Consider the following 224983-nt stretch of genomic DNA (forward strand, 5'->3'; position numbering starts at 1 on the left):
ATGAAGGATATTGCGGCAGTGATTGGAAGTTTGAGCGGTCTCGACACGCAGCAGAATGCGCGCCTGGAGACTGCCTGGGCGACCATTCGCGCCGGCCTGCGCCGCGACATCGGCGCGCGCATGTTCGACCAGTGGCTGAAGGCCGCGCAACTGGGCGACTATTGCCCCGAATCGCAGACGCTCGACCTGCTGTTCGCTTCCGACTTCACGGCCAATTTCGTGTCGGGCCAGTTCGGCGACCGCCTGCGGATGGCGTGGCGCTGCGCGGGAGCGGGCGTGCGGGAGCTGCGCCTGCTGCGCGCCCCCAATGCGGTCGGACCCCGCGTTCTGGAATTGCACCAGGCGGAGGAGACCGTTGCCGACGACGGCGCCGCCGACCTGCCACCCGCTTCCAATTTCCAGCCGCGCCACGGCTTCGACGGGTTCGTGACGGGCGAGACCAATCATCTAGCCTATTCGGCGGCGCAGGCCATGGCCGGGGAAGCCCAGCCGCGCTTCAGCCCCCTCTTCATCCATGGCGGCACCGGCCAGGGCAAGACGCACCTTCTCCACGCCATTGCCCGGCTCTTTTCCAGCCATTCGCCCTCGGCCCCGGTCCTCTATATGTCGGCCGAGCGGTTCATGATGGAATTCGTGAACGCGATGCGGGCGAACGAAACGATGATGTTCAAGGCGCGGCTGCGGGCGGCGCGGCTGCTGCTGATCGACGACATCCAGTTCATCGCCGGCAAGGGATCGACGCAGGAGGAGTTCCTGCACACGATCAACGACCTGATCGATTCGGGCGCCCGAATCGTCGTGACCGCCGACCGCGCGCCGCAGATGCTGGACGCGATTGATGCGCGCATTCTCTCTCGCCTGGCTGGCGGACTGGTGGCCGACATCCGTCCTGCCGGACTGGACCTGCGCCTCGCGATCCTGGAGGCGAAGCGCGCCATCGCGGGCGATCCGCCGGTGCCCGACGCCGTGGTGGATTTCCTCGCCCGCTCGATCCGTTCCAATGTGCGCGAACTGGAGGGCGCGTTCAACAAGCTGATCGCCTACGGCCAGCTTACCGGCCGCTCCATCGACCTGGAATTCGCGCAGGCGATGCTGGCGGACGCGGTGCGCGCCAATGCCCGTCGCATCACCGTGGACGAGATACAGAAGGCCTGTGCCGCGCATTACAAGATCGACGCGGCGGAAATGCGTTCTAAGCGCCGGGCGCGGGCGGTGGCCCGTCCGCGCCAGGTGGCGATGTATCTGGCCAAGAAGATGACGCCGCGTTCCCTGCCCGAAATCGGCCGCATCTTCGGCGGACGCGACCATAGCACCGTGATTCACGCCGTGCGCACGATCGAGGAACTGCGTCAGAGCAATCCGGACATGGACGCCGACATTCGCGCCCTGCAGCGCCAGTTGGAAGGCTGACAGCCGGGTGGCTTTGGATTAGGCTTTGCCCATGATCCGACAGCTTGCCCTTTTCCTTGCCGCTTTCATCGCCTTCACCCCCGCTTTTGCCCAGACGGCCCCGGTTCCGCCGCCCGCCGATGTGAAGGTCGCGCTGGAAACCGGCAGCGGGCGGATAGTGGTGGCCGTGCATCTCGCCCAGGCGCCCGTCACCGCCGCCAATTTCCTGCGCTATGTCGATCAGAAGCGGCTGGACGGCACATCATTCTATCGCGGCGTCGGCACGGGCGATTATGGTTTCGTGCAGGGCGGCGCGCAGAACGACCCAAAGCGCGTCCTGCCGCCGATCAAGCATGAACCGACCAGCCAGACCGGCCTCACCCACGATGACGGCGCGCTTTCCATGGCCCGCTATGCGCCCGGCAGCGCCACCGGCGATTTCTTCATCGTGCTGGGCAAGATGCCGGGCATGGACGCGCATCCCGAAGCGCCGGGCGACAATCAGGGCTTCGCCGTCTTCGCCCATGTGGTGGAGGGGCTGGACGCGGTGAAGGCGATCCTCGCCGCGCCCAAATCGCCCACGGCGGGCGAGGGCGTGATGAAGGGGCAGATGCTGGAACAGCCGGTGAAGATACTGACGGCGCGGTGCATCCCCTGATCGCCCTATAGATGGAAGGCGACAGTTCGCTTTCTCTCTCCGTTCGCCCTGAGCTTGTCGAAGGGCTTTACTTCTTCTTCGGATACGTGATTTAAAGAAAGTGAAGGGCTTCGACAGGCTCAGCCCGAACGGTTTTCTGAGGTCCGCTCATGGCCAAAAAACCCCACAGCTCCATAAAAAACCCGGCGATCCTCGACCGCCGGGTAATTGGGCATGGCCATAAGCCGCCCGCCTGAAAAACCGCTCAACCCTTCTTTTCGGGCGGCAGGGTGATCTTCACATTTTCCCCATTCTGGCCGGGGAAGCCGGTGAACATCGCGTCGATCAGGTTCGGCACCAGATAGGTCAGCTTGTTGGACAGCGACTGGGCCTGCGCCTTGCCCTCGAACAGGCGGCGATTGTCGGCGGCGCGGTCGATCTTCATGCTGAGGTCGCCGGTGTAGACGGTATAGCTGGTCACGTCATTATAGCCGCCCGGACCGAACAGCCACGGATCATAGAAGCCATAGCCCCAGGGGCGGCCCCAGCGGCCGCGCCAGCCCCATCCGCCATAGAAGAACGGGTCCGGTGCGCCGAAGCCGGTCGAGCGCACCTTTTCCCGCCCATTGTCGACGCCATAGGCCACGCGCACGATCAGGTCCGCCCGCGCCGGATCGCCGGCCGCGACATAGCCGGTCTGGGTCAGCCGCTGGCCGACAAGGTCGGCATAATGCGAAAATTCAAGGCCGCCTGCCAGGCGCGGATCGTCCGCGACGATGGTGAAGCTCTGGCCGGCGGGGGCCGGAAGCTGCTGAAAGCGGGCGACGTCCGCCTTGAACGACGTCGCGCAGCCTGAAAGCGCCGCAAGCGCCAGGGCGGGCGCCGCAAGCAAGCCGATCTTTTTGAAACGGGTCATTTTTCTTGCGTCCTGTACCAGGCACCAAGCCTGCCAAACATCTTGCGTCCTGCCTTAGCAAAACGCAACTGAACATCGTTTGAACGCGCGTAACGGGCGAACGGGCGCAAACCATGTCCTGCCACCCCTAGGACGGCGCGGACCGGATTATCCCGTCACCGGCTGGAAGGGCCGCGACTTTCGCGGTCCCACGGCATCAGCGCATCAGGCCCATCGCGTCATAGGCTGCGCGGAGCGTGGGCTCGGCAGCGGCAGACGCCTTGGCCGCTCCCTTTTCCAATATGGCGTCCAGCGCCGCGTCGTCGGTGCGCAATTCCATGAACCGAGACCGGATCGGGCGCAGCGTTTCCACCAGCAGTTCGCCCAGCGCGGGCTTGAACGCGCCGAAGCCCTTGCCGGCGAATTCGGCGCAGACCGCGTCCACGCTCATACCCGACAGCGTCGCATAGATGCCGAGCAGATTGTTCGCTTCCGGACGCCCGGCCAGCCCCTCGGCATTGTCGGGCAGCGGTTCGGGATCGGTCTTCGCCTTCTTCACCTTCTGCATGATCGCATCGTCATCGTCGGTCAGGTTGATGCGGCTCATGTCGGAGGGGTCGGACTTGGACATCTTCGCCGTGCCGTCGCGCAGCGACATGATGCGCGCCGATTCCTTCGGGATGATCGGGTCGGGCAGGGTGAACAGCTCCACGCCGAAATCGGTGTTGAACTTGGTCGCGATGTCGCGGGCCAGTTCCAGATGCTGCTTCTGATCCTCGCCCACCGGCACATGGGTGGCGTTATAGACCAGGATGTCCGCCGCCTGGAGCACGGGATAGACGAACAGGCCGATGGACGCGCCCTCGCGATCCTTGCCGACCTTGTCCTTGAACTGGGTCATGCGATTGAGCCAGCCGATCCGCGCCGTGCCGTTCAGCAGCCAGCACAATTCCGCATGGGCGGGCACCCGCGCCTGGTTGAACAGGACGGAACGGTCCGGATCGATCCCGGCGGCCACCAGCGCGGCGGCCATGTCGCGGACATTGCGGATGCGCTGCTCGCGCCCCTCATGCACGGTGATCGAATGCATGTCGGCCAGGAAGAAGAAGCACTGGCTCTGGCTGTCCATCTCATCCTGCATCCGCACCCAGTTGCGGATCGCGCCCAGATAATTGCCCAGGTGCAGATTGCCGGTCGGCTGGATGCCGGAAAGGACGCGCATTCTTCTATCCGTTCTCTGTCTTGGTTGCACTTTTGCGCCGCATCAGCGCCTTGAGGTCGGACAGCCGATAGGCGCCCGTGACGAAACAGGCCACCCCGTACAGCGCGATCCCCGCGCCGACAAGCAGGGCGAGCGCGACATAGCGCTGGACCATCGCCCCGCCGAGCCACGGATCGAGCACTCCCTCGCCCGCATAAAGCACGCCGCCCATCGCGACCGCAGCCACGGCGAGGCGGGGCAGGCGCCGCCGCAACTGCCCGTCGGCGGCGAAATGGCCGCGCTTCACCAGCGTCGAATAGAGCATCGCCACATTGACGGTGGAGGACAGCGCCGTCGCCAGCGGCGGCCCGACATGGCCCATCAGCGGGATCAGGACGATGTTCCCGAGGATGTTGATGAGGATCGACAGCATCGCATAGCGGACCGGCGTCCTGGTGTCGCCGCGCGCATAATAGCCGGGCGTCAGCACCTTCACGAGCACATAGGATGGCAGGCCGATGGAAAAGGCCGACAGCGCCCATCCGCAACGCTCCGCATCCTCGACGGTGAAGCGCCCATATTGAAAAAGGCCCCGCACGATCGGCTCCGCCACGGTGATGAAGGCGACGGTCGCGGGCAGCGTCAGGAACAGCGCCAGTTCGATGCCGCGATTCTGCGTGTCCATCGCTTGCCTGTCCTGCCCCGTGGAAAGCAGGCGCGAAATGGTCGGCAGCAATATGGTGCCAAGCCCGATGCCGATCAGCCCCAGCGGCAACTGGTTCAGCCGGTCGGCATAATAGATATAGGTGATCGACCCGGAAGCCAGCAGCCAGCCCGACAGCGCGGTGGAGATAAGCAGGTTGATCTGCGAAGCCCCGGCCCCCGCCGCCGCCGGGACGATCAGCCGCAGCAATTCCTTCACATCGGCGTCGAAGCGCGGGCGCTTCAGCTTCATCGACACGCCCGCCCGGCGGCACGCCCAGATCAGCCAGAGCAGTTGCAGCGAGCCGCCGACGGTGACGGAAATCGCCTGCACCCGCGCCGTTTCATATTCGTCGGCGCCATGGAACAGCCACAGCCCCGCGATCATCGCCACGTTGAGCAGGATCGGCGCGGCCGCATTCACCCAGAATTTGTCGAGCGAATTCAATATCCCGCCCAGCAGCGACGCCAGGCTGATCAGTGCCAGATAGGGCAGGGTGATGCGCGAAAGCATGACCGCGAAGGCGAACTGCTCCGGCGTAGGATTCTGGCGGGAGAAGCCGCCGGAGAGTGCCCAGGTGATCGGCCACGCCGCCGCGATCAGGAGCGCGGTGAAGACGACCAGCACCGGCAATAGCACGGCAAGGGCGCGCTCGGCGAAATGATAGCCTTCCGCGACCCCGCCCGGTCCCGCCGCCTTGCGGTTGAACATCGGGATGAAGGCGGCGGAAAAGGCGCCCTCGGCAAAGAGGGCGCGGAACATGTTGGGCAGGCGGAAGGCGACCCCGTTGAAGGCGTCCGACGCGAAGCCCGCCCCGACATAGCGCGCCGCCAGCGAATCGCGCACCAGCGCGAGTATCCGGCTGGCGAGCGTCAGCCCGCCGACGGAACCGAGGGCTTTAGCGAGTTTCATGCCATGGCGTCCCGTTCGTCCTGAGTAGCCGCTGAGCGAAGACGAAGCGGCGTATCGAAGGATGGTTGCGAAGCTGCTTCGATACGGCCCTTCGACAAGCTCAGTCCCTACTCAGCACGAACGGACAGGGGAATATTACGGCTTTGCTCAGGCGTGCCCCACCGGTTCGCCCGCGGTCTGCGCCATCGCCTCGGCCTGCTGGATGTAAAGCCCGCCGAAATCGATGGGGTCGAGCAGCAGCGGCGGGAAGCCGCCGTCGCGGATCGCATCGGCCAGCACGCGGCGGGCGAAGGGGAAGATAAGGCGCGGCGCTTCGGCCAGCATGAAGGGCTGCATCTGGTCCTCCGGCACGTTGCGCATGCCGAAGATCGCGGCGTAGACCAGCTCCACGGCGAAGGCGGTGCCCTGCGGCGCGGTGGCCTTGACCTCGATCTTCAGGGACACTTCGACGACTTCCTCGCCCACCTTGTCGGCGCCGATGTTGAACTGCACGTCGATCTGCGGCTGGTCCTGCCACTGGTATACGGCGGGCGCGTTCGGATTTTCGAAGGACATGTCCTTCACATATTGGCTGATCAGCGCGATCTGCGGGCCGTTGTCGGCGCCATTGCCGGTGGTCTGAACGGTATCGGCTTCCTCGGCCATCTCATTTCCCTGGTTCTTAAGGTTTGCTGGGGGCGGAATGTCCGCGCATGTCGATCCGCGCGCTTAGCAGGGGCGGCGGGAGGGGGCAATGCGGCACTTGAACAGCGGCCATTTGAATATGCGCGGAAACATGCCTATGTTGGTCGCGTTACAGTTTCAGATTCAGTCCAAAGGGTGCCTGACCCCGTGTATGTGATCGTCATCCTCGCCATGATTGCCGGTTTTCTGGCGCTGCGGCTCTATTCCGTGCTCGGCAAGCGGACCGGGCATGAGCAGGAGCCTGCGCTTCGCCCGGCGGAGGAGCGCGCCAAGGTGACGATCGTGCAGCCGCGCCCGGTTCCGGAAATGGCGGGCGATTCGGTCCGGCTGTCCGAAGGGCTGATCGCGCCCGGCGGCGAAGCGGGCGTGCGCGCGCTGATTGCGGCCGACCGCAGCTTCGACGTGCCCCAGTTCGTGGAAGGCGCCAAGGCCGCCTACAAGATGGTGCTGGAGGCGTTCTGGCGCGGCGACCGGCAGGAACTGGAATGGCTGTGTGACGCCGATGTTCTCGCCTCCTTCGAGGAAGCGATCGCGGCGCGGGAGGCGGAGGGCCATGTCCTCGACAACCGCCTTGTCCGCATCGAAAAGGTGCAGATCGTCGACGCGGGCGTCACCGGACGCATGGCGGAGATTTCGCTGCGCTTCGAAGCGGACATCGCCGCCGTCACCCGCGACCGCGACGGCAATGTGGTTGCCGGCTCGCTGACCGACGCCGTCGGCACCAACGACATCTGGACGTTCACGCGCGACCTGCGCAGCACCGATCCCAACTGGAAGCTCAGCGAGACCGACGAGGCGGCATGACCCTGCGTCAGTCGTGGGGGGCGCTGGCCGCGGCGCTGCTGCTGTCGGCTTGCGCGGGCGGCGTGATCCCGCCCGGCGCGGGCGGGCCTGCGCCGGCCCGGCCGCCTCGCGGCGGTGGAGAGACCGCAACCCGTCCCGTTCCCGCCACCCCTCGTCCGCCCGTGCCGGTCACGCCCCCCGCGGCCGCGCCGACGGACACGGCCAATGCTGTTAGCGCCGGCGTCACGCCCGGCCCGGCCATTGCCGATCTCATTCCGTCCGGCGATCGTTCGCGCAAGGCGTTGCAGGCCTTTCGCCTGTCCTGCCCTTCGCTGATGCGGCGGAACGACCAGAGCGGACTGACGCGCGGTTCGGACTGGAACAGCGCCTGCGCCGCCGCGTCGAGCTGGCCGGAGGCTTCGGCCGGCGAATTTTTCGCCCGCTATTTCGAAGCGGTGCAGGTGGGCGATGGAAAGGCCTTCGTCACCGGCTATTATGAGCCGGAGATCGCTGGGTCACGCATGCGGCAGCCTGGCTATGACGTGCCGATCTACCGCCGCCCGCCCAATCTGATCGACGTCAATCTGGGCCAGTTCAGCGACAGCCTGAAGGGCAAGACCATTCGCGGCAAGGTCGACGGCACCAATCTGGTGCCCTTCGACGAAAGGTCGCAGATCGTTTCGGGGTCGCTCGCCGGCAGGGGGCTGGAACTGGCATGGGCCGCCGATCCGGTGGAATTCTTCTTCCTTCAGGTGCAGGGCAGCGGACGGCTGCTGCTGCCCGATGGAGGGGTCATGCGGATCGGCTATGACGGCCAGAATGGGCGCGACTATACCGGCATCGGCAAGCTGATGAAGGATCGCGGCCTGATCCAGGCCGGGTCGATGCAGGACATCATGCAATATCTGCGCGCCCATCCGGCCGAGGGCGCGGCGATCATGAACGAGAACAAGAGCTTCGTCTTCTTCCGCGAACTGACCGGCGCCGGCCCCCTTGGGGCGATGGGAGTTGCGGTGACGCCCGAAGCCACGGTGGCCGCCGATCCCCGCTATGTGCCGCTGGGCGCGCCGGTGCTGCTTTCGCTCGACCGGGCGGAGCCCAACGGCATATGGATCGCGCAGGATACCGGCGGTGCGATCAAGGGCGCCAATCGCTTCGACAGCTTCTGGGGCGCGGGCAGCAATGCGCGCAGCGTCGCGGGCGGCATGTCGGCGCGGGGCAGCGCGCTCGTCCTGCTGCCGATCGGATCGGCGGCGCGCCTCGGCCAGCAGCCCTGACGTCATGCGGCGATGCCCCGGCGCAGTCTCACCTCCGATGAACAGGCGCTCTGGACGGCGCTGACCCGCTCGATCAGGCCGCTGAGGCAGGGCGCGCGCGTCTCCGCCATCCCCACGGTTCCGGTTCCCGCCAAGGAGAAGACAGGGTTAACGGTTCCCTCCGCCCGGACGGTCGCGACGGCCCAGCCGCGCACGCCCGCGGCCACTCTGGATTCAGGCTGGGAGCGCAGAATCCGTAGCGGAAATCTGACACCCGACATGACGATAGACCTGCACGGCCACAGCCTGTCGGCAGCCCATGCCCGGCTTAACCAGGCGCTGGCCTCGGCCTGGGCAAGGGACGTCCGCATCATGCTGATCGTCACGGGGAAACCGCCGAAAAGCCCGTCGGCAGGCGGCGGTCCGCGCCGCGGCGCCATTCGCGGCGAGATCGGCCACTGGCTGGAAACCAGCAGCTATGCCGATCGCATCGCAAGCGTGCGGATCGCGCATCAGCGCCATGGCGGCGACGGGGCGCTTTACGTCATCCTGCGGCGCAAAAAATAAGCCTTTCGGACGAATCCACTGACCTTTTCTTAACCACTGTCCTTCATATCCCGATGATCCAGTCCAAACCTCGGGCTGGCTGGGCAGGGAGGCACATGCAGGGCGTGACATTGACGAGCCGCGCCACCGCCTTCGCCTGCGCCGCGGGGGCGCTGGTGTTCATCCTGTCGCTGGTCCTGGGCCAGGGGCAGGCGACGGACATGGACGGCGTCGGCCGATCCCTCATCATCGCGATCCTGTGCGGCACGCTGAGTTGGGCGTCCGCCCGCCGGACCGTGGCCACGACCGCAAGCGCCATCGATGGCGCTACCGAACGCCTGCTGGCGGCGGCGCATGGCGACCTGCAATCTGCCGTGCCCCGCGACATCGGCCAGGAACTGCCCGATCTGTCGGTGGCGATGGAAAGCCTGTTCAGCCAGGTGCGCACCAATCTGGACCATGTGCAGGCGCTGGCCCTGTTCGATCCGGTGACGGGCCTCGCCAACCGCATCAGCTTTTGCCGGCAGGTCGAAAGGCTGCTGGCGGAACGCAGCGAGGAGGGGCTTGCCGCCCTGTTCTTCATCGACCTCGACGGGTTCAAGGGCGTCAACGACACGCTGGGCCATGCGGCGGGCGACCAGTTGCTGGCGCGCGTCGCCGGCCGGCTGCGGGAAGTCGCCATGGCGCAGGCCAGCGCGGGCGCGGGCGATTGCCTGATCGGTCGCCTGGCGGGCGATGAATTCACCCTGTTCGTCCCCAGCTTGCCGGACATGGACAGCGCCGGGCGGATCGCCCGCGCCATCCAGTTCGCGCTGCGCGAGCGCTTCGACCTGGGCAGCCAGCATGTCGACCTGGGCGCGTCGATCGGCGTCGCCTGCTATCCTGAACATGGCGACACGCTGTCCGCGCTGCTGCGGTCGGCGGACATCGCCATGTATCATGCCAAGCATCAGGGCCGTAACCGGGCCGAGATGTTCACCACCGAACTGGCGCTGGAAGCCGCCGACCGCGCCGAGCTGGAGCGCGACCTGCTGCTGGGCCTGCAACGGGAGGAGTTCCTGCTGGAATTCCAGCCGCAGATCGAGATCGGCAGCGGCCGGGTCATCGGCGCCGAGGCGCTGATCCGCTGGGCGCATCCGGAACGCGAGCTGGTGATGCCCGGCTCCTTCGTGTCCATCGCGGAGGAAAGCGGCGCCATCGTGGCGCTGGGCGACTGGGTCATGGGCCGGGTGTGCGAGACGGCGGCGCGCTGGTCGCAGGCCGGGGTCAGGCAGCGGATCGCGATCAACATATCCTCCCGCGAACTGGGGCAGGCCGATTTCTTCATGCGCCTGCGTCATGCGATAGACGCGCATCGGGCGCCGGCGATCATGCTGGAACTGGAGATCACCGAATCGCTGGCAATGGAGATGAAGGCGGGGACTCTGGACCAGATCCGCGCCCTGCGGCGGGACGGCGTGCGCATCGCCATCGACGATTTCGGAACCGGCTATTCCAACCTCTCGCGACTGCGCGAATTGCCGGTCGACCGGGTGAAGATCGACCGTTCGCTGGTCCGCGACATCGCCGTTTCGGCCGAAGCCCGCACGATTTGCAGCGCCGTCGTCGGGCTGATCCAAGGATTGGGCATGGAAGTGGTGGTCGAGGGGGTGGAGACCGAGGCGCAGATGGAAATGCTGCGCGTGATCGGCTGCACGCTGTTCCAGGGCTATCATCTGGCGCGGCCGATGGGCGAGGAGGATTATCTCGCCCGCTTCGCCGCGCCCGCGCCGCTGGCCAGGCAACGCTCCGTCTGAGGCGGCGGCCTATTCGCTTCCCGCTCACCCTGAAATGAATGCCGATGGGTCCTGGGCAGCGTGGACACATTCGAAAATGTCGTGAAATGGCCATCCTAAGACATTCCCCTCCCGTAAACGGGAGGGGTTAGGGGTGGGCGCGACCCCGGACTTGATCCGGGGAGCTTCTGACTTGGCCGTTGCAAAACAACGCGGATGTCGCGCCAGCCCACCCCCTAACCCCCTCCCGCCTGCGGGAGGGGGAACGTCCGCTCCCACCCAAAATCACTCGGTCCGGCAAGTCTTGAATTGTCCACGCTGCCTAGCTCGCTAGGGCCTTCGCCGTAACCAGCCGGTAGATTTCAGCGAGGTCGCGCAGGTCGGCCAGCGCCACCGCCTCGTCCAGCTTGTGCATGGTCGCGTTGTTGAGGCCGAATTCCACCACCGGGCACAGGCGCGAGAGGAAGCGCGCGTCGGACGTTCCGCCGGTGGTCGACAGTTCCGCCTCCACCCCCGTCACATCGCGGATCGCGCCCGCGACCATGTCCGACAGCATGCCTGGCTCCGTCAGGAAGGGTTCGCCGCTGATCTTCGCTTCCACCCTGCCGCCTTCGGCTGCGGCGATGGCGGTGATGCGGTCGACCAGCTCCGTGCCGCCATGTTCATTGTTGAAGCGGATCGAAATGCGCGCCTGCGCGGCGGCAGGGATCACGTTGGTCGTCGGATTGCCGACGTCCAGGTTGGTGATCTCGATATTGCTCGCCTGGAACCAGTCATTGCCCTCGTCCAGCACCAGCGCGTCGATGGCGGAAAGGATGCGGATCAGGCGCGGGATCGGATTGTTGGCCAGATGCGGATAGGCGACATGGCCCTGCACGCCGTCGACATGGATCCACATGTTGACCGATCCGCGCCGGCCGATCTTGATGACGTCGCCCAGCCGCCGCGAGGAGGTCGGCTCGCCCACCAGGCAGAGGTCGGGACGCAGCCCATGGGCGGCCATCCGCTCCATCAGGGCCAGCGTGCCATGGACGGCCGCGCCTTCCTCATCGCCGGTGATGATCAGGCTGATCGTGCCGGGCAGGTCTTCGGGCAGGTCGTGCAGGGCCGCGACATAGGCGGCGATGGCGCCCTTCATGTCGACGGCTCCGCGCCCGTAGAGCAGCTCGCCGCGAATCTCCGGCCGGAAGGGATCGCTCGCCCAGCCATTGCCCGGCGGGACCACGTCCAGATGCCCGGCAAAGGCGAAATGCCTGCCCGGCCCGGTCGTCCGCCATGCCAGCAGATTTTCCACCGGGCCGTCCGGCGCCTCCCCGGCCAGGAAGCGGTCGACGGTGAAGCCCAGCGGTTTCAGCATCGCCTCCAGCACGGCGAAAACCTCCCCCGTGGCGGGCGTGACGGAGGGACAGGCGATCAGCTTCTCGGCTATGTCGATCGGGTTGGCATCGGTGCTGGTCTTGCTCATGCGGTTGCGTTAGAGCATTTTGAAGCCGGCTGAAACAGGCGCGGCGCGCAAAATGCGGTGGAGAACAGGGCGCATTTTGGAAGCCGGCGGAAGCGCCGGCGGCGCTGCCGGCAGGAGGACATGTCATGCCCAAGGTCGACCTTGCGGCCATCGAACAGACCAATCGGACAGGCTATCCGCCCGAACATGCGGGCGCGGTGGCGGGGCGATGGGTGCGCAGGCTGGGGCCGGCGACCGGCCTTTCGGATTTCGGCGTCAGCCATGTGGTTCTGAAGCCCGGCGCGGCATCCTCCCAACGGCACTGGCATGAAGATGAGGACGAGTTCGTCGTCATGCTGAGCGGCGAGGCGGTGCTGGTCGAGGAAGGAGGGCGCACGCCGCTGCATGCCGGGGACATGGCATCCTTTCCGAAGGGCGATCCCAACGGCCATCATCTGGTGAACGAAAGCGGCGAGGATTGCGTTTTCCTGGCGGTGGGGCGCGTTCCGCTGGGGGATGCGCATTATCCCGACATCGACATGCAATGGGTCGGGGGCAGCTATCGCCGCAGGAATGGAAGCGGCTTTTGAGGCTGGACCGCCGGGCATTGATGGCCACTCTGGGCGCCGCGATGACGGCTCCCAAGGCCCTGGCCGCGCCCCCCGCCGGGGTGGTGAAGCCGCCCCGGCTGCGCCCCGGAGACAAGGTGGGCCTGATCGAGCCGGCGGGCTTCACCGACGATGCCTTCGACCTCGATCTGGTCAAGGAAACGATCGTCGCCATGGGGCTGGTGCCCAAGCCCGCCCGGCATCTGGTCGAACGCCACGGCTATCTGGCCGGGACCGATGCCGACAGGGCGGCCGACGTCAACGCGATGTTCGCCGATCCGGAGGTGCGGGCGGTGTTCGCCACCCGGGGCGGATGGGGCTGCGCGCGCATCCTGCCCTATCTCGACTTCGCGAAGATCAGGGCCAATCCCAAGCTGCTGGTCGGATTTTCCGACATCACCGCGCTGCATCTGGCCTTCGCGGCGCGGGCGGGTTTCGTCACCATCCACGGCCCCAATGCGGCGAGCAGTTGGCCGCGCTTTTCCTGGGACGCCTTCCGCGCCGTCGCCTTCGAAGGGGCGACGCCGCTGATGGCCAATCCGGAGGGGCATGAGGACCGGCTGGTGCAGCGCAGCGGGCGCATCCTGACCTTCCGGGGCGGGAAGGCGAGCGGGCGGCTGCTGGGCGGGAACCTGACCGTGCTCTCGACGCTGATGGGAACGCCCTGGCTGCCGGATTTCGACGGCGCGATCCTGTTCATCGAGGATGTGAGCGAGCAGCCCTATCGAATCGACCGGATGCTGACCCAATTGGCGCTCGCCGGCGTGCTGGGCAGGGTGGCGGGCGTGGCGTTCGGGCAATGCACCGATTGCGGCCCCAGCGGCGCCTCCTATGGCGGGTTCACCCTGGCGGAGGTGTTGCAGCAGCATCTCGCGCCCCTGGGCGTGCCGGCTTTCCAGGGCGCGCTGTTCGGCCATGTCGCCAGCCAGTTCAGCCTGCCGGTCGGCTGCCGGGCGGAGATCGACGCCGACGCGGGAACGATCCGGCTGCTGGAGGCGGCGGTTCGCTGAAAGGAGCGACGACATCGAGCCGAGGGTTCAGTCCTTGTCGTCGGTGGGCCGCACATAGGCGCCGCGCCCGTCGGGCGGGACAAGCGACCCGTCCTGGATCGTCAGGACGAGCGTGCGAAAGCCGGGTTCGGGCACGTCCCTGGTCTTTTCGGAGGTAAGGATGACGGCGCCGTCCCTCTCGGCCCACCGCCCCTCCGCGAACAGGTCGAGCGCGCCATAGACCAGATACCATTGGAAGCGGCCGTCCGGATGCAGCATCAGTTCGGACCCCGTCTCCATCACGCCGCGCAGATAATAATGCCCCGCCCGCTCGGCGGCTTGCGCCCAGGCCGGCCCGGCCAGGAACGCGGCAAGGGGGAGAAGGGCGGTGAGGACGCGCATCGGGCGATGCTATCGCAGGATGGCCCGGCGGAACAGGCCTGCCATGCGCGGGGCCATGGCCGACGCGGCGGGACGCCTGCCCAAGGCATCGTGCTCCTGCGAAGGCAGGAGCCCAGTCCCGCCCTCCCGCTTGAACTGGGCTTTCATGGCCCCCAATGCCCGCAAGGCCTCAGCGCGCCGCGCTCGACGCGTTCCCGGCCCTTTCCCCGACCGCGATCCTTCGCTAAAGCCGCCCGATGATCCTCGTCATCGACAATTATGACAGCTTCACCTGGAACCTCGTCCATTATCTCATGGAACTGGGCGCGCAGGTGGACGTCGTCCGCAACGACGCCATCTCCGCCGGGCAGGCGCTCTCCACCGGCGCGCAGGCTTTCCTGCTGTCTCCCGGCCCGTGCACCCCCAATGAGGCGGGGGTCAGCCTGGACCTCGTCGCCGCCTGCGCCGATGCGGGCGCGCCGCTGCTGGGCGTATGCCTGGGCCATCAGTCGATCGGCCAGCATTTCGGCGGCAGGGTGGTGCGCGGCGGCCTGATGCACGGCAAGACCTCCCCCGTCACCCATGACGGCAGCGGCCTGTTCCAGGGGCTGCCTTCGCCCTTCACCGCCACCCGCTATCATTCGCTGATCGTGGAGGAGATTCCCGAAACGCTGATCGTCAACGCCACCAGCGAGGACGGCTCCGTCATGGGTTTCCGGCATCGCGACCTGCCGATCCATTCGGTTCAGTTCCACCCGGAAAGCATCGCCACCGAACATGGCCATGACATGCTGGCGAACTTCATGCGGATCGCGGGCATTCCGGTTCGGGAACGCGTGACGGGCTGAACCGCTTTCCTTTTCGGCCTCGCCAGCGGTCCTCATACCTCCAAGGCCGCAGCGACTTTCGCGCATCCCATCTCGACTCCGGCGCCGTCCCATGATTAAGGCAGCGACGATGACCCGCCTGCCCGATCCAACCCTGCCCCTCGACGCGCAACAGGCCGCAACGGCCTTCGACCTGCTGTTCGATGCCGACCTGCCGGAAGAGGAGATCGCCGGCTTCCTCGTCGCCATGGCCCGACGGGGCGAGACGGCGACGGAGATCGCCGCCGCCGCCCGCGCCATGCGCCATCGCATGATCCCGGTCACGGCTCCGGCGGGCACGATCGATGTCTGCGGCACGGGCGGGGACGGGCACCATACGCTCAATGTCTCGACCGCCGTGTCGCTGGTGGTCGCGGCCGCGGGCGTTCCGGTGGCCAAGCACGGCAATCGCGCCGCCTCCTCCAAGGCCGGCGCCGCCGACACGCTGGAAGCGCTCGGCCTGGACCTGGACCGCGCCGCCGCGACAGCCGAAGCGACGCTGGCCGATCTCGGCATCTGCTTCCTGTTCGCGCAGAACCATCATCCCGCGCTCAGGCGGCTCGGCCCCATTCGCCGGGCGATAGGGGAACGCACCATCTTCAACCTGATGGGGCCGCTCGCCAATCCGGCCGGGGTGCGCCGCCAACTGGTCGGCATCGCCCGCCCGGACTATGTCCCCATCTATGCGGAGGCGCTGGCGGAACTGGGCGTCGACCATGCGATGATCGTTTCGGGCGACGAAGGGCTGGACGAACTGTCGCTGGCCGGCGGCAACGCGCTGGCGGAGGTGAAAGGCGGCGGCCTGGTCGCGATGCGTCGCCTGACTGCCGCTGAACTCGGCCTTTCCACCCATCCGGTCGAGGCCATCAGGGGCGGCGACCCCGCCCATAACGCCGCCGCCCTGCGCGCCCTGTTGCAGGGCGAAACCGGGCCCTATCGTGACGCGGTGCTGCTGAACGCCGCCGCCGCCCTCGTCGTCGCGGACGCCGTGTCCGATTTCCGGGAGGGCGTGGAGGAAGCCGCCGAAACCATCGACCGGGGCCTTGCCAACGCGTTGCTCAATTGCTGGATAGCTTTCAAATGACCAACAAGCTGATCGAAATCTGCGACGTGAAGCGGGATGAGGTCGCCCGGCGCAAGGCCGCCACGCCCATATCCTCGCTCCACGCCCGCGCCGCCGCACAGACGCCGCCGCGGGGCTTCCGCAAGGCGCTGGACGATGCCGCCCGCTCCGGCTTCGGCCTGATCGCGGAGGTCAAGAAGGCCAGCCCGTCCAAGGGCCTGATCCGCCCCGATTTCGATCCGCCCGCCCATGCCCGCGCCTATGCGGCGGGGGGCGCGGCCTGCCTGTCGGTGCTGACCGACGAACCCTATTTCCAGGGGCATGACGATTATCTGGTCGCCGCCCGGTCCGCCTGCGCCCTGCCGGTGCTGCGCAAGGATTTCATGGTCGATCCCTGGCAGGTGCTGGAAAGCCGCTCGCTCGGCGCCGACGCGATCCTGATCATCGTCGCCGCGCTGGACGACAACCAGATGGCGGAGATAGAGGACGCCGCCCTTGGCCTGGGCATGGATGCGCTGGTCGAAGTGCATGACGCGCAGGAACTGGAGCGGGCGATGAAGCTGCGTTCCCGCCTGATCGGCGTCAACAATCGCGACCTGCGCGATTTCACCGTCGATTTCGCCCGCACCTATGAACTGGTGGGGCAGGCGCCGGAGGGCTGCACCTTCGTCGCGGAAAGCGGCATCGGCGGCCATGACGACCTGATCGCTATGTCTGACCATGGCGTGCGCTGCTTCCTGGTCGGGGAAACGCTGATGAGGCAGGCGGACGTCGAAGCCGCCACGCGCAAGCTGCTCACGGGCCGATGAGCAAGCTCACCCATCTGGACGAGGAGGGATCGGCCCATATGGTCGACGTCTCCGCCAAGGCGACGACGACGCGCAAGGCCGTTGCGGGCGGGCGCATCAGCATGACCCCCGAAGCCGCGGCGGCGATCGCGCAGGGATTGGTGAAGAAGGGCGACGTGCTGGCCGTAGCCCGCGTGGCCGGCATCATGGCGGCGAAGCGGACTGCCGACCTCATCCCGCTCTGCCACCCGATCCCGCTCAGCTCCATCAGCATCGACCTCGATCTGGACGGCAGCGGCGTGTCCGTGACGGCGACCGCGAAGACGGCCGGCCAAACCGGCGTGGAGATGGAGGCGCTGACCGCCGCGTCGGTCGCGTTGCTGACGGTCTATGACATGGCCAAGGCGCTGGACAAGGGCATGGTGATCGGCGAGGTGCGCCTGCTGGCCAAGAGCGGCGGCAAGTCCGGCGACTGGACGGCCGGAGACGGACCGGCATCATGAGCCTGCTTCCGGTCGCGGAGGCGCAAAGCCGCCTGATGGCGCTGGCGACGCCACTGCCGACGGAGCATTTGGCCGTTCCCGCCTGCGCCGGACGCTGGCTGACGGAGGATGTCGTCGCGCTGCGCGACCAGCCCTGGGCCGACCTTTCCGCCATGGACGGCTATGCCGTTCGCGCCGCCGAATGGCCGGGGCCGTGGCAGGTCGCTGCCGAAAGCACGGCCGGCGGGCCGCCGCCGCCGCTGCTCGAACCCGGCCAGGCCTGCCGCATCTTCACCGGCGCGCCCTTGCCGCAGGGCGCGGACAGCATCCTGATCCAGGAAAACGCCGCGCGCCAAGGCGATGTGCTGCGCGGATTGGACGAGGCGCTGGCGACCGGCCGCCATGTCCGCCCGGCCGGTTCCGATTTCCGCAAGGGCGGCCTTTTGCTGAAGGCCGGCGGCGCGCTTGGCCCCGCGCAGATCGCGCTGGCCGTGCTTGGCGGCCATGCTGCGTTGCCCGTCTCGCGCCGGGCGCGGGTCGCGCTGCTCTCCACCGGCAACGAACTCGTGCCGCCCGGCATGCCGACGCAGCCGGGCCAGCTTCCCTCATCCAACGCGCCCATGCTGGCGGCAATGCTTTCCGGCCTCTCTTGCGACGTCGTCGACTTGGGCATCGTGCGCGACGATCTGCCGGGCACGGTCCGGGCCTTCGTCCGCGCCAGCGAAGCCGACATCATTCTTTCGACCGGCGGCGCGTCGGTGGGCGATCACGACTTCGTCCGTCCGGCCTTCGTCCAGGCGGGCGGCTCGCTCGATTTCTGGAAGATCCGCATGCGGCCTGGCAAGCCGCTGATGGCGGGGATATTGGGTTCCGCCGTCTTCCTGGGCCTGCCGGGCAATCCGGTGTCCGCCTTCGTGACGGCGACCCTGTTCCTGCTTCCGCTTGTCCGCCATATGATGGGCGCGGCGTCGCCCCTGCCGCCCACCGCGCCCGCAACGCTCGCCGCCCCGCTGCCCGCCACAGGGGAACGGGACGATTATCTCCGCGCCTTCCGCACCGAAGCCGGCATCGTTTCCGTGACGTCGCAGGACAGCGCCGCCACCGCCGCACTGGCGATGGCGGACTGCCTTATCCTGCGCCCCGCCGGTTCGGCCCCGGCAGCCGCCGGCGATCCCGTCACGGTCCTCCCCCTCGCATAAGGAAAGGGGCCGCCCAGGCGACCCCCTTCCCGTGCAGTCCTGATGGATGGCGGCGACAATCGGCCGCGCCGGAACGCCGCCTTACCCGTTCAGCGCTGCTGCTTGCCGGGCGACTTGTCCTGACGGCGCTCGTCGCCCATCTGGCCTTGCCGGTTTTCCTGCTGCTGCTGGCGTCCACCCTGGCGGGAGCGGTCGCCGCCCTGCTGGTCGCGACGTTGATCGCCGCCCTGATTGTTCTGGTTGGCCATGTTTCTCTCCTATTCACCTTCATCGGGGAAGGCAGGCTTTAAACGGCCCGTGGCCTCCCGCGTTCCCGTAAACGCGGCCAACGGTTAGGCGCTTGACTTGCCCCGTTCCGTTTCCTATGCGTTCTCCATCCGTTCCAAGGAGGGCAAGGCGAGATGTTGACACCCAAGCAACAGGAATTGCTGAGCTTCATTCAGACCCGGCTGGAGGAGGGGGGCGTGTCTCCCTCTTTCGAGGAGATGAAGGAAGCGCTGGACCTGCGGTCCAAATCCGGCATCCACCGCCTGATCAACGCGCTGGAGGAGCGAGGCTTCATCCGCCGCCTGCCCAATCGCGCCCGCGCCCTGGAGGTGCTCAAGCTGCCCGACGCCATGCATCGTGCGCCCAAGCTGGCCGTGCCGGCCAAGGCGCCGCTGACGAGCGGTCCGGCGTTGAGCCAGCCGCCGGTCGCCGCCAACGACATATTGGAGATTCCGCTGCATGGCCGCATCGCGGCCGGCGTGCCGATCGAGGCGCTGGAGGGGCAGAACATGCTTTCAGTCCCCGCCGCGCTGCTGGGCACCGGAGATCATTATGCGTTGGAGGTGGCCGGGGATTCGATGGTCGAGGCAGGCATACTCGACGGCGATTTCGCGCTGATCCAACGCACCGACGTTGCGCGGGAGGGGCAGATCGTCGTCGCGCTGATCGACGAAAATGAAGCGACGCTCAAATATTTCCGGCGGGAAGGGCCGAAGGTTCGGCTCGATCCCGCAAACAGCGCCTATGAGCCGCAAATCTACGATCCGCGGCAGGTCCGCATCCAGGGCAAGCTGGCCGGGTTGCTGCGCCGCTATAACTGACCGCCCCTGTGTCCGCGCGGCCAAGCGGAGGGTCGCGCGATCCACGGGTGCTCGTCATTCGATGCCTTTGCGCCGCGGATGGCGCCATGGTCCAGATCGATGGCCAGGCCGCCCGTCCGGGCGAGGAACCGTCGATCCGCCTTCAGCCAGCGGGGGCGACAGGCGCCCGGCAGGCGACGGTCGCTGACGACGATGTCCGCATGGGCGCAGTCCCGCGCTAGTATCGCATTGTCGATCTTCACGCTGCTCCGCGTCAGCAGCAGGTTCCAGTACCGGCCTCCACCCCTCAGGCGGACGGCGCAGAGATCGGGAGAACAGCGCGCCTGGGGCAGCGTCGTCAATGCCTGCAAGGTGCCGTCATGACCCGCGCTTTCCGCCATGACGTCGCGGGCATATCCGCCGGCGCGGGCGCGCAGCATCGCCATGCCGCCATCGGCGGTGCGCAGCGCGACATGGCGGCCATCGCCGCTGATCAATATGGCGGGCATCGGGCTGGCCAGGATCATCGTCATGCACGCGGACACCGGCATCAGGCCCGCCCAGCGCCACCCGCTTCGCCATAGCAGGCACCACAGCATGCCCAGCAGGATCAGGCCGAACACCGCGCCCGACTGGGCAGGGGCCAGCACCACCGCCCAGGGGCTGGACGCCACGCCATGAGCGACCAGCAACAGCAGGTCGAGTGCCCGCGCCGTGAGCCACCAGAAGGGCGCGCCCCATCCGCCCAGGTCGAACAGCAAGGCCATCGCCTCCAGCGGCATGACGACCAGGGTGGTGAGCGGTATCGCCACCAGATTGGCGACCGATCCCAGCATTCCCGCCTTGTGGAAATGGAACAGCGCAATCGGCGCCAGCACCAGTTCCACGGCCAGCCCCGTCGCCAGCATGCCCGCCAGATTGCGCCCGATCCGGCGCCACATCCCCTCGTCACGCGCAGCGACGAAGGTACGGAAGGCCGGATGCTCGCCCAGCGACACCAGGGCGATCACCGCCGCGAAGCTCATCTGGAAACTCGGCCCTACCAAGGCTTCGGGCCAGAGAACCAGCACCACCAGCGCCCCTGCCGCCACCAGCCTGAGGGTGATCGCGTCGCGCCCCATCGCCATCCCGCCCAGCACCAGCAAGGCAGCGATGCAGGAGCGCACGGTCGGCACTTCGGCCCCGGTCGTAGTGTAATAGGAGTAGCAACCCGTTAAGCCCTTTGGGCGTAGGCAGAAAAAATGACCCAACCCGCCACAATTTACGCCCGCTTCTCAAACGCTGAACAAGGCAAAGGCAGCAGCATGGATCGCCAGCTTCGCTTGTGCGAGGAAATGGCCCAGCAGCATGGATGGGAAATAAGTCCCAGCCGCATTTTGAGAGATGAAGGACGTTCTGCTTTCTCAGGTGCCAACCGCAAACAAGGTGGCGCGTTTTACGAGTTTGAGACGCAGGCGGAAGCTGGCTACTTCCAGAATGGCCATGTGCTTATTGTGGAGCATTTGGACCGCATCAGCCGTCAGGGGTATGACGAGGTTCTACCGCTGCTGACGATGCTCACGCGCAATGGCGTCACCGTAGCAACCGTGGATGGCAATCGCGTTTATCCAGCCTTTGAGCGAGTCCCTATGGGGCCAGTTATGGAGGTCATCCTAAAGACTGAGCTTGCCCGCGAAGAGAGTAAAAAGAAGGCTGATCGACTCGCAGAGGCATGGAAGCGGAAGATTGAAAAGGCACAAGCGTCCAACGGGAGCCACATCGCAATAACCTCAACCTGCCCTGCTTGGATCAATGTCGATCCCACCACCAAGCTGATGACACTCAACGAGGACCGCGTTCGTGTCCTGCGTGAGATATTCCAGCTTACCATTGATGGCTACGGCACCCCTGCAATTGCCCAGCGGTTGAATGCCCGCAATGAGCCTGTCTGGAAGCACAGGGAGGTAAAGAGCAACAATGGCTGGACAGTTGGCTACCTGACCAAGATCGTCCTCAATCGCGCTGTAATGGGCGAATATCAGCCTACCAAGAAGCCCAGGGGCGTTGCGATGGGAACGCCTGTTGGTAGCCCCATCCTAAATTACTATCCGCAGGCCATTGACCCTATCACGTTTGGCAAGGCTGCTGCTGCTCGTTTGAGCCGTGCTGGCACCAGCGGATCGTGGCAACTTACCTATAGCAATATCCTGTCTGGCTTGGCCAAATGCTCACATTGTGGCGGGCGTATGTCTCAACGGGCAACCGTGCGCCGTGGCCAAATGCGCCGCGATAGCAAAGGATCAGGACGGAAATATGCTGCCCGCGACGACATAACCTACCTGTATTGCTTCAACGCATGGAACAAGGTCAGTGTGGAGGAAACGGGCCAGCCTAAATGCACCAACACCGCCAAAATCCGCTATGAGCCGCTTGAGCGCACGATAGTCGATTTGATTACAGGCTATGCTGCTTCCAATCCTACTGCCACAGACGACAAGCGCCTGCGCGAACTCCAAGTGGAAATGGCTGAGTTGCGTAGGCAGCAGGAGGGCAAACAGGCCCAGGCTGATAATCTCGCTCGTTCATTCGCGGAAAGCGGATCAGCTATGATGGAGCGTTTGGCGCTTGAGGCTGATGCAGAGGCGCGAGAATTGCTCAAGCAGATGAACGCGAAGGCAAAGCAGTTGGATTCTGCCTATGCTGATGTTGAAGCTGATCCCTCCCAAGCGTGGTTTCAGCGCATCAACGAGATTAAGGAACAACTCTACAGCGACGATGAGCAAGTCCGCAAAGACGCTCGCGTTCGTATGAAGCAGTTTCTCCCCAAGGTGCTGTCACATGTGTCCTGTGACCGTGAGAAGGAGACGCATATCATTCTGGGAGATAACAGGGTGGGCATGTTCATAGACTCCCAAGGCGAAGTGCTGGCCACAGGCATCCTACAGGAAGAGATCGTTGGGCCTGACGGGGAGCGCAATTGGCATCCTGACGCGGAAGCAGCGGAATAGGAAAAGGTGGTAACAGCGCCCTGCTACCACCCCATGTGTAGAACGCTTTTACCCCCTTATAGAAAATGCTGCCGAACGCCCGCTTGACGGGTCAGATATTTATCCACCAACACGACAGCCATAAAAAAAGCCCGCCATTAAGACGGGCTTCTTTCAGTATGAACACGCTGTTATTTCGAAGCGGCTTTGGACTTGGCCATTGCCTTACCGCGCTTTTTGGCATTCTCAGCCAGCGGAGCAAGCTGCTCATTAAACTCGCCTGCAAGCACACTGGCTTTGATGGCGTTATACACTTCCTCGAATTTATTAGCAGGAACAGCAAATTCCTTGTTGGCACCATCAAGCAGTAGCGCGGTGTTTGCATAGCGAACGCTGAACACAACAGAGTCTCCAGCCTGCTTGATTGTAGGACGCTTAATGTCCTTGTTGCCTCCTTTGAACGCAGCCAGCGCATCGTCCATCGACTTAGCAGCGCGTTCTGCGGGAGATACTGCGGCACCAGCAGAGGTCTTAGCGACGGGCTTGATGAGGTTCTTCCAGTTCACATTAGCCATTTATAGTTCCTTTCAATTTGCCTTCGTTGGCTCCTATCAAATACGGCTGACAGAAGGTATGTCAACAACTGAAAGAACCTACTGAGCGAACCACACATTTATCAGGGGTAAATATCTGACACCACAACCAAGGAGTCAGATATGAAACAAGCAACCATCAACACATTAAAATCCGTAGGCGGGAAAGCTCTATCCGTCCTTCGTTGGGCGCTCATGAGACGCAAACTCTTAGCCGCACTGGTTTCAATCCTCTTTGCAGGATCAGCCGTAGCAACAGGCAACGTATCTGCCGTCATCGACATCGTAGCTCAGTTGGTTTTGGAGAACAGCTAAATATGTGATGACAAAAATATCATCACGTAAAACGAAAGAACCCCTATCCCTTAGACCTGACCAGCTTGAAGCCCTCAAAGGGTTGATGGACACGACGCTGACTTGGTTGCTCATTTACGGCAACAGACGCGGCGGCAAGAGCATAGCAATCCTCTATTACATTTTCATGCGTTGCCTCCTTTATGCAGGTTCAACGCATCTAATCGTCCGTAGAACGAGAACAGCCTGTGAATCCTCGCTTTGGAGGCAGACGCTCAATTGGATGCTGGATCATATGGCAGACCCAAGCGGCGCGCCATTAAGGGAAAAGGTCAAGCTCAACTCCAGCGACCTAATCGCCTACTTCGACAACGGCTCCTACATCATGTTCGACGGTTTGGATGAAAATCGTTTGGATAAGGTGCTTGGAACTGAATACCAAACAATATGGATGAACGAAGTAAGTGAGTTTGACTGGTCAGACGTTCAACAGTTGGCTGGCTGCCTCAATGGATCACCTACACACAACGATAATGGCCTGCCTATCGTCCGTAAAATGGTGTTTGACTGCAATCCGCGCTTCGAGAGCGATTGGGATTGTAAGGTATTCCGTGACGGTCAAAACCCAGTCAACAATCAGCCCCTCAACGATGTGCAAAAATACGGCAAGGTCAAGGTCCAGAACGTCGATGAGGAATACCTTGCCATATACGCAAACGCTGATCCACGGACACGCGCTCGCTATCTGGACGGCGATTGGTCAGCCCAAAACGACAATGCGATCTTTGACTTAGATAATTTCGAGCGCAATCGCAGATTCGGCATTTTCGCCAAAGACCTCGAACGGATCGTAATAGGCGTTGACCCTGCCTCTAAATCCAAAAAGGAAAGCGACCTTACAGGCATCATTGTAGCCGGCATGTTGAAGGACGAAGCCTACATATTGGCCGACCTTACAGGCAAATACACACCTGAGCAGGTTGCCCAGAAGGTGACTGAGGCATTTGATACCTACCAAGCTGACAGCATCATCGTTGAAACTAACAACGGCGGTGATTGGATCGAAAATGGCTTGAGGCAATACGCTCCCAATCTGCCCGTCAAACAGGTCACGGCATCACGAGGCAAGCTGACACGCGCAGAACCAATCGCGCTGATCTACGCCCAAGATAAAGTCCATCACGTAGGCCACAATCTCAGCGAACTTGAAACCCAAATGTATGAGTTCGGGATGGAACGCGGAGCAGCTAAATCACCTGACCGCATGGACGCCCTTGTGTGGGCACTATGGTATCTCTTCGATGTTGACGGCAAAGGCGAAAAGCCAAGCACAATAGCAATGCGTCGCATCGCCAACTTCTTCTAAAGCGCGGGAAATAAATACCTGAAACAATTATCAGGTATTCGCGCATGAGCAGAGACATTCAATCAGTCAATCCTATATTAGCACAATGGCATACTAGGTGGAAAAAGAACAGGGACTTCCTCGCTGGTAAGGATACTGTCTCACTTGCTGGCAAGACTTATCTACCTGAGCCTGTCGTTGGAATGTCCAATGATGAATACGAGAGATTTAAGCTACAAGTAGATTTCTACCCGGCTTGTATCTCCGTCATGGAAGGCTGGATGGGCCTTATCTTCCGCAAAGAGCCGCAATTCCAATCGCCAGAGAACCTACAGCAAATCCAATACGTGATAACCAAAGACGCTGACAGCTTGGAAGAGTTCTCTCGTCTTTTGGTCCGCGAGACATTCACGACAAACCTCACTGGTTTGCTTGTCGATCATCCAGAAGCGCACTCAGGCTTAACGGCTGCGAATGCCATTGAAAAAGGACAACGCCCATTCCTCTCTCTTTGGAGAGCAGAGAGCATAATGGATTATGAATTTAGCATCGTGAACAACCAACGAGTTATTTCATATGTTCGCTTGTTTGAGAGCGAAAGCAAAATCCTTGAACTTGAATTGAATGGCGGAATTTATCAGATTACCACTCACTACCTTGTCGATGGTCAAGTTGCTGATTCCAAAACAACGATACCAACCCGCCTTGGTAAGCCACTCAGTTTCATCCCATTCAGGCTCGTCAACACGAAGAGCAGCAAGTTACCTACAAGCGCACATTTTGAACATATGGTGGACTTGAACCACGAGATTTATATGAAGTCAGGTCTTCTCACACAGATTGACCGCTTCTTAGCAAACCCACTCATCTCAGCCTATGGATTTGAAACCGAGAAAGACAAAGACGGCAATCCAATAGCCCGCATTTGGAATTTCGGCCCAGGTGTTGTGTGGGAATCCGCAGGCATAAACTCCAAGATCGAAGTGAAGGAATTTACAGGCGAAGGCTCTGCCCGCCTCCAAAACCGAATTGACGAGAAAAAGAGCCAACTTGCCCGCACTGGTGCCCGCATCTTGCAGGACGACAAAGCAGCACCAGAAGCCGCTGAGACAATCGCAATCCGCCAAACCTCAGACAACAGCATATTGGCTGGCCTTGCCCGCGCCATTTCCCGCCCACTCCAAGACGCATTGCGTTGGATGGCTTGGTGGATGGGCGAAAACGATGACAGCAAAACTCAGTTCATGCTCAACACGAATTATCTCGACCGCAAGCTGGACAAGAGCGACATCGACGCGCTGCTCGCCCTCTTCAACGCCGACATGATTACCAAGGAGAGCATTTTCCACGAATTGCGCGATGCTGGTGTCATCAGCGAGACAGTCCGCTGGGATGATTATCAGGCTAAAATCGAGCAGCAGATAATTGATCGGCCTGCCGCTGCGCCCACTACTAATGATGGAGGCGCCAGTGCTTGATGAGCGCCAACGAGCAAATCCGTGACGCGGCAATCCGCCACGCGCTTTACCTACAGAGATATTCCACCGGCTTAGCCCAGCAGATAATCGACCTGCTCAATTCCGTTGACGAGGATCTCGTTGGCAAAATCGCTCAGCGCCTCGCTGCGATAGATGAACGCGGCCTCATCCTCTCCAAGCGCACTCAGGAACGCCTTGAAACGCTCTTAGAAGAGGTCCGCGCAATCAACAGCGCCATATACGGCAAAATAGGCAATGCCCTCTCAGACGAGCTTTCTGGCCTCGCTGGCATCGAAGCTCAGTTTCAGTCCAGCTCGATCGCCAAAGCCCTCCCCGCTTCCTTCGCCACCGCTACACCAACCCCAAATCGCCTGAGAGCGATTGTTGAATCCAGCCTGCTCACCCTCGGCGGCAATTCTGGCCTGTTGAGTAGCTGGGTAAAAGGTATGGAGGACGGCAGAGCTTCCCGTGTTGAAGCAGCTATCCGCAAAGGGCTGGTCCAAGGCCAAGGCACAGATGAGATTGCCCGCGCGATACGAGGCACGAAGGCACAAAACTACCAAGACGGCATCCTGCAAATCAGCCGTAGGTCAGCGCAATCCATCGTCCGCACCTCAGTCACCCATATCAGCAACGTCGCTGCTCAGCAGACATGGGCAGAGAACGAACGCCTCCTGAAAGGCTGGCAGTTCCTTGCGACGCTCGACAACCGCACCACGATCACTTGTGCTGGCCTGTCTGGCAATGTGTATACCATTGGCGAAGGCCCAATCCCGCCGCTTCACGTAGCTTGCCGTTCTACGACCATTCCAGTCACCAAAAGCTGGAATGAATTAGGCATAGCGGCAAAGGACATATCCCCGTCAGAGCGCGCCTCAATGGATGGCCAAGTTGCTGCTGATGTTACGTTCGACAAATGGCTCAAAAACAAAGGCGATAAGGTCCAACTTGAAATCCTTGGACCCGCAAGAGCCAAGCTGTTCCGTGAAGGCACTTTGAACTTAGCTGACTTCATCAGGAATGATGGAACTGTCCTCTCATTAGCTCAACTCAAAGAGCGCCATAATCTCCAATGATAAATAGAAGGCAAAGCGATGGTGCTTTGCAGATGGACCTTGGCGTCCATTCCGATATTCGATGGAGAAACGGAGACAATGGAATTAGAAGAAGCATTAGCAAAAATCAAAGAGCTTGAAGAAAGCAATACCAAACTCGAAGCCGATAAGAAAGCTGCATTAGGCGAGAAGTTCAAAGCCTCACAAGCAGCCAAGGAAGCTCAAGACGCAATCGAAGAAGCAGAGCGTGAAGCAGCTACCAAAGCGGGCGACATCGAGAAAATCAAATCGCAATTAGAAACAAAGCACAAGAAGGAATTAGATTCCCTCCGTGCAGAACTAGACACTGCAAATAGCAGCCTGAAAACCATTCGCGTTGATAACGCAATCGCTCAGGCAATCGCCAAGAGCAACGTCATCACAGACCACGTTGATGCGGTTGAGTCCCTAATTCACCGCAGAGTGCAATATGAAAATGGCGAAGCGACCATTGACGGCAAGAGCATAGAGGACTGGTCGAAGGACTACTTCTCTAAGTCAGGGGCTATCTACGTTCGCGCACCTGAAAACAGTGGTGGCAACATAATGGGCAATGACGGGACTAACTCAACTTCATTGGGAGATTGGACAAGAGACAACTTCGCATCCCGTGAAGCTGAATGGCTCTCAATCGATAAGAAAGACCCACAGTTGGCAAAAGCAATTGCTCAGAAAGTCGGTCGCAATGACCTGATCTAATGGCAAAGCCAAAACCAAAGTAATTCAGAAAACTAAATACGGATGCCGAAACACAACTTCGGCGTCCGACAAGTCGCCGCGCTTAGTCGGAATAAAATCGACTAACGTGGAGACAAATTATTATGTCAACAACCAGACTAACAGATATTGTTCAGGTCGAATCCTTTGCAAAGATCGTAGAAGGAAAGATCACCGAGAATTCAAAACTACGCCAATCAGGGATCGTTGTTCCTGACCAGCGCATTATCAAGAAAGCACAAACAGCAGGCTTCAACGGCGTCCTTCCTTTCTGGAAGCCGACCAATGGTGGTGAAGCAGCTACAATGAGCGACAACCCAGAAGAAGCAGGCACCCCATCCAAGGTCCAACAGGGCAGCATGACCGCCCGTATGCTTCAAAGAGCATTGGCGTTCGAAGCTATGGACATCGCGGACTACGCCAGCGATTCAGACGCCATTGCATATGCTGCAAGCGAATTCGCTCGCCTCTGGGTAGCCGACGAAGAATCAGCAATCCTTGCTATCCTCGCTGGCCTTTTGGCTGACAACGCCGCAAACGATGGCGGCGACATGATCCACAATGCATCTGTTGCTACTGGTTCACAGGTATTGTTGGGCGGCACTGTCCTTGGCAACGCTCGTAAGCAAATGGGTGATGCTGGCGGTGAACTCAAGTATCTCTTTGCTCACTCAGACGTTGTGAACAATCTCCGTATTGCAGAACCAAACGCATTCGTCCCAGCTTCACAAACCAACATCGGTTTGGAAACCTATCAGGGCTATGTCGTTGTTGAAACTGACAACGTAGGTGTTAATGACACTGATCCTGATTATCCAGTTTACACAACCTACTTCACTGGCAGCGGCTTGTTTGGATATGGTGCTGGTAGCTTCGGATCAGAAGCACTTGCTCAAGTTCGTGACGAATTTGCTGGTAACTTCTCAGGTAAAGAAACCATCATCTCACGTCGCCGCTACATTGTTCACCCATTCGGTTTCAGCAACATCGAAGCCCCAACCAATGGTGTTTCACAAGCTAACAGCGAACTTGATAACGCTGCTACATGGAACCGTGTAATTTCCCGCAAGGCAATCCCATTAGTCGCTGTCAAGACAAACGGCTAATAATTGTCACACAATGAATTAGGCCCGGCGGAAACGTCGGGCTTTTTCATATCCAAATCACCTCGCAGGATAAATAGATAAAAGATAAGTTGAGGCTCTTGTGAATGTCCATAACCATAAATCAAGCAAATGATTTCCATACAGCAAGGGGCAACACTGCTTGGACAGGCGATGATTCCATCAAGCAGGCCGCAATCAACAAAGCCGATGACTATATTCTCGCCTATTACGCACCATTCAAGTCAGATGTTCAGACAACAGATGCTCGCTACATCGCTGCCTATGCGCTCCTGGCTTTGGAGTTTTTGGCCGATGCTCCCACCCTTAAATCCTCACAGACGATCAAGTCCAAAGAGGTCAAAAGCGGCGGGCAATCCATCAAAACCGAGTATCAGGACGCGGACATTGACCCAAGCGATGACCCATATCCCCTCATAACAGCAATGCTTGCCCCGCTCAGGGCGAACAGCGGCGGCAACACGATCACATTCTCCACAGGGGTTATCATATGACCCTCGTGGATGAGTTCATTGCTGCGCGAGAGGAGGTATTCGCCACGTTCGGTGTTTCAGCCGTCCTTATCCGCGTGACGAAAGGCACCGTCGATCCTCGCACTGGCCGCCCATCAGGAGGCAGCAGCACACCACTCAACGTGGAAGTGGTCGAGGACGAACGAAAGCAGATTGTCGAGAACGGCGCTGAGCAAATCATCAACATCGTCAAGTGCCGCGATGAGCTTCAACAAGGCGACAAGATCGCGATTGGAAGCCGCTCACTACTGGTGAAGCAGGCAAGCCCTGTCGTGTTCAAAGGCACAATCATCCAGTGGGAAGCGGATGTGGAGGGATAACAAATGAATTTCGATTTCAGCGACATCATAAACCATATCGATGAGGACATTAAAATCACTGAGCAGCAGTCAGTGGATATGGTCGCAAAGACGACATTGGATGCCACAGCAGCACTCAAACTAAAAACAGCAGTTGATACGGGCGAAGCTCGCGGAGGCTGGGAGCCGACTGTTCCAACCAAATTCGGTGAATCTGGCTTTGTTGAGAACAATGTCAGTCACATTGTCGATTTGAACAACGGACACTCAAAACAATCGCCAGAGAATTTCGTAGAAACCACTGTCCAGCAATTCAACGAAGGAGCCGCCTAACGAATGATATTTGATGATGTTTTGGCAATGAGAGGACGACTATTAGACACACTCGCAGTTACCTACCCAGACATGCTGATTATCTTTGACAACCAAGAGGCTGTCACTCCGCCCGTTGATGCAGTGTGGTGCCGCTTCTCCGTGAAGCCCAACACTCAGCAAATCGCATCAATCGGTCAAACCAAGAGATACAACCAAACAGGTATCGCCACCCTGCAAATCATCGTCCCTGAGCAGATGGGCGATGCAATTGGCTATGACGTATTGGACGCTTGGAACGCATCAATCCGCGACTGGCGCTCGGACGATAGTTCCCTCTACGTTTATCAAACATCAACTCAGCCATTCACTCCGACAATCGATGATCCCGCATACAAGATCAATCACTTGTCTTTCTATCGCTCTGTTAGATCGTAAATAAGCCAGAATCCAAGCACTCCTTATCAATAAATATCACGAGGCCAAGAGGCCGTTTGATATTCGATTTAAGGAGGCTAACAAATGGCCATTATTAACCCACTTGACGTTACGCTATCATTGATTCCAGAAGTTACCTTTGGCGTAACTCCTACCACTGGCGCAACTCGTTACGATATTCCTAAGAAGGCAAGCCAAGCACTTCCTGTCCACAAGACTAATGATGTTGCCTCAGACACTATACGTCCAAATCGCACCAGCAACGGCTCGCGTCGCGGCCCTGCGGAAGGCACTGGATCACTCGACCTTCGCTTCCAAAAAGCAAGCGTCATTGATGCACTGATCGCAAACGCTATTAGCGGAGCATGGACGGATGTTGGCGGTGTCCAGACAATCAAAGCTGGTAAGACAGATTCCAGCTTCTCGTTGATCGCCAAGCTCAATTCCACGATGTATCAGATCAACGCTGGCTGCATTGTGTCCAGCTTCAAGGTCGATGCGAGAGCCGCTGGAACTGTAGATTCCACCTTTGATTTCCTCTTCACTGGCCGCACTCCAAGCGCGACTGACAACGCATTGACGGTCACAGCCGTAGACTCTGTAACCGAGTTTATGGGTTCAGATGTGACCAACATCACAGTTGCTGGCCAGACTCTTGTGTTCAGCGAAATCTCTTTTGAATTCACTCAGGACCGCAAGACTGTTCCGCAACTCGGCACAAACACACCTTACGCAATCTCAACCACTGGTAGCCACCAAGTTAAGATCACTGTCAAGGCATTGCGCGAGAGCTTCACAATCGACACTGCGATTGATGGAACCGCTCAGCCAGTCGTGTTTGAAATTGGCGGCACAGGTGATGGCTATCGCTTCACATTGCCAGCAGCATATGGTTCAGTCCCTTACGATGAAACAGGCGATTCAATGATGGTCGTTATGGAATTTATGGCCGGTTGGGACGACACAGAAGCAACTGACCTGAAAATCGAACAACTATAATCTGTATCGGCTTTTTTCCTCTTTTTCCGATACAAGGCGGGGTGTTGAAATACACATCCCGCCATCTCCTTTATAAATAAGCTAAAGAGCTAAAAAGGAGAGCTTATAATGACTTCATTCAATTTGCCTAACAGATATGACGAAAAGCTGGCGGTTAAAGGCGTCGATTTCCCAATCTACGACGACGAAACATATCTTGGCACATATACGCTGGGTCTTTTCAACACCACATCACCTCACGTTCGCGTTGCGATGGAACGCTACAATCGCGCCCATAAGAACGAGCGTTCGAAACCACGTGAAAATACGATCCGCGCATTCGTGGAGATTGCCCTTCTTGGATGGAAGGAAGTGCCTTTTGGACCAAAGGGTGGTGACTTACCATTCAGCAAAGACACGGCTGTTAAGTTGCTTTTGACCGATCATCAAACCACCAACTTCTTAGTTGATGCTTTATTTGATTTCTCTGGCGACGTTCGTAACTTCCGCAACGATCCAGAAGCGACACAGGAAGAAGAAGCAAAAAACTAATCGAGTTCATGGAATGGCGCGATAAAGGCGGCGCTGATTTAGTAGAGATGTATGAAGCGAATCCAGATAACGAGTTAGTTGCTCGTAAGATGGAAGAGGCACCTAAGCTAACTAATCTGCTCTATTGGGACGCATTCCATGAACTAAGCTCAGAACGACAAATCGGCATGAGCCTTGGCCCAATTCCATTTTCATCCATTGTGAATTGGGCCAACTACATGGGTTTCACACCAAGCGAAACTCGCGCGTTGGTCTATGTCATCAGGCAAATGGATGGATACTTTCTGAGCAGCATAGAAGAGAGACGTAAACGCGAAGCATCACGCTCAGCTACCTAAAAATAAATAGAGGGGCAGCAGGCGAGATAAAACAATATGGTTGATACAGCAAGAAGTATTAAAGTCACGATTGACCCAAAAGGCGCAGAGGATGGCGTTAGGCGCCTACGAACCTCCCTCACGAACCTCAGTCAAATTGGCAAACTCACGGCAGCTAACAACAACGATATGTCTGCGTCAATCGGACGCATTGGAACTGTAAGCGCCTCTTCATCAACCAACATAAAGAAATTAGGCCAAGAGGTAGGGCTAACAAACAACCGCTTCTCCAGCCTGTCCAATGGCATCAAAGGCGCAGTTACCGAACTAACATCATTCCGTGGAATTATGGCCACGCTTGGCATTGGATATGTTGCCAAGCAGCTAATGGATTTGTCTGACGGCTATAGCAGCATTCAGGCCAAACTCACTTTAGCTACTGCCCGCACTGGTTCGTTCGGACAGGCAAACAAAGACGTAATCTCAATTGCCAACAAGACCCGTTCTGATCTTGGAGCGGTCACTGATCTTTATGGCACATTGGCCCGTAACGCCGACCAGCTTCACCTATCCCAACTCCAAGTCGCCAGAGCGACCACGACGGTTGGCATGGCGCTCAAGATCGGTGGGCAAGGCGCGGCACAGAACGAAGCTGCCATCCTCCAATTATCTCAGGCTCTTGGTGCTGGCAAATTGGCTGGCGATGAGTTTGCGAGCTTGGCTGAGAACGCGCCTCGTCTCATGCAGTTATTCGCGGACTCCATTCACGTGCCCCGCGGTGCCCTCAAGCAGATGGCCGCAGACGGCAAGCTGACTGCTGATGTGATTACCAAGGCACTCACTGACCCTAAGATGGTCGCCAACATCGAAAAGGAATTTGGGAAGATCCCTGTCACGTTCGCTGACATCGGCGTGGCGGCATCCAATACGGCTGTCTTGATTACAGGGGCATTCGCAAAAGGCTTTGGGATCAATGACACGCTGGCTGTCATCCTCGCCAAGGTCCAGCAATGGGCAACAGACCTGGCTCCGCGTTTTGAGCAGATCGGCAAGATAGCAAGAGGTGCATTCGATACACTCTCCCCGATCTTCACGAACTTGATGGCCGTAGGTGGCAAAGCGCTCGATTTCCTATCCAACAACATCGACACGCTATCCAAGCTGGCGACGGTAGCAGCTACCTCTTTCATCGCGTTCAAAGCCGCCGCTGGCCTGAGCTGGATGACAAACTCCCTTAGCCAGTTGGTCGCATTCCAGAAGGCGCTTGGAGCAACCGGCACATTCTCAGCCCTCTTTGGCGAAGGGATGAAGATCGCTCAATCTGGCGTTCGTGCTTTGACGGCCGCGCTTGCCGCTAATCCAATCGGTGCAATTGCCGTCGCCCTCACAACCACTATCGCCCTGCTCTACCAGTTCCGCGATTCCATCCAGCTTGGCGGTGGGTCCATTGCTTCATTAGGCGATCTTGGCCGTGCAACGTGGGAATCCATCAGCGGCGGATTGCGATCATTTGTTGATTGGGCATCAGAGGCGTGGGCTAAAGTCAGCGGTTGGTTCTCTGAGATGTTCAGCGGGATCAGCGATTGGGCATCAACCACTTTTGGCGACTTAGATTTCTCCCTTCTCGGCTTTATGCGTGGAGCGGCACGAACGGTAGATTTCGTGATCGGCGCTTTCTACGGCTCCTACAAAGCTATCGTTGCATATTACTCAGGCTTGCCAACTGCCATATCCACTATCTTCGTAAACGCCTTCAATCGTGCAACTGAGATTGTTGAAGGGTTCATCAATACCGCCATATCAGGTATCAACAAGGTCATCGGTTTCGCCAACGACTTAGGCGCTAACTTCTCCTTATTAGGTAATGTCGACCTTGGCAGGATGAAGGGCGGCGGCGCAGTTACCCTTGGCAAAGAGGTAGGCGACGCATTCAAATCAGGTTTCTCTCACTCCGTTGAGGGCGCGCTCAATGGCTTGGTCAAGCGAGCGGACCAGATTGCTAAGGATCGCAAGGCAAAAGAAAAGCAGGGCGGCGCTGTTGATCCTAACAAACCTACTAATCCTTCCACTGCTACAACGAGCACTGACAAGAAGGATAAAAAGGACAAGAAAGCCAACCAACAGGAAGACTTCTGGAAGGGATTGGAACGCGAGCTTGAGCTTTCCAAGCTAACTACTCTTGAGGTTGAAAAGCGTGGCAAGGAATTGGATTACGAGAAGATCGTAGGCCGTGAGATTAACACGGCTGAAAAGGAACGTCTATCCAATCTGCTTGAGCAGACAAAGACCTACAAATTCCTTCAAGCTGCTAACGACAATCACCGAAAGGCAATGATCGACTTAGACAAGGAAGAAGCCCTTTTCAAAGCCAAGATGAATGGTGCAACGGAAGAGCAGTTAGCAATCCAGAAAGCTGTATCGGAAACTGTTGCCAATGCACAGAAGGATGGCGTCAAGCTAAGTAAGGATCAGTTAGATGTATTGACCGCTCAGATTACGGCGGAAGAGAAAAAGCGCCAAGCAATCGATAAAACGAACAAGGCCCTCGAACGCGGCGTTGATCTTGTCAACGAAGGATTGAAAACCGAAGTCGATAAGCGAACACAGGAATATGATAGAACTGCGATTCGTTCCTCAGTTGGTTCATACTCAGAAAAATTAGGCCGTGTCATCACACAAGCTGACGTGGACAAGGCCATTGAGGCTTACAATCGCGGCATCGTTGATACCGCCAATACCTTCCGCGATGAATTAGGTCAGCGCATTGATGAACTTGGCAACCAGATAGGCGGTAAATGGGGTTCGGCAATCTCCAAGATCGGCCAGATGCTCCAAAACATGGTGCAGGCTTCGCAAGGCAATTACGGTGGATTTGGTGCATTAGGTTCCATCGCGAATGTCCTCTCCTTCTCGACCGACGGCGGTAAGACATTCAACGGTTTGTTCGGTCAGAAATTCGCCACCACATTGAGCGGCGGCATCAAAGAGGGAATGACCGGCGTAACCGACAACCTCTTTACCTTGAACAAATCAACTACCTCTGGATTCGGTAGCTTGAAGACCGCTTTTGGTAAGGGCGGCGATCTCGTCAAAGGACTTGGCAACGTGATGGGCACGGCGATGGCTGGCGCTCAGGTTGGCAGCACTGTTGCTGGCCTTGGCAAAGCCCTTGGCCTCAAGATGAGCAGCACAGGCGCTCAGGTTGGCGGTGCAATCGGCAGCTTCATTCCAATCCCAGGTGGATCAATCATTGGGAGTATCATAGGCGGTGTTTTTGGTGGCCTCTTCAAGAAAGCTAAGTGGGGCACCTCCACCATCACGACTGGTAGCGACGGCTCACTACAAGTGGGCGGCACACGCGGTAACAAAGAAGCCTACAAGGCCAATTCAAGCTCTGCGGCGGGTTCCGTCATCAGCAGCTTGAACGACCTTGCTGCCACCCTTGGCGGCGACATCACAGGCACGCCGACTATCTCAATCGGCCAATACAAGGGCAAATGGCGTGTCTCTGACACTGGCCGCACAGGCAAGCTCAAAGGCAAATACAGCGACGTAACGGACTTTGGTAAGGACGGTGCAGAGGAAGCAATCTCGTTCGCCATCACAGCGGCAATCAAGCAAGGCGTGATGACGGGCATCAGCAGCTTCTCGCAACGTGTCCTCCAAAATATGGACCTGTCAGAAGCTACCCAACTTGCTCAGTCCTACGAAAGCATCTTGTCCAGCTTGAAGGCATACAAGAATCCTGTCGCTGGCGCAGTCGATGAAGTGGTCAAATCCATCGACACATTAGCCAAGCAGATGAAGAAGGCTGGCGCCACCAGTGACGAGTTGGCGAAGGTAGAGGAATACCGAAACATAAAGCTACAGGAGACTTTGAAGTCTCAGCTATCAGGTTTCAATGACCTTATGAAGCAACTTAATGGTGATGGTGCTGGCGTTAGTAAGCTCACACTGCTCAATGAGGATTTGAATAAACTCAACAGCTATCGAAGTATCTTGGCAAGTGGTGGCACTGTCAACCAGAGTGACTTCACGGCGCTTGGGCAGGAAATCATGGGCTATGCAAGCGACCTCTACGGCTCACAGACCGATAGATTCCAAAACATAAGAAATGATTTGGTTACGCTCACTCAGCAAGCACTCAGCAATGCGACTAACGAATTTAACAACGCTGCGGCTACTGATGATACCTACACAGCCATCACAGACCAAACCAGTCAGGTCACCGCCTCGATAGCAGTCACCAATGACACCTTGGCTCAGATTCTATCAGCCATCAAATCAGGTGCGACTTTGAAAGCCGCAACAGTCCAAGCAGTGAATGGCCGATTAGTGAATTTCAAGTGAGATAAATAAGGTATGCCAATAAGTGATAATGAAAGAGCCATTTTTGTAAAGCAAGACTATCGCTACGCCACGGCCATTGATTCCGCCGTCAAGGCCAAGAACCAAATGGCTCGCGAGATTGCGATTGATACCAATCTGTCTGAGGCAGATGCGACTACACGGGCAAATAACGAATTAGCATTTAATGAAAACCCTCGATATTTCGAATTAGAAATAGAGGGCATCATAACCCTCAATGATTTCATTGAAGGTCCATTGTCGTATCTGCTCGATTTTCCCGAATATAAAACCGAAAATAGACAAGCTACGGTCGTTTCATTCTCGGCTGATTACAACACAAACACCACTGTCATAGGAGTCAGAGGATGAGATGAGCACATTATTTTTACCGCCTATTCCCTTCTCAGTCTTAGCTCAATCAGGCGGCGTTACTCCCACCTCTAATCTGTTGAACGACGAAAAGGGATTGGTTTGGAGAACCGCGAACCTCACTGGCAATTATATCGCTGTCCAACTTGACGGCAGTGTCATCGATACCGTCGCTATCGTCGGTTCAAATCTCGTCGCAGGCAACACGGTCAGAATCCGCCTTGGCAGCACACAAGCAGCCGTAGAGGGATCATCAGCGGCCATCGATGTAACGATTGGGCTGGCTGCGGGCACGGCAGACACGAACGAAGCCCTCCTATTCTACAAGCTCGCCACGCCAGCAGCGCACAGCTTCCTGAGGGTGGATTTTACGGCAGCGAGCAACCCAGACACGTTCCTTGAATTCTCCCGCCTTGTGGTCGGAAAATCCGTCATCTGCGATGGCGTCTCAGCAGGCGTTGAGTTTGGCTACGACAATCAGACTGTCAGCAGCTTAGATCGTGAAGTCACCAAGCCAATGTGGAAATTCACCGTTAGCGGTTTCACGGAAGCAACCTACTGGTCATTATGGCATCCATTGATGAAGGTGCTTGGCGACAAACGCGGCTTCCTTTTCATCCCTGACCTACAAAGCGATTACGTCCAGCAGCAGGCGTTGTTCTGCTACATCAACAGCACCTCAAAAGGCAGCGCGACCAACTCAGATTACTACATGCTCGACATTCAGGTCCAATCCCTGCTCTGACCATCACCTCCAATAAATAGAGAAAAAGGTAAGGGAGATGCGATTGTTCAATGAAGAATCTTTATGCAGAGATAAGTCCGATCAAGCCAGATGGATCAATTGAAACAATCCGACTGTGTTCAAAAAAAGCAGGATCAAGCACAACCATCAATGGCGGCTATCAATGGCTACCATTTCTAACTGAATTTCCACAAACAAGCACTCAATTCGTCAACAACGGTCAGCTTGACACCGTTCAAAACAGCTATGGGCAAATCAGCTTCAATATGTCGGATTTGTTCGATAACGAAGTATGGTCCACATATGATTTCTCAGGCGTAAATGCCAGCCTTTGGTGGGGTGAAGCAGGAGACGATTTCACCAGTTACCAGCAGATTTTTGAAGGGGCTGTATCTGCACTTTCCCGCGAGAGGCACAAGGCCACATTGACGCTTTTGGGCACGGAAGCCGTTTTAGACGTCAACCTGCTGAGCGACGAATATCTGGGCACTGGCGGTAGCGAAGGAGATGCAGCACTAAAGGGCACTCTCAAGCCGTGGTGCAGCGGCAATTGCCTCAACATCGATCCCGTTTTGATCGACTCCGTTTATTGGGTTTATCAGGTCCACGGCTACGGTGCCGTTCAGAGCATCGCTGAGGTCTACGAATATGCTCAATCCCTTGGCCCCCCAGCAATTACAGTCAGCACATATGCGGCGCTGATCGCCCTTGCCTTAGAGCCAGGTCAATGGGCTGCGGCTCCTGCGGTTGGCATGTTTCGCCTTGGTGGACAGCCAAGCCAGAAAATATCCTGTGACGTTGAAGGGGCAAAGGACGGCAGCTCTTACCCCTCGTCGGTTTCAGGCATCATCCAGCACATTATCAAGACCGCCAATCCATCGGCGTCGTTTGGCGATTTGTCCGCCTTCAACGCGGTTGATTGGTGCTTCTATTCCACAAGCCAAGCCAGTGCCGGCGAAATTGCCCGACAAGCAGCCTTAGAAGCAGGAGGATACCTGTTCCCCAACGGACTTGGGATCTGGCAGCTTGGGGATTTCTTCGCCCCTAAAACGCCCACGAGATTGAGCAGCGAACGCGATGCCCTCCCCCTTGTAGTCCTTCACAGCATAACGGAATCCGCGACTGGCGGCTCAGTTTACAAGGTCAAAGTCGGCCATACCCGTTGCTGGTCCACGCATAGCGATAGCGAGATAAGTCCAGCAGTTGCGGAGTTGGCGTCTCAGCAATCCGCCTTTGAATCCCAACTGACGGTAGCTCAGGAAGAGCTTGACCAAGCCATCGATGACCTAAGCATTGCCTCTGATCGATTGGACGCAATGAGCGCAGATGGCATCTTGGATCGATCCGAAAAGAAATACTGGATTGATGAATATGCCCGCCTGTTTGCCGAGAAAACTCCACTCGAAAACGAAGCAGACTTATACAGCATCACGGCGGAGAAGACCGATTACGTAAATGCATTCGCGGCCCTTGATACCTATCTGGCTGGATTAACCCCTGCGTGGAATGACACGACACAAGACACAGCCATCACTCGTAGTGGTTTCCGTGGTGCATGGATAACTGTCTACAATACCATCGTCTCGCTGCGTAAGGCGATCAGCGCCAATGCCGCGACCACGGCCACTTGGTCAGGCGTGTCAGGTGCAGGCAAACCACAGGACAACGCGACTGTAGGTGCTCCCGTGGGCACGTATGTTGGTGCCCGTCCTGTCGAGGACGTTCTCAATGATCTCGAATTCAATGCGGATACCGTGCTGGCTCAGACCTTCCGCGTTGATGACATCGAAACGGTCTTTGATGAGCGCACGTTCGTTGAAGGCCAGCCTGTAGGAACGGTCCTCATTGAAGAACGAGAACAACGCGAAACAGACATTTCCGCCATCAACACGACCCTGAATCTCATCGGCGCAAAAAGCCCTGACGGCACAGCATTTATCTTGGATGCTTCAACCGTCCAAACAGGCCCAGGACTAACTCTGTCAGCGACCTTGAGCGAACTAAGCGCAAAGACAGATGACCACGAAGCGGCCATAATCACGCTGAACGAAGTCCTGATCGACAGTGACGGCGTTACTGCGCGATCCATCAATCAAATCAACGTCGATGGGCATATTACCGGCGTTGTGAACACCAATGACGGGTCAGTGGGTGACTATACGATTGTTGCTGACGTTTTCAGGATCATCGATCCTAATGGCGGCTCCCCATTTTCTCCGTTCATCTACAGCGACGGCGTTATCAAAATGACAAACGTGGAAGTGGATACTCTTAAGGTCGGCACACTTGGCACAGTTGGCGGTCCTTCAACCGTTACGGCCAGCACTCCAGTAAGTGGGACTGGAACAAGCACTTATCACACCATACTAACTCAGTCAGTTACGTTGGTTCGATCTGGACATATCTATGCCAGCACCAGCATTGCACAGGGGTTTCCTGATGGTGATAAGACTTGGAATACAAGGCTCAGGATAAATGGAACAAACGTCTTTGCTGCTGGTGGTCAAAAGACAGCGGACAGTGTTTCGATGAGTGGTTCACTTGAACTACCGGCAGGAACATACACCGTTGCTGTCCAATTTGCTGCTGAAAACTCTGTGTCAGCCAATGGCCGCACCCTCTTTGTGATGCCGATCTACGGGTAACGATGGTCCGCAGTTATTGGCATTAGGTGACAAAAGGCATACGCGAAAACACCATATAGTATAATGGAGTTATTTCGTATGCCTTTCTTGATTAGGCATGTGCAGTGCGAAGCGGAACGAGTTTACGAGTGAAGAAGGAAACTGGCCCCGGATTTTATATCAAATAAATAAGGTATGACCAGAACACTTGAACAAATCGACACTGATTTAGCAGACCTCGAAGCTACATACGCTGCTGACACAACGCCATCCCGCGCTGAGTTGGCTAACAAAACCTCAGAAGTGCTCGACAATTGGCAAGCCCGCGAAGAGCAGTTCCGCGCTTGGATGACTGGCACGATCACAGGCGGCCCTAACAATGACGGCTATTACCCGCTCTCAGACTCGACGGGCTACACCCAGCTTGCGGCATGTCCAGCAAAGCTAAGGGACATCACAGAAGCCCCAATCCAGCACATCACCCCATCCTCTTCCAGCCAGTTTGTTGACGTTGTGGCTGGTCCTGCCGCGCGGATCACGCTCAACGCAGCCAATTTGACCCTGACAGTTGGCTCAACAATCGTGGACACGGCCCACGAATTACGTCTGCGCCTCTACCTCGTCCAAGATGCAACAGGCGGACGCGGCGTTACCTGGCCTTCAAACATCATGTGGAGCCAGCAGCGCCCACCAATCCTCTCTGTCACACCGACCTATACGGACATAATTGACCTAACCAGCATTGACGGCGGGATCACATGGTATGGGATTTTCGCAGGAGTCGCCTTCACCTCATGAACGGGCAATTCTCCAACGACATAGTAAGTATGATTATCAGCCTTCATGAGTTTGTGGAGCGATACACAGGCAACGCCGCCGTTGGCGAGGACACAAACTATCTCGTCAACAACGCTGGCGTCGTGAACAACTCACTCCACTATGAAAGCGGACGCGGTAGCTACCTCCCAACGAATGCAGCAACCAGTGAATCTCAGGTGCTTTTGGCTTTGGGATATATCAGAGCCTATGAAGCCACTGGCATCCCCGTTTTCAAAGAGAGAGCAATCAAATACACTGATGCCTATATCGGCCACTATTTCCCAGCTTACAAGCTGCCGCAATCAGTTGGTGAGTGGAGACACCATTGGGTCATCAACGGTAAGTATCCCTTCAAAGTCTTATCACCTGTCAACTCAAGAGATTATCAGCAATCAGGTTCCTTCGACCTCGTTGTTAATTTCACTGACGGCATTGGTTTTATCCCGCACAACGCACCAGCTTATGGCGAGGACACTGCCCGCGTCTATTTCGCATACGGCCCTGTCTCAACGGCAAAACTCGTCTGGAACAACGTCTTTGCAGAGGTTCAGGCTGGCACTGGTGAAAAATATGCCGTCGATTGGTTCATTGATGATCGCAAAATGAAGATGGATGCAAACGGCGTTGAACTCGGCACAGAACCAAGTGAGACGGTCGGAAAAATCCAGTTATCATCATCATACACTGGATCGTTGAAAGTCGCTCACGCAACAAGACGTGGATCAACAATCCCCCGCAACATGGGATTTGATGCTTGGCCAATGTGGCGCAAGCTCAACATAGGCGAATCCGCAAGCGCAATGGACGTTGAGCTTTGGCACATTGAATTGTTCAAGGCGATGTATGACAATACAGGCGACCCTACATATCTCAGGGCATTCAATTCCGCCTCTTACTCAATCATATCAGCGACAGCCCTTGAACCAGAGGATTATTATTTCAAAAGAAATCTAATTTCATCAAAGCTGTTCAATCATGGAATTGCTTACTTTTCCATGAGCAACACATCAATGTCTTACCTCTATTACATCGATCAAGCTGGCTTGAATACGATAACGAAAGATAGAGAAACAGGCAGCACGATGGCAGAACTGGAAATCGGTCAAACTGGCGTGTTCAACAGGGTCTCGCCTGAGACTGCATTGAACTGCGAAATGATAGTCAACAGCCCTACGGGCTTCTGTGAAATATCCATCACTACGAGTGACGAGTTAGGTTCAGGCACAGAGACGTTCAGAAAGACCTTGCTCACGAATGATCCTGTGGACGTAATTTACAAACGTGAGTTCAAACTGAAATCCTTTTATCGCACTCAGCGTTCTGACGGATCGAAGTTCCTAACAGTCAACCAAGCCGCACTGATTCCTGAGTCGGCGACTACGACGAGCAAGATCGATTATGTGTTCGACATCGTAGACGGTTACACCACGTTCAATTTGCCTCTTGATACCTCCTATTGCGTCGTAGGTTTCTGGACCGTTACACCCGGCGCAATCGGCATGGATACCCTTTCCTACAGGCTCAACTCTGGACGAGCTGCCGTGACGATCGAGGACGACGATGGATGGATTTGGGGCAAGGAACTGGACATAGGAACTGCCGAGTGGAGGCAATATACCTTCAATGGCGCCGATTTCACGCTCTGGCCCTATCAGAACGAGACAGGCACACCTCCAAGCTCGTTCCCCTCCAGTTTGAGCTTCAACAGTTTCAGCGTTGTGCCGATCCCAAGCACGGGCGGCGCAAACATCGATCTCTACTGCTATGGCGAATTGCCTACGGCTTTTGACCTCTCAGCGGCGATGCTCACAGAGGTAAAGATCAAGGTCAAAAGCGCCGATGAGATGTTTGTCAAAGTCGGTGATGTTCAGGCCGTCAACTGCCTGCCTATCAGCTACAAATACAGTCCGGGCGTTGTGCCTTTCACCACAGACAGAAGCGCCAAGGACGGCACGAAATACTGGAGAGGCACGCCATATGTCGCATACCAAACGCCCTCAGTTTGGGCGCTGATCGGTCGCATCGGCTACGCGACACAGGTGCTGGAGTTCTACAAAGACAGCCAGGACGATTATCATGACAGGACTGGCCTCCGTGGTCCCTTCACACAAGTCTATATCTGGCCGAAATGGGATAATGTCGCATACGGACAGGCAGAGGGCTTCTCAGCCAACGGGCCGGACCCAAACACATTCTGGGGCGGCTTTCAGGCCCGCTCATTCAACGGCGCTGCCAGCTTGCTATTCCAGATGGCGAAAGACGGCCATGCGATCCCAACGGAATTGTATGAGGTGGTTGATGACTATGCGGCATTCCTAGTCGATTTCCTGACCGAAAACGACAACAGGCCGCCGACCCTTTTCCCACAAGACGGCTCAGCCCTCCCAAGCACCTCTTATGACGAACCACATATTGCAGCACTGCACATAAACGCATTGACTGCCTTGCTACGAGCAGGACATTCCGCTGCTGACATAGTGGAAGCCAGAAACAGAAGCATTGATTACCTCAACAGCTTCTTCGTCAAAAGCGGCGATATGGCAGGCAGTTTCTCCCCATTTCCAGAAGGCCGTTTGTTCTACGGGTTTTGGGTTGGCGAGATAATGCGGGCAATGTCTGAATCTGTCCTGCTTGAAGACCAGCTTTTGAGAGAAGCCCAATCAGCAGAGCAAGTGGACATCGAAATCGAGTTTGGGGAAGAAACGTCCATTGCCCTGGAGACGGGTGAAGTGCTGGCATACAATCGAATTGTAATTATGCCCGTAACGGAAATGGAATTTGCAGGCGGGGCAACCATCACAACAGAAGCAGGCGACACCTTCGCGTTAGAATAAATAACAATAAAAACGGGAGGCGCGATGGCAACCAAAAAGATAAGTGAACTTGATACTGTTCCAAGTGTAGACGGCACTGAGACGTTCCCCGTCCTGAAATCCGGCTACAATTACAAAATGACTGTCAGCCAGATTGTTGCATGGATCAGCAACGCAACATCATCAGTCGCAGGCTTCATGTCTGCCTCAGACAAATCCAAGCTGGATTCCGTTCAAACTGGGGCGACGGCGAACGCTACAAATGCAGAACTGAGAAATCGCGCTACCCACACAGGCACTCAGCCAGCAGCAACCATCACTGGCCTCGCTGATGTTGCAACGACTGGCGATTATGACGACCTGAGTAATCAGCCCAGCTTTGCGACAGTCGCGACAACGGGCGCGTATAGCGATCTAACGGGCAGGCCAACGCTGGCGACCGTGGCAACCAGCGGCAGCTATAATGATCTGTCCAATAGGCCGATTGACGCCAACTATGAGCGTTTACCCACGGTGGCATTTCAAAGCGCAACCGGCACAACCGCAGGCACCGCAGCACTGGTCACAAAAGCTGTGTTTCATATCGGCAGTTCCGATGCATCAAACAAAGGCATCATTCTTCCGACCAGCATGGCCATTGGAACTGTGTTCAACATCTTTAACGGAACGGGAAACGCTATCAACGTCTACCCGCCAACAGGTGGCCAAATTAACTACGCGGGCACAGATGTGCCATTTGCACTCTCCGCTTATGCTCCATTGCGATTGGTTCTCATCGACCCATCAGGCGGCGTCTACCAACAACTATAATGCAACCCATTCTGATAATCAGCCAATTCAGCGACGAAGCCTCCAACTTCTGGCAAGCACCTATCTACACGGATGACGAACGAATCCGCGATGCCCATGAACTACTGAACGATCTGACTTGGTATGAAGGATCGAGCTTTTCCTTCTCGACACTGGAATACACTCGCGCACCAAATCCGACGATAGAAACAACCACACTGACAATCGAATGGCCGCTGAAACAGAAAGCCGCAATCAACGCCTGCCTAAACGACATGGAACACTCCTATTATATCGTTCCAACTAAAACAGAAACAGACAGAGCAGTGTGGATATTCCCACTGGTAAGGCCAACCAATCAACTTACGGCAATAAGGGCAGCACAGATGATAGCTGCATATACGAACGAACCCAACATCACCCCAGACAGCTATAAGCCCACTCACAGATTTGAATTTAAACCCAACTGCAAGATCGAATTCATAGACCATGACCGACTTATTGACGCAGAACGAATGACCAGAGAAGGCAAAGGCATCCCCTGCGGAATTAAGCATCTATTAGGCAATAGCGGCCACAAAGACCGATCGACACTAAGCAAATGAACAGCTAAAAGCCAACTTACATCTGAATAAAAGGAGATTGTAATTGAAGAAGTTGATTATAGCCGCCGCATTAATGACCATTCCATTTAACGGCGCATTGGCAGAAACCCAATATGGTGCTTGGTTTAAGCCAGAAAAGGAAGATAACAGGAACGAATACTCTTCCTATAATACGACGATCAGCAACAGCAAGGATGAGACAATCGGCTTGATGAGAGTGGTTTGCGGGATAAATCCGGCCACGAAGAAGAAACAGGTATCAGCCTATATGATGCGGTCGGATGACGTTAATCGTTCTGCATATCTCACATACACAATCAGGACGAACAATCACACCGATTGGCTCAGCGGCGTCAACTTCGATGCTGGTAGATACTGGATCACCTATGACCTGAAACGCAATACCGACATCAATGGTGATGGCTACGCCACCAGAAGCGATAAGCTGCTGTCTGCCCTATATGCGGACGGTGATAAGCTGACTATCGAAGAGGAAAATACCGGCGCTGCATATGTGGACAAGGATGGTGCAAAAGCATCAATCGAAGCAGCTTACAAGGATTGTGGAGAGGACATAAAGACCCTATCCGCCTTCTGATCCAAAAACACTCCACTGGATAAATATCAAGACTAACCCAGTAGGAGAACTAAGTTGAATGGCCAGAGTGAAGAACAATAAGGCAGCAATCACCGCTGCTGGCGCAAAGGCGTTAAGGCAGGAGTTGGTCAGGACAGCCAATCCCGTAGGTAGACCGAGCGTGAGATCGCCAGAGGTTGAATCGGAGATATTCAGACGCCTGACTGATGGTGAGGACATGGTGACGATATGTCAGGATGCCCACATGCCGGGCCGTTCAACCGTCTGCGCTTGGATGGAGAATGATCCCGCCTTTCGTGCCAAGATCAAAGACGCATTCAAGCTGCAAGTTATCTTCATGATCGGTATGGGCTGGGATATTCTACGGGGTGGCGAGTATTCCACAGGCAATGTAGAACGAGACAAAGCACAGGTTGGCTATCTCAGATTCCTATTGGGTAAGTTCGACAGAGATTGGTTTGGTGAGCAGATCAAAGTGGAACAGGAAATTAAGTCCGTCATCATTAATCAGCCAGAGGAAATCAACCAGATCATCATTGATTCTAACGGTAAAATGCGTTTCTGAGCAATCTGAGCGATTTCAGGCAACCAACGCCCATGTAGTATAGCTGAGTGCGAAAATCGCTGAAATCAGGGCTTTCAAACCCGCAGAAAAGGGCGGGTTTTGAAGCACTGAAATCACAATTTCCCTGAAATCGAGCTTTTTTTTCAGCCTATTTTCCCATTTTATTGAGTTGGGGCCATGCACTGTAAACGGCCATGTAGACGAGCGTTGCTGCCATCATCTGCCTGCGCTCTGGATGGTCTGCGAGGTATTTCCTCACAACATCTTTGATCTGCCCGCGAGTGACCCCGTTGGCGGTATTAATGGAGAGGTTGCCGTCGAGTGCACCAATGACATAGGCCATGCAAGCGCCACCCTCAGTAACGCTGGTGCTGGAACACCACTCGTAAAGCTGGTTGCCCGTCAGCCATTGTGCTTGGGCTTGGTTTGATACTGCTGCCAGCGACATCGCTGAAGCCAATGCAAGTAGACGCTTCATCATTCCCCCCTTGATTCCAGCAACCTATAAACCGACTGCCTATGGCATCCAAGCGTCTTGGCGATAGCAGACGGCCCCATGCCCTCAGATGCAAGCTGTCGCACCCTGTCAGCGTCAATGACAGCTTTCCTGCCCTTGTAGATGCCAGACGCTTTGGCCTTCTGGATTCCCTCTCTCTGGCGCTCTCGTCGTAGGTCGTTCTCGAACTCAGCCACTGCACCCAATATGGCGAGTGTCAGTTTGCCTGTGCTGCTGCCCGTATCGATCGATTGGTGGACGCATTGGAAGCCAACGCCCTTATCAGCCAACGCCTGTAGAAGCTGGAACAGGTCAGCCAATGAGCGGGCGAAACGATCCAATCTGGAAACGATCACCATGTCGCCTTCACGGACGAATGCCATCAAGTCCATTAGGCCAGGTCTGTTCGTGTTGGTGCCTGATGCCTTGTCCTCAAAGATGCGTTCGCATTGCTGAGCAGCCAGCTCGTCAGTCTGGACTGTTAGGCTCTGCTCTGTGGTGGAAACTCTCGCATATCCAACGAGCATGACGGCTCCTGTCATTTATGGGTCTGGAGCCATCGGCCTGTTGTCACTTTGAGTGGAAGTCGATTGGAAATGTGACAGGGATTGGCCTGTGTCTGACTGTTGGAATTAGGTAGTCCCAAATGCGGCAAGATGCGTGTGGCTGGTTGTCCCCGTTCCAGCTACCCTTTTTATGACGGCCATTCAGGCGAATGGAACCTGCCGCCAAACTGCTTACCCAGCGTCCACCAGAAGGGGGTTCCAAAGGACACTCACACGCGGAGCCAGTATGGCAGGGAATGGGATGGGATTGGAGGGGTATATATACCCTTTTCTGGTCGGGGTGTGGATGGTCAGTGACCGAAATTCTACCAGACCAAAAAACCGCCCTTCGATGATCTTTTCATCAATGGTCAAAAACTGCTCTTCGTGTCTGCGTAAATACCGACATGAAAGACTTTTACAAACTCACCCTCTCCATTCCAATCAAACCAGATGATCCCCGCTTTTGGATTTTACTCGATCTTGTCGGTGATTTTCTCGGAGAGGATTTCCTGATCTCCAACGAAGATGACGGAGAATATCTGATTGAGGTCGATCAGGAAGAACCGCCCTTCATTTGCGAGTTGGAACGAGAGATATTAAACGATCATTACGGCAAATCAGTTGAGTAGAACGAACGCTGTATAGTCAGCATCGTCCATGAAGCTGATCTTATGATAACCAAATGCGGGAGTCATACGCATCTTACACGGTCCTTGATACACCAGCATATCCTTCATATCGAATAAACGTATATAGCCAGATGGTCGCCAACCAGACCGATGTGCAACGCGAAGATAGTCGTTGATCGGTATCATAGCCACATTCTTACCGCCGTTGCATCTGACTCACTGGTAGTGAAGATCGTGAAGCCATCATTGCCAAATTCGACATGAGATGGCTTCACTCCCAGCTTTTCCTGTATCAGCTTTGATAGCCATTCGTCGGGATTGGCTACCATCGCAATTCCGAGATTCGATGAGCGATATTCTTTCATCAAATCCATCCACTTATCCATTGAGATTTTCACGAAATCAGGATCAGTCATTTCAGTTTCCCATTCTGTCCTTTTCTAATAAGTCCTTCAAAGTCTCTCATATGCTCTCTTCCGCCAGAACGACCACTAAGCGCCATTCCTAAAACAACTCGTATCTCGCCAGCTTCAAATCCATTTCTGAATGCCTTTACCACCAGCTTTGCCAACGAGCCGTTGACTGTGCCTTTTGGAAGAGCCTGTATCTCAGCGGCGATTGATTGCAGGGTGATGTTTGGGTTGATTGCTTTCGAGAATTCTTCTGGAACTCGTATTGCTTCTTCCTCGCGGAACATCTTGATGCTGGCACCTTCAAGCCATTTCCCTACGTCGATTTCGTCGCCCGGATTCTCGATGAAAAATGCTTCATCAGCTTTCCCATGTTGAAGACCGGGGAGGTAGAACATGCTGCTGGGTGTCAGCTTGCCTACGTCGAAGCCGTGCTTGAGCTTCCCTTTGTCGCTGTAACCGTGGCTGCGGATTTCGTTCATCAACAGGCATTTGATGATGAAGTCCGTATCTCGGATCATGGGCGCATTTGTCGGGATGAACACGCGGTAGCGATTGCCGCCTGAGTAGGTGCTAAAGATCGCCATCCTGAGCGTCGGGAAGATGTTGCGGAAGTCACTGGGAGTGAGATCGCCGCCGTCATTGTCCAGCCAAACGCCGTGGATGCTCTCGATGTTTTCAAGGCCGCGTCGTGTTTCCACGCCAGCGCGCTCCACGAAATGGGCTGGGCAAATGAGGACGTTTTCCTCCTTGCTCTGGATAACAGTCTCACTCATCTCCTTGAGGTCCGCGATCAGGCTATCTGCGTCCGTGAACGTGAACTCCTTGGGATGCTTGTCCCATTTACCAGCAAACAGGCTCATGCGGTTTGGGATGGATGGATCGTAGGTGAGCCTGTTCTGCTTGCGGATAAGGGTCTTTTTGGCGGTCTGTGCGGCGGACTTTTGCGCTGGGCTGCTCCAGAAGCGTTCGCGCTTTTTCGTGTCCTTAGAACCCTTGGGGCGGCCGTTGATGCTCTTGCCCAGGTCCATGTCAGCAAACGTCCCCGCTTGGACCTTACAGCCAGGTATGACGCGAGCCAGATAATCAGCAGCGCGCTTGTCAGGGACGATGAAATGCTTTGCCCTCTCTACGGCGCTGGGATCTCGCAAGCTGGTCCTCATCACCGCCTGATAGACAATCTGGTGATAGCGAGCGTCAGCCAGTTCGTCAGAGGTAACGTCGAGCATTTCAAACAGCTTGAAATGGGTTGGGCTGGGGTTGAGGGCTGACAGGAAAATCGCGTTGTCGATATGCTGAAATGTGTTGATGCCGTGGGACACGTTCGACACGCGACTGCCGTTCACGAAACACTCGTCTGTTTCGCTTTCACGATCCTTGTTCGTGATGATGATGTGGTCTGCGCCAGCGATATGATAGTCCGCTTCCGCCTTGCACATATCAAAGACTGAATAGTCGCTATCCTGAAACTGCTGCCGTGCTTTCGTCTTGCTCCAATTCTCTTCCAGCAAATATGTAATGGTGAGGTTCGGTTGCGGTGCGTGATTCTGGTAGCGAAGATGGTTTTGGATGCGGTCATATACTGACCATTCAACGCCCATTTGCTGGCCCCATATCTGAAACAGGATGCTCTCTTCAAACATCGCGCCCATGATTATAACCTCTTTGAAGCCTTCAAGGTATGAGGGCTTCCAGATTGCGTTCGCTGGTAATCGTTCCTTCTTGTCCCTGTTTTCAGCTATCGCGGTCCAAGTGCTGCTATTCACATAAAGGTCGCGGTGATCGTCGTAATAGGCATCAAGGAAGTCAGCGAATACGGCATTGACCTGATCGCCATTCTTATTTTCCCAAATGGCCCTTATGTGATCTTCGCTTTCAGGCTTGATAACTGGCCTGCTGTAATATGCAGACTGAGTGCTGAGCGTGAAATGATCCGTAATGAGGCTGTGATTGTCAGGCAGCTTTAGGCTCATGTCCTCAAATGGGTCAGGAATCTCGTCAACGATCAGTATCCAGTTATCCTTGCGGTGGAAATACGGGATCGAAAACAGGGCTGCATGGGTAATGAACAGGATTTCTCCGTTATCATAATCATAGTTCTTGAGATAATTGACAATCTCACCAGAAACAGAAGATTTGGTTTTGTTGTCGCTGTGTATCTTCTTGAGACGGTATTTTGCGTTCGGATAGCGAGTTTGAAACTGCTCAGCCAATGTGTGGGTTTCGTCAATCAACTGCCTGCTTGGTTGAGCGATAACTATACGAAAACCCTCGTTGGCGAGGAATGATGCGTGATCTACTGCTTTGTATGTTTTCCCTGCCCCTGCCAGGGCGGAAACATAGTTGAAATTCGTTTGTGTCATTTGATCTCCTTTGATGAAAAACCCGCTGAGCGGATTCTGGAACACTCAGCGGGTCAGGTTTTTCATCAAAAAGGAATGAAGCGACTTCTGAAATCCACTGTTTGAAGTAACAGCATCTTCCAGAATCTGTTGCTTCATGTTTATTTATAGAAAATAGCAAACCATGTGCTGATATGTCGATATTTCTTTGTGGTTTTTTTCGCCACGAACTGCATGAATTGGAAAAAGGCATACGAAATAACTCCATTATACTATATGGTGTTTTCGCGTATGCCTTTTTTGATTAGGCATGTGCAGTGCGAAGCGGAACGAGTTTACGAGTGAAGAAGGAAACTGGCCCCGGATTTTTGCCTACTTCAACCGCTCATTAGTAGTGACGGCATCAAACGTGGACGCATTCAAACTCGCCCTGCATCTTGCCCCTGTTCGTTGCCCACCAACAATAAAAAAGACTTTCCAATTCCCGCTGCATTCGTTCGTCATCTACAATCGTGCCAAAGACGATCTTGAACGCAGTCAACTGACGAGTTTCACTGTTCCAATTGGCGAGGTTTGAAAAATGCTGATCCAGACCTCGCATAAATCTATCTTGTAGAGTTGGAATGACCTTCTTTGATTTCGGCCACAGGATGTATTCAGTTGCGCGCCTGCGGTTATCCACTTCAAGCATCATTGCGAAACCCCGCACATCACCACGGCGCTTGCCAGTCAGATTGGATTTGAAAATGATAATGTTATGTCGTTCATACATAGAACTGCCTTTCATCGTTTAACTGGAATAGGGAATAAAAAGCCCCCACCAGTTTCCTGATGAGGGCTAATGACCTTCGCCGTTGAGCATGTCGCTCTCCGTGGGTAATATGTAGCCAGACTAACGCGCTGGCATGTGGCGTTTAGTTAGTTAGAGAATATACGCGCCTCCATAGTTTCTGTGATTTTACGAGCTTCATGCAATTCGAGATGATCCCATTCGCCTGCGTAGAGCCAATAAAGCATCTCGATCAACGCCTTGCCATCGACTTTGATTGAAGGATTGTTGTCGATACGATCCTTACAATCGCTGATGAGATTATAGAGGTCATCACCCATCAGTTAGCCTCCATGTCAGCGAAGCCTTCAATCGCCTTCGTGCCAGCCAGCTTCTTTTCCTCAGCCTCAAGCAATGCCATTACCTTTTCCGCAATGGCTCCGCCGTCTGCACCATCTGCCTTGAGTTCAGCCAGCTTGCGGGCAAGCGGGCCGTGGGTCAGATGCAGTTCGCGGGATTTTGATGCTTCATCTACCTGTTTGCTACGTTCAGCAGCTTGCTCGTTTTCCTTGTCGAGCAGCGGCTTACCCAGCTTCACAGCCAGATTGACGTATGCGCTTTCCTCCATCGGCTTGTCAGCATCATCAACCAAGATGATGACCAGTTCGTCACCTTCCTGCTTCAAAACAGCGCGGGCATAGGTGAGCTTGGACGGGAACGTATTGGGCTTTTCGACGGCAAAGACATTCCAGTTTTTACGAGCCTCAGCGCGAGCCACGTAGGCGTTACGCTTGTCGATAACCTCCTTGCTTTCAGGCTTGGCAGTCTTGCCCGCATTCGCAGCAGCTCGCCCAGCGCGCTCGATACCCAGCAGCTTCGCACCATATGGGCTGAGGTTGAAGGTTTCGATGTAGCTGGCAACTTCATCAGGCGTAATGCCGTTGTCGTGCATGTAGCGAAACACGACAGCATATTTTTCCGCTGAGCGATTAGGCGACCATTCCTGATAAGCCGACTTTGCTTCGGCGGCAGGATTTTTGATCGTGGCGAACTGGCTCAGATTGCCCTTGATGCCGATAGTCTCAGCATATGCCTTCTTTTCCGTGTCCGTCATCTTCGTGGTGTCGATCCACTTGCCGTAGAGCAGCTTCACAACCTGAACCCACGGGCTGATTTCCTCCTGCAATTCGCGCTGGACTGCGTCAGGGTTCTCAGCGTTCCATTCGCGGTTGATGCGGTTGTTACGAACAACATCAATGGCCTTCTTTGCGCCTGCGATGCTGTGGTGGTGCAGAAGGCTGGTAATCGCTGCCAGATACTTGTCGTTCACAAGCTCAAGGCCGATCTTGTAGGCATCCGCAAGCTGGCTGTAGAGGATTGAACGACCCGCTACCTCATGCCTGTTTAGCCTCTCTTATTCACGACGCTCGGTTTCGGGTCCGCTCTGGGCATTTGCTGCGGCTGGCTGTATTGCGCGGACGACCGGCATCGCTGGCGTTTGTTTCACCGCATTCGGATTGATGGGCTTTTCGGGTTGAAGGGCTGGGCTCGGAGTTCTGCGGCGCTGCCGCATGGGCTACGTCGGCGCAGGCTTCAGCCGGAGAACGAGGGCGCGGAACAGGTCGGCATCCGGACAGGCGGAAGCGAAGGCAATGCGGATGCGGCTAGCACTTTCTACGACGCGCGCAGCGACCTTGAGCAGCCGCAGGCGCAAGGTGGTAAACTCCGCGCTTGCCAGAGCAGCGGTCCTGGGCATCGCCTGCTGGATGCGCCATAGCAGCCAGTATGCGGCAGTGTGCAGTATCAGGCGCATCTGATTGGCATTGGCCGAGCGGCACGAGGTTCGGTCGCTGGCGAGCTGGGACTTGTGGCGCTTGATCAGGTTCTCGGCCTGACCACGCGCGCAGTAGAGCGTGTCGTAGATGTGCTCGGCCGATCCTGTTGCCAACGAGGTGACGACATAGCGGATGTCCATGCCCAGCGTGCTGGCCTCGATCCGTGCAACGACGCGACGCTGGCACTTCCAGGTCTTTGCCCCATAGCGGGTCTCGGCATAGTTGCGCAGGACGGGACACTGACGCTGGGCGCGCTTGACCGCGCAGGCATCGGCGACCGCAACAATGGCGGGATCGGCGCGCAGCGCTGAATTGGTGGGCAGGCCGAACACGTAATCGACGCGGGCCGCATCGCAGTAGGCCATGACCTCGGGTCGACCATAGTGCCCGTCGCCGCGGATAGTGATGTGGGTATCGGGCCAATTACGGCGCAGGTGACGCACCAGGCGTCGGATGTGCCCCGCCGCCTCCTTTCCAGAAGGCGTCTTGCCTGTGCGCAGCAGCATGGCCACCGGCCTGCCGGTCGCGGTGTCGTAGATATGGATCGGTAGGAAGCAGCGCTCCCCATGATGCCCGTTCCAGAACGAGAGCTGTTGATAGCCATGCACGACGTCGCACGTGTCGTCGATATCCAGCGTGACCGCTGTCGGAGGGGCGGGATAGCTGGCGCAGTAGATGTCGATCATCGCGGCCATCATGCTGGCCAGTTCGCGCGTAGTCGGTGCATTTTCCCACCGGCTCATCGTCGGTTGGCTGGCCAGCCCCGCGCCCGATTCCGGCAGCTTGCCGAGCGCCAGGCGGAAGCCTGGATCGTCGCGCAGAGCATCGAGATCATCGGCATCCTCATAGCCGCACGCAATCGCGAACACACGGGCACGCAGAATGTCATCCAGGCGATGGATCACCCGCGCTGGATCGCGCGGATCGGCAATACAAGCCGCCAGGCGCTGGCAAATCCCCATCGCGCGCTCGGCCTGTGCAAGCAGTAGAACACCGCCATCCGAGGTAAGCCGGCCACCGTCGAACGCAGCTGTGATTTTCTTGCGGCCGACTGCTGGGAATCCAAATGAGCTTGCGATATCATCGTTCATGGCGGGTGTGGCCCGTGGCATTTTCTGCCCTGCGGCAGGTTCGGCTTAGACACCCAGTTCCTAATTCAGATCAGAGGCTTACGCCACTCCCGCCAACCCTTCAGGACACTTTTGGTGAATAAGGCGGGTTAGTATGCCTTGATCGTTTTCGATCTTAGCGCGGAAAGCCTGAACGAGGTCAAACCAGTTGTTACTCTCATCACTAAGCGCAATGTTTTTGTGTTTGCGCTGGTTCATAAGAGAAACAGTCTCATCAAGCATTGCGTTGATGTTAGGCTTCTTAGGTTTGGACTTAGTAGGAAGTGTAGTAGTATTCATTTCAGTCTCCTTGTTGATGATAGTTTCGTTTTCATACTTGAGCATATTAATTCACCTCATTGTTTGGCGGCCATGAAGAAACCCGCACTGTGCGCGGCGGCCAAACGCACAGTGGGGCGGTTTCAAAAGCGCGGTTTTGCGCTGTTGAATTGGTTTGGGGATCACAATGTCAAAGAGCAGACGAGGCGCTGAGTGGCAGTGCTGCGTCGTTGAAGCCTTGATATATAAGGGTTGGCCAGATAGGGAGTTGGCTTGGTGGTTATGGACGTATCAAGCCAACCTATGACGAGCGAGAATCAGCCCCTCAACCTCCAGCGCATTGGCGACAAATGGGCGCGCAAGGAGGAAATCCAGTGGTTCCAGATGTGGCTACAGTTTCTCAGGCTCAGCCCAAGCTACGAGCTGGCACGCAAATGCCGTGCTGGTGAATTGACCGGCGCTGAGAAGTTACCAACGGATTTTGATGCCGTGCTGGCGGTCTACGACGATCTAGGAGACGTTATTGTCCCTCGTTTTGTGGAATGGTGGCGCGACATAGGGATCTGGCATTTTGGGCAACAGGGCGAAAAGCCCAGCCCAGCTTTGTTGGGCACGATCCGTCACGACAGGGGCGACGAGCCAATTCCTCGCCTCAGAGCGTCCGTGGACACCTACATAAAGGACACATGGCTGAAACAGGGCGAACCAGCAGCCATCATCGCTGCGATCCCTGTTGGGCTGTCAAAGGCTCAGATTGCGAAATGGATTGAGGCGATGCTGACGGAGCATGGCGACGTGATACAGCCTGAGACGCCCTCAGAACCTACCTACAAGCTGTTTGGGAAGAAACTGCACCGTCGAAGCGTATTCCAATATATGCGCGTTCTGCTGACCAAAGCAGCCAACCCAGACATGCCGTTGTGGCAGATAGGCGTGAAGGCGAAGCTCAGCCCGCATTACAACCGCCTGCTCTCCAAGTCAGAGGATGGCAGAGGAACGATCGTTGAGCGGAAGAATCTCAAGGAATTGACGAGCCGTGCGCTTAAACGTGGCCATATGATCGCGGAGAACGCCTCTAGGGGCATGTTCCCCAGCTATGTGCGATGCCCAACCGCAATGCCTATTGATTGGGCCGAGACGCACCAGCGGAGCATGAAGGCGCGAACCCTTGAGCGGACTAATCGAGCAGTTTGAATAAATGGTCTGTCGCCATCACTAGGAGTGGCGCTTTGCCGCCCCAGAAGCATGCTGGCAGCCCTCACTTTCCAGCCCGAATTTCCCTGATTGTTAGAGCATCGTTATAATTTTTCGGGCATCGCTTCTTCGTGCTTTCAACAATTAACAGGGAACATGATGAAAAAAGCCATCGTTGGGGCGCTACTCATTTCCGCCCCCATAGCAGCACACGCTCAATCGTCCTGCGCTTCTTACACTGGCACGACGGTCGCGCCGCTAAGCTTCGATCAGGCCATCGCCAGCATCAAACCAGTTGCTCCCAAGGGCGAGTTTGAAACCACAGATGCATATCAGGCGCGTTTGGCTGCTGGTGCCGCCAGTGGGCCACTCATCATTTCCAAAAAGATCGAGGGGGCTGAATACCTTTCCTACAATGCGGACAAGGCTGCGTTCGAGGTTAAATCCTACCTGTTCGACAATAGCAATTTCAGCGCGTGGGACACCTTCTATTGGGCAAAGTCCGATGTGAAAGCCAGCACGATAGGCAATTTGGACGTTGCTATATCAAGCAGCGAGGTCGCAACAGGCACTTACTCCGCGCAAAACGGGTTTGGGGCGAGGACCACCGTTACGAAGCTCACGCGGACAGAGAAGGCTATCTTTGACCGTGAGACGGCGAGCTATGGCGAGCAGTTGTTTATCGCCAACAAGGATGCGATTGTTGGCGAAGTGCCAATGAGCGTTGCTGAAGCTCAGTCGTTCAAGCCTCAAGCCAAGATCGCTTTCGTCGTTGTTCCCAAGCTGCCGTATGTCGTCAGAGCCAACTTCCCCCAAGGCGAAACCACGATCAGCAATCCCACCGACGTAAGGGTCAATTCCACGGTCCTCGTGGCTGACATTCAATGCGGTCTGCTGATGAACGGGACCAATCGAGTTATCGCCTCTTTCCAAACTCGCTGAGCCATGACAAAGCCCGCCCAACAATGCGCTGAGCGGGCACCACTTTGAGTGGCGGGGTTAGGCGTTGAGCAAGCGCGCTACTGTATCTGGATCGCGGTCAATCAGTGTCAGCAGCGTTTCCCCGACGCTATCAATGGCCTTCCCACTCTCCCAATTCTGCAACGTGCGAACTGACAGATGATAGCGGGCCGCAAACGCAGGCTGGGAAAGCTGCGTCTTTGCACGGATGGCTTTCACCTTGGCAGCACGACGAGCCTTAATGTCCGCAGCCGCCTCGCGCATTCCTTCCATCAATCCGTCAAAATCCTCCTTATCCATTTTTAATCTCCTTCGTGATGCTGGCCAACATGTTGATTTGCTCATTGGACAAGTTCGCTTGCTTGGTTTTGGAAATGACTGCGAGCAGATAAAGCGGCTCATCAACCCGCCAGTAGAAAGTGAACACGCGGACACCTCCGCTTTTACCAGTGCCACGACGCGCAAAGCGCACCTTGCGAACCCCTCCACTGCCCTGAACCAAATCCCCTGTGTCTGGATGCTGGCTGAGATACAGCTTGATTGCAGCCCTCTCAGCAGCGGTTAAACCAATGCGCTCAGCCTGCTTTATGTAGGCTTGCGTCTCTGCGATTGTGTGTCCATTTTCCATGCAAACTGCATACGCTCAGAGCGTATGGCTGTCGGCCAAAAAAGGCAAGAAAAAACCCGCCGCAAAGCGACGGGCCTTTCCCCACTTCTAGTGACGGAATTAGGCTTTTATGCTGCCGTGGAAGCGCGCCTCTTCCGCATATTTGCTCAAAGGCTTGTCAGCCTGAAAATGCAAATCCTGTTCGATGCGGACAAATCCGCCCATTAGGCGAACCTCCGCAATCTCGTTCAGATCAAAATAGCCAAGCTCTGGGTAGCCAAAATCCACCAGTCCAAAGGCCAACCCATCCTCATTGCATTCCGTGATGAGCCATGTGCCTGCGCCAGCGGGATTGAACAGCTTTGCGACCGGCACAAAGTCCCGTTCCTCGCTTGTCCCCTTCAATGGCTGCTGCTCATTCCAGTTCTCAACCAGTTTGAGAACGTCCGCAACGCGAAGCATATTCTTCCAATCCATCTTACGCCTCCTTCGCGTTGAGGCTGGCAACGGCGGCATCGCAATCGCTCTTGCGGGCTGACTTGGCTGTGATGACTTTGAGGTTCTTCCTCTTGATCCCGTTGCTCACATAATCATCACGCTCAGCGTTGACCGTTTCCTTGTCTTTGTCGCCAAATTGGATGGTCCATCCAAAGCGTTCGTTCTTCTCAGCTAATATGTAGTAGGACATTCTGTTGGCTCCTTTGTATGTGGCCAACAGACTGATTTAACGTGATGATTCATTCGGTCGATATAAACCAGAAACACTGCGGGGAATAAATATCGAAAAGCCAGCGGGAGCCTTTCGATACACAATGACCAATTCCAACGATCCCATATTAGAGATAGCCAAAACGGTTTCTGCCATTGATGAGCGAACGAAGCACATGCAAAGCAGCATTGATAAGATAGAGAACGATTATAAGTCCCGTATTGATGACGTTGAAGAACGCATAACAGACATAGAGACATGGAAAAGCAAGGCAGTTAGCATCGCAGTCGCCGCTGCTTTTTTGGTATCAGTTATATGGTCCGTTGGTGGCGATTATGTCAAAAGCCAGATGTTTCCATCACATGCAGAAGCACATACGATAGAAACAAAATAGAAGCCTTTTCTGGATCGACTGAAAGAGCGAAGGCAATAGTCGAATTGCTACCACAACGAAGGTAGCAAACGATGTTCCAGCTTATCGAAGACGTAACTGAATATCTCGATCTTGATCCGCGTTTCTGGAACAAGGACGATGGTGAATTTGAATATGAAGGCGAGACAGTCTTTTATCGCCGCCTGCCAGATAGCGTCCTGCTTTTCGTCAATGGCGTCACCTACGAAGCACCGCGCACAGCTTTTTAAGAGAGGTCCGTTGTAACGGCTGCGTCCGACCAGAGACGCGATCTAATTGCCTCTTCAATCGCGAGCATTTTCGCACCGCCCTCTTTGAACAGCAAATCCCGCTTTTCAAAGCGGCCTTCCCGTGGGTTCGGGTGTCGTTTTTCCCATTCCTGCTCGTCAATTACACCCCACAGAATATCCTCCATTTCCTTGATCTTCGACCTGATTTCTTGGCCAAGGAAAATGCCTTTGACATGTAGATAACTGGTAAGGGCACGAGCATCCTCAGCAGCCGCAAAATGACGATTCCAGAACGAAATCTCGAAGAATGCATTGTTCTTGTCAGGGTTCGTTTTCAGCCCGTCCTTTTGGTATTCAGGAATATCTTGCTGCGACAAGAAATAATCTAATTGACCTTCGCTCATTTGATCCAGAAGCACCATCTGCTGTCCAGGGGATGATAGCGCTCTAGTTGAATTATATGATGTATTCAGTTTCGACCATATTTCTGGAAGCACTTCGAATTCATTTCCGTGCAGTTTCACGGTCCTGTCGAACTTCGTGTTTATCTGGAGTTTAAGACGTTCCAACTCCTGCTGATGAGCGTGCTTGAAGGCTTCCAAGCTCGCACTGAACTTGTTGGTGATCCATTTGTCACCAAGGTAGCGAAACGCCGCCCATGCTGCGCCAACCGCCACGACGAGCGTAATTCCAAACTGGCCCGCATAGGCCCAGACTGCATCGATCAACTGCAAAAGTGCCCCCTCACCACCGATTATTGAACTGTCATCCGTTCAGACGGTAACGGCTTCGCCATAGCGCAAGCGCCAGTAAAATCAGTTGCCAGCCATTCGTCATACTGAGACGGTTCAAGGATGACGGGCATCGCCTTGGGATGCAGAGGCGCGACAAGCTCATTCGGTTCGCATGTCAGGAAGGCATAGACAGGGCCGTGTTCGCTCTGTCGCCATATGCCAGCAAAAGCAGCGATAGGCTGATCCACGACATTGAACCACCACTCCTCACGCCCTTGCCCTAATTTCGGCTCTGCAAAGGTCGAGAACGGCACAAGGCACCGCTGAGCAGGGTTAGCCAGCATGGACTTCCAGAAGTTGCTGGTGAGGTTCCTGACGTTGGTGACGCGCTTCTCCAGCATCTTTCCGCTGGCGCCCTTGATTTGGCAGGGAACGCCCCACGCCATCACATCACTGCGAACAACCCCACCATCACGACGCACGACCATGCCAGCCCGCTTGGGATAAACATCGCTGGCAAATTCCGCGTTCGGCTGGCGAATGTCGTAACCAGCATATTCCCGCCAAAGGGGTATCTGGTCTGGATTGTTGCGGTAGTGGTTGCACATGAAGCTACACTCCCATCTTTAGGTCCAGCTTGATACCTTCCACAGGCATACCCGTGAGGGCAGCGATGCGCTCTTGGGCGAAGGCCAGCACATCAGCGACCGTCTTGAGGGCAACAGCAGTTTCCTTCTCTTCCTCAATCTCTTCCTCGACGACTACGGCTGCTTCCGCCTTCACCGTGTCCGCTTCGCCCTCAAGCTCATCCAGCGTGTAGGTCGCAATGGGTGGATAATCGACGGCAAGACTATGGCCAATCTGGCTGATTACGTTGTCGTCGCCCTTGTCCAGCATCACCCACATGCCCCAATCGTCCTTGACGTTATGGCCATTGGCAATGCGGGCAGCGCGAGATTCATCAAACCGCTTCCGCACTTCATCAGCAGGGAAGAGGTAGACGTTAATCGCCTGCGGGTTCTCAACGTCATCCACAGCAGCAACGGAAACCAGATCGCTATCGTCCAGCGTCTTCCAAGCCGTTGCCTTCTTCAAGCTAGGGAAAGCAAACCAACGATCGCGGGTAGTGCGGATGCTCAGCACCTTCTTATCGTTGCCCTTCACGGCGTCATAAACGGCAGAGAGGCCGCGACCTGGCTGTCGCTTCAAGCTGTAACCCTGCGCCTCAATGGCCGTGATTGCAGCGCCTACCATAATCCGTCTTGCTACGGTTTCGCCCATTTCCTTCAAACGATCCATAGGAATAACGCTCCTTTCTAATCTGTTTCCAATTCGTCTGATAACAACATGCCAAATCCGCTACGAATTGACAAACGAAATCGGATACGAATTGGAACGAATTAGAAAACGGTCTAAATTCAGTGATATACAATTTAGCCGCACAATCCAACTTGCCACACTGTTCCACATTTGTTCTCATAAGGCATACAGCGAATCGGAAGGAACAATGCGATGGACAGGCTTGAGGAAGCATTCAGTGCGCTTGTCGCCCACATCGACAAGCATGGGCACAAAGGACCGCTTAACGGCTATGATGTGATCGCCGTCGAATTGGGCATGAACATGGAAGACCAGTCAGACGGGAGCGACATCGACCAGACTTTTGAAATGGTCGATGACAGCGGCACAATCGCCTTCTCCTATTTCCTCGAACCCTCATTCTCCGACGATCAACCCGTTAAGGAAAGCTATCGGCTGACCCTGACGCGCACTGGTGCAGCCAGCATCGAACGGGAATGGGAATATCTCGACCGCAAATTGAATAAGAACGAGCCGCTACCCAAAGCAGCCTGACACTCGCTCCCCCAAGCACTACTAAAGACGCCGAGATTATTCCCGGCGTCTCTTTTGTCTGCGATCCTTCATGTCGATCCCACCTGATGACCTGACGCGTAAAGCCCTGCTCGCTTTGGAAGAGCTATGCGGCGGTAAAAGTGGCGTATTTGAACGAACTATGGCCCTACGATTCGTTCTGGCTTTCCTCTATTCGGTAAGCAAATCAAAACGCCGTGAGCCATTCGATGAACTCTGGCATGGAAGCGGCTTCCGCCATCCTCATAGCAAAGAGCTAGACGCCATCTGCCGAGACGCACACACCAACAGCAAGATTGAGGGCATTTATCGCGCTGTGGGCGTTCATCGCAACGCTGACTTCATATTCTACAAAAACAGGCAAAAAGCCTTACAGGAGGAAAGGCGCAGGCGGATTGAGAGTGGCTATGGGAAGCGATAACGGCTTACGTTCCCTTGGTGATTACGCAAGGCGCAGTGTAAACCTGTTCACCATCTGTCGGTGCGGCCATTCGGCGGTCCTCGACTCGGCCAAATTGAACCGCTGGTATCTCTTCCACTGCTGGAACACCGACATGGAAACCATCGGAGCGCATCTGCGATGCTCACGCTGTGATGGTCATCCTGATCGCTTTGCCCCGACGCCCAGACAACCCAACAACCCTCACTGGATGAGCGACGAGCATCAGTGGGAACGGTTAGCGAAGCGGCTGGCTGACAGGGACGTTACCAAGCCGATGAGCTGAATTTCACTATCGAACCGTAACGATTATGCGGGTAAGTTCCCCATCAAATGCATGGGGGTAACTATGAAAAGCGCGTCGCCAAATGATGTTGAGGTAATCGTCAAAAGCTACGCGACATTTATGGAAAACTCACCGCGAGGCATTATTCACGATATTAGTCTGCTGCCACACCCAAAGAACGAAATCCTAAATGCGCTGCTCGTGAGCATCGGTGCAAGCCAAGACCCTGAATATGTTAATGCTCTATCTAACGCAGCGTTGTTCCTAAGCCATTTTCAGGATGGCGTAGGCGAAAGCATAATACCTATGGCAATAGATGCGGGAAATATAACGAAATTACCCCATGAAGATCGTGAGAGAGTAATAGACGATCTTAAGCGTTTTCAGCATTTCGGAGAAATTATGAATGCCGAAAGCGACGAAACAATGATAGAGATCAACAATATGAAAGAAATCAACGCTCTCCTATATAGCTCCCGATCAGACAAGCCTCCTATGAAGAAAAAGGGCTGGCGTCGCTTTTTCGGGTTGTGACGCAATGCGACGGAGAATGACAAAAGGCTTTCTTTACCGCGCTAAACACAGGTGAGAAACATGCGCCGCATACTGTTCGGTTTAGAGGTCGCCATTGTTGGTGCGGTGATGCTGATTGGTATCGCGCAAGGAGTCATCAATTTCGGGACTAGAATCTGGAATTGGCTCTAACTCCAGAATCACTCAATTCTTGAAATCGACGGATTTTTACGGGTTTTACGACGTTGACTCCTATAACGCACTGGTGAACGAACTACAGTTTTTACAACTGTAACTAATTTCTGATACACCCCATCATTAGGTTGTTAAAACTACGACAAACTATCAAGCCAGCCATTTTTTTGTATTCAACTCAAAACGGAATAGCTTCATCATCAAGCTCTTCAACGACCTCTTTGATGATCTTACCATCCTTCTCGAATCGCTTCCCTGTCGCCTTCTCAAGGAAATTCAGCAGCCTCCTCGCCTGATTGTCGAGGTAGATCGACCCACTAAGCTGAGGGTTCACTTTGTAGGCCTTGATTATGCGCTCAAGCTGCCCGTCATTCAGCTTTTCAACGCCATCTTTCATGCGGATGAATCGAGCTTTCGCATCCACCCAACTAGGTGCTTCAACGAAACTAGTGATCAGAATTTCCTGCAATCGTTCCTGACGATGCAGCACTTTGCCAATAAGGGGAAATAGACCCTTTGCTGCTGCAAATGGATCGTCCACCTTTCCTTTGAATGCTTGGACATGGTTGATGAATCCCGGCGGGTCTTTCGCACCCAGCTTAAGTGATATAATCGGGATGCCTTTGCCCAACGCGAAACCGACCTCCTGATGACACCACATGCTGTCTTCGAAGTCCTCAGTAAGGAAGATCACCATCACCTCCATCGTTTGGAGGCCCTTCATAATCTCGTGTCGCCATTCACTTAGAGGCTTGATCGTGTCATGCGCAACGAAGCACGACACACCATATTCTTCCAAAGCTTCGCTTAGATCACGGGCAGCCTTTTTGTGTTTGTCCCTGTGACTGATGAAGATGCGGGCAGTGCCTGGCTTCCAGAAATCAAGCGTATCGGGGTTGACTGGAGGGTTTTGCGAGAACGGGCGAGACTGCTTACATTCGGCATCATTCTCGTCGAACAACTCGAAGCTGACAGACGTGAACCACTCGTCGTCGATTGCCTTGCACATCTTGTTCAGGCGTTCGCGAATGTCGTTGGACACCTCCTCCTGATCTTCGATATCGATTTTCGCAAGCTGATCGAGAGGAAGGAAGAGGACAACGGCATGCCCCCACTGGCCGCCGTTCCAGTTGTCGTAACTATCCGCCTCACGCACGAAATAATGGCACGTTGCTATGATCTCACTGAGATCCGCTTGCCCCTTCTTCTCAAAAGCGACTTGAAGACGGACAAGGTATTGCGGCAGCTTTTCCGTAAGGACATATGGCATGAGGCATTCTAACCACAGCGCTATCCCTCGCCAAGATGCCACCGTTCATTCTTGAGATTTTGTGCGTCGAAAAGCACGCTCGAACTCATAGCTTTCCGCGGTTTATTCGGCGTTGACTCCCGTAAAGCACTTGTCGGCAGAGTATGGTTAACACCCTTCCTGACGCGCAAGGTAGTGGTCCAGTAAGGAACGACGTATATACACTGACCAAACAAGTGGGTTTTAACGTGGAAGACGATATTAAGCAGGCTTGTAAGGATGAACAGGCGCGCGTCTTGGAACGTGCCATAGCCCTTCCGCTGCCAGACGCCGTTTTCACCATCTTTCATTACAATGAGCGCGAAAGGCGCTCACATTTCGATCCCATCCCGTTCACCGTTCTCTATGTGGACCACGATCCTGAAGCGGTCGCGGATTGGCAGCGCCGTGTCAGCAAGCTGTGGAGTGGCGCATATGATGTTGGTGATGCTTGGCATCGCCATGATGGGACATACGAAAAAATCCGCGCAGATTATGAAACCGCAAATCCAGGCTTCAACGCCCACACCTACGAGCGGGCAGAATACTACGGCCTGTTTCTTTCCCGCTAACGGGAAAAACAGCCCCGCCTATGGTCGATGACGCTTTCTGTTGACGCATAAGCGGATTATGCCCGCGAGAATGCCTATCCCAACCACGGTCACAAGAATGCGCGTCGTATTGGTTTCGTAATTGCATTCTTCGCTGTTGCAGTGGGCGATTCGGAAACTCATGAAGTTATAAGCAAGCGCCCCTAACACGATGGCTGCAAGGCTACCCCACAGGGTGCCCGCACTCAGAAACCAACGGTCGCTCTTCTTAGTCATTCATTAGACATGTAGCAGCGTCACCTGCCCTTACCATGGGCATTTTCGCCTGCTCGCTTCCCACGACGAAACGAAAGCGAAATATACGGTTTTCTGCGGCTGTTAGCGCGTTGACTCCTATAACGCACTGGTCAGCAACGTATAGCCGATGCCCGCCAGTGCTCCTCCGCCCGCGGCGACCAGCATCAGCGGCCGGTCGAGCGCCGCCCGTCGGCTGAGCGCCATCATCCGCATCAGCAGGAAGATCACCGCAGCGATCAGGGCCGTCACATGCAGGCCGCTGATCGACAGCAGGTGCGCAAGGCCGCTGCGCCGCATCGCCTCCGCATCCGCTTGCGCGATCGCGCCCTGATCGCCCGTGGCCAGGGCAGCGGCGATGCCGGCGCCCTTGCCCGGAACGCGCTCCAGAACATGCTCGAACAGGCGCGTCCTCAATCGGGGGGCGGCCGTGGCGGGCCGCAGGACCGCGACCGGCGGCAGCGCGCGCCCGGTCGCGCCGATGCCCTCGAAATAGGCGCGGCGCGCAAAATCGTAGCCGCCCGGCAGGCTGGGCGGTGCGGGCGGCATCAACCTTGTGCGGAAAGCGATAATGGCGCCCTCTCCAACCCCCGCCGGCATCGACGCATCGTCAAGATTGACCCGCACCAGCGAGGGCAGGGCGGGCATGCCGATCGGCCGGACCAGCACGCGACTCATGCGCTGCGCGGGCAGCCTTTCGACCGACCGGACCTCTCCCTTCAGCGCGACGAAGGTGGGGCGGGCAAGGGGCGGCGATCCCAGCATCATCGATTTCCCCCAGACAAGCAGGCATCCCGCGCAGGCCAGAAGTCCCCCGGCGATGATCGCCCGGCGCATCCGCCCGCCTGGCGGCAAGAGCAGCGCGCCGCAGGCCGCCGCCAGCATCGCGCAACAAAAGGCCAGCCATTCCAGGCGATTAGGAAGAACGAACCAGGCCGCTATGCCGATCGCCAGCGCGACCGGAACCCATAAGGGCAGGCGTTCGCGCTCCTCCTCCAGCCAAAGCTCCAGCCCGCGCCCAATCCGCGCCGCTTTCCCCCGGACAGAAGTGACAACGGAGGTTTGTCGTGGCTCGAAAGCCATGCTAGGGGGCGTCGCGATCATGGATGTGTCGGGTGGCTAATCGGGCGAATGTCAGGGAATGAAGCGGTGAGTGCTACAGGTTCGAACAAGCAGGTAGTAACCCGTTTTGCGCCGTCGCCCACTGGTTTTCTGCACATCGGCGGAGCGCGCACCGCGCTTTTCAACTGGCTGTTCGCGCGCCATCATGGCGGCAAGTTCCTGCTGCGGATCGAGGATACGGACCGGGCCCGCTCCACGGAAGAGGCGGTCGCCGCCATATTCGACGGGCTGGAATGGCTGGGCCTGGGCGGCGACGAGCCTGCGGTCTTCCAGTTCGAGCGGACGCCGCGCCATGCCGAGGTGGCGAACCAGTTGCTCGCGGGCGGCCATGCCTATCGCTGCTATGCGACGCCGGAGGAACTGGCGGAACTGCGCGAACAGCAGCGCGCCGCCAAGCAGCCTATGCGCTATGACGGGCGCTGGCGCGACCGCGATCCGTCGGAGGCTCCCGAAGGCGCGCCCTTCGTCATCCGCCTGAAGGCGCCGCGCGAGGGCGAGACGGTGATCGAGGACGCCGTGCAGGGGCGCGTCGTCGTGCAGAATGCGGAACTGGACGACATGATCCTGCTGCGTTCCGACGGCACGCCCACCTATATGCTGGCCGTGGTGGTCGACGATCATGACATGGGCGTCACGCATGTCATTCGCGGAGACGACCATCTCAACAACGCCTTCCGCCAGCTAGGCATCATAAGGGCGATGGGTTGGGAAGAACCCGTCTACGCCCATATCCCGCTGATCCACGGGTCCGACGGGGCCAAGCTGTCGAAGCGGCACGGCGCGCTGGGCGTCGACGCCTATCGCGACGAAATGGGGATGCTGCCCGAAGCGGTGCTCAACTATCTGCTGCGGCTGGGCTGGGGCCATGGCGATGAGGAGATCATCTCCCGCGACCGGGCCGTGGAACTGTTCGACATTGCAGGCGTCGGCCGTTCGCCCTCGCGCTTCGACATCAAGAAGCTGGAGAATCTGAACGGCCATTATCTGCGCGAAGCCGACGATGCGCGGCTGGCGGCATTGGTCGCGCCAAGGGTTGCGGCGCGGCTGAACATCGCCTTGCCCGAGGGCGGGCAGGAACTGCTGGCCGCCGCCATGCCGTCGCTCAAGCCCCGCGCCAGGACGCTTAACGAAATTGCCGAGGGCGCGGAATTCCTGTTCAAAAATTGCCCGCTCGATTTTGACGAGAAGGCCCTGGCTCTGCTAGACGACTCCGCGCGCGCGCTGCTGGGGAAGACGGCCGACGCTCTTGCACCCGTCCAGTCCTGGACGGTCGAAGCGATCGAGGAAGCGATACGCCGCGTGGCGGAGGATGCCGGCCTCGGGCTTGGAAAGGTCGCGCAGCCTTTGCGCGCGGCGTTGACCGGTCGCACGGTTTCGCCGGGAATTTTCGACGTCCTTTTCCTTCTGGGGAAGGCGGAGAGCTTGGAACGATTGTCCGCTGTGAGGCACGCATCGGGCAATTGAAGTATCAGGAGAACACCATGTCGGATAACAATGCCATTTTGAGCGTCGGGGGCGACGCGAAAGACTATGCCATTCTGAACGGCACGGTCGGCCCGCAGGTCATCGACGTCCGCAAGCTCTACGCCAACACCGGCATGTTCACCTACGATCCCGGCTTCACCTCTACCGCGAGCTGCGATTCGGGCCTGACCTATATCGACGGCGACAAGGGCATATTGCTGCACCGGGGCTATCCCATCGACCAGCTTGCCGAACAGTCCAGCTTCATGGAGGTCAGCTACCTGCTCCTCAACGGCGAACTGCCGTCGAAGAAGGAACTGGAGGATTTCACCCGCACCATCACGCGCCACACCATGGTGCATGAACAACTCACCACCTTCTATCGTGGTTTCCGCCGCGACGCGCACCCGATGGCGATCATGTGCGGCGTGGTCGGTGCGCTGTCGGCCTTCTACCATGATTCGACCGACATCAACGATCCGGAACAGCGCAAGATCGCCAGCCACCGCCTGATCGCGAAGATGCCGACGATCGCGGCGATGGCTTACAAATATTCGGTCGGCCAGCCCTTCGTCTATCCGCGCAACGACCTTAGCTACACCGCCAACTTCCTGAACATGACCTTCTCCGTCCCGGCGGAGGAATATGTCATCGATCCGGTCGTGGTCGACGCGATGGACAAGATCTTCACGCTGCATGCCGATCATGAGCAGAACGCGTCGACCTCCACCGTGCGTCTGGCCGGTTCTTCGGGCGCCAACCCCTTCGCCTGCATCGCGGCGGGCATCGCCTGCCTCTGGGGCCCGGCGCATGGCGGCGCGAACGAAGCGGCGCTCAACATGCTGCGCGAAATCGGCACCGTCGACCGCATTCCGGAATATATCGCCCGCGCCAAGAACAAGGACGATCCGTTCCGCCTGATGGGCTTTGGTCACCGCGTCTACAAGAATTACGACCCGCGCGCGACCGTCATGCAGAAGACCGCGAAGGACGTGCTGGAGAAGCTGGGCGTCAACGACCCGATCTTCGACGTGGCGAAGGAACTGGAGCAAATCGCGCTCAACGATCCTTATTTCATCGAGAAGAAGCTCTATCCGAACGTCGACTTCTATTCGGGCGTGATCCTGTCGGCCATCGGCTTCCCGACCGAGATGTTCACCGTGCTCTTCGCGCTCGCCCGCACCGTCGGCTGGGTTGCGCAGTGGAACGAGATGATCTCCGACCCGGCGCAGAAGATCGGCCGCCCGCGCCAGCTCTACACCGGCCCGGCGCAGCGCGACTATGTGCCGGTCGAAAAGCGCTGAGCGGCGCTCAATGAGATAGGGAGGCGGCGCCCGTTTGAGGCGCCGTTTTTCGTTCTGGCGGGGATGGGCGTGGCTGAAGTTGGCCATCTCCCGGCATTCAGAATTCCCAGACGCTGCTCGTCCCGCCGCCTTCGCGGGACCATCGGCTGTTTACTCCATGCTTCTTACTCCACCCTTCCCCAAAGCCGCCGCACTGGTTAGAGCCGCCTCATGATCGGCCGTCTTACCTTGAGCGATTTCCGCAACCATGCGGATGCGCTGATCATGCCCGATCACAGCTTCATCGTGCTGACTGGCGATAATGGCGCGGGCAAGACCAACATATTGGAAGCCGTGTCGATGCTGGCGCCGGGACGCGGCCTGCGCGGAGCGGCCCTGCGCGACATGGCGCGCCAGGACGGCGCGGGCGGCTTCGGCATAGCGGCGGAGGTGGATGGAGTGATGCTGGGGACCGGCGTCCTCGCCTCCGCCCCTGATCGGCGGCAGGTGCGTATCGGCGGCGTCGCCTCCTCCGCAAACGCGCTGGCGGATCATCTGTCCATTGTCTGGCTCACCCCCGCCATGGACCGGCTGTTCATGGACAGCCCCGGCGGGCGACGGCGTTTCCTGGACCGGCTGACGCTGGCGCTTCACCCCGCCCATGCCGCGCACAGCGCCCGCTACGAGGCGGCGATGCGGGCGCGCAACCGGCTGCTGAACGATCTGTCCGCCGCCGATCCTTCCTGGCTGAGCGCGCTGGAAACGCAGATGGACGAGCATGGCGCGGCCCTTGCCGCCGCCCGCGCCGATCTGGTCGGCCGCTTGCAGGCCGCGCTGGAGGACCAGCCCGACCATCCCTTTGCCCGTCCGCTGCTGGCGATCGAGGGGGAAGGGGAGGGCGACGAGCCCCTGGGGCTTCGCCTGGCCCGCGAACGACGCCGCGATGCCGCTGCCGGTCGCACCTTGTCCGGCCCGCACCGGCAAGACCTCGCCGTCGTTCACGCCGCCAAGGCGCAGGCTGCCGCGCTCTGTTCGACCGGCGAGCAGAAGGCGCTGCTGCTCTCCATCCTGCTCGCCCATGCGGCTCTGGTGGCGGCTCATCGCGGCCAGCCGCCGGTGCTGCTGCTCGACGAAGTGGCGGCGCATCTCGACCCGTCGCGGCGGGCCGCGCTGTTCGACCGGCTGCGGGAAACCGGCAGCCAGGTCTGGATGACGGGGACGGAATCCGCACTTTTCAACGGCTTGCCTGTGGCCAGCCGGTTTTGCGTAACGGCGGGGCACGTCTTTCGTTCCGCAGATTGACGCGCCGCAACAACGACTCGTCGCTGGCTGCTTTTCAATGCGTCCGGCGTCTGCCCTAAAGCATGGCACGGGGTTAAGTCGTTCAAATAGTCGGGGGTCGCATTCCTATGATCGGTGGTTTTCGCGCTATTGTCGCAGCGGCAACGCTTGCACTCGGCGCCCTGATCACGACCCCGGCCGCCGCCGGCGTCCTGCAATGCGCGCCCTTCGCCCGGCAGGTTTCCGGCATCGAGCTTTACGGCAACGCCAATAGCTGGTGGAGCCAGGCCGAGGGCCGCTATGAGCGCGGCCATGAACCCCGCGTCGGCGCCGTCCTTGCCTTCTCTGCCAGCCGTTCCATGCCGGTCGGCCATGTCGCCATGGTCAGCAAGGTGGTCAGCGAGCGCGAGGTGCTGCTGACCCATGCCAACTGGTCCTATCGCGGCGGCATAGAGCGCAACGTCCGCGCCATCGACGTGTCCCCGAACAATGACTGGACCGACGTGCGCGTCTGGTATGGCCCGATCGGCGACCTGGGCCTTCGCCCGAACCCGACCAAGGGCTTCATCTACGCGCACAAGGCGAGCGAGGCTCCGGTGCAGATCGCCATGGCGGATCGCGCAACCGCGGGCGCCGAGGCCGCCCGTGGTGCTTTCTGACATTTTAACCATTTCCTAAGGGCTGCCGCCTAGTTTCCTTGGCGGTGGGGCGATTCTAAAACTTTTGGGGTCGCATGAAAGTGGGAATGATGCGCTGGGCAGCCTTGCTGCTGGCGGGCTTGGCGACGACGCCCGTGCTGGGCGCGACCGTGCTGCAATGCGTGCCCTATGCGCGCACCGTCTCCGGCGTCCGAATTTATGGCGACGCGCTGACCTGGTGGGACCAGGCGGAAAATCATTATAAGCGCGGCCATGCGCCCCGCAGGGGCGCGGTGCTGGCCTTCCGTCCCATCGGCCCGATGGTGCTGGGCCATGTCGCGGTGGTCAGCAGGGTGCTGGACGATCGGCGCGTGCTGATCCGGCATGCCAACTGGTCGGCGCCCGGCGCGATCGAGGAGGATGTGCTGGCAGTCGACGTGTCCGAGGAAGGCGACTGGAGCGCGGTGCGCGTCTGGCACAGCCCGACCAACCAGATGGGCGCGCGCAGCAACCCGACCTTCGGCTTCATCTATCCCGACAAGCCGCAATTGCGCGAGTTCCGGCCAGACCCGGCGCTGGGCGTCAGCACGCGCTTCGCCAGCATGACCGTCGTCAAGGATGATCCGGAGGAGGAGGCCGCCTCGCCGCGCCGGGCCGCCGCCTTGCCGCCGCGCCGGGCCGCCGCCTTGCCGCCGCGCCTGGCGCTCGACCTGCGCGCCATCGGTTATGCCGATGCGACGCCTTCGGCCCGTTCGCTGCGCGACATCATCGCGGACGTGAAGCGGGACTCTGTCCTTCGTTGAAGCATCCTGGTGTTCCTGCGAAGGCAGTAACCCGGTTCCTTTTCAGGCAGCGCAGGCGAAAATCATTCCGCCTTGTCCGCCGCTTCCTCCGCGCCCTCGGCAGGATTCTCGAACCAGGCCTCGACCGGCCCGGACAGCTTGATCGTCAGCGGCTGGCCGTGACGGTCGCGGGTCTTGCCCGCCGCCACGCGAATCCAGCCTTCGGAGATGCAATATTCCTCGACATCGTTGCGGACGCGGTCCTTGAAGCGGATGCCGATGCCCCGCTGGAGCACGTCCATGTCGAAAAAGGGACTCTTCGGGTTGGTGGAAAGGCGGTCGGGGGGCGTATCGCTCATGATGGTCCAAATCCTGTCAATCTGGGCGCGGCCTAGCCTCCAGGCCCACCTGCCGTCAACCGTTACGGTCCATCGTCGACATCGCAGAAGATGCGCCGGATAACCCCCTGCGCCAGCCAGGACTGGAAACGGGCATGCGCATCGGCCAGATCCAGGAAGGGGTAGGCGACCGGCCGTTCCCCCACCGCCCGGCTGGCGACGACCAGCCGCATCATGGCATCGGGGGCCGTGGTCAATATGCGCCCGCGCCGGTCGGTTGCGGCGCTGTTGACGCCGACGACATGGCCGTCCTCGGCAAAGACCGGCCCGCCGCTGATGCCCGACAAAGTGCCGTCGCCCATCGGAATGCGCGCATGTTCGGCCCAGGCGAGCACGGGCTGCGTATCCTGCCCAGCGCCACGTCGGGCGCGGGCGGCGCCGATCAGTTCCGATATGACCAGCGTCGGTTGTCCGCCCGGAAAGCCCATATGATAGCCGACCGATCCGGGCGGCGGCATGCGGTCCGACAGCGGCAGCGCGTGGTCGCTCGCCACGCCGCCGCGCACCAGCGCCGCATCGGCCTCCCGGCTTTCGACCAGGCGCGACACGGGACGGGCGAAGCCGCCCTGCTCTATGCCGACCCGCGCGCAGCCATGGGTGACATGCTCGGCGGTCAGCCAGGCGCCGTCCCGGTCGATGGCGAAGGTCGTGCCCATGCTGTCGGCAGGCGCCTCCGTCCGTTCCTCGATGACGAAGCTCTCATCGCTCCATTGCGGCATCGGCCGGCGCGGCGAGCGCGGGTCGAACGCCTCGACATGCAGCGGCGTGGGCTTGGTGACCTCGCTGATCCACAGCAGGGCGAGGATGATGCCGAGCAGGCCGGGCAGACAGCCGAAGCGTCGGCCCGCCATGGCTCAACCCGCGACCGCGCCGGCGGTGAGGCAGGCTATGGCGACCTTCATCATGGCGAGGAAGATGGCGGCGGACCGTTCGTCCGCCTCGATCCGGGTCGGAAGCGCGCCGAGCAGGAAATCGACCGCGCGAAAGGCGATGAGTTGCAGGATCAGCGTCACGCTGCCCCAGATCATGATGTCCCAGACATTGACCGATCCCGCCAGGCAGAAACCCAACGGCACGGCCAGCCCGATCGCAGCCCCGCCCAGCGAGATCGCCGCGGCCCCATTGCCCGCCCGGATCAGCGCGAATTCGTCATGCGGGGTGATCCACATGTAAAGCGCCAGCGCCGCCAGCCAGGCCAGCGTCGCAGAGGCGAGGTGCAGCAGGAAGATGGGCAGGCCGGACAGCAGGCTCTGGATGACGGGCATGGGATCGGTCATCCCGTCAAAATGCCGCAAGCGCTTGCCGGGCGCAATCGCGATAGACGACGGAATGGGCAGGCCTTCCTCCCCATCGGCGGATGGGGAGGGATTTCATGGCAAAAGGTCAGGTCAATTGCACACCCGCACCTTCACGCGCCGGTCGCGATAATGATTGTAGCGCCATTCGGTCCAGCAACGCTGGCGATAATGCCCGCGCCAGGACCGCCGGTCGCCGCGCCAATAGCGGCGGTCGTCATGCCGCCAGTCGCGCCGCCCGTCCCAGCGCCTGTCGTCCCAACGCCTGTCGTCCCAACGATCGCCGCGATACCCGTCGCGATAGCCATAGCCGCCATAATATTGCGCCTGTGCAGGGGCCGCGCTCGCCCCCATGGCGGTGATCGCCAGGCCCAGGGCGGCAGCGCCCTTCCACAAGATGTTCATGTCCGTTTCTCCTCAACATGCACGCCCGTCGCCGGGGTCATGAAGGAAAGATGCTCCGGCCTTACTGAACCGTCCGGGAACGGCGTCGTCAGCCAATGTTCATGGATGGATCAGCGGCCCCGAAGGGCGCTTTCCGCCTCCAGCATATAGTCGCGGGTGATCGGCAGGCTGCGGCGGTCGCGAACATATTGGACCTGGTAATTCACCATGCCGCCATGTTCGAACACGGTGGCCGCGCCCGCCAGATAGAAGGTCCACAAGCGGAAGAATCGTTCGTCGTACAGGGCGATGATGTCCGCCTTGTGCGCCAGCGTCCGCTTGTACCATTGGCGGATGGTGAGGCCGTAATGGATGCGCAGCACTTCTACATCCGTGACCATCAGGCGCGTGCCCTCGCTGCCCTGGATCATTTCCGACAAGGCGGGGATATAGCCGCCGGGGAAGATATATTTCCGGGTGAAGGCGTCCGTGATGCCCGGCCCGTCGACCCGGCCGATGGTGTGGACCAGCATCACCCCGTCCGGCGTCAGCAATTCGCGGCACTTGTTGTAGAAGGTGCGGTAATCCCCGGTCCCGACATGTTCGAACATGCCGACCGAAACGATGCGGTCGAAGGGGCCGTCGATGTCGCGATAGTCGATCAGTTCGAAGCGCACGTGGTCGGCCACGCCCGCATCCTGCGCCCGCTGCCGCGCGACCTTGAGCTGCTCCTCCGACAGGGTGATGCCGGTCACGTCCACGCCGCAGGTGCGGTGCAGGTACAGCGCCATGCCGCCCCAGCCGCAGCCTATGTCCAGCACCTTCATGCCCGGTTTCAGGTGCAGCTTGGCGGCGATATGCGCCTTCTTGTCCTCCTGCGCCTGTTCCAGGCTGATCCCCGCCTCATTGTCCGCATCGGGGAAATAGGCGCAGCTATATTGCCGGTCCCGGTCGAGGAAGAGCGCGTATAGCGCGCCCGACAGGTCGTAATGATGCGCCACATTGGCCTTTGCCCGCGCCCGGTGATTAGCGGCCCACAGCCTGCGCCGGACGGCCTTGAACCCGCGCTTTACGGCGCCAAGGTCGCTGATCGACTTGCCCGTCTCCCACGCATTGTTCATGCGGATGAGGGAGATCAGCTCCATGATCCCGCCGCCCTCTATGGCGACGCGCCCGTCGATGAACGCCTCCGCCATGCCCAGGCGCGGATCCTTGACGATGTCGAACGGCACGCGCGCGTCGTGGAATTTCAGCGCCAGCGACGGAAAGCCCGGCTCAGGGGTTCCAACCGTGATCTTCCTGCCGTCATGATAATAGATGCTGAGCTGGCCCCGCGTGACCAGCCGCTTGATGACGCGATCAAACAATTTCATGGGGCTACCCTGTCAGGTCATCCGGTCGGCGTCAAATGCCCGCATACCAGTCATAACCGGCCCGGTCCTCCCAATAGCCGCCCTTGCCGCCGCCTATGCCCTCCAGGCTTGCGACCGCCTCGATCTTCATCAGATATTTCGCCTGCTTGTAGCCCAGTTGCCGTTCCACCCGCAGCCGGAGCGGCGCGCCGTTCGCCACGCGCAGGGGTTTGTCGTTCAGCGCGAAGGCCAGGATGGTCTGCGGGTGGAACGCGTCCACCAGGTCGATGCTTTCATAATAGCCGCGCCCGCCGCCCATATCGTCGGCGCAGTGGAAGACGATGTACCGCGCCCCGTCCCGCAGCCGCGCCGCGTCGAGGATAGGCTTCAGCGGCACGCCGCGCCATTTGCCGATGGCGCTCCACCCCTCGACGCAGTCGTGGCGCGTGATCTGCTCGCGATGGGGAAGGGCGTGGAGCTGCGCCAGGGAGAGGGAAAGCGGCCGTCCCACCAGCCCCGACACGTGCAGCCGCCAGTCGGCAAAGCCGTTGCGCCACAGCGCCTTATATTCGGGCGTGTTCGGATTGGCCGTGCCGTTGGGGCGGAAGAAGGGGGAGATCTGGTCGGGCCGAAATTCCCGCGCCAGCGCGTCGTGGGCCATCAGGCCGCGCTGCGCCCATTTATGGAAATTCTCGGCGGAAAACAGCGCGTCCCGCACCGCCTCGTTCTTCGCCAGCCGGTCGCATCCCGCCAGCGTCGCGGCGGCCCCCAGCACCAGGGTGCGGCGGCTGAGGATCAGGCTCAACGCCGCGCCTCCGGCACGCGATAGCGCCCGCTGATCATCGAGCGGATTTCGTTCAAGGGTCCGGCGAGCAGCACCATCAGCATATGCACCAGGAAAAAGGCCGCCAGCGCGAAGGCCGCGATGAAATGGATCGAGCGCGCCGACTGGCGGCCGCCGAACAGGTCGACCAGCCAGGGCCAGGCCGCGTTCATGCCCGGCGACATGGCAAGGCCCGTCAGGATCATGAGCGGCAGCGCGACGAAGATCACGGCGATATAGCTGGCCTTTTGCAGCACATTATAGCGCAGCGCCGCTTCCCCCGCGGGAAAGCGCAGCCGGGCATGATCGCGGATGTCCTGCCACACATGGCGCGGCGCAAGTTCCCCGCGCCGGAAGGCAAGGTCGCGCCCCAGATGCCCGCCGAACAGGCTCCAGAGCATGTAGAAAAGCAGCGCGAAGGCGAAGATCGGCGCGGCGCTCAGGTGCCAGTGCCGCGACATCGCCAGGTCATAATGCGCGGGCAGGGTGATCCAGCTTCCGAACCGTTCCAGCACCAGCCAGGCATGGTCGTAATTCGCCCCATATTGCCCCCAATAGAGCCGGGGATGCGCGTTGAAGATGCCCAGCCCGCTGGTGAACAGCACATAGAGCAGCAGCGCGTTCAGCCAATGCCACAGCCGCACCGGCAGCCGGTGGCGCAGCACCGTTTTCCGCTGGGGCAGGGCGCGTTCCATGGGCCATGGATACCCTTTTGGGCCGACAGCGTCAAAAGGATGGAGATGCTGCGCGCATGAAGCTTTTTTCATGATTCCGTTCATATGGGAGCCAGCTTGCAGGTCCATAAGCGCGTCGAAGCGCCCATGGTAACGGAAAGGGGAGGCACGCCATTTTCATGCAAAGTCAGACTGTTGCGAAAAAGCATCATGCGTTCGTAAAGTTCATATCCAACTTGCAACAATAACAATCAGGTTACATATGCGCGTCGTCAGCGACACCAATCGCTGCATGCAGGACGGGAGGATAGACCGAATAGAATCGGCATTCCAAATGGCGATGAAATAAATAACGCAACGCTATCCCGTAAAAAGAGAACAAACGCCTGTCCTGTTCCTGGACTGTGCGTTTCTGATGACATGAGGACTTTATGAAGACTGTGATTTTCGCAGCCCTTGCTGCTGCCGCCGTTTCCGCTCCCGCTTTCGCCCAGGACGCCGCCCCCTTCACCGGCCCGCGCGCCGGCGTGACGCTGGGTTATGACAAGTTCGACGGTAACGACGGCTTCGCTTACGGCGCCAGCACCGGTTATGACATTGCGATCACGCCCAACGTAACCTTTGGTCCGGAAGTGGCATTCAGCGACTCCACCACCAGCCTGGGCGCCGGCGTGGAAGTTAGCCGCGATCTCTCCGCTTCGGTGCGTCTTGGCTATATCCTCAATCCGAAGGTGCTGGCCTTCGGCAAGGTGGGCTATGCCAATACTCGCGTTGAAGCGTCGAACAGCAACTCGGGTGGATCGTTCGAAGGCGTGCGCTATGGTGGCGGCCTGGAATTTGCTGTGACTGGCAACACTTACATCTCGGCTGAATATCAGCGCAGCGAGTATGAAGACGGCATTGGCGGCCGCGACGCTGGCGTCGTCGGCATCGGTTTCCGTTTCTAATCCCCTCTCGGATGGAACAGGGAAAGGGCGGCCCGGCTGGGGCCGCCCTTTTTCCATGCCCTGCTTCCGTCGTCTCGATGATCGGTAGCGCTTCCTGTTCCTGCGAAGGCAGGAACCCAGTCCCGCCGCTCATGTTGAATTCTTCGCTACCTAATCCCAGGGTAGCGCCCTCAAATCCGGCTCCACCCAAGCGCGCCGCGCCTCCACCGACATCAACCGCTCCCGCGACCAATAGGCGAACAGCCAATCCTTGTCGGCCATCGGAGATTCCATCAGCGCCGCAAAGGCCTCCGCCGGCGAAGCCCCGCCCGGCAACCCCGCCAAAACCGCCCGCGCCGCCTTCAGCGAAGCCAGGGTGATCGTCTCATGATAACCGGACGTGTCGCTGTTCACCCCGCCGACGCTCTCATTATAGGCGGCGATCATCCCCGCCATGTCGCGCTCCGGCACGATCTCCGGCCGCCGCAGCATCAGCCACAGCGCCGTGGAGAAATGCGCCCGGTGCGTCCATTCCTCCTTGGACAGCGTCCCCGCGCAAAAGCCCGTCGCAATCCGCTCAATCTCATCGTCCGTCATTCCGCTCGCCCCCAAAAAAGAAAAACCCCGCCGTTCCAGGCGGGGCTTCCGTCTCGCGCCGCGAAGGCGCGCCCATTGACCCCGCTCTATCCCAGCGCCGCTTGCTTCTCCGCCGCCAGCCGGTCCAGTTCCGCCCGGCTCTTCTTCTCGCTGGCCGACTTCAACTGCCCGCAGGCCGCCATGATGTCCCGCCCGCGGGGCGTGCGCACCGGCGCGCTGATCCCGCCCTCGAACACTATGTCGGAAAAGCGCCTGATCCGCTCCGGCGTCGAACATTCATAGTCCGTGCCCGGCCAGGGATTGAACGGGATCAGATTGACCTTGGCGGGCAGCTTATACTGGCGCAGCAGCCGCACCAGTTCCCGCGCATCCGCGTCGCTGTCATTCTTGTCCTTGATCATCACATATTCGAAGGTGATGCGCCGCGCATTGTTCGCGCCCGGATAGTCGGCGCAGGCCTGCAACAGATCCTCGATGCCGTATTTCTTGTTCAGCGGCACCAGTTCGTCGCGCACATCCTTGGTCACGGCATGCAGCGAAACCGCGAGATTGACGCCGATCTCTTCCCCCGCCCGCGCCATCATCGGCACCACGCCGGAGGTTGACAGGGTAATCCGCCGCTTCGACAGGGCCAGCCCGTCGCCGTCCATCACCACCTTCAGCGCGTCGCGCACATGATCGAAATTATAGAGCGGCTCGCCCATCCCCATCATCACGATATTGGTCAGCATTCGCCCGTCGGTGCTGTACTGGGACGCGTCGTCCGCCTCATCGTCATTAGCCGACGCCATGCTGCCCTTGGGCCACTCGCCCAGCGCATCCCGCGCCAGCATGACCTGCCCGACGATCTCGCCCGGCGTCAGGTTGCGCACCAGCCGCATCGTCCCGGTATGGCAGAAACGGCAGTTGAGCGTGCACCCGACCTGGCTGGAGACGCACAGAGTCCCCCGGTCCGCGTCCGGGATGAACACCATCTCATAATCTTGCCCGTCGTCGGACCGCAGCAGCCATTTGCGCGTGCCGTCGCTCGACACCTGCGCCTCGACCACTTCGGGCCGCCCCACGACGAAGCGTTCCGCCATCCAGCCGCGCATCGGCTTGGCAAGATCGGTCATGGCGTCGAAATCCGTCTCGCCGCGATGGTAGAGCCAGTGGAACAACTGTTTCGAGCGCAGCTTCGCCTGCTTGACGTCAAGCCCGGCCTCTTCCAGCGCGCCCCTGATCTGCGGCCGCGACAGCCCCATCAGGTCGACGCGCCCATCCTCGCGAGGCGTCACGGCGCGGGGCACCGGCACAGGATCGATAGCGCCGGGAATCGGCATCAGGGGATTGGCGACTGACTGCATGGCCGCGCCCATAGCGGATTTCGGGGGATTTTGGAAGGGCGGCGCTAAACCTCCCCCGTTCGCCCTGAGCTTGTCGAAGGGCTTTACTTCCTCTTCACCTTCAACGCTCGAAAGAAAGTGAAGCCCTTCGACAAGCTCAGGGCGAACGGGGAGGGGAGATAGCCTTACCGAATCCTCGCACATCCCAAGGCCGCCGCATCGATCGCCGTGGCCGCCCCGCGCAACATATAGGTATCCGCAAAACCCCGCCCCCGCGCATCCCGCGTCTGCACGCTCATGCTGGTGGCGGACCGCATCGCCGCGACGATCGCCGCGTCCGCCCGCGCATCCGGCGCCCAGGCGTCGACCTGTCCCGCCACCAGCGTGAACCGCCGGTCCCCGACATTCAGGATCACCGCCGCGTCCCCCATCCGCATCCGGCTCAGGCGGAAATGCACTTGCCCGCGCACCCTTTGGCGCGGCCAGCTCCCAACCGCCGCAAAGCCCTCCGACTTCGCGGCTACGGGCATGGCGATGGCATAGCAGCGCGGGCCGCCGCCGGATGGGGCAGGGGCCGGATCGCGAAACGCCCCCCACGCCTCGAACACGCCCAGCGAGTCCCGCGCCTGCGCGGCGCCGCCGACGGTCAGCAGGGAAAGAGCGAGGGGCCACAAAGCTTTCACTCCCCCGGCAAAGCGCAAGCCGTTCCTTTTTGCAACCCTCGCCGCAACAAAGCGCCACCCAGCGCTTGCAGGGGCCGCAACAGCGGCTATGAAGGATCATCCATCATTGTCGCCCGGATTCGACTGTCTCCGGGCTTTCGCAAGAAAAGAAACGGACAGAACAGGGACATGAAGGCCACCATCGAACGCGCAACGCTGCTCAAGAGCCTCAGCCACGTCCAGTCGGTGGTCGAGCGGCGCAACACGATTCCGATCCTGTCCAACGTGCTGATCGAAGCGTCCGCGGACGGCGCGATCAAGCTGATGGCGACCGACCTCGACCTCCAGATCGTCGAAAGCGTCTCCGCCCAGGTGGAACAGCCCGGCGCGACCACGATCAGCGCCCACACCCTGTTCGACATCGCCCGCAAGCTGCCCGAAGGGTCGCAGGTCTCGCTCCACGCGGCGGAGGGCAAGATGCTGATCCAGGCGGGCCGCGCCCGCTTCAACCTGTCGACCCTGCCGCGCGACGATTTCCCGGTGATCGCGGAAGGCGATCTGCCGACCAGCTTCGAACTGCCCGCCGAAACGCTCAAGCAGATCATCGACAAGACGCGCTTCGCCATCTCGACCGAAGAGACGCGCTATTATCTAAACGGCATTTATTTCCATGTGTCGGATGACGGCCAGCCCGTTTTGAAGGCCGCCGCGACCGACGGCCACCGCCTCGCCCGCGTCACCGTGCCCCGTCCCGACGGCGCGGACGGCATGCCCGGCATCATCGTGCCCCGCAAGTGCATCGGCGAACTGCGCAAGCTGCTGGATGAGGTCGATGGATCGGTGCAGATCAGCCTGTCCGCCAGCAAGATCCGCTTCGGCCTGGGCAGCGCGATCCTGACCAGCAAGCTGATCGACGGCACCTTCCCCGATTACAGCCGCGTCATCCCGACCGCCAACGACAAGCTGCTCAAGATCGACCCGCGCAGCTTCGAGGAAGGCGTGGACCGCGTCGCCACCATCGCCACGGAAAAGACCCGCGCCGTCAAGATGACGCTGGACCGCGACAAGATCACCCTGTCCGTCACCAGCCCGGAAAACGGCACGGCGGCGGAGGAAGTCCCCGGCGCCTTCCAGGGCGAGGGTTTCGACATCGGCTTCAACGCGCGCTATCTGCTGGACATTCTTGGCCAGATCGACAGCGACCTGGTGGAACTCCACCTGGCCGACGCCGCCGCGCCGACCCTGATCCGCGAAGACGACCGCAGCCCGGCCCTCTATGTGCTGATGCCGATGCGCGTTTGAGGCGTTAAGCCGCTTCAAGACATATCCTCCTTCCGTAGGCGGGAAGGGGAATGTCTTGGGAACCATTCACCGCAGGAACTCCCCGATCAGGTAAGTTTCTTTCAATCTCTTGTCGTTACGCGGGATATATGACTTCCTTGCGGGCGAACCTGGCAGAACTGCAAACGCGGCGGACCGATCTCGTCGCCGCGCTCGGCCTTGCCGAAAGCGGCGCCTCCGTCGACGCATCCTGGATTTCCGGCACTTTCGTCCATATCGCCCGGCTTTGGCCGCTGATCCTGCTGGGGAAGCTCTGCATCACCGCGTTGCTGCACGTGCCTCTCTACGGCGACGGCAATGCCGGTCATGCCGTCGCTCTGGCGGCCATGTTGCTGGTCGACGGCGTCGCCATCGTCCTGCCGCGCGGGGCCAGGTTCCAGCTTTTGCGGCCGCACCACCAGAAATGGCTGATGCTGCCCATGGTGCTGCTCTCGGGCCTCAGCTTCAGCCTGATGCTGGGACCGGCGCTGATCGCCGGCGAACCGTCGCGCAACCTGGTGGCGGAAATGGCGGTCGCGCTGATGGCGGTTTCGATCTTCGGCGACCGGCGCCTGCTGGGCGTCAGCTATTTCTGCGGCTTGCTGATCGCATCCATCCTGCACCGAAGCGATTTCGCCCAGATCGGCCTGTTGATCAGTTGCATCGCCGCGATGCTGGTCGCCGCGCTGCGCCAGGCGCAAGCCGACATGAACCGCGCCATCGCCTTCCACCAGCGGGACTTGAGGGCGCAGCGTTCCGACCGGCTGCTCCGCGAATATGAGCAGTCGGGCCGCGGCTGGTTCTGGGAAACCGACCGCCATGGCTGCATCGCCTATATTTCCGACACATTGGCCCGCACGCTCGGCCTGGGTAACGAGGCGCTGATCGGCCGCCCGATCACGGAGATCATCCGCCCCGGCGACCGGCAGGATGGCGATGGCGAGCGCACATTGGGCTTCCACCTGTCGGCGCGCACGGGCTTTGCCGAAATCCCGGTCCGCGCCGCCATGGCGAAGGACGAACGCTGGTGGTCCATCTCCGGCCAGCCGGTGTTCAACGAATTCGGCCAGTTCCACGGCTTCCGGGGAAGCGGCACGGACCTCACCGAAATGCGCCGCAGCCAGGCGGAGGTGACGCGGCTTGCCCAATATGATTCGCTGACCGGGCTTGCCAACCGGGTGCAGATGATGCGCTCGCTGGAGCAGGCGGTCGCGGGCAAGAAGGGGCAGCCGCGCGACTGCACGCTGATGATGCTGGACCTCGACAGGTTCAAGATCGTCAACGACACGCTGGGCCACCCGGCGGGCGACGCGCTGCTGCGCCAGGTCAGCGAACGCATCCAGCGCGTGGTCGGCAACAAGGGACTGGTCGGCCGCCAGGGCGGCGACGAGTTCAAGATCCTGCTGCCCGGCCGGCCCGACAAGATCATGCTGGATCACCTGGCGCGGGCGATCATCACCGACGTGTCCCAGCCCTATATGGTGGAAGGCACGGCGGTCGTCATCGGCGTGTCGATCGGCATCTCCTTCTGCCCGCAGGACGGCGTCACGGCGGATGAACTCATCCGCAACGCCGACCTCGCGCTCTATGCCGCCAAGGGAGACGGGCGCGGCGTCTATCGCTTCTATTCGCCCGAAATGCACGCCGATGCCGAGGATCGCCGCCAGTTGGAGGAGGATCTGCGCAGGGCGCTGGTCGAAAACGCCCTGCACCTCGTCTATCAGCCGGTGGTATCTTCTCGTACCGAACAGATCGCCGGCTATGAGGCGCTGCTGCGTTGGCAGCATCCCGTGCGCGGCGCGATCTCCCCCACGCTTTTCATTCCCATCGCGGAGGAAAGCGGCCTGATCGGGCCGATCGGCGAATGGGTGCTGCGCACCGCCTGCCGCGATGCGGCGCAATGGGCGGATGGCGTGCGGGTGGCGGTGAACGTCTCGCCGATCCAGTTCGCCAATCAGGGCCTGCCCTCGATCGTCATGAATGCGCTCGCCGCCTCCGGCCTGACGGCCGAGCGGCTGGAGCTGGAGATCACCGAGAGCGTGTTCCTGAACGACGATGACGGCACGGATCTGATGTTCTCGCGCCTGAAGGGCATCGGCGTGCGCTTGGCGCTGGACGATTTCGGCACCGGCTATTCCTCGCTCGGCTATCTCAAGAAAGCGCCTTTCGACAAGATCAAGATCGACCAGAGCTTCGTGCGCGGCGCCGCGATCAAGGGCAGCCCCAACAGCGCGATCATCAAGGCGATCGTCAGCCTGGCCGAAGCGCTGGGCATGGACACCACGGCCGAGGGGGCGGAGACGCAGGACGAACTTGCGCTGATCCGCAACCTTGGGTGCAGCCATATCCAGGGCTATGTCTATGGCCGCCCGCTGCCGGCGGCGGACGTGCTGATCCAGCAGCATGGCCATGGCGGCGTCGTCACGCCGCAGGGCTTCCAGTCGAGCCGGACGGAACGCAAGACCATGCTGCGCACCGTCGCGGTCCACCATGACGGCCATGTCTACACCGGGCGCATCCGCAACATCTCCGCCACCGGCGCGCAATTGGAAGGCTTGTGGAACGTGCCGGAGGGCACGCTGTTCACGATCGAACTGGGCGACAACCAGACCGTCAACGCCATGGCGCGCTGGTCCAGGGGAGATCGGCTGGGCGTGGAATTCGTCCAGGCGATCGACCCTTCCACCCTGCGCGCAATGCCTCGGTCGATGGCTTCCTGAGGACGCGCGGCGGCCGGGCCGGTCCGTGCGAAAAGGCGTGGCGGGAGTTGGCCAATTGCGGACATTAGATCGTGATCTTGTTTGAATGAATCGAATTGGGATTCAAGGGCGCGAGATTTTCTGATTCAACCTGCTGGCTGGTTTTGAGGACAGCAAGGATGAGCCGAGCCTATTCGATTGATCTGAGAGAGCGCGTTGTGGCGGCGATGGCGTCTGGCCTGTCGGCGCGCGGTGCAGCGGCGCAGTTTGGGGTGAGCGTAGCCAGTGCGGTGCGCTGGTCGCAGCGTCATCGGCGGACTGGCGGGGTGGCTCCGGGCAAGCTGGGCGGACATCGCAAACCGGTGTTGCTGCCCGAGCGGGACTGGCTGCTGGCGCGCGTTGCGGCCGAGCCGGACTTGACCTTGCGCGGCTTGCTTGCCGAGTTGGTCGAGCGCGGGGTGAAGGCGAGCTACGGCGCCTTGTGGCTGTTCCTCGAACGCGAGGGATTGTCGTTCAAAAAAAAGCCTGTTCGCCAGCGAGCAGGACCGACCGCAGATCGCGCGGCGGCGAATGCAGTGGAAGAAGTATCAGGGTCGGCTTGATCCTCGTCGCCTTGTCTTCATCGATGAGACCTGGGCCAAAACCAACATGACCCGCACCCATGGCCGGTCGCGCCGTGGGGAACGGCTCTACGCCAAAGCGCCGTTCGGAAAGTGGCGCACGCTCACCTTCCTGGCCGCGCTTCGTCATGACCGGATCGACGCGCCTTGCGTGCTCGATGGCCCGATCAACGGCCAGCTCTTTACCGCCTATGTCGAGCAGTTCCTCGTTCCGACCCTCTCGGCAGGGGACATCGTCATCATGGACAATCTGGGCAGCCACAAAGGCCAGGCCGTCCGGCAAGCCATCAGAGCCGTCGGCGCCAAGCTGCTGTTCCTGCCGCCTTACAGCCCGGACCTCAATCCTATCGAACAGGTCTTCGCCAAACTCAAAACCCTGCTCCGAAAAGCTGAAATGCGCTCGGTCGAGGCAACATGGAGGCGTATCGGTTCTCTACTGGATGCCTTCCCGCCAACAGAATGCGCCAACTACCTCAGAAACTCCGGATACGCTTCAATCTAAGATGATCACGCTCTAGTTTTCCGTCACCCCGGGCTTGACCCGGGGTCCCGCTTTCCTTCTGAGTGCCGCGCCTCGTCCAAGGCAGCGGGACCCCGGATCAAGTCCGGGGTGACGAATAGGGAAAGGGGTGACGAATAGGGAAAGGTCCGCTCTCCACTCCCTTCCAGTCACTCGAGCATCGCGGCGAGGGCGGGCGTCATATATTCCTGTCCTCCGCCTCCAACTCGCCGGATCAGGCATGCGGCGATGCCGTGCCGCGTGGCGAGGGCCATGCCCCGTTCATGCCCCATTATCGTGATCGCCGTCGCCCAGGCGTCGGCCAGCATCGCGCTTTCGTGGAGCACGGTTACGGAAGCGACGTCATTGGCGATCGGCGCGCCGGTGGCTGGGTCCATGCTGTGGGAGAGGCGAATGCCTGCCTCCTCGCGAAAGCGGCGATAGTCGCCGGAGGTGGCGACCGACATGCCGCAAAGCGCTATCCGCAGCGTCGGCAGCCGGAGGCCGGGCGGCGCCTCCACATCCACCCACCAGGGTTGAAGGTCTGGCCTTATGCCTTGCCCCCGCAATTCGCCGCCGATCTCCACCAGGAAGTGCGCGGCGCCATGTTCGCATAGCGCATCGGCGACGGCATCGACGGCAAAGCCCTTGGCGATCCCAGAAAAGTCCAGCGTCACATCGGCCATCCGGCGGGCCCGGTCGCCCTCTATCTCCATGGCTCTCCAAGGGGAGGGGTGATGGGACTCTTCGGAAAGGCCCTTCAGCCCGCCCGGACCGAAGCCCCATTTCGCCACCAGCCGGCCCACCGCCGGATCGAAGGCGCCGTCCGACAGCCGGGCCATGTCCAGCCCGGCGCGCAGCACGGCCAGCATGTCGGCGGGCAGCGGCATCCATTGGCCGACCGGCGCGGCATTGAAGCGGCTGATGGCGGAATCCGCCTCCCAATTGCTCATCTGCGCGATGATGCGGCCCAGCACCGCTTCTATCGCCGCCGCGCTGCCGGGAGGCGCGTCGACGATGCGGGCCGACCAGCTCGTGCCCATGGTCGGCCCGCCAAGGTCGCTGATCCCGCCCGTCCGGACGCCCGGTCCGAACATGTCGGGCGAAAGGGTGGGCGGGATGGCGATGCGGATCGGGCGAGCGTTCAGCCCTGCACCTCCACCGTCATGGCATAGGTGGCGCGGTCCTGGGGCGGGCCCATGGGCGGGCGCGGCGCGCCTTCGCCCTGCGGCTGGCCCTGGGGCCTGCCCGCGCCCGGCGCACCGCCGGGGCCGCCCGTGCCGGGGCCTTCGCCGCCGGGGCCGCGCCGTCCGCCGGAGCTGATGCTGACCCAATACATGCCCGCTTCCGGCCAGGTGAAGCTGACCTTCCCCTCCGCGTCGGTCTTCGCGTCCATCTGCTTGAGGTCCGACCGATAGCGGATGCCGCCGGGAATGGCGACCACGTCCAGCCCAGCGGCCGGCTTGCCGTTCAGCAGGAACTGGAAGGTGGCGGCTTCGCCCACGGCAAGGTCGTTGGGGTGGGTGACGGGCACCATTTCTAGCCCCTTGCCCGTGGTCGTGAAGACCTTGCGGTCCGGCTCGCCCGCCGTCACGAAGGTTTCGATCCGGGTGCGCGCCGTCGCCGTCTGCACGTCCGTCGCACCCTGCGGCACGGCGGTCGCCAGCGTCGCGGCGGTGGTGCCGCGCGGCAGCATCTTGCGCTCGCCGTTCAGCATGTAACTGCCCATCAGCATCTCGTTGACGATGGCGATCTTGTAGGTGCCCTTCGTTTTGATGCCGAGGTCGAAGGTCTGGCGCAGCTTGCCGATGGCGCGGTTTTCCACTTGCGCCGCGCTGCCGTCCGGCGCGGTCGCGATGGGCTGCCAGTCCTGGCCCGGATGGTCGAAATAATAGAGGTCGCTGGAAATGGCGGCGTCCACCGTCACCCATTCATTGCCGGAGCCGGCGAACATGGTTTCGGACGGCAGCATCCAGGGCCGCGCCGCGTCCGCCATCTGCGGCAGGGCCATGGCGGCGCTGGCGGCAAGCAGCAACAACGTCTTGCGGAATTTCATCATGGCTTCCCTCCTCAGCGCGACAGCACGGCGCTGACCGCGCCCAGTTCGAACTGGCCGCTGGCGCTGCCCCTGGCGCCCGCTGCCGTCACGTTGAGCGGCACCCGCACCGCCTCCCGCCCGCCGGATTCGCGCGCGGCCTCCACCACCAGCGTATATTTGCCGGGGGCTAGCGCCGGCATGCCGCCCTTTCCGGCGGTGAAGCTCAGCTTATGGGTGCCGGGCGCGCGGGTGGCGCCGGAGATGCCGTCGGCGGGCAGGGTCAGCGAACGGCCCGAGGCGCGCCACCACATGCGGATGTCGCGCAGCCATTTGACGCCGCCATTGTTGCGCTTGTCGACATCGTAGAGGACCGACAGGGTACGGGCGGGCGCGCCCTCCTTCTCCAGCCAGATCGCGACATAGGGGCGGTGATATTCCGCCACCGACAGGCGCGGCAGGGTGAGCGTGACGTCCAGCGTCTGCGCGGCGGCGGGCATGGCGAGGGCGCCGGCGCCCATGGCCGCGCCGGTCAGGACGATCTTGTGGCTGATTTGCATGAGGTGAAGCATTCCCCCGTTAATGGATGAAGATGATGGCGAGGACCGCCGGAATGGCGAGGCCGGCGGCGACCAGCGGCCAGGTGGTCGGCCGCTTCCTGGCGTGGAGCCAGAGCAGCAGCAGGCCGGTCAGGGCGAAGAGGAAGCAGGCGATGGCGAAGATGTCGATAAACCACTTCCAGACATTGCCCGCATTGCGGCCCTTGTGCAGGTCGTTGAGATAGCTGATCCAGCCGCGGCTCGTCGCCTCGCTGGAGACTTCGCCGCTATGCCGGTCGATCGATACCCAGCCGTCGCCGCCGGGGCGCGGCAGCGCCAGATAGACTTCGTCCGCCGACCATTCCGCCTCGCCAGCGCCGCTCTGGCCGATTTCCTTCTCCACCCATTGGGCGACCGGGGCGGGCAGGGGCTTCCTGGCGTCGGGCGCGTCGTCGGGCGCGACCTGCTTCAGCAGGGCGGGCGGCAGGGTGGCGGACCTGGTCACGGTCTGCGGCGACCCCTCGACATCGGCGGCGTGGTTCAGCGTGATGCCGGTGAAGGCGAACAGCAGCAGGCCGATCAGGCTGATCGCGGAACTCACCCAATGCCAGCTATGAAGTTGTTTCAGCCAGAAGGCCTTGGCGCTCTTCTTCTTGTTCGGCTGGGTGCGGACGGGGGCGTGCATCGGAAGCGGGACGAGTCCTGTGGGAGATGAGGCGGGTTGAATAACGCGAACGACTCGCAATTGCAAACATGGGGCGTGGCAAATTTGTATCAAAATGTACCGCGCAACGCCGGATCGTTTCCGCAGAGCGCCGGTCGGCAGGGGAGGGCGCCGTCATGCTATTGACGGGTGGCCCCATCGCAATTAGCCGCCTTCATGAAACGGGCGTGACATGAAAAACGTCATTCGCTCCAACGGGCTTTCCTGCAAGGAACGACGATATGCTGACGCCGGCCATAGCCGCTGGAATGCTGATGATGGGCGCGCAGGCGGGAACGGATGGGGCGGCAGCGGCCGTCCCTCCCCCCATGGCCGCGCCCGACGCTCCGGCGGCCGCGCAGGCCCCGCCGGAAGGCGCGCCGCAAGTGCTGGTCGTGCCGCCGCCGCCGGTGATGCCGAACCTGCCGGGCGCCGATGCGCCTGCGGCTGCCGCGCCCCAGCCGGGGGAGATCGTCGTCACCGGCCACACCCGCCCGCCGCCGGGCGATCCGCTGGAACGGCTGAACGAAAAGAGCTTCGAGGCCGTGCAGTCGGTCGACAAGGCGGTGGTGGAGCCGGTCGCAAAGGCCTATAACAAGGGCCTGCCCAAGCCCGCGCGCAAGGGATTGCGCAACTTCTTCTCCAACCTGCAGGAGCCGGTGGTCTTCCTTGCCTATATGCTCCAGTTCAAGCCGGGCAAGGCGATGGAGACGGCGGGGCGCTTCACCATCAACACGACGTTGGGCGTGGCGGGCCTGTTCGACGTGGCGAAGCGCAAGCCCTTCTTCCTGCCCTATCGGCCCAATGGCCTCGCCAATGTGCTGGGCTATTACGGGGTGGGGCCGGGGCCTTACATGTACCTGCCCATCGTCGGGCCGACGACGCTGCGCGACATCATCGGGGACACGGTGGACAAGCTGATCGTGCCCTTCGCCGTGGGCAAGCCGTTCAACGAGCCCAAATATGTGATCCCCGCGACGATCCTGAACCAGTTGGGCCAGCGCGCCGCCTTCGACGAGACGATCCAGCAGATCCGCAGCGAGGAAAATCCCTACGCCTATTATCGCGAACTCTACCTGAAGCAGCGCAAGGCGGAGATCGAGGCGCTGCACGGCCGCGCCGTGGAGGAGCCGGTGACGCCGGTCTACGGGCCTGGGCTGGGGAAGGCGCCGCCGCCGGAGCCGACCCCAACCCCCTGAAAATTGTCCTGTTTGGGTTGAAGCACGACGTGCTCCTGCGCAGGCAGGAGCCCAGGTCGACCGTCGGAACTGGGTTCCTGCCTGTGCAGGAACACGCTTCCTTCCAAACCGGACAACCCCTGTCATTCCCGCCTCTGCGGGAATGACGGGATTGTGCGTGTTGGAGAATGAAGCGGGGATTACCGCCCCAACAACCCCCGCGCCTGCCCGGCGATCTCCGCCAGCATCGCGACATTGGGCGTCGCCGCCGCCTTGGCGCGCTGGACCAAGGCGCGGAACTGCTGGATGCGGGCGCCCTTTTCCTTCAGCCATGCCTCGACATGATGGGCGATGTCCTTGCCGGCCCCCTGCGCCAGGAAGTCGAGCCTCACCTGCTGCATGTCGCGCGCCACGCCGGAGATCAGCAGCCGCTCCCACGGGTCGGACGGCGCCATGCGCGCGGCGGTGGATTGGACCCAGTCGATGCCGACCGCTTCGCCCAGATGGGTGAAGGCGCGGGTGAGGGCGACTTCATCCACCGACAGGCGCCCGGCCAGCGCGGCGATGCCGACTGCGCCGTCCAGCTTGAACAGCCCGGCGGCGCGGCGGGTCAGCGCTTCCGGCGCGCCCAGGGCCAGCAGCCGGTCGGTCACCGCCGTGACGCGGCGCAGCGCCTCGCTGGTGAGCAGGTCGTCCACCTGCTTCGCCAGCTTGTCCACGCCCTTGGCCAGTGCGCCATGGCCCGCCTGCGGCAACGTGCCGGGCGGCAGGCTGCGGAGGATGTCCGCGATCTGCGCCCGCATGCCGCTGGCGATGTCTCCGAACAGGGCAAGCCGGGCGGCTTCGGACATTTCCGCCGCGTCTATATCCTCCCATAGCCCGCGGATGTCGTACAGCCGCTCCGCGATCAGGAAAGCGCTGGCAAGGTCGGCCAGCGAACAGCCCTCCTCCTCCGCCAGTTCGAACGGATGGATCAGGCCCAGCCGGTTGACGATGCGGTTCGCGACCTTGGTGGCGATGATCTCCTTCTTCAGCGCGTGGGCGGCGATGGCGTCGGCTTCCTTCTTCCGCATCGCGGGCGGGAAGGCCTGGGCCAGTTCGGCGTCCATGCCGGCGTCGGCGGCAAGGTCTCCATGCTCGATGGCGTCCTGCAAGGCGAGCTTGGCGGTGGAAAGCAGCACCGCCAGTTCGGGCCGGGTGAGGCCAAGCCCATCCTGGCCGCGCCGCAGCAACTGGTCGTTGGCCGCAAGGCCCTCGACCTGCCGATCCAGCCGGCCCGACTCCTCGAAGGTCTCGATCAGCCGCACATAGCTTGCCAGTTCCGCCGCGCCGCCAGCCTCCGCGATGGAAAGGCCGAGCGCCTGGAGCCGGTTGTCCTCCAGCACGATGTCGGCCACCGCGTCGGTCATCCCGACCAGCAGCTTGTTGCGGTCTTCGAAGGACAGGCGGCCCTCCGCCATTTCCTTGTTCAGCGCGATCTTGATGTTCACTTCATTGTCCGAACAGTCGACGCCCGCCGAATTGTCGATGAAGTCGGTGTTGATCCGCCCGCCGCGCAGGGAGAAGGCGATGCGCGCCGCCTGGGTGACGCCCAGATTGGCCCCTTCGCCCACCACCTTCACGCGAAGCTGCTCGGCATTGACGCGCAGCCGGTCGTTGGCGGGGTCGCCCACATCGCCATGGCTCTGCGCGGCGGCCTTCACATAGGTGCCGATGCCGCCGAACCAGAGCAGGTCGTTCGGGCTTTTCAGGATCGCGGAGATGAGCGCGGTCGGCTCCATTTCCGTGTCGGCGACACCCAATATCGCCTGCACCTCCGGCGTCAGGGGAATGCTCTTGAGGCTGCGCGGGAAGACGCCGCCGCCCTGGGAGATCAGCGCCTTGTCATAATCGTCCCAGCTTGATCGCGGCAACTGGAACAGCCGGTTGCGTTCCTCCCAGCTTCTCGCCGGATCGGGATCGGGGTCGAGGAAGATGTGGCGGTGGTCGAAGGCGGCGACTAGCCTGATCGCTTTGCTCAGCAGCATGCCGTTGCCGAACACGTCGCCCGACATGTCGCCGCAGCCCACGACGCGCACCGGATCGTTCTGCACGTCGACGCCCATTTCCGCGAAGTGGCGCTTCACGCTGATCCACGCGCCCCTGGCGGTGATGCCCATCGCCTTGTGATCGTAACCGTTGGAACCGCCGCTGGCGAAGGCGTCGCCCAGCCAGAAGTCCCGTTCCAGCGCGATGGCGTTGGCCACGTCGGAAAAGGTCGCCGTGCCCTTGTCGGCGGCGACGACGAAATAGGGGTCGTCCCCGTCATGGATGACGACCTGCTCCGGGTGCCGCACCTTGCCCTTGACGATATTGTCGGTGACCGACAGCAGGGCGCGGATGAAGATGCGGTAGCTTTCCGTGCCCTCCGCGAACCAGGCGTCGCGGTCGACCTGCGGATTGGGAAGCTGCTTGGGATAGAAGCCGCCCTTGGCGCCGGTCGGCACGATGACGGCATTCTTCACCCGCTGCGCCTTCATCAGGCCCAATATTTCGGTGCGGAAATCGTCCCGCCGGTCGGACCAGCGCAGTCCGCCGCGCGCGACCGGACCGGCGCGCAGGTGGATGCCCTCGACCCGCGGCGAATAGACCCAGATCTCCCGCCAGGGCAATGGCGCGGGCAAGCCGGGAATCCGCGCGCTGTCCAGCTTGAAGGCCAGCGCCTCCTGCGCGGCCTCGCTATAGAAATTGGTGCGCAGCGTCGCGGAGATCACGGCCCGCAGCAGGCGCAGCACGCGATCCTCGTCTATGGCGGTGACCTTCTCCAGCCCCGCCTCGATCTCCCGTTGGGCGGCAGCGGCGCGGGCTGGGCCGTTCCTGGCCTCCGGATCGTGTAGCGCTTCGAACAGCTCGATGAGCTGGCGGGCAATGCCCTGTTCGCGCCGCAGCGTTTCGGCGAAGGTCGCCATGCCATAGGCCATGCCGGTCTGCCGCAAATAGCGGAACAGGGCGCGCAGCAGCACGACCGATCGCTGGTCCAGCCCGGCCGTGACGATCAGTTCGTTGAAGCGGTCGTTTTCCGCCACGCCTTCGGTGACTTGCGCGATCGCCTCCGTGACGATGTTGGCGCGGGCGATCACCGTTTCCGCGTCGCCCCCCGCCGGCAGTTCCAGGACGAAGCGCTGGACATGGCCAAGCGCGCCGCCCTGTCCCTTGGCTTCCACCGCCGTCAGCATCTCGTCGATCACGCGGAAGCCGAAATTCTCGAAGGCGGGGACCACTTCGGACAAGGCGATGGCGTCATGGCTGTAGAGTTTCAGCCGCAGCCGTTCGGGCGCATCCTCAGCATTGCGGTAGATGCGGATCGACTTGTCGCCGGGGGCCGACAGGCTGTGCAGCAGGCGGATGTCGATGGCCGCCTCCGCCGGGCCGGCGCCGTTGCGATAGCCCATGGGGAAGCCGGGGGCGTAGCGCTGCGCCAGCGTCGCGGCGCGGCCCGCCTCCTCGTTTTCGGCCAGCGCCTCCTCCACGGCGGGCAGCCAGCCGCGCACCATCTGCTTCAACTGCCGGTCGAGCGGTTGCTCGTCGGGCACGATGCCGCCGTCGCGCAGGTCGAGCGTGATGCGCAGCAGGGCGAGGCCGCTTTCCTCCAGCGCGATCGACCAGCTCAGCACCGGGCCGTTGCAGGCCTGGCTCAGCATGTCCTGCACCGCGACGCGGCGCGCCGTGGTCAGTTCCTCGCGCGGCAGCCAGGCGAAGGCGTAGAGATGGCGGGCCAGCGCGCTTGTCCCCAGCACCAGCTTCGGGCGCGGTCGGTCCGTCAGCGACATGAAGGTCAGCACCAGCCGCTCCAGCGTCTCCCGGTCGAAGCCGATGAGGATGTCGTGGGGCAGGGCGGTCAGCGCATGGGTCAGCATCTTGCCCGCATGGCCGTGCGGATCGAAATCGAACTTGTCCATCAGCGCCGACAGGGCGGAACGCAGCAGCGGCACCTTGTCCGGCGTCGTCGCCAGCCCCGCGCTGGTCCACATGCCGGCGTGGATGGAAAGCGCCGTCACCTGCTTGCCGTCCCGCACCGGCACGATGATCAGGTCCAGCAGGACCGGGCGATGGACCCGCGAAAGCCGGTTGGACTTGATGATGAGCGGCGTGCGCTTGCCTTCCTCGAACCAGTTGAAGGCCGCATCCATGGTGGCGGGGGCCAGCAGGGGCCGGTCGTGCAGGCCGCAGACGCCGATGCGCGTGGTCGCCTTTCCATCGCGACGGCGCACTTCATGGCCGATCTGGGTGAAGTGGCGGGCCAGGAACCAGCGGAGCAGCGCCGCCCCTTCCTCGTCCGGCACGGCATCGGCGTCGGCGGCCATCGCCTCCCGCATCCTGGGCCAGTCGGCCACGGCGGCGCGGACGTCGGCCAGCGTTTCCTCCAGCGCCTTTTCCAGCGCCCGGCGGGCCTTTGCATCGGCGCGGTCAGCCTCGATATAAATCATCGATTCCCGGCGCGCGCCGGCGGTTTCATTGTCCAGGATCGCTTTCAAATGACCGTTGCCGTCGCGGTCGACCGACAGGACGGGATGCAGCAGGCGATGGATGATGATGTCGGCGGCGGCCAGCGCATTGGCGATGGAATCGACCAGAAAGGGCATGTCGTCATTGACGATGGCGATCCGCATGTAGCGCCCCGTCGCCCCTTCGCCCAGCGTTTCCATGGCGATGGCGACATGGCCGGGGCGGCGGGTCGCGGCGGTCCCGGCGATGAAGGCGGCGGCCGTCAGCATCGCCTTCTGGTCGAAGCCTTCGCTTTCGCCGGGAAGCGCCCCTCGCGCCAGCGCGGCTTCCAGCGCCTTGCTTATATTATGGTCAACTTGCCTCGATTCAGCCAATGCCGTCATGCGCCTGCCTCTTGCCGCGGGTTCTTTCCCGCTTCCGTGAACGGAGAAGGCGCTGCAGAACCGCCACGCGACTTCTCAAATCGATGCGGTCCACTATGCGCCACTGCGGCGTGAGGCTCAACCCAGAATGAGAAACAAAGTTACGTCATATTGAAATAATATGATGCAGCGCAACATGGGACGCATGCCCGAAGAGAAGAGATGGAGATCGGAGCATGATGCCGTCCTGTCAATCCGGCACGGCTGTTTCTGCCGACGGAAGGGGCTTGGGGAGGGATCAAGGAGGGTTCCGATCGCTTGGAAATCGCTCTAGCCCGCAGCGGCGATGATCGCCCGCTGGCCGATCTCCGACCCTTCCGGCAAGGCGCCGACGATGGCGAGCGATCCGTCCTTTTCCCGCCGGGCGATGACCACGGCCAGACCGTCGCCGTCGGTGGCGACCGCGAAGGGATCGAGCGCGGCGGCAGCCTTCATCGCCGCGCGCGCGGTCTGCTGGCGATCGGGCTTGGCCGGGCTGTCGGTGCGGCGCTGGGCCCGTTCGTCGCGGACTAGCGCTTTCAGTCCGCCGTCATAATTGGCGAGATAGTCGCCGAAGCTGCCCAGGGCGATGCCGTTGGCGCGGGCATGGTCCAGCGCTGTGGCATATTCGGTGATGCGCGTCTTGTCGTAGCTGGAACCGAAGACCAGCTTCACCACGGCGGTCATCGGGGCGCGGGCCTGGACCTTGAGGCCGCTATTCTCCAGCAGTTCGGCATATTCATCCGGACGGGCAATCGTGACCAGCGCGAAATCGTAGCTGAGGCCGATGGCGCGATAGAGCGCCGCATGGCTGCGCGCTTCGCTGGTGCGGGCCTGCTCCGCGCTGTCGCGGGCGAGGGCGAGCCAGTCGGCCAGCGGCGCGTCCTCGTCCGGGCTTTCCATGCCGCCAAGGTCGAGCGTGTCGAAATCCTCCACGGCCGGACCGTCGGCCCAGATCGGCGCGACCGGCGGCGCGGCGGGACTGGATAGCAGGGCGGCTTCCACCTCCCGGTCGATCTCCGCCGTGACGGCCTGGCTGGCCGCTTCCTTCCAGTTGATGACGCCGAAGACGAAGTCGATCGTCTCGTCATCCGAGGAGAAGGGCATCAATATGCCGCGATACAGGATTTCCGCCCCGCGCTGGTTGACGAATCCGGCTTCGAACCCGATGGGCGCGGCATTGGCGATGATCTGGAGATAATGGTCGGTCAGCCGCGACAGCAGCGACCGGGCGGGCACGTCGTTGATGTACTGGATCTGTCCTTCGATCTCGCATTCCTCGCGCAGCGCGGTGCCGAGATAGACGATGGCGGGATTTTCCAGCCCCGTGCTGAAGTCGAGCAGGACGCTGAACGGCCCGAAATCCTCCAGATCCTGGGGCACCAGATCCTCGATGGACGGCAGGCTGCGGTCGCCCAGCAGAGACGCCCAATAATTATAGGCGCGCACCTGCATCCGGCGCTCGTCGGCGCCGACAAGCGGCGGCGTTTCGATAGCCGCGTCGTCGGCCGGACCGAAATCGTCCTCGTCATCGGCGATTTCATGCCCCCGCAGAGTGTCCATCCCATCGGTCCTTGGTTCGGGTAAGATCTTCCTTAAGACTCGACAGTGCCATTGGATGGTAAACATGCCGTAAAGGCGGGATGAAATGATGATCCGAAGCGGTTTGGAGGCGGCGAGGGACGGCAAATCGCATTTGCCCGCTTGTCCTTCCCGCCAAGCGCTGTTATCTGCCCGCCCCAACGCCGCTTTAGCTCAGTTGGTAGAGCATCGCATTCGTAATGCGAGGGTCACGTGTTCGAGTCACGTAAGCGGCACCAGAACCTTAGCCTTATCGGCCGGATTTTCCCTCCTGAAAGCGCTTTGAGATGGGTCGGTCGTGGGTTCCCAGTGGGAAGCGCTTTCGGCTTGCGATTCAAGCGGATCGAAGAAAAACTTCGCAACGGACATAGTTAGGGCATTGCTCGATCGGCTTCACCGGGGGCGCCGTCCAAGCGATGGGGGCGAAAGTTAGGGTTCATTGGATCACAGCGGCTCGCCCAAATTTTCCAAGCGTCCGCAATGCGTATGGCTGCAATTCCAGCAAAGAGCGTGCCCACGCCACCCGCAATGACGGCTATCGCTACAGCGCCTTCCAGCACGTCTCCGTCCTCCAGAAGAAAGTGTCGGGCCAAACAATTTGTTTTGCTTTGCCCTGGATGCTCATTGCGCGGAGTTTTCCACAACCGTTTGCGACCTAAATCCGGCTTTGTTCAGCACTGCTTCGATGAGATGCCATTCAATGCCGGGTGCATTGATGCTTAAACCCTCATCGGGGTGCTCATTTGGAGTTGTCACAGCGACAATCCCGGCTTTGGCCAGCGTCTTGCGAAGGCGTTCAGCCTCCCGATCCCGCATATATTCGGATGGCGTCTTTAATCCCCAGACCTTGCGGATAATCCCCGAAACGGGAAGAAAGATGCCAGGACCAAAATCTTCGGGTGAGGGACCGCCTATGGTTTCAAAAAATTTCCCGCCTTCAAACCCGAACTCAATCCTCCAACTCTCATCAGGACCGAAACCGAGTAGCCAACTGTAGGCATCGCTGTAGCCGGGGGCGAGCAGATCAAACACCAATTCACCGTAAATTTTCGCTACCGTTTCCCGATTAGGCCCAATTTTTTCTGCAACTGCCACTATGGCTTGTATAGGATCATAGTCGTCGCGAATTCCGAGTATATCATCGATGATCTGATCCTCGGTTTCGGCGGGTCTCTTTGCAAGCAGCCAGTCAGAGTACGCTTCACCGTGCAAATTAGTCGGCCGTTCCTCCGATCGATGGTGTTTCGGGATCATCACTGCCGCTCCGGTCCGAAACAGGTTCAGCTTCGTCGCCAAGTGTGCCGCAGTTTGATAGTTGCTCGGATGAATTTCTCGCGCGCTACCTAATTGCGCTGCTTCCTGAAGAAGGCTCGCGAATGAACGCATTATAGAGATATTCAATCCGAAGCGACGCAGTTGACCTAAGATTGCAGCTATGTTGACTTGGACGAAGTCGAACCTCCGATGGCTGCCGCGCCCGCTGCCGCCCTCGGTTGGGACAAGCAGCCCTTCGCGGCTCCAATAGTTGAGCGTCGTATCATCCAACCCAGCAAGATTTCCCACTTGCTGGCGAGTATAGAGAGCGCGAGTTGGGTCCATGGCTCGCCTATAAACGCATATGATGCGTCTGTAAACGCAAATCTTGCGTTAAGTTCGAGATTCATTGGATTGAAGCTGCAAAATGTGGGCGAAGTGGCATATTCGATTATCGATGAATGGAATGATGTATCGTCCGGCGGGGCCTGATCAGAAATTCGCATGTTGCTGCGGCGCCGTCAGGTTGTCTTCGTGCCCTAATTTTGCGTTGGCGGTCATTGAGGTATGCTGAAGCACTACCATCCTCAATGAAGTCAAAGGCTTTTATCTGAGCATCCAAAAATGTCTCATAGTCTTTTTTGCCATTAACATTGTTTAGGGAAATACGGAATTTTCCTTCTTCAGTTTGCTTAATCATCAAGAATATATCTTTATGATTAATTGAATTGGCTCCATCTTTGAAGCGAATCCATCTTGAGGAATTTACAAAACTCTTCCTTCGATTAAGCCTATTTATATAATAACGATGCAGATCGCTTGCTTCTGTTTTCTTGGTCAAATGATCGCAACAATCGATGCCTACTTCCATCGAGCCCCAATTAGGATGCGTGATGAGGTGGGTATACCGAAGTTTAGTATCACAATTATCGCATTGGCCGCAAAGGTCGCCAAGGTCATCCTTGCCAATGAACGTCCATCCATCGGTAGGCATTATTATCCCATGCTCTTTAGCGTGGCAGCCTTTGCATAAGACTGTGCATTCCTCGTAGCTATATTCCCAAGGTTTTCTGCCATCGATGTAATGGATATGATGGACCTGTAAAATTACGCCATCTTTTCTGGAGGATAAACAGTGGGAGCATTGCTCTCTATGCAGCTTTATCACCTCCGCAGCGAACGCGCGCCATTCTCTTTTACTGTATAGTTTCATAATGCCTCCAATAGGTTGGCGACATGCGCCCCTATTCATAGAAGTATCGGTGATGTTGTTGTTTCAAATAACATAATGATGGAAGGGTGGTTCGAAGGTCAAGGAGGTTGCTGGTCAAAAATTTGAAATAAAGCCGTTGACTCCGCAAACCCGCAGAAATCCGTCGATTTTAATATTATCACTTATTTTCAATTGCTTAGTGAAAAGCTATGTTGACGGGCCATTAAGGCTGCAAGGTATTTCTCTTTGCGTTGAGTTCTTGCTCGCCAGAAATTAGGGCACGCAAAATTCGCCATCTTATATGAACAGGCGGGATCAAACGCCTATTGCGAAGCTGCTCTAATCCCGTCAGAAAAGCTCTGCCTTCGTGAAAGCCGGAGGGTGGGGCGTAGGAACCCCAAACCTGTAGGAACTCGGTCGCCAGATTTTGGAGGCCGGGTGGCATGCGCGCATGTCCAGTCGGTTCGCCGATAAAGGCGCATGCGCCTGTGGTTTCCTCAGGATACTAACATCCGGCTTCGGCCGTCGCTCCGAGAGGTACATAGGACGACGCAAGGTTGAAGCCGAAGGTCGCTCTCCAAGGCGTGAGGGGGCGAGCGGTGAATCATCAACAGCCATAGCGATGCTGCCTGTTCAGCCGTGCCCGTCCGGGTTCGGTTCAATTCCTCATGCTCAAAGGAAACGCACATGGTCGATACTGAGGCCTTGTCGTCAGCCTGTTCGAGAACTGCGCTCAATATACCGGCGGTTTCGCAACCTACTGGACATAAAGATTGGTGTGCGCGGTCGGCAAAGGGGGTCGTGTTCGATAACTGCGGTTATGTTTCCTGCTCGCTTGCTGGTTGACGGAGTGGCACGGAATGCGCATATTTATGCGTATGAAAGGAGGCTGCAATGGGCAGGTATGAGCATGAATTTGCTGGGCAGGCCCGTAAGCCGACCAATGTGTCTCTCGATATAGCGCTGGTGGCGGAGGCGAAGAGGCTGGGTCTCAACATTTCGCGTGCATGCGAGGTAGGATTGATCGAGCAGATAGCCAAGGAGCGGGGGCGGCTATGGAGGGTGGAAAATGCTTCTGCGCTGGCAAGCTCAAATGATTACGTTGAGCAGAATGGCTTGCCTTTAACGAGGCACCGCCAATTCTGATGGCGAAATTCGATGTGTACCGCCAGAAGAGTGGCGGTCCCTTTGTGCTCGATTGTCAGGCGGACCTGCTCAGCGATCTGAACACGCGTCTTGTCGTCCCGCTGCTGCCGATTGACCGAGCCCCCAAACCTGCAGCGCGGTTGAATCCGATATTCGAGGTGGAAGGCGCGCGGTTTGTGATGGTTACGCAGTTTGCTGCGAGTGTCCCTATCCGCGAAATAGGAGAAATAGTGCAATCGCTCGGTTCTGAGGCGGACGCGATTGGTGCCGCACTGGACATGCTCATCATCGGTTTTTGAAACTGAGAGCCGGAGCGCGTATCTGATCTTGTTTTGGCATAGAGGCCGATTGGCATTGACTTGTTGGAAAATGTTGCTGGTATGTTCCCGCCGCGATGGCAAATCGGGGTGGCATGATGGAGATATCATCGGAAACGTATCGGCATGCATATGCCATTTGGTTGCGAACCGGAAGTTGGCCAGTTGCGCAACACCACGGTGACATTGAAGTCAAATTCAACCCCTATCACGATCCTAGAAACGGGCAATTCACTTTCGCGCCGGGCGGGTCGCGCTCGCTGAGTCGAGTAATAGTTTCACTTGGTCGGCGAGATGCTACTCGCACGGAGAGTGTGGCGACGGTCGCCGGTAGTCAGGTTGGCGGCGGCTTGAATGTCCTGCCCGCCGAAGGCCGATCCGCGCCGCCCCAAGATATTGTGTATCGGTCAAGCGAAAGTAATGCCGCTATTGTACTTGCATCGTTGCCTCGCGTGCCGAGAGTCCCGCGCGGAAGCAATATTCGGGCATTCCAGGATCCTATGACGCTGCAGCAGGCTGTGCCCGGTTTGCAAGGCCAGCCCGGGAGGCGAAGCGATGAGCGATCCTTTCATTAGCTCTTACCATAATCCTGATCCTTATATTCCTGCATCCCTCAGCGAAATCTATGATCTGCTGGGGTCCATGTTTTTGGGAGCGCCTACCTTCATCGACCAATCGGGGGTATTTCCGGAGCGGAATATCGACAGTGAGTTTCATGCATTGACCGAAGGTGCGCAAAAGGTGCGCAAGAAACTGGGGGAGGAGGATTATGCGCAATTGATCAACCTTGCTGGACAAGCGAAAGCCCTGTTCGCCGACGATCCTAACGATGATAATGGCAAAACCGATCAAGGCCGGAGCCTATTATATGAAATTGAGAAATTGATCCAAGCTGCACGGTCGCATCGCGTTGCAGTCCAGCTGAAGGATGATGAGGGCGAGGTTACTGGCGACTGACGTAATGACCCTATCCCAGTTCTGCCACCGGCCAGAATGAGAGATCCGGCTTTTCATCGGCCGGGGTTAACCCCGGCCGATGAAGCAAATTCGGCAGGCGTCATGAACCCCAGGGATGTGTGAGGTAGACGCGGGTGCAGCCTTGATGACGGCCGCGCGCGAGACACGCTGGCGCCAGAACCAATCGTGCGAGGCAATAATAGCGTGCGGCACGGTGGCATGCGTGCTTGCCGGGGCCGTTCGCAAGTTTGCGATTCGGCGCAGCGGCCAAAGACAGATCATCGATCTGGCCGTTGCTGGAGACTTCCTCGGATTTGGCCGGCCGATCCAGCTTTCTTCCTCGAAGCCGCGTCGAACGACACGCGAATCGCTTGCTTCACACGCGATCAGATCGAGCGGCTGGCAGTTCGCTTCGCTTCCATAGCGAAGCTGCGCGCGGCTATGATGCGCACGGGCGGTCGGGTTTCACATGATGGCTTCCAAGGTTGGTGTCGCAACCCCTCGGAATCATATCGAAGCTCGGCCGTCCATCGTTACGGCTGCGTTCTGACATAGTCTCTCAGAGAGAACGTGACACGGCTCTCGAAACCCATAGGGTACGCCGAAACTGGTGGAAGGTGTCCAACATGAAGATGATCGGCCTGATCGGGGGCATGAGCTGGGAGAGCTCCGCCGAATATTACCGCATCCTCAATGAGGGGGTGCGCGAAAGGCTGGGTCCGACCGCATCGGCCCGGTGCCTCCTATGGTCGTTCAACTTCGCGGAAATCGAGGAATTGCAGCATAAGGGAGACTGGCGGGGTCTGACGGCGCGCATGGTTGATGCGGCACGACGCCTCGAAGCGGGTGGTGCGGACCTATTGCTGATCTGCACCAACACCATGCACCGCATGGCTACCGATGTTCAGGCGGCGGTCGACGTGCCGCTGCTCCACATCGCGGATCCCACCGCGGAGCGCATCAAGGCGGCCGGCTTCAGCAAGGTTGGGCTGCTCGGCACCGCATTCACGATGGAACATGCCTTCTACAAGGGGCGGCTCGCCGATCAGCACGGCCTTAGCGTCATAATTCCAAACGACGAGGACCGCGCCACCGTCCACCGCATCATCTATGAGGAGTTGGTCGCAGGGAAGGTCTTGCCGACATCGCGTGATGCTTACCGCGCGATCATAGCCCGCCTGGTCGAAGATGGCGCACAAGCGGTAATCCTGGGATGTACCGAGATAATGCTGTTGGTCCGGCCTGAAGACAGTCAGGTGCCAATTTTCGACACGACCGCGATTCATGCGGCAGCGGCGATCGAGATAGCCCTGACTGGCTAACCGGGTGCCACCACCCGAAGCTGGCGGGATGATGTATCGTGACCTGACGCCATGCTCCCGGAAGCAGACCTATACTCGCCCCTTCTTAGCATTTTTTTCACCATGATAGTTTAGGAGCGATAATCTGGGAGAAGCTGGCGCGTGCTCAAGGCGTTACAGATTGGCTACAAACCTCGGGAGACACGTCATCCGGTGTTGATTCCGGCGCGGATGCGTGTGGGCCAGTCCTGGACCGAGGTGGTCATTCATAATCTGTCCTCCGGTGGCGCACTCGTGGCATCTGACGAAGCCCCTGAGCGCGGCACCTATATAGAGATCCGGCGCGGGCGACAGACGATTATAGGGCGGGTCGTCTGGCGGAAAGATCGCTTTTTCGGGATTCAGGCGCAGGGCAGGCTCGACATCGCTGCCATAATCAATGAACCCCGCCTGGCTTCCCGTCCCCGATCTGCGAATGATCCCGAATCATCCTATGAACGCCGAGCTCAGCCAAGAGCGGACGAAGATGCTCGCATTGCGCGCCAATTGGAGAATAGCCGACGTTGGTCAGCGGCATTCCAATTTGGTGTGTTCGTAGTCCTTGCTCTCATTGCTGCAGGCTTTGCCGCCAACGAACTTTACCACATCCTCTCGCGACCGTTTTCCGAACTGGAAAGTCACCTTTAGGTTTCGTGGACAAAGGGTATCCATAGTTTGACTGAGGCGAGTGCGACGAAGCCGAGATAGGATTCTCCGGTTTTGTCGTAGCGGGTCGCGATGCGCCGCCAGTTCTTGCAGCGGCTTGGTCAAGCCATTGGGAGGGAGCAATTCTTGATCCTGTCAGAGTCCATCCCGCGGTTCGCAATCATTGGCAAGGAACGTCCGATAATTGTCCTCAAGTCCGGCAGAACTGTGCTGACCGAACGATCCATTGAATTATTCGTCAGCTTGCATGGGTCGTCGTCGACCCTTCGATCATGTTCCACCATGTGGCTGGCGAGCCAGCCGTTTTAACGCCTCATCTTTGGTCGGAAGCATCCAAGGTCACCCGCGTGGCGGCGGCTGCGGCGGCAGCCCGGTTTTCCACGCCCATCTTCACGAAAATCTGTTCCAGATGCTTGTTCACGGTACGCGCGCTGATGTTGAGTATCTCGCTTGCATCCCGGTTGGACTTGCCGCGCGATATCCACAACAGGACTTCCGCCTCGCGCCGGGTCAGGCCGAAGGCCTCCTGAAGATCGACTATCTCGCCATCCTCGATCGTGCGGGAGAGATGGAACATGGCTTCGCCCGACCCATTTTCGCCCCTTGCGGTAACGGTCAGCCTGCCGCCATCGATCGGAATGACGACTGAACGCTGGCCGGGGGCGCTCCGGGCGGCAAGGGTCCGCATCGCGCTTTCGACCTGGGCGGTGACGGCTGGTCCCAATTCTTCGAGAAATTGCCGGGTCTGGTCCGTCGCCCATTTGATCCCGCCCGCTTCGTCGGCCACCATGATGCGCCCGCCCGCATGGTCCAGCGCGGCCAACGCCCGGCGCGCGAGCCGGGCATTGCCCAGATGGACGGCGATGCGCGCGACCAGAACCTCCAGCACCAACGGCTTGGTCACATAATCGACCCCGCCCGCCTCCAGCCCGCGCAGGACATCGGCGGTTTCGGTAAGGCCGGTCATGAAGATCACCGGCAGGTGCGCCGTCGCGGGTTCAGCCTTCAGCCGGCGGCAACCGTCGAAGCCGCCCATGCCCGGCATCACGGCGTCCATCAGGACCAGGTCGGCCCCCTCCGCCAGGGCCAGCGCCTCCTCTCCCGACGCGGCCAGGATGGCGTCCCAACCCTCGCCCTCCACCATGCGGCGGAGCATGTCGCGGCTGTCGGGATCGTCATCGACGATCAGGATTTTCGCGGTCATGACGGCTCCGTCCCGTCGACCGTCGCGGCCGGACCGAGCAGCGTCAGCACCCGATCGCGCATCTCTTCCACATCATAGGGCTTGAGCAGATAGTCGTCATGCGGATCGTCGATCTGGCGCGGGCGCTGAAAGTCGTGGACGTTGGCCGACACCATCAGGATGCCCACATCCTCGTCCTGCTCCTGCCCGCGGATCGCGCGCGCCACGTCCCAGCCGCTCATCCGCGGCATGGCGATGTCCAGCAGGATCAGGTCCGGCCGATGTTCCCGATAGAGGCGAAGGCACTCCGCGCCGTCCTGCGCGAAAACCAGGCGGCAACCCAAGGGCGACAATATCCCGCGCGCCAGATCGAGATGCGCCGGATCGTCGTCCGCCACCAGGATCGTGCGGGGAATGCCTGCGTTCCCTTGCGCGACCGCCGCGCTTTCAGCCTTGCGATCGGCGCCCGGCGCTTCGGAAAAGAACATCTTGACGCGGAAGACGCTGCCCGCGCCGGGCCGGCTTTCCACCGTCACCTGTCCGCCCATGATGTCCGCCAGCAGCCGCGTTATCGTCAGGCCCAGGCCGACGCCGGGCTGGCCAGGCACCGCGTTGATCCGCTCGAACGGTTCGAAGATGCGCTTCAGGTCGTCGGCGGCGATGCCCACGCCGCTATCCTTGATCTCGAACTCCGCCACCGGATTGCGCCAGTGCACGGCGAGGGAGGCGGACCCCTGCGGCGTATATTTGATCGCGTTGGAGATGAGGTTGATCAATATCTGCCGCAGCCGCTTTTCGTCGGAATAGACCCATTGCGGCAGATGGGGGGCGCGGCTGTGGGAGAACTGAATGCCCCGTGCCGCCGCCTGAAGCCGGAACATGTCGCCCAGTTGGTGGAGCAGGTCGTGCAGGTTGACCGGGGCGCGTTGGATGCGGACCGACCCGTTTTCGATCCGCGATACGTCGACCAGCCCGTCGATCAGGTCGGTCAGATGGGTGGCGCTGCGGCGGATCACGCGGACCGCGTCGGCCAGATGCGCCGGATCCTTGTCCAGCAATTGGGCATAGCCGGAAATGGTGTTGAGCGGCGTGCGGATTTCGTGGCTGATGCCGACGATGAAGCGGCTCTTGGCCAGGTTGGCGGCGTCGGCGGCTTCCTTCGCGCGTTGCAGTTCGGCGTCGGTGCGGGCGTGCGCCTCTATCTCGTCCACCAGCATGCTGGTCTGCCGGTCGGACTCCTCCTCCGCCGCGCGCTGGCTTTCGCGGCTGAGCACCAGATACCAGGTCGGAAAGATGCCGACGATCAGCATGCCGCCCAGCGTCGTCCACAGGATGCGGGCCACCGTCCGGCCATCGCTGCCCTGCCCGACGGATTGGTAATAGGTGACGGCCAGCACGACCGAAATGATTGTCGCCGTCAGGCCATAGGCGCCCAGGAAGCGGACGATGCGCAGGTAGACGATGTCGTTCAGCGTCCACGGCACGATCCGCCCCATCGCCTGCGCCAATTGGGCGGTCCAGCTTTGCGGCGGCTTGCAGGCGTCATGGCATCGCGCCTCCAGCGTGCAGCAGAGCGAGCAGATATTGCCCTGATAGACCGGGCAATGCGCCATGTCCGAAGGTTCGAAGCTGTTTTCGCAAAGGATGCAGCGATGCTCCTGCGGCGCAAGGATGTCGACCGGGCGGGCGAGATAATAGCGCCCGCCCGTCGCCCAGGCGAGCAGCGGCGCGGCGATGAAGGTTGTGGCAAGGCCGATGATGGGCGACACGGCGCGGGCGTCCTCGCCCAGCATGCCGCTGAAGCTGGCGGTGGAGATGAGGAGGGAGAGGACCATCGCGCCCACGCCCACTGGGTTGATGTCGTGCAGATAGGCGCGGCGAAACTCAATGCCCTTGGGCGATAGGCCGAGCGGCTTGTTGACCATCAGGTCGGCGATGACCGCGCCGAACCATGCGACCGCGAAATTGCTGTAGAGCGCCAGCACGCGCTCCACCACATTCTGGATGCCGCCCTGCATCAGCATCAGCGCGATCAGCACGTTGAACACCAGCCACACCGCGCGGCCAGGATGGCGGTGGGTCAGCCGGGAAAAGAAATTGGAGGAGGCGATCGAGCCTGCATAGGCGTTGGTCACGTTGATCTTGATCTGGCAGATGGCGACGAACAGCCCCGTCAGCATCAGCGCGGCCATGGGCGAATGGAGCAGCGCCCCGAAATTCATGTAATAGAGCATGGTCGGGTTGGTGGCGTCGCCCACGCCCATGCCCGCGCCCAGCGCCATGACCGCCAGGAAGGATCCGAACAGGATCTTGATCGCGCCCGGCACGATCCATCCCGGCCCCGTCAGCAACAGCGCCGTCCACCAGCGCCTTTTGCCTGCCTGTTCCCGGTCCGGCAGGAAACGCAGATAATCGACCTGCTCGCCGATCTGGGGCAGCAGAGAGAGGAATACCGCAAGGGCAAGGCCGAAGCGGAGCGACGGCGGCGCGGGGGACGTCCCGGCATAGCCGGTCCATAGCGCCAGCCCATCCTGCCCCTTGCCGATGAAATAGAGCAGCGGCGCGCATTGCAGGATCAGCCAGATCGGTTGGGTCCAGTTCTGCCAGGCGCTGATCCGCGCGAAGCCATAGGCCGATATGGGGATGACGATGAGCGCGCTGATCAGATGGGCGATGGGCAGGGGGATGCCGAAGCACAGTTTGAGCGCCGCCGACAATATCACCGCCTCCAGCGCGAAGAGGATGAAGGTGAAGGAAGCGTAGACCGCCGAGGTGATGGTCGAGCCGAGATAGCCGAAACCCGACCCCCGCGTCAGCAGGTCCATGTCGACATTGTAGCGCGCGCCATAATAGCAGACGGGCAGGCCCGATATCAGGAAGATGATGCCCGCCGTCAGCAGCGCCAGGACCGTGCTGTCGAAGCCGTAGGCGACTGTGACGGTCGCCCCGATCGCTTCGCAGGCGAGGAAGGCGACCGAACCGAGCGCCGTGTTGGCGACCCAGGCGGGCGACCAGCGCCGCGCCTTCCGGGCGGTATAGCGCAGCGCATAATCTTCCAGCGTCTGGTTGTTGACCCACTGGTTATAGATGCGGCGGGTTCCGACCACGCGCTGCCGCTTGGCGACGATGCGGCCCGGAAGGTTGGAAGCGCCGCCCCCCGCCATGGTTCAGCCCGTCGCCAGCAGCAGCACGCCGCCCGCCGCGCCCAGCATGCCCGCGAAACGGCTGACCGGACGGCCGGCGAAGCGGGCGACGGCAAGGCCCGCGCCGTGCAGCAGCGCCGTCGTCAGCGCGAACCCGGCCGCGAACCGCCAGGCGACGGCGCCATGCGGCAGTTCCGCGCCATGGGCATGGCCATGGGCGAGGGCGAACAGTCCCACCAGTGCGAGCGCGACGGTGAGCGGCGCCCGCACGGCGAAGCAGATGGCCAGCCCCAGCACCACCAGCGACGTGGCGATCATGCCCTCCACCAGCGGTAGCGCGCCGCCCGCCGCGGCCCAGCCGAAACCCGCCAGCATGCAGGCGATGAAGGCCAGGGGCGGCGCTCCTATATGGCGGGGCAGGGCGATGCCCGCCCACAGGCCCACCATCAGCATCGCGGCCATATGGTCGAAGCCGGTCAGCGGATGCTGCAAACCGGCAAGGAAGGCCGATCCCTGCTCGCCATGCCCCGGATGCGCCCATGCGGCGGTGGGAAGGACGGCAACGGCCGCCGCAACGATCGCGCGTCCCTTCATGCTTCCGATCATCATGCTCCCTTCCGTTCCAGGCCACCGGCCTTGATAATGAAATTCGCCACGTCCGCCACGCTTTGTCCTGCCCGCACATTGGCGAAGACGAAGGGGCGATCCCCCCGCATCTTCCTCGCGTCGCGGTCCATCACCTCCAGGCTGGCGCCGACAAGGGGCGCGAGGTCAATCTTGTTGATGACCAGCATGTCCGACCGGGTGATGCCGGGGCCGCCCTTGCGCGGGATCTTGTCGCCCGCCGACACGTCTATGACATAGATGGTGATGTCGGCCAGTTCCGGGCTGAACGTCGCCGCCAGATTGTCGCCGCCGCTTTCGATCAGGATCAGGTCCAGCGCGGGAAAGCGCCGTTCGAGCTGGCCGACGGCGGCAAGATTGATCGATGCGTCCTCCCGGATGGCGGTGTGGGGGCAGCCGCCGGTTTCCACGCCCAGGATGCGTTCGGGCGCCAGAGACCCGGCGCGGGTCAGGAATTCGGCATCTTCCTTGGTGTAGATGTCGTTGGTGATCGCCGCGATGTCATAAGTGTCGCGGAAATATTTGCACAGCGCGTCCATCAGCGCCGTCTTGCCGGAGCCGACCGGGCCGCCGATGCCGACGCGCAGAGGGCCTGAATGGCCGAAATGATCTGAATCGAATATGTCGCTCATGTCCTGAACAGCCTGGTATATTGGGTTTCATGCGCCATGGAGCCGAGGTCCGCCATCAAGCATGCCGATCCCATGGCCAGGAAGGGGTCGCCGTCGGGCAGGTCGGCAGCCTGCGCGGCGGCGGCGATGATCGCGGGCCGCAGCGCCAGCATGACGCGCTGCCCGTCGGTCTGCCCCAGGGGCACGAGCCGTTGGGCGGCGGACACCAGATTGGCCGCCAGCCCGTGCAGATAGGCGGTCGCGGCGGGCCGCAGCGCGATGCCATGGCAGGCGAACAGCGCCGCCGCCGCGACCGGGTAGACGAGATCGTCGGGATCGATCCCCTCGATCAGCCTGTCGAAGGCGGAGGCCCCCGTCGCGTCGAGGGCGATCCGGCGGAACGCCGCGCCCTGCGCCGTCGCCTCCAACCTCCGCTCATGGCTCGTCTGGCTGGCCGCGCCAAGGTCGGCGATCTCCAGCAACCCGTCCCGATCGCCCGCCCGCGCCGCGCGCCAGGCATGGACGAACAGCACCATGTCGTTATGCGCCGACCCGCGGGCGATCAGATCGCCGATCCAGTTCGCGGTGCTGGCGCGATCCGTCACGAAGCCCGCGTCCACCGCCCATTCCAGCCCGCCCGAATGCGCGAAGGCGCCGATCGGCCAGGCCGGCGACATCCAGCTCATCAGGTCGAACAGCGCGCCTTCATCCATGCGCATGCTCGTGGCGATGATGATCCCCGCCGTCATGATGATGGCGCCCATGGCCGACACCCTCATAGGCGCCGCCTTCAGGATCGAAGGGCGCCAGCACATGTTCGCAGCGTCCGCCCAGCCCCTCGATCATCTCCGCGATCACATGGTCGTGCCGGATACGCATCCTGTCGCCCAGCAACTGCGTCGGCAGGTGCCGGTTGCCCAGGTGCCAGGCCAGCCGCAGCAGCAGCGGCATGTCGGGCGCCGTGATCTCGATCAGCGGTTCGGGCGCGGCCTCCACCCGAACAAGCTCTCCGCTGTCCAGCGCCAGCCCGTCGCCGTCGCGCAAATGCACGGCGCGCGGCATGTCGAGCAGGATGCCGCGCCCGCCCTGCGTCGTATAGACCATGCGCCGCCGGTTGCGCAGATCATGGTCCAGCCGGACGCTGTCGGCCCAGGGACCGTCGACGCCGTCCCTTGCCTGCGGGATGATGGAGAGGATGCGGTTCACCGGGGCGTTCATGGAACGGGCCTTCAATAGAGGTGGTAACGTTGCGCCAGCGGCAGCTCGGCCGCCGGTTCGCAGGTCAGCAATTCGCCGTCGGCATGCACTTCATAGGTTTCCGGATCGATGCGCAGGTCGGGAAGCGCGTCGTTCAGCTTCATGTCCTTCTTGCCGATGCCCCGCGTGCCGACCACCGGCAGCACCGCGCGCGCCAGGCCCAGCCGTTCCGCCACTTCCCCGTCGATCGCGGCCTGGCTGACGAAGCTGATGCAGCTCGCCGCCATCGCCTTGCCATAGGCGCCGAACATCGGGCGGGCATGGACGGGCTGGGGGGTGGGGATGGAGGCGTTGGGATCGCCCATCATGGCGTGGACGATCATCCCGCCCTTCAGCACCAGATCGGGCTTCGCGCCGAAGAATGCGGGGGACCAGAGCACGAGGTCGGCCAGCTTGCCCACCTCCACCGATCCGATCTCGCGGCTCATGCCCTGCGCGATGGCGGGGTTGATCGTATATTTGGCCACATAGCGCCGCACGCGCAGATTGTCGCTGTCCGCCCTGTCGCCGGGCAAGGCGCCGCGCTGCGCCTTCATCTTGTGCGCCGTCTGCCAGGTGCGGGTGATGACTTCGCCGACCCGGCCCATGGCCTGGCTGTCCGACGAGAGGATCGACAGCGCCCCCATGTCGTGCAGAATATCCTCCGCCGCGATGGTTTCCTTGCGGATGCGGCTTTCGGCGAAGGCCAGATCCTCCGGGATCGACGGGTCGAGATGATGGCACACCATCAGCATGTCCAGATGCTCGTCGATGGTGTTGACCGTGAAGGGCATGGTGGGGTTGGTGGAGCTGGGGATCACGTTGGCGAAACCCGCCAGCTTCAATATGTCGGGCGCATGGCCGCCGCCCGCGCCCTCGGTATGGAAGGCGTGGATGGTCCGCCCCTTGAAGGCGGCTATGGTGTCCTCGACAAAGCCGCTTTCGTTGAGCGTGTCGGTGTGGATCATCACCTGCACGTCCATCCGGTCCGCCACCGACAGGCAGCAGTCGATGGCGGCGGGCGCGGTGCCCCAATCCTCATGCAGCTTGAGCGCGGCGGCCCCGGCCTCCACCATTTCGACGATGGCTTCGGGGCGGCTCGCATTCCCCTTGCCCGCAAAGGCCAGGTTGATCGGCAGCCCTTCCGCCGCCAGCAGCATCCGCTGGATATGCCACGGCCCCGGCGTGCAGGTGGTCGCGTTGGTGCCGGTCGCGGGGCCCGTGCCGCCGCCGACGAAGGTGGTGACGCCGCTGCTCAGCGCCTCCTCCACCTGCTGCGGGCAGATATAGTGGATATGCGCGTCGATGCCGCCCGACGTCAGTATCTTGCCCTCGCCCGCGATGATCTCCGTTCCCGGCCCGATGACGATGTCCACGCCGGGCTGGATGTCGGGATTGCCCGCCTTGCCGATGGCCGCGATGCGCCCGTTCTTCAGCGCCACGTCGGCCTTGTAGATGCCGGTCCAGTCGATGATGACGGCGTTGGTGACGACCGTATCCGCCGCGCCCGCCGCATTGGTGATCTGGCTCTGGCCCATGCCGTCGCGGATCACCTTGCCGCCGCCGAACTTCACCTCCTCGCCCAGGATCGTGCAGTCGCGCTCTATCTCTATGATCAGGTTGGTGTCGGCAAGGCGCAGGCGGTCGCCCGTCGTCGGGCCGAACATGTCCGCATAGGCGGCGCGGGGCATGGCATAGGGCATCAGTCCAGCGCCCCCATGACCTTGCCCTGAAAGCCGATCACCGTCCGGCCGCCGCGCAGGGGGATGAGGTCGACCTCCCGCGTCTGCCCCGGCTCGAACCGCACCGCCGTCCCGGCGGGAATGTCCAGCCGTTGGCCCAGCGCGGCCTGCCGGTCGAAGATCAGCCCGTCATTGGCCTCCGCGAAGTGATAGTGGCTGCCGACCTGGACCGGCCGGTCGCCGCTGTTCGCGACGGCAAGGCGCGTGACGGGCATGCCCGCATTCAGGATGTGATCGCCGGGGCCGGGCAGAAGCTCGCCGGGAATGACGTCATCGTATGGGGTCATGCACCGTCACCAGCTTCGTGCCGTCCGGAAAGGTCGCCTCGACCTGCACATCGGGGATCATCTCTGCGATGCCGGGCATCACCTGCGCGCGGCTGAGCACATGGGCGCCCGCCTCCATGAGGTCGGCGACGCTGCGCCCGTCGCGCGCGCCCTCCAGCACATGGTCGGAGATCAGCGCGACGGCTTCGGGATAGTTGAGCCTGACGCCCCGTTCCAGCCGCCGCCGGGCGACCATCGCCGCCATGGCCAGCATCAGCTTGTCCTTCTCCCGCGGGGTCAGCAGCATCTCAGCACCTCCACACGCGGGGCAGGGGGCGGCCCTCGCGCAGGGCCATCAGCGCCGCCATGATGTCGGCGCGCAACGCCGCGCCGTCCGGCGCGAGCAGCCGGATGGCGAGCAGGCCGTTCCACGCGCTGGCGGCGGCGCGTCCGGCCGGTTCGGCCAGGGCCTGCCGCACCGGCTCCAGCAGCGCGGCGGCGCGGGCAGAGGCGTGGACGATGACGGCCATCGCGCCTGCTCCCCCGCCGATGGCGGAGCGGCGCATCATCGCGTCGACATCCCCTTCCAGCGCCAGCGCGTCGGCATAGATCAGCCGGCCGTTCCGGTAGATGCGCATCCGGTCGCCGATCGCGCCTTGCGCCATGCGCTCGCCCATCGCCGCGCGGCCCAGGACCACGGCCTCCAGCCCCAGGAAGGTCACGTCGGCATCGAGCAGGATGCGCGTCTCCCGGGCCAGGCGGGCGCGGTCGAACAGGATCGTTTCCTGCGGCAGCCATTCCGCGTCGGCGCCCTGTTCGACCCGCAATTGCGTATCGATCCGGCAGCCATGGGACAGGGCGCGATAGACTTTCTCCGCGGCCTGGCCCGTCACGGTGGCGCTGGTCTCCGCCGCCCAGCGGACGGACTGGCGCACGCTGTCGCCCTCCGCCAGGCCGCCCGCCGTGTTGATCAGCACGGCGCATGGCCGTCCCCCTTCGTCGCGGCGCGGCATGCGGGCGCGCAGGCAGCCTGCCTGATAACTGTCCTTCATCACGGTCCGCCCGTTTCGTTGCCCGAAAGCGAGCCGCAACTCGCCATGGCTGCGCAGGCTGTTCGGCACCGCACAAGGACCGGAAGCGATCCGGGCGGCCTGCCTGCCGATGTCGGGGTCGAACGTGGGACCGAACAAGATTTGTCTCCTCCTCGATCATTATCTCCAGAAAAAATCCGCGTTCAATGCGCCTTGTCGCCGAAAGGGTGGACGTTTGACGTATTGACCGCCAACGCCTCAAGGGCGGCGCGCGGCGCCCCTCCGGCCTGCATCCGGATCTACGTCAAATGCCGCATGCCGTGTTGCTGCTGCATTGCACAATATGTCCCCGCAAATCAGTAAAGGGGACAATCACGATGAAGCGATACTGGAAAATGGCCATGCTTCTGGCAGCCGGAGCAGCGGCGCTGACGGCCGGTTCGATGCAGGCCCAGGCGCAGGATGCGGGCAGCGAGCCGGTCATCCTGACGGGCGGCGTCACCTTCCTGACCGACTATCGCCTGCGCGGAGCGTCGCTGTCCGACAACAAGCCGGTGATCCAGGGCGTGGTGTCGGCCAAGATCCCGGTCGCGGGGGCATTCAGCATCTATGGCGGCATCTGGGGTTCCAGCCTGGACAAGGATGCCGGAGGCGGCGCGATGGAAACCGATTTCTTCGGCGGCGTGCAGGCCGATGTCGGCGACGTCAACATTCGCGCCCGCTATTTGCGGCTCGTCTTCCACGACATCGACGATCTGGATTTCGACCAGTATGAATTCGGCATCAACGCGCCGGTCGGCCCGGTGACGGGGGGCGCGGGCGTGATCCACGACGAATATAATGGCGGCGGCCATTCCACCTATGTCTACGGCAGCGCGCGCTATGCCGTGCCGAAGACCGGCCTCGCCTTGCGCGGCCTGCTCGGTTACGAGGACGGGACCAACTGGGACGACAAGGTCAACTGGCAGCTTGGCGCCTTCTATACCTATAAGGCCGTGACCTTCGGCATCGATTATGTCGACACCAACCGTTATTCCGCCAATTCGCGCGGCGGCAACCGGGCGAAGGGCGCGGCGCTCTTTTCCATCGGCGCGGTCTTCTGACCTGCGCACCCACGCACACTACGTCAAATGACCCATGGCTGCGCGCATCGCGCCGCAGCATCCTTGCCCGGTGGAGCGGCGACGCGGTCGGCCGGGCAACAGTCACAGGAGCATATTCATGAAAAAAGGGCTTGGCAGGAAATCCTTTCTGGCGCTGACGCTGGCCTGCACCATGCTGGCGACCGCGTGCGGCAAGTCGGAAAGCGGCAACGCCACGGCGGCGGCCGGCGGCGACGCGATCAAGGTCGGCATCCTGCATTCGCTGTCCGGCACCATGGCGATCAGCGAGGATACGGTGAAGAATTCCACCCAACTCGCCATCGATGAGATCAATGCGGCGGGCGGCGTGCTGGGCAAGCAGATCGCGGCGGTGACGGAAGATGGCGCGTCCGACCCAGCCATCTTCGCCCAGAAGGCGAACAAGCTGGTCTCCGACGACGGCGTCGCAACGGTGTTCGGCGGATGGACCTCCGCCAGCCGCAAGGCGATGCTGCCGGTGTTCGAAAAGACCGGGAACCTGCTCTGGTATCCGGTGCAGTTCGAAGGGAATGAATGTTCGCCCAACATCATGTATTCGGGCGCGCAGCCCAACCAGCAGACCCTGCCCGCCTATGACTGGGCGAAGGAGAAGGGCTACAAAAACTTCTTCCTGGTGGGGTCGGACTATGTTTATCCGCGCACCGCGAACCTGATCGTCAAGAAGCATCTGGAAAAGGATGGCCTGAAGCTGGCGGGCGAGGAATATCAGCCGCTGGGCGGCACCGAATTTTCCGGCGTCATCGGCAAGATCAAGGCGGCCAGGCCCGACATCATCTTCAATACGCTGAACGGCGATTCCAACGTCGCCTTCTTCAAGCAGATGGCGGCGGCGGGCCTGACGCCCAAGGTGATCCCGGTCATGTCCTTCTCCATCGGCGAACAGGAAGCGCAGGCCATGGGCCCGGCGCTGGTCGAGGGCAGCTATGCCGCCTGGAACTATTTTCAGACGCTGGATGGCGACGCCAACGCCAAGTTCATCAAGGCGTACAAGGCGAAGTTCGGCGAAGACAAGGTGCTGACCGACCCGATGGTCCACGGCTATGTCGACGTCTATGTGTGGAAGGCGGCCGTCGAAAAGGCGGGCAGCACAGATCCGGCGAAGGTGCGGGCGGCGGCGGTGATGCTGGACGCTGTCGACACGCCGCTGGGCAAGGTGAACTTCGTCAAGAACAACAGCCTGGTCCAGACCGCCTATATCGGCGAAGCGGACCCCAAGGGCCAGTTCAAGATCCTCTGGACGTCGAAGGGTGCGATCCAGCCCGAACCCTATGATCCGCTGGCCTTCCCCGGAAAGACCTGCAGCATCGGCTGACGACGCGACCCGTCGGCCCGGTGCGCAACCCGCCTTCGCGTCCGGTTCAGGCTCCCTCTCAAGAGCCGGCGCGAAGGCGGAAAGCGCCAAGGACCAAGCAACAGGGAGGCGCCCATGGACGCCGCATTTCTCTTCGGCCAGCTTTTCAACGGCTTCAGCGTGGCGTCGCTCTACATCCTCGCCGCGCTGGGCCTGGCGCTCAGCTTCGGGCTGATGCGCGTCATCAACATGGCGCATGGCGAAATATTGATGGTGGGCAGCTATCTTGCCTATCTCACCATCCTGTTCGTGCCGGGGCCGATGGGCATCATCGTCGCCATGCTCGTCGCCTTCCTGGGCGCGGGGATGCTCGGCGGCCTGCTGGAAGTGACGCTGGTGAGCAAGCTCACGTCCAGGCCGCTCGACACGCTGCTGGCGACATGGGGCGTCAGCCTGATCCTTCAGCAGGCGGCGCGCGACCTGTTCGGCGCCACCGGCGTATCCGTGACCGCGCCCGCATGGCTTGACGGCGGCTTCGCGCTCGGACCGCTGCAACTGCCGACGATCCGGCTGTTCATCCTGCTGCTGGCGGCGTTGATACTGGGCGGCCTGGCCGCGTTGCTGCGTTATACGCGCATCGGCCTGCTGGTGCGCGCCGTCAATCAGGACCGGGCGACCGCAGCGGCAATGGGCGTCAACGTGCGCCAGGTGGACGCCTTCATCTTCGCGCTGGGCGCGGGCGTCGCGGGCGTCGGCGGCGTGGTGCTGGCGCTGCTCGGCCCGGTCACGCCGACCGTCGGCCAGGGCTATATCGTGACCGCCTTCCTGGTCGTGATCCTGGGCGGCCTTGGCAGCGTCGTCGGGACGACGCTGGCGGCGCTGATGATCGGCCTGTTCATGGCGCTGTCGCAAATCTTCGTGGACGTGAGCTTCGCGCAGGTGCTGACGCTGATCTTCGTCATCCTCTTCCTCCAGTTCCGGCCGCAGGGCGTGATCGCCGTCCGCTCCCGCGCGCTGGACGCAGAATAGGAGACCGGCGCATGACCGGGACGCTCCCCATCAAACAGGCCGCTACCGGCGTGGCGCTGATCCTCGCCATCGCCGCGCCGTGGCTGCTTTCGGCCTATGACCTCAACCTGCTGGCCCGTTTCCTGGCGCTGTCGCTGACCGCCATGGGGCTTGTCCTCATCTGGGGCGAAGGCGGGATTTTGAGCCTGGGGCAAGGCGTGTTCTTCGGCCTGGGCGGCTATGCCCTCGCCATGCATCTGAAGCTCGCCGGACTGGCGGAGGGGGAATTGCCCGACTTCATGATCTGGTCGGGGACGGAGGCGCTGCCCTGGTGGTGGTCCCTGGTCAAAAGCCCCTTCGCCGCCGTCGCGGCCGTGCTGGTCGTGCCGACCGCGCTCGGCGCGCTGATGGCCTGGGCCATATTCCGGCGGCGGATTGGCGGCGTCTATTTCGCGCTGATCACCCAGGCGCTGGCCCTGGCCTTCGCGACCCTGCTCGTCAGCCAGCAAGGGCTGACCGGCGGGTTCAACGGCCTGACCGACTATCAGACGCTGTTCGGCTTCAACCTCAACCTGCCTTCCACCACGCTGGCGCTCTATTTCATCACGCTCGCGCTGGTCGTGGCAGGCCTGTTGGGCCTGCGCTGGCTGCTGGCGAGCCGCTACGGCAAGCTGCTGCGCGCCAGCCGCGACGGCGCGAACCGCATGCGTTTCCTGGGCTATGACCCCACGCCCTACAAGGTGATCGCCTTTGCCGTCGCCGCGCTGCTGACCGGCATGTCGGGCGCGCTCTTCACCCTGCACGCCGGCGTGGTGTCGCCCGCGCTGGTGGGCGTGGTGCCCTCCATCGAGATGGTGATCTGGGCCGCCATCGGCGGGCGCAACAGCCTGATCGGAGCGATCGCGGGCGCGCTGCTGGTCAATTTCGCCAAGGACAAGATTTCGACCGCCATGCCCGAAGTGTGGCTCTATGGCCTTGGCGCGCTGTTCATCGCGGCCGTCACCATCCTGCCGCAGGGCCTGGCAGGCCTGTTCGGTCCCGACCATCCCTTCCGTCCCGGCAAGGCAGGCGACCTGTTCGCCCGCTGGCGCCGCGAAAGGGCCAAGACCGCGTCGCAACCCATCGCAGGCGAGGCCGCGCCATGACCGTCCCCATGCTCCAGCTTGAAAATGTCGTCGTCGATTTCGACGGGTTCAAGGCGATAGACGATCTGTCGCTGACCATCGAAAGCGGGTCGATGACCGTGGTGATAGGCCCCAATGGCGCGGGCAAGTCGACCATGTGCGATTCCATCATCGGCAGGGTCCGGCCGGCTTCCGGCAGAGTCCTGTTCCACGGCGCGGAGATACAGGCGGAAAGCGAACATGCCATTGTCGGGCGCGGCATCTGCCGCAAGTTCCAGACCCCTGGCGTGCTCGTCGCCCTGTCGGTGATCGACAACCTTGCCATCGCCGCGACGCGCGACCGGAACTGGTGGGCATGTTTTTCCCGCAAGGGCGAGGCGGAAGCGCGCGCGCGCGCCGAGGAGATATTGGAGCAGATCGGCCTCACCGATCGCCGCGACACGTTGGCGGGCAATCTGTCGCATGGCGAAAAGCAATGGCTGGAGATCGGCATGGTGGTTGCGACCGACGCCGAACTGCTGCTGCTCGACGAGCCTACGGCCGGCATGGGCGCTTCGGAAAGCAGCCAGACCGCGACCCTCGTCCGTTCCCTGCTGGGCAAGCATGCGGTGCTGGTGATCGACCATGACATCGATTTCGTGTCGCAACTGGGCGGTCATGTCGTCGTGCTGCATCAGGGACGGCTGCTGCGCGAAGGCACGCTGGAGCAAATCCGCGCCGACGAGGAAGTCGCCGCCATCTACCTCGGGAGGGCGAAATGACCGACCTCATGAACCTGCGCAGCGTGTCCGCCGCCTATGGCAAGGGGCAGGTGCTGTGGGACGTGGCCTTCGACCTGAAGGCGGGGGACGCGATCACGGTGCTGGGCCGCAACGGCGTGGGCAAGACGACGCTGATCCGCACCATCATGGGCCAGTTGGCGGCGTCGGGAGGCCATATCTACTGGCATGGCGACGAAATCACGGAGATGCGCCCGCATCAGCGATCGCGCATCGGCATCGGCTTCGTGCCGCAGGGGCGCCATATCTTCCCGCATCTGACCGTGCGCGAAAATCTGGAAGTCGGCCTATCCGCGCTCGCCCGCAAGGGGTTCGAGGGGCCGAGGGCAGTGCCCGAAATGGTGTTCGACCTGTTCCCCAAGCTGACGCAGATCGCAGGCCGCAAGGCCGGGGTTCTGTCGGGCGGCGAACAGCAGCAGCTCGCCATCGGTCGCGCCCTGGCGGGACAGCCGCAACTGCTGCTGCTCGACGAACCGACGGAGGGCATCCAGCCCAATATCGTGCAGCAGATCGAGGACGCCCTGCGCCGCGTGCGGACCGAGCTCAACGTCGCGATCCTGATCGTCGAACAGAATCTGGATTTCGCCTGGAGCTTTGCCGACCGCTATCTGGTGATGCAGCGCGGCCGGATCGTGAAGGAGGGCAGGACCGCGCAGGACAGCGCCGATACGGTGGCCCATCTGGTCCATGTCTGACATTTTCGGTCGGCCGCGCGGGTCGGCTTTCTAGACCCCTGTCCCTCAGTTCATGACGCGGCGTTCGGCTTCGGCAAGGGCAAGCCTTCTTCCCGTGACCAGCGTCTGGCCGATGAAAAGGACGATCAGGATCGAACCGACCGTCCCCACGAAAATATCAAAGCCGGACCAGCGCCCGAAAAGTCCCGGCGCCGTTCCCAGCACCATCATCATGACCGTCATGCCGATCAGCATGAACCTGAGTTCGGTCGGCCCGGCGGAAAGGTAGGACAGCTTCAATTCGCCCAATACCCGCGCCGAGAGAAAGGCGTGGATCGACAGCAGCAGATAGCCCGCGAGCGCGACCATGGCGACATCCATCGTCACGAACGGGCTGAGGCCGATCCCGGCCAGGATGAGCAGCGTCGCCAGCCCGTCGCAGCTATGATCGATGAAATAGCCGTAGGACGGGCGCTCTATGCGCCGGTATCGCGCCAGGCTGCCGTCCATGGAATCGCCGAACCACTGCACCGCATAGCCCGCAATGGCGAGCAGCAGCCAGGACGAGGCGATATTGCTGGCGGCATATCCGGCAAAGACCATGACCGCGCCTGCCATGCCGGTCGCGGTCAGGCGATCCGGCGTTACCCAGGACGGCATTCGTCGGCACAGCCAGTCGAGCAGCCGCCGTTCATTGGCGGCAAGCCAGTTCTGCTGGATTCGGGAAAGCGATGGAGGGGATTGGGGTTGGATCGTCATAGGCCTTCGATCATGGTCTGGAACAGCCGGCGCGTCCGGGGAGCGGCAGGCGCGATATATGCCGGCATCAACCGCCGCATCCGAAGATGCGCCGGCCAAGGAAAATCGGCGCAACGACAGATGCCGTCAGTGTAGCCCTAAAGGAAAGCCGGTCTTGCTGCATGATATGCTTCCCTATGCGCGGGAGCACTCAAGTCTCTCTGTCGGGTCGTGCGGAAAGAAGACCCGATGGGCCTTCCTAACAGCCTTCATGCGGGCCGAACAGAATTTTCCCGACCCTGGGCGCTTTTCCGACAGACGGACGGGATGTTCCGTGCTATTGACCCATTATTGCGCGAAATTTGCCGCAAGCATTCGCCGTGACAGAGAGACCGTCGTGCTCCCGCTTGCCAGCCGAGGAGCCTATGATGGAAGACCTGAATTATCTGTTGAAGCGCGAGCAGGAGGAATTGCTGCGCGCCCGGATCGCCCATGGCCCGGCGGCGCGCCGGGCTCATCAACGGCTGGCGGAAGGATATGCGGGTCGCATCCGCCGCCATCCTCATCCCTATCGATCCCGGCGCCCGGATGGCTCTGCGTCGTTCAACCCGTTCCCGTTCGACGTGGAAGGGGGCGCGGCATGAGCAGGGTCGTCAACGTCAGGGTCGCCATGGATGTCATCAAGGCGACGTGCGCCAAGCATGCATTCCGGGTGTCCGCGGTGGAAACGCTGGTTTCCGGCGGCACCAGGGTGGTGATGCTCGATCCCCGGGACGCCGACGCCTTCCGCATATTGATGAAGGACAAGCTGATCGAGGGTGCCGTGACGCGATCCGCATCCCACATGGCCCGGCAATGGACGCCCTCGCACCATCGGAGATGACCATGGACCGCTTCGATTATCTCGCGCGCCGCAAGCAGGCGGAGCTGAACCAGGCCGCTCTTGCCGTCTGCCCGGTCGAGAAGAACCGGCATGAGGAGCAGGCGCGCGCCTATGCCAAGATCATTTCCGTCCTGCGCCGGGAAGAAGAAGCCTCACTGCATGTCCGATAGCCGGGCGCGACCGCCCGGCTTCGCCGCGAACCAGATATTATGCCAACGCTCCGTGCTGCCGACATAGGCCGGCAGGATGATTTCGTCGACTTCGAAACCCGTTTCCTCGAGCCTGCCCGCAAAGCCGTCGTCGGCGTAGGAAGACCAGACGGAAAGGAGGCCCCCCGGCCGCAGCGCGGCATAGGCCGCGGCAAGGCCGCGATGGGAATATAGCCGGTCGTTCCCGGACGTGATGAAGCCGTCCGGGCCGTTATCGACATCCAGCAGTATGGCGTCGAACCCATCCGACGTCTCGGCAATGATGTCGTAGACGTCGCGCAGGCGGAGGCTGACGCGAGGGTCGGCAAGATTTTCCTTGAACAGATGCGCCAAGGGCCCCTTGGCCCAGACGACGATCTGGGGAACCAGCTCCGCGACGGTCACGAAGGCCTGCGCGCTCCAGGCGGCAAGGACAGCGTCCAGGGTGAAGCCCATGCCGAGCCCGCCGACCAGGACATGGCCGTCCTTTCCGGCCAGGCGTTCGCTTGTCAGGGTGGCAAGCGCCATTTCCGACAGATGGTCCTGGCTTCCCATCAACTCGTCGCGGCCGAACTGTATGGAAAATTCCTTGCCGCATTTGAGCAGGTGCAACTGGCCGCCGCCCGGAATGTCCGCGACATCCACCGTTTCTATGGGCGGATGGCTTCTTGCCCTTCCGGTCCTGGCCTGCCGCTTGCCGGCGACGCCGACCTGCATGTCAGAAGGCCGCCTTGATGAAGCGCCGTTACGATTCATGCTGTTCCTGTCGCTTTTTCAAGATCAGTCGCGACGTAAACCAGCATGGCGTCCATTGCGCGGTGACGATGTTCAATGCCCGGCCCGCACCTTCTTTGCAAGGCCGCGCGGCAGATCCTTTTCCGTGGCGGACGCGCTGCCGATGTCCTCTGTCACGAGGGGAAGGGGCGGCGGGGCACCCGATCATCTCCCGCGGCGGACGACGTGCCCATGTTCGTGCCCCGCCGCGCCGTTCAGGAGTTTGCGGCCTGATCGCGGGGGTGAAGCACGAAGCGATAGTCGAGCGTGTGGAAAGGCACCTCGACAGTCTCGCCGGTCGGCGCGACGCCCGGTTCGTGCCTGACGAACTGGCCCACGCAGGAACCGCGCACGCCGAAGACCGAGTCGGAATCGAGATATTCGTCGCCGTCGACGAAGACATGGGTGATCAGGGGATCGAAGCCGGGCTTGGCGATCCTGTAATGCATGTGGGCCGGGCGCATCGGGTGGAGCCTGGTGGCGTCCAGCATCTCGCCGACCGTGCCGTCCGATGGGATGGGATAGCTTTTCGGCAGGATCGATCGGAAGCTGAAGCGTCCTGCCGCGTCGGTGTGGAAAACGCCGCGAAGCGCCGCTTCATCCAGCGACCAGTCCGGCGACTGAACGTCGTAAAACCCCTCGGCGTCGGCCTGCCAGACATCCACGACGGCGTCGGCCACCGGCCCATCGGGCGACACCACCTCCGCCCGCACGAAAAGTGGTTCGCCCTCGACGCCCCTGGCGAGATTGCTGCCGTGCGTGGCGAGCACGGGCGCGCCCTCGACATGGAAGGGGCCGAAGACTGTCTGTTCGGTCGCCTCCGCAGGACGGCTGTGATTCTGGGCGACGACCAGCATGGAAAGGCCCAGCGTGTCGGACAGCAGGACGAATTCCTGGCGGACGTCGGAACACATATGTCCCGTGCGGGTCAGGAACTTGATCCCTTCCATCCACTCCGCTTCGGTCAGCTTGGTTTCCCGCGCGAAATCGTGCAGATGCCTGATGGCGGAGGCCAATATCTCATGCAATCGCGGATCGGGCGTGTTTTCGATCCGGCGCAGCACTTCCGCGGTGATGGTAAATTCGTTCAAGTCGCGCATGACTGGCTCCAGGCGCCTCCGGATCGGGCGTCCATTTGCTGCCCTTATCGGCCCGTCAGGGGGCGCGCTCCTGTGAGAAAATGCGATTTTCATGCAGAAACTGGCTGAGCGCCCGGCCGCGCAACGCGTCGGTTCGACAGGTCAGGACTGCACCGATCGGCGATAATGCCCCGGCGTCGCGCCCACATGCCGCCTGAAGGTGTGGGTCAGATGCTCCTGATGGGAAAATCCGCAACTATAGGCGATTTGCGCCAGCGACAGATCGCTGTGCGCCAGCAGCCTCCTTGCCCGGTCGACGCGCCGCCGAAGGACGAATTGATGGGGGGAAAGGCCGGTGGCCAGCTTGAACTGGCGGACGAAATGGGAAACGCTGAGGCCGCCGACCAGGCTCAATTCCTGAAGCTGGATCGGCCTGTCCAGATGGGCTTCCACGAAATCCTCCACGCGTTTCAGCCGTCCTCGCGCCAATCCGCGATTGTTCGCGGCGGCAGGGGAGGGGGGCGCCGAATAATCGTGCCGGATCAGCCGGGCCGCGATCGCCAGCGCCATCTGGTCCGCATAGAGGGCGGTGGAAGCGCCGCCCGACGCGGCGACGCTTCTGACCTCCAGGGCCAGTTGTTCCAGCAGTTCGTCGCGCTGGCCGATCCGGGGGCGGAGGCGGATGCCGTCGGGAAAGTCATAGCCCAGGGACGCCGCCACCTCGTTGACGACGCTGCTGCGGATATAAAGATGTAGGGTTTCGACCGAATCCGCCAATTGGATGGAAAATGGCGAGTTGGCCGGCCACAGGCAGAGGCCCCCCGGCGGCACGACGGTCGTGATCCTTTCGTCTTCGGTGGCGCCGGTGATCTGGGCGGGGCCGCCCAGATGGAACACCAGCAGATGATCCGGCACGGCCCTGGCGGACGCTTCGAAGGGTTCCTCCTGCTGTTCCGACAGGAACAGGGAGGTCCAGCCCAGCGCGGCGCTGGAAGTCTGGACGGGGTTGCTGGAACCCAGGAACAGCCCGTGCGTGTCGCCGATGTCAAAATGTGCGGCCGCCGCCATCACTCCTCCACTAAATGCGCTAAGCCACGGCCAATCCGTGCGGCCCGTTCAGCCATCATGGGTGCATCGCGCCGGTCATAGGCCCGCCGGCCGCAAAAATACAGGGCCTGCCGGTCGGCGCCAGCCGCCCACCGTGCCGACCGCCCAAAGAAGGCAGCAAGATTATGCAGAAGAAAGGCGGCCGGACGCAGGATCATGCCGCGGACATGGCGGCAGGATGGCGCATCCGTCCTGCCCGCCGGAACAGCGCGATCGTCGATGTTCGGGGGCAAAACCAATGGAAAGAAGTCCCCCCATGCTTTACCTGCGCATCTGCTTTGACAAGCCCGACATGCTGGCGCGCCGCGACGAATATCGCCAGGCCCATCGCGCCTATCTCGCTTCGGGCGTGGTCAAGCTCGTGCAGGCAGGCCCGATGATGGCGGATGACGACAGCCACAATATCGGCAGCTTCATGGTCGTGGAAGCCGAAGACCTGGAAAGCGTGAAGAAATTTCACGATGAGGATCCCTTCACGAAAGCCGGCATTTTCGATGAGGTGCGCATCTGCCGCTGGGACCGCCACATCGGCTGACCGGGACTTCCCGATCCGGGGCGGCAATTGATGGGGCCGCTTCGCGCCCCCGCCGCAACGCGCAAGTGGACCTATCTCTAGGCTGTATCGACATTCAGAAGATGGCGAGCCGAAAATGGTGGTTTTCCGTGACCCGGCGCGCAGCGTACTTAAAGTACGTGAGCACCGGAAGCACGGAAAAGCGCCATTTGCAGGCCGCCAGGGCTGAATGTCGATACAGCCTAAAGCGGCGCGCCACGAACCCCCGGCCGCCGTCGACCGCATGTTCGCCGCACTGCGCCGGCGGTAAGGCAATGCCGGCAGGCTCGCCCGCTATCGGCGCGTGATCCGTTAGGCCATGCCCGGTTCAGCCCCCTTCGACACCGATCGCGACGGCAGGGCTTGCCGGGCCGCGGCACGCATCGGGATCGCCGGACCTTGCCCGCTGGGCATTGTCGCTGCCGATGCGAACCGGCTGCTGCCCAAGCCCCCGAAGGACCGGCCCGGCGCCGACGGCCATGGCGCCGTCATCTCGAAATAGCGGATCGTTGGATGCGATGCGTTAGGCATTGCGTCATATCGGCATGAACTGGATCCGAATTGACGCCTTTCAACGGGATGGAGGTGTTTCTCGATGGAATCCGATCCTCATCAACTGGACAGGACGGACCTGCGCCTGCTGCGCGAGATCGTCGAGGACGGCCGCATTTCCGACGTCGCGCTGGGCGAGAAAGTGCATCTGTCGAGCACGGCGGCCGCTCGTCGCCGCAAGATATTGGAGGAACGGGGCATGGTGCCCCGCTACGCGGCCAGTCCCGACCTTGTCCGGTTGGGATATGGCATCGTCGTCCATGTCTCGATCGAACTGGTGTCGCAGGCGGAGCAGGTTCTGAACGAATTTGAACAGGCGGTCGTCAAATGCCCGTCCATGAGCTATTGCAGCTTCGTGTCGGGCGACACGGATTTCATGATGACCGTGCATGTCCGGTCCTTCGCCGATTACGACCGTGTTTATCGCCGGGAACTGTCGACCCTGCCCCATGTGGCGAAGATCCGCAGCAGTTTCGTCATGCGGCCGGTCGCCCAGCGAACGGTTCCGCCGGTCCTGTTCGAAGGGCTGAAATAAGGCCGGTGCGAATCATCCGGCGCATCCCGCCTGTTGATGCCGGATTCCGGCGCTTCATGACCGATATGCGCCGGATTTCAGCAATATCGCCCGGTTTTCTTGTCGACTTTAACGGGAAGCCGCGATGCCAACTGTGTAACATCTGCGGTGCGGGACCATGGAAGGTCCGGCGACGATAAGATGTGGTTGGGCGCCCGGAATGCCGGGGCCGATGCAAGGTGATATTCCGGGGAAAGCCAACAGGCGTTCGTCAGCCCCTGACGATCACGTGCCGTCATGGCGCGAACCCTTGCCCATGCCTGAGGAGGATGACGAAGGGCCCGCAGGACGCGCAAACAGGGGACATCAAGATGGTGGTTGCACTTCCAGGTAGGTCATGGGCAGGTAGGTCATGGGCAGGTAGGTCATCGGCAGATAGGTCATCGACGGGTAGGACATCGGCGGATCGGGCATCGGACCGCCGTCATCGGCATCGCAGGCATTTTCTGGCGACGACAGGCGGGCTGCTCACCATGCTGTCGGCCCCGCCGGCCCTGGCTCAGGACGCCGCCGACGCGCCAGAGGCGAGCCAGATCATCGTCACCGGATCGCGCATCGTGCGCGACGGCTACAGCGCGCCCACGCCCGTCACGGTGATGAGCCAGGCGGACATCGCGGCCCAGGCGCCCGCCAATATTTCCGATTTCGTCAACCAGCTTCCCTCCATCGCGGGCAGCGGCACGTCGGGCACCCAGTCCGGCGGCCTTTCCAACGCGGTGGCGGGGATCAATTCGATCGGCCTGCGCGGCCTGGGCACGGGACGCACGCTCGTCCTGCTGGATGGCCAGCGGTCGGTGGCCTCGACCGTCGGGGGCGTGGTGGACATCAACACCATTCCGCAGGATCTGGTGGAACGGGTCGAAGTCGTGACCGGCGGCGCTTCGGCGGCTTACGGATCGGACGCCGTGGGCGGCGTCGTCAACTTCGTGCTGAACAAGGATTACAAGGGGTTTCGCGTCGGGCTGGACCAGGGAATCTCCAGCCATGGCGATGGCCGCAACTACAAGATCATGGCCAGCGCCGGCCTGTCTCTGCTCGACGACAGGCTGCACATGCTGTTCAACGGCGAATTCTTCCACCAGAATGGCGTGGATACGATAGACCGCGACTGGAACGACCGCGGTTATTTCATGATCAACAACCCCGCCTATAACGGCACAAACGGCCAGCCGCAGCGGCTGGTGGGGACGGGGGTGGGGCCTTCGGGCTATACGGCGGGCGGGCTGGTCGGCGCCGGTCCGCTGCGCGGCACCTATTTCCTGGGCGCCGGGCAGACCGGGCAACTGACCTATGGATCGGTGCTCAGCCCGTGGATGGTCGGGGGCGACACCGGCGTGACGCTAGCCGGGCATATCGGCACCAATTCGCTGATTCCGCATGACGAGCGCCTGAGCTTTTTCAATCGCACCGCCTTCGACCTGACGCCGGACATCACCATCTTCGGCCAGTTTTCCTACAATCGCTCCACCAGCCGCAGCTTCTATCAGCAGACGCCCAGCACCGGCGTCACGATCCAGGCGGACAATGCCTATCTGCGGACCTATTACCCGGCGGTCGCGGCGCGGATGGCGGCGGGTTTGTCCTTCACGATGGGGACCAGCAACGCCGGCTTCCCGGTTCCGGGCAGCGACATAAAGCGCGAGGTCTATCGCTTCGTCGGCGGGGTCGAGGGCACATTCGGGCTGCTCGAACGGAACTGGAACTGGAACGCCTATTATCAGCATGGCGAGACCAAGGCGCATGAGGAACTGACGAACACCTGGAACAACGCCCGGATGGCGCTGGCCCAGGACGCCGTGTTCGGGCCGGGCGGCAGCATCGTGTGCCGTTCGACGCTGACCAACCCCACCAATGGCTGCGTGCCGATCAACCGCCTGGGAACCATGGGCCCCTCGGCGGAGGCGCTCGCCTATATCTACGGCGCGCAGCAGCCCCAGCGCGACCAGACCATCAAGCAGGATGTCGCCGCCGCGACCATCAACGGCGAGCTGTTCGACCTGCCGGGCGGGGCAGCGGCCGTAGCCTTCGGCGCGGAATGGCGCAAGGAGCAGATCGGCGGCACCGTCGACCCGCAGTTCAACTCGGGCTGGCTCTACGGCAACTATCTCGTCAATCGCGGCAAATATACGGTGAAGGAAGGCTTCCTGGAAGTCGACCTGCCGGTGATCAAGGGGCTGAACCTGAACGCGGCCGGCCGCTTCACCGACTATTCGACATCCGGTTCGGTCCAGACCTGGAAAGTCGGCGGAACCTTTCAGCCGATCCCCGACATCCGCTTTCGCGGCAATGTCAGCCATGACATCCGCGCGCCCAATCTTCAGGAACTGTTCGCGGCGGGCACGGCGCGCACCAATACCGTCATCATCCCGGCAGGCGCCAATGCGCCCGCCACAGGTTCCCTTCAGTTCGTGCAGAACCAGGTCGGCAATCCGGCCCTGACGCCTGAGGTCGCGGACAGTTGGACGGTGGGAACGGTGCTGACGCCCGGCTTCCTTCCGGGCTTCACCGCCTCCTTCGACTATTATTCGATCAAGATCGACAAGGCCATCGGCAATGTCACCGCGCAGGATACGGTGGACCTGTGCTATTCGGAGGGGGTCGCCGCCTATTGCAGCAATATCGTTTTCGTCGGAAACACGCTCAGCAGCATCGTCCTGCGCCCGATCAACTTCGCGAAGCAGACCGCCAAGGGTTTCGACATCGAGGCGAGCTATCGCCTGCCATTGTCGAACATATCCGAAAATCTGCCGGGAACTTTCACGATCCATGGCATGGCGACCCATTATATCAAGAACGTGATCGACAACGGCATCAGCTTCCCGATCGACTATGCCGGGGTCAATGGCGGTTCGCTGGCGGGCACCTATTCCTCGCCGAACTGGGTCTATCGCATCAGCGCCTTCTATGATGCCGATCCCGTCACCTTCAACCTGGTGGCGCGCGGGTTCAGCGACGGCGTCTATGGCAACGACTATATCCAGTGCACGACCAACTGCCCGGCATCAACCACGCAATATCGCACCATCAACGACAATCATATCGACGGCGCAACCTATGTCGACGCGTCGCTGGGCTTCAAATTCAAGGCCCATGGCGGCAAGGGGACGTTGACCTTCATCGTCAACAACCTGTTCGACAAGGCTCCGGTCCCCGTCGGCAACGGCCCGGACGCGAACAACGTCCCCGCCTATGCCCAGACCAGCCGCAGCCTTTACGACGTGATCGGCCGCGTCTACCGCGTCTCCGTCAAAATGCAGTTCTGATGCCCCGAAAGAAGGTATTGACGTCCATGACATGCATGAAGAAAGCCGCCATCGTCCTCGCCTTGGCCTCCACCCTCATGACGCCCGTGGCCCAGGCCGCGGCGCCCAAGGCGATGAAGACCGCCGCGGCATCGGCCGTGGACGCCCAGGCCAAGCAGATCCAGGTGATGGTGGATCAGGTCTTCAGCTATGCCGAGCCGGGCTTCCAGGAGGTGAAGACCTCCGAATATCTGACCGCGATACTGGAACGGAACGGCTTTACCGTGACGCGCGGCGTGGCGGGCATACCCACGGCCTTCACCGCCACCTGGGGCAGCGGCGGTCCGCTGATCGCGCTGGGCAGCGACATCGACGACGTGCTGGGCGTGTCGCAAATTCCCGGCATTCCGAACATCAAGCCGCTGCTGGAAGGCGCGCCGGGCCATGGCGAGGGGCATAATGCGGGCATGCCCCTGGTCATCGCCGCCGCCATCGCGGTCAAGCAGGTGATGGAAAAGAACAAGATCCCCGGCCGGCTGATGCTGTGGCCCGGCGTGGCGGAGGAATTGCTGGCGACCAAGGCCTATTATGTCCGCGACGGGCTGTTCAAGGATGTCGACGCCTGCATCTTCACCCATGTCAGCAGCGATTTTTCGACCGGCTATGGCGAAATGGGCTCCAACGGCATGGTGTCGGTCGAATACAGCTTCCACGGCAAGACCGCGCATGCGGGCGGCATGCCCTGGGAAGGGCGCAGCGCGCTGGACGGGGTCGAACTGATGGACGTGGCGTGGAATTTCCGGCGGGAGCATCTGCCGCTGACGCAGCGTTCCCATTCCGTCATCACCAATGGCGGCGGCCAGCCCAATGTGGTGCCGGACACGGCGTCGGTCTGGTATTATTTCCGGGAACGGACGTTCAAGTCGATCCGCGATCTCTACAATGTCGGCAATGAGATCGCCGACGCTGCCGCCAAGGCGACGGGCACGACGGTGACGCGCCAGATTTTGGGCTATGCCGCGCCGAATTTCGGCAACAAGCCGCTGGCGGAAGCCGCCTATGCCAATATCGTGGCGGTGGGCATGCCGAAGTGGACCGCCGACGACCAGGCCTTCGCCAAGGCGGTGCAGGAGACCAACAAGCGCAAGGTCGAACCGCTGCGGGACAAGGTGGCCGAACTTTCCACGCCCGAAAGCCGCAAGCCGTCCATGGGGGGCGGCTCCGACGACATCGGCGACATCATGTGGACGGTGCCGACCATCACCATCCGCTTCCCGTCGAACATCCCCAACATGATCGGCCACAATGTCACGTCCGCGATCGCGATGGCGACGCCGATCGCGCACAAGGGCGCCGTCGCGGGGGCCAAGGCGCTGGCGATGACGGTGCTGGACCTGATGACCACGCCCAAGCTGGTCGCGGACGCCAAGGCCTATTTCAAGGATGTGCAGCTCAAGACCGACAGCTACGACCCGGTGATCACCGCATCGGACAAGCCCGCCATCTGGCTCAATGCAAAGACGATGAAGCTGCTGCGGCCGGAAATGGAGAAATTCTATTACGATCCCGCCAAATATCCCACCTATCTCGACCAGCTTGGCATCAAATATCCGACATTGACGCCGCAATAGGAAGCAATCCACAGCCATGAACATGAAAAGGAAAAAGCCTTTGGGTCGCACCCTTGCTCTTGTCGCTGCGTTGCTGTCCACCGTTGCTTCGCCCGCCGTTGCCGCCGCGGCCTCGCCCAAGGCCCTGAAGGCCGAGGCTGTGGTCGGCGTGGAAGCGCAGGCCAGCCAGGTCCAGGTGATGGTGGATCAGGTCTTCAGCTTTGCCGAGCCCGGTTTTCAGGAGGTGCGCACCTCCGATTATCTGGCGGGGATATTGGAACGGAACGGCTTTACCGTGACGCGCGGCGTGGCGGGCATACCCACGGCCTTCACCGCCACCTGGGGCAGCGGCGGTCCGCTGATCGCGCTGGGCAGCGACATCGACGGCCTGCTGGGCGTGTCGCAGACGCCCGGTTCGCCTGCGATCAAGCCGCTGGTCGCGGGCGCCCCCGGCCATGGGGAGGGCCATAATAGCGGCATGCCGATGATGATTGCCGCCGCCATCGCGGTCAAGCAGGTGATGGAGAAGAACAAGATTCCCGGCCGGCTGATGCTGTGGCCCGGCGTGGCGGAGGAATTGCTGGCGACCAAGGCCTTCTACGTCCGATCCGGCATGTTCAAGGATGTCGACGCCTGCATCTTCGGCCATGTGAATACCGGCTTCGGCACGGCCTATGGCGACATGGGCCTGACCGCCATGGTGTCGGTGGAATATGAATTCACCGGCAAGACGGCCCATGCCGGCGCCATGCCGTGGGAGGGGCGCAGCTCGCTGGACGCCGTGGAGTTCATGGACGTGGCGTGGAATTTCCGCCGCGAGCACCTGCCGCTGGCCCAGCGTTCGCACGACGTCGTCACCAATGGCGGCGGCCAACCCAATGTGGTGCCGGACAAGGCGTCGGTCTGGTACTATTTCCGGGAAAAGGACTTCGCCTCGGTCCGGTCGCTGTTCGAGACGGGCAATGAGATCGCCGATGCCGCCGCTCAGGCCACCGGCACGACGGTGAAGCGCCGCCTGCTGGGCTATGCCGCGCCGAATTTCGGCAACAAGCCGATGGCGGAGGCCGCCTTCGCCAACATCCAGGCGGTCGGCATGCCCCAATGGTCGGCCGCCGACCAGGCCTTCGTCCGGTCGGTGCAGACGGCCAACAAGCTGAAGGTCCAGCCCCTGGGCACGGCCGTGATGCCGCTTTCCACGCCGGAAACGCGCGGGTCCGCCAGCATTGGCGGATCGGACGACATCGGCGACGTGATGTGGGCGGTTCCGACCATCACCATCGGCTATCCGGCCAACATCCCCAATGTCATCTTCCATCATGCCACCGCCGCGATGGCCATGGCCACGCCGATCGCGCACAAGGGGACGGTGGCGGGAGCCAAGGCGGTCGCGATGACGGTGATCGACCTGATGACCCGGCCGAAGCTGCTGGCGGACGCCAAGACCTATTATCGCGACGTGCAGTTGAAGACCCAGTCCTACGATCCCGTCCTGACGGCGGACGACCGGCCGGCCATTCACCTCAACGAGAAGGTGATGAAGGAGATGCGGCCGCAGATGGAGAAATATTATTATGATCCCGCGCGATATTCGACCTATCTGGAGCAGTTGGGAATAGCATATCCCGGTCCGGCCGCCGACAAATAAGGTCCGGCGGTCTCCGGCTCAGCGCCGCCATCCCGCGCGCCGGAGGATATGGCGAGCGCGATGACGCGGTGGATCGGCTTCATTTCCGGCCTTCGCGGGAACGGCGGACGAAGAAAAAGGCCGGAGCGTGACGTCGCGCTCCGGCCTTTTCGGGTTTCAGGGCTTGGGGGCCCTCGGCGCCGTCACCCGATCTGCTGGTCGGGCAGCGCATGGGTGGGCCTCGATCCCCACAGCGCATAGAAGAGGATGTAGAGTTCGCAGGCCGCGGTCAGCAGGAAGCTGGTCTGCAAGCCGAAATGGTCGGCCAGCCAGCCCTGCACCACCACCAGCGCGCCGCCGGCGATCGCCATGATCAGCAGGCCAGATCCTTCCTCGGTCAGCGGCCCCAGCCCCTTGATGCCCAGGGTGAAGATGGTCGGGAACATGATCGAGTGGAACAGGCCCACCAGGATCAGCGACCACATCGCCACCTCGCCATGGGTGAAGACGGTGATCATCATCACGAGGAAGGCGCCGATGGAGAAGGCGGCCAGCACCTTGCCCGCGTCGAACCGCTGCATGATCGCCGACCCCGCGAACCGGCCGACCATCATCCCGCCCCAGAGGAAGGTCAGGTAACGGCCCGCCTGCTCATGGGTCAGGTTGGCGATGTCGGGCTGGCTGACGAAGTTCACGAACAGGTTGGCGACGCCGATCTCCGCGATCAGGTAGATGAAGATGGCCGGGATGCCGAACACCAGGTTGCGATGCGCCCAGAGCGAATGCTTCTTCCGCTCCTCCTTGGCGAGGCGGGTGGCAGACGCGCCCATGGCGGGCAGCGGGAAGCGCGCGATCACTACCGCCAGCACCACCAGCACCATGGCGACCAGGCCATAGGGCAGGATCACCGACTGGGCGTCGGCCAGCCGCTCCGCCTGCGTCAGCACGACTTCGCCCTGGGCGGTGCCGCCCTTCGACCGGCCCAGGATCAGATAAGCCCCGAACATCGGCGCCAGCATAGTGCCGGCCGAATTCATCGCCTGCACCAGGTTAAGGCGGGACGAGGCGGTTTCCGGCCTGCCGACCACCGCGACATAGGGGTTGGCCGCGACCTGGAGCAGGGTGATGCCGCTGGCGATCACGAACAGCATGAGCAGCGTCACGCCATAGGAGGGGATGGACGCCGCCAGCATCATGCCCAGCGCGCCCGCCGCCATGACCAGCAGGCCCGTCACCAGCGACCTCTGGTAACCGATGCGCTCGATCAGCTTGGCCGAGGGGATGGAGGCGACGAAATAGGCGATGAACCATACCGATTCGATCAGCGTCGTCTGGGTGTAGCTGAGTTCGAACACGCTGCGCAGGTGCGGCAGCAGCGTGTTGTTGATGACGGTGATGAAGCCCCACATGAAGAAGAGGCTGGCCAGCAAAGTCAGGGCAGGGCCGTAGCGCGTGCCCGGATCATGGGCCGCCACGGGCGCCGCGGTTGAGGAAATCGGTCCTGCCATTCATCCTTCTCCGGAAGTGTCGAAAAGGCGCGCCGCCGGAACAGGGTTGCGCCTGATTATTTTGTATGAGTATATCTCCACCGATGACGCGTCAATGGCGTCGGGGAGGAACCGCATGCGAAAGGCCCTTATGAACAAAATGGTATTGGCAACGTTGTCATACGGCGGCGGCCTGATGATGGCAAGCACGGCGGCACTGGCGGCGGAGGCCAGCCGCGCGCCCGCCGGCACGCTGGCCGACGGCACGGCGATCGAGGCGATCACATTGAAGAACGCGCAGGGCGTGTCCGCCACCATCCTGACCTATGGCGCGACGCTGCAAAATCTGGCCGGGCCGGACCGCAACGGCAGGATCGCGGACGTCCTGCTCGGCTATGACGATCTTGCCGGCTATGTCGACCGTCCCAATTATTTCGGCGTGACCGTGGGCCGCTATGCCAACCGGATCGCGGGCGGCAAGTTCACGCTGGACGGCAAGAGCTATCGATTGCCGCTCAACGACAAGGTCAATTCGCTGCATGGCGGCGGCAAGGGATTCGACAAGCAGGCGTGGAAGGTCGTCTCGCTGAAAAGCGGGCCGACCGCCACGCTGGTCCTGTCGCTCACCAGCCCGGACGGCGACGCCGGCTATCCGGGCAAGCTCGACGCGACCGTCACCTATACGCTGGACGAGGCGGGCAATCTGGGCATCGCCTTCGACGCGAAGACCAGCAAGCCGACCATCGTCAACATGACCAACCATGCGATCTTCAACCTGGCGGGCGAGGGATCGGCGGAGAGCGCGCTGGGGCATCTGCTGACCATAGCCGCCAGGGCCTTCACCCCGGTGGACGCCAATCTGATCCCGACCGGCGAACTGAAGCCGGTGGAGGGCACGCCGTTGGATTTCCGCGCGCCGCGCCGCGTGGCGGACGGCATTCGCGACGGCCGCGACGCGCAGATCGTCGCCGGGCGCGGCTATGACCATAATTTCGCGCTGGACAAGGGCGTGACCAGGACGCCCGAACTGGCCGCGCGCCTGGAAGACCCGGCGTCGGGCCGCGTGCTGGAGGTGCTGACCACGGAGCCGGGCGTGCAATTCTACACCGGCAATTTCCTGGACGGCACGCTGATCGGCAAGCAGGGTCATCTCTACCGCATGGGCGACGGCATCGCGCTGGAGCCGCAGAAATTCCCCGATTCGCCCAACCAGCCCAAATTCCTGTCGGCGCGGGTCGATCCGGGCAAGCCCTATCACCACCAGATGATCTACCGCCTGTCGGTCAAGCGCTGAAGGCCGGGCATGGCCGAATGGGGCGGGCGACAGGCTGGGCAGCCCTAGGCTGTATCGACATTCAGCCCTGGCGGCCTGCAAATGGTTGAAGCGAGTCGCGTGCCTCGCTTCAATCTCCGTGCTTCCGGTGCTCACCTGCTTTGAGCATGCTGCGCGCCGGGTCACGGAAAACCGCCATTTTTGGCTCGCCATCTTCTGAATGTGGATACAGCCTAACTCCGGCTGAACGGCAGCAGCGCTTCATAGACCGGAAGCGGCGGCTTGCCCTCTACCGGAACCCCCCGGCGCAGCAGGAAGGCGTGGCGAACGATCTCCGCCTGCTGCTCCAGCCCGTAGCGGCGGAACGGTTTTCCAGGCACGATGTCGTAAGCATAGCGGCAGAAGGGATGGCGCATCAGCGGCAGATACCATCTGCCGCCCCGCTGCGCCTGCCAGACATGGGTCATCTCATGGATGAAATGTCCCTGGATGGGCAGCGGGCTGTCGCAGAAATCTGTGCAGAACAGGCCGCTTTCCGGATGGAACCAGAGGTCGCCGTCCGGCGCCATGGTGACTTGCCGGGGCTGGAAGGGCCACCATTTGCGATCATGCACCCGCACCCGCCGATAATCGATGGCGGCGGCGAACACCGACCGGGCTAGGGCGGTTTCGGACTCGGTCAGCGGGCGTCCGGTCAATGCGCCTCATGCTCCGCCGATTCGGCGGCTCGAGCGGCGGCGCCGGGCTTCTGGATGACGGCGTCGACCAGCAGGCGGTCGCCATTGGCCAGCAGGAAGGTGAGCGTCATCTTGCCCCGGCCGATCGCCGTGTCGTTGACGCCCCAAAGCATCAGATGCTTGCCGCCCGGCGCGAAGGCGACCTTGGATTTTGCCGGGATGGGAACGCTGTCGAGCGGCTTCATGGTCATCTTGCCGCCCTCGCTCATGCTTTCGTGCATCTCGACCTTCAGGGCGTAATCGGTGAGCACGCCGCGCAGCGCCGTGTCCGCATCGCCGCCATGGGCGACGAAATAGCCGGAGGAGGGCATGTCCTTGTTGGGGCTGAGCCGCACCCAGGCCTGATCGATATAGGTGGGCGCGGGATCGCCGCAGGCGGCGAGCGCGAGAGGGGCGGCAAGGGCGATCAGCGGGTAAAATGCGCGCATGGGCAAAGGCTTCCTCAATGTCCCGTTTCCGGTCGTTTCCATGAGGTAATCGTCACAGCTTCTTGTGCCAAGCAAAAGCACGCCTATATCCCTTGCGCAAACGCCCTTGCCTTGGCGCTTTCGTGAGGTATGGGGCCGTCAACCGCTGAATATGATTTGGGGTTCAAAGAGGACACAATGGCAAAAGTAATCGGTATCGACCTGGGCACCACCAACAGCTGCGTTGCTGTGATGGACGGCGGCAAGCCCAAGGTGATCGAAAATGCGGAAGGCGCGCGCACCACGCCCTCCATCGTCGCCTTCACCAAGGATGGCGAACGCCTGATCGGCCAGCCCGCCAAGCGGCAGGCCGTGACCAATCCGGACAATACCATTTTCGCCGTGAAGCGCCTGATCGGCCGCCGCTTCGACGATCCGATGACGAAGAAGGACATGGAGCTGGTGCCCTACAGCATCGCCAAGGGTCCGAACGGCGACGCCTGGGTGCAGGCGGGCGGCAAGGATTATTCGCCTTCGCAGATTTCCGCCTTCATCCTGCAGAAGATGAAGGAAACCGCCGAAAGCTATCTGGGCGAGACGGTCACGCAGGCGGTCATCACCGTTCCAGCCTATTTCAACGACGCGCAGCGTCAGGCGACCAAGGACGCGGGCCAGATCGCGGGCCTGGAAGTGCTGCGCATCATCAATGAGCCGACCGCGGCCGCGCTCGCTTACGGCCTCGAAAAGCAGGACGGCAAGACCATCGCCGTCTATGACCTTGGCGGCGGCACCTTCGACATCTCGATCCTGGAGATCGGCGACGGCGTGTTCGAGGTGAAGTCGACCAACGGCGACACCTTCCTGGGCGGCGAGGATTTCGACGCCAAGCTGGTGGAATTCCTGGCCGCTGGCTTCCAGAAGGATGAGGGCATCGACCTCACCAAGGACAAGCTGGCCCTCCAGCGCCTCAAGGAAGCCGCGGAAAAGGCGAAGATCGAACTGTCCTCGGCGCAGTCGACCGAAGTCAACCTGCCCTTCATCACCGCCGATCAGAACGGTCCCAAGCATCTGGTCAAGACCATCACCCGCGCCGATCTGGAACGGCTGGTGGCCGACCTCATCAAGCGGACGATGGAGCCTTGCAAGAAGGCGCTGGCCGACGCGGGCGTCTCCGCGAGCGAGATCAGCGAAGTGGTGCTGGTGGGCGGCATGACCCGCATGCCCAAGGTGCGCGAGGCCGTGAAGGAATTTTTCGGCAAGGAACCGCATACCGGCGTGAACCCGGACGAAGTGGTCGCCATGGGCGCCGCCATCCAGGCGGGCGTGTTGCAGGGCGACGTGAAGGACGTGCTGCTGCTCGACGTGACCCCGCTGAGCCTCGGCATCGAGACGCTGGGCGGCGTGTTCACCCGCATGATCGACCGCAACACCACCATCCCCGCCAAGAAGTCGCAGGTCTATTCGACCGCCGACGACAATCAGCAGGCGGTGACGATCCGCGTGTTCCAGGGCGAGCGTGAAATGGCGGCAGACAACAAGCTGCTCGGCCAGTTCGACCTGGTCGGCATCCCCCCCGCGCCGCGCGGCGTGCCGCAGATCGAAGTCACCTTCGACATCGACGCCAACGGTCTGGTCAACGTCCATGCCAAGGACAAGGGCACGGGCAAGGAACAGCAGATCCGCATCCAGGCGTCGGGCGGCCTGTCGGACGCCGACATCGACCAGATGGTCAAGGATGCCGAGCGCTTCGCCGAGGAAGACAAGAAGAAGCGCGAGGCGGCCGAGGCGAAGAACAATGCCGAAAGCCTGATCCACACCACCGAGCAGCAGCTTGGCGAGCATGGCGACAAGGTGGACGCTGGCCTCAAGTCGGAGATCGAAACCGCGATCGCCGCCACCCGGTCGGCGGTCGAGGGCGGCGATGCGGAAGCCATGAAGGCGAAGGCGCAGGAACTCGCCACGGTCGCCATGAAGCTGGGCCAGGCCATTTACGAGAAGGAGCAGGCGGCCGCGGCTGCTCCGGGCGGGGACGCGCCGAAGGCGGATGACGATGTCGTCGACGCCGAATTCTCCGAAGTGGACGACAACAAGGCGTAAGCTGATGTGCTTGCCCCGTCATGACTGCTATGGCCGTGACGGGGCAGGGACGCCGGGGGCGAGATGAGCACCGAAATCGACTATTACGAACTGCTCGAAGTCGAGCGCACGGCGGACGCGGCCGCGATCAAAAGCGCATACCGCAAGCTGGCGATGAAATATCACCCCGACAAGAATGGGGGCTGCACCGACAGCGAGGCCAAGTTCAAGGCCGTTTCCGAAGCCTATGAATGCCTGAAAGACCCGCAGAAACGCGCCGCCTATGACCGGTTCGGCCATGCGGCGTTCCAGAATGGCAGCGGTTTCGGCGGCGGCGGGCGCGGCGCGGGCGGCTTTTCCGACCTTGGCGATATTTTCGAGACCATCTTCGGCCAGGCGGCGGGCGGCTTCGGCGGCGGGCGGCAGGCCCAGCGGCGCGGCGCGGACCTGCGCTACGACATGGAAATCACGCTGGACGACGCCTATCACGGCAAGAAGACCGAGATAGAGATAGAGGTTTCGGCGCCTTGCGAAAGCTGCGACGGCTCCGGCGCGCAGCCGGGCACGGGCGTCAGGAGTTGCGGCACCTGCCATGGCCATGGCCAGGTGCGGGCGCAGCAGGGCTTTTTCGTGGTCGAACGCACCTGCCCATCCTGCCATGGCGCGGGCCAGGTGATCGAAAGCCCCTGCCGTAGCTGCCGGGGCGAAGGGCGGGTGGACAGGCCCAAGACCCTGTCCGTCAACATCCCCGCCGGGGTCGACGAAGGCACCCGCATCCGCCTGTCGGGCGAGGGCGAGGCGGGCGCGCGGGGCGCTCCCGCGGGCGACCTCTATATCTTCCTGCATGTGAAGCGGCATCCGATCTTCGAGCGGGACGGGACGACCCTGTTCGCCCGCGCCCCGATCAGCATCACCACTGCGGCGCTGGGCGGCGTGATAGAGGTACCGGGCCTGGACGGGCAGCGGCATGAGATCCGGATTCCCAGCGGCATCCAGTCCGGCAAGCAGATCCGCCAGCGCGGCGCGGGCATGCCGGTGCTGAACGGGCGCGGGCAAGGCGATCTGGTGATCCAGGTCGATGTCGAGACGCCGACCAAGCTGAGCGCCAAGCAGCGCGAACTGCTGGAAGCGTTCCGCGAAACGGAAACGGGCGAGGAATGCCCGCAATCGACGGGATTTTTCAGCAAGCTCAAGGAATTATGGGGGGATTGATTTCTCCCCATTTCCTTTAAAAGCACCGTGCTCCTGCGAAGGCAGGAGCCCAGTCCCGCCCTTCGAACTGGGCTCCTGCCTTCGCAGGAGCACGAAGCGCTTGATTGAAGCAAAGCTTTCTCCCCCTCCCGCCGCGCCCAGCGAAAAAGGGAAATTCCCGTGCCATCGGCAGGAAGCTGGCCACGCTCGCCACCAGTCCCGCGCCCATAATGTCCAGAGCGCATAGTCCAGCCCGACCAGCGCCATCGACACCGCCAGCTAAAACCTGAGCGCCGCCAGCGTGCATCCGACATAAACCAGAGCGTGGTGGAGGTCGACAGCAGAGCCATCGCCGTGAGCGCGGCCAGCCATTGCAGACTGTTGGCGACCAGCATCAGCATGCCCAGCATGCAGGACAGCAGAAGCGCGCGCCCGCGCCGATCATATTGTCCGATGGGCCTATGCCGCCCCGGGCGCATTGTGTCAGGAGGTCGGCGGCGGTGGAGGATGAAAACGCAAGGACGCCCGCCCGGTTGGCCGGGGCGCGGCGTCCCTGCCTTGTCCTGGGACTCAGGCCGCCAGGAACATTTCCGGATCGAGCGCCATCAGGCTGTCCGCGCCGCCCTCGATCTTCCGGCGGAGCGCGCCCGCGTCCGGCATGATGCGTTCCGCGAAGAAGCGGGCGGTCACCAGCTTGGCTTCCAGGAAATTGGCGTCGCCCTGGCCGGCCGCCAGCAGGGCGGTGGCCGCCTTCGCCATGCGCAGCCACATCAGGCCGGTCGCGACGATACCCAATATGTGCATATAGTGAACCGCGCCGGCGCCGGCATTGTCGGGGTTCTTCATTGCATTCTGCATCAACCACATGGTCGCCGCGCCGAGCTGGCCGCTCGCCTTTTCCAGCGCTTCGGCAAAGCCGGCGAGCTTCTCGTCGCCCTTGGCCTGCGCCACTTCCTCCCCGACGATCTTGAGGAAGGCCTGGAGCGCGCGGCCGCCGTTCATGGGCAGCTTGCGTCCGACAAGGTCCATGCCCTGGACGCCGTTGGTGCCTTCGTAGATCTGGGCGATGCGGGCGTCGCGGACATATTGTTCGACGCCATTTTCCCAGATGTAGCCATGGCCGCCGAACACCTGCTGCGCCATCACGGTGACGTCGAAGCCCTTGTCCGAGCCATAGCCCTTGATCACCGGGGTCAGCAGTTGCAGCAGGTCATCGGCCGCCTGCCGTTCTTCCTCCGTGGCCGCCTGATGGGCAAGATCGACCTGGAGCGCGCCCCAGAGCATCAGCGCGCGCAACCCCTCCGTCAGGGCCCTCGCCTCCATCAGCATGCGGCGGACGTCGGGATGGGCGAACAGCGTGTCGGCCTTTTCCTGCGGATCCTGGGGGCCGGTGAGCGCCCGGCCCTGGCGACGTTCATGGGCGTAGGCGGCGGCGTTCTGATAGGCGACCTCCGCCTGGGCCAGTCCCTGCAGGCCGACGCCCAGGCGGGCGGCGTTCATCATGATGAACATGGCGGCCAGGCCCTTGTTCTCCTCGCCCACCAGCCATCCGGTCGCGCCGTCATAGTTCATGACGCAGGTGGAATTGCCGTGGATGCCCATCTTGTGCTCCAGCGAACCGCAGGAGACGGCGTTGCGCTTGCCCAGCGATCCGTCCTCGTTCACCAGGAATTTGGGAACGACGAAGAGGGAGATGCCCCTGCTGCCTTCCGGCGCGTCGGGAGTCTTGGCCAGGACGAGGTGGATGATGTTTTCCGTCAGGTCATGCTCGCCGGCCGAAATGAAGATCTTTGTGCCGGTGATCGTGAAGCTGCCGTCAGGCCCTGGCACGGCCCTGGTCTTGATGAGGCCTAGATCGGTGCCGCAATGCGGTTCCGTCAGGTTCATCGTGCCGGCCCATTTGCCCGACACCATATTGGGGATGTAGGTCCGCTTCTGCTCCTCGCTGCCCTTGGCGATCAGCGCTTCGACCGCGGCATTGGTCAGGCCGTGATACATTTTGAAGCTCAGATTGGCCGAGAGCGTATATTCGCTGACGGCCGTCCCAACGATGCTTGGGAGGCCCTGGCCGCCATATTCGATCGGCGCGTTCAGCGTCGTCCAGCCGCCCTCGACATAGGTGTCATAGGCCGCCTTGAAGCCGGTCGGCGTGGTGACGCTGCCGTCCGGGTGGCGGGTGCAGCCCTCCTTGTCGCCCACGGCGTTCAGCGGGAAGAGGATTTCGGCGGCGACCTTCCCGCCTTCGGTCAGGATCGCCTCCACCAGGTCGGCGGTCGCGTTTTCGAAGCCGGGCAGATTGGTGTAGCGATCCAGCCCGAGGACATGGTCGAGCACGAAGCGGGTGTCGCGAACAGGGGCGGTGTAGCTGGGCATGATCTTCTCCGACGGATTTTGTTCTGCGGTTAGGGGGATTATTGCTGGAGGACGTCCAGGAAATGCATCAACTCCGCGATGGTGGCGTCGATGTCCTCCTTCTGGCGGTTGAGCAGGGCGATGCGCGCCTCGCACTTGGCGACGGTGACGCGGAGCTGTTCCTCATGCTCCTCGTCGGCGTCGTAGAGATCGATCATCTCGCGAATGTCGGACAGGCTGAATCCCACCCGCTTGCCGCGCAATATCCAGGCCAGGCGGGCGCGGTCGCGACGCGAATAGATGCGCGCAAGGCCCTGCCGTTCCGGCGCGATCAGCCCTTCGTCCTCATAGAAGCGCAGGGCGCGGGCGGTGACGCCGAATTCCTCCGACAGGTCGGTGATGCTATAGGCTTGCCGGTCGCTATGATCGGGCAGTTCGACGATGCCCGCAAGAGTGGTGCGTTTGTCCATGGCAGGTGATGTAACTCTGCTTTACGTTTACGTCAAGGTGAGTATGCCAGCCGTGGCCCTTTTGTCCTAGTGACAGGACGGGCGGGCGCCGCTAGGGCTTTGCGCCATGATGGGGGCAGTCAGACGATCGGAATCCGCGAAGGGCCTTTTGGCCGCGCTGGCTCTGCTCGTGCTGGCGATGCAGCTTGTCGCGCCTTCGGGCTTCATGCCTGTGCGCACCGAACGGGGCGTTGTGGTGACGCTCTGCACGGGGCAAGGGGCGGTCAATGTCGTGGTCGACCGGACTGTCTTCGACCGGGACGGGGCGTCGGGCAAGCATCGCCCGGATGACGGCGCGCCGGGGCAGCAGCATTGTCCCTTCGCCGCATCGGTGCAGCCGCTGGTTCCGCCGCTGGCCCTCGCCGATCTGCCTCTGCCCGCCTGGCAATTGGGTTTCGGGCCGATCGCCTTCGCGCTCAAGACCGGGCTGATCGCCCGGCTGGCCGCGCCCCCGCCGCCCTCCTCGGGGCCGCCCGCCTTCTGAAAAATCCGCCATTTTCCGCGATTTTTTCAGCAAGGTCATCATTTCATGTCTGTCTTTTCCGTTTCGCGCGGCATTTCGCTGTGCGCGCTTGCCTGTTCCCTGTCCGCTTCCGCCCTGGCCGAGGAGGCCGAGCAGAGCCGGATCATCGTCACCGCCAGTCCCATGGTGGAGGATGCTGCGGCGAAAATCGTCCGCGCGCCCGGCGGCGTCGACGTCGTGCCGGCGGAGGATTTCGGCGACAAGCTCGCCGTTTCCCTGCGCGATGCGCTGAGCTTTTCCCCCGGCGTCTATACGCAGCCCCGGTTCGGGCAGGAGGTGCGGATTTCCATTCGCGGGTCCGGCCTGTCGCGGGGCTATCATATGCGCGGCCTGACGCTGTTGCAGGACGGCATTCCGATCAACATGGCCGACGACAATGGCGATTTCCAGGAACTGGACCCGCAGGTCTTCCAGCATCTGGAGGTCTATCGCGGCGGCAATGCGCTGCGGCTGGGCGGGTCGACGCTGGGCGGGGCGATCAATGCGGTGACGCCGACCGGGCGGAGCGCGCCGGGTGCGGAGATGCGGGTCGATGGGGGTTCGTTCGACACGCTGCGGGCGAAGGCGGCCTATGGCTATAGCGACGGGCGCGGGGATGCGTGGGCCGCGTTGACCGCCGATCGGTCCGATGGCGATCGGGACCATGGGCGGCGGCGGGCGCTGCGCTTCAACGGCAATGTCGGGCTGAAGCTCAATGACCGGGTGGAGACGCGCTTCTATGCCAGCGTGCAGACGATCCGGCAGAAATTGTCCGGTGCGCTGAATGAAGGCGATGCGCTGGACCATCCAGCCAAGGGCAATTTCTCGGGCGATCAGGCGCGCAACATCGATTCGATCCGCCTTCAGAACCGCACGACCGTGGCGCTGGATCGCGGCGAACTGGCCTTCGGCGTCTATTTCAACGCCAAGGCGCTGGATCATCCCATCTATCAGGTGGTCGACCAGAAGTCGGAGGATCGCGGGGTCTTCGCCAGCGTCGATCTGGCGGCCGATCTGGGCGGGATGCCGGTCGAACTGACTTTGGGCGCGCAGGCGCGGTTCGGGCATGGGCGCTTCCGCCAGTTCGTCAATCTGAACGGGCGGGCGGGCGCGCCGACCTCTTATCAGAAGGCGCGGGCGCAGACGATCAACAGCTATGGCGAGGCGCGGCTCGCGCCGGTCGCGGGGCTGTGGCTGATCGCGGGCGGCATCTATACCCATGGCGAGCGGCGGCTCGACAACTGCCTCGCCCCGGCGCGGAGCGGGGACGTGTCGTTCGACGCCTTCGCGCCGAAATTCGGGCTGCTGTTCGAGCCGGCGCAGGCGGTGCAATTCTACGCCAATTACAGCCGCTCGGTGGAATTGCCCGGCTTCATCGAACTGGGGCAGGCACCCGCCGGTGGTGCGCCGGGCTTTACGCCGCTGGCCACGCAAAGGGCATGGACGGTTGAGGTGGGCACGCGCGGCACGCTGGGCATCGCGCATTGGGACGTCAGCCTCTATCGCGCCGATCTCAAGGGCGAGTTGCTGCAATATAATGTGGTGGCGGGGCTGTATCCGGCAGCGACCTTCAATGCCGGGCGGACGCGGCATCAGGGGATAGAGGCGGGGCTGGACCTGAGGCTGACCCCATGGGCGAGCCTGAGGCAGGTCTATCAATATAGCGATTTCCGCTTCCGCGACGATGCGCAGTTCGGCGACAATCGCCTGCCGGTGGTGCCGCGCCATTTCTACCGGGCGGAGCTGAAGTTGGGGACGGAGCGGCTGAGCATTTCGCCCGCCATCGAATGGCTGCCGCAGGGGGCATGGGTCGACTATGCCAACACGAAGCGGGTCGGGGATTATGCGACGCTGAACCTCGGCGCGCAGGCGGAGGTGAAGCCGGGCGTCACCCTGTTCCTGGATGCGCGCAACCTGACCGGGGAGCGGGCCGTGGGCGATATTGGCGCCCTGGTCCGCTATGTGCCGGACAATCCAGCGACGCTTGCGAATGAGGGCAGCGTGGCCTTCTACCCCATAGAGCGGCGCGCCTTTTATGGCGGCGTGCGGGCGCGGTTCTGACCGTGGAAAGCGGTTCCTTCTATCGGGCGATGTGGCGCTGGCATTTCTATGCCGGGCTGATCGTGTTGCCGGTGCTGGCGCTGATGGCGGTGACGGGCGCGCTCTATCTCTACAAGCTGGAGATCGAGCGAGCCGTCTATCATGACCGGATCGTGGTGCGGCCGGGCGGGGCGCTGCTGCCGCCGTCGCGGCTGGTCGCGGCGGTGGAGAAGGCCAGCGGCGGGGCGGTGAGCCAGATGCAGCGGCCCGCCGCCGCCGATGAAAGCTGGCGGCTGACGGTCGGCGGGACGGTCTGGTTCGTCGATCCCCATGACGGGCGGATTTTGGGCAGGCTGACCGGCGGGGGCGTCATGCGGACGGTCAGGGATCTGCACAGCCTGGCGTTGACCGGGCCGGTCGGCAACCGGCTGGTCGAGGTGGTGGCGGGCTGGGCGATCCTGCTGTGCGTGACCGGGCTTTACCTGCGCTGGCCGCGTGCCGGGAACCGGGCGCTGGCGTTGCGGGGGCGGCCGGGCGGGCGGCTGTTCTGGCGCGACCTGCATGGCACGGTGGGTTTTCTGGCGGCGGGGGTGATCCTGTTTCTCGCCGTCACCGGCATGCCCTGGACGGCGGTTTGGGGCGGCGGGTTGCGCGGGCTGATCGCGGAGCGGGGGCTGGGGCGGCCTGCCGCCGCGGTCGTTCCGTGGAGCGCGCCGGTGAAGGAGGCTTTGCCCTGGGCCTTGCGGGACGGCGGCGCTGTGCCGGGCGGTTCGGGGCCGGGCGGTTTGGGCGGCGTCGGCGTGGATGAGATCGTGCGGATCGCCGAAGGGCGCGGGTTGAAGGGCGGGGTCATGATCGGCTTTCCGGCCTCTGCGGGCATGCCCTGGCTGGCGTCGGCGCAGGCGGTGAAGGCGGAGGATGCGCATGTCCTGACCATCGATGCGGGATCCGGCGCGGTGGCGCAGGATGTCGACTGGCGCATGTTCGGCGGCGGAGCCAAGGCGGTCGAATGGGGCGTCGCCACCCATCAGGGGCTGGAATATGGCGAGGCGAACCGATTGCTGATGCTGGCGGGATGCCTGTGCCTGCTGCTGCTATGCCTGACCGCGCCGCTGCTGTGGTGGAAGCGGCGGTCGGGGGAGCCGCCTGCTGCGGGGGTGCGTGAGAAGCGGGTCGTGGCGGGATCGATGCTGGGGCTGGGGTTGCTGTTTCCGTTGACCGGGTTGAGCATGGCGGCGGCTTTGGCTGGGGAATGGGTTTGGGGGCGGTTGCGTTCCGTTCGGTCTTGATGCGTTGCGCTGTCGTGACTGGTTTGGGTGGAAAGCGGACCTATCCTGTTCCTCCCCATCGGTAGATGGGGAGGGGGACCGGCCGAAGGCTGGTGGAGGGGAAAAGGCGCGACCTCCGAATCTTCCCCTCCACCACCGCTTTCAGCGGCGGTCCCCCTCCCCACGCTTCGCATAGGGAGGAATTGATGTCCGCTACTGGCCAATTGCCGATTAGGATCGCGACGGGGCTGGAGCCGACTCGGCTTTAGGTTTAGGGGCATCGGCATGTTGCGCCTTTCCGGATTGAAGCTGCCCCTCGACCATCCCGCCGAGGCGATGCCCGTCGCCATTTGCGAGCGGCTGGGCCTGGAACCGCAGCAATTGCTGCGCCACGTCGTGGTGCGCCGGGGCAATGATGCGCGGCGGAAAAATGCGATCCAGCTTGTCTATAGCGTCGATGTCGAGGTGACGGACGAGGCGGGCGTGCTGGAGCGCTTCGCCAAGGATCATGACGTGCGACCGCGACCCGACACCGATTATCGCTTCGTGGCTAAGGCGCCCGAAGGCTGGTCGGGCAGGCGGCCCGTCGTCATCGGCGCAGGGCCGTGCGGGCTGTTCGCGGGCCTTATCCTCGCGCAGATGGGCTTCCGCCCGATCATCCTGGACCGGGGCAAGGTGGTGCGGGAGCGGACCAAGGATACATGGGGCCTGTGGCGCCGGGCCGAGCTGAATCCCGACAGCAATGTGCAGTTCGGCGAGGGCGGGGCGGGGACTTTTTCCGACGGCAAGCTCTATTGCCGGGTGAAGGATCCGCGCTTCCTGGGCCGTAAGGTGCTGGAGGAATTCGTCGCGGCGGGCGCGCCGGACGATATTTTGACCGAGGCGCATCCGCATATCGGCACCTTCCGCCTCGTCTCCATGGTGGAGGCGATGCGGCGGCAGATTGAGGGGTTGGGCGGCGAATATCGCTGGCAGCATCGGGTGGACGATCTGGAACTGGAGCGGCAGGGCGACGGCACGCGGAAGCTGCGCGGGGTGCATCTGGCGGACGGGGGCTTCATCGAGACCGATCATGTCGTGCTGGCGGTCGGCCACAGCGCCCGGCCGACCTTCGAAATGCTGCATCAGTGGGGCGTGCATATCGAGGCGAAGCCCTTTTCCATCGGCGTGCGGATAGAGCATCCGCAAAGCTGGATCGACCGGGCGCGCTACGGCAATTGCGCCGGGCATCCCGCTTTGGGCGCGGCGGCCTACAGCCTGGCGCATCATTGCGGCAATGGGCGCACCGTCTATAGTTTCTGCATGTGTCCCGGCGGGCGGGTGGTGGCGGCGACTTCGGAGGAAGGGCGCGTCGTCACCAATGGCATGAGCCAATATTCGCGTGCGGAGTTCAACGCCAATTCCGGACTGGTGGTCGGCATCGATCCGGAGCGCGACTATCCCGGCGGGCCGCTGGCGGGGATAGAATTGCAGCGCCATTGGGAAAGCATGGCCTTCGTCGCGGGGGGCAAAAGCTATCATGCGCCGGGGCAGAAAGTGGGCGATTTCCTCGCCGGCCGCGCCTCGACCGAATTGGGGGAGGTCGTCCCCTCCTACAAGCCGGGCGTCACCATGACCGACCTGTCGCGCTGTCTGCCCGAATTCGTGGTGGAGGCCTTTCATGAGGCGATCCCGGTGTTCGGGCGGCAGATCGCCAACTACGACCACCCCGACGCGGTGATGACGGGGGTGGAGACGCGCACCTCCTCGCCCATCCGGATCACGCGGGGGAAGGATTTTCAGAGCCTGAACGTCGCGGGGCTCTATCCCGCCGGGGAAGGGGCGGGCTATGCGGGCGGGATACTTTCCGCCGCCATCGACGGGATCAAGGTGGCCGAGGCGGTGGGGCTGAGCATCGCCGGAGCATAGCAGGGTCGCGCCATCCTCCCGCGACTTCGGCATCGGGACGCCGTCACCGCCCGACGGCGCAGGGGCCGGCACTGACCGGGAGGAACCGGAACCCCGGCACAGACATTGTGCATATCGTCAGCGGGCGAGGCGTCGGGACGGGACGCGCGGGCGCGTTATGCCGCGATCCTCTCGACCGTTTGCCCGAATAACGCCGGCGTGCGGCCTACGCCGCCGGAAGGGAGGCGCGGCGATGATCGTCATTTACGTTCACGCCCTGACGGCGACCGGCGTGGTGCGCAATGCGCGGCTGCTGGCGGCGGCTTTGGCGGAGCGCGGCCATCGTGTGGAACTGGTCACGGCGGCGCCCGGCGGCGAGGGCGCGCCGGGCGTGCGGCACTTCCCGCTGCTCCAGCGGAGCCATGCGTCGAGCCTGATCGAAAAGCTGATCGCGATCCGCGCGCTGCGCCGCCATTTGCGGCGGCGCAGGCCCAGCCTGCTGATCTCCGCCGGCAATCATGGCCATTTCGTCGCCTGGGCGGCCAGCAGGGGCCTTGGCGGCCCGCGCCGGGTCTATCGCATCAGCAACGACATGGTGCGCGCCATTCCGGGCGCCCCGCATGGCGGGTCGGCAGGGTGGGAACGGCGGATCATGACCCACCTGATCGCCGCGGATGCCGACCGGATCGTGCTGGTGTCGCCGACCCTGGCCGCAGCCCCGGCCTTTGCGGCGGCGGCGCGCGAGGGGCGGGTGGCGGTCATCCCCAACGGCATAGACGCCGCCGCGGCGCGGGCAAGGGCGGAAGGCCCGGCGCCCCATGGCTGGATGACGGAGGGTGTTCCGGTCATCCTCGCCATCGGGCGGCTGGCCAGGCAAAAGAATTTCGAGACGCTGCTGCGCGCCTTCGCCACCCTGGGGCAGAGTCGGCGGGCGCGGCTCATCATCCTGGGCGAAAGCCGGGACCGCATGCGCGACAGGCTCATGGCGCTGGCCCGAAGGCTGGGCGTGGCGGACGATCTGGCGCTGCCCGGCGTGGTAGCCAATGTCTTCCCCTGGCTGGCGCATGCCGACGCCTTCATCCTGCCGAGCTGGTGGGAAGGATCGCCCAACGTGCTGCTGGAGGCGATGGCCGTGGGCGTTCCGGTGGTTGCCTCCCGCACGGCGGGCAATGCGGCCGATCTGCTGGATGGCGGGCGCTTCGGCCGGCTGGTCGATCCCGCCGATGCCGCAGCCATGGCGGATGCGCTGCTGGGCCAGATCGATCCGGCGCGCGCCGTCCTGCCCGGCGACAGGATCGATGCGTTCAGCCTGGACCGGGTGATGGCGGGCTGGATGAATATCGTCGAGCGGCGGGACGTGCCGGCATGCCCCGGAAAGGACCGAGTCGTCGCGGCGAGGCGCGGTCCCGCCCATCAAAACTGATCAACGACAACGGGTTGGCGCATATCCCGGCCTCATCCTTGCAGCCATGCGGCCGCACCCGGGAAACGGGCCTATCGTGAAATATCATGCATGCCGATGAGATTGCTGGTTTATATTCATTACCAGGAAAGCCAATTTTATAATATATAACTTCGCGCCGCTTTCGGCCGGTCAGATACCGCCGCAGCCGCGATCCACTCAATCATTATCCCGGCGGAGGAGGCCCTTATGCGTGCCAGATATTTGGTGCTTTGCTCATCCCTGCTGCTGTCGACAGGGGTGAGCGCCAGACAGCCCGGCGAACAACTGACCGTCATTGCGTCTGCGGACAAGGAAATGACCATCGAAAAATGGCAGGGACGGACCGCGAGCCGGCTGGCCGGCAGCATTCGCCGCGCCGCCGACCAGAATTTCGACCGCGATGCGACCGGCTATACCCGCGTCGAATTCCGCCTGGGCGAGGATGGGCGGCCCCAGGCCGTCGCGCTGGCCCGACCTTCATCCTCGCGCGCCGTCGACCGCATATCGCTGCGCGCGGTGAGCACGATGGGGCGGCTGACGCCCCTGCCGCCGCAGATCGCCGCCACTTCCCGCTTCGAGGCATGGATCATCGTCGCCAGCGATGCCAGGGAACGCGACGACATGCTGGGGCGGTTGCGCACCGACCACCGCGCCCGGATGATGGCGCAGGCCGGCGGCGACCGGCCCGTCCTGATTGCGTCGCGCTGAACGCCGTCCTTCCCCCCACGGACGACATGGCGCGACGCGGAGTCTGGAGGAGCGGCCTGCCGGCACGATGCGGCGCGGGCCACCGGCGCGCATCCGCCCATTCGCTCCTCCAGCTTCCGCCGCCTGTCAGCGGAATGGGCGGCGGAGCGGCGATAGGGCTGCGCCTTCGCCATCCGGACACGGTCATGCGTCTTGCGGGCCATCCCCACGCCCGAAATTCAGCGAACAGATAGGCGTTGACGCTTTCCCTATGCTCGACCTGCCGGTTCCCGCCTTTCCACGGCTCCCGTAGCGGTGCCGGCGTCATGGCGCCCAGGTCGACGGGCGTTTTCAGCCGGGTGCCCGTCAATGCCGGACATGGTCGCAACCTGAACCATGCCTGTCTCCTGCGACAAACGCCCCAGCGTGCACGCTGAATATGTCGGAAGCCATATATCGGCTGAACGGATATTTTAATATTCTGTATCAAAGCGATACATATTTGCTCCCTATGTCGAAATAGGGTGGAGCATCGATTGTGGATGCGTAAAGATACGCAACAGGGACAGGCTTCCGGTCGGAAACGGGGCTGGCCGGCAGCGGGGGTTCAGCGAAGGCCAGTTCCGATGCCGACGCCGGCCTTCCAGAACCATCGGAGGCATGAATTTGGCGCCAATCTCCCCGCGGGTTCCCGCAACGGCTCTGCGGATGATCGCGCCAATATGCTGCACAGGGCGACAAGGGTGGGAGAGGACATGATTGGCAGCTTGGGGGTCGCGCTTCCCGGCACGGGGTGCAGGGCATGATCGCCGCGATGTTCCTTGCTTCCGCCCTGACCGTGGTCGACGGCAGCATGCTGCGCGTGAATGGCGAGCCGATCCGGCTGCTCGGCATCGAGGCGCCTGACATTGCCGACCGCTGCCGCAAGAGGAAGGCCTGCACGCGGGATAGTTCCCGCCAGAGCAGGGAAAGCCTGAAGCGCGCCTTGCGCGACCCCATCACCATCGTTCCCGTGGCGCGCGACGCCTATGGCCGCACGGTCGCCATCGTCTATGCCGGGGGGCTCAACATGTCGTGCGAGCAACTTCGCAAGGGCATGGCCGTCTACAAGCCCGCCTGGGACTTGGGGCGCCGCCTGGCCAAGGAATGCCGTTTCGCGACAAAGCGCTGACCGGGCTGGCATCCTTTGTGGTCAATACCCGGCAGGTTTTGCCGCTCTCAATATTTTCGAAGAAAGTCTGGATGCCCGACAAGGATTCGAACCTTGATTGACGGAGTCAGAGTCCCCCAAAATTGTACGGTTTTATGCGGTTTTTAAGTCCCATGTTGCATCTGTGTTGCAAGGTGGGGCCGCTTCGCAGGTTGGCATAGGCAGACATGTCGCCTCGATGTTTGGCCTTTCGATTTCGACAAGGAGATATGTGATTACGATTTCCGTAGTTGATTTGTAGGAAATCGCTGCATATATCGGCCCTAACAAAGCCCGCCACGCCTCTCAACGATGCGCACCATGGCGGGCTACTTTGTTTTTGGGCCGGGTTCGCGCATAAGCCCTGCTATGCGTCCTTTCAACAAGCCCTCCAAATCTATCCCCGATCAAATCGCGCTCCTTCAGGAGCGAGGCTTGGTGATCAACGATGTCCCGCTTGCCCAGCACTCGCTTGGACACATCAGCTATTATCGCTTGAGGGCATATTGGCTCTATTTTGAGGCGGCGCCTGATTCTGGCGACCACACGTTCAAGCCAGAAACGACCTTCGAGGCTGTGCTGGCACTCTACGAATTTGATCGTCGGTTGCGCCTTGCCTTGATGGATGCGCTGGAGCGGATCGAGGTCGCGGCCAGAGGGGCATGGGCGCATCAAATGGCCATGGTTTATGGTCCGCACGGCTATTTGAATGCTGCCCTCTATCGGAGGACGGATCTCTTTCAAGCCAACCTAGACCAGCTACAGTCCGAATATGACAGGTCGCATGATGTGTTCGTGAACCACTACAAGCGGACGTACAATAACCCGCCATTGCCGCCGGTCTGGATGGCGGCCGAGTTTATCTCGTTTGGCCTCCTTTCCAAATTTTTCTCCGCTCTGGGTGGGCGCGCTGACCGAAAATCGATAGCGCGCAACGTCGGATTTGATGATCGGGTGTTCCAGGGTTTGATGCACCACCTGGCAACGGTTCGGAATGTCTGCGCGCATCATGGCCGGTTGTGGAACCGTTCGTTCACCGTCACCTTTCCGATTGCCCAGAATCCGGCGGCCTTGGCTCAAACGCTCGCGCCGGAAGCTGATCGGAAACTTTACAATACACTGACGACGCTCTTGCATTCGATGGCGATTGTTGCGCCTAATTCGAATTGGCCGAAGCAGATTGCAACGTTGGTCACCGAAAATCCGGTAGGCGATTTTGCAGCCATGGGTTTTCCCGAAGGTTGGCGGGAGCGTCCATTATGGGCACCACTGCTTTCGGCCTGAACGTTTCGCGATGATCGGAAGGGATGATTATCATGGCTTTGAGGATTTATCCCTCGTTTGCGATTCATGCCGGCGAGTGGCTCAAGACTGAAATTGTCCAGGCGCATGGCGTTTCAATCAACGATTTGACTGAGGCGTTCGGCGTCAGCCGGCAGTCGGTCAGCGCACTCCTCAACGGGCGGGCTGCTCTCACTGCGGATATGGCGATTCGCTTCGAACATGCCTTTGGCGTGAAGGCTGAGACCCTCATGCGGATGCAGGCCCGCTATGAGCTGGGCAAGGCACGCGAACATGAAGCCGATCTGGCGGTGCGCAGCCTGATTGCAGCCTGAAACTATGCTGGACGGCAATGTGGCGCCGCAGACGCGCGACTATTTTGCGGAAATGTATGTGGCCGGCGTCCTCGCTGATGCAGGATGGGACGTTTACTTTCCCCGCCGCGACCGCGGGTTCGACATGATCGTCAGCCGTCCAGCGGAAGGCACGACTATTGTCCGTCCGGTTCAGGTGAAGGGCAAATACGCCACCGATGGAAAGACCAACAAGGCGACTTATGGTTATATTGGCCGCCTTACGGCCTTCCACGACGACATGATATTGGCCATTCCCTATTTCACTTCGGATAACCTAGCCGCGCCAACGCTGATCGCTTGGATGCCCCGTAGTGCGATCAGTCCGCACACGAAGGGATGGAAGTGTGAACCTGCCAAGTTCATGGGAGGTGTTCCCAAGCCCCGTCCCGGCTTTGTGCATTTCTTCGGGACGCCAGGCCTGAGCGCCTTCGAGGCGCAAGTCGGAATTTCGTTGCTCTAGAGCGTGATCATCTTAGATTGAAGCGTATCCGGAGTTTCTGAGGTAGTTGGCGCATTCTGTTGGCGGGAAGTCATCCAGTAGAGAACCGATGCGCCTCCATGTTGCCTCGACCGAGCGCATTTCAGCTTTTCGGAGCAGGGTTTTGAGTTTGGCGAAGACCTGTTCGATAGGATTGAGGTCCGGGCTGTAAGGCGGCAGGAACAGCAGCTTGGCGCCGACGGCTCTGATGGCTTGCCGGACGGCCTGGCCTTTGTGGCTGCCCAGATTGTCCATGATGACGATGTCCCCTGCCGAGAGGGTCGGAACGAGGAACTGCTCGACATAGGCGGTAAAGAGCTGGCCGTTGATCGGGCCATCGAGCACGCAAGGCGCGTCGATCCGGTCATGACGAAGCGCGGCCAGGAAGGTGAGCGTGCGCCACTTTCCGAACGGCGCTTTGGCGTAGAGCCGTTCCCCACGGCGCGACCGGCCATGGGTGCGGGTCATGTTGGTTTTGGCCCAGGTCTCATCGATGAAGACAAGGCGACGAGGATCAAGCCGACCCTGATACTTCTTCCACTGCATTCGCCGCCGCGCGATCTGCGGTCGGTCCTGCTCGCTGGCGAACAGGCTTTTTTTTGAACGACAATCCCTCGCGTTCGAGGAACAGCCACAAGGCGCCGTAGCTCGCCTTCACCCCGCGCTCGACCAACTCGGCAAGCAAGCCGCGCAAGGTCAAGTCCGGCTCGGCCGCAACGCGCGCCAGCAGCCAGTCCCGCTCGGGCAGCAACACCGGTTTGCGATGTCCGCCCAGCTTGCCCGGAGCCACCCCGCCAGTCCGCCGATGACGCTGCGACCAGCGCACCGCACTGGCTACGCTCACCCCAAACTGCGCCGCTGCACCGCGCGCCGACAGGCCAGACGCCATCGCCGCCACAACGCGCTCTCTCAGATCAATCGAATAGGCTCGGCTCATCCTTGCTGTCCTCCAAACCAGCCAGCAGGTTGAATCAGAAAATCTCGCGCCCTTGAAGCCCAATTCGATTCATTCAAACAAGATCACGATCTAGCTGGCGGAGCGGCACCAGTCCAAGCACCCAACCAACGCGGCATCAGAGCAGTCGGTGTTTTTCCATTCTTCGCCCATCATCCATTAAGACGCATATGTAGGATCGCTCGGTAAATTCGTCCCGGATCGCTTCGGCGTGAGCAAGCGCATTCTCTCTGCACATTCTGAGCCCAACGGCATGGCCGATGGGCACATTGTCTTCTTCGTTGTCGTCAGCAACGTTCTTCCAATACCAGACTTCGTAATCCGCCTTGTTTTCAACATAGCCGCATGAATAGTTGGAAGCATATTTCTCGCATCCCATCATCCCGCAACCGCTCAACAGGAGTATGGCGACCGCGACGAAAATCGAATGCAGAGCGGGGGCGGGGGCTGATTGCATGCTTTACCCTATAAGTTCCTGCTCGATAGCTGCTGCAACGGCGCTGTCCTGATCCGCCTGATCGAACAGATGGCCGTATGTGTCGAACGTCACCTGAATGGAGCTGTGACCCATCCATTTCTGCACCCGTTTTGGATTGACCCGCTGTTCGATCCACAATGATGCGGCGGCATGCCGGAAATCGTGGAGCGTGTATCGCTGCGCCACCACCGGCTGCTGATCTTTGTCCAGCGCTAGCTTGCCATCCTTCATCATCGGATCGGCAATACCGGCCGCAAGCTGCACCGCGCCCATGATGTTCACGTTCATAAACATGTGGCTCATCACGCGCTTGGCCAGCGACGGGAACACCAGACCGTCGTCGGTTGGCGGGCAGGCCAGCTTCCATGCGGTGAGCGCTGCAATGGCAGATGCGGGGAGGGGGATGGTCCGATATCCCGCCTCCGATTTGGGCGGGCCGATGACGTTCTTCACATCGGCGCGCTGGTCGACCGTCACCGTTGCAGCCTTCAGGTCGATGCACCGCCAGGGCAAGCCGCGCAGTTCGGATGCACGCAGGCCGGCGAAGATGGCGATAAGGGCGAGGGGATAGGCCATCGGTTCGGCAGACGCTTTGGCGGCGGCAATGATGGCCTTCAGTTCGGCCTTGGTCGGAATAACCACCTTGGGCTTTTCGCGCTTCGCCCGACGCATCTTCACACCTGCGACCACGTTCTGAGCGACGTAGCCGCGGCCCTGCGCCTCGCTGACGATCGCGGTGAGGGAACGCAGGACGCGAGAGGCCATCGGGCGGGACAGCTTCTCCATCAGATCATCCCGCCAGCCTTCCGCCATCGGGCGCGTAATCTGGGACAGCTTCTTGTCGCCGCAGAGGGGCACGATATGCAGACGGACATGCTGGCCATAGGCGGCCAGCGTCGACGCTTCCAAATTCTCACGCTCGCCGCGCTTGATCCAAAGTTCGGCGGCCTTGGCAACGGTGATGGACTGCGAATCAGGCGTGTGGGTGCCCTGCTGGACCTGATAGGCTGCCGTGGTGAGCCAAGCTTCGGCGTCCTTTTTGCGGGTGAATTGCTTGCTTCGGCGCTTGCCGGCGGCATCCTTGTAATCAACCTGCCAGGCGGTCTTTTCTTCGCCGTTGGGGGCGGTCCAGTTTCGTTTGCGGACACTAGTCATGTGGCGTCCGGTCCTTGAACATCTCAGCTAGTTCTTCCTCTTCGCGCTCCTTTGCCCACCAAATTAGAGCGTTCGAGAAATCACCCAATGAAACGCCGTGATGCTTGTTTAGGTAATCAGAGATCCTAAATATTAGTGTGGTCGTGTTCACCAGAGAAAGACGAGAAACCCAAAACTCGTTGTTCAACTCTTTGATTTTACAGCCTCTGAATGTAGCCAAATTCATGTAAAACTGCCGCTCATCGCCACTAAGGCCGCTCTTTGTACTTTGCAGGCTGGCGAGCGCTGCAGGGTCAAACAAAATCACATGATAGTCCGGTACATCGATCTTCCCGAACTTGCCGCTGAGAAGATGGCCAGCGTAGCCCGCTGCGGTAGGCAGTGCGCCTCTGTAGTGGTTTAGGAGTGCCACGATCGCCTCTGGCGACATGCCCAGCTGAAGCATTTCGAATGCAACGGACAACGCAACAAGGCTGCCCGCGCCGTAAGCGGCAGGCTTGCCTCGGCCCGTATTTACGCCTGGAGGAAATTTCAGCCTTTGGAAATGCTGCAGACGTCCCCTCAGCGCGGTCTGCTTATCATCTGCCACTTCATGCAAATGACTCAGTAAGCGCAGCAAGCCGGCTTGGGTGAGCGGAAAGGAAAGCGACAAAGAGCCTCCAGAACAACATTGTTATGTTTTCCCTTGCAGGAACCACACCGCATGTCTATGCACCAAATGAACATAACAATGTGTTAATGTTTTTGGAGGTGTTAGATGGAGATTAGGGAAGATCTGGTAAAGGGTGCGAAAGGGGCGGCTGCGTATCTCGGTCCTGCCGTCACCGAGCGGGCAGTCTACAGGTTGGTCGAAACTCAGCGGCTCCCTGTGATCCGCATGGGGAAGACCATGTTCTTCCGCAAATCCGAACTTGACGCCGCCTTTCGCTCGGAGACTGCAAATGGCTGATGCATCCAGCCGACAGGTGGCCATGCCCTCACCAGTCGATCAGCTTCGCGTTGCGCTCGACGTCGTGCAGATCAGGAATGAGCTCATTTTCATTCGTGAAAACGACGCAAACGACACGGCTATCAAAATTGCGGCCGAGCAGATCAGCGTGAACGTGGAGCGGGCAATTGCCCTGGTCGATGAAATGGCGGGTGAATAGCCCGGAAGAGTGCTGACGAGGCGCGGGAACGCCCCGTCAGCTTGATCAAATGGAAGGAAGCCATATGAACAATGCCCTATTACCGGGTGCGACGGCCTGCGTCACGCCAAATCTCGCCCGCTTTCTTGCTCGCCTCGATCGGACAGCGCTTGAGGCGGTTGCCCAGGCAGCCATAGACCGTCTGGACGACATAGACGGCGATCCCGACTTTGAAGACGATGATCCCGCCGGCCAGTCCGATGAGGACGGGGTTAACACTGGAAGCGGCCTCTTCTCGCTGCACGGACGGGGATTTGACGGCCCAGGCTGCTCGATATCAGACACCGGAGAGCAGGAGTGGGCATAATGGAACACCACAACTGCGCATTTCCGCAGAACGTAACCACCCCACCGGGTGCAAGTGAGGCATGGATGGCTGCGACATGCCAATTCCAACGCGCCCGCACCGCCGAAACCTCATACGATCGTTCGACCTGGCGCCCTGCCTATAGAGCGGAGAGGCGAGGCGGATCCGATATTCCTGCGGCCGTCGATGCCGAGATGGAGCGGCTTACTGAAGCCCGTTGCGAAGCCGAGGAGGCTCTCATCGCTACCTCAGCGCCCGATCTGCAGGCTGCAGTGTGGAAGCTCCAATATGCCCGCCGGCGGTGGGCAGCCTTCGAGGAATGGCCAGATGACTGGTGGTCCAGCATTATGGCGGACCTTACGAGGCTGGCGGCGCTCCCAAGTATTGAATTCGATGCTGCTAGCTGGCTCACCCAATTTGAAGCGGTGGGCGGAGGGTTCATCGTGAAGCCGGAGGGTGTGGAGATTTGTTTCATGCTCCACGGCCACCCCCCGGCCGCCCAGCAGGAGGCCAAGCGGCTGTTCGACATAATCGACGCGGATGCGGTGAAGCGCGCCGCGGTCCGGGATGTGGTCGTAGCAAACGTGGCCAATGAGTCGGGAGGCGCACATGGCCGCGCCTGACTATCCTCATAACATCGCATGCTTCGCGCTGGATGCGATCACTGGCATTCTCCCCTTTAGTGAAACCGAATGCGCGCCAGCGTTGGACGCTATAGGGGTAGCTGATCCGGCCGATCGCGCCCGGCTTTCGGCCTTCCTGATCGGCTATGCCCTCGAATATCGGTTCGTCTCGCTCGGTGAGGTTTCCAGGCCTCGCGGCCGTGAGATCATCGACGCGCTTGGCAATGTCGCCAAGGCCGCCCAGCAGATTGATGATGCCTTGCTTGTCCTTCGTCGTGCACGACAGACGGCATTTGAAGGGGGAGGAGCTCGCGAAGACTATCGGCAGGCGCTCTTCCCAATGATGGTCGAGAGTGTTCAGGCTGCCTTCCGTCTTCCACGCACGGAATGGAAAGGCGGCTTCGAAGATCCTCTTACCGGGGGATTTGCGCAGATCGCGGATGCAGCAGCCGATCTCGCTGATCGCTTTACGGTTGAGGATGTACGAGCGCCGACGCGTCAGCAGCACCCAGGGCTGACACTCCTCATCCTTCGCCTTGCTGGGATGTACGAGGAATGGACAGGCCGACGGCCGACGGCAGCGCAGAACAGCGAGCAGCCTGAATACCGGACGCCGTTTGTGCGGTTCGTTCATGCCTTCGCGCCGCTAGCTGGGGTAGCGTCGGACTTGGCGCCGAAATCGATCCGCGCCGCTTTATCCTCCCGATTGCCTCAAAAATATGCGCAATCGGGCCGAATGACGGGGCTTCTGATCCGTGTCACCCATCGTCGGACAATGTTGGACAAACTGGGAGCCACGATCATGAAAGCTGATCGCATCGAACCACATGTCGTGCCGATTTCGACTGCCCGGCAGTTGCTCGGCGGCCTCTCGCGATCGACGATCTATGCGCACATGGGGACTGAAGGCGGGTTGGAAGGCGTCAAGATCGCCGGCCGCCGGATGATCACCATGCGCTCGATAAAGAGGATGACCGGCGGAGGCGATTATGGGCCTCGCTGAGCGGTACTTAATTCAAATTGTGCACGCGCCGTTCGCTGCTGGCTTCGATGTGAAGGTCACGCCTGCCCCGGCTGAAGAGAATCTGGACGCCACGTTTCCAGATCATCGCCGGGCCAGTCGCTGGGCTGATGGCCTTCGACGCACTCGCGGTTGGCGCATCATTGACCGCACCGGCTTGGCCGACCTCCACCGCGTACAGGCATAGGACACTCCGATGCTCGACACACAGAAAAAGGGCCGGAACGCGCCAACGCCCGGCCCCATACTCGACGCCTCAGCATGTAGTCGAACTGGCGCGCTTCCGCAACAGTGCAACATCCGTTCGCCGGTGGAAATGGCATGGCATCGCTATCGGGCGCTGGTTCTCCAGGCCGCGCAGGATCCGCAGTTATTGAAGGACACATGGCATCGCCGGTCAATGGCCCGTGCCCACTCGGCTTGGTCCCGGCTCTTTGTCGGAGGGACGGCATAATGGCGCGCATTCGTTCAGTGCATCCCGGCCTGTGGACGGATGAACGGTTCGCCTCCGTTACTCCTCTCGCCCGGCTCCTGTTCATCGGCATTTGGAACGAGTGTGATGACATGGGCTCGTTTGAATGGTCGCCACTCAAGCTGAAGATGCGGCTTCTCCCCGCAGACAATGCGGACGCGGGTGCGCTTTTGGATGAACTAGCGGGCGCTGGTTGCATCATGCGTTACCAAATCGATGGCCGTGAGCTTGGTGCAGTTCGGAACTTCGCGCTCTTTCAACGGCCCAAAAAGCCGAACTCACTATACCCTCAAACGCCCGAAGTTCGGAAATACTGCGCGCATAAGGATGAAGCAGTTCCGTCCGAGTTCCCCACCGGTGGAGAAATTCCTCCGCAGATGGAGGATGGAGGAGGTAATAGTAATTCCGTTTCTAACGAAACGGGCTCCGCCGTCGAAATCGATGATCCGGCAAAAATCATGTTCGACGCGGGCATCGCACTGATCACGTCGGCCGGAACACCCGAAAGGCAGGCCAGAAGCTGGCTCGGCAAGACGCGGCGGGATTACTCCGTTGAGGCGGTGATTGCAGCGATCAGCCAGGCGAAGCGGAACAGTGCGAGCGATCCGATCCCGTACATGGAACGAGCCTTGAAAAATCAGGCGGGACAGGAGGCCGGTGATGACATGCCGCTGTACGCATGACCGCCGCCGATCAACTGGCGGCGCTGGGCATTCGCCTATCGAGCTATTCGCCGGGGGAGCACACCAGCACCTGTCCGCAATGCTCGCCGCACCGGAAAAAGAAATCCGCGCGCTGCCTGTCGGTGCTGATCGATGCCCGAGGCTGGGCATGCTGCTGCCACCATTGCGGCTGGAAGGATGGATCTCGTGAAACTGACCAAACCTCACATGGACTGGCTCGACGCCAGGGGAATCGATCCCGCACTGGCGGCAAAGTTCGGTTTGGCATCCGTGGAGCGGGCCGGCAGGATGATACTGTCGGTCCCCTATCGGGAGGGTGGCCGAACGCTCAATCACAAGTACCGGGACCCGCTCGACAAGGCTCGGCAGGCCATGGACCAAGGCGCCCCGCTGACCCTGCTCAACATAGATTGCCTGTCGGACGAATCTCTGGCCGGCCAGCCCCTGATCATTGTGGAGGGCGAGTGGGACTTCCTCGCCACGCTGACGGCCGGCAAGCGCCGGGTGGTCTCAGTCCCCAACGGCGCCCCCAAGGAGGCGAGCGGCGATGACGAACTCCAGGAAGGAGCCCGCTACGCTTGGTTCTGGCGTCATTACGATGCCCTGTCCCGGATCAAGAGCGTGATCCTGGCAGTAGATAACGACGAACCGGGAAAGGCTCTGGCCGCCGACCTTTGCCGCCTCTTCGGGCCGGAGCGGTGCAGCTTCGTGGAGTATCCGGCCGGCTGCAAAGATCCGAACGACGTCGTCATACATTCTGGCCATCAGCGGCTGGTCGAAGTTCTTGATGCGGCCAAACCATATCCGGTCAAAGGGCTGTACGCGCTGGACGACTTTCCCGAGCAACCGTCCTACCAGGCTTGGCCAACAGGCGTGGGCGAGCTGGACGAACTGTTCCAGATCGTGCCGCGGACCTTCACTGTCGCCACCGGCTATGCGGGGCAGGGAAAGACCAGCTTCCTCATGTGGATACTGGCCAATCTAATCCGGCGCGGAATCCACGTTACAGCCGCCAGTTTCGAGACGGACATCAAGCCGATCTTTCACCGCAAGCTGCGGGCTGCCATCCTCGAAACAGGTGAATTTGCGCAGCACGAACCGAAGGAGCGTGACTGGGCGGACGGAATGATCCGTCGGTATCTCGCTATTATTTCGCACTCACCGATGGACGACGAAGACGCGCTCAGCGTGGAAGATGTGCTGGATCTTGGCCGGGCGTCGGTCATCCGCAACGGAACGCGATTGCTGCTGATCGACCCTTGGAATGAAATCGACCACAAGCGCCGCGGCGACGAAAGTGAAACCGATTATACCGGTCGGGCGATCCGGCTGATGAAACGCTTCGCCAAACAAAATGATGTCGCGGTGTGGGTGATTGCTCATCCTGCCAAGCCATCCCAGTTGCAAGGCAAGCCCCGGATGCCCGGCCTGTATGACATCAGCGGCTCAGCGAATTGGGCGAACAAGGCTGATTACGGGCTCTGCTTTCAGATCAAGAGCCGAGAATATTGGACCACCACTATAGCTGTGACGAAGGTTCGAATGGGCCTGCCGGGCAAGATGGGATCGGTCGTGATCCAGTTCGATCCGCGCCGATCCTCCTATTCATTCTACAGCGAAGAAGCCGCCGCATGACATCCAAAGCTTCAGTTGAAGGACCAAAACATCATGACCGACACAACAATCCTCTATGCCCGGCTGCTTAGCAGGGTGCGAAAATCAATCGCTGCTGTCGTCGATATAGACGGCGCGGAGGGGCAGGCTATCGAGGTAGCCTCCACTGCGCTGACCGACGCCTTGGCAGAGGTGTTGGTGAAGCTTCCTGCTGCGGCAGACGGTGACGGCGTGGGCATCATCAGCGTGGCGATGTCGAACCGGCTCATCCGCAAAATGGCCGCGGAGATGCATACGCGGGGTAAGCTGATCGATCTGTCTGCGGCCACGGCGTATGCGATGGCGGCTCGGCCGACCGGCGGGGAGGTGGCTCATGCCTAATTTGACCGCATCAGAGCAAGCTATGATCAAGCGCTCCGGCGGCTCCTCGCGCCTGATGGCACATCGATTGGCGACATATGACGCTGAGCAGGCCAAGATGGCGGGACCGGTATTTGAGGGAGCTTGGCGGACCCGGCACGGCGAAGCTGGGGCACCTAAGTTTGCGGCGGCGATAAATCCCGTTCCTGTGTTTACCGCAACCTCTGCACCGCCCAAGGAAGCCTATATTCCGCCGGTGATCCTCAAGGAAACAAAAGCGGATGCGGAGGCCCGCGCAGCGGCTGATCGGAAGCGGGTTGTCATTGCGAAAGCGGCGGCTGAGTTCGAGGTGCGCAGAAAGGCCGAAGAGGAGCGTATCCGTCGGGAATCTGCCGCCGATGCTGTATGGGAGCGTGCTTACGCCCCATCGCTTGAGCAGCTTGGATCCGGCCAAGCGAAAGATGACGTTTGGGCCAAGGCTTGGGCCAGTACGGATACAGGCCGGCGAGCGCTCACCCAAAGCTTAGCCGCGGCGAAGTGGGAGGTCGCCCACAAGCCGGCGGAACGCGACGAGGTCGACGTCTGGGCACGGGCCTATGCCGGCGCTGCGATCGCTCCCGCTCATCGATCCTGAGGAAAAAGCTATGATTGAGAACACCCTTGCAGCATTGAAAGCGATCGACATCACCGGCGCCATAAGGCGGGACGAAGACTACAAGGCAGAAAAGGCGCAGATCGAAGATGCCATCAGCGCGGGTCAGGCTCGCGCACAGGCAATTCGAGATGAGATCCGGGATGCTGAAAAGGCAGGCGGCGTCGACGGCGAAGCGGTAGCGGATGCGATGCTCCGTGGCGAGGTTATCGAAGCTGTATCAGTGGAAAAGCTCCAGAAGGAACTGGACACGATCAATGCTGGCTTGCGCACATTGAATCAGCGGATGACCTACATGGTACAAGACCGTCGTATGAAGAGCGACCCTATTGAGACCGAGATCAATGCCGCTATCGGCCCGCTGGTTGAGATGTTGCAGGAGGAGGCAGTGGCCTCTGTGAAGGCCTTGGCGCAAATCTACGCTGACGCAGAGGCTCTATCGAGGCTGGCGCCTAAATCACGGGCAGGCTCGCTCTCCGAAAGCCTCAATGATGTGCTCATCGCGGCCGGAAATGCTCACCTCCACAGTCAGCCCGAATATCCAGTCACGCGGGAATTGCATGCACTCGCTGAGACACCATGCATGCAGTATCTGAAGCGGCGGATTTCCAATGAGGCGCATCAGCTTCGCCACCGTCCCGATATGGACTTCGTGCGCTTAGTCGCTGGGCGAAAATAGCGGCTGCGATGGCGATATGACGGTTGACGCTTCGGTATGGCGGCATCCGTACAGAAGGTGAGTTTTTTATCCTTTTGCTCACCGCAACCTTAGGCCCGGCGCAGGCGCCATGACATAACCGCGCCGGGTCTCTTTTCGTGAGCGCGATATGGCTGAGATTTTTCTGCATCCTGCTGCCCGGATCAGGATTGAGGCGCGTCTGGCGGAGATCGACACGCTGCTGGCGATGCTGGACGGTGGGCTTCATCATCTGCTCGGCAATGCGGAGTACAGGGCGGCAACGATCGCCAATGCGCGTTCTGAGGGTATTAGCCTGCAGGAGATGCATCGGCGTGCCGTTGAAGATCTGCGCAGCAAATTGATGGACAAAGCCGAAGAGTTGCGGAAACAGTTCGGTCTATTCCAGCCGGTGCCGATAGCACCGTAAGGCGATTACTGGCTCAGATGAGGCGCGGTGTAGGGAGTGGCATGACCAAAATACTCGATCCTTATGAAGTGGCCAGGAAGTCTCCACTCCACTTCTGGAGCAAGGCTGACAATGCGCGATATGTCGCTTACTGCCTTTGGATCATGAAAGAGGGGGAACCCATCGATCCTGAGCCGATTGGAGGGGAGTTGGCTCAAACTCGAACTGCGCTTTTCGAGGGGTGGCTGCGCGAAAGCAGCCTTGCTCTCGAACTGATTGTCAAAGCGGCTTTTGCCCAGGGGGAGGCTGGTAAGATAGATGCCAAGCCCGTACCCAGCAGCCACAATGTTCCGCAGCTTTGGAAAATGGCGGGACTCCCGAACCTCTCCAAAGAGGAAGACGGGTGGCTCCATGTGGCCTATCAAGTGCTGCAGTGGTCGGGTCGGTATGCGGCGCCCATCAAGGGGAAAGATGACCTTTGCAGCGCAGTCGAAGAGCGGAGACCACGCGAGAACTTCGGTAGCATGACGGCTCTCAAGCCTATGCGTTCCCGCTGGGAAAGTTTTGACGCGCTTTATCAGATGGCGTGCGCCTCCTTCCTTGCAAGATACGACGATTTTCAGCGACGGAGCGGCGTTCCCGGCTGACTTGCCGTTGGGGATGGCCCGGAGCATGGCAAAGATGGCGGGATGGCTGTGAGCCCCCCGAAAGGCAAAGTGATGAAATATTTTTACGCCGTCGTTCACAAGGATGCTGACAGCGCTTTCGGCGTCAGCTTTCCCGATCTCCCCGGTTGCTTCTCGGCCGCCGACCGTCTGGAGGATGTGCTTCCCAATGCGGTTGAGGCGCTGGAGCTTTGGTTTGAGGACGCCGAGGAAAGAGAAACCCGCCGGTCGATCAGATTCGTGAGGGAGTGAAGGACGATCTGGCCCAGGGGGCTTTTCTGCTGGCTGTTCCCCGCATCACGTCTGCGAACTGGCGCGGGTGACCTGTCGCTAGATCGCGGCATGCTGGACGCCATCGACTAGGCTGCGGCGCTGCGGAAACTGATCCGCAGCGCTTTCATGGCATAGGCCGCTAAAAACGAAATCGAAGGGCGCCATTGAGACTCTGGCGTCATGCTGAGGCCAATGGCGCCCAATCTCAGAAGTTTTGTCGTGCCGGTGACGCGATACTGCCGGGGCTGGTGCTGCGAAAACTGGCGAGCAGCCTGCTAACCGCAACAAGATTTTCGGTCTGCACCTGCATCTGCGATAGCATCGCCTGATTGTTGGAATTGAGCGCTGACACAATTTGCTGCGTCTGGGCTTCCGTGGCCGAGACCACCGGCGCGGCGGCCGACTCGCTGGTGAAGATGCTGTCCCGCGCCGCGGAGATGGAAGCGACGTTGGATTCGGCGTCGATGCGCGTCTTCGTCAGCGCCGTCACCTGGTCCAGCAGCTTGAAATAATCCTCGCTGGATCCATAGACCTGCCTTTGCAGGTCGAGCAGCGTCCGGGCCGCATCGGAATAGTCGTCATAGGCGGAGGTGTCGCCGGCGGCCACGCGCTGGGCGAGCGGGTTATAATTGGCCTGAGCCTCCGCCAGGCGCTCGCGGAGCGACCGAGCGTCATTGCCGACGGTCAGTTCATCGAACAGGGACCTCAGCGATGCGGTGACCTTCTCCGCCGCATCCTTGACGGCAGCGGCGCGCTCCTTGCCATAAAGCTGCTCAAGCGCAGCGTACTCTTCGGTCGACGCGCCGGCTTCCTCGAAGATCTTCTTCAGCCGGGTGAACTCTTTGTCGAGCGTATCCAGCGCCGCGCCGACGGGGTCGGTATATTCCTTCAGCCGATGGAACACGCCTTCGAAGTCCAGCGCCTTCTGAAGCTGGCCTTCGATGTCGCTCGACCGCGTCAACAGCGCCTGGGTCGACGCCCGCAGGCCCAGCAGCGCGCCGTCCTTCACCGCATCGGAAATGGCGAACTTGATCGCGTCCTCGCCGCCTTCCTTGCCGAAGTCGGTGATGCCTTTAGCGCCCCAATTCTTCCCTCCGAGCTTGCCTGAATAGCCGGTGGTGGAGACGCGCCACTTGCCCTTATACTGGCCGATGCTGACATTATAGTCGCCAATGTCGGCGCCAAGCTGCTCCGCGATGGCGTCCAGCCCGCTCTGGATCGAAGTCCCCGCCAGGTTGGCGTTGGACCGATAAGCAGCCTTGTTCCCCGCCACGGTGACATCGCCGCTGCCCTGGCCGGTAACGACGGCGGTGCCCCATTTGGGCTTCGACAAGAGACCGCCCAGGGCGCCGCCTAGCAGGCCGCCAGCAATTGAGCCCAGTGGGCCAGCAAAGTCCCCGAAGGCTTCGCCAAAGGCATCTTTCAGGGGCTTGGTCAGGAACTTTTCGCCGATCTTGTTACCGAGCGCACCTCCGATGCTGCTGGTGAGCGCGTTATTCGCCCCGCCAAGGAGCAAGCCAGCGGCAGTCTGACCTGCGCCAGCGCCTTGCAGGATTTTCGTCATACCCTTCTTGAATTCGCCGTCGCCGCCGAAAATTTCGTCCAGCTTCTCGGTGACGTTCTTCCAGCCGTCCTCGCCCACCATCGGGGAGAAGGCGCGCAGGATATCGCCCGCCTTTCCGTTCACACCGTAGAAATTGCCGCCATCGAGAATGCCGCCCACTATGCCGGCGGCACCTCCCGCCAGCCCACCAAGGCGCTGCAAAGCGTCGAGCTGCCGCAGATAGCCGTCGAGAACCTGTTGAGCACCCTGCGCCCTGGCTTCTTCGAGAGACGCCAGATCTTTCGCCTGCTGGATTAGCTGATCGCCAACAGTGACTTGATCTTTGCCCCACGATAGCTGACGCTCAATAATATCCTGCGCCAGCTTGCCGACGTTACCCTGAGCCTGGAGTCGATCTTCGAACAGATCCTTTGCTATTTTTACCTGCGGGTCCGTTTTCGGCTTAGGCGAACGATCAATTTTCGGTTTCAATAACAGGCCGCGATCTCCGTTGGTGCCTGCACCATTGAGAAGCCGCTCCGCCGCTTCAAATGTCTTTACGTTCGCCAGCTCGACTCCCAGGCTGGCAATGGATTTGGCAGCAGAGGCGAATGCTTCGTCAGTCAATGCGCCAGCTTTGCGGAGGTTATTAAGGCGCTGAACCGCCGTTTTGCCATCTATCTCGCCAGTAAGGAAGGATCTTGAGATGGCACCCCGCGCACCTGCATCGACGCGCCTGACATCGAAGCCGCCACCAAAGCCACCCGACAATTCGGTGGTGGGCGCCTGGAGTGATTGGACTTCGCCGCGGAGGGCATTTGCGCGCGTTTGTGCCTGGATGGCCCCAACCTTCGACTGAGCTATTGCGAGGGCAATAAGCTCCTTCCGCTGTGTCGTGATTTTCCCGGTGGCCAGATCCATTGCATCACCCATGATGCCCTGCGCACTGCCGACAGCATCGGAGGAGAATTTGATCTTCTCCAGAGCGTCAGCAGTATCTTCCGATTTCGTAAGCAGCGAACCCAGCGCTGTCCCTGCGATGGCGAGAGCGGCCACCCACGGGCTTGATAGGAAGCGACCGACCGCTGCGGCTTTGCCACCCATCTGAGCCAGTGAGAATGCTGCTTGGCTGCCCTGCTGGGTAAGGATCATGAGCGGGTTGATACCCAACTGCATCTGGATAGCTACGTCCTGCATCTGCTGGGCCAGCATCATCTGGGCCTGCCGATGGGCGTTGCTGGATAGGGTGGCTATCATGTTGCCATCGGAAAGGGCGGTTAACGATATGCTGTTCTGCCGAGCAACCTGATTGATGCGTTCAACTGCAGCGACATGAAGGTTCGCCACGCGAGCAGCATTTTCTTCTTCATCCGCAAGCCGGCGCGCCGCCATGATAGAGGCCTGTGTCGCTAAGCTGTAGTCATTTTCGGCGGCCGCAGCCGCAGCCATGGAGGTGGCTATCTTCCTGGCGGCTTGAGCACGCATTTCCGCTGCCGCGGCGGCCGCGCGTAGATCGGAAGCGCCAAGATCGCTCTTTCCCCCGACCAAAGCGTCAGAGATTTCGCGTGTTATCTGGTCCATCGAGACCTGCGCCGCCTTCTGGGCTCGATTGACGGACGTTTGTATCGCCCGCTCGAAGGCGGGAAGCCCATCGGATGTTTCCTGATAGGTTGCACGGATGAAGGCGGGGAAGACGGCTCCAGAAGCCATGCTTATTTCTCCAATTCTCTAGCGAGGAGCGTGGGCAGTTCAGCCCGCACGTCATCAATGATCTGAAGGGGATCGACACGCGCCTGGCGCGACGTTGATCGGATGCCTGTGAAGGCGATGAAGTTCTCGCGGAGTTCGCGACCGGGACGGACGCCGCCTCGCTTGGGAAGGCGACGGGGGCGGGCCTTGCCACTGGTGGCGACTGTCACGGCGGGCACGATCAACAGGACCTCGCCGGAATGCTTGCCGGGAATCTGTACGAGCGGCCCGATGCGCTGTTCCAGGCCCGACGATTTCCAGTTGGACGGTTCAACGCGCCCCCCGCCTTTGACGCGGCGTTGCAATTCGGGAGAGGGTATCCAAAGCCAGCGTGCGTTCCGGGGGCGGATATTGGCGCCGCGGGTGTACGCCTCAATCGCGCCGACGGTTCTTTCGTTTCGACTTTTCAGATGCACGGCGCTGGACGCCGAGACCTCGCGAGCAGAGGATCGATGGAGGCGCCCGCCTTTCTCCAAGTCGGAAGATGCTTCCACTGCATTGCCGAGCCGCCCGAGGCCAGCGCGTGCCATAGCGCCCTGGATCCTGCCGACAGCAATTTTGCCCCCCTGATGGCTGGCTTTTAAGAGTGCACTTTCCGCCTTTTCGCGGATCTGGCGTTCCAGCTCTCGAAATTGGGCAGGTGACGGCCCGGTGACCGTAGGTTTGAACATGGCAATCGCTCCGCAGAAATGCGGCGCCATGACAAAGCTTCAATGGGCCATGCTTAAGCAAAGAGCAAGGAAAACCGGAGCAATATTGTCTCCGCCTCAGGCCAAACTAATGTCTAGTCTATACCCAAATGCTTGAAGAATGCGTGGTTGCGTGCCTTCGCTGAGGCAAGCACCTCTCGAAAGGAAGCGATCTCAATGAATGTTTTGTAATTCGAATCCCACCAGTAATAGGAAGAGCTGCCCGCACGCTGGCTGAACTGCCCGAGATCCCGCATGACTTGAAGTAGCGACTTCGTGACGTCGGCGACGATATAGCACGTAAATGGGGTGTCCTCCGATATCGCCCTTAGGGGACTCCCGTCGAACTTTATTGCTTCTCGCGACTCGCGAAGCTGCTGCACATAGCTGCGAACCTGGGAGATGGGGTTATCTGCCAGCGTGTAGTCATCACGCTTCGGCCGCTTGAATTCGACGATCGTTATTGGTTGGCTATGATCATCGGAGTTAAAGCCAAGGCCAAGGTCGAACAGAGTGATGTCTGGCCGATCCTTTGCGGACGCGTCGGCAGTGATCTGGCTTTTCATCTGCCGGTCAGAGTTGAAATATGTGTAGAAAGCCAATCGGTCATCGATCAGCCAAAGATTGTGATCCTCATATCCAAGTTCCTGGCTCGTGGAATTGAGAGGACATATGATACCGTGTACTATTTTCTCGTAATGAGAGGTCTCGTCTTCGATATCCTTGTACCGGAGGCCAGCTTCGAATATTTCTACAATAGACCTTCTTCGTGCAACATATTCCGCCAGTGAAGACATGGCGTCTTCCTTGAGTTTTTGCATAAACTCTTCTGTTTGCTGCGCAATGTCAGGAAGTTCCTTTTTATATGCCTCAGAATACACGCGCTTACGCTTCTTGTAATCTCTAAGCGATCCTCGAGAGAGCTCGACGAATATCTCTTCTTCACTCTGATTGGAGAGATGCAGACCTTCTGCAACTTCATCTGCGTGACGCGCCGCATAAAAGAAACGCGGATGCTCACGGCCGATTTCGACTATTCGGGCCGCTTGCTTCTGCCTGATTTCCTTGATTTCGGGTTCAAGGAAATCTTTTGCCCGCTGCTTGGCTGCATCGACGATCATCGCAATCTGTTCATCATCGAGTGAGAAAGCAGTTCGAGTGTCGTTTGCGTTATCATCGAGAAATTCTGATTCAACATAGCCCAGAAAGGCATATTTTGAGTCGATAGCTTTCATTCCCAGAACGCTGTCGAGCTCGTGGCGCGTCACAGCCCGCCCGTTTGCTCCAAGGTATAATGCGTTAACGCTTCTCTCGTCGTCCGATATGCTTTTGGGGAGGAGAAAACAGTGGACGGTGAAAGCCTCCGGAATTGAGTCAACCGTGAAAGTGAAATCGCTGTCTCTCTCAACCTTCTCGCTGAAGATGTCGAAGAGGTCGATCGCGTCTCCCTCAGGATCGGTCTCATCGACAATGACAATTTCTGGATGTGAGATGTTGGTGAAATAGCTCACAAAGTGGGCGATGAGCCTGTTGGCAAATGTGTCCGCCTTCTTGGGGAGGCGTGAGGCGAACTCACTTTTGAAGGGGTTGATTGTTATCGACGTTCCGAGTTCCCGCCCAGACATGCTCTCTGCATAGTCGGCAACTGGATCGGTCACGGTGAACCTGAATGTGCAAGTTCGAACGCTTTCATCGGGCCCAACGAAGCAGCTTCTGATCGCTGCCTCATCGGAGACCTTGAGCCAGAGCAGGCGACCCACGCCTTTTCCGCCCAGCTTCGCCTTTTTACGGCTATCGAATTTCCGGAGCGAGGTAAGATTGTCGCTGTTAAAGCCGATACCATTGTCGGCAACGGTAAAGCCGGAGTACTCGCCCTCCTTATCCCCGTGCAGCACGATGTTTATGCGACCTGATGTCAGACCATCGGGACCGAAGCGTTCCTCAATGGCGTGAATTGAGTTCATGACCGCTTCGAACAGTGGGTAGATGGCATTCTTCACATTTGGCGCGAGCGAGATATTCTCGATTCGCCCAGTATTGTCGCTGAGCCACCCACCTTCGAACATGCCAGATTTCCCCCAGTGATCTACCGCAGCCTGCTTTATGCGGCGAATGGCCAGAGGGCAACGTGCCCAGGCCGCGCCTTCTAAAAACCTACGACGATGGGCTTAAAATTCAGCCCATGAAGCCGATCAATGCGGACGGCGGTGGCTCCCGCCTGCTTGAAACCGTCAGCAATTTGTGCCCTTGAAGGAAAATAGAAGAGAGAGCCCGGCGGGCTATTATTACTATAACAGTTTCGAGTTCGAGGCCGCACTCGTAGGGAATTCAGATCCACTCGTCCCCATGGCTAGGGGTGAGGGGCGGAGCCAGAGCCCGCAGCTTATCGCAACGATTCATGAGCCGCTGGGTCCCTCTCGTAGGCGCAGCGCATTTCGCCTTTAGCATCTTCATAGGAAACCGGCTTGAAATTAAGCCCGTTAAGATATCGTACCTCAGTCACCGAGGGCCCGCCTGCGGCTGACTTCCTTGTGCTGCTTCCCGAGGTATGGCCATCATGGCCACACCATTAAGACGCGCATAAGGCGCCGGGGAGGGAACAAACTCTTAGGCTTCCCCGGCTATGTTCAGCCCTCGAACACGAGGGCCCCAAGCGACAATGACAATTGAGTACGACGAGCAGCGTCTAAATCACTTCCTCTCATTACTCGCGAAACGGAAGCCGCACGAGGCAAAAGGTTGGGTCGGCGCTGTGCCGTCAGCATGGGCTGCGAAGGCTATTGGCGGCGGACTGGAGCGCTGGACAGAGGCCATGTGCCGTGACTGCCTGCGATCTGCATTAGAGGTGGAGACATCACCTCTGGCTCGCGCCATGCTCGTGCTGTCCTGGGGAGGAATGCGCACCCGCAATGCGAAGCTGCTGCTCAATGACCCGTCGAGCCCATGGCTCACCTTGATCGACAGCATGTGGAACGGAGACTTAGACGCAACTGCCGCCTATGCCGAGTTCAGCAACCTTCGCAGGACATCTGTCGGCACACCCAAGGGACTGCCAGGAATGGGCCCCGCCTACTACACCAAGCTGATCTTCTTTCTCTCTCGAGGCAAACGGACTGGCTACATCATGGACCAGTGGACAGCATGCTCGGTTAACTTACTGTGCGGCAAGGATGTGGTGCTGACGGACGTCCATAAGAGTTGGAATCGCAGTGGGCGACTGGTCGAGGGCTACACCGTCAGCGACCAGAACAGCGCTGATAACTACCGCGCCTTCAATGCTGTCATCGAGGAACTTGTCACGCGCTCGGATGCGGCGGACGGGGAAGAGATCGAGCTTGCCCTGTTTGATCAAGGGCGTGGCCACGGCAAATGGCGCAACTACGTGGTGCAGCATCGGCAAGCACCCTACGACGGCAGGCTGCGAAAGGTCATTGAAGATGTCGACGCAGACGGCGGCGAGGAGTCAAAGGAGCATCGTCAGCCATCCTGCCGCTGCCGAACTGGTTTGTCGAACCCAGGCTGGCGGGCTGAAAAATCGCGGGTCCTACCTAGCCGATCCCTGAACCTAAAGCGGTGGGGAACCGCATCTTAGGCCGCTGTGCGGCATAGAAGCGGTTCAGATTGTTTGAACTTCGACTTCCAATGATAGATGATGCGCATCCAGAGTGGCGCCAGAAGGGGTGGGGCAAAACAATGACGGAAGTCTGGACGCGCTTTGCATTCGATGATCAAGGACACGAACGAAAGTTCAAAAACTTTGACACATTCGATCAATGGATCGTCCAAGAAAGTTTGAAATGGAATTGGCTGCGCTCGGCCGGCGGTCCTTATGGCAATGTCGGAGAGCAGATGGCGTCTGCCTTCGGCACGCTCCGGCAGCAGGCAGCGAATACGCGCGCGAACGGCGGGACGCTAACCGATATGATCCCGACGGTGGAAAGCCACTACAGTGACAGAGGTTGGCTGCGGCATTCGGAAGGGATTCTGGCTAACAAGATCAACCAAGTTCGTGAACGGTACGGGGACAGCGCTGCTGCGTTTGTGTTCGGGTTTCACAAAGGCCAAGTCGGATTGAATAGCGCGTCCGACCCCGCGCATATTGCTGCTATAGTGACCTTTTCAATGCCAGACATTGCGGCGCCTAGCGAGATTGCGGCGAGGCTCCAGCGGGAGCGTGCCAACTACCGTGCCGCCATCAGCGCATCTCTTGAAAGGCTTGATGAGGCAGATTCTGTCACTTCTGATCGCACGCGGAAACGAACGCTTCGAGCAATCAAATTCTTCACGAAGGAATTGAGGCGATCAAGAGCGATCAACGATACGCTCCACCGGGCCCTTTCCAGCGCAATGAACGATGCGATAGCGAGCATCCGCGGAGTGGAAGAAGGTTATCGCACCGCGATGGGATTGCAGGCGCCGGTCGAATATTGGCGCACGAAAGCTGCCGGGCATCAGATCGCGGAGCGCGTCGCTTTCAACCGCCTGCTTTGGTTTTTCCCGATCGCCTTCCTCGTCTTCGCTATATCATTTGCCGGCGCAGCCGCGCTCCTGCTTCAGAGCGATAGCGTTCATCAAACAGTCTACATCATCGTAGCAGCTGGGCTGGCGGCTCTAGCTGCGTTGATTTTCTGGATTGGTCGCCTGTTGACAAAGCTCTATTTGAGCCAGCAGCATCTTAGGCATGATGCCGAAGAGAGGGCGGTCATGACTACCACCTACCTCGCATTAACGCATGAAAGCGCCGCAACCGAAGAAGACAAAAAGATTATTCTGGCTGCGCTGTTCCGTCCCACGGTCGATGGCCTTGTGAAGGATGAGGGGCCAAGCGATCTGACGCTTGCAGGGATGCTTTCCAAGGTCGGAGTCGGGCGCTGACCAATCTTATCTAAATTATCCAAGCCGACATTGGGTGAACAGGTAATGCGATTCAGGCTGTGAACCCGCCGGCTCGTCTCGAGGCTCAAGACAGGAGGTCCGATGCCTAAGCTAGAGAAAGGCACATATGGTTGGCCTGCTATGATGGCTAACCACGGCCGCCGCCTATCTGGACCTGCCTGTCACCGTGTTTGAGCCGGAGATTGCGGTAGGCAATATGCCTGACCCCATTCAGTTCGGCGGAAAGAAGGCAAGGAGCAAGAAACAAATCGATGAGGCCATCGATCGCTTGGTGGGCAATATCAAACCCGGCAGCGATTGGCGGCGCCATTCAAAGCTTTACGAAGGCGTATACAGCCCTTCCGGAGATGATTGAGAGGAAGGGGTAGTCAGAATGCCTTGGGCAGGCCAGCCTGCTTCAAAACACCGTTCGCCGTGTGCCGCGACTTGATGTTCCCATCGACGGTGACCTTGCAGCCGTCCGGACATTGCCAAATCTCGTGATCACCCTTGCCGTGTCTGAAAAAGGAACAGCCAGCCTCAGTGAGCAGCCGCTTTAGCTCAGGCGTATATCCCGGCACGGTTAAGCATGCGCCAGTTCCAGCGGACTGTCGAAGACCGGGCGAAGCGAGACAGCCGGATGCTTGTCGCTCTCAGTACCCTCATGTCGGGACAGAATTTCCGCTAGATTCAATTCGATCATTTCGGGTGCGCTCACCGCAAGGCGCTCAATCAAGGCTTGCGGGCTATCGGCTTCCAGAAAAAGACCCGGGATGTCCGACGAAGCCACGTACCAAACCGCCGCTTCCTCATCGAAGGCGAGATGTATGGCAAGTTCGATCTTCATCGGTGACTGAAATCCCATCCAGCGGACCCCCCGTTGCATGGTTCCAAATATTGATTTCCAACCCGTTAAGGAGCTTGTGCGTTTACGCATTATATGGCGACCGCAACAGCGGATTCAAGAAATGCCATGCTCACCCCTTCCATAGCGACTCTTAAATGCCATGAGTGCGGCGACATTGCAAATTTGCTCATTTATAGCAACTGAACCGTCCCGCCGGATTGGCTGCCTATTTCTGCCGCGCACTGTTTCGCTTGGCCTTCCACGCGGCATACTCGTCTTCGGACGTCAGTTCAGGAGGGGGCGCGCCGATTGAGGTCAAATCGAACTGCTCCGCAATGATCTGATCGAGCTGGGCGCGCGCCCAGAACGTGTTGCCCCCTTCCTTGCGGCCGATGCTGGCGAACCGGACAAGGAAGGTCGACTGCGATACGCACATGTAGGCGGCGGCAACCGGCGCCGTCATGCGCCCAGGCCAGTCCGGTAGGTCTTAAAGGCGGTCCATCGCTGTCTTCTGTCGCCCTCCCTCGACGCCCTTTCGATCATGCAGGCAGATGTTACGCCTTGTTGACCGGCCCGGCACATTGAACGCGATCGCGACGAAGGGCCGGGCTGCCGTCGGAGGGCGATATGGACAGGGCAGGTGACATTATTCAGCTGGACCGGCGCGTTTCGAGGGCGATCAGCGTGGGTAAAGGACTACGCCTCACGGATGAAGAATTGGACCTCCTCGTTGCCGTAGGCGCGATTGAGGTGCTGAAACTGGCCGCAGGCGAAGCGCTCAAGATCCAAGCGATACAACGGCAGCGGGAAAGGGATGAGTACCGCGCACTGACGGCCGACCCAGTTGATAAGGCCAAAATGCAAGAGGCGGCCAAAATGTCGCTGCAGCGCGTACAGGAGATGCTTCAGCCCAAGGTCCGCGTTCCTCGGTCAGTCCTAAGCGCCCAAAAGAGCAAACGAGAAAGCGAGTAATCTCGCCATTTCCGCGCCATCCCATGTTGCATCCATGTTGCATGGAGCTGCCGGGAACTCTCGGAAATCAGCGGAAAATGGCGGAATTGCGCGGGTTTCTGTTGCAACATAAAGTCGCCGCCAGGGAAGGGGCTTGGTGCTGCGAAGTTATTGGTTTTGCTGGGGAAAGTTTGGATGCCCGACAAGGATTCGAACCTTGATTGACGGAGTCAGAGTCCGCTCTCTTACCATTAGAGGATCGGGCATCAGGATGGGCCACAGGCTCACCGGAGAGGCGCAAATAGGCGGCGATTCCGGATTGGTCAAGGGGGTTTGAGACAGGCTTTCCCGACAATCTCACCCTGCCGACCGCCGCCCCGAAAGAAAACCCGCCGGACAAGCTGTTGCTTCCGGCGGGTTCTCCATCGATCCCTTTTGGGGTACGAAGGGCTGGGAGCCGCTTCCCGAGATAGGAAGCGGATACCTTTATTTCAAAGCGCTTATTCCATGTCCTCAGTGGTGAAATCCTCACCCTGGACGACGGCCAGCGGATCGTCGCCGATGGCGGCTTCCGGACCCTGGCGCAGTTCGGCGGCATGCTCCTCGGCAGCCGTCTTGGGCGCGATCAGATCAACCTGGCTGGAGGCGCGCAGCGCGGCCCGCATCGCCGCGTCGCGCGACGAGGCGGCGACCCGCATGCGGTTCATGCCCGCGCCAGTGCCCGCCGGGATCAGGCGGCCGACGATGACATTCTCCTTCAGGCCCACCAGCGTGTCCTTCTTGCCCTGAACCGCCGCTTCCGTGAGGACGCGGGTGGTTTCCTGGAAGGACGCCGCCGAGATGAAGCTGCGGGTCTGCAGCGACGCCTTGGTGATGCCGAGCAGCACCGGCTTGCCCTCCGCCGGCTGGAAGCCGGGCTGGAGCTTCGCGTTGATCTCCTCCATCTCCTCGCGGTCGACCTGCTCGCCCACCAGCAGCGTGGTGTCGCCGGACACGGTGATCTCGACCTTTTGCAGCATCTGGCGAACGATCGTCTCGATGTGCTTGTCGTTGATCTTCACGCCCTGCAAGCGATAGACTTCCTGGATTTCGGCAACCAGATATTCGGCCAGCGGCTCGATGCCCAGCACCTCCAGAATGTCGTGCGGGTCGGGCGAACCACCGATCAGATTGTCGCCGCGCTTCACATAGTCGCCTTCCTGGACGTCGATCACCTTGCTCTTGGGGATGAGGTATTCGACCGGCTCGCTACCATCCTCGGGATTGATGGCGATCTTGCGCTTCGCCTTGTAATCCTTGAGGAACTGGACGCGGCCCGACACCTTGGCGATGATCGCATTGTCCTTGGGCTTGCGGGCTTCGAACAGTTCGGCGACGCGCGGCAGACCGCCGGTGATGTCGCGAGTCTTGGCCGCTTCGCGGCTGACACGCGCCAGCACGTCACCGGCCTGCACCTGCGCGCCGTCGTCCACCGACAGGGTCGCGCCCACCGCCAGCATGTAGCGAGCGGCTTCGCCCGACTGGTCGTCCAGCAGGGTGAGGCGCGGACGCAGATCCTCCTTGGTGCGGGCGGAACCGCGATGCTCCGTCACCACGCGCTGGGCGATGCCGGTGGCTTCGTCGGTCTGCTCGGTCAGCGTCTTGCCGTCGATCAGATCCTGATATTTCACGATGCCCGGCTTTTCCGTGATCACCGGCATGGTGAAGGGATCCCACTCGGCGAAGCGCTCGCCCTTCTTCACGGCATCGCCATCCGCGAACAGGATGGTGGCGCCGTAGGGCAGGCGGTGCGTTTCGCGCTCGCGGCCCTCGGAGTCGATGATCGCGATCTCGCCGTTGCGGGCGAGGCTGAGGCGGCGACCGTTCTTGTCGGTGATGGTCGGCATGTCGCGCAGTTCGATCGTGCCGTCCGACATGGCTTCCAGGTTCGACGTTTCGTTGAAGTTCGCCGCGCCGCCGATGTGGAAGGTCCGCATGGTAAGCTGCGTGCCCGGCTCGCCGATGGACTGCGCCGCGATGACGCCGACCGCTTCGCCGATATTGACCGGGGTGCCGCGAGCGAGGTCGCGGCCGTAGCACTTGCCGCAGACGCCCATCTTGCTTTCGCAGATCAGCGGGCTGCGGATCTTCACCGACTGCGTGCCGATGGCCTCGATCTGCGCCACGAGCGCTTCGTCGAGCAGCGTGCCGATCGGCACGATGACCGAACCGTCCTTGCTGTCGACGATGTCCTGCGCCGTGGTGCGGCCCAGGATGCGCTCGCCCAGCGAGGCGATGACGCTGCCGCCCTGGACGATGGCCTTCATCTCCAGCGCCTTGTCGGTGCCGCAGTCCTCTTCGACGATGGTGCAATCCTGGCTGACGTCGACCAGACGGCGGGTCAGGTAACCCGAGTTCGCCGTCTTGAGCGCGGTGTCGGCCAGACCCTTGCGGGCGCCGTGGGTGGAGTTGAAATATTCAAGGACGGTCAGGCCTTCCTTGAAGTTCGAGATGATCGGCGTTTCGATGATCTCACCCGACGGCTTGGCCATCAGGCCGCGCATGCCGGCAAGCTGCTTCATCTGCGCCTGCGAACCACGGGCACCGGAATGCGCCATCATGTAGATGGAGTTGATCGGCGCCATGCGGCCCGTATTCGGGTCCTTGGGCTGGGCGCGGATTTCGTCCATCATGGCGTTCGCGACCTGGTCGCCGCAACGGCTCCAGGCGTCGATCACCTTGTTGTACTTTTCCTGCTGGGTGATCAGGCCGTCCTGATATTGCTGCTCATAGTCGGCCACCAGCGCCTTGGTTTCGTCGACCATCGCGGTCTTCGAATCCGGGATCACCATGTCGTCCTTGCCGAAGCTGATGCCGGCCTGGAACGCGTGGCGGAAGCCCAGCGCCATGATGGCGTCGGCGAACAGCACCGTGTCCTTCTGGCCGGTGTGGCGATAGACCTGGTCGATGACGTCCCCGATTTCCTTCTTGGTCAGAAGGCGGTTGACGACGTCGAAGGGCACCTTGTGGCTCTTGGGCAGGCATTCGCCCAGCAGCATGCGGCCCGGCGTGGTTTCAAACCGCTTCATATACTGGTTGCCGGCTTCGTCGGTCTGCGGCACCCGGCTGATGATCTTGGAGTGCAGCGTCACCGCCTTGGCATAGAGCGCCTGATGCACCTCCTGCATGTCGGCCAGCAGCATGCCTTCGCCCGGCTCGCCCTCGCGCTCCATCGACAGATAATAGATGCCCAGAACCATGTCCTGCGACGGAACGATGATCGGCTTGCCGTTTGCGGGGCTGAGGATGTTGTTGGTCGACATCATCAGCACGCGGGCTTCAAGCTGCGCTTCCAGCGAAAGCGGCACGTGAACGGCCATCTGGTCGCCGTCGAAGTCGGCGTTGAAGGCCGAGCAGACCAGCGGGTGAAGCTGGATCGCCTTGCCTTCAATGAGGACCGGCTCGAACGCCTGGATGCCGAGGCGGTGGAGCGTCGGCGCGCGGTTCAGCATCACCGGATGCTCGCGGATCACCTCGTCCAGGATGTCCCAGACTTCCTTGCGCTCCTTCTCGACCCACTTCTTGGCCTGCTTCAGGGTCATGGAAAGACCCTTGGCGTCGAGGCGGGCGTAGATGAAGGGCTTGAACAGTTCGAGCGCCATCTTCTTCGGCAGGCCGCACTGGTGCAGCTTCAATTCCGGGCCGGTCACGATGACCGAACGGCCCGAATAGTCGACGCGCTTGCCGAGCAGGTTCTGGCGGAAGCGGCCCTGCTTGCCCTTCAGCATGTCGGACAGCGACTTCAGCGGACGCTTGTTCGCGCCGGTGATGACGCGGCCGCGGCGGCCATTGTCGAACAGGGCGTCGACCGCCTCCTGCAACATGCGCTTTTCGTTGCGGACGATGATGTCCGGGGCGCGCAGTTCCATCAGCCGCTTCAAACGGTTGTTGCGGTTGATGACGCGGCGGTAGAGGTCGTTGAGGTCCGACGTCGCGAAGCGGCCGCCGTCCAGCGGGACCAGCGGGCGCAGTTCCGGCGGGATCACAGGAACCACGTCCAGGATCATCCATTCAGGCCGATTGCCCGATTCCAGGAAGCTCTCAACGACCTTGAGGCGCTTGATGATCTTCTTGGGCTTCAATTCCGACTTGGTGACGGCCAACTCGTCCAGCAGCACCTGCTTCTCGCCCTCCAGGTCGAGGTCCATCAGCATCTGCTTGACCGCCTCCGCGCCGATCCCGGCGGAGAAGGCGTCCTCGCCATATTCGTCCTGCGCGTCGAGCAGTTCGTCCTCGGTCAGAAGCTGGTACTTCTCCAGCGGAGTCAGGCCCGGCTCGGTGACGATGTAGGATTCGAAGTAGAGGACGCGCTCAAGCTGCTTCAACTGCATGTCGAGCAGCAGGCCGATGCGGCTGGGGAGCGACTTCAGGAACCAGATATGCGCGACCGGGGCGGCGAGTTCGATATGGCCCATCCGCTCGCGGCGGACCTTCGACACCGTGACTTCGACACCGCACTTCTCGCAGACGATGCCCTTGTACTTCATGCGCTTGTACTTGCCGCACAGGCATTCATAGTCCTTGATCGGACCGAAGATACGGGCGCAGAACAGGCCGTCCCGTTCCGGCTTGAAGGTGCGGTAGTTGATGGTTTCCGGCTTCTTGATCTCGCCGAAGGACCAGCTGCGGATGCGCTCCGGAGAGGCAAGGCCGATCTGGATCTGGTCGAAGGTTTCCGGCTTCTGGATCGGATTGGCGAAGTTCGTCAGTTCGTTCATTTTCATGCTCCTAAGCCAAAGGCTTCAGGTTCAAATTCCGTCCGTTCGCCCTGAGTAGGGACTGAGCTTGTCGAAGGCCCGTATCGAAGAGTCCTTCGATACGCCATTTCGCTCAATGGCTACTCAGGACGAACGGTGATTCCATGGTCCGGCTTACTCGGCCGCCTGCGCGAAGCCGTCGTCGTCCTCGATCTCGTCCATCGACGCGAGTTCAACGTTGAGGCCCAGCGAGCGCATTTCCTTGACCAGCACGTTGAAGCTTTCGGGAATGCCGGCCTCGAACGTGTCGTCGCCCTTGACGATCGCCTCATAGACCTTGGTGCGGCCGACCACGTCGTCCGATTTCACCGTCAGCATTTCCTGCAGCGTGTAGGCGGCGCCATAGGCCTGGAGCGCCCACACCTCCATCTCGCCGAAGCGCTGGCCGCCGAACTGCGCCTTGCCGCCCAGCGGCTGCTGGGTGACGAGGCTGTAGGGGCCGATGGAACGCGCATGGATCTTGTCGTCGACCAGGTGGTGGAGCTTCAGCATATAGATGATGCCCACGGTCACCTTGCGGTCGAACTTGTCGCCCGTGCGGCCGTCATACAGGTCCGACTGACCTGAGGAGTGCAGGCCCGCCAGCTCCAGCATCGCCGACACGTCGGCTTCGCGGGCGCCGTCGAACACCGGGGTCGCCATCGGCACGCCGCGCGACAGATGTTCGGCGAGGTCGACGATCTGTTCCGGCGTCCGGCCTTCGATCTGATCGGCATATTGCGGCCCATAGGTTTCCAGCAGGCGGGTCTTGACCGCATCCGGCATCTCGCCGCCCTGCGCGTTCGGATTGGCTTCGCGCCATTCCTCCAGCGCATGCTTGAGCTGCTGGCCGAGGCCACGGGCGGCCCAGCCCAGATGCGTCTCGAAGATCTGCCCCACATTCATGCGCGACGGCACGCCCAGCGGATTGAGCACGATGTCGACATGGGTGCCGTCCTCCAGGAACGGCATGTCCTCGATGGGCAGGATGCGGGAAATGACGCCCTTGTTGCCGTGACGGCCCGCCATCTTGTCGCCCGGCTGCAGCTTGCGCTTCACCGCGACGAAGACCTTGACCATCTTCAGCACGCCCGGCGGCAGTTCGTCGCCGCGCTGCAGCTTGTCGACGCGATCCTCGAACTTCTCGACGATCAGCTTCACCGCTTCGTCATACTGCGCCTTGACGGCTTCGATGCCGGCCTGGCGGGCGTCGTCCGCGACCGCGAACTTCCACCATTCATGCCGCTCGACCTCGGCCAGCAGCGCCTCGTCGATCTCCACGCCCTTCTTGATGCCCTTGGGAGCGGCGGCGGCCGTCTGGCCGATCAGCATTTCCTGCAGGCGGTTGAAGGTCGCGCGGTTGAGGATGGCGCGTTCGTCCTCCCGGTCCTTGGCGAGGCGGTCGATCTCCTCCCGCTCGATGGCCATGGCGCGTTCGTCCTTGTCGATGCCGTGGCGGTTGAAGACGCGCACTTCCACGACCGTTCCGGCAACGCCCGGCGGCAGGCGCAGCGAGGTGTCGCGCACGTCGCTCGCCTTTTCGCCGAAGATGGCGCGGAGCAGCTTTTCTTCCGGGGTCATCGGGGATTCGCCCTTGGGCGTGATCTTGCCGACCAGGATATCGCCCGGCTCCACTTCGGCGCCGATATAGACGATGCCCGCCTCGTCGAGGTTGCGCAGCGCTTCCTCGCCGACGTTCGGGATGTCGCGGGTGATGTCTTCCGGACCCAGCTTGGTGTCGCGGGCCATGACCTCGAACTCCTCGATATGGATCGAGGTGAAGACGTCATCCTTCACGATCCGTTCGGAGATCAGGATGGAGTCTTCGTAATTGTAGCCGTTCCAGGGCATGAACGCGACGAGCGTGTTGCGGCCCAGCGCCAGTTCGCCGAACTCGGTGGACGGACCGTCGGCGATGACGTCGCCCGCCTCGATCAGGTCGCCCACCTTCACCAGCGGGCGCTGGTTGATGCAGGTGTCCTGGTTGGAGCGCTGGAATTTCTGCAGCGTGTAGATGTCGACGCCCGACTGGCCGGGTTCGATGTCGCCGGTGGCGCGGATCACGATGCGGGTCGCGTCGACCTGATCGATGATGCCCGCACGACGCGCCGCGATGGCGGCGCCGGAGTCGCGGGCGACCGTGCCCTCCATGCCGGTGCCGACGAAGGGCGCTTCGGCCCGGACGAGCGGAACCGCCTGACGCTGCATGTTCGATCCCATGAGGGCGCGGTTGGCGTCGTCATTTTCCAGGAACGGGATGAGCGAGGCCGCGACCGAAACGAGCTGCTTCGGGCTGACGTCCATCAGGGTGATATGATCCTTGGGCGCCATCAGGAATTCGCCCGCCTCGCGCGCGGAGATCAGGTCTTCCGCCAGCGTGCCGTCGGCGTTCAGTTCCGCGTTGGCCTGCGCGATGGTGTGCTTGGCCTCTTCCATCGCGGACAGATAGACGACCTCGTTCGTCACCTTGCCGTCGATCACCTTGCGATAAGGCGTCTCGATGAAGCCGTATTTGTTGACGCGGCTGAAGGTGGCCAGCGAGTTGATCAGGCCGATATTCGGGCCTTCCGGCGTTTCAATGGGGCAGATGCGGCCATAGTGCGTCGGATGGACGTCGCGGACTTCGAAGCCTGCGCGCTCGCGGGTCAGGCCGCCCGGCCCAAGCGCCGACACGCGGCGCTTGTGGGTGACTTCCGACAGCGGGTTGGTCTGGTCCATGAACTGCGAAAGCTGGCTGGAGCCGAAGAATTCACGCACGGCGGCCACGGCGGGCTTCGCGTTGATCAGGTCGTTCGGCATCACCGTCGACACATCGACGCTCGACATGCGCTCCTTGACGGCGCGCTCCATGCGCAGCAGCCCGACGCGATACTGGTTCTCCAGCAATTCGCCCACCGAACGGACGCGGCGGTTGCCGAGATTGTCGATATCGTCGATCTCGCCCTTGCCGTCCTTCAGGTTCACCAGTTCCTTGACGACCGCAAGGATGTCCTCGGTCCGCAGGGTGGTGACGGTATCCTCGGCGTCGAGGTCGAGGCGCATGTTGAGCTTCACGCGGCCCACGGCCGACAGGTCATAGCGCTCCGGATCGAAGAACAGGCCCGCGAAGAGAGCTTCGGCGGTTTCCTTCGTCGGCGGTTCGCCGGGGCGCATCACGCGATAGATGTCGGCCAGCGCCTGGTCGCGCTCCTCGGCCTTGTCGGCCTTCAGCGTGTTGCGGATCCAGGGGCCGGTGGTGACATGGTCGATGTCCAGCAGTTCCAGCCGGTCGATGCCCGCCTTGTCCAGCTTTTCGAGATTTTCCGGCGACACTTCGTCGCCCGCCTCGATATAGATTTCGCCGGTCGCCTCGTTGATCAGGTCATAGGCGCTGTAGCGGCCATAGACTTCCTCGGTCGGGATCAGCAGGGTTTCCAGCCCGTCCTTCTCCGCCTTGTTGGCGGCGCGGGGCGAAATCTTGTGACCGGCGGCGAACACGACCTCTCCCGACTTGGCGTCGACGATGTCGAAGGCGGGCTTCTGGCCGCGCCAGGCTTCGGCGGTATAGGGGATCTGCCAGCCGCCTTCGCCGCGCAGGAAGGTCACCTTGTTGTAGAAATAGCCGAGCATGTCCTCCGGCGTCAGGCCCAGGGCATAGAGCAGCGCCGTTACCGGCAGCTTGCGCTTGCGATCGATGCGGACGTTGACGATGTCCTTGGCGTCGAATTCGAAGTCCAGCCAGCTACCGCGATAGGGGATCACGCGGGCGGCGAACAGATATTTGCCCGAAGAGTGGGTCTTGCCGCGGTCATGGTCGAACAGCACGCCCGGCGAGCGGTGCATCTGCGACACGATGACGCGCTCCGTGCCGTTGACGATGAAGGTGCCGTTCTGCGTCATGAGCGGCATGTCGCCCATGTAAACGTCCTGCTCCTTGATGTCCAAAACGGAGCGGGTTTCGGTGTCTGCATCCACCTCGAACACGATCAGGCGCAGCGTGACGCGCATCGGCGCCGCATAGGTGATGCCGCGCTGACGGCATTCCTCGACGTCATATTTCGGGTCTTCCAGCTCGTAATGGACGAAGTCCATCTCGGCCGTGCCGGCGAAGTCGCGGATCGGGAAGACCGAGCGCAGGGTCTTTTCCAGGCCGGAGACATAGCCGATCGACGGATCGGAACGAAGGAACTGCTCATAGCTCTCCCGCTGGACCTCGATCAGGTTCGGCATCTGCACCACTTCGTGGATGTCGCCGAATACCTTTCTGATGCGCTTCTTCGCGCCGGTATTGCTGATCGTCGGGAGAGCCTTGGTCGCCATTGCGTATCCTGCCTGGTTGTTCGTCGCATTTTTTCGCATCGCAGCGAAAATTCAGCCTGGCCTGGCGATTTCAGGGGTGATTCGCCCCATCATCGCCACGCAAAAAAGTGCGGGCCGGGACTGTCCGATCCGCACTGTCAGCGTCCTGTGACCCGCCGTTTTCGCCCAATCCCGCCGGTTCCGTGCGCTAAACGAAGCCGGTCCCCGGGCGATCCGGGGGACGGTTCCCCCCTTGCCCGAAGGCAAGGCCGGAACCGGATTTGAAAGGTGCATATAGGCCCCATGTCCCCCTTTGTGAAGGGGGCAGGCGGCTTGATTCTGGCTGGTTGCCGCCAAGGGTCGTTGTTGTAGAGAGATGGGGTGATTCCCGCCGTCATTCAACCCTTTCCGCCATCGTCGCGCCTGCCGTGAAGCAATGGGCCCGCCTGTGCTGCGTATCGGCGCTGGCCATGGCGCCTGCCCATGCGCAGGCGGATGAAGGCGAGGGCGCGCAGGGGCGGATCGTCTTCGTCACGGCCCGCCGCGTGGCCGAAGCGCAGGACGCGGTTCCGATCAGCCTCGTCCGCCTCGATGCGACCGACCTGGAACGGCGCGGCGTTGCGCGGCTGGCGGATCTGGCGGGGGTCGTGCCCAATCTCGCCATGCCGACGGTCGGCGCCTTCGGCGCGCAGCAGCCGATCATGCGCGGCGTCTTCTCCCCTATCGGCGCGTCCACGGTCGGCCTCTATGTCGATGACGTCCCTGTCCAGATCCGGTCGCTGGAGGTGGCGGGCAATCCCGACCTGCGCCGTTTCGACCTTGATCGCGTGGAGGTGCTGCGCGGCCCGCAGGGCACGCTGTTCGGCGCCGATTCCATGGGCGGAACGATCCGCGCGCTGACCCGGCAGCCCCAGTTGGAAGGCCTGGATGCATGGGCCGGCGGGGAGCTTTCGTCCGTCAGGGGCGGGGGGCTTGGCCGCGAAGTGCAGGCGGCGTTGGGCGGCGCGATAGTGCCCGGCCGGATCGGCGCGCGCATCAGCGCCTATCATCGCCGCGACGCGGGCGTCGTCGATCGGTTCGATCCCGCCTCCGGCGCTTTGCTGGCCCGGAATATCGATCATGACGCGACGCTGGGCCTGCGTTTCGCCGTGAAGGCGGCCCTGGGCGAGCGTCTGGAGCTGACGCCGTCGCTTTTCTACCAAAGAACGGCGCGGGGCGACCTGCCCTTTTACGAAAGCAGCCTCGGCCCCTTCCGCCAGTCCGCCAGCCTGCGCCAGCCGGGCCGCGACCGCTTGCTTCTGCCCAGCCTCACCGCGCGGCTGGACCTGGGCGGCGCCACGCTTACCGGCGTCACCGCATGGTTGGATCGCCGCAACCGCCAGATCGTGGACTATTCCGGCTTTTTCGGGGAGATCGTGCTGGGCGGCATGGTCCCCGGCATCCGCACCCCAGGCGGCAGCTACAGCCGCACGACGGTCGACCAGGCGGTTTTCACGCAGGAACTGCGCGTCGCGTCGGCCGATCCGCAGGCGTCCGTCCGCTGGCTCGTCGGCGCTTTCTACAGCCGTTCGCGGATCGCCATGGAACAGCGGGTGGTGGAACCGGGGATCGCCGATCTGGCGCAATCGCAACTGGGCCTGTCGGTCGAGGAGATTTTCGGCCTGCCGCTGCTGCCGGGCGGGCAGAGCTATCACAGCCGGCAGCAGATCCGCGAGCGCAGCCTGGCGGCCTTCGGACAGGTGAGCTGGGCCTTCGCGCCGCGCTGGGAAGTGACGGGAGGCCTGCGGCTGTCGCATAATCCCTTGCGCTTCCGCCTGATGTCGGAGGGGCCTTTCGCCGGCGGCAGCAATGCGGTCGGCCCCCGGCGCCAGAGCGACACGCCCCTCATCCCCCATGCCGCCCTGTCCTGGCGTCCGGGGGGCGACAGCCTGGTCTATCTGAGCGCGGGCAAGGGTTTTCGCGGCGGGGGAACCAATGGAGCGGTGCCGGCGAACGGTTGCGCGGCCGATCTCTCCGCATTGGGCCGCGCCGCCGCGCCGGACAGCTATGGCTCCGATTCGCTCTGGAGCTACGAGGCGGGGGTGAAGGCGGGATTGCCCGATCGGCGGCTTCGCCTGTCGCTGGCCGCCTTCCGCATCGACTGGCGACGCATACAGCAGTCCGTCACCCTGCCCAATTGCGGCTTTTCCTATGTCGACAATCTGGGCGCGGCGCGCAACCGGGGCGTCGAGCTGGCGTTGCGGAGCGAGCCGTCGCGGCGGCTGGCGCTGGATTTTTCGCTGGGCTTCGTCGATGCGCGCTTCCGCCGCGATGTCGGACCTCCGGGCGCGGGCATCGTCGCTGCGGGGGACCGCATTCCCTATGTGCCGCGCTGGTCGGGGACGATGGCGGCGGAATATGGCTTCACGCTGCCGGGACGGCTGGAGGGGTTCGTCCGGACCGAATGGCGGCATGCCGGACGTTTCCGCCGCGCGCCCTCGACCCGGTCCACCGCCTATGATCCACGCGTCTATGCGGGCGAAGGAAGCGACCTGCTGTTCCTGCGCCTGAGCATCGGCCGGGACGGATGGCGCCTGTCCGCCTTCGCCGACAATCTGCTGGACAGCAGGACGGTGCTCTATCGCAATGCGGAACTGGTGCCGGCGACCGGATCGCCCCTGCGCGAAATGACGCAGCGGCCGCGCACCGTCGGCCTGTCAGCCAGCATCGGCCTTTGACGGACGCACCGACGCGATGAGCGGCGCCGCGGCCAGCGCCAGCGCCGCATAGACCGATATGGGCAGGCCATAGCCGCCGCCCGCAGCGCGCATCTGGTCGGTCCAGAGCGGCGCCAACGCGCCCAGCAGGCTGACCACCGCGGTGTTGAGGCCCAGCAGGCGCGCGAACGCCTCCTCCTCCACGACGTCGGCCAGCAGCATCGATCCGGACTGGCCGGGCAGCGCGCTGGCGACGCCCCAGAGCAGGACGAACAGCCAGACCCCGGCCATGCCCATCATGCCGGCCCCCAGCAATGCCATCGTCCCCGCCGCCAGCAGCAGCGCCGTGGCGATCAGGCTGCGCCGCGCGCCGATGCGGTCGGCCAGCATGCCGCCCGCCAGCAGCGCGGGCAGGCCGACCAGGTTGGCGCTGCTATAGGCCAGGACCGCGCCGGACTGGCCCAGGCCCTGCGCCATCAGGCAGTCTACCGCCGCGAACAGCACGCCGTTGATGGCAAGCTGCAACAGGGTCATGGCCAACAGGATCCGACGGAAATTCCCGCTGCCCAACGCCTTCCATGGCGCGTCCCGACCCGCCGCCGGTTCCGGCGCGACATCCGCCCGCCCGCCGGGCACGATCAGGACCAGCGGAGGGCAGGCCAGCATGATCGCCGCGGCGCAGAGCAGCATGGCCGCGCGCCATGTCCAGCAGGTCATGGCCGCGCCGACAAGGGGCGGCACCGCCGCCCCTGCGGCGACGGCGGCGCCCAGGAAGATGGCGAGCGCCAGTCCGCGCCGCGCGACATGATGCCGGGTGATGACGGCGATGCCGGGCACGATGGTCGATGCGCCGACGCCAAGGCCCGACAACGCCATGCCCGCCATCAGGACGGGCCGCTGCTGCGCCATGGCGGCAAGCGCGAAGCCCGCCGCGCTCAGCAGAATGCCGATCAGCAGCACCGGGCGGACCCCCGCCTTGCCCAAGGCCCAGCCGACCGTCAGGCTGGCCAGGCTCATCGCCAGCAGGAATATGGTGATGCCGCCGCCTGCCTGTCCGAAAATGGCCGCCATGCCGGGAAGGAGCACGCCCAGCGACATCAGCGTGCCGCCCTGGACCAGCAGGGTGATCGCCGCCAGGACAAGGACCGGAGGCCAGCCGCCGTCTGTCGAAGGACGGGGAGAGGGGTGCAAGGGGCGCGGCACGGCAGCAGCCTTATCGGTTTTTCCAGTGATTTGAATGGGGAATGTCCGATTTGTGCAATGCGGCGAGGCGCGCTTGCGTATATCCCGTATCGGGAAATCGGGGAGAATGGACAAGGCTGTGATCCGGACGGAGGAAATCTACGACGCGGCGACCGACGATGAGGCGTTCGATCGGCTGGCTGCGACGCTGGCCGATGCGGTCGGCGCGCGATCGGGCGTCCTGCATTGGGGCCGCACGCCCCAGCATGTCGCGGAAATTTCCTATTCCGGCTATTTCTCCGACGCGCAAATGGCGCTTTACGACGAGGAGTTTCAGGGCGACGACATCTGGGGCGTCGCGCTGGACCGGGCGGAGGCGATCAACCGCGTCTGGAATGTGGAGGCTCTTGTGCCCATCCGGGCCTATGAGGACAGCCGGATCTATAATGAGTGGATCAGGGGCATGGGGGACGACACTTTCCATTGCCTGGGCGGCGTGATCCAGAAGGACGGGACGACCGGCCATATCGGCCTGCACCGGGGCCGAGCGCAAAAGCCCTTCAGCGAGGGCGAGGTGCGGGCGATGCAGGACAATATCGGTCATATCGGCCGCATGTTCGCGATCCGCAGCAAGCTGGACCGCGCCCGTCATCATGGCCGTTCGCTGCACGCGACGCTCGACATGGTGGGCCACGCCGTCTTCACCCTGCGTCCCAACGGCGCGTTGATCGACTGCAACCGCCTGGCGGACGCGCTGCTGCGCCGGGGCGATGCGCTCGGCCTGCGCCAACGGCAGTTGAAGGCGCTCGACCCCCGCGACGACGAAGCGTTGCAGGCGGCCTTCCGCGCCGCGGCCGCGCGCCAGGGCGGGCAGGCAAGCGCGATTTTCGTCCATCGCGAACGGGGCCTGCCCTATGTGCTGTCGATCGCCGCAGTGCGCGTCGGCACGGAACGGCAGATCGTCGCGATCGTCACCGATCCGGCCGACCGCGACCTGAGCCTTTCCAGCCGCATCCGCGCCCTATACGGCCTCACCAGGGCGGAGGCGGAGGTGGCCGAGGCGCTTTGCCAGGGACGGGGGCTGGAGGAATTGTCGCAGGAACGCGGCGTCGCACTCAACACGGTGCGGACGCAGATCAAGAATATCTATGTGAAGCTGGATTGCAGCCGCCAGTCCGAACTGGTCGCCCGCATCGGCGCGCTGCCGCGCCTGAGCGGGTTCGAGGACATGGAATAAAGGGCGCGACGCGGCGCGCCTTCACGGTTGGGTGGGCGCCGTGACCGCCGGTGAGGGCGGCGCGATCTTCACCACTTCGAAGCGTTCCTTCCGGCGCACGCCCGCCAGTTCCGGGGCGGTGGCGGGCGGCGTGGAGGCCGACGTCCTGGGATTGCGCTGGAGCATGCATTCATCCTTGTTGGCCCGCGGCGTCTGAAAGCAGTTCCAGAGCGATCGCTGCAATCCCGTGGCGCTGTTGTGGATATAGGCGAAGGCCATGCTTTCCATCTGGTCGCCCGACAAGGGCAGGCCGCCCGGCGCAGTCCCTGTCCGCCAGGCCATGATCCGACATTCCGGTCGCCCGGCGCAAAAGGTCTGGGCCATGGCCGGCCAATTGTCGGGCGAGGCGGTGCGCCCCAGTTCGACCAGGAAGCTCCTGGCCCCCGGCGCGATGGCGATCAGCCGCACGCCCGCCATCGTCCGGCCCAGCGAATCCGCCCCGATCATCTGTTGCGGCCTGGCGGCGAGATCGGTCACCGTGCCGCCGGCCAGGATGAGCGGCGTCGGGCCGGCAGGCGCGGCCGGATCGCCCTGATGCGCGGCGGACAAGCGCGCGATGCGCTGCACCAGCGGCTCGCCGCTCTCGCCAGCGCGGCGGAAGGCGGGGGGCGTGCCCCACCAGCCCCGCCAGCGGAAGAAGAGATGAGTGCCGACCGACGCGATCTTGTCCAGGCTGCCGCTCCAATAGGGAACCACCCAGTCGGTGTGATAATGGGTGGCGTAGCCGACCGGCCTGTAGACCTTGCCCGCCAGCGCCGACCGGGCGATGTCCCGCGCCCTTTCCCAGGCCGCCTGGGTCGGGGCGCGGGCGAGCGCGCCGTCGCAGGTGAAGGTGAACTGGCACCCCGTCGCCCGTTCCTGTCCCTGGAAGACGACGCCGCAGACCGTCTTGGGAAAGGCGGGATGCCGCACGCGGTTCAGCACCACCTGCGCGACGGCCCGCTCGCCCACGGCATCGTCGCCCGCCTCGTAAAGCTGCGCGGCGGCCAGGCAGTCCGTGGCGCGGGCAAGGTCGACGGGCGATCCTGAGAAGATGAATGGCCGCGCCGCCGGATTGGGCAGGCGGGAGAAGGGAATGGCGGCGTTCAGCGCCCGCGCCTGGTCGCGCTCCAGGGCATAGACCTCCACCGGGGCAACCGCCGGCGGAGGCGTCGCGGGACGCCTGAACCGGGCGGCGGCGACCGCCTCCAGGCGCGCCTTGCCCGGTGGCACCCGCGCCTCCCACGCGGCGACCAGGGCGGGCAGGCCGACGAACAGCAGGAGCCAGAGCAGCCACATCGAACGATGCGGCTGGATGCCGAGATGTGCGTCGCTCATGCCCGTTCCGGCTCTTGCCTGCGTCCGGCCTTATTCGGGCAGGAAATCGGGCACCGACAGATAGCGTTCGCCGGTGTCATAGTTGAAGCCCAGAACGCGGCTGCCCGCCGGCAGTTCCGGCAGCTTCTGGGCAATGGCGGCCAGCGTCGCGCCGGAGGATATGCCCACCAGCACGCCTTCCTCCCGCGCGGCGCGGCGGGCAAACTCCTTGGCGTCGGCCGGATCGACCTGGATCACGCCGTCCAGCAACTGGGTGTGCAGGTTGGCGGGGATGAAGCCCGCGCCGATGCCCTGGATCGGGTGCGGGCCGGGCTGGCCGCCGCTGATGACATGGGACAGGGTCGGTTCGACCGCATAGACCTTGAGATGGGGCCAGAGCGATTTCAGCACCTGCGCCACGCCGGTGATGTGGCCGCCGGTGCCGACGCCGGTGATCAGCGCGTCGAGCGGCGCGTCGGCGAAGTCGGTGGCGATCTCCTGCGCCGTGGTGCGGACATGGACGTCGATATTGGCGGGGTTCTCGAACTGCTGGGGCATCCAGCTGTTGGGCGTCTGCTCGACCAGTTCCAGCGCGCGCTCGATCGCGCCCTTCATGCCCTTTTCCCGCGGCGTCAGGTCGAAACTGGCGCCATAGGCCAGCATCAGCCGGCGGCGCTCCAGGCTCATGCTTTCGGGCATGACCAGGATCAGCCTGTATCCCTTGACCGCCGCCACCATGGCCAGGCCGACGCCGGTATTGCCGGATGTCGGCTCTATGATGGTGCCGCCGGGCTTCAGGTCGCCCGACGCCTCTGCCGCCTCGATCATCGACAGGGCGATTCGGTCCTTGATCGACCCGCCGGGGTTGGACCGTTCGGACTTGATCCACACTTCCGTGCCTTTTGGCGCGTCCCCGAACAGCCGGTTTACGCGGATATGCGGCGTGTTGCCGATGGTTTCCAAGATGCTGGATGCCTTCATTGCGCTATCTCCTGAATGGATTTTGGCTCCTGCGTGGACTCGGCCGCCCTTGTTTCGGGTGGGTCGAAGGTACGAGCAAGACGGAGTTCTGGAAAGAGCTTCGCCCAGATCAGGGTTATCGCGATGGCGCCGATCCCGCCGCCGATCACCGCCGCGACCGGGCCGACCAGCGCCGCGAGGAAGCCGGATTCCGCCTCCCCCAGTTCGTTGGAGGCGGAAATGGTGAGCTGCGACAGGCTGGACACGCGGCCGCGCATCTCGTCCGGCGTGTGAAGCTGGATCAGCGACTGCCGGACATAGACCGACACCATGTCGGCCGATCCCAGCAGGACCAGCGCCGCAATGCCGACCTCCGGCGCAATGGCGCGGGGCAGGAAGGCGGTGGAGCCGAAGATGATGGTGGCGATGCTGAACAGGACGACCGCGCCCAGCATTTTCAGGCCCACCTCCGTCCTCATCGGCCGGAAGGAAAAGAAGAGGGCCGTGGCGCCCGCGCCGATGCCGGGCGATGCGGCGAGATGGCCCAGGCCTGCTGACCCCACATGCAATATGTCGCGGGCATAGACGGGCAGCAGCGCGGTCGCGCCCGCCAGCAGCACCGCGAACAGGTCCAGCGTGATGGTGGCCAGCACCAGCCGGTTGGTGCGGACATAGGTCAGGCCGTCGATCATCTGGCGCACGGGATGGCGGCTGGTGTCGCGGGGCGGCTGCGGCACCGGGCCGATCAGCAGCATGCAGAGCAGGGCGACGGCGAACAGGCCCGACGCCAGCGCATAGGCGCCCCAGGGCTGCGCCGCATAGGCATAGCCGCCCAGCGCCGGCCCGGCGATCATGCCCGCCTGCCAGACGACGCTGGAAATGGCGATGGCGTTGGGCAGCACTTCGCGGGGCACCAGATTGGGGGCGAGCGCGCTGTAGGCCGGCCCGTTGAAGGCGCGGGCGACGCCGACGATGGCGGCGATGCCGAAGATCAGCGGCAGGCTGACCCAGCCCTCATAGGTGGCGAAGGCCAGCGTGCCCGACGCCAGCACCAGCAGCAGCAGGGTGAAGCGGGTGATCATGCGGCGGTCGAAATGGTCCGCCACCCACCCGGTCACGGGCGTCAGGAAGAAGAGCGGCAGGAACTGCGCCAGGCCGATCAGCCCAAGCTGGGCGGCGGCGGCCCCGGTGCTCATGGTTTCGCGGGCTACATTATAGGCCTGCCACGCCAGCACGATCATCATGCCATATTGCGCCAGCACCGCCGTCAGCCGGCCCAGCAGATAGGCGCGGAAATTGCCGAAGCGCAGGGGGTGGCGGGGAATGGAGGGGCTGTGCATGGCCCCCTCCTTTAGCGCCTGCGCAGCGGGTTTCGCAACCGAGCGAGTAGAGAAAAGGCGCAGCAATATTTGGGGCGGGGAAGGTTTGGCTTTTAGGGTGGGGCGGAGGATTGGTGATGTGGGGGGGTGGTCGTTATTGGCCCGTTGCGGACATCAGTTTCCGTCACCCCGGACTTGATCCGGGGTCCCGCTGCCTTGGACGAGGCAGTGTAGAGGGAAAAGCGGGACCCCGGATCAAGTCCGGGGTGACGGAAGGAGGAATGACGGCTTCCCTCCCCAACCCCCTCAATCCGGCGCGTGCAGCATGATCCCGCTGACCGACCCATTCCGCACCGAGCAGACGAAGGGCACCGACCCCCGGCCGCCGGAGACTTCGCCTTCCACTTCCCAGCCGGTGGACATGGTGCTGGCGGCGACGCGGCCCAATATCTTCGCGCCCGGCCCGGCCTCTTCCCGCGCCTTGGCAGCGCAGGCGTTGCGCGCCGCCGCGGCGGTGCGGATCGTGCCATAGCCGGGGGAGACATAGGGCTGGCGCTTCGCGTCGCGTTCGGCCTGGCGGTCGCGGGCGATGTCGCTGGCGATGGCGGCGTCCACGGCGCGGTGCAGGTCGCGCCGATTCTGCGCATGGAGGGCCTGCGCATGGACGGGGAGCGTCAGGCCCGCCGACGCCAGGCCCAGGATGCAGATGATCGTCTTTCGCATGGCTTTTCTCCCCTCCGCTTATTTGAACAGGCTGCCCAATATGCCGCGCACCAGTTGGCCCGCGATTCCGCCCGACCTGCGGCTGGACCCGCCGAACACGGCGCGGCCCAGTTCATTGGCGACCTGACGCCCGACCGACGACGCGGCGGATCGGGTGGCGGACTGGATCGCCTTGTCGAAACCGGACGGCTTGGCGGCTTCACGGGCGGCGGCGGCTTCCTGCCGGGCCTGTTCCTTGAGCTGGGCCTCACGCTGCTTCGCCTCCACCTTGGCCTGGGCGGCGGCGGCCTTGTCGGCTTCGGCCTGCGCCTTGGCGGCCTGCGCGGCGGCTGCGGCGGCCTGACCCCGCGCCGCCAATATCTCCTCGGCGGACTCGCGGTCGACGGTCGCGTCATATTTGCCCGCGCAGGGCGAAATCGACTGGATGATCGCCCGTTCCTTCGCGTCCAGCGGGCCAAGGCGCGAGCGGGGCGGGGCGATCAGCGTCCGCTGCACGATGCCGGGCGAGCCGTCCTCCTGCAACAACGATACCAGGGCCTCGCCCACCTTCAGTTCGGTGATGGCGGTCTCGACGTTCAGATCCGGGTTGATCCGGAATGTTTCCGCCGCCGCCTTGATCGCCTTCTGGTCGCGGGGGGTGAAGGCGCGCAGCGCGTGCTGGACCCGGTTGCCTAGCTGGCCCGCCACATCCTCCGGAATGTCGATGGGGTTCTGCGTCACGAAATAGACGCCCACGCCCTTGGATCGGATCAGGCGCACCACCTGCTCGATCTTGTCGGTCAGCGCCTTGGGCGCGTCGTCGAAAAGCAGATGCGCTTCGTCGAAGAAGAAGACGAGCACCGGCTTGTCCGGATCGCCCACTTCGGGCAGCGTCTCAAACAGTTCGGACAGCAGCCAGAGCAGGAAGGTGGCGTAGAGCTTCGGGCTCTGCATCAGCCTGTCGGCGGCGAGGATGTTGACATAGCCGCGCCCCTTCTCATCCACCTTCAGCATGTCGTGGATGTCGAGCGCGGGTTCGCCGAAGAAATGGTCGCCGCCCTGGCTTTCCAACTGGAGCAGTTGCCGCTGGATCGCGCCGACGCTGGCCTTGGTCACATTGCCATATTGGGCGGACAGGCTGTCGGCATTTTCCGCGCAATAGGCCAGCATCGCCTGCAGATCGCCCAGGTCCAGCAGCAGCAGGCCCTGCTCGTCGGCATATTTGAAGGCGATGGAAAGCACCCCCTCCTGCGTTTCGTTGAGACCCATCAGGCGGGAGAGGAGCAGCGGCCCCATCTCGCTGACGGTGGTGCGGACGGGATGGCCCTGCTGCCCGTACAAGTCCCAGAAGATGGCGGGATTGTCGGCATAGCTGTAATTGTCGAGGCCGATCTCCTGCGCGCGGGCGACCAGCTTGTCGGCATTTTTCGCGGTGGGGGAACCGGCCATGGAAATGCCCGACAGGTCGCCCTTCACGTCGGCGAGGAAGACGGGGACGCCCAGCGCCGAGAAGCTCTCGGCGATGCCCTGCAGCGTCACGGTCTTGCCGGTGCCGGTCGCGCCCGCGATCAGCCCATGGCGATTGGCCCGGCGCAGGTTCAGCGTCTGCGGGATGCCGCCATCCTTGTCCGGCGCGCCAAGGCCGATGAAAATGCCGTCGCTCATCTCGCGTCATTCTCCCAAAAGGTGACGGGCCGCGCCCACCGGAGTCTGCCGCCCCGTTGTAAAGGGGAGGCGGGGCTTCCGGCAAGCGCGACCCGTAACGATCGGCTGGTTTTCAGTTCTTTGCCTGTCGCGCGTCGCGCGCCCTTATTTGTCGCGCAGCCGCACCGGCAGGAACACGGCGGGCTGGCCGCGCCGCAGCACCTGAAGCAGGATCGCGCTGCGGCCCTGCGCCGACACCGCCTTCACCTGCGCGTCGAGGTCCGCCTGGGTCGCGACGGGCCGGTTGTTCGCGGTGATGATGACATCGCCGCGGCGCAGGCCCTTGGCGCCCGCATCGGTCGATCCGTCGACGGCGGTGATCACGATGCCCCGCGTATCGGCGGCGATGCCGAGTTGGCGGATAATGGTGGAGGTCAGCGGAATGGCCGAAATGCCCAGCGATTGCTGGCTGGCCTGCCCGTTGTTGGACGGGTTGTTCGGTTGCTGGCTGAAATCCTCATCCTGGCTCTGGGCGAAGGCGTTGAGTTCGTCTTCCGACGGACGCTCGCCCACCACTGCCGTCACCGTCTGCCGCTGCCCGTTGCGCAGCAGCACGATGGGCACGCGCGAGCCGATGGGTTGGGAAGCGACGATGGACGAGAGATTCTGGTCCGGCGTCACTTCCTGGCCGGCGACGCTGACGATCACGTCGCCCGCCTTGATCCCGGCCTTGTCCGCGCCCTTGCCCGGCTCCACGCCCTGGACGAATTCGCCGCGATTCTTGGCGAGGCCGAGCGAATCGGCCAGATCCTCGCCCAGCGGGCTGATCTGGATGCCCAGATAGCCGCGCTTGACCGCCTGCCCCTTGCGCAGCGTGTCGACGATGGGCGCGGCCTGTTCCGACGGGATGGCGAAGCCGATGCCGACATTGCCGCCGGAGGGCGAAAGGATCTGGCTGTTGATGCCGATCACATTGCCGCGCATGTCGAACATCGGGCCGCCGCTATTGCCCTGGTTGATCGAGGCGTCGGTCTGGATGAACTTGTCATATGTGCCGCCGGTGCCGCGATGCACGGCGGAGATGATGCCCGCCGTCACCGTGCCCGACAGGGCGAAGGGGTTGCCGATGGCGATCACCCAGTCGCCCACGCGCGCCTTGGTGCTGTCGCCGAACTTGACGAAGGGCAGCGCCTTTTTCGGCTCGATCTTCAGCACGGCGATGTCGGTCGCGGGATCGCGGCCCACCAGCCTGGCCGGATATTCCTCGCTGTTGGTCAGGGTGACGGTGATGGAATCGACGCTGGCTCCTTCGGCGCCGGCGGACACCACATGGTTGTTGGTGACGATATAGCCGTCGGCCGAAATGATGAAGCCCGACCCCAGCGATTGCGCCTGGCGCGTCTGCGGCCTTCCGCCCGGAGCGCCGAACAGGTCGCCGAACGGCGTGCCGGCAAAGGGATTCTGCACCTGCACGCGCTGCTTGGTGGAAATGTTGACCACGGCCGGTTGCAGCTTTTCGACCATGTCGGCCAGGCTGGCCGGGGCGCCGGCGGGAGCTGCTGCCTGCATGCCTTCATTCTGCGCGACCTGGGCGCCGACATTCGGGCTGGAGGTAACGGCGATGGCGGTGCCGCCGAGCAGCAGGGCGCCGGTAATGGCATAAGCGTAACGCACTCGTGACGGTCCTCTCATGAACTTGGCGAAGGAAAGGCGGGACTCTGCGATGAGCGGGATGCGCCGTCTAGTCTTAACCCTCATTGAATGACGCGGGTTCCGTAATGAAATCAACGCCCCTGAAACTGTTTCAGGAAATCATTGTCGCGGGAGAGGACCATGGCGGTCGACCCCTGCCGATCCGGGGCGAACGTATAGCGATAGGCCTGCATGGCGCGATAAAAATCGTAGAATTGCGCATCCTTGCCGAAGCTGTCCGAATAGATGCGGGCGGCGTTGGCGTCCGCTTCGGCGCGGATGATCTGCGCCTGCTTGGCCCCCTGGGCGCGGATGGTGAGCGCCTCCTGCTCCCGCGCCGTCCGCATCCGGGTGAAGGCGCTTTCCAGCGGCGCGCCGTCGGGCAGGTCGGCCCGCTTGATGCGGACGTCCACGATCTGCGCGCCATATTGGCGGGCGACGCGGTTCAGGCCCGCCTCTATATTGTCCATCACTTGGCCCCGCTCGGGGGAGAGCAGCGCCGCGAAGGGCCGCTTGCCCAGTTCGTTGCGCAGCGCGGAACCCAGGATCGGGCGGAGCGCGTCCGACACCCGCTCCTCGCTGCCCGCCGCGATGTACATGCGCAGCGGATCGACGATGCGGTAACGGGCGAAGGCGTCGACCTGCAAGCGCAGCTGATCGGTGGACAGCACCTGCTGCCGCTCCATTTCCACCGACAGGACGCGCTTGTCGATCCAGACGATCTGGTCGATGAACGGCCAGCGCAGGATGACGCCCGCGCCGGTCTTGCCGAAATCCTCGTTCGGGCGGTATCGGTTGATGATCTTCTTGGGATCGCCGAAGCGCACGATCACGCCCTGCTTGGTTTCGGGCACGATGGCGATGGTGCTGCCGACCAGCAGCAGCGCGGCGATGGCCAGCAGCGCCAGCGCGACGGGATGGCGGACAAGGCTCTGCATCACTGGCCCTCCACGGTCGCGCTGCCCTGCGGCGCGCCGCCCTGTGCCCTGCGCCTGAGTTCGGGAAGGGGCAGATAGGGCGTGACATTGCCGCCCTCGACGATGGTCTTGTCGACGTTCGACAGAACACCCTCCATGGTTTCATAATACATGCGGCGGCGGGTGACGTCGGGCGACAGCTTGTACTGCTCATAGACCTTGTCGAAGGCGGCGGCCTCGCCCTGCGCCTTCGCCGTCACCTGCTGCGCGGCGGCGCGGGCTTCGTTGAGATAGGTCTGGGCGGTCTGCTGCGCTGCCGATACGGCCTTGAACGCGTCGTTGACGGCGGTTGGGGGATCGGCCTGCTTGATGGCGACGCCCTGCACGCGGATGCCCGACCTGTAGCCGTCCAATATCTCCTGCATCCGCTGCTCGACCTGCTGCTCGATCTCCGTGCGGCCCGCGCCCAGCGCATCCTCCAGGCTGACGCTGGCGACGACCGAGCGCATCGCGCTTTCGGCGACTTCGCGCACCGAGGAGTCAGGGTCGGAAAGCTGGAACAGGTATAGTTCCGGGCTGCGGATGTTCCAGCGCACCGAATAGGCGAGGTCGATGATGTTCTGGTCGCCGGTCAGCACCAGATTCTCGCTCTCCGCCCGCGTCGAGCCGATGTCGATGGTGCGGATTTCCTCGACATCGACGGTCGTCACATTTTCCAGCGGGGCGGGCAGCGTCAGGCTGATGCCGGGGGATAGGGTGCGGCTGTACTTGCCGAGCAGGGTGACGACGCCGCGCTCCTGCGGGCCGACGCGGTGGAAGCAGGTCAGGACCAGCCACAGCACCACCAATATGCCGATGGCGGCCGGCCACAGCGCCTTGCCGGAGGGGCGCGGCGGCAGATTGCCGAAGCCGCCCCCGCCCTGGCCGAAGCTCTCCTTGCTGCGGCGGAGCAGTTCCTCGATCGCGGAAGGGCCCTTGGCGCCGGGGCGGCCCGGCTGGGTCCAGGGGTTGCGCGGTCCGTCGCTCCCCTTGCCGTCGCCGTCCCTGCCCTGGCCGTCATTGCCGTCCGGCCCGTCGCTCTTGCCGCCCCACGGACCCTGGGCCATGGCGCTCGCTATGCCCGGCATCCACCCGAAAAATCTCTTCATGCCCCCTCTATAGGTAGGCTCTCCGGCGAAAAACAGTGCCCTTCGCAACGATTATTGTTTCGAATGATGTCGGCGGCCAAGAAAAACGGCCCCCTGCCGGTTTCGCCGGACGGGGAAAGTCCCTAGATGGCCTGCCATGACCCAGCTCGAAGATTTCGCCGCCCGCCTGAAAACGCTGACCGACGGCCGCGCCAGCGCGCCGCGCCTCAAGGACGGGGTGATGTCGCTGGCGCTGGACGTGGCGGGCCTGTCGCGCGAGCAGCGCGACGCCGTGGCCGCCGCGATCCGCGAAGGCGCGCTGACCGTGCCGGGCGTCGACGACGTGCGCATCGCCATGACCGCCGAGCGCAGGCCGTTGAAGATCGTCGCGGTCGCGTCGGGCAAGGGCGGGGTGGGCAAATCGACCCTGTCGGCCAATCTCGCCGTCGCGCTGCAAAGGCTGGGGGTGAAGGTCGGGCTGGTCGACGCGGACATTTACGGCCCGTCGCAGGCGCGGCTGATGGGCAGCGAGGACAGGAAGCCGCAGGCCAGGGACAAGCAGCTCGTTCCGGTGCAAAGCCCCTTCGGCGTTCCGATGCTGTCCATGGGGCATCTGGTGGAGCCGGGCAAGGCGCTGGCCTGGCGCGGGCCGATGGCGGGCAATGCCCTGGCCCAGTTGATCGAGGCCGATTGGGGCGACATGGAATTGCTGATCGTCGACATGCCGCCGGGCACCGGGGACGTGCAATTGTCGATGGTGCAGAAGCACAAGCCGGTCGGCGCCGTCATCGTCTCCACGCCGCAGGACCTGGCGCTGATCGACGCCATCCGCGCCGTCAGCCTGTTCGAACAGACGCAGGTGCCGATGATCGGCCTTGTCGAGAATATGGCGGGCTATGCCTGCCCCCATTGCGGGGAGGTGTCGGACCCCTTCGGCCAGGGCGGCGCGGAAGCCGCCGCCGGGGAGATGGGCATGCCCTTCCTGGGCCGCATCCCGCTGGCCATCGACATTCGCCGCCGGTCCGACGCTGGCGATCCCCCGGCAGCGGGCGACGACGCGCACGGCGCGCCCTTCCGCGCCATTGCGGAGAAGGTGGCGGCATGGTTGCGGGGCGGGCGCTGACATCCCTTCTTCCGTCGTCCCGCCCTCTTCTCTCGTCATCCCAGCAAAAGCTGGGATCTCGTGAGGCTAAGCCGCGCCCTATCGCCTGCGATCCCAGCCTTCGCTGGGATGACGGGGTTGGCGGCAAGGCTGCACGACCGAACAGCAGGACAGCCCATCCCCCATCGTCATGCTGAACTCGTTTCAGCATGACGGAGGAAGGGGCGTAGGGTCCAGCCACCCCTGCACGCACCCCGCGCCATCATGTCGATGGAACGGCTTGCGCCCCTCCCGCGTCCTTCCCATGTCCCAGCAACAGGAAGGACCGCCGCATGCCGCTTACCGCCGACCAGGATATCGCCGATCTGCTGAACGAAACCCGCACCATCGCTCTTGTCGGCATCTCCGACCGGCCCGATCGGCCAAGCTATGGCGTGATGAAGACCCTTCAGGACCATGGCTATCGCGTGCTGCCGGTCAATCCGCAGATCGCGGGCGAGCATGTGCATGGCGAGTTCGTCTGGGCCAGACTGTCCGACATCGGCGTGCCCATCGACATGGTCGACATCTTCCGCCGCAGCGAGGCAGCGGGCGAAGCGGTGGACGACGCCATAGCGGCGGGCGCGAAGGCGGTCTGGATGCAGTTGGCGGTGGTGAACGAAGCCGCCGCCGCCCGCGCCGAGGCGGCAGGATTGAAGGTCGTCATGGACCGCTGCCCCGCGATAGAGATACGCCGCCTCCGGCTTGAGCCGGTCGGCTCGCAATAGGGCTTTCCAGAGCTTCCGCGCCTCTTTATCAGCGATCCCATGGGGCGCGCACCGCGGAAGCAGGGTCAGCAGACGGAAAGGGGTTTGAACCGGCGCACTCTGCTGGTCGGCGGCGGCGCGACGGCGGGCCTGCTGCTGGCATGGGGGGGCTGGCCGCGCGCCTATCGCGCCAATCTCAACACCGCGCCGGGCGAAACCGCCTTCAACGCCTTCCTCAAGATCGACCGGTCCGGGCAGATCATCGTCATCGTGCCGCAGACGGAAATGGGGCAGGGGGTCAGCACCCTGTTGCCGCAGATATTGGCCGACGAGCTGGGCGCCGACTGGCGCACCATAGGCGTGCAGAGCGCGCCCATCGGGCCGCTCTACGCCAACAATCTGCTCGCCCGCCAATGGCTGGCCAATGACTGGAGCAGGCTTGCCGGGGAAGCGGGCGAATGGGCCATCGATCAATATGCGACCCGCAGCGCGCTGATGCTGACCGGCGCGGGCACGTCGATCCCCATGTTCCACCAGCCCTATCGGGAGGCGGGCGCGGCGGCGCGGGTGCTGTTGTGCAAGGCGGCGGCGGCGCGGTGGGACGTGGCGTGGGAAAGCTGCGACATCCGCGACGGCATCGTCTCCGACGGCGGAAAGCGCACGCTGAAGCTGGGCGAGGTGGCGGAGGATGCCGCGACCTTCGACCTGCCCGACATATTGCCCTTCCGCCAGGCCGATGTGGACCGGCTGGCGGGGCAGGAGCTTCCCCGGCTCGACACCCCGTCCAAGATCGACGGCAGTCATAATTTCGCCGCCGACATCCGCCTGCCCGACATGGCCTTCGCTTCCATCCGGCAGGGTCCGATCGGGGACGCCGTCCTGAAAAGCGTCAATGAGGGCGCGGCGAAATCCGTCACCGGCTTCCTGAAACTGGTCCGGCGGGAACGCTGGGTGGCGGCGATCGCCAGCAACTGGTGGGCGGCGAACAAGGCGCTGGATCTGGCCGACCCCGTCTTCGCGCTTTCCGGCACGCCTGTGGGCAGCGCCGGAATCGAGGCGGCGTTGGAGCAGGCCTTTGCCGACTCCTCGGGCGAGCGGCTCTATGCGCGGGGCGATCCGCAATCGCTGTCGGAGGATGCGACCGTCCTCGCCAGCGAATATCGGGTGCGGCCGGGCCTGCATCTGGCGATGGAGCCGACGTGCGCCACCGCCCGGATCGGCGAGGACGGCGCGGAGGTGTGGATGGCGACGCAGGCGCCCGGCCTGGCCCGCGCCGCCATCGCCAGGGCGCTGGACCTGCCGGCGGAGGCAGTGACGCTCTATCCGCTGCATGCCGGCGGGGGCCATGGCCGCCGCATGGATTTCGAGGCAGGGGTGCAGGCCGCGCTCCTCTCCCGCGAGATGGGGCGGCCAGTGCAACTGCTCTGGTCCCGGCTGGAGGATGTGATCCAGGACCGGCCCAGCGCCCCCGCCCATGCGCGCATGGCTGGCAAGCTGGGCCGCAACGGCGCGGTCGAGGGCTGGTCCGCAAAGGTCGCCGCCCCCTGCGCCCTGACCCAGACATGGGCGCGCATCGCCCATGGCAAGCTGCCGCACGAAGCAAGCGCCGATGCATCGGGCACCTCCACCCGGCTGGCGGTGGCGGGCATGGATTTGCCTTATTCGGTGCCCAACTGGGCGGTTGATCATTTCCCCGCCGATGTCGGCCTGCCGCTGGGCTTCGCGCGCGGCAACGCGAATCTGCACGGGGCGTTCTTCACCGAAAGTTTCATGGACGAACTGGCCCACCAGGCGCAGATGGAGGCGATGTCCTTTCGTATCCAGATGCTGGGCGGCAATCCCCGGCTGGCGCATTGCCTGACCACCGTGGGCGCCATGGGCGGCTGGCAGGGCGGCATAGAGGGAAGCGGGCAGGGGCTGGCGGCGCATGTGATGAACGGCGCCTTCATCGCCGTCATGGTGGAGGCGGGCGTGGACGAGGGCAAGCTCCAGGTCTCGCGGATCGTCGCCGCCGTCGACGGCGGGGAACAGGTCAATCCCGACATCGCCCGGCAACAGGTGGAAAGCGGCCTGATCCACGGCCTGGCATTCGCCATGGGGGCGTCCGTCCCCTATGCGAAGGGCATGCCGACACGGGCGATATTGGGCCGGATGGGCCTGCCCCGGCTGGGCGATGTGGGGGAAGTGACCGTCGAACTGATCCGCAGCACCGCGCCGCCCGCTGGCCTCACCGACCTGGGCGCGCCCGTGGTCGCGCCCGCGGTGGCCAATGCGCTGTTCACCACCACCGGGCGGCGGTTCCGCAGCCTGCCCCTGTTGATGGAAGGATGAGGGACTTGGGCAAGGTCGGCCTGCTGGTCATCAATCTGGGCACGCCGGACGGGCCGGACCCGGCGTCGGTGCGGCGCTATTTGGCCGAATTCCTGTCCGATCCCCGCGTGGTGGAGATACCGCAACTCCTGTGGCAGCCGATCCTGCGCGGCCCGATCCTGCTGACCCGGCCGAAGAAATCGGCCCATGCCTATCGGCAGGTGTGGATGAAGGACGGGTCGCCGCTCGCCGTCTACACCCGCGACACGGCGCGGGGGTTGCAGGACAGGCTGGGGCCGGAGGTGATGGTCGACTGGGCCATGCGCTACGGCAATCCTTCCATCGGCTCGCGGCTTGCGGCGATGATCGCGGCGGGGTGCGACCGCATCCTGCTCGCGCCGCTCTACCCCCAATATTGCGCCGCGACGACGGCCACCGCGCTCGACGCCGCCTATGCCGCGCTGGGCAAGATGCGGGCGCAACCGGCGATCCGCACCCTGCCGCCCTATCATGCCGATCCCGCCTATATAGAGGCGCTGCGCGCATCGACGCAGGCGCAACTGGACGCGCTGGACTTCGCGCCGGACCTGCTGATCGCCAGCTTCCACGGCATGCCGGAAAGGACGCGGCAATTGGGCGATCCTTATCGCGACCAGTGCGTCGAAAGCGCGCGCCTGCTGGGCGAGGCGCTGGGGCGGGAGGTGCGGGTCACGTTCCAGTCGCGTTTCGGCCCGGCGAAATGGCTGGGTCCGGCGACCGATGCGGTGCTGCGGCAACTGCCATCCGAAAATGTCCGGAACGTTGCCGTCCTCACTCCCGGATTCTCGGCGGACTGCTTGGAAACGCTGGAGGAAATCGCCATTCGCGGCAAGGAGGACTTTATCGCTTCCGGCGGTAATAATTTTGTCCATTTGAGTTGTTTGAACGCGTCTCAGGACGCTATGAATCTGTATGAGAGTCTGACCCGTCGCGAACTGGCCGGTTGGCTGGAGAGGTAAGTTTCGTCCCGTCATTTTTCTTTGAGGAGAGCCATCATGAGCAAGGTTGCAGTCGTCACGGGCGGAACACGTGGAATTGGCGAGGCAATCAGCCTGGCGCTCAAGGACATGGGGTTCGCGGTCGCCGCAAACTATGCCGGCAACGACGCCAAGGCGCAGGCCTTTTCCGAGAAGACCGGCATAGCGTCGTTCAAATGGGACGTGGGCGATCACCAGGCCTGCCTGGACGGCTGCGCGCAGGTGGTCGAAGCGCTGGGGCCGATCGACGTGGTGGTCAACAATGCAGGCATCACGCGGGACGGCGTGCTGGCGAAGATGAGCTTCGACGACTGGAACGAGGTGATGCGCATCAACCTTGGCGGCTGCTTCAACATGGCGAAGGCGACCTTCGGCGGAATGCGGGAGCGCGGCTGGGGCCGTTTCGTCAATATCGGATCGATCAACGGGCAGGCGGGCCAATATGGCCAGGTCAACTATGCCGCCGCCAAGTCCGGCATTCACGGTTTCACCAAGGCGCTGGCGCAGGAAGGCGCGAAATATGGCGTTACCGTCAACGCCATCGCGCCGGGCTATATCGACACCGACATGGTCGCCGCCGTTCCCCCCGCCGTGCTGGAAAAGATCGTCGCCAAGATTCCGGTCGGTCGCCTGGGCCATGCCGATGAAATCGCGCGCGGCGTCGCCTTCTTCTGCAGCGAGGATGGCGGTTTCGTGACCGGCAGCACGCTGTCGATCAATGGCGGCCAGCACATGTACTGATGGCAGGCGAGGGGCCTTCCCATGACGCTTCGGCGCCGGCGGCATCGCCCTTCGCTCCGCCGGTCAAGCGCAGCGTGACGATTGCGGGCCATCAGACCGCGATCAGCCTTGAACCGATATTCTGGCAAGCCCTCCGCGCGGCCGCCGCGCGGGAGGGCTTGCCGATCAACGCCCTGATCGCGCGCATCGACGTGGCGCGCATGGCGACGGCCGCGCCACCCAATCTGGCGAGCGCGATAAGATGCTGGCTTTTCGACGGCGCTATACGATCATAAAATAATAATTAGTCGCAATAGCGTTGACTCTGCGAACAAGTCGCAATAGCAGGCCCCTCAAGGTTCAAGAAAGGGGTTCTTTTTCCATGTCCAAAGCACTGTCACGACCTTCCTTCCTGGCGCTGGGTTGCGTCGGCGCGATCGCCTTCGCCACGTCCGCCCAGGCGCAGGACGCCGCGCAGGGCGCCAAGCTCGGCGGAATGACGGTCACCGACACGGCGATCGACGAATCTCCGATCAAGGTCGAGAAGGCTGAATCGCCCAAATATACCCGGCCGTTGCTCGATACGCCGCAGACCATCACCGTGATCGGCAAGGAAACCATCCGGCAGCAGAACCTGCTGACGCTGCGCGAAGTGCTGTCGACCGTTCCCGGCATCACCTTCGGCGCGGGGGAGGGCGGCTTCGGCTATGGCGATCGCATCATCCTGCGCGGGCAGGACGCGAAGAACGACGTCACGGTCGACGGCGTGCGGTCCGGCGCGTTCCTGAACCGCAACGAAGTCTATAATATCGAACAGGTCGAAGTCACCAATGGCGCCAATTCGGTGATGAACGGCGGCGGTTCCGTCGCCGGGACGATCAACCTGGTGACGAAGCGTCCGCTGGCCGACGACAACATGATCCTCAACGCCGGGATCGGCACGGACAATTATTATCGCGCGACCATCGATGCGAACAAGCGCGTCAACGACCTGATCGCCGTTCGCCTCAATGCCGTCTATCATCGCAACGACGTGCCGGGCCGCGATGTCGAGGACTATGAGCGCTGGGGCGTTGCGCCCGCGATCACCATCGGCATCGACAGCCCGACCAGCCTGACGCTGCAGGGCGAATATCTCGACGACAAGGCGATGCCGCAATATGGCATCCGCTACTTCCCGGCTCTGGGCGGCATCGTGGACCAGTTCGACCGTTCGGGCTATTACGGCTTCGCCAATCTCGACCGTCAGGACAGCAAGACCAAGTCGTTGCAGGCGATCTTCAGCCATGCCTTCAGCGACACGGTCAAGGTCCGCAACCTGACGCGGTACGAACATATCCGCCAGGACACGGTGACCAGCCAGCCGAACGGGGTCTTCTGCCTCGACAACGGCACGGCGGGCGGCTTCAATCCCGATACCGGCGGCGCTTGCACGCAGCGCATCGGCACGACCGCCGCTGGCGAGACGCTCACCATCCCGGTCGGCTATTACCTGCCGATCGGCGGTCGCGGCAACCAGCGCTTCATCACCAATGAAACCGCCTATAACCAGATCGACCTCAGCGCCGATTTCGACACCGGGGGCATCGGCCATACGCTGGTCGTCGGCGGCTCGGCCCTGTGGGAGCGCTACGACCAGTTGCAGGGCAGCCTGGGCCGCAGCGCCAACGGCTTCGATCCCTATGCCGCGCCCTTCACCACGCCGACCACCGGCGCCAGCGCCGCCAATCCGGCCTATAATGCCGCCGCCAGCCTTGGTTTCTACCTGCCGCTGGTGAACATAGCCGATCCGTCTGCGGGTATCGTCGGCCCGGCCGCCACTACCGGCCTGCCCCGCGTCTATGGCAGCAACAATTATGTCGGTCCCGTCAACTTCATCCTCGGCACGCATAATGTCGGGGAGCAGACCAGCTACGCCGCCTATCTGTTCGACACGATGAAGTTCACCGACTGGTTCGAGATCAACGGCGGCATCCGCTATGAGAAGGTCAAGGGCTTCAACCGCACCTTCACCTACAACACGACCGGCGGCTCGGCGCAGCTTGGCCAGATCAGCACGGTGGGCAATCGCCTGGAGGTGGACGACAATCTCTTCTCCTTCCGCGTCGGCGCTGTCGTGAAGCCGACGCCGGACACCAGCCTTTATGTCGCTTTCGGCAACTCCAAGCTGCCGTCCAAATCGTCGGTCGACGGAAGCTGCACCGCGGACAATGTCGCGGGCGGCAGCGGCACCTGCAATGTCAGGCCCGAAACCACGAAGAATTACGAGATCGGCGCCAAGGCTGACCTGTTCGACAAGCAATTGCTGCTGACCCTGGCGCTGTTCCGCAACGACCGCAATCAGATCAAGGTGGTGTCGGGCGATCCGCTCCTGCCCGATCAGGCAACGGACGGCCACCAGCGGGTGGAGGGCGTGTCCTTCGGCGCGTCGGGCAACATCACCAGCAACTGGACGATTTCGGCCAATTACATGTACCTCAAGAGCAAGATCAAGCAGGGGGTTTCCGACTATTGCCTCGCCCATCCGGGCGCGACCGACCCGGCCGCCGGCACATGCGCCAACAGCACGACCTTCCTTGATCCGACGGCCGGTTACTCGCTGACCAATACCCCGAAGCATTCGGGCAGCCTGTTCACGACCTACCGCTTCGGCTTCGGCCTGGAACTGGGCTATGGCCTGACCTATCAGGGCAGCTTCCTGCTGAACCAGCCGTCGCTCGCCCAACTGGTCGCCAACAGCTATGTCGGTTATCGCGTGCCGAGCTACACCATCCATCGCTTCATGGCCTCCTACCCGATCACGGAGAATCTGACGGCGCAGGTGAATGTGCAGAACTTCACCAATGAGAAATATGTGACCACGGTGCGCAACAACACCAATAATAGCTGGGCGCAGCCCGCCCCGACCCGGTCGGCGGTGTTCAGCCTCAACTATATGTTCTGACCTATCCCTATCCCCCGGCACTCGTCCCTTGCCGGGGGAAACGGGCGGGCGGCGATGCACTCCCATCCTCCTCGGGTCGCCGCCCGTCCGGTCCCTTCGCAAAGATGCGATTGAGTAGCATTAGGATTCGCGTTATGGACGGGCTTCGCCTGCACGGCGGCAAAGGGGATCTGGCATGCTTCGCGTAGCGGATAGATTTGTTGAAGAGGTGGAGGATGACGCTATCGTCGCGCCGCCCGCCGCCCCGCCTTCCATCCCCAGCGCGCCCTTCCGCCCTGAAGCTGCTCCGGCCCGTTATGGCGCGCGGCGCGGACTGAACTACCCGGCGGTCCTTGTCATCGTCCTGCTTCATGCCGTCCTGATCGCCGCGCTCGTCCAGGCCCGGCATCATGTGCAGCGCGTGCGGGAGGCGCGCCTCTCGGTCGTGAACCTCATGCCGCCTCCGCCCCCGCCCCCTTCCGCGGAGGCGCCGCCCCCGCCCCCGCAGGCCGAGGTCGTCGCCCCGCCGCCATTGGTGAAGGTACCCCAGCCGCCGGCGCCGACAGTGGCGACCACGCCGGACATCGCGCCTCCTGCGCCGCCTGCTCCCCCCGTCACGGTTTCCGCGCCGCCCGCGCCGCCCGCCGCATCCATGGGATCGAGCGTCGTCCAGGGCGGCGACCTGGGCGCGCAGATGATCGCCGGCAAGCCGCCCCGCTATCCGGTGGAAAGCCGTCGCAAGCGCGAGCAGGGGACGGTCGTCCTCGCGCTGACGCTGGGTCTGGACGGCGCGGTGGAGAGCCTGTCCATCGCCCGGAGCAGCGGTTTTCCCCGGCTGGACAATGCGGCGCGCGACGCGGTGCGCGGCTGGCGCTGGAGGCCCGTGATGCGCGACGGCCAGGCCGTCCGGGTCAAGGGCGTGGTCGAGATTCCCTTCGTCCTGCGCAGCGGGACGGAATGATGGACATGGCCTGTTTCCGCTCATCGCCATGCTGACCGTCATTCCCGAATTGCTGGATGCCGATGCGGTGCGGCGCCTGCGCGACCTGATCGACGCGGCGCAGTGGGTGGACGGCAATGTCACCTCCGGCCATCAATCGGCGCTGGCCAAGCGCAACCTGCAACTGCCGGAGGATTGCGCCGAAGCGAAGCAGGCGGGGCAGATCGTGCTCGACGGCCTCGGCCGCTCGCCCCTGTTCATCGCCGCCGCGCTGCCGCTGAAGATATTTCCGCCGCTGTTCAACAGCTATGCGGGCGGGCAGGCCTTCGGCACCCATGTCGACAATGCAGTGCGCATCCAGGCGGGCACGGGCTTTCGCGTGCGGTCCGATCTGTCGATCACCGTCTTCCTGGAAGAACCCGATCGCTATGACGGCGGCGAACTGACGGTCGAGACCAATTTCGGCGTGCAGCAGGTGAAGCTGCCCGCGGGTCATGCGGTGCTCTATCCGTCATCGTCGCTGCACAGGGTGGAGCCGGTGACGCGGGGACGGCGCGTGGCGAGCTTCTTCTGGCTCCAGTCCATAGTGCGGGACGACGCGGCGCGGCAGATGCTGTTCGATCTGGACAGCAGCGTTCAGGCGCTGGCGGGCGAACTGGGGCATGACGATGCGCAGGTCATCCGCTTGACGGGCGTGTACCATAATCTTCTGCGGCGGTGGGCGGACGCCTGACGCGATGCGCAATGGCCGATAGCGGCACGCGCAAGCCGTGCCTGCTCCCCGCTGCTTCTCCTTTCGCGAGCGGTGCCCCCGCAAAAAAGGCCCGCATCCGGTAGTTGAAGTGGCCGCTTCCCCTCCATTCGCCAAAGGTTTAAAGGCGGCGTCATGAACGATCTAACCCTTCCCTCCGCGCCCGCCGAAGCCAAGGCGCAAAGCTGGAAAGTGACCTTCCCCTGCACCCGCGCCGAGGCTGAGGCGCTGGATGGCGACATCGCCGCCTTTGCCCTGATGGATCGGCCGCCCGTGCTGATGACCAGCGAAGCGGAGCCTGATAATGAGCAGAGCTGGCGGCTGGACGCCTATTTCGAAGGCCAGCCCGGCCCCGCCGCGATCCGGCTGCTCCGCTCGCTCGTCCCCAGCGCCGCCGGCATCAAGCCGGTGATCGAGCAATTGCCCGATGAGGATTGGGTGACGTTGAGCCAGCAGGGGCTGGAACCCGTCACCGCCGGTCGCTTCCACGTCCGCAACCTGGCCGGCGATCCTGCGGCGCCCGGCCACGTCAATTTCCTGATCGAGGCGAGCCGCGCCTTCGGCACGGGCCAGCATGAAACCACGGCGGGCTGCCTGATCATGCTCGACCGCATGCGGCGCGTCGGCATGCGTTTCGGCAATGTCGCGGACATCGGCACGGGCACCGGCCTGCTTGCCTTCGCCGCGCTGCACCTTTGGCCGCGGGCCTATGCGACCGCGTCGGACATCGACCCCGTGGCGGTCGAGATCAGCGCCGCCAATGCCGTGGCCAATGGCGTTGCGACGGGCAAGGGGCAGGGGCAGCTTGCGCTCTACACCGCCGCCGGCGCGGATCACCCGGCGATTGCGACGCGCGCGCCCTATGACCTGCTGATCGCCAATATCCTGGCCGGTCCGCTGATCGAACTCGCCCCGTCGCTTTGCGCGCTGGTGGAGGAAGGCGGCACCATCCTGCTTGCGGGGCTGCTCCGGGAACAGGCCGATGCGGTGCTCGCCGCCTATCGCGCCCAGGGGATGCGCCTGGCCGAGCGAGCGGACCGGGGCGACTGGCCTACCCTCCGCCTGCGCAAGCGGCCCCGGATCGGCTGGAGGCGCCCGACCCGCATCGACGGCAATGCGCGTGGAGAAGCGCCCGGCTTCGGCAGTCTTTGATTTTCAACGCGGGGAATCGCTGCCCAAACGCTTGGCCACGGCCTCAGTTCGCGAATCCGGCGCCCAGCAGCAGCAGCAATTTCACGTCGATCGCGAAACCGTCCATCCGCCATGCCGCGATCCTGTCGTGGATGGCGTTCAGCGGCACGCGGTGGACCCTTATGTCCTCGCCCTCCACGCCGCCGCCTTCGCCGGTTTTCATGAGGTCGTGGGCGCGGAACAGGCTGAAGCTCTCCGACACCATGCCCGGCGAACTGTAATATTCGCCCAGATTTTCCAGCCGGCCGGGTCGGTAGCCGGTCTCCTCCTCCAGTTCGCGGGCGGCGGCGAGCATGGCTTCCTCGCCCTCATCCTGGTCGCCCACCAGCCCGGCGGGCAGTTCGATGCAGCGGCGGCCCAGCGGCACGCGATATTGGTCGACCAGCAGCACATGCCGGCCATCCGCAGCCTCATCCACGGCCAGGATGACGGCGGCGCGGATGCCTCGCGCCCGGCCGACATATTCCCAGCGGCCCTGCCGCTTGGCGGTGATGAAGCGGCCCTCCCACATGATCTCCTCGGGGGAGGTTCCGTCCTGTTCGCTCATAATTCGATCAACCTGTCGGGCAGTTCATTGGGATTGTCGCCGGTTGCCGGGAAATGCTCGGCCAATACGCGGCCGACCTGCCGCACCGCCTCCGCCATGCCTTCGGCGGCGCGGCCTTCGCGCACGCCGTCGATCAGCGCCGCCATGGCCTCGCCCCAGACCTCCGGCGCGACCCTTTCGTTGATCGCCGCATCCGCGACCAGTTCCGCCCGATGTTCGTCCAGCGAGAGGTAGATGAGCACGCCGGTCCGCCCCCGCGTGCGCCCCTGGGCGACGGCGCGGAACAGGGTGATGGCGCGGCGGCGCACGCGGCGGGCCTTGGTGGCTTTCGGGGTCAGGGCCATGCGCAGCGGCATCCAGGCGAGCGCGTAGCGGACGACGAGGAATTTGAGGATCAGCAGGCCCAGCAGGACCGTCAACAGCTTCCAATCCTCGATCTCATGCTCCCAGCTTTGCAGCAACCAGGAACAGAGGCGGCGGAAATGCTGCGGGAATGCCGCCGCCGCCGACAGGGCCAGGAACGCCGCGCCGATGGCCCAGTGCAGTCCCGCGTCATGATAGGTGTCGGAGCGGCGGGCGACGATGGTGACGATCTCCCCATCGGTCGCCTTTTCCGCTTCGGCCACGGCGGCGGTCACGCGGTCGTGATCGGCTTCGTTCATGATCAGGCGCATCACCAGTCCCCCGAAGCGCCGCCGCCGCCGAAGCTGCCGCCGCCGCCGGAAAAGCCGCCGCCACCGCCGCCCCAGCCGCCACCGCCCCAGCCCGATCCACCCCCGCCGCCCCAGCCGGAATCGCCCGGTCCCCAGAGGATGATCGGTCCCGATCCACCCCGATAGCGTCGCCCCTTGCCCCGTCCGGAAAGCATGGCGATGACGATGATCGCGACGATGATGAGCCAGAATATCGCCATGAATGTCCCGCCATCGTCCGACGCGTCGCGCGCCTTTGCCTCGGCCTGCGCCGCAAGCGCCCTGGCCTCGTCCGGCGGCAGGGTCAGCAGCTTGCCGATCGCGTCCACGCCCGCATCGATGCCGCCGGGCAAGTCGCCCGCCTTGAACCGGGGCGTGATGGCGTTGCGGATGATCTGGGACGACAGGGCGTCGGTCATGATGCCTTCCAGGCCGTAGCCGACCTCGATCCGCACCTTGCGTTCGTTAGGTGCGACGATCAGCAGCGCGCCCTCATTCTTTTCCTTGTCGCCGATCCCCCAGGCGCGGCCGAGCCGGTAGCCATAATCGGATATGTCATAGCCCTGAAGGTCGGGCAGGGTCGCCACCACCAATTGCCGTCCGCTCTGCCGTTCCAGCGCCGCGAGCTTGTCGGTCAGCGCCTGTTCCTGTTGCGGGGAGAGCAGGGCGGCGTCGTCCACCACCCGGCCGGTCAGCTTGGGGAAGGTCTGGGCCTGTGCGGAAGGCGCGATTCCCGTCACTCCCGCCGCGGGCATGAAAACCAGCAGCGCGAGGATCAGGAACAGGCGGCGGAGCATCACCGGATCAGTTGCCGAAATCGACCTTCGGCGCTTCTTCCGCGCCGGGCGTGGTGGCCTGGAACGGGGTCATCGGCTTGGCGCCGTGGATGATCTTCGCGCCGATGGCGTCGGGGAAGGTGCGGATGCGCGTATTATAGGCGCGCACCGCTTCATTATAGTCGCGGATGGCGACGGCGATGCGGTTCTCCGTGCCTTCGATCTGCGACTGGAGATCGAGGAAATTCTGGTTGGCCTTGAGGTCGGGATAGGCCTCGGCCGTGGCGATAAGGCGGCCCAAACCCTGCGACAGTTGCGCCTGGGCCTGCTGGAACTGCTGCACCTTGGCGGGGTCGGACAGATCATCGGCATTGACCTGAACCGATGTCGCCTTGGAACGGGCTTCGGTCACCTTGACCAGCGTGTCCTGTTCCAGCTTGCCGGCGGCCTTCACGGTCGCCACCAGATTGTCGATCAGGTTCGCCCGGCGCTGATATTGCGCCTGGACGTCGGCCCATTTCGCTTTTGCGGCCTCCTCCGCGGCGGGGACGCTGTTGATGCCGCAGGCGGACAGGGCAAAGGCGCCCAGCAGCGGCAGGAGGAACAGGCGGAATTGGCGCAGGATCGTCATGGAACATCCTCTGGCTTGTTTCGCCCATGGAAATAGGCGGTTGTGGAACCCTTCGCAACGGCCCATGCTTTTTCCTATCGCAATAGGAACAAGGGGTTTTGCCATGGGGCTGATTTCCGAATTCAAGACGTTCATCAACCGCGGCAACGTCATCGACCTGGCCGTGGGCGTGATCATCGGCGGCGCCTTCGCCACCATCACCAAATCGTTGACCGACGATCTGATCATGCCGGTGGTCGGCTATGTCTTCGGCGGGGCGGACTTTTCCCGCTACTTCATCCGGCTGGGCGACCTGCCCGCCGGGTTCAAGGGGAATCCGGAAAGCTATGGCGACCTGAAGGCAGCCGGGGTCGCCATGTTCGGCTGGGGCGAATTCCTGACCGTGTTCGTCAATTTCCTGATCCTGGCCTTCATCATCTTCCTGCTGGTCAAGGCGGTGAACAAGCTGATGCCCAAGCCTGAGGAAGGCCCCGCCGCAACGCCGGAGGACGTGATGCTGCTGCGCGAAATCCGCGATTCCCTTAAAAAATAAGTCGTTTCCGCGACGAAAGGAGCGTGCGGCGGGAACCATCCTTCGCGCGACCAGTTGATGGGCGTCAGGGTTCCGGGCTTCCGGCACCCTTGCCGAATGACGTCAGCCCATGGGGGCGCAACAGGAGAAAACGCCGTGAAAACCATCGTATCAGTCCTTGGCCTTGCCAGCCTGATCGCGCTTGCTGCGTGCGATTCCAAGCAGGAGAACAAGGTCGAGAACGCGTATGAGAATCAGGCGGACGCCATCGACAACCAGGCCGACAATATGGAAGCGATGGCCGATAATCTGAGCGGCAATGCCGAAGCCGCCGCCGAAAATGCCGCGGACGCGCTGGAAAACAAGGCGGACGCCACTCGCGAAGCCGGCGAGAAGGCGGGCGATTCGGTCGAGAAGCGCGAGGCGCAATAGAGCATCGCGCTCCAGGTTCAGCGCCGCTAACCGAGCCGCAAGGGGCGTCGCGACTGCCGGTCGCGGCGTCCCTTTTTCCTTTCGCGGTTTCACGGTCGCTGTCTTTAACGGGGATTTAACCACAGCCGCGCCATGGTCCGCGCCTATCCATGAGGCGGTGGAATGGACGAGCTACTCCAGGAATTCATATCGGAAACGCAGGAAACGCTGGAGGCGCTGGCCGGAGAGGTCGTCGCCTGGGAAGCCGATCCCGCCGACCGGGACCGGCTGGACGCCATTTTCCGCTTTTTCCATACGGTGAAGGGAAGCTGCGGCTTCCTGAACCTGCCGCGCTTCGAACGGCTGAGCCACGCGGCCGAGGATGTGTTGTCGGAAATCCGGGCGGGCAAGCGGATCGCCGACCCGGCCACAGTCAGCGCCGTTCTGGGCATCATGGACCGCATCGCGGAACTGGCGGAGGCGGTGGCCATCGGCGCCGCCCTGCCGCAGGAGAATGACGATTATCTGATCGCCGCGCTGACCGGCAGGCTGGCTGCGGCGGAGGTTGCCGGGCCGGATGAGAATGAGTCGCCGACGGCGGCCGTCGCGGTGGCGAGGGCTTCGGGCGGGCAGGCGGCGCCGCGCACCATCCGCCTGCCGCTGTCGCTGATCGACCAGTTGATGAACGGCGTGTCCGACATGGTGCTGGCCCGCAACGAGCTGTCGCGCAAGCTGCGCGAACGGTCGGGCGATCCGGAGCTGGAGAGCGCCTTCGAACGGCTGTCGACCTGCGTGGCGGACATGCGCGACGCCATTTCCAAGACGCGGATGCAACGCGTCGACCGGCTGTTCACCGCCATCCCGCGCATGGTGCGCGACCTGGGCCGGGATCTGGGCAAGCGCATCGACCTCAGCCTGGAGGGCGGCGATGTCGAGATGGACCGGGAAATGGTCGAGATGGTCGTCGATCCGCTCACCCATATCGTCCGCAACAGCATCGACCATGGCATAGAGACGCCGGAAAAGCGGCGGGCGCTGGGCAAGCCCGAAGCGGGCCGGCTGCGGCTGGAGGCGCGCCAGTCGGGCAACCAGATCGTCATAGAGATTTCCGACGACGGGCATGGGATCGACACCGGACGGTTGGTCGACAAGGCTATTGCTGCGGGCCGCCTGACGCCCGAAGCGGCGGCGCGGATGAGCGAGGCGGAGAAGCTCGACCTGATCTTCCACCCCGGCCTTTCGACTGCCAACCAGGTCACGGCCATTTCCGGGCGCGGCGTCGGCATGGACGTGGTGCGCGCCAATGTGGAGCGGATCGGCGGCGTCATCGCGCTCGACAATCGGCCCGGCTGCGGATTGACCATCACCCTTCGGGTGCCGCTGACGCTGACCATCATTCCGGGATTGATCGTGCGGGCCGGCGACCTGCATTTCGCCATTCCCCGCGCCGCCGTCGTGGAAATCCTGCACGACAACAATGAGACGCTGAACATCGCGCAGGTGGGCGGCGCCAAGATCGCGACGATCCGTTCCGTCCGCCATTCGATGATCGATCTGGAGGATGTGCTGGGCATGGAGCGCGTCGCGCAGCCGGGGCCGCGCGCCGTGATGGTCGTGCGCTCCGCGACCGGCGTGCCGTTCGCCATGGGCGTGTCAGCGGTGGAAAATCACGAGGAACTCGTGATCCGTCCCGCATCGCCGCTGGTGATGGCGTCGGGCGTCTATGCCGGCATGACCCTGCCCGACAATGGCAAGCCGATGCTGTTGCTGGATGCGGCGGGCCTCGCCAATGCGGCGCGCCTGCCCAATATCGTCGACGATCATGCGGCGCGTCGGGCCGGAGAGGGCGAGGAGGCGCAGGGCGTCGTCGAGATGGTTCCCGCCTTGCGGTTCGAGGAATATTCGGGCGAGCGTCGATTGCTGAAGCTGTCGCTGATCGAGCGGGTCGAGGACATCGACGCCCGGCTGTTCGGCCGGTCGGGCGGTTGCGGCTTCGTGCGCCTGGACGGACGGCTGGTGCCGGTCGCCAACGGTCATCACGCCTTTTCCGAGGAGAAGGTCGCAGCGCTTCGCCTGCGCGACGGTGCGCGGGAGGCCTGCTATCCGGTCGCCGCGGTGCTCGACATCGTGGAAATGCCCGCCGTGCCGGACATGGTCGCAATGCATGGCCTGTTGAGCGGCGTCGCGGTGATCGACGGCGAGCATCTGGAGGTGATCAATCCCTTCGCCCTGTTCGCCGCCCTGCCGGACGAGCCGATCGCCGAGCGGAGCGGCGGCCGCTGCCTGCTGGCCGACAGCGAGGATGGCTGGACCCGCGAGATATTGGCGCCGCTGCTTCGACAGGCCGGGCATGAGGTGGTGATGGGCCTGCCCGCCGACGAAGCGGTCGACCCGCAGGACGTGGTGCTGTTCACCGGATCGGACGCGTCGCAGGCCGGCGAACTGCTGGGCTGCCGCATCGTCCATCTGCGCGCCACGCCTCGGCCCGCCGGGCCGCAGGACAGCAGCATCTATCGTTACGATCAGGACGCGCTGATGGCCGCGCTCGCCGGATCGCAGCGGTAGGAAGGGAGAATGGCCGCATGAACCAGCTTTACCTTTTCGCCACGCTGGCGGGCACGAGGATCGCCGTCCAGACCCGGGAGGTCGAGGCGGTGGTCAAGCTGACCGACATCTCACCAGTGCCGGGCATGGGCGCGCATGTCGCGGGCCTTTCCGCGCTGCGCAGCCGGGTGCTGACCGTCATCGACGCCGCCGCGCTAGTGCGCGGGCTGCCGACGCCTGCGGAAAAACGCGGTTTCGCGATCATCGCCGACATCAGCGGCCACAGCTATGGACTGATGGTCGATGCCGTGCACGACATCTGCCAGGTGCCGGAGGGCGAACTGCCGCTGCGCGGCCAGCTGGATCCCGCCTGGGCGCCTTATGCCCGCGGCCTGGTGGAGCATGAGGGCCAGCCCTATCTGCTGGTGTCGCTGAGCGGCTTCATCGAGGGCGGCTCGCTCGCGCAGGCCGCATGACGATCTCGCACCGGCGTTTACCAAATCCTCGCCTTTGCCGGTTAAGGCCTGTGACCATGGGACGCAAAAAAAAGGACGCATTATGAAAAACTGCCTGGTCGTCGATGATTCGAAGGTCATCCGCAAGGTTGCCCGCCACATATTGGAATCGCTCGACCTTTCGGTGAGCGAGGCGGTCGACGGCCGCGACGCCCTTACGCAATGCGAAACGTCCGTGCCGGATGTGGTCCTGCTGGACTGGAACATGCCGGTGATGAGCGGCATGGAATTCCTCCAGGCGCTGCCGGACGCCAATCTGGCCACGCGGCCCAAGATCATCTTCTGCACCACGGAAAACGGCATCGGCCATATCAAGGCCGCGGTGGAGGCAGGCGCGGACGAATATGTGATGAAGCCGTTTGACCGGGAAACGCTGGAAAGCAAGCTGACGATCGTCGGCGTGATCTAGCGCCGCGTTCGGGATCGACCGATCTCCGCCGACCTTCCCGTCTTTTCCTTCAGCTCGCCTTTGTTCAGAAAGATTGCCTTCGATGACCGTTCACGTGCCGATCATGGCCAGCAGGGACGAGGACAGGGCGCTGCGCACCCTGATCGTCGACGATTCGGTCGTGGTCAGGACGGTCATAGAGCGGATTTTGAACGCCGACCGGCGATTTTCCGTCACGCACAAGACCAACAGCGCCGAACATGCGCTGGGCTATTTGCAGGACCATGAGGTCGACCTGATCCTGCTCGACATAGAGTTGCCGGGGCAGAGCGGCCTCATGGCGCTGCCGGCTATTCTGGGGATCAACCCCCGCGCCAAGGTCGTGATCCTGTCGGGCAATTGCGAGGAGGGGAGCGCCGCGGCGGTCGAGGCGCTGGCGCTGGGCGCGAGCGACATATTGGCCAAGCCGGGAAGCGGCAGCTTCGGCGAGCATTTCCCCCAGGCCCTGATCGACCGCCTGTTGCGCCTGTTCAGCGGCGCTGCGACCCCGGTCACGGTCCGGCCGCCGCTGCGGATCGATCCGGAACAGGCGGCCCAGCCGCTTGCCTGCCTGGGCATCGGCGCATCGACCGGCGGCATCCATGCCCTGGGACAGCTTTTTGCGGGGCTGGCCGCGCCGCTGGGCGTGCCGATCCTGCTGACCCAGCATCTGCCCGCCAGCTTCACCCATTATTTCGTCCAGCAACTGGGGCGCATGACGTTCCTGCGCGTCAAGGTGGCGGAACAGGGAGAGATGCTGGCCCCGGACATCGTCTATGTCGCGCCGGGCGACGCCAATCTCCAGCTTCGGCCGGGCCTTTACGGCCGGGTGTCGGTGGCGCTCAATCCGCAGCGCACGCCGACCGGCAACCTGCCCGGCGTCGACCCGATGTTCGCCAGCATGGCCCAGGCCTATGGCGCCGGCGCGGCGGGCGTGGTGCTGACCGGCATGGGGCGGGACGGGACGGCGGGCGCGCGCGACATCGTGGCGGCGGGCGGCTGGATCGTGGCGCAGGACGAAGCGAGCAGCGTGGTCTGGGGCATGCCCGGATCGATCGCCGGAGAAGGATTGAACTGCGCCCTGCTGGAACCCCATGCGATCATGGACTTCGTGGCGCGAAGAGGAAAGAACAGGAACTGATGGCATTGCCCCCTTCGGCCGACTCCCTCCCGTCCGGTTCCGCTTCGGCCGCTTCCATGGGCGGCGCGGCGCGCATCCTTTCCGGCCTGCTGGAGGCGCGCACCGGGCAGATCCTGTCCGAAAGCCGGGCCTGGCGGATGGAAACGGCGCTGAAGCCGGTGCTGCGCGCCCATGGACTTAGCGACATGGATGCGCTGGCGTCTCGCCTGATGGGGCGCAAGGACGCTACGCTGGAAAATGACGTGGTGAACGCGCTGCTCAACAATGAGAGCAGCTTTTTCCGCGACCTCCAGATCTTCGACATGATCCACCGCCATATCCTGCCGCGCATCCACGGGCAGCGGTCGGACCGGACGCTGCGCATCTGGAGCGCGGGCTGTTCGACGGGGCAGGAGGTCTATTCGCTGGCGATCCAGCTTTGCAACGACATGGCGCGCTGGCGCGGCTGGCGCATCGAGATATTGGCGACCGACATCTCCACCGCGGCCATCGCCCAGGCGAAGGCGGGCATCTTCACGCAGATGGACGTGCAGCGGGGCCTGCCGGTGGGCGACCTGCTCAAATGGTTCGACCCCGCGGGCGACGATTGGCGCGCCAATTCGGCGCTGCGCCAGATGATCGATTTCCGCACCGACAATCTGTTCGACGCGCGCGCGCCCCAGGGGGAATACGACCTTCTGCTCTGCCGCAACGTGCTGCTGTACTTCACGCCCGAACGCCGCCAGAGCGTGCTGCGCCTGCTGGCCCGGCACAGCCATGCGGGCTCCGTCCTGCTGCTCGGCGCGGGGGAGACGGTGATCGGGCATAGCGACGATTTCATCCCCCACGCCGAATTTCGCGGCGGCTATGGACGCCGCGCTGCCGCCGCGACCCAGGCGGGCGGAGCGATGCGCCGGGCGGTCTGATCGCCCCGGCGGTAAAATACCGCAGCCCGCTTGATTGGCCTGCCGCTGTCGGCCATGGTCTGTCCGCGCCCTCCAGGCGCTGACGGACGCATGCGAGTGACTGGCCCTTGGCGATGAACGACTTTCCGATGATCGACACGCCGTCGCCCAATTTCGACGAGCGCAGCCTGCCTATCTCCATGCTGGTGCTGCATTATACGGGAATGGTCGATGCGGCCACCGCGATCAACTGGCTCGCCAGCCCGGAATCCAAGGTTTCCGCCCATTATGTCGTGACGGAGGATGGGCAGGTCATCCGCATGGTCGATGAGGAAAAGCGCGCCTGGCATGCCGGACGGGCGCATTGGCGCGGCATCGACGACATCAATTCGGCCAGCATCGGCATAGAAATCGTCAATCCGGGCCATGAATGGGGCTATCGGCCTTTTCCGGACGCGCAGATGGGGTCGCTGATCCCGCTGATCCACCAGATCGTGCAGCGGCACAAGATCACGCGGGGCAACATCGTCGGGCATAGCGACGTCGCCCCGGCGCGCAAGCAGGATCCGGGCGAGCTTTTCCCCTGGGGGCAGTTGGCGCGGCTGCGGCTGGCCTTGCCGCGCCCGACCAAAAATTTGATGGACCCGCATTGGAGCGACGGCGGCTTCATGCTGGCGCTGGAGCGTTTCGGCTATGACATTGCCGAGCCGCAGGCGGCGGTGGTGGCGTTCCAGCGGCGCTTTCGCCCCGAACTGATCGACGGGATCATCGATGGAGAGTGCCGGGCTATCCTGCTGGCGCTGCTGCTGCCCAAGCCCCAGGGTGACGACTAAGCGGCGTGATGACTGAACGGGGATGACGGGGCTTGATGACGTGTGTATAGGCGCTTTTGCCAGAGGGCCGGGCGGCCGCGGCGTGGCGGGTAACTTCCACGGCGAGGAAAGTCCGGGCTCCACGAAATGACGGTGCCGGCTAACGGCCGGCTGGAGTGATCCAAGGGACAGTGCAACAGAAAGCAGGTCGCCCAAGGCTTCGGCCCCAAGACTTCGGTCGGGTGAAATTGAAAGGGTGCGGTAAGAGCGCACCGCGCCTGCGGCAACGCAAGGCGGCACGGTAAACCCCACCGGGAGCAAGACCGAATAGGGGCGGCGCGCAGTTTCGGCTGCTAGGCCAGTTTCGGCTGAGACCGCCCGGGTTGGTTGCTTGAGGGACGGAGCGATCCGTCCCCTAGAGGAATGGTCGCCACCCTTCGCAAGAGGGGGACAGAACCCGGCTTACAGGCCCTCTGGCATCTCGATCGGATGAACAGCCGGATTTCGGCTTTTAGCCACTTCCCGACATTCCGAATTTGTCCACGCTGCCTAGTTCTGCCGTTGGGAAATTTTCGCAGCGTCCGAACTGGGTTCCTGCCGGCGCAGGAACACGACGGCCCATATATTCTCAACCCAGCCCGAACTCCGCCCAGATGGGGAGATGGTCCGACGCCTTGCGGGCCGCCGCGCTTTCATGGACGCCGCAGTCGACCAGTTTCAACCGCCCGCAATGCATGATCCGGTCGAGCCGCGCCACCGGGCGCCGCGCATGGAAGGACCGGCCGCAGGGCGCGAAGCTGTAATGGCGGGCGAAATCGGCCAGGCATCCCCGTTCCGCGCTCCATTCGTTGAGGTCGCCCATCAGCACCGTCGGCATGGCGTCGCGTGAGGATGCGGCGTGGATCACCGCCGCGGCCTGCTTGCGCCGCCATAGCCCGGACAGGTCGAGATGCATGCCGAAGACGCGCAGGGACGCCTTGCCCAGCGTCACTTCCGCCATGGTCGCGCCGCGCGGCTCCAGGCAGGGGAGGTGCAGCACGTCGTGCGCGCCGACCTCCGCCTCCTTGCGCACCAATATCGCGTTGCCGTGCCAGCCCATCGAGTCCACATGCACGTTCAGCGGCACGGGCCGGTAGGGGCTGATGCTCTCCAGCAGCCAGGGTGGCAGCGCCGCCGAGCGCACGCCGAAGCGGCGGTCAGCCTCCTGCAACGCGATGATGTCCGCGTCCAGTTCGTTCAGCACGTCGATCACCCGCTCGGGAACCCGGCGGCGGTCGGTGCCTATGGCTTTGCGGATATTGTAGCTGGCGACGCGAACGGTCTTCATGGCGAAACAATGCGCCATGGCGCGCCCGGTTTCCATCGGAAGATGCAAAGAGCAATTGTGTTCCTCATATGTTCTGATATGCGTGAGGCATGGCAAAAGCAAAGCGCAAATTCGTCTGTCAGCAATGCGGCACCGTTTCCGGCCGGTGGCAGGGGCAGTGCGACGATTGCGGCGAATGGAACAGCATCGTCGAGGAAACGGCGGAGACGGTCTTTTCCGCCCGCCATGACCTGCATAGCGGGGGCAGGGCGCTGATGCTGGTGGGGCTGGACGACAAGGTGGATCTGCCGCCGCGCACCACGACCGGGATCGCGGAGTTCGACCGGGCGCTGGGCGGCGGGATCGTTTCCGGTTCGGCCACGCTGATCGGCGGCGATCCGGGCATCGGCAAGTCGACGCTGCTGTTGCAGGCGGCCGCCCGCATCGCTTCGGCCGGGCACAGCGTCGCCTATATCAGCGGCGAGGAGGCGTCGGACCAGGTCCGGCTGCGCGCCCAGCGCCTGGGCCTGGGCAATGCGCCGGTGCAGCTTGCCAGCGCCACTTCGGTGCGGGACATATTGACGACTTTGGGGGAGGGGGCGCCGCCCGCGCTGCTGATCATCGATTCGATCCAGACGATGCACAGCGACCTGATCGAGGGCGCGCCGGGCACGGTCAGCCAGGTGCGCGCCTCCAGCCAGGAACTGATCCGCTTCGCCAAGCAGCGCGGCACCGCGCTGATCCTGGTCGGCCATGTGACCAAGGACGGCAGCATCGCCGGTCCCCGCGTGCTGGAGCATATGGTCGACACGGTGTTGAGCTTCGAGGGCGAGCGCAGCCATCAATATCGTATCCTGCGCGCCATCAAGAACCGCTTTGGCGGCACGGACGAGATCGGGGTGTTTGCCATGGTGGCGGAAGGGCTGGAGGAGGTCGCCAATCCTTCCGCGCTGTTCCTCACCCATCGCGACGAGAATGTGACCGGCGCGACCGTGTTTCCCGCGCTGGAGGGGACGCGACCGGTGCTGGTGGAGATTCAGGCGCTGGTGGTGAGGCTTTCCAGTGGCGCGACCCCCCGCCGCGCCGTGGTGGGGTGGGACAGCGGGCGGCTTGCCATGGTGCTGGCCGTGCTGGAGGCGCGCTGCGGCCTCAGCTTCTCGACCTGCGAAGTCTATCTGAACGTCGCGGGCGGCTATCGCCTGTCGGACCCGGCAGCCGACCTTGCCGTCGCCGCCGCGCTGATGTCCGCGCTTTCCGAACGCCCGGTGCCGGCCGATGTCGTCCTCTTCGGGGAAATCGCGCTGTCGGGGGAAATCCGCCCGGTGGCGCATGCCCCGCTGCGGCTGCGGGAAGCCGCCAAGCTGGGTTTCAACCGCGCCTTCGTCCCCGCCACCGTGGCGGACGGGGTCAAGGGCATTTCGGTCAGCGGCTATCGCGCCCTTGCGCAACTTGTTGACCAGATGCTTGGGCGCGGATAGCCAACAGCGCGATGAACGCGATCGATATTCTCGTCCTGCTGCTGATCGGCGGCTGCGCCATTTTCGGGCTGATGCGCGGTTTCGTGCAGGAAACCCTGTCGCTGATCGCATGGGTGCTGGCGATCTTCGCGATCCGGCTGTTCCATGCCTCGGTCACGGAACTGGCCACGTCCTTCGTCGGCAGCACCAGCGGCGCGGCGGTGCTTGCCTTCGCGCTGGTGTTCGGCATCACCTTCGGCTTGGGCAAGCTGCTCGCTCGCGCCATTGGCCGCCGTACGCGGCAGTCGGTGCTGGGGCCTGTCGACCGGGTGCTGGGCGCAGGGTTCGGGGCGGTGAAGGGGCTGATCGGCGCGACGCTGGTCTTTCTGGCGTTCAGCCTGGTTTACGACACCTTCTACGGCAGCGGCGCGCGGCGGCCGGACTGGCTCTCCGACGCGCGCACCTATCCGCTGCTGAACGCCAGCGGCCAGGCGATCAGCGAATTCGTCGCGGAACGGCGGGCGCGCAGGCCTTCGGAAACGGATTAGGGCAGCCCCGTCCGTTCCGCCTGCGTATTGGAGGCAACTTTCGGTTCTGCCCGCCCGTTTATGTGGCAACAGCAACCGAAGGAGACATCCGATGGGTGAGATGACCGACAAGGTGAAGGCGGCCGGCAACAAGGCTGCCGGAGCGATCAAGGAAGCAACCGGCCGCAACCAGCGCGATCCCGATCTGGTCGCGGAAGGCCGGGCGCAGAAGGCCAAGGGCACGGCGCAGGACATCAAGGGTTCGGTCAAGGGCGCGCTTGGCGACAAGATTTGAACGCAAGTTCAAGAGCGTTTCATAGAATGGCCTCGCCTTTTTGGCGGGGCCTTTTACTGTATTATTGACATCATACGCCTCTTGCTGTTCCAATCCGTTCGGCAAGGGAGTTCAGGAACATGTTGGATAGACGGTCGATCATCGCGGGCGGGACGGCTTCGTTCCTGTGCGCCGCCGGGTTGCGGGCGCAGGTT

The 224983-nt window shown here is 61.9% G+C and carries 220 protein-coding genes, 2 tRNA genes, 1 other RNA gene and 2 pseudogenes (1 of these 225 cut by a window edge); 133 read left to right on the plus strand and 92 right to left on the minus strand.

What is annotated here, in order from left to right; all coding sequences use genetic code 11:
• Positions 1-1410, plus strand: a complete 1410-nt coding sequence (gene dnaA / locus Sj15T_RS00005; RefSeq protein WP_013039317.1) for a chromosomal replication initiator protein DnaA — start codon at positions 1-3, stop codon at positions 1408-1410.
• A 31-nt stretch (positions 1411-1441) separates the two neighbouring features.
• Complete coding sequence (locus tag Sj15T_RS00010) at positions 1442-2047, plus strand: peptidylprolyl isomerase (RefSeq protein ID WP_013039318.1); 606 nt, start codon at positions 1442-1444, stop codon at positions 2045-2047.
• A gap of 244 nt (positions 2048-2291) precedes the next feature.
• On the opposite strand, the gene Sj15T_RS00015 is transcribed toward Sj15T_RS00010, so the two are convergent.
• The 4 genes from Sj15T_RS00015 to secB all read right to left on the minus strand — a co-directional run bounded on the left by Sj15T_RS00015 (position 2292) and on the right by secB (position 6382).
• Positions 2292-2942 carry a DUF4136 domain-containing protein gene (locus Sj15T_RS00015; protein WP_007687705.1) on the minus strand — a complete coding sequence of 217 codons (651 nt, stop codon included), beginning with the start codon at positions 2940-2942 and terminating at the stop codon, positions 2292-2294.
• 196 nt (positions 2943-3138) lie between these two features.
• Positions 3139-4143: a tryptophan--tRNA ligase gene (gene trpS / locus Sj15T_RS00020; RefSeq protein ID WP_013039319.1), complete on the minus strand. Its 1005-nt coding sequence runs from the start codon at positions 4141-4143 to the stop codon at positions 3139-3141.
• A 4-nt stretch (positions 4144-4147) separates the two neighbouring features.
• Positions 4148-5737 carry a murein biosynthesis integral membrane protein MurJ gene (gene murJ, locus Sj15T_RS00025; RefSeq protein ID WP_013039320.1) on the minus strand — a complete coding sequence of 530 codons (1590 nt, stop codon included), beginning with the start codon at positions 5735-5737 and terminating at the stop codon, positions 4148-4150.
• A 147-nt stretch (positions 5738-5884) separates the two neighbouring features.
• Entirely contained in the window at positions 5885-6382 is a 498-nt protein-coding gene (secB, locus tag Sj15T_RS00030; RefSeq protein WP_013039321.1) for a protein-export chaperone SecB, read from the minus strand.
• 186 nt (positions 6383-6568) lie between these two features.
• Between secB and Sj15T_RS00035 the strand changes: the two genes are divergently transcribed.
• The 4 genes from Sj15T_RS00035 (at position 6569) to Sj15T_RS00050 (ending at position 10802) form a co-directional block, all read left to right on the plus strand.
• Complete coding sequence (locus Sj15T_RS00035; RefSeq protein WP_007687714.1) at positions 6569-7225, plus strand: Tim44/TimA family putative adaptor protein; 657 nt, start codon at positions 6569-6571, stop codon at positions 7223-7225.
• Positions 7222-8481, plus strand: a complete 1260-nt coding sequence (locus tag Sj15T_RS00040; protein ID WP_013039322.1) for a murein transglycosylase A — start codon at positions 7222-7224, stop codon at positions 8479-8481. The genes Sj15T_RS00035 and Sj15T_RS00040 overlap by 4 nt, the downstream gene beginning before the upstream one ends.
• A gap of 12 nt (positions 8482-8493) precedes the next feature.
• Positions 8494-9027 carry a Smr/MutS family protein gene (locus tag Sj15T_RS00045; protein ID WP_013039323.1) on the plus strand — a complete coding sequence of 178 codons (534 nt, stop codon included), beginning with the start codon at positions 8494-8496 and terminating at the stop codon, positions 9025-9027.
• A 95-nt stretch (positions 9028-9122) separates the two neighbouring features.
• On the plus strand, positions 9123-10802 hold the full coding sequence (locus Sj15T_RS00050) for an EAL domain-containing protein (RefSeq protein WP_013039324.1): 1680 nt from the start codon (positions 9123-9125) through the stop codon (positions 10800-10802).
• Positions 10803-11103: 301 nt separating this feature from the next.
• Here the strand turns inward: Sj15T_RS00050 and dapE are convergent, their stop codons facing one another.
• Positions 11104-12246: a succinyl-diaminopimelate desuccinylase gene (dapE, locus tag Sj15T_RS00055; protein WP_013039325.1), complete on the minus strand. Its 1143-nt coding sequence runs from the start codon at positions 12244-12246 to the stop codon at positions 11104-11106.
• 125 nt (positions 12247-12371) lie between these two features.
• Between dapE and Sj15T_RS00060 the strand changes: the two genes are divergently transcribed.
• Positions 12372-12815 (plus strand): cupin domain-containing protein, encoded by a 444-nt coding sequence (locus Sj15T_RS00060; RefSeq protein ID WP_007687725.1) that lies wholly within the window; start codon positions 12372-12374, stop codon positions 12813-12815.
• A 20-nt stretch (positions 12816-12835) separates the two neighbouring features.
• Entirely contained in the window at positions 12836-13843 is a 1008-nt protein-coding gene (locus Sj15T_RS00065) for an LD-carboxypeptidase (RefSeq protein WP_167532624.1), read from the plus strand.
• A 27-nt stretch (positions 13844-13870) separates the two neighbouring features.
• Here Sj15T_RS00065 and Sj15T_RS00070 read toward each other — a convergent pair whose 3' ends face one another.
• Positions 13871-14224 carry a hypothetical protein gene (locus Sj15T_RS00070; RefSeq protein WP_013039327.1) on the minus strand — a complete coding sequence of 118 codons (354 nt, stop codon included), beginning with the start codon at positions 14222-14224 and terminating at the stop codon, positions 13871-13873.
• A 236-nt stretch (positions 14225-14460) separates the two neighbouring features.
• Here Sj15T_RS00070 and Sj15T_RS00075 point away from each other — a divergent pair, with 236 nt between their 5' ends.
• The 5 genes from Sj15T_RS00075 to glp all read left to right on the plus strand — a co-directional run bounded on the left by Sj15T_RS00075 (position 14461) and on the right by glp (position 18601).
• Entirely contained in the window at positions 14461-15051 is a 591-nt protein-coding gene (locus tag Sj15T_RS00075) for an aminodeoxychorismate/anthranilate synthase component II (RefSeq protein WP_007687732.1), read from the plus strand.
• Between the two features lie 109 nt (positions 15052-15160).
• Entirely contained in the window at positions 15161-16153 is a 993-nt protein-coding gene (trpD, locus tag Sj15T_RS00080) for an anthranilate phosphoribosyltransferase (RefSeq protein WP_013039328.1), read from the plus strand.
• Positions 16150-16941 carry an indole-3-glycerol phosphate synthase TrpC gene (trpC, locus tag Sj15T_RS00085; RefSeq protein ID WP_013039329.1) on the plus strand — a complete coding sequence of 264 codons (792 nt, stop codon included), beginning with the start codon at positions 16150-16152 and terminating at the stop codon, positions 16939-16941. The genes trpD and trpC overlap by 4 nt, the downstream gene beginning before the upstream one ends.
• Entirely contained in the window at positions 16938-17423 is a 486-nt protein-coding gene (gene moaC, locus Sj15T_RS00090) for a cyclic pyranopterin monophosphate synthase MoaC (protein ID WP_013039330.1), read from the plus strand. The genes trpC and moaC overlap by 4 nt, the downstream gene beginning before the upstream one ends.
• Positions 17420-18601, plus strand: a complete 1182-nt coding sequence (gene glp / locus Sj15T_RS00095) for a gephyrin-like molybdotransferase Glp (RefSeq protein WP_013039331.1) — start codon at positions 17420-17422, stop codon at positions 18599-18601. The genes moaC and glp overlap by 4 nt, the downstream gene beginning before the upstream one ends.
• A gap of 89 nt (positions 18602-18690) precedes the next feature.
• On the opposite strand, the gene Sj15T_RS00100 is transcribed toward glp, so the two are convergent.
• A complete protein-coding gene (locus Sj15T_RS00100; protein ID WP_007687742.1) occupies positions 18691-18849 on the minus strand; it encodes a hypothetical protein in 159 nt (52 codons plus the stop codon).
• A 153-nt stretch (positions 18850-19002) separates the two neighbouring features.
• Between Sj15T_RS00100 and lexA the strand changes: the two genes are divergently transcribed.
• Entirely contained in the window at positions 19003-19689 is a 687-nt protein-coding gene (gene lexA / locus Sj15T_RS00105) for a transcriptional repressor LexA (RefSeq protein ID WP_013039333.1), read from the plus strand.
• Here the strand turns inward: lexA and Sj15T_RS00110 are convergent.
• Positions 19680-20918: a ComEC/Rec2 family competence protein gene (locus tag Sj15T_RS00110; protein ID WP_269076459.1), complete on the minus strand. Its 1239-nt coding sequence runs from the start codon at positions 20916-20918 to the stop codon at positions 19680-19682. The two genes, lexA and Sj15T_RS00110, sit on opposite strands and share 10 nt — an antisense overlap.
• Between Sj15T_RS00110 and Sj15T_RS00115 the strand changes: the two genes are divergently transcribed.
• Positions 20910-22655 (plus strand): recombinase family protein, encoded by a 1746-nt coding sequence (locus Sj15T_RS00115; RefSeq protein WP_013039335.1) that lies wholly within the window; start codon positions 20910-20912, stop codon positions 22653-22655. The two genes, Sj15T_RS00110 and Sj15T_RS00115, sit on opposite strands and share 9 nt — an antisense overlap.
• Positions 22656-22825: 170 nt before the next feature.
• On the opposite strand, the gene Sj15T_RS00120 is transcribed toward Sj15T_RS00115, so the two are convergent.
• Positions 22826-23209 carry a hypothetical protein gene (locus Sj15T_RS00120; protein WP_013039336.1) on the minus strand — a complete coding sequence of 128 codons (384 nt, stop codon included), beginning with the start codon at positions 23207-23209 and terminating at the stop codon, positions 22826-22828.
• Positions 23210-23350: 141 nt separating this feature from the next.
• On the opposite strand from Sj15T_RS00120, the gene Sj15T_RS00125 reads away from it, so the two are divergent.
• The 23 genes from Sj15T_RS00125 to Sj15T_RS00235 all read left to right on the plus strand — a co-directional run bounded on the left by Sj15T_RS00125 (position 23351) and on the right by Sj15T_RS00235 (position 46964).
• Positions 23351-23542 (plus strand): hypothetical protein, encoded by a 192-nt coding sequence (locus Sj15T_RS00125; RefSeq protein ID WP_148225531.1) that lies wholly within the window; start codon positions 23351-23353, stop codon positions 23540-23542.
• Positions 23543-23627: 85 nt separating this feature from the next.
• Complete coding sequence (locus tag Sj15T_RS00130) at positions 23628-24887, plus strand: phage terminase large subunit (protein ID WP_013039337.1); 1260 nt, start codon at positions 23628-23630, stop codon at positions 24885-24887.
• A 44-nt stretch (positions 24888-24931) separates the two neighbouring features.
• On the plus strand, positions 24932-26344 hold the full coding sequence (locus Sj15T_RS00135) for a DUF4055 domain-containing protein (RefSeq protein ID WP_013039338.1): 1413 nt from the start codon (positions 24932-24934) through the stop codon (positions 26342-26344).
• Positions 26344-27420, plus strand: a complete 1077-nt coding sequence (locus Sj15T_RS00140; protein ID WP_041385708.1) for a minor capsid protein — start codon at positions 26344-26346, stop codon at positions 27418-27420. Before Sj15T_RS00135 ends, Sj15T_RS00140 begins: the two co-directional genes overlap by 1 nt.
• Before the next feature lie 78 nt (positions 27421-27498).
• On the plus strand, positions 27499-28137 hold the full coding sequence (locus Sj15T_RS00145) for a kinesin (RefSeq protein ID WP_253720681.1): 639 nt from the start codon (positions 27499-27501) through the stop codon (positions 28135-28137).
• Between the two features lie 122 nt (positions 28138-28259).
• Positions 28260-29261: a hypothetical protein gene (locus tag Sj15T_RS00150; protein ID WP_013039341.1), complete on the plus strand. Its 1002-nt coding sequence runs from the start codon at positions 28260-28262 to the stop codon at positions 29259-29261.
• A gap of 104 nt (positions 29262-29365) precedes the next feature.
• Complete coding sequence (locus Sj15T_RS00155) at positions 29366-29773, plus strand: hypothetical protein (RefSeq protein WP_013039342.1); 408 nt, start codon at positions 29366-29368, stop codon at positions 29771-29773.
• The gene (locus Sj15T_RS00160; protein ID WP_041385710.1) at positions 29770-30111 is read left to right on the plus strand and encodes a hypothetical protein; all 342 of its coding nucleotides are present in this window, start codon (positions 29770-29772) and stop codon (positions 30109-30111) included. The genes Sj15T_RS00155 and Sj15T_RS00160 overlap by 4 nt, the downstream gene beginning before the upstream one ends.
• A gap of 3 nt (positions 30112-30114) precedes the next feature.
• A complete protein-coding gene (locus tag Sj15T_RS00165; RefSeq protein ID WP_013039344.1) occupies positions 30115-30423 on the plus strand; it encodes a hypothetical protein in 309 nt (102 codons plus the stop codon).
• Between the two features lie 3 nt (positions 30424-30426).
• Positions 30427-30840: a phage tail terminator-like protein gene (locus tag Sj15T_RS00170; protein ID WP_013039345.1), complete on the plus strand. Its 414-nt coding sequence runs from the start codon at positions 30427-30429 to the stop codon at positions 30838-30840.
• 84 nt (positions 30841-30924) lie between these two features.
• Entirely contained in the window at positions 30925-31839 is a 915-nt protein-coding gene (locus Sj15T_RS00175; protein ID WP_013039346.1) for a phage tail tube protein, read from the plus strand.
• A gap of 108 nt (positions 31840-31947) precedes the next feature.
• The gene (locus tag Sj15T_RS00180; RefSeq protein ID WP_013039347.1) at positions 31948-32370 is read left to right on the plus strand and encodes a hypothetical protein; all 423 of its coding nucleotides are present in this window, start codon (positions 31948-31950) and stop codon (positions 32368-32370) included.
• A gap of 8 nt (positions 32371-32378) precedes the next feature.
• Positions 32379-32708 (plus strand): hypothetical protein, encoded by a 330-nt coding sequence (locus Sj15T_RS00185; protein WP_041204787.1) that lies wholly within the window; start codon positions 32379-32381, stop codon positions 32706-32708.
• 36 nt (positions 32709-32744) lie between these two features.
• Positions 32745-37037 (plus strand): tape measure protein, encoded by a 4293-nt coding sequence (locus Sj15T_RS00190; RefSeq protein WP_013039348.1) that lies wholly within the window; start codon positions 32745-32747, stop codon positions 37035-37037.
• A gap of 12 nt (positions 37038-37049) precedes the next feature.
• Entirely contained in the window at positions 37050-37406 is a 357-nt protein-coding gene (locus Sj15T_RS00195; RefSeq protein ID WP_013039349.1) for a hypothetical protein, read from the plus strand.
• 1 nt (position 37407) lies between these two features.
• Positions 37408-38151 (plus strand): hypothetical protein, encoded by a 744-nt coding sequence (locus Sj15T_RS00200; RefSeq protein WP_013039350.1) that lies wholly within the window; start codon positions 37408-37410, stop codon positions 38149-38151.
• 50 nt (positions 38152-38201) lie between these two features.
• A complete protein-coding gene (locus Sj15T_RS00205) occupies positions 38202-40796 on the plus strand; it encodes a hypothetical protein (protein ID WP_013039351.1) in 2595 nt (864 codons plus the stop codon).
• A 174-nt stretch (positions 40797-40970) separates the two neighbouring features.
• Positions 40971-41573, plus strand: a complete 603-nt coding sequence (locus Sj15T_RS00210; protein ID WP_020821214.1) for a hypothetical protein — start codon at positions 40971-40973, stop codon at positions 41571-41573.
• Positions 41570-44428, plus strand: coding sequence for a hypothetical protein (locus Sj15T_RS00215; protein ID WP_020817948.1), 2859 nt, complete (start codon positions 41570-41572; stop codon positions 44426-44428). The genes Sj15T_RS00210 and Sj15T_RS00215 overlap by 4 nt, the downstream gene beginning before the upstream one ends.
• 24 nt (positions 44429-44452) lie before the next feature.
• Complete coding sequence (locus tag Sj15T_RS00220; protein ID WP_013039353.1) at positions 44453-45217, plus strand: hypothetical protein; 765 nt, start codon at positions 44453-44455, stop codon at positions 45215-45217.
• Positions 45217-45801, plus strand: a complete 585-nt coding sequence (locus Sj15T_RS00225; RefSeq protein ID WP_148225532.1) for a hypothetical protein — start codon at positions 45217-45219, stop codon at positions 45799-45801. Before Sj15T_RS00220 ends, Sj15T_RS00225 begins: the two co-directional genes overlap by 1 nt.
• A gap of 43 nt (positions 45802-45844) precedes the next feature.
• Positions 45845-46399, plus strand: a complete 555-nt coding sequence (locus Sj15T_RS00230; RefSeq protein WP_253720682.1) for a hypothetical protein — start codon at positions 45845-45847, stop codon at positions 46397-46399.
• A 58-nt stretch (positions 46400-46457) separates the two neighbouring features.
• On the plus strand, positions 46458-46964 hold the full coding sequence (locus Sj15T_RS00235) for a hypothetical protein (RefSeq protein ID WP_013039355.1): 507 nt from the start codon (positions 46458-46460) through the stop codon (positions 46962-46964).
• Between the two features lie 148 nt (positions 46965-47112).
• Here the strand turns inward: Sj15T_RS00235 and Sj15T_RS00240 are convergent, their stop codons facing one another.
• Entirely contained in the window at positions 47113-47442 is a 330-nt protein-coding gene (locus Sj15T_RS00240; RefSeq protein ID WP_338756167.1) for a Rap1a/Tai family immunity protein, read from the minus strand.
• Complete coding sequence (locus Sj15T_RS00245) at positions 47442-47987, minus strand: recombinase family protein (protein WP_013039357.1); 546 nt, start codon at positions 47985-47987, stop codon at positions 47442-47444. Before Sj15T_RS00245 ends, Sj15T_RS00240 begins: the two co-directional genes overlap by 1 nt.
• A 425-nt stretch (positions 47988-48412) precedes the next feature.
• Between Sj15T_RS00245 and Sj15T_RS00250 the strand changes: the two genes are divergently transcribed.
• Complete coding sequence (locus Sj15T_RS00250; RefSeq protein ID WP_013039359.1) at positions 48413-48637, plus strand: hypothetical protein; 225 nt, start codon at positions 48413-48415, stop codon at positions 48635-48637.
• Between the two features lie 182 nt (positions 48638-48819).
• Here Sj15T_RS00250 and Sj15T_RS00255 read toward each other — a convergent pair whose 3' ends face one another.
• The 7 genes from Sj15T_RS00255 to Sj15T_RS00285 form a co-directional block, all read right to left on the minus strand.
• A complete protein-coding gene (locus Sj15T_RS00255; RefSeq protein ID WP_013039360.1) occupies positions 48820-49053 on the minus strand; it encodes a hypothetical protein in 234 nt (77 codons plus the stop codon).
• Positions 49050-51410 (minus strand): hypothetical protein, encoded by a 2361-nt coding sequence (locus tag Sj15T_RS00260; RefSeq protein ID WP_013039361.1) that lies wholly within the window; start codon positions 51408-51410, stop codon positions 49050-49052. The genes Sj15T_RS00255 and Sj15T_RS00260 overlap by 4 nt, the downstream gene beginning before the upstream one ends.
• 382 nt (positions 51411-51792) lie before the next feature.
• A complete protein-coding gene (locus Sj15T_RS00265; protein WP_013039362.1) occupies positions 51793-52161 on the minus strand; it encodes a hypothetical protein in 369 nt (122 codons plus the stop codon).
• Positions 52162-52307: 146 nt separating this feature from the next.
• The gene (locus tag Sj15T_RS00270; protein WP_013039363.1) at positions 52308-52499 is read right to left on the minus strand and encodes a hypothetical protein; all 192 of its coding nucleotides are present in this window, start codon (positions 52497-52499) and stop codon (positions 52308-52310) included.
• Positions 52499-53488, minus strand: coding sequence for a hypothetical protein (locus Sj15T_RS00275; RefSeq protein WP_338756169.1), 990 nt, complete (start codon positions 53486-53488; stop codon positions 52499-52501). The genes Sj15T_RS00270 and Sj15T_RS00275 overlap by 1 nt, the downstream gene beginning before the upstream one ends.
• A gap of 246 nt (positions 53489-53734) precedes the next feature.
• Positions 53735-55105, minus strand: a complete 1371-nt coding sequence (locus Sj15T_RS00280) for an IS1380-like element ISSp1 family transposase (RefSeq protein ID WP_013039223.1) — start codon at positions 55103-55105, stop codon at positions 53735-53737.
• Between the two features lie 57 nt (positions 55106-55162).
• Entirely contained in the window at positions 55163-55447 is a 285-nt protein-coding gene (locus tag Sj15T_RS00285; RefSeq protein ID WP_338756173.1) for a hypothetical protein, read from the minus strand.
• A 237-nt stretch (positions 55448-55684) separates the two neighbouring features.
• On the opposite strand from Sj15T_RS00285, the gene Sj15T_RS00290 reads away from it, so the two are divergent.
• Complete coding sequence (locus Sj15T_RS00290) at positions 55685-56575, plus strand: hypothetical protein (RefSeq protein ID WP_013039365.1); 891 nt, start codon at positions 55685-55687, stop codon at positions 56573-56575.
• Positions 56576-56734: 159 nt separating this feature from the next.
• The gene (locus Sj15T_RS00295) at positions 56735-57517 is read left to right on the plus strand and encodes a hypothetical protein (RefSeq protein WP_013039366.1); all 783 of its coding nucleotides are present in this window, start codon (positions 56735-56737) and stop codon (positions 57515-57517) included.
• Positions 57518-57574: 57 nt separating this feature from the next.
• Here Sj15T_RS00295 and Sj15T_RS00300 read toward each other — a convergent pair whose 3' ends face one another.
• The 4 genes from Sj15T_RS00300 to Sj15T_RS00315 all read right to left on the minus strand — a co-directional run bounded on the left by Sj15T_RS00300 (position 57575) and on the right by Sj15T_RS00315 (position 58830).
• A complete protein-coding gene (locus tag Sj15T_RS00300) occupies positions 57575-57835 on the minus strand; it encodes a transcriptional regulator (RefSeq protein WP_013039367.1) in 261 nt (86 codons plus the stop codon).
• Positions 57828-58163 carry a type II toxin-antitoxin system RelE/ParE family toxin gene (locus tag Sj15T_RS00305; protein WP_013039368.1) on the minus strand — a complete coding sequence of 112 codons (336 nt, stop codon included), beginning with the start codon at positions 58161-58163 and terminating at the stop codon, positions 57828-57830. Before Sj15T_RS00305 ends, Sj15T_RS00300 begins: the two co-directional genes overlap by 8 nt.
• A gap of 99 nt (positions 58164-58262) precedes the next feature.
• Positions 58263-58619: a DUF2958 domain-containing protein gene (locus Sj15T_RS00310; protein WP_013039369.1), complete on the minus strand. Its 357-nt coding sequence runs from the start codon at positions 58617-58619 to the stop codon at positions 58263-58265.
• A gap of 1 nt (position 58620) precedes the next feature.
• A complete protein-coding gene (locus tag Sj15T_RS00315; RefSeq protein ID WP_013039370.1) occupies positions 58621-58830 on the minus strand; it encodes a hypothetical protein in 210 nt (69 codons plus the stop codon).
• Positions 58831-58954: 124 nt separating this feature from the next.
• Here Sj15T_RS00315 and Sj15T_RS00320 point away from each other — a divergent pair, with 124 nt between their 5' ends.
• Both Sj15T_RS00320 and Sj15T_RS00325 read left to right on the plus strand, forming a co-directional pair.
• Positions 58955-59245, plus strand: coding sequence for a hypothetical protein (locus Sj15T_RS00320; protein ID WP_013039371.1), 291 nt, complete (start codon positions 58955-58957; stop codon positions 59243-59245).
• A 71-nt stretch (positions 59246-59316) separates the two neighbouring features.
• Complete coding sequence (locus Sj15T_RS00325; protein WP_013039372.1) at positions 59317-59493, plus strand: hypothetical protein; 177 nt, start codon at positions 59317-59319, stop codon at positions 59491-59493.
• Here Sj15T_RS00325 and Sj15T_RS00330 read toward each other — a convergent pair.
• Genes Sj15T_RS00330 through Sj15T_RS00340 form a run of 3 tightly spaced genes read right to left on the minus strand, consistent with a single transcriptional unit; the run spans position 59490 to position 61526 of the window.
• Entirely contained in the window at positions 59490-60227 is a 738-nt protein-coding gene (locus tag Sj15T_RS00330) for a hypothetical protein (RefSeq protein WP_013039373.1), read from the minus strand. The two genes, Sj15T_RS00325 and Sj15T_RS00330, sit on opposite strands and share 4 nt — an antisense overlap.
• A 20-nt stretch (positions 60228-60247) precedes the next feature.
• On the minus strand, positions 60248-60835 hold the full coding sequence (locus tag Sj15T_RS00335) for an SOS response-associated peptidase family protein (protein WP_013039374.1): 588 nt from the start codon (positions 60833-60835) through the stop codon (positions 60248-60250).
• A gap of 4 nt (positions 60836-60839) precedes the next feature.
• Complete coding sequence (locus Sj15T_RS00340; RefSeq protein ID WP_013039375.1) at positions 60840-61526, minus strand: hypothetical protein; 687 nt, start codon at positions 61524-61526, stop codon at positions 60840-60842.
• Positions 61527-61739: 213 nt separating this feature from the next.
• On the opposite strand from Sj15T_RS00340, the gene Sj15T_RS00345 reads away from it, so the two are divergent.
• The 3 genes from Sj15T_RS00345 to Sj15T_RS00355 all read left to right on the plus strand — a co-directional run bounded on the left by Sj15T_RS00345 (position 61740) and on the right by Sj15T_RS00355 (position 63358).
• The gene (locus Sj15T_RS00345; RefSeq protein WP_013039376.1) at positions 61740-62081 is read left to right on the plus strand and encodes a hypothetical protein; all 342 of its coding nucleotides are present in this window, start codon (positions 61740-61742) and stop codon (positions 62079-62081) included.
• A 70-nt stretch (positions 62082-62151) separates the two neighbouring features.
• Positions 62152-62520, plus strand: a complete 369-nt coding sequence (locus Sj15T_RS00350) for a hypothetical protein (RefSeq protein WP_013039377.1) — start codon at positions 62152-62154, stop codon at positions 62518-62520.
• Between the two features lie 367 nt (positions 62521-62887).
• Positions 62888-63358 (plus strand): hypothetical protein, encoded by a 471-nt coding sequence (locus tag Sj15T_RS00355; RefSeq protein ID WP_013039379.1) that lies wholly within the window; start codon positions 62888-62890, stop codon positions 63356-63358.
• Between the two features lie 352 nt (positions 63359-63710).
• On the opposite strand, the gene Sj15T_RS00360 is transcribed toward Sj15T_RS00355, so the two are convergent.
• A complete protein-coding gene (locus tag Sj15T_RS00360; protein WP_013039380.1) occupies positions 63711-64802 on the minus strand; it encodes a toll/interleukin-1 receptor domain-containing protein in 1092 nt (363 codons plus the stop codon).
• Between the two features lie 143 nt (positions 64803-64945).
• Between Sj15T_RS00360 and Sj15T_RS00365 the strand changes: the two genes are divergently transcribed.
• The gene (locus Sj15T_RS00365; RefSeq protein ID WP_013039381.1) at positions 64946-65392 is read left to right on the plus strand and encodes a hypothetical protein; all 447 of its coding nucleotides are present in this window, start codon (positions 64946-64948) and stop codon (positions 65390-65392) included.
• Positions 65393-65776: 384 nt separating this feature from the next.
• Here the strand turns inward: Sj15T_RS00365 and Sj15T_RS00370 are convergent.
• Positions 65777-66748 (minus strand): annotated as a pseudogene (locus Sj15T_RS00370) (ComEC/Rec2 family competence protein); the annotation flags it as partial.
• Positions 66749-66796: 48 nt separating this feature from the next.
• Between Sj15T_RS00370 and gltX the strand changes: the two are divergent.
• The 5 genes from gltX (at position 66797) to Sj15T_RS00395 (ending at position 72256) form a co-directional block, all read left to right on the plus strand.
• Positions 66797-68251: a glutamate--tRNA ligase gene (gltX, locus tag Sj15T_RS00375; protein ID WP_049775032.1), complete on the plus strand. Its 1455-nt coding sequence runs from the start codon at positions 66797-66799 to the stop codon at positions 68249-68251.
• A 17-nt stretch (positions 68252-68268) separates the two neighbouring features.
• Entirely contained in the window at positions 68269-69555 is a 1287-nt protein-coding gene (locus tag Sj15T_RS00380; protein WP_007687747.1) for a citrate synthase, read from the plus strand.
• Between the two features lie 210 nt (positions 69556-69765).
• Positions 69766-70836 carry a DNA replication/repair protein RecF gene (gene recF, locus Sj15T_RS00385; RefSeq protein WP_013039384.1) on the plus strand — a complete coding sequence of 357 codons (1071 nt, stop codon included), beginning with the start codon at positions 69766-69768 and terminating at the stop codon, positions 70834-70836.
• A 107-nt stretch (positions 70837-70943) separates the two neighbouring features.
• Entirely contained in the window at positions 70944-71474 is a 531-nt protein-coding gene (locus Sj15T_RS00390) for a CHAP domain-containing protein (protein WP_013039385.1), read from the plus strand.
• An 86-nt stretch (positions 71475-71560) separates the two neighbouring features.
• On the plus strand, positions 71561-72256 hold the full coding sequence (locus tag Sj15T_RS00395; protein WP_013039386.1) for a CHAP domain-containing protein: 696 nt from the start codon (positions 71561-71563) through the stop codon (positions 72254-72256).
• A gap of 62 nt (positions 72257-72318) precedes the next feature.
• Here the strand turns inward: Sj15T_RS00395 and Sj15T_RS00400 are convergent, their stop codons facing one another.
• The 7 genes from Sj15T_RS00400 to Sj15T_RS00430 all read right to left on the minus strand — a co-directional run bounded on the left by Sj15T_RS00400 (position 72319) and on the right by Sj15T_RS00430 (position 77182).
• Entirely contained in the window at positions 72319-72594 is a 276-nt protein-coding gene (locus tag Sj15T_RS00400; protein WP_007687751.1) for a DUF3297 family protein, read from the minus strand.
• Between the two features lie 62 nt (positions 72595-72656).
• Positions 72657-73484, minus strand: coding sequence for a serine protease (locus Sj15T_RS00405; protein WP_013039387.1), 828 nt, complete (start codon positions 73482-73484; stop codon positions 72657-72659).
• 3 nt (positions 73485-73487) lie between these two features.
• On the minus strand, positions 73488-73910 hold the full coding sequence (locus Sj15T_RS00410) for a DUF350 domain-containing protein (protein ID WP_007687754.1): 423 nt from the start codon (positions 73908-73910) through the stop codon (positions 73488-73490).
• A 111-nt stretch (positions 73911-74021) separates the two neighbouring features.
• Entirely contained in the window at positions 74022-74333 is a 312-nt protein-coding gene (locus tag Sj15T_RS00415) for a hypothetical protein (RefSeq protein ID WP_013039389.1), read from the minus strand.
• Positions 74334-74443: 110 nt separating this feature from the next.
• Positions 74444-75685, minus strand: a complete 1242-nt coding sequence (locus Sj15T_RS00420) for a cyclopropane-fatty-acyl-phospholipid synthase family protein (RefSeq protein WP_013039390.1) — start codon at positions 75683-75685, stop codon at positions 74444-74446.
• Between the two features lie 31 nt (positions 75686-75716).
• A complete protein-coding gene (locus Sj15T_RS00425) occupies positions 75717-76463 on the minus strand; it encodes a molybdopterin-dependent oxidoreductase (RefSeq protein ID WP_041386268.1) in 747 nt (248 codons plus the stop codon).
• Between the two features lie 2 nt (positions 76464-76465).
• The gene (locus Sj15T_RS00430) at positions 76466-77182 is read right to left on the minus strand and encodes a cytochrome b/b6 domain-containing protein (protein ID WP_013039392.1); all 717 of its coding nucleotides are present in this window, start codon (positions 77180-77182) and stop codon (positions 76466-76468) included.
• Between the two features lie 410 nt (positions 77183-77592).
• On the opposite strand from Sj15T_RS00430, the gene Sj15T_RS00435 reads away from it, so the two are divergent.
• The gene (locus Sj15T_RS00435; protein ID WP_007687764.1) at positions 77593-78108 is read left to right on the plus strand and encodes a porin family protein; all 516 of its coding nucleotides are present in this window, start codon (positions 77593-77595) and stop codon (positions 78106-78108) included.
• Positions 78109-78258: 150 nt separating this feature from the next.
• On the opposite strand, the gene Sj15T_RS00440 is transcribed toward Sj15T_RS00435, so the two are convergent.
• The 3 genes from Sj15T_RS00440 to Sj15T_RS00450 all read right to left on the minus strand — a co-directional run bounded on the left by Sj15T_RS00440 (position 78259) and on the right by Sj15T_RS00450 (position 80683).
• The gene (locus Sj15T_RS00440; protein ID WP_013039393.1) at positions 78259-78684 is read right to left on the minus strand and encodes a hypothetical protein; all 426 of its coding nucleotides are present in this window, start codon (positions 78682-78684) and stop codon (positions 78259-78261) included.
• A gap of 86 nt (positions 78685-78770) precedes the next feature.
• Positions 78771-80030: a 23S rRNA (adenine(2503)-C(2))-methyltransferase RlmN gene (gene rlmN, locus Sj15T_RS00445; RefSeq protein WP_013039394.1), complete on the minus strand. Its 1260-nt coding sequence runs from the start codon at positions 80028-80030 to the stop codon at positions 78771-78773.
• A gap of 164 nt (positions 80031-80194) precedes the next feature.
• Positions 80195-80683: a hypothetical protein gene (locus Sj15T_RS00450; protein WP_253720683.1), complete on the minus strand. Its 489-nt coding sequence runs from the start codon at positions 80681-80683 to the stop codon at positions 80195-80197.
• 177 nt (positions 80684-80860) lie between these two features.
• Between Sj15T_RS00450 and dnaN the strand changes: the two genes are divergently transcribed.
• The 3 genes from dnaN (at position 80861) to Sj15T_RS00465 (ending at position 85812) form a co-directional block, all read left to right on the plus strand.
• Positions 80861-81973 (plus strand): DNA polymerase III subunit beta, encoded by a 1113-nt coding sequence (gene dnaN, locus Sj15T_RS00455; RefSeq protein ID WP_007687769.1) that lies wholly within the window; start codon positions 80861-80863, stop codon positions 81971-81973.
• A 128-nt stretch (positions 81974-82101) separates the two neighbouring features.
• Entirely contained in the window at positions 82102-84711 is a 2610-nt protein-coding gene (locus Sj15T_RS00460; RefSeq protein ID WP_007687770.1) for an EAL domain-containing protein, read from the plus strand.
• A gap of 158 nt (positions 84712-84869) precedes the next feature.
• A protein-coding gene (locus Sj15T_RS00465) for an IS630 family transposase (RefSeq protein ID WP_338756176.1) occupies positions 84870-85812 on the plus strand; the annotation gives its coding sequence in 2 pieces (ribosomal slippage) (positions 84870-85205 and positions 85207-85812; 942 coding nt in all).
• A gap of 167 nt (positions 85813-85979) precedes the next feature.
• On the opposite strand, the gene Sj15T_RS00470 is transcribed toward Sj15T_RS00465, so the two are convergent.
• From Sj15T_RS00470 to Sj15T_RS00485, 4 genes are read right to left on the minus strand one after another with little or no spacing between them, the layout of a single operon-like run.
• The gene (locus Sj15T_RS00470; RefSeq protein ID WP_013039399.1) at positions 85980-86906 is read right to left on the minus strand and encodes an FAD:protein FMN transferase; all 927 of its coding nucleotides are present in this window, start codon (positions 86904-86906) and stop codon (positions 85980-85982) included.
• A gap of 47 nt (positions 86907-86953) precedes the next feature.
• Complete coding sequence (locus Sj15T_RS00475) at positions 86954-87868, minus strand: DUF4198 domain-containing protein (protein ID WP_013039400.1); 915 nt, start codon at positions 87866-87868, stop codon at positions 86954-86956.
• Positions 87869-87879: 11 nt separating this feature from the next.
• Positions 87880-88404: a DUF2271 domain-containing protein gene (locus Sj15T_RS00480; RefSeq protein ID WP_013039401.1), complete on the minus strand. Its 525-nt coding sequence runs from the start codon at positions 88402-88404 to the stop codon at positions 87880-87882.
• Between the two features lie 19 nt (positions 88405-88423).
• Positions 88424-89068, minus strand: a complete 645-nt coding sequence (locus Sj15T_RS00485; RefSeq protein ID WP_007687774.1) for a PepSY-associated TM helix domain-containing protein — start codon at positions 89066-89068, stop codon at positions 88424-88426.
• 260 nt (positions 89069-89328) lie between these two features.
• Here Sj15T_RS00485 and Sj15T_RS00490 point away from each other — a divergent pair, with 260 nt between their 5' ends.
• Positions 89329-90285 carry a VacJ family lipoprotein gene (locus Sj15T_RS00490; RefSeq protein WP_013039402.1) on the plus strand — a complete coding sequence of 319 codons (957 nt, stop codon included), beginning with the start codon at positions 89329-89331 and terminating at the stop codon, positions 90283-90285.
• Positions 90286-90464: 179 nt separating this feature from the next.
• Here Sj15T_RS00490 and Sj15T_RS00495 read toward each other — a convergent pair whose 3' ends face one another.
• Both Sj15T_RS00495 and Sj15T_RS00500 read right to left on the minus strand, forming a co-directional pair.
• Positions 90465-95132 (minus strand): NAD-glutamate dehydrogenase domain-containing protein, encoded by a 4668-nt coding sequence (locus Sj15T_RS00495; protein WP_013039403.1) that lies wholly within the window; start codon positions 95130-95132, stop codon positions 90465-90467.
• A gap of 309 nt (positions 95133-95441) precedes the next feature.
• Complete coding sequence (locus Sj15T_RS00500; protein ID WP_013039405.1) at positions 95442-96713, minus strand: hypothetical protein; 1272 nt, start codon at positions 96711-96713, stop codon at positions 95442-95444.
• A 181-nt stretch (positions 96714-96894) separates the two neighbouring features.
• Here Sj15T_RS00500 and Sj15T_RS00505 point away from each other — a divergent pair.
• A tRNA-Thr gene (locus Sj15T_RS00505) sits at positions 96895-96970 on the plus strand.
• Between the two features lie 382 nt (positions 96971-97352).
• Here Sj15T_RS00505 and Sj15T_RS00510 read toward each other — a convergent pair.
• On the minus strand, positions 97353-98330 hold the full coding sequence (locus Sj15T_RS00510) for a MerR family transcriptional regulator (protein ID WP_013039406.1): 978 nt from the start codon (positions 98328-98330) through the stop codon (positions 97353-97355).
• A 106-nt stretch (positions 98331-98436) separates the two neighbouring features.
• Positions 98437-98979 (minus strand): hypothetical protein, encoded by a 543-nt coding sequence (locus Sj15T_RS00515; protein ID WP_148225534.1) that lies wholly within the window; start codon positions 98977-98979, stop codon positions 98437-98439.
• A 1113-nt stretch (positions 98980-100092) separates the two neighbouring features.
• On the opposite strand from Sj15T_RS00515, the gene Sj15T_RS00520 reads away from it, so the two are divergent.
• The 5 genes from Sj15T_RS00520 to Sj15T_RS00540 all read left to right on the plus strand — a co-directional run bounded on the left by Sj15T_RS00520 (position 100093) and on the right by Sj15T_RS00540 (position 103606).
• Positions 100093-100344, plus strand: a complete 252-nt coding sequence (locus tag Sj15T_RS00520; RefSeq protein WP_007686304.1) for a type II toxin-antitoxin system CcdA family antitoxin — start codon at positions 100093-100095, stop codon at positions 100342-100344.
• Entirely contained in the window at positions 100344-100643 is a 300-nt protein-coding gene (locus tag Sj15T_RS00525) for a CcdB family protein (RefSeq protein WP_013039409.1), read from the plus strand. Before Sj15T_RS00520 ends, Sj15T_RS00525 begins: the two co-directional genes overlap by 1 nt.
• Positions 100644-101216: 573 nt before the next feature.
• Positions 101217-101618 (plus strand): hypothetical protein, encoded by a 402-nt coding sequence (locus tag Sj15T_RS00530; protein ID WP_013039411.1) that lies wholly within the window; start codon positions 101217-101219, stop codon positions 101616-101618.
• Positions 101619-102244: 626 nt separating this feature from the next.
• Positions 102245-102940: an aspartate/glutamate racemase family protein gene (locus tag Sj15T_RS00535; RefSeq protein WP_007686311.1), complete on the plus strand. Its 696-nt coding sequence runs from the start codon at positions 102245-102247 to the stop codon at positions 102938-102940.
• A 141-nt stretch (positions 102941-103081) separates the two neighbouring features.
• On the plus strand, positions 103082-103606 hold the full coding sequence (locus Sj15T_RS00540) for a PilZ domain-containing protein (RefSeq protein WP_013039413.1): 525 nt from the start codon (positions 103082-103084) through the stop codon (positions 103604-103606).
• Here the strand turns inward: Sj15T_RS00540 and Sj15T_RS00545 are convergent.
• From Sj15T_RS00545 to Sj15T_RS00595, 11 genes and pseudogenes are all read right to left on the minus strand, one after another.
• Positions 103603-103713: pseudogene (locus Sj15T_RS00545) on the minus strand (IS5/IS1182 family transposase); the annotation flags it as partial. The gene Sj15T_RS00540 and the pseudogene Sj15T_RS00545 sit on opposite strands and share 4 nt — an antisense overlap.
• A 224-nt stretch (positions 103714-103937) precedes the next feature.
• Complete coding sequence (locus tag Sj15T_RS00550; RefSeq protein ID WP_013039415.1) at positions 103938-104828, minus strand: response regulator; 891 nt, start codon at positions 104826-104828, stop codon at positions 103938-103940.
• Positions 104825-107971: an ATP-binding protein gene (locus Sj15T_RS00555; protein WP_013039416.1), complete on the minus strand. Its 3147-nt coding sequence runs from the start codon at positions 107969-107971 to the stop codon at positions 104825-104827. Before Sj15T_RS00555 ends, Sj15T_RS00550 begins: the two co-directional genes overlap by 4 nt.
• 3 nt (positions 107972-107974) lie before the next feature.
• Positions 107975-108559, minus strand: a complete 585-nt coding sequence (locus tag Sj15T_RS00560; RefSeq protein ID WP_013039417.1) for a HupE/UreJ family protein — start codon at positions 108557-108559, stop codon at positions 107975-107977.
• Entirely contained in the window at positions 108556-109206 is a 651-nt protein-coding gene (gene ureG / locus Sj15T_RS00565) for an urease accessory protein UreG (protein WP_013039418.1), read from the minus strand. Before ureG ends, Sj15T_RS00560 begins: the two co-directional genes overlap by 4 nt.
• The gene (locus Sj15T_RS00570) at positions 109203-109949 is read right to left on the minus strand and encodes an urease accessory protein UreF (RefSeq protein WP_041385730.1); all 747 of its coding nucleotides are present in this window, start codon (positions 109947-109949) and stop codon (positions 109203-109205) included. Before Sj15T_RS00570 ends, ureG begins: the two co-directional genes overlap by 4 nt.
• Positions 109891-110403 carry an urease accessory protein UreE gene (locus Sj15T_RS00575; RefSeq protein WP_013039420.1) on the minus strand — a complete coding sequence of 171 codons (513 nt, stop codon included), beginning with the start codon at positions 110401-110403 and terminating at the stop codon, positions 109891-109893. The genes Sj15T_RS00570 and Sj15T_RS00575 overlap by 59 nt, the downstream gene beginning before the upstream one ends.
• An 11-nt stretch (positions 110404-110414) precedes the next feature.
• Positions 110415-112124 carry an urease subunit alpha gene (ureC, locus tag Sj15T_RS00580; RefSeq protein WP_013039421.1) on the minus strand — a complete coding sequence of 570 codons (1710 nt, stop codon included), beginning with the start codon at positions 112122-112124 and terminating at the stop codon, positions 110415-110417.
• Positions 112124-112450 carry an urease subunit beta gene (locus Sj15T_RS00585; RefSeq protein ID WP_013039422.1) on the minus strand — a complete coding sequence of 109 codons (327 nt, stop codon included), beginning with the start codon at positions 112448-112450 and terminating at the stop codon, positions 112124-112126. Before Sj15T_RS00585 ends, ureC begins: the two co-directional genes overlap by 1 nt.
• Entirely contained in the window at positions 112434-112736 is a 303-nt protein-coding gene (locus Sj15T_RS00590) for an urease subunit gamma (RefSeq protein ID WP_007686330.1), read from the minus strand. Before Sj15T_RS00590 ends, Sj15T_RS00585 begins: the two co-directional genes overlap by 17 nt.
• 1 nt (position 112737) lies before the next feature.
• Positions 112738-113619, minus strand: a complete 882-nt coding sequence (locus Sj15T_RS00595) for an urease accessory protein UreD (RefSeq protein ID WP_013039423.1) — start codon at positions 113617-113619, stop codon at positions 112738-112740.
• A gap of 242 nt (positions 113620-113861) precedes the next feature.
• Between Sj15T_RS00595 and Sj15T_RS00600 the strand changes: the two genes are divergently transcribed.
• The 6 genes from Sj15T_RS00600 (at position 113862) to urtE (ending at position 119499) form a co-directional block, all read left to right on the plus strand.
• The gene (locus Sj15T_RS00600) at positions 113862-114563 is read left to right on the plus strand and encodes a TorF family putative porin (RefSeq protein WP_253720684.1); all 702 of its coding nucleotides are present in this window, start codon (positions 113862-113864) and stop codon (positions 114561-114563) included.
• Between the two features lie 118 nt (positions 114564-114681).
• Complete coding sequence (urtA, locus tag Sj15T_RS00605; RefSeq protein WP_013039425.1) at positions 114682-115914, plus strand: urea ABC transporter substrate-binding protein; 1233 nt, start codon at positions 114682-114684, stop codon at positions 115912-115914.
• A 114-nt stretch (positions 115915-116028) separates the two neighbouring features.
• The gene (gene urtB / locus Sj15T_RS00610) at positions 116029-116922 is read left to right on the plus strand and encodes an urea ABC transporter permease subunit UrtB (RefSeq protein WP_007686338.1); all 894 of its coding nucleotides are present in this window, start codon (positions 116029-116031) and stop codon (positions 116920-116922) included.
• An 11-nt stretch (positions 116923-116933) separates the two neighbouring features.
• A complete protein-coding gene (urtC, locus tag Sj15T_RS00615) occupies positions 116934-118046 on the plus strand; it encodes an urea ABC transporter permease subunit UrtC (RefSeq protein WP_007686339.1) in 1113 nt (370 codons plus the stop codon).
• Positions 118043-118786 carry an urea ABC transporter ATP-binding protein UrtD gene (gene urtD / locus Sj15T_RS00620; RefSeq protein WP_007686341.1) on the plus strand — a complete coding sequence of 248 codons (744 nt, stop codon included), beginning with the start codon at positions 118043-118045 and terminating at the stop codon, positions 118784-118786. Before urtC ends, urtD begins: the two co-directional genes overlap by 4 nt.
• Positions 118783-119499 carry an urea ABC transporter ATP-binding subunit UrtE gene (gene urtE, locus Sj15T_RS00625; RefSeq protein ID WP_013039426.1) on the plus strand — a complete coding sequence of 239 codons (717 nt, stop codon included), beginning with the start codon at positions 118783-118785 and terminating at the stop codon, positions 119497-119499. Before urtD ends, urtE begins: the two co-directional genes overlap by 4 nt.
• Positions 119500-119544: 45 nt before the next feature.
• Here the strand turns inward: urtE and Sj15T_RS00630 are convergent, their stop codons facing one another.
• Positions 119545-120237 (minus strand): CDP-alcohol phosphatidyltransferase family protein, encoded by a 693-nt coding sequence (locus tag Sj15T_RS00630; RefSeq protein ID WP_013039427.1) that lies wholly within the window; start codon positions 120235-120237, stop codon positions 119545-119547.
• 407 nt (positions 120238-120644) lie between these two features.
• Between Sj15T_RS00630 and Sj15T_RS00635 the strand changes: the two genes are divergently transcribed.
• From Sj15T_RS00635 to Sj15T_RS00645, 3 genes are read left to right on the plus strand one after another with little or no spacing between them, the layout of a single operon-like run.
• Positions 120645-120860 (plus strand): hypothetical protein, encoded by a 216-nt coding sequence (locus Sj15T_RS00635; RefSeq protein ID WP_253720685.1) that lies wholly within the window; start codon positions 120645-120647, stop codon positions 120858-120860.
• Positions 120857-121099 (plus strand): hypothetical protein, encoded by a 243-nt coding sequence (locus tag Sj15T_RS00640; protein ID WP_007686350.1) that lies wholly within the window; start codon positions 120857-120859, stop codon positions 121097-121099. Before Sj15T_RS00635 ends, Sj15T_RS00640 begins: the two co-directional genes overlap by 4 nt.
• A 2-nt stretch (positions 121100-121101) precedes the next feature.
• Positions 121102-121269: a hypothetical protein gene (locus Sj15T_RS00645; RefSeq protein WP_013039429.1), complete on the plus strand. Its 168-nt coding sequence runs from the start codon at positions 121102-121104 to the stop codon at positions 121267-121269.
• On the opposite strand, the gene Sj15T_RS00650 is transcribed toward Sj15T_RS00645, so the two are convergent.
• The 3 genes from Sj15T_RS00650 to Sj15T_RS00660 all read right to left on the minus strand — a co-directional run bounded on the left by Sj15T_RS00650 (position 121252) and on the right by Sj15T_RS00660 (position 124208).
• Positions 121252-122004 (minus strand): hypothetical protein, encoded by a 753-nt coding sequence (locus Sj15T_RS00650; RefSeq protein WP_007686354.1) that lies wholly within the window; start codon positions 122002-122004, stop codon positions 121252-121254. The two genes, Sj15T_RS00645 and Sj15T_RS00650, sit on opposite strands and share 18 nt — an antisense overlap.
• A 272-nt stretch (positions 122005-122276) precedes the next feature.
• Positions 122277-123161, minus strand: a complete 885-nt coding sequence (locus tag Sj15T_RS00655) for an intradiol ring-cleavage dioxygenase (RefSeq protein ID WP_007686357.1) — start codon at positions 123159-123161, stop codon at positions 122277-122279.
• A gap of 141 nt (positions 123162-123302) precedes the next feature.
• Positions 123303-124208 carry an AraC family transcriptional regulator gene (locus Sj15T_RS00660; RefSeq protein ID WP_013039431.1) on the minus strand — a complete coding sequence of 302 codons (906 nt, stop codon included), beginning with the start codon at positions 124206-124208 and terminating at the stop codon, positions 123303-123305.
• A gap of 295 nt (positions 124209-124503) precedes the next feature.
• On the opposite strand from Sj15T_RS00660, the gene Sj15T_RS00665 reads away from it, so the two are divergent.
• From Sj15T_RS00665 to Sj15T_RS00690, 6 genes are all read left to right on the plus strand, one after another.
• Positions 124504-124782 carry a YciI family protein gene (locus Sj15T_RS00665; protein ID WP_007686361.1) on the plus strand — a complete coding sequence of 93 codons (279 nt, stop codon included), beginning with the start codon at positions 124504-124506 and terminating at the stop codon, positions 124780-124782.
• Between the two features lie 337 nt (positions 124783-125119).
• A complete protein-coding gene (locus Sj15T_RS00670) occupies positions 125120-125302 on the plus strand; it encodes a hypothetical protein (RefSeq protein ID WP_013039432.1) in 183 nt (60 codons plus the stop codon).
• Positions 125303-125395: 93 nt separating this feature from the next.
• Entirely contained in the window at positions 125396-125887 is a 492-nt protein-coding gene (locus Sj15T_RS00675; RefSeq protein WP_007686366.1) for an Lrp/AsnC family transcriptional regulator, read from the plus strand.
• Positions 125888-126399: 512 nt separating this feature from the next.
• Complete coding sequence (locus Sj15T_RS00680; protein WP_013039433.1) at positions 126400-129189, plus strand: TonB-dependent receptor; 2790 nt, start codon at positions 126400-126402, stop codon at positions 129187-129189.
• 35 nt (positions 129190-129224) lie between these two features.
• Positions 129225-130799 carry an amidohydrolase gene (locus tag Sj15T_RS00685; protein ID WP_013039434.1) on the plus strand — a complete coding sequence of 525 codons (1575 nt, stop codon included), beginning with the start codon at positions 129225-129227 and terminating at the stop codon, positions 130797-130799.
• 16 nt (positions 130800-130815) lie between these two features.
• Complete coding sequence (locus Sj15T_RS00690; RefSeq protein ID WP_013039435.1) at positions 130816-132423, plus strand: amidohydrolase; 1608 nt, start codon at positions 130816-130818, stop codon at positions 132421-132423.
• Positions 132424-132605: 182 nt separating this feature from the next.
• On the opposite strand, the gene Sj15T_RS00695 is transcribed toward Sj15T_RS00690, so the two are convergent.
• A complete protein-coding gene (locus tag Sj15T_RS00695; protein WP_041385736.1) occupies positions 132606-133910 on the minus strand; it encodes a sugar MFS transporter in 1305 nt (434 codons plus the stop codon).
• A gap of 175 nt (positions 133911-134085) precedes the next feature.
• Here Sj15T_RS00695 and Sj15T_RS00700 point away from each other — a divergent pair, with 175 nt between their 5' ends.
• Positions 134086-135183: an aldose epimerase family protein gene (locus Sj15T_RS00700; RefSeq protein ID WP_148225535.1), complete on the plus strand. Its 1098-nt coding sequence runs from the start codon at positions 134086-134088 to the stop codon at positions 135181-135183.
• Positions 135184-135395: 212 nt separating this feature from the next.
• Here Sj15T_RS00700 and Sj15T_RS00705 read toward each other — a convergent pair whose 3' ends face one another.
• Positions 135396-135860 carry a hypothetical protein gene (locus Sj15T_RS00705; RefSeq protein WP_013039438.1) on the minus strand — a complete coding sequence of 155 codons (465 nt, stop codon included), beginning with the start codon at positions 135858-135860 and terminating at the stop codon, positions 135396-135398.
• The gene (locus Sj15T_RS00710) at positions 135857-136327 is read right to left on the minus strand and encodes a copper chaperone PCu(A)C (RefSeq protein WP_013039439.1); all 471 of its coding nucleotides are present in this window, start codon (positions 136325-136327) and stop codon (positions 135857-135859) included. The genes Sj15T_RS00705 and Sj15T_RS00710 overlap by 4 nt, the downstream gene beginning before the upstream one ends.
• A 177-nt stretch (positions 136328-136504) precedes the next feature.
• Here Sj15T_RS00710 and dnaK point away from each other — a divergent pair, with 177 nt between their 5' ends.
• Together dnaK and dnaJ are read left to right on the plus strand one after the other, a co-directional pair.
• Positions 136505-138403 carry a molecular chaperone DnaK gene (gene dnaK / locus Sj15T_RS00715; RefSeq protein ID WP_013039440.1) on the plus strand — a complete coding sequence of 633 codons (1899 nt, stop codon included), beginning with the start codon at positions 136505-136507 and terminating at the stop codon, positions 138401-138403.
• 63 nt (positions 138404-138466) lie between these two features.
• On the plus strand, positions 138467-139594 hold the full coding sequence (dnaJ, locus tag Sj15T_RS00720) for a molecular chaperone DnaJ (RefSeq protein WP_013039441.1): 1128 nt from the start codon (positions 138467-138469) through the stop codon (positions 139592-139594).
• 549 nt (positions 139595-140143) lie between these two features.
• Here dnaJ and Sj15T_RS00725 read toward each other — a convergent pair.
• Both Sj15T_RS00725 and Sj15T_RS00730 read right to left on the minus strand, forming a co-directional pair.
• Complete coding sequence (locus Sj15T_RS00725; protein WP_013039443.1) at positions 140144-141946, minus strand: acyl-CoA dehydrogenase C-terminal domain-containing protein; 1803 nt, start codon at positions 141944-141946, stop codon at positions 140144-140146.
• A 38-nt stretch (positions 141947-141984) separates the two neighbouring features.
• Positions 141985-142395, minus strand: a complete 411-nt coding sequence (locus Sj15T_RS00730) for a MerR family DNA-binding transcriptional regulator (RefSeq protein WP_007681965.1) — start codon at positions 142393-142395, stop codon at positions 141985-141987.
• Positions 142396-142501: 106 nt separating this feature from the next.
• Between Sj15T_RS00730 and Sj15T_RS00735 the strand changes: the two genes are divergently transcribed.
• From Sj15T_RS00735 to Sj15T_RS00780, 10 genes are all read left to right on the plus strand, one after another.
• Positions 142502-142918 carry a DUF2946 family protein gene (locus Sj15T_RS00735; RefSeq protein ID WP_041385741.1) on the plus strand — a complete coding sequence of 139 codons (417 nt, stop codon included), beginning with the start codon at positions 142502-142504 and terminating at the stop codon, positions 142916-142918.
• A 45-nt stretch (positions 142919-142963) separates the two neighbouring features.
• Positions 142964-144997: a TonB-dependent receptor gene (locus tag Sj15T_RS00740; RefSeq protein ID WP_013039445.1), complete on the plus strand. Its 2034-nt coding sequence runs from the start codon at positions 142964-142966 to the stop codon at positions 144995-144997.
• A 29-nt stretch (positions 144998-145026) separates the two neighbouring features.
• Positions 145027-146265, plus strand: coding sequence for a PepSY domain-containing protein (locus tag Sj15T_RS00745; protein WP_041386271.1), 1239 nt, complete (start codon positions 145027-145029; stop codon positions 146263-146265).
• A 264-nt stretch (positions 146266-146529) separates the two neighbouring features.
• Positions 146530-148152 (plus strand): FAD-dependent protein, encoded by a 1623-nt coding sequence (locus Sj15T_RS00750; protein ID WP_013039447.1) that lies wholly within the window; start codon positions 146530-146532, stop codon positions 148150-148152.
• A 232-nt stretch (positions 148153-148384) separates the two neighbouring features.
• A complete protein-coding gene (locus tag Sj15T_RS00755) occupies positions 148385-149554 on the plus strand; it encodes a glycosyltransferase (RefSeq protein ID WP_013039448.1) in 1170 nt (389 codons plus the stop codon).
• Positions 149555-149782: 228 nt separating this feature from the next.
• Positions 149783-150283, plus strand: coding sequence for a hypothetical protein (locus Sj15T_RS00760; RefSeq protein WP_007687058.1), 501 nt, complete (start codon positions 149783-149785; stop codon positions 150281-150283).
• A 781-nt stretch (positions 150284-151064) separates the two neighbouring features.
• Positions 151065-151433, plus strand: coding sequence for a thermonuclease family protein (locus Sj15T_RS00765; RefSeq protein ID WP_193377926.1), 369 nt, complete (start codon positions 151065-151067; stop codon positions 151431-151433).
• 456 nt (positions 151434-151889) lie between these two features.
• The gene (locus Sj15T_RS00770; protein WP_253720709.1) at positions 151890-152735 is read left to right on the plus strand and encodes an Abi family protein; all 846 of its coding nucleotides are present in this window, start codon (positions 151890-151892) and stop codon (positions 152733-152735) included.
• A 32-nt stretch (positions 152736-152767) separates the two neighbouring features.
• A complete protein-coding gene (locus Sj15T_RS00775) occupies positions 152768-153067 on the plus strand; it encodes a HigA family addiction module antitoxin (protein ID WP_013039454.1) in 300 nt (99 codons plus the stop codon).
• A gap of 4 nt (positions 153068-153071) precedes the next feature.
• The gene (locus tag Sj15T_RS00780; protein WP_013039455.1) at positions 153072-153548 is read left to right on the plus strand and encodes a hypothetical protein; all 477 of its coding nucleotides are present in this window, start codon (positions 153072-153074) and stop codon (positions 153546-153548) included.
• Between the two features lie 12 nt (positions 153549-153560).
• Here the strand turns inward: Sj15T_RS00780 and Sj15T_RS00785 are convergent.
• The 4 genes from Sj15T_RS00785 to Sj15T_RS00800 all read right to left on the minus strand — a co-directional run bounded on the left by Sj15T_RS00785 (position 153561) and on the right by Sj15T_RS00800 (position 156806).
• Positions 153561-154503 (minus strand): IS630 family transposase gene (locus Sj15T_RS00785; RefSeq protein WP_148225516.1). Its coding sequence is split into 2 segments (ribosomal slippage): positions 153561-154166 and positions 154168-154503, totalling 942 coding nucleotides; the frame shifts between segments, so codons are not numbered across the junction.
• Between the two features lie 136 nt (positions 154504-154639).
• Entirely contained in the window at positions 154640-154978 is a 339-nt protein-coding gene (locus Sj15T_RS00790) for a hypothetical protein (protein WP_013039456.1), read from the minus strand.
• A gap of 3 nt (positions 154979-154981) precedes the next feature.
• Positions 154982-156154: a site-specific integrase gene (locus Sj15T_RS00795; protein ID WP_013039457.1), complete on the minus strand. Its 1173-nt coding sequence runs from the start codon at positions 156152-156154 to the stop codon at positions 154982-154984.
• Complete coding sequence (locus tag Sj15T_RS00800) at positions 156147-156806, minus strand: hypothetical protein (protein ID WP_013039458.1); 660 nt, start codon at positions 156804-156806, stop codon at positions 156147-156149. The genes Sj15T_RS00795 and Sj15T_RS00800 overlap by 8 nt, the downstream gene beginning before the upstream one ends.
• 105 nt (positions 156807-156911) lie before the next feature.
• On the opposite strand from Sj15T_RS00800, the gene Sj15T_RS00805 reads away from it, so the two are divergent.
• The 13 genes from Sj15T_RS00805 (at position 156912) to Sj15T_RS00865 (ending at position 165075) form a co-directional block, all read left to right on the plus strand.
• Entirely contained in the window at positions 156912-157103 is a 192-nt protein-coding gene (locus tag Sj15T_RS00805) for a helix-turn-helix domain-containing protein (protein ID WP_013039459.1), read from the plus strand.
• On the plus strand, positions 157096-157302 hold the full coding sequence (locus Sj15T_RS00810) for a hypothetical protein (protein ID WP_013039460.1): 207 nt from the start codon (positions 157096-157098) through the stop codon (positions 157300-157302). The genes Sj15T_RS00805 and Sj15T_RS00810 overlap by 8 nt, the downstream gene beginning before the upstream one ends.
• Positions 157303-157366: 64 nt before the next feature.
• A complete protein-coding gene (locus Sj15T_RS00815) occupies positions 157367-157648 on the plus strand; it encodes a hypothetical protein (protein WP_148225536.1) in 282 nt (93 codons plus the stop codon).
• On the plus strand, positions 157648-158271 hold the full coding sequence (locus Sj15T_RS00820; RefSeq protein WP_148225537.1) for a hypothetical protein: 624 nt from the start codon (positions 157648-157650) through the stop codon (positions 158269-158271). The genes Sj15T_RS00815 and Sj15T_RS00820 overlap by 1 nt, the downstream gene beginning before the upstream one ends.
• Positions 158258-159274 carry a hypothetical protein gene (locus tag Sj15T_RS00825; RefSeq protein WP_013039463.1) on the plus strand — a complete coding sequence of 339 codons (1017 nt, stop codon included), beginning with the start codon at positions 158258-158260 and terminating at the stop codon, positions 159272-159274. The genes Sj15T_RS00820 and Sj15T_RS00825 overlap by 14 nt, the downstream gene beginning before the upstream one ends.
• A 471-nt stretch (positions 159275-159745) precedes the next feature.
• Complete coding sequence (locus Sj15T_RS00830) at positions 159746-160447, plus strand: hypothetical protein (protein WP_013039465.1); 702 nt, start codon at positions 159746-159748, stop codon at positions 160445-160447.
• Positions 160448-160633: 186 nt separating this feature from the next.
• Positions 160634-162082, plus strand: a complete 1449-nt coding sequence (locus tag Sj15T_RS00835) for a toprim domain-containing protein (protein ID WP_013039466.1) — start codon at positions 160634-160636, stop codon at positions 162080-162082.
• 33 nt (positions 162083-162115) lie between these two features.
• A complete protein-coding gene (locus Sj15T_RS00840; protein ID WP_013039467.1) occupies positions 162116-162442 on the plus strand; it encodes a hypothetical protein in 327 nt (108 codons plus the stop codon).
• A complete protein-coding gene (locus Sj15T_RS00845) occupies positions 162435-163055 on the plus strand; it encodes a hypothetical protein (protein ID WP_148225538.1) in 621 nt (206 codons plus the stop codon). Before Sj15T_RS00840 ends, Sj15T_RS00845 begins: the two co-directional genes overlap by 8 nt.
• Positions 163056-163065: 10 nt before the next feature.
• On the plus strand, positions 163066-163752 hold the full coding sequence (locus Sj15T_RS00850; RefSeq protein WP_013039469.1) for a hypothetical protein: 687 nt from the start codon (positions 163066-163068) through the stop codon (positions 163750-163752).
• Between the two features lie 148 nt (positions 163753-163900).
• Entirely contained in the window at positions 163901-164179 is a 279-nt protein-coding gene (locus tag Sj15T_RS00855; RefSeq protein WP_013039470.1) for a hypothetical protein, read from the plus strand.
• A 41-nt stretch (positions 164180-164220) separates the two neighbouring features.
• Positions 164221-164805: a hypothetical protein gene (locus tag Sj15T_RS00860; protein WP_049775035.1), complete on the plus strand. Its 585-nt coding sequence runs from the start codon at positions 164221-164223 to the stop codon at positions 164803-164805.
• Between the two features lie 42 nt (positions 164806-164847).
• Complete coding sequence (locus Sj15T_RS00865) at positions 164848-165075, plus strand: type II toxin-antitoxin system HicB family antitoxin (RefSeq protein ID WP_253720686.1); 228 nt, start codon at positions 164848-164850, stop codon at positions 165073-165075.
• A 226-nt stretch (positions 165076-165301) separates the two neighbouring features.
• On the opposite strand, the gene Sj15T_RS00870 is transcribed toward Sj15T_RS00865, so the two are convergent.
• From Sj15T_RS00870 to Sj15T_RS00880, 3 genes are all read right to left on the minus strand, one after another.
• Positions 165302-168349: a phage tail length tape measure family protein gene (locus Sj15T_RS00870; RefSeq protein WP_013039473.1), complete on the minus strand. Its 3048-nt coding sequence runs from the start codon at positions 168347-168349 to the stop codon at positions 165302-165304.
• 2 nt (positions 168350-168351) lie between these two features.
• Positions 168352-169089 (minus strand): hypothetical protein, encoded by a 738-nt coding sequence (locus tag Sj15T_RS00875; RefSeq protein ID WP_013039474.1) that lies wholly within the window; start codon positions 169087-169089, stop codon positions 168352-168354.
• Positions 169090-169172: 83 nt separating this feature from the next.
• The gene (locus Sj15T_RS00880; RefSeq protein WP_013039475.1) at positions 169173-171143 is read right to left on the minus strand and encodes an ATP-binding protein; all 1971 of its coding nucleotides are present in this window, start codon (positions 171141-171143) and stop codon (positions 169173-169175) included.
• Positions 171144-171736: 593 nt separating this feature from the next.
• Between Sj15T_RS00880 and Sj15T_RS00885 the strand changes: the two genes are divergently transcribed.
• From Sj15T_RS00885 to Sj15T_RS00895, 3 genes are all read left to right on the plus strand, one after another.
• The gene (locus Sj15T_RS00885; RefSeq protein ID WP_148225539.1) at positions 171737-172669 is read left to right on the plus strand and encodes a hypothetical protein; all 933 of its coding nucleotides are present in this window, start codon (positions 171737-171739) and stop codon (positions 172667-172669) included.
• A 101-nt stretch (positions 172670-172770) separates the two neighbouring features.
• Positions 172771-173952, plus strand: coding sequence for a DUF6161 domain-containing protein (locus Sj15T_RS00890; protein ID WP_148225540.1), 1182 nt, complete (start codon positions 172771-172773; stop codon positions 173950-173952).
• A 187-nt stretch (positions 173953-174139) separates the two neighbouring features.
• On the plus strand, positions 174140-174328 hold the full coding sequence (locus tag Sj15T_RS00895) for a hypothetical protein (protein WP_338756178.1): 189 nt from the start codon (positions 174140-174142) through the stop codon (positions 174326-174328).
• 13 nt (positions 174329-174341) lie between these two features.
• Here Sj15T_RS00895 and Sj15T_RS00900 read toward each other — a convergent pair whose 3' ends face one another.
• The 3 genes from Sj15T_RS00900 to Sj15T_RS00910 form a co-directional block, all read right to left on the minus strand.
• Complete coding sequence (locus tag Sj15T_RS00900) at positions 174342-174533, minus strand: type II toxin-antitoxin system HicA family toxin (RefSeq protein WP_013039479.1); 192 nt, start codon at positions 174531-174533, stop codon at positions 174342-174344.
• A gap of 2 nt (positions 174534-174535) precedes the next feature.
• Positions 174536-174799: a DUF1902 domain-containing protein gene (locus Sj15T_RS00905; RefSeq protein WP_013039480.1), complete on the minus strand. Its 264-nt coding sequence runs from the start codon at positions 174797-174799 to the stop codon at positions 174536-174538.
• A gap of 226 nt (positions 174800-175025) precedes the next feature.
• Complete coding sequence (locus Sj15T_RS00910; protein ID WP_013039481.1) at positions 175026-175262, minus strand: hypothetical protein; 237 nt, start codon at positions 175260-175262, stop codon at positions 175026-175028.
• A 164-nt stretch (positions 175263-175426) separates the two neighbouring features.
• Between Sj15T_RS00910 and Sj15T_RS00915 the strand changes: the two genes are divergently transcribed.
• The gene (locus Sj15T_RS00915) at positions 175427-175771 is read left to right on the plus strand and encodes a hypothetical protein (RefSeq protein WP_013039482.1); all 345 of its coding nucleotides are present in this window, start codon (positions 175427-175429) and stop codon (positions 175769-175771) included.
• Between the two features lie 171 nt (positions 175772-175942).
• Here Sj15T_RS00915 and Sj15T_RS00920 read toward each other — a convergent pair.
• The 3 genes from Sj15T_RS00920 to rpoB all read right to left on the minus strand — a co-directional run bounded on the left by Sj15T_RS00920 (position 175943) and on the right by rpoB (position 184824).
• Positions 175943-176016 (minus strand) — tRNA-Gln (locus Sj15T_RS00920).
• 234 nt (positions 176017-176250) lie between these two features.
• Positions 176251-180507 (minus strand): DNA-directed RNA polymerase subunit beta', encoded by a 4257-nt coding sequence (gene rpoC / locus Sj15T_RS00925; protein ID WP_013039483.1) that lies wholly within the window; start codon positions 180505-180507, stop codon positions 176251-176253.
• 153 nt (positions 180508-180660) lie between these two features.
• On the minus strand, positions 180661-184824 hold the full coding sequence (gene rpoB / locus Sj15T_RS00930; RefSeq protein ID WP_338756179.1) for a DNA-directed RNA polymerase subunit beta: 4164 nt from the start codon (positions 184822-184824) through the stop codon (positions 180661-180663).
• A 407-nt stretch (positions 184825-185231) separates the two neighbouring features.
• Between rpoB and Sj15T_RS00935 the strand changes: the two genes are divergently transcribed.
• Entirely contained in the window at positions 185232-187520 is a 2289-nt protein-coding gene (locus Sj15T_RS00935; protein WP_253720687.1) for a TonB-dependent receptor, read from the plus strand.
• Here the strand turns inward: Sj15T_RS00935 and Sj15T_RS00940 are convergent.
• The gene (locus Sj15T_RS00940; protein WP_013039486.1) at positions 187500-188702 is read right to left on the minus strand and encodes an MFS transporter; all 1203 of its coding nucleotides are present in this window, start codon (positions 188700-188702) and stop codon (positions 187500-187502) included. The genes Sj15T_RS00935 and Sj15T_RS00940 overlap by 21 nt on opposite strands.
• 106 nt (positions 188703-188808) lie before the next feature.
• Between Sj15T_RS00940 and Sj15T_RS00945 the strand changes: the two genes are divergently transcribed.
• On the plus strand, positions 188809-189918 hold the full coding sequence (locus Sj15T_RS00945; RefSeq protein ID WP_020819095.1) for a helix-turn-helix transcriptional regulator: 1110 nt from the start codon (positions 188809-188811) through the stop codon (positions 189916-189918).
• Between the two features lie 21 nt (positions 189919-189939).
• Here Sj15T_RS00945 and Sj15T_RS00950 read toward each other — a convergent pair whose 3' ends face one another.
• The 8 genes from Sj15T_RS00950 to hflK form a co-directional block, all read right to left on the minus strand.
• Positions 189940-191274 carry a cell wall hydrolase gene (locus tag Sj15T_RS00950; protein ID WP_013039488.1) on the minus strand — a complete coding sequence of 445 codons (1335 nt, stop codon included), beginning with the start codon at positions 191272-191274 and terminating at the stop codon, positions 189940-189942.
• Positions 191275-191304: 30 nt separating this feature from the next.
• Positions 191305-192234 carry a cysteine synthase A gene (cysK, locus tag Sj15T_RS00955; protein ID WP_007687070.1) on the minus strand — a complete coding sequence of 310 codons (930 nt, stop codon included), beginning with the start codon at positions 192232-192234 and terminating at the stop codon, positions 191305-191307.
• On the minus strand, positions 192231-193553 hold the full coding sequence (locus tag Sj15T_RS00960) for an MFS transporter (protein ID WP_013039489.1): 1323 nt from the start codon (positions 193551-193553) through the stop codon (positions 192231-192233). Before Sj15T_RS00960 ends, cysK begins: the two co-directional genes overlap by 4 nt.
• Before the next feature lie 285 nt (positions 193554-193838).
• On the minus strand, positions 193839-194255 hold the full coding sequence (locus Sj15T_RS00965; protein WP_013039490.1) for a hypothetical protein: 417 nt from the start codon (positions 194253-194255) through the stop codon (positions 193839-193841).
• A gap of 18 nt (positions 194256-194273) precedes the next feature.
• The gene (locus Sj15T_RS00970; RefSeq protein ID WP_013039491.1) at positions 194274-195899 is read right to left on the minus strand and encodes a helicase HerA-like domain-containing protein; all 1626 of its coding nucleotides are present in this window, start codon (positions 195897-195899) and stop codon (positions 194274-194276) included.
• A 144-nt stretch (positions 195900-196043) separates the two neighbouring features.
• Positions 196044-197552 carry a Do family serine endopeptidase gene (locus Sj15T_RS00975; protein ID WP_013039492.1) on the minus strand — a complete coding sequence of 503 codons (1509 nt, stop codon included), beginning with the start codon at positions 197550-197552 and terminating at the stop codon, positions 196044-196046.
• Between the two features lie 110 nt (positions 197553-197662).
• The gene (locus Sj15T_RS00980) at positions 197663-198508 is read right to left on the minus strand and encodes a protease modulator HflC (RefSeq protein ID WP_007687078.1); all 846 of its coding nucleotides are present in this window, start codon (positions 198506-198508) and stop codon (positions 197663-197665) included.
• The gene (hflK, locus tag Sj15T_RS00985) at positions 198508-199635 is read right to left on the minus strand and encodes an FtsH protease activity modulator HflK (RefSeq protein ID WP_013039493.1); all 1128 of its coding nucleotides are present in this window, start codon (positions 199633-199635) and stop codon (positions 198508-198510) included. The genes Sj15T_RS00980 and hflK overlap by 1 nt, the downstream gene beginning before the upstream one ends.
• Before the next feature lie 136 nt (positions 199636-199771).
• Between hflK and Sj15T_RS00990 the strand changes: the two genes are divergently transcribed.
• The 10 genes from Sj15T_RS00990 (at position 199772) to Sj15T_RS01035 (ending at position 211274) form a co-directional block, all read left to right on the plus strand.
• On the plus strand, positions 199772-200737 hold the full coding sequence (locus Sj15T_RS00990; protein WP_013039494.1) for an Mrp/NBP35 family ATP-binding protein: 966 nt from the start codon (positions 199772-199774) through the stop codon (positions 200735-200737).
• A gap of 311 nt (positions 200738-201048) precedes the next feature.
• Positions 201049-201483: a CoA-binding protein gene (locus tag Sj15T_RS00995; protein ID WP_013039495.1), complete on the plus strand. Its 435-nt coding sequence runs from the start codon at positions 201049-201051 to the stop codon at positions 201481-201483.
• Positions 201484-201522: 39 nt separating this feature from the next.
• Positions 201523-203793 (plus strand): molybdopterin cofactor-binding domain-containing protein, encoded by a 2271-nt coding sequence (locus Sj15T_RS01000; protein ID WP_013039496.1) that lies wholly within the window; start codon positions 201523-201525, stop codon positions 203791-203793.
• A complete protein-coding gene (hemH, locus tag Sj15T_RS01005) occupies positions 203790-204770 on the plus strand; it encodes a ferrochelatase (protein WP_013039497.1) in 981 nt (326 codons plus the stop codon). The genes Sj15T_RS01000 and hemH overlap by 4 nt, the downstream gene beginning before the upstream one ends.
• Before the next feature lie 36 nt (positions 204771-204806).
• Complete coding sequence (gene phbB, locus Sj15T_RS01010) at positions 204807-205529, plus strand: acetoacetyl-CoA reductase (protein ID WP_007687090.1); 723 nt, start codon at positions 204807-204809, stop codon at positions 205527-205529.
• Positions 205529-205804 carry a ribbon-helix-helix domain-containing protein gene (locus Sj15T_RS01015; protein WP_013039498.1) on the plus strand — a complete coding sequence of 92 codons (276 nt, stop codon included), beginning with the start codon at positions 205529-205531 and terminating at the stop codon, positions 205802-205804. The genes phbB and Sj15T_RS01015 overlap by 1 nt, the downstream gene beginning before the upstream one ends.
• 86 nt (positions 205805-205890) lie before the next feature.
• A complete protein-coding gene (locus Sj15T_RS01020) occupies positions 205891-208452 on the plus strand; it encodes a TonB-dependent receptor (protein ID WP_013039499.1) in 2562 nt (853 codons plus the stop codon).
• Between the two features lie 175 nt (positions 208453-208627).
• Positions 208628-209392: an energy transducer TonB gene (locus tag Sj15T_RS01025; RefSeq protein ID WP_013039500.1), complete on the plus strand. Its 765-nt coding sequence runs from the start codon at positions 208628-208630 to the stop codon at positions 209390-209392.
• 28 nt (positions 209393-209420) lie between these two features.
• Entirely contained in the window at positions 209421-210104 is a 684-nt protein-coding gene (locus tag Sj15T_RS01030) for a Fe2+-dependent dioxygenase (RefSeq protein ID WP_013039501.1), read from the plus strand.
• Between the two features lie 153 nt (positions 210105-210257).
• Positions 210258-211274 carry a 50S ribosomal protein L11 methyltransferase gene (locus tag Sj15T_RS01035; protein WP_013039502.1) on the plus strand — a complete coding sequence of 339 codons (1017 nt, stop codon included), beginning with the start codon at positions 210258-210260 and terminating at the stop codon, positions 211272-211274.
• Between the two features lie 43 nt (positions 211275-211317).
• On the opposite strand, the gene Sj15T_RS01040 is transcribed toward Sj15T_RS01035, so the two are convergent.
• The 4 genes from Sj15T_RS01040 to Sj15T_RS01055 are packed head-to-tail and all read right to left on the minus strand — an operon-like array spanning position 211318 to position 213959.
• Complete coding sequence (locus Sj15T_RS01040; protein ID WP_013039503.1) at positions 211318-211860, minus strand: NUDIX hydrolase; 543 nt, start codon at positions 211858-211860, stop codon at positions 211318-211320.
• Positions 211857-212534 carry a membrane protein gene (locus tag Sj15T_RS01045; protein WP_013039504.1) on the minus strand — a complete coding sequence of 226 codons (678 nt, stop codon included), beginning with the start codon at positions 212532-212534 and terminating at the stop codon, positions 211857-211859. The genes Sj15T_RS01040 and Sj15T_RS01045 overlap by 4 nt, the downstream gene beginning before the upstream one ends.
• On the minus strand, positions 212534-213349 hold the full coding sequence (locus Sj15T_RS01050; RefSeq protein ID WP_013039505.1) for a TPM domain-containing protein: 816 nt from the start codon (positions 213347-213349) through the stop codon (positions 212534-212536). The genes Sj15T_RS01045 and Sj15T_RS01050 overlap by 1 nt, the downstream gene beginning before the upstream one ends.
• A 7-nt stretch (positions 213350-213356) precedes the next feature.
• Positions 213357-213959, minus strand: a complete 603-nt coding sequence (locus Sj15T_RS01055) for a LemA family protein (RefSeq protein ID WP_013039506.1) — start codon at positions 213957-213959, stop codon at positions 213357-213359.
• A 103-nt stretch (positions 213960-214062) separates the two neighbouring features.
• On the opposite strand from Sj15T_RS01055, the gene mscL reads away from it, so the two are divergent.
• From mscL to rnpB, 9 genes are all read left to right on the plus strand, one after another.
• A complete protein-coding gene (gene mscL, locus Sj15T_RS01060) occupies positions 214063-214491 on the plus strand; it encodes a large conductance mechanosensitive channel protein MscL (protein ID WP_007687104.1) in 429 nt (142 codons plus the stop codon).
• Between the two features lie 135 nt (positions 214492-214626).
• Entirely contained in the window at positions 214627-214902 is a 276-nt protein-coding gene (locus Sj15T_RS01065; protein ID WP_007687106.1) for a hypothetical protein, read from the plus strand.
• A gap of 162 nt (positions 214903-215064) precedes the next feature.
• Positions 215065-217446 (plus strand): chemotaxis protein CheA, encoded by a 2382-nt coding sequence (locus tag Sj15T_RS01070; RefSeq protein ID WP_013039508.1) that lies wholly within the window; start codon positions 215065-215067, stop codon positions 217444-217446.
• 17 nt (positions 217447-217463) lie between these two features.
• Positions 217464-217901 carry a chemotaxis protein CheW gene (locus Sj15T_RS01075; RefSeq protein ID WP_013039509.1) on the plus strand — a complete coding sequence of 146 codons (438 nt, stop codon included), beginning with the start codon at positions 217464-217466 and terminating at the stop codon, positions 217899-217901.
• Between the two features lie 82 nt (positions 217902-217983).
• Entirely contained in the window at positions 217984-218349 is a 366-nt protein-coding gene (locus Sj15T_RS01080; RefSeq protein WP_007687112.1) for a response regulator, read from the plus strand.
• Positions 218350-218431: 82 nt separating this feature from the next.
• Positions 218432-219508 carry a chemotaxis protein CheB gene (locus tag Sj15T_RS01085; protein WP_013039510.1) on the plus strand — a complete coding sequence of 359 codons (1077 nt, stop codon included), beginning with the start codon at positions 218432-218434 and terminating at the stop codon, positions 219506-219508.
• Entirely contained in the window at positions 219508-220413 is a 906-nt protein-coding gene (locus Sj15T_RS01090; RefSeq protein WP_041385756.1) for a protein-glutamate O-methyltransferase CheR, read from the plus strand. The genes Sj15T_RS01085 and Sj15T_RS01090 overlap by 1 nt, the downstream gene beginning before the upstream one ends.
• Before the next feature lie 113 nt (positions 220414-220526).
• Complete coding sequence (locus Sj15T_RS01095) at positions 220527-221225, plus strand: N-acetylmuramoyl-L-alanine amidase (RefSeq protein ID WP_013039512.1); 699 nt, start codon at positions 220527-220529, stop codon at positions 221223-221225.
• Between the two features lie 59 nt (positions 221226-221284).
• Positions 221285-221685, plus strand: an RNA gene (rnpB, locus tag Sj15T_RS01100) — RNase P RNA component class A.
• A gap of 147 nt (positions 221686-221832) precedes the next feature.
• Here the strand turns inward: rnpB and Sj15T_RS01105 are convergent.
• The gene (locus tag Sj15T_RS01105; protein WP_025771699.1) at positions 221833-222531 is read right to left on the minus strand and encodes an endonuclease/exonuclease/phosphatase family protein; all 699 of its coding nucleotides are present in this window, start codon (positions 222529-222531) and stop codon (positions 221833-221835) included.
• A gap of 89 nt (positions 222532-222620) precedes the next feature.
• Here Sj15T_RS01105 and radA point away from each other — a divergent pair, with 89 nt between their 5' ends.
• From radA to Sj15T_RS01125, 4 genes are all read left to right on the plus strand, one after another.
• A complete protein-coding gene (radA, locus tag Sj15T_RS01110) occupies positions 222621-223988 on the plus strand; it encodes a DNA repair protein RadA (RefSeq protein ID WP_013039514.1) in 1368 nt (455 codons plus the stop codon).
• 11 nt (positions 223989-223999) lie between these two features.
• Complete coding sequence (locus tag Sj15T_RS01115; RefSeq protein ID WP_013039515.1) at positions 224000-224515, plus strand: CvpA family protein; 516 nt, start codon at positions 224000-224002, stop codon at positions 224513-224515.
• A gap of 91 nt (positions 224516-224606) precedes the next feature.
• Positions 224607-224789 carry a general stress protein CsbD gene (locus Sj15T_RS01120; protein ID WP_007687130.1) on the plus strand — a complete coding sequence of 61 codons (183 nt, stop codon included), beginning with the start codon at positions 224607-224609 and terminating at the stop codon, positions 224787-224789.
• Between the two features lie 119 nt (positions 224790-224908).
• On the plus strand, positions 224909-224983 hold the start of the coding sequence (locus Sj15T_RS01125) for an aminopeptidase P family protein (RefSeq protein WP_013039516.1). The gene runs 1248 nt beyond the window's last position; 75 of the gene's 1323 nt are visible here — the first part of the coding sequence; its start codon is at positions 224909-224911; the stop codon falls past the right edge of the window.

The sequence above is a fragment of the Sphingobium sp. TA15 genome (genome assembly GCF_037101235.1).
GTDB classification, from domain to species: domain Bacteria; phylum Pseudomonadota; class Alphaproteobacteria; order Sphingomonadales; family Sphingomonadaceae; genus Sphingobium; species Sphingobium indicum.

Excerpts from the sequence above, each read along its gene's own strand:
- Sj15T_RS00125 (WP_148225531.1), top strand. The coding sequence starts at position 23,351 with ATGAAACAAGCAACCATCAACACATTAAAATCCGTAGGCGGGAAAGCT.
- Sj15T_RS00515 (WP_148225534.1), bottom strand. The coding sequence starts at position 98,979 with ATGCCTACCGATGGATGGACGTTCATTGGCAAGGATGACCTTGGCGAC.
- Sj15T_RS00075 (WP_007687732.1), top strand. The coding sequence starts at position 14,461 with ATGATCCTCGTCATCGACAATTATGACAGCTTCACCTGGAACCTCGTC.
- Sj15T_RS00325 (WP_013039372.1), top strand. The coding sequence starts at position 59,317 with ATGTTCCAGCTTATCGAAGACGTAACTGAATATCTCGATCTTGATCCG.
- Sj15T_RS00750 (WP_013039447.1), top strand. The coding sequence starts at position 146,530 with ATGTTGCGCCTTTCCGGATTGAAGCTGCCCCTCGACCATCCCGCCGAG.
- hemH (WP_013039497.1), top strand. The coding sequence starts at position 203,790 with ATGAGGGACTTGGGCAAGGTCGGCCTGCTGGTCATCAATCTGGGCACG.
- rpoC (WP_013039483.1), bottom strand. The coding sequence starts at position 180,507 with ATGAACGAACTGACGAACTTCGCCAATCCGATCCAGAAGCCGGAAACC.
- Sj15T_RS01085 (WP_013039510.1), top strand. The coding sequence starts at position 218,432 with ATGACCGTTCACGTGCCGATCATGGCCAGCAGGGACGAGGACAGGGCG.
- Sj15T_RS00405 (WP_013039387.1), bottom strand. The coding sequence starts at position 73,484 with ATGGCGGGCCGACGCTTCGGCTGTCTGCCCGGCCTGCTCGGCATCATC.
- urtD (WP_007686341.1), top strand. The coding sequence starts at position 118,043 with ATGACCGTCCCCATGCTCCAGCTTGAAAATGTCGTCGTCGATTTCGAC.
- Sj15T_RS00630 (WP_013039427.1), bottom strand. The coding sequence starts at position 120,237 with ATGACGATCCAACCCCAATCCCCTCCATCGCTTTCCCGAATCCAGCAG.
- Sj15T_RS00550 (WP_013039415.1), bottom strand. The coding sequence starts at position 104,828 with ATGACCGCGAAAATCCTGATCGTCGATGACGATCCCGACAGCCGCGAC.
- Sj15T_RS00500 (WP_013039405.1), bottom strand. The coding sequence starts at position 96,713 with ATGGACACTCTGCGGGGGCATGAAATCGCCGATGACGAGGACGATTTC.
- Sj15T_RS01115 (WP_013039515.1), top strand. The coding sequence starts at position 224,000 with ATGAACGCGATCGATATTCTCGTCCTGCTGCTGATCGGCGGCTGCGCC.
- Sj15T_RS00395 (WP_013039386.1), top strand. The coding sequence starts at position 71,561 with ATGATGCGCTGGGCAGCCTTGCTGCTGGCGGGCTTGGCGACGACGCCC.
- Sj15T_RS00845 (WP_148225538.1), top strand. The coding sequence starts at position 162,435 with ATGCCTAATTTGACCGCATCAGAGCAAGCTATGATCAAGCGCTCCGGC.
- urtA (WP_013039425.1), top strand. The coding sequence starts at position 114,682 with ATGAAAAAAGGGCTTGGCAGGAAATCCTTTCTGGCGCTGACGCTGGCC.
- Sj15T_RS01035 (WP_013039502.1), top strand. The coding sequence starts at position 210,258 with ATGAACGATCTAACCCTTCCCTCCGCGCCCGCCGAAGCCAAGGCGCAA.
- Sj15T_RS00355 (WP_013039379.1), top strand. The coding sequence starts at position 62,888 with ATGAAAAGCGCGTCGCCAAATGATGTTGAGGTAATCGTCAAAAGCTAC.
- Sj15T_RS00140 (WP_041385708.1), top strand. The coding sequence starts at position 26,344 with ATGAGCGCCAACGAGCAAATCCGTGACGCGGCAATCCGCCACGCGCTT.
- Sj15T_RS00510 (WP_013039406.1), bottom strand. The coding sequence starts at position 98,330 with ATGGACCCAACTCGCGCTCTCTATACTCGCCAGCAAGTGGGAAATCTT.
- rlmN (WP_013039394.1), bottom strand. The coding sequence starts at position 80,030 with ATGCAGTCAGTCGCCAATCCCCTGATGCCGATTCCCGGCGCTATCGAT.
- Sj15T_RS00825 (WP_013039463.1), top strand. The coding sequence starts at position 158,258 with ATGGCCGCGCCTGACTATCCTCATAACATCGCATGCTTCGCGCTGGAT.
- Sj15T_RS00585 (WP_013039422.1), bottom strand. The coding sequence starts at position 112,450 with ATGACCCCATACGATGACGTCATTCCCGGCGAGCTTCTGCCCGGCCCC.
- Sj15T_RS00270 (WP_013039363.1), bottom strand. The coding sequence starts at position 52,499 with ATGGGTGATGACCTCTATAATCTCATCAGCGATTGTAAGGATCGTATC.
- Sj15T_RS00725 (WP_013039443.1), bottom strand. The coding sequence starts at position 141,946 with ATGCCCAGCTACACCGCCCCTGTTCGCGACACCCGCTTCGTGCTCGAC.
- gltX (WP_049775032.1), top strand. The coding sequence starts at position 66,797 with ATGTCAGGGAATGAAGCGGTGAGTGCTACAGGTTCGAACAAGCAGGTA.
- Sj15T_RS00855 (WP_013039470.1), top strand. The coding sequence starts at position 163,901 with ATGGCTGAGATTTTTCTGCATCCTGCTGCCCGGATCAGGATTGAGGCG.
- Sj15T_RS00130 (WP_013039337.1), top strand. The coding sequence starts at position 23,628 with ATGGACACGACGCTGACTTGGTTGCTCATTTACGGCAACAGACGCGGC.
- hflK (WP_013039493.1), bottom strand. The coding sequence starts at position 199,635 with ATGAAGAGATTTTTCGGGTGGATGCCGGGCATAGCGAGCGCCATGGCC.
- Sj15T_RS00310 (WP_013039369.1), bottom strand. The coding sequence starts at position 58,619 with ATGGATTGGAAGAATATGCTTCGCGTTGCGGACGTTCTCAAACTGGTT.
- Sj15T_RS00860 (WP_049775035.1), top strand. The coding sequence starts at position 164,221 with ATGACCAAAATACTCGATCCTTATGAAGTGGCCAGGAAGTCTCCACTC.
- Sj15T_RS00880 (WP_013039475.1), bottom strand. The coding sequence starts at position 171,143 with ATGTTCGAAGGTGGGTGGCTCAGCGACAATACTGGGCGAATCGAGAAT.
- Sj15T_RS00265 (WP_013039362.1), bottom strand. The coding sequence starts at position 52,161 with ATGTATGAACGACATAACATTATCATTTTCAAATCCAATCTGACTGGC.
- Sj15T_RS00205 (WP_013039351.1), top strand. The coding sequence starts at position 38,202 with ATGAAGAATCTTTATGCAGAGATAAGTCCGATCAAGCCAGATGGATCA.
- moaC (WP_013039330.1), top strand. The coding sequence starts at position 16,938 with ATGAGCAAGCTCACCCATCTGGACGAGGAGGGATCGGCCCATATGGTC.
- Sj15T_RS00885 (WP_148225539.1), top strand. The coding sequence starts at position 171,737 with ATGACAATTGAGTACGACGAGCAGCGTCTAAATCACTTCCTCTCATTA.
- Sj15T_RS01015 (WP_013039498.1), top strand. The coding sequence starts at position 205,529 with ATGGCAGGCGAGGGGCCTTCCCATGACGCTTCGGCGCCGGCGGCATCG.
- Sj15T_RS00040 (WP_013039322.1), top strand. The coding sequence starts at position 7,222 with ATGACCCTGCGTCAGTCGTGGGGGGCGCTGGCCGCGGCGCTGCTGCTG.
- dapE (WP_013039325.1), bottom strand. The coding sequence starts at position 12,246 with ATGAGCAAGACCAGCACCGATGCCAACCCGATCGACATAGCCGAGAAG.
- trpD (WP_013039328.1), top strand. The coding sequence starts at position 15,161 with ATGACCCGCCTGCCCGATCCAACCCTGCCCCTCGACGCGCAACAGGCC.
- Sj15T_RS00345 (WP_013039376.1), top strand. The coding sequence starts at position 61,740 with ATGGACAGGCTTGAGGAAGCATTCAGTGCGCTTGTCGCCCACATCGAC.
- Sj15T_RS01045 (WP_013039504.1), bottom strand. The coding sequence starts at position 212,534 with ATGCGCCTGATCATGAACGAAGCCGATCACGACCGCGTGACCGCCGCC.
- Sj15T_RS01020 (WP_013039499.1), top strand. The coding sequence starts at position 205,891 with ATGTCCAAAGCACTGTCACGACCTTCCTTCCTGGCGCTGGGTTGCGTC.
- Sj15T_RS01025 (WP_013039500.1), top strand. The coding sequence starts at position 208,628 with ATGCTTCGCGTAGCGGATAGATTTGTTGAAGAGGTGGAGGATGACGCT.
- Sj15T_RS00415 (WP_013039389.1), bottom strand. The coding sequence starts at position 74,333 with ATGAACATCTTGTGGAAGGGCGCTGCCGCCCTGGGCCTGGCGATCACC.
- Sj15T_RS00740 (WP_013039445.1), top strand. The coding sequence starts at position 142,964 with ATGTCTGTCTTTTCCGTTTCGCGCGGCATTTCGCTGTGCGCGCTTGCC.
- Sj15T_RS00260 (WP_013039361.1), bottom strand. The coding sequence starts at position 51,410 with ATGACACAAACGAATTTCAACTATGTTTCCGCCCTGGCAGGGGCAGGG.
- Sj15T_RS01105 (WP_025771699.1), bottom strand. The coding sequence starts at position 222,531 with ATGAAGACCGTTCGCGTCGCCAGCTACAATATCCGCAAAGCCATAGGC.
- Sj15T_RS00190 (WP_013039348.1), top strand. The coding sequence starts at position 32,745 with ATGGTTGATACAGCAAGAAGTATTAAAGTCACGATTGACCCAAAAGGC.
- Sj15T_RS00635 (WP_253720685.1), top strand. The coding sequence starts at position 120,645 with ATGGAAGACCTGAATTATCTGTTGAAGCGCGAGCAGGAGGAATTGCTG.
- urtC (WP_007686339.1), top strand. The coding sequence starts at position 116,934 with ATGACCGGGACGCTCCCCATCAAACAGGCCGCTACCGGCGTGGCGCTG.
- Sj15T_RS00225 (WP_148225532.1), top strand. The coding sequence starts at position 45,217 with ATGCAACCCATTCTGATAATCAGCCAATTCAGCGACGAAGCCTCCAAC.
- Sj15T_RS00305 (WP_013039368.1), bottom strand. The coding sequence starts at position 58,163 with ATGGAAAATGGACACACAATCGCAGAGACGCAAGCCTACATAAAGCAG.
- Sj15T_RS00485 (WP_007687774.1), bottom strand. The coding sequence starts at position 89,068 with ATGCACGCCCCCGTCCGCACCCAGCCGAACAAGAAGAAGAGCGCCAAG.
- Sj15T_RS00050 (WP_013039324.1), top strand. The coding sequence starts at position 9,123 with ATGCAGGGCGTGACATTGACGAGCCGCGCCACCGCCTTCGCCTGCGCC.
- Sj15T_RS00470 (WP_013039399.1), bottom strand. The coding sequence starts at position 86,906 with ATGTTCGGACCGGGCGTCCGGACGGGCGGGATCAGCGACCTTGGCGGG.
- Sj15T_RS00380 (WP_007687747.1), top strand. The coding sequence starts at position 68,269 with ATGTCGGATAACAATGCCATTTTGAGCGTCGGGGGCGACGCGAAAGAC.
- Sj15T_RS00420 (WP_013039390.1), bottom strand. The coding sequence starts at position 75,685 with ATGAAATTGTTTGATCGCGTCATCAAGCGGCTGGTCACGCGGGGCCAG.
- Sj15T_RS00480 (WP_013039401.1), bottom strand. The coding sequence starts at position 88,404 with ATGCAAATCAGCCACAAGATCGTCCTGACCGGCGCGGCCATGGGCGCC.
- Sj15T_RS00810 (WP_013039460.1), top strand. The coding sequence starts at position 157,096 with ATGGCTGATGCATCCAGCCGACAGGTGGCCATGCCCTCACCAGTCGAT.
- Sj15T_RS00340 (WP_013039375.1), bottom strand. The coding sequence starts at position 61,526 with ATGGATCGTTTGAAGGAAATGGGCGAAACCGTAGCAAGACGGATTATG.
- Sj15T_RS00525 (WP_013039409.1), top strand. The coding sequence starts at position 100,344 with ATGGCGAAATTCGATGTGTACCGCCAGAAGAGTGGCGGTCCCTTTGTG.
- Sj15T_RS00600 (WP_253720684.1), top strand. The coding sequence starts at position 113,862 with ATGCTTCTGGCAGCCGGAGCAGCGGCGCTGACGGCCGGTTCGATGCAG.
- Sj15T_RS00360 (WP_013039380.1), bottom strand. The coding sequence starts at position 64,802 with ATGCCATATGTCCTTACGGAAAAGCTGCCGCAATACCTTGTCCGTCTT.
- trpC (WP_013039329.1), top strand. The coding sequence starts at position 16,150 with ATGACCAACAAGCTGATCGAAATCTGCGACGTGAAGCGGGATGAGGTC.
- dnaK (WP_013039440.1), top strand. The coding sequence starts at position 136,505 with ATGGCAAAAGTAATCGGTATCGACCTGGGCACCACCAACAGCTGCGTT.
- Sj15T_RS00115 (WP_013039335.1), top strand. The coding sequence starts at position 20,910 with ATGACCCAACCCGCCACAATTTACGCCCGCTTCTCAAACGCTGAACAA.
- Sj15T_RS00695 (WP_041385736.1), bottom strand. The coding sequence starts at position 133,910 with ATGGCAGGACCGATTTCCTCAACCGCGGCGCCCGTGGCGGCCCATGAT.
- Sj15T_RS00240 (WP_338756167.1), bottom strand. The coding sequence starts at position 47,442 with ATGAAGCGTCTACTTGCATTGGCTTCAGCGATGTCGCTGGCAGCAGTA.
- Sj15T_RS00965 (WP_013039490.1), bottom strand. The coding sequence starts at position 194,255 with ATGCGAAAGACGATCATCTGCATCCTGGGCCTGGCGTCGGCGGGCCTG.
- Sj15T_RS01080 (WP_007687112.1), top strand. The coding sequence starts at position 217,984 with ATGAAAAACTGCCTGGTCGTCGATGATTCGAAGGTCATCCGCAAGGTT.
- Sj15T_RS00475 (WP_013039400.1), bottom strand. The coding sequence starts at position 87,868 with ATGATGAAATTCCGCAAGACGTTGTTGCTGCTTGCCGCCAGCGCCGCC.
- Sj15T_RS00165 (WP_013039344.1), top strand. The coding sequence starts at position 30,115 with ATGAATTTCGATTTCAGCGACATCATAAACCATATCGATGAGGACATT.
- Sj15T_RS00850 (WP_013039469.1), top strand. The coding sequence starts at position 163,066 with ATGATTGAGAACACCCTTGCAGCATTGAAAGCGATCGACATCACCGGC.
- Sj15T_RS00255 (WP_013039360.1), bottom strand. The coding sequence starts at position 49,053 with ATGACTGATCCTGATTTCGTGAAAATCTCAATGGATAAGTGGATGGAT.
- Sj15T_RS00300 (WP_013039367.1), bottom strand. The coding sequence starts at position 57,835 with ATGGATAAGGAGGATTTTGACGGATTGATGGAAGGAATGCGCGAGGCG.
- Sj15T_RS00875 (WP_013039474.1), bottom strand. The coding sequence starts at position 169,089 with ATGGCGCCGCATTTCTGCGGAGCGATTGCCATGTTCAAACCTACGGTC.
- Sj15T_RS00410 (WP_007687754.1), bottom strand. The coding sequence starts at position 73,910 with ATGACCGATCCCATGCCCGTCATCCAGAGCCTGCTGTCCGGCCTGCCC.
- Sj15T_RS00200 (WP_013039350.1), top strand. The coding sequence starts at position 37,408 with ATGAGCACATTATTTTTACCGCCTATTCCCTTCTCAGTCTTAGCTCAA.
- Sj15T_RS00775 (WP_013039454.1), top strand. The coding sequence starts at position 152,768 with ATGGCTTTGAGGATTTATCCCTCGTTTGCGATTCATGCCGGCGAGTGG.
- Sj15T_RS00250 (WP_013039359.1), top strand. The coding sequence starts at position 48,413 with ATGAAAGACTTTTACAAACTCACCCTCTCCATTCCAATCAAACCAGAT.
- Sj15T_RS00685 (WP_013039434.1), top strand. The coding sequence starts at position 129,225 with ATGAAGAAAGCCGCCATCGTCCTCGCCTTGGCCTCCACCCTCATGACG.
- recF (WP_013039384.1), top strand. The coding sequence starts at position 69,766 with ATGATCGGCCGTCTTACCTTGAGCGATTTCCGCAACCATGCGGATGCG.
- Sj15T_RS00530 (WP_013039411.1), top strand. The coding sequence starts at position 101,217 with ATGAGCGATCCTTTCATTAGCTCTTACCATAATCCTGATCCTTATATT.
- Sj15T_RS01030 (WP_013039501.1), top strand. The coding sequence starts at position 209,421 with ATGCTGACCGTCATTCCCGAATTGCTGGATGCCGATGCGGTGCGGCGC.
- Sj15T_RS00575 (WP_013039420.1), bottom strand. The coding sequence starts at position 110,403 with ATGAACGCCCCGGTGAACCGCATCCTCTCCATCATCCCGCAGGCAAGG.
- Sj15T_RS00100 (WP_007687742.1), bottom strand. The coding sequence starts at position 18,849 with ATGGCCAACCAGAACAATCAGGGCGGCGATCAACGTCGCGACCAGCAG.
- Sj15T_RS00010 (WP_013039318.1), top strand. The coding sequence starts at position 1,442 with ATGATCCGACAGCTTGCCCTTTTCCTTGCCGCTTTCATCGCCTTCACC.
- Sj15T_RS00795 (WP_013039457.1), bottom strand. The coding sequence starts at position 156,154 with ATGACTAGTGTCCGCAAACGAAACTGGACCGCCCCCAACGGCGAAGAA.
- Sj15T_RS00315 (WP_013039370.1), bottom strand. The coding sequence starts at position 58,830 with ATGTCCTACTACATATTAGCTGAGAAGAACGAACGCTTTGGATGGACC.
- Sj15T_RS00650 (WP_007686354.1), bottom strand. The coding sequence starts at position 122,004 with ATGCAGGTCGGCGTCGCCGGCAAGCGGCAGGCCAGGACCGGAAGGGCA.
- phbB (WP_007687090.1), top strand. The coding sequence starts at position 204,807 with ATGAGCAAGGTTGCAGTCGTCACGGGCGGAACACGTGGAATTGGCGAG.
- Sj15T_RS00135 (WP_013039338.1), top strand. The coding sequence starts at position 24,932 with ATGAGCAGAGACATTCAATCAGTCAATCCTATATTAGCACAATGGCAT.
- Sj15T_RS00670 (WP_013039432.1), top strand. The coding sequence starts at position 125,120 with ATGCCCGGTTCAGCCCCCTTCGACACCGATCGCGACGGCAGGGCTTGC.
- murJ (WP_013039320.1), bottom strand. The coding sequence starts at position 5,737 with ATGAAACTCGCTAAAGCCCTCGGTTCCGTCGGCGGGCTGACGCTCGCC.
- Sj15T_RS00570 (WP_041385730.1), bottom strand. The coding sequence starts at position 109,949 with ATGGGCGCCATCATCATGACGGCGGGGATCATCATCGCCACGAGCATG.
- Sj15T_RS00490 (WP_013039402.1), top strand. The coding sequence starts at position 89,329 with ATGCTGACGCCGGCCATAGCCGCTGGAATGCTGATGATGGGCGCGCAG.
- Sj15T_RS00710 (WP_013039439.1), bottom strand. The coding sequence starts at position 136,327 with ATGCGCGCATTTTACCCGCTGATCGCCCTTGCCGCCCCTCTCGCGCTC.
- ureC (WP_013039421.1), bottom strand. The coding sequence starts at position 112,124 with ATGCCCTATGCCATGCCCCGCGCCGCCTATGCGGACATGTTCGGCCCG.
- Sj15T_RS00170 (WP_013039345.1), top strand. The coding sequence starts at position 30,427 with ATGATATTTGATGATGTTTTGGCAATGAGAGGACGACTATTAGACACA.
- Sj15T_RS00995 (WP_013039495.1), top strand. The coding sequence starts at position 201,049 with ATGCCGCTTACCGCCGACCAGGATATCGCCGATCTGCTGAACGAAACC.
- Sj15T_RS01120 (WP_007687130.1), top strand. The coding sequence starts at position 224,607 with ATGGGTGAGATGACCGACAAGGTGAAGGCGGCCGGCAACAAGGCTGCC.
- Sj15T_RS00365 (WP_013039381.1), top strand. The coding sequence starts at position 64,946 with ATGGTTAACACCCTTCCTGACGCGCAAGGTAGTGGTCCAGTAAGGAAC.
- Sj15T_RS01070 (WP_013039508.1), top strand. The coding sequence starts at position 215,065 with ATGGACGAGCTACTCCAGGAATTCATATCGGAAACGCAGGAAACGCTG.
- urtB (WP_007686338.1), top strand. The coding sequence starts at position 116,029 with ATGGACGCCGCATTTCTCTTCGGCCAGCTTTTCAACGGCTTCAGCGTG.
- Sj15T_RS00665 (WP_007686361.1), top strand. The coding sequence starts at position 124,504 with ATGCTTTACCTGCGCATCTGCTTTGACAAGCCCGACATGCTGGCGCGC.
- Sj15T_RS00745 (WP_041386271.1), top strand. The coding sequence starts at position 145,027 with ATGTGGCGCTGGCATTTCTATGCCGGGCTGATCGTGTTGCCGGTGCTG.
- Sj15T_RS00460 (WP_007687770.1), top strand. The coding sequence starts at position 82,102 with ATGACTTCCTTGCGGGCGAACCTGGCAGAACTGCAAACGCGGCGGACC.
- Sj15T_RS00180 (WP_013039347.1), top strand. The coding sequence starts at position 31,948 with ATGACTTCATTCAATTTGCCTAACAGATATGACGAAAAGCTGGCGGTT.
- Sj15T_RS00065 (WP_167532624.1), top strand. The coding sequence starts at position 12,836 with ATGGCCACTCTGGGCGCCGCGATGACGGCTCCCAAGGCCCTGGCCGCG.
- mscL (WP_007687104.1), top strand. The coding sequence starts at position 214,063 with ATGGGGCTGATTTCCGAATTCAAGACGTTCATCAACCGCGGCAACGTC.
- Sj15T_RS00285 (WP_338756173.1), bottom strand. The coding sequence starts at position 55,447 with ATGCTCAAGTATGAAAACGAAACTATCATCAACAAGGAGACTGAAATG.
- Sj15T_RS00905 (WP_013039480.1), bottom strand. The coding sequence starts at position 174,799 with ATGAAGATCGAACTTGCCATACATCTCGCCTTCGATGAGGAAGCGGCG.
- lexA (WP_013039333.1), top strand. The coding sequence starts at position 19,003 with ATGTTGACACCCAAGCAACAGGAATTGCTGAGCTTCATTCAGACCCGG.
- Sj15T_RS00280 (WP_013039223.1), bottom strand. The coding sequence starts at position 55,105 with ATGCCACGGGCCACACCCGCCATGAACGATGATATCGCAAGCTCATTT.
- Sj15T_RS00220 (WP_013039353.1), top strand. The coding sequence starts at position 44,453 with ATGGCAACCAAAAAGATAAGTGAACTTGATACTGTTCCAAGTGTAGAC.
- Sj15T_RS00790 (WP_013039456.1), bottom strand. The coding sequence starts at position 154,978 with ATGCAATCAGCCCCCGCCCCCGCTCTGCATTCGATTTTCGTCGCGGTC.
- dnaJ (WP_013039441.1), top strand. The coding sequence starts at position 138,467 with ATGAGCACCGAAATCGACTATTACGAACTGCTCGAAGTCGAGCGCACG.
- Sj15T_RS00400 (WP_007687751.1), bottom strand. The coding sequence starts at position 72,594 with ATGAGCGATACGCCCCCCGACCGCCTTTCCACCAACCCGAAGAGTCCC.
- Sj15T_RS00830 (WP_013039465.1), top strand. The coding sequence starts at position 159,746 with ATGGCGCGCATTCGTTCAGTGCATCCCGGCCTGTGGACGGATGAACGG.
- Sj15T_RS00045 (WP_013039323.1), top strand. The coding sequence starts at position 8,494 with ATGCCCCGGCGCAGTCTCACCTCCGATGAACAGGCGCTCTGGACGGCG.
- Sj15T_RS00590 (WP_007686330.1), bottom strand. The coding sequence starts at position 112,736 with ATGCTGCTGACCCCGCGGGAGAAGGACAAGCTGATGCTGGCCATGGCG.
- Sj15T_RS00195 (WP_013039349.1), top strand. The coding sequence starts at position 37,050 with ATGCCAATAAGTGATAATGAAAGAGCCATTTTTGTAAAGCAAGACTAT.
- secB (WP_013039321.1), bottom strand. The coding sequence starts at position 6,382 with ATGGCCGAGGAAGCCGATACCGTTCAGACCACCGGCAATGGCGCCGAC.
- dnaA (WP_013039317.1), top strand. The coding sequence starts at position 1 with ATGAAGGATATTGCGGCAGTGATTGGAAGTTTGAGCGGTCTCGACACG.
- Sj15T_RS01095 (WP_013039512.1), top strand. The coding sequence starts at position 220,527 with ATGAACGACTTTCCGATGATCGACACGCCGTCGCCCAATTTCGACGAG.
- Sj15T_RS00735 (WP_041385741.1), top strand. The coding sequence starts at position 142,502 with ATGATGGGGGCAGTCAGACGATCGGAATCCGCGAAGGGCCTTTTGGCC.
- Sj15T_RS00215 (WP_020817948.1), top strand. The coding sequence starts at position 41,570 with ATGAACGGGCAATTCTCCAACGACATAGTAAGTATGATTATCAGCCTT.
- Sj15T_RS00820 (WP_148225537.1), top strand. The coding sequence starts at position 157,648 with ATGGAACACCACAACTGCGCATTTCCGCAGAACGTAACCACCCCACCG.
- Sj15T_RS01000 (WP_013039496.1), top strand. The coding sequence starts at position 201,523 with ATGGGGCGCGCACCGCGGAAGCAGGGTCAGCAGACGGAAAGGGGTTTG.
- cysK (WP_007687070.1), bottom strand. The coding sequence starts at position 192,234 with ATGAAGGCATCCAGCATCTTGGAAACCATCGGCAACACGCCGCATATC.
- Sj15T_RS00760 (WP_007687058.1), top strand. The coding sequence starts at position 149,783 with ATGCGTGCCAGATATTTGGTGCTTTGCTCATCCCTGCTGCTGTCGACA.
- radA (WP_013039514.1), top strand. The coding sequence starts at position 222,621 with ATGGCAAAAGCAAAGCGCAAATTCGTCTGTCAGCAATGCGGCACCGTT.
- Sj15T_RS00290 (WP_013039365.1), top strand. The coding sequence starts at position 55,685 with ATGACGAGCGAGAATCAGCCCCTCAACCTCCAGCGCATTGGCGACAAA.
- Sj15T_RS00430 (WP_013039392.1), bottom strand. The coding sequence starts at position 77,182 with ATGGAACGCGCCCTGCCCCAGCGGAAAACGGTGCTGCGCCACCGGCTG.
- Sj15T_RS00815 (WP_148225536.1), top strand. The coding sequence starts at position 157,367 with ATGAACAATGCCCTATTACCGGGTGCGACGGCCTGCGTCACGCCAAAT.
- Sj15T_RS00155 (WP_013039342.1), top strand. The coding sequence starts at position 29,366 with ATGTCCATAACCATAAATCAAGCAAATGATTTCCATACAGCAAGGGGC.
- Sj15T_RS00950 (WP_013039488.1), bottom strand. The coding sequence starts at position 191,274 with ATGAGCGACGCACATCTCGGCATCCAGCCGCATCGTTCGATGTGGCTG.
- Sj15T_RS00640 (WP_007686350.1), top strand. The coding sequence starts at position 120,857 with ATGAGCAGGGTCGTCAACGTCAGGGTCGCCATGGATGTCATCAAGGCG.
- Sj15T_RS01050 (WP_013039505.1), bottom strand. The coding sequence starts at position 213,349 with ATGCTCCGCCGCCTGTTCCTGATCCTCGCGCTGCTGGTTTTCATGCCC.
- Sj15T_RS00970 (WP_013039491.1), bottom strand. The coding sequence starts at position 195,899 with ATGAGCGACGGCATTTTCATCGGCCTTGGCGCGCCGGACAAGGATGGC.
- Sj15T_RS00295 (WP_013039366.1), top strand. The coding sequence starts at position 56,735 with ATGAAAAAAGCCATCGTTGGGGCGCTACTCATTTCCGCCCCCATAGCA.
- Sj15T_RS00865 (WP_253720686.1), top strand. The coding sequence starts at position 164,848 with ATGGCTGTGAGCCCCCCGAAAGGCAAAGTGATGAAATATTTTTACGCC.
- Sj15T_RS00700 (WP_148225535.1), top strand. The coding sequence starts at position 134,086 with ATGATGGCAAGCACGGCGGCACTGGCGGCGGAGGCCAGCCGCGCGCCC.
- Sj15T_RS00755 (WP_013039448.1), top strand. The coding sequence starts at position 148,385 with ATGATCGTCATTTACGTTCACGCCCTGACGGCGACCGGCGTGGTGCGC.
- Sj15T_RS00990 (WP_013039494.1), top strand. The coding sequence starts at position 199,772 with ATGACCCAGCTCGAAGATTTCGCCGCCCGCCTGAAAACGCTGACCGAC.
- urtE (WP_013039426.1), top strand. The coding sequence starts at position 118,783 with ATGACCGACCTCATGAACCTGCGCAGCGTGTCCGCCGCCTATGGCAAG.
- Sj15T_RS00060 (WP_007687725.1), top strand. The coding sequence starts at position 12,372 with ATGCCCAAGGTCGACCTTGCGGCCATCGAACAGACCAATCGGACAGGC.
- Sj15T_RS00520 (WP_007686304.1), top strand. The coding sequence starts at position 100,093 with ATGGGCAGGTATGAGCATGAATTTGCTGGGCAGGCCCGTAAGCCGACC.
- Sj15T_RS00160 (WP_041385710.1), top strand. The coding sequence starts at position 29,770 with ATGACCCTCGTGGATGAGTTCATTGCTGCGCGAGAGGAGGTATTCGCC.
- Sj15T_RS00495 (WP_013039403.1), bottom strand. The coding sequence starts at position 95,132 with ATGACGGCATTGGCTGAATCGAGGCAAGTTGACCATAATATAAGCAAG.
- Sj15T_RS00350 (WP_013039377.1), top strand. The coding sequence starts at position 62,152 with ATGTCGATCCCACCTGATGACCTGACGCGTAAAGCCCTGCTCGCTTTG.
- Sj15T_RS00765 (WP_193377926.1), top strand. The coding sequence starts at position 151,065 with ATGATCGCCGCGATGTTCCTTGCTTCCGCCCTGACCGTGGTCGACGGC.
- Sj15T_RS01075 (WP_013039509.1), top strand. The coding sequence starts at position 217,464 with ATGAACCAGCTTTACCTTTTCGCCACGCTGGCGGGCACGAGGATCGCC.
- Sj15T_RS00730 (WP_007681965.1), bottom strand. The coding sequence starts at position 142,395 with ATGGACAAACGCACCACTCTTGCGGGCATCGTCGAACTGCCCGATCAT.
- Sj15T_RS00175 (WP_013039346.1), top strand. The coding sequence starts at position 30,925 with ATGGCCATTATTAACCCACTTGACGTTACGCTATCATTGATTCCAGAA.
- Sj15T_RS00440 (WP_013039393.1), bottom strand. The coding sequence starts at position 78,684 with ATGACGGACGATGAGATTGAGCGGATTGCGACGGGCTTTTGCGCGGGG.
- Sj15T_RS00960 (WP_013039489.1), bottom strand. The coding sequence starts at position 193,553 with ATGCACAGCCCCTCCATTCCCCGCCACCCCCTGCGCTTCGGCAATTTC.
- Sj15T_RS00185 (WP_041204787.1), top strand. The coding sequence starts at position 32,379 with ATGGAATGGCGCGATAAAGGCGGCGCTGATTTAGTAGAGATGTATGAA.
- ureG (WP_013039418.1), bottom strand. The coding sequence starts at position 109,206 with ATGAGCGACATATTCGATTCAGATCATTTCGGCCATTCAGGCCCTCTG.
- rpoB (WP_338756179.1), bottom strand. The coding sequence starts at position 184,824 with ATGGCGACCAAGGCTCTCCCGACGATCAGCAATACCGGCGCGAAGAAG.
- Sj15T_RS00015 (WP_007687705.1), bottom strand. The coding sequence starts at position 2,942 with ATGACCCGTTTCAAAAAGATCGGCTTGCTTGCGGCGCCCGCCCTGGCG.
- dnaN (WP_007687769.1), top strand. The coding sequence starts at position 80,861 with ATGAAGGCCACCATCGAACGCGCAACGCTGCTCAAGAGCCTCAGCCAC.
- Sj15T_RS00145 (WP_253720681.1), top strand. The coding sequence starts at position 27,499 with ATGGAATTAGAAGAAGCATTAGCAAAAATCAAAGAGCTTGAAGAAAGC.
- Sj15T_RS00780 (WP_013039455.1), top strand. The coding sequence starts at position 153,072 with ATGCTGGACGGCAATGTGGCGCCGCAGACGCGCGACTATTTTGCGGAA.
- Sj15T_RS00560 (WP_013039417.1), bottom strand. The coding sequence starts at position 108,559 with ATGATGATCGGAAGCATGAAGGGACGCGCGATCGTTGCGGCGGCCGTT.
- Sj15T_RS00390 (WP_013039385.1), top strand. The coding sequence starts at position 70,944 with ATGATCGGTGGTTTTCGCGCTATTGTCGCAGCGGCAACGCTTGCACTC.
- Sj15T_RS00070 (WP_013039327.1), bottom strand. The coding sequence starts at position 14,224 with ATGCGCGTCCTCACCGCCCTTCTCCCCCTTGCCGCGTTCCTGGCCGGG.
- Sj15T_RS00840 (WP_013039467.1), top strand. The coding sequence starts at position 162,116 with ATGACCGACACAACAATCCTCTATGCCCGGCTGCTTAGCAGGGTGCGA.
- Sj15T_RS00980 (WP_007687078.1), bottom strand. The coding sequence starts at position 198,508 with ATGCAGAGCCTTGTCCGCCATCCCGTCGCGCTGGCGCTGCTGGCCATC.
- Sj15T_RS01090 (WP_041385756.1), top strand. The coding sequence starts at position 219,508 with ATGGCATTGCCCCCTTCGGCCGACTCCCTCCCGTCCGGTTCCGCTTCG.
- Sj15T_RS00945 (WP_020819095.1), top strand. The coding sequence starts at position 188,809 with ATGGACAAGGCTGTGATCCGGACGGAGGAAATCTACGACGCGGCGACC.
- Sj15T_RS00210 (WP_020821214.1), top strand. The coding sequence starts at position 40,971 with ATGACCAGAACACTTGAACAAATCGACACTGATTTAGCAGACCTCGAA.
- trpS (WP_013039319.1), bottom strand. The coding sequence starts at position 4,143 with ATGCGCGTCCTTTCCGGCATCCAGCCGACCGGCAATCTGCACCTGGGC.
- Sj15T_RS00435 (WP_007687764.1), top strand. The coding sequence starts at position 77,593 with ATGAAGACTGTGATTTTCGCAGCCCTTGCTGCTGCCGCCGTTTCCGCT.
- Sj15T_RS00245 (WP_013039357.1), bottom strand. The coding sequence starts at position 47,987 with ATGCTCGTTGGATATGCGAGAGTTTCCACCACAGAGCAGAGCCTAACA.
- Sj15T_RS00320 (WP_013039371.1), top strand. The coding sequence starts at position 58,955 with ATGACCAATTCCAACGATCCCATATTAGAGATAGCCAAAACGGTTTCT.
- Sj15T_RS00555 (WP_013039416.1), bottom strand. The coding sequence starts at position 107,971 with ATGGCGGGGGGCGGCGCTTCCAACCTTCCGGGCCGCATCGTCGCCAAG.
- Sj15T_RS01040 (WP_013039503.1), bottom strand. The coding sequence starts at position 211,860 with ATGAGCGAACAGGACGGAACCTCCCCCGAGGAGATCATGTGGGAGGGC.
- Sj15T_RS00890 (WP_148225540.1), top strand. The coding sequence starts at position 172,771 with ATGACGGAAGTCTGGACGCGCTTTGCATTCGATGATCAAGGACACGAA.
- Sj15T_RS00675 (WP_007686366.1), top strand. The coding sequence starts at position 125,396 with ATGGAATCCGATCCTCATCAACTGGACAGGACGGACCTGCGCCTGCTG.
- Sj15T_RS00915 (WP_013039482.1), top strand. The coding sequence starts at position 175,427 with ATGGACAGGGCAGGTGACATTATTCAGCTGGACCGGCGCGTTTCGAGG.
- glp (WP_013039331.1), top strand. The coding sequence starts at position 17,420 with ATGAGCCTGCTTCCGGTCGCGGAGGCGCAAAGCCGCCTGATGGCGCTG.
- Sj15T_RS01055 (WP_013039506.1), bottom strand. The coding sequence starts at position 213,959 with ATGACGATCCTGCGCCAATTCCGCCTGTTCCTCCTGCCGCTGCTGGGC.
- Sj15T_RS00645 (WP_013039429.1), top strand. The coding sequence starts at position 121,102 with ATGGACCGCTTCGATTATCTCGCGCGCCGCAAGCAGGCGGAGCTGAAC.
- Sj15T_RS00535 (WP_007686311.1), top strand. The coding sequence starts at position 102,245 with ATGAAGATGATCGGCCTGATCGGGGGCATGAGCTGGGAGAGCTCCGCC.
- Sj15T_RS00690 (WP_013039435.1), top strand. The coding sequence starts at position 130,816 with ATGAACATGAAAAGGAAAAAGCCTTTGGGTCGCACCCTTGCTCTTGTC.
- Sj15T_RS00655 (WP_007686357.1), bottom strand. The coding sequence starts at position 123,161 with ATGCGCGACTTGAACGAATTTACCATCACCGCGGAAGTGCTGCGCCGG.
- Sj15T_RS00335 (WP_013039374.1), bottom strand. The coding sequence starts at position 60,835 with ATGTGCAACCACTACCGCAACAATCCAGACCAGATACCCCTTTGGCGG.
- Sj15T_RS00120 (WP_013039336.1), bottom strand. The coding sequence starts at position 23,209 with ATGGCTAATGTGAACTGGAAGAACCTCATCAAGCCCGTCGCTAAGACC.
- Sj15T_RS00805 (WP_013039459.1), top strand. The coding sequence starts at position 156,912 with ATGGAGATTAGGGAAGATCTGGTAAAGGGTGCGAAAGGGGCGGCTGCG.
- Sj15T_RS00870 (WP_013039473.1), bottom strand. The coding sequence starts at position 168,349 with ATGGCTTCTGGAGCCGTCTTCCCCGCCTTCATCCGTGCAACCTATCAG.
- Sj15T_RS00680 (WP_013039433.1), top strand. The coding sequence starts at position 126,400 with ATGCTGTCGGCCCCGCCGGCCCTGGCTCAGGACGCCGCCGACGCGCCA.
- Sj15T_RS00150 (WP_013039341.1), top strand. The coding sequence starts at position 28,260 with ATGTCAACAACCAGACTAACAGATATTGTTCAGGTCGAATCCTTTGCA.
- Sj15T_RS00660 (WP_013039431.1), bottom strand. The coding sequence starts at position 124,208 with ATGGCGGCGGCCGCACATTTTGACATCGGCGACACGCACGGGCTGTTC.
- Sj15T_RS00235 (WP_013039355.1), top strand. The coding sequence starts at position 46,458 with ATGGCCAGAGTGAAGAACAATAAGGCAGCAATCACCGCTGCTGGCGCA.
- Sj15T_RS00910 (WP_013039481.1), bottom strand. The coding sequence starts at position 175,262 with ATGACGGCGCCGGTTGCCGCCGCCTACATGTGCGTATCGCAGTCGACC.